Origin of the sequence: Aliarcobacter butzleri, assembly GCF_900187115.1 — a bacterium.
GTDB classification, from domain to species: Bacteria; Campylobacterota; Campylobacteria; order Campylobacterales; family Arcobacteraceae; genus Aliarcobacter; species Aliarcobacter butzleri.
Genome location: NZ_LT906455.1, coordinates 1,153,430 through 1,384,115, shown reverse-complemented (window position 1 = coordinate 1,384,115; position 230,686 = coordinate 1,153,430). Strand labels below are relative to the sequence as shown.

The following is a 230,686-nucleotide window of genomic DNA, read 5'->3' as shown; positions in this document are numbered from 1 at the left end:
GAACTAGCACCTATTTGTAAACTTACAAAAATTTATAGACAAAATGAAAATCAAGCAATAGCAGTTATTGCAAATGATATAAGACGAGGTGAAATTCCTTCTTATAAAGAAGATTATGAAGATTTTAGGTTTATTGATGTTTCAATAGCAAACTATTATGCAATGAAAAACTCTGTTTCATCAAATGACTTTGCAGATTTAAGAGGTGAAAATAGCGAATATATTTTAAATAATATTTTAAATATCTCTTCAACTTATATCCAAGATTATTATGATTTTATAAAAAAGAAAAAAATATCAAAAGCTTTGACACTTTTTCAAGTAATTACTCCAATGAAAGGAGGAGTTTTAGGAGTTGATAATCTAAATATTCAACTTCAAAAACTTTTTAATCACACAAAAGGAAAAGCTTTTGCTTCAAAAATCTATGAATATAAACTTACAGATAAAGTAATTCATATAAAAAATGAGAATATGAAAGCTCAAACTATGAGTATGTATAAAAGTGGCTCAACAGATTTTTTAGAAAGAAGGGTTTATAACGGTCAATTAGGTCTTATAATAAAACTTGATTTTGAAGAAGAAAAATGTATCGTTTTATATCCAAATGATGATATGGTAGTATTTTATGACTTTGAAAATGTTCATCATCTTTTATCTTTGGCTTACTGTTTAACTATTCATAAAACTCAAGGAATGGAGTATGATAATGCACTTATTCCTATGAGTTTTTCTCACTATATTATGCACAATACAAAACTACTTTATACAGCAATTACAAGAGCAAAAAAAATGTGTTTTATTGTAGGAGAAGAAGAGGCTTTTAAAAGTGCTTGTAAAAAATTAGAGATTACAATTAGAGAATCAGTAATAAACGATTTATTAAGTAAAAAAGAGCCAAAAATTGATTTATCAAATGTTGAAATGATTACTATTTAACGAACATAAAAGCAACTTTTTTGTATTATCTCTTCTAAAAATTTTTAAAGAGGTTAGATTTTATGATAACTTGGATGCAAAGACACAAAAAGTGGTTAGTAATTACAATATGGATAAGTACAATTGCATTCGTTGGAGCTGGATTCGTTGGTTGGGGTTCTTACGATTATGGAAAACAAGGTGGAGTAGTAGCTAAAATTGGAGATAGAGAAGTTACTGTTGAAGAGTATCAACAAGAGTATTCAAATCTTTATTCACAATATTCAAGAATGTTTGGTGATATGTTTAACAACCAAATAGCTGAGCAATTAGGACTTAAAGATATAGCTTATAATCAAGTTTTACAAAAAAATCTATTTATGGCTTATGGTGATTCTTTAGGATTAGATGTTACAGATGAAGAAATAGCTCGTGAGTTATTAAAATATGAAGCTTTCTTTAAAGATGGAAAATTTGATAAAGATACGTATTTAAAAGTTTTAAATCAAAATAGATTAACACCAAAACATTTTGAAGAATCTCTAAAAAGAACACTTTTATTACAAAAAGTTCAATCTTTATTTGAAGTAAATCCAACTTCTTGGGAAGTTGAAAATATAAGTAAATTATTATTTTTAGAAGATGATATAACAATAAAAATTTTATCTTCAAACGATGTAAAAGTTACTGTTGATGAAGAAGGTTTAAAAAAATATTGGGAAGACAATAAAAACTCTTATATGTCAGAAGTTACTTATGATTTAGAGATAAAAGAGATTCCATTTATAAACTCAAATTCAACAGAAGCTGAAATAAAAGAACAATACGAAAAATTTAAAATTGATTATAAACATGAAGATGGAAAAATCAAATCTTTAGAAGAAGCGACACCACAAATCAAAACAGATTTAGATGATAAATTTACAAAAACTGAAGCTTTAAAAATTTATTTAAAACTTAAAAAAGATGAAGAAAAATTTGATAAAACTTTAAATATTTTAGAATCAAAACTTCCATATTCACAAGAAAATATTGCAAAAATAAAAGAAGTGAAAAATGGTGAAGTTGTAAAACCATTTATGGAAAATGGAAAATATATTATAGTAAAAGTTGTAAAATTAAATCCTTCAAAAGTTTTAGATTTTGAACAAGCAAAAGCAAAAGCAACACAAGATTATGAGAAAGTTTTAAGAGCACAAAAACTTCAAGAACAAGCAAAAGCTGAACTAAAAGATTTTAAAGGTACTGATATTGCAGGAGTTACTAGAACTTCAAAAATTGCAGGATTATCTCAAGAAGAATCAACAAACTTTTTAAACCAACTATTTTTTGCTACAACTAAAGAAGGAGTGATTGGAATAGGGGATAAAATAGTTTTATATAGAATAAATAGTTCAAAAATAAAAGATTATGATAAAACAAAAGATCAAGCAGTAAAAAATGCAATAATGCAACTTCAAGAAACAGAATTGATGACAAATTTATTACAAAAATTAGAAAATATTTTTAATATCAAATCTTCAATCCAGACAAAGGAGTAATAAATTGAATAATATGAATGATACTTTTTTAACAATAAATATTGGTTCATCTGCAATAACAGCAGTTATTGCAAGACCAAAATATGATGCAGATAATAATATAGATATTTTAGGAGTTGGTATTAGTGAAAGTAAAGGTGTTAATAAAGGTTTGATTATTAACATTGAAGATGCTTCAAAAACTATAAAAGATGCTATTTTAAAAGCAAAAGAGAGCGTAGCAGAAGCAATAGGAACAACAGTTGTATCAATTTCTGGAAATTATACAAAAGGGATAAAAGGAAGTGGTGCAGTTAATGTTCCAAATGGTTTAGTAAGTGAAGCAGATATAAACCAAGCTATGCAAATGGCTTTATCAAATGCAATAATTCTTCCAGAATATGAAGTTGTTCATGTAATTCCACAATATTTTAGAATTGATGAAGAAGAAGTTGATAATCCTTTAAATATGAATGGTAACAGACTTGAAGTAGCAGTTTATATAGTTACAGCAAAAAGAAATGCTTTGATTAATATCAAATCAGCACTAAAAATATCAGGGATTGATGATGTTAAATTTGCTTTAGATTCGTATGTTTCATCATTAGCAGTGCTTGATGAACAACAAAGAAAATTTGGAGCAGTTGTTATAAATGTTGGTTCAACAACAACAGAATTTGTATATTTTAAAGGGAATTCTATTGTTTATAATGGATTTATTCCTGCTGGTTCAAAAAATATTACAAATGATTTATCTGTTATGCTTCATACTCCAAATTTATCTGCAGAAAAGATAAAAATTGAATATGGTTCATTAACAAGAGATTATTCAGCAAATAATGAAGTTGGCGCTACAAAAGTAACACTTCCAAGAACTGATGATGAAGATAGTTATACAGAAGTTGCACTTGATTATATCCAAACAATAATTCATGCTAGAGTTGAAGAGATATTAGTTTTAGTAAAAAATAGATTGAAAAAAAGTGCTTTACTTGATAATATTGGTTCAGGAATAGTTCTAACTGGTGGTATGAGCTGTCTTGGAGGAATAAAAGAATTAACTAAAAAGATTTTTGAAGGGATTCCTGTTAGTGTTTCAACTCCAAAAAATTTACCAAATAATTTTAAAATTAGTTTTGATGAAACAAATATGTCAACAGTAGTTGGTTTATTAATGTATTCTTTAGGAATAAATAGAAGTTATCAGTTAGATTCAGGTAAAAAACTTATTCGTCCTGTTAGAAAAGAGAGAGTTGTTGAGAAAGTAACTATACCAAATATGAATAATACAATGAATACAACAAATAGAGAGTATATTCAAACAAAACAAAATAATGGAACAGTTTTAGAACCTTTAGTGAAAGATAAGAAAAAAGGTGTTTCTGGACTTTGGAATAAATTATCGGAGTGGTTTTAATGGAAAATTTATTTAGAGAAGATGATATTAGAGTAGATATGCCAAGTAAGGTTTTATCTAACAACCTTCCAAAAATTGCCGTAATTGGAGTTGGTGGAGGTGGTTGTAATATGATTAACCACATGATAGATGAAGGTTCACATAAAATCGATTTAATTGTTGCAAATACAGATTTAAAAGTTCTTCATGTATCAAAAGCTCCAAAAAAAATAGAGTTAGGTCATAAACTAAATAATGGTTTTGGTGCAGGAATGGATCCTGAAGTTGGAAGAAATTCAGCACTTGAAAGTTATGAAGAGATAAAAGAGACTTTAAAAGGTTCAGATATAGTATTTGTTGCTGCTGGTCTTGGTGGAGGAACTGGAACAGGTGCTGCTGCTATTATTGCAAAAGCTGCTAGAGAAGTAGGAGCTTTAACTGTTTCAGTTGTTACAAAACCATTTTCATTTGAAGGAAAAATGAGAGCAGGTTTAGCTAATCTTGGATTAGAAGAGTTAAAAAAAGTAAGTGATTCTTTAATTGTTATATCAAATGATAAATTAACAGAGATTGTTGATGCAAGTTTAGGTATAAAAAATGCTTTCAAAATAGTAGATAATATCCTTTATCAAGCTGTAAATGGTATGAGTGAAGTTATTTTAAATCCTGGAAGTGGTGCAGATATTAATGCCGATTTTGCTGATGTTAAAACTATTATGAAACATAAAGGTATAGCATTAATGGGAATTGGAAAAGCAAAAGGTGAAGAGGCAACTCAAAGAGCTTTAGAAAATGCTATAAACTCTCCATTATTAGAGAAAGTTCCTCTTGATGGAGCAAAAGGTATTTTAATTCACTTTACAGTAAATCCAGAAATTTCACTTTTAGCAATTAGTGATATTATGGAAACAGTTCATGAAAAAGTTGACCAAAATGCACAAATTATTTTTGGTACAACAACAGACGCAACTTTTGATAGAGATGAAGTGAAAATAACTATTATTGCAACTGGATTCGAGTCAAAAAATGAAGAAAAATCAGATTCTCAAGATCAAACAGAAGATATTGAATCAATCAAAATAGAAAATGCTGAAACATCTTTAGATACACCACCTTTGATGAGAGGTTATACTATTGAGTATCCATTAAATTAAGAGTTTAAACTTTAAAGTTTAAATCTCTTTTTTATATATCATCTTCGTCATCAGCTCTCATGTCTTCTAAATCTAACAATATATTTGTTGCTTCTTCTTGTGTTAATTTCCCTTTTTCAATTAAAGCTAAAGCTTCATTATAAAACTTTTTTATATCAAGCATATATTCTAATTCATTTTCTAAATCTGTACTTGTTTTTTTTGCAATTAATTTTTCTAAAGCATCTATTTCAGCTTGAACTTCTATTAAAACATCAGTTTTTAATATTTTCTCAAGTTCTTTAATTTTATTCATAAAATTCCTTTTTTATAAGATCTGTTTGACTAATTATATATAAATTTACTTATGATGAAGAAAGATTGAGTTTATAATATTTATATAAATTCTTAATTAAAACTTAATTCTTTAGATTTAAGGCTTTTATAAGCAGAATAATTAAAAAAATGAAAGATATTTAAAAAATATAAAATTTTACAAACACCATAAAATCGTATCTTTCATATAAATTTCGAAATTTATATAAAATTTATATCCATTTTTATATAGTTCAATCGTCTTATTGCTTAGAGAATATAATTCTCAGAATTAATATAAAGGATTGGAAATATGAAAAATAGATTTTTTATCTCTGTGGTAACATCATTAATATTAAGTAACAATGTTGTTAATGCAAAAGAGATAAGTTTACAAGAAGCAGTGGACAGCATAGTAAAAGAGTATAAAGTAACGTATATATCAAAGTCAAATAGTTTAAAAGATAAAAAAATTGATGAAAAGAAAATCAATTATAAAGAAAATGCTCTAAATAGTTTAAACAATATTTTAGAATCAAATGATTTAAAAGCAATAGAAGAAGATGGCGTAATATATATAATAGAAAAACCAAAAAAAACAACAAACTCTAAAACTACTATTTTAGAAGAGATTTCTGTAAATGATAAATATTTAGGAAGTACAACAGAAAATAGTGATTCATATACAACAGGAAGTATGAAAACAGCAACAAAACTTGATTTATCTATTAGAGAAACTCCACAATCTGTTATGGTAATAAGCCAACAAATGTTAGAAGATAGAAAAACAGATGAATTTTATACTTTGATAAAAAAAGTAACTGGTGTATCAGTAACTGAAGCTTTTGATGGAAGAGCAACTTATTATTCAAGAGGTTTTGATCTTGACTATTACTTACTTGATGGTCTTCCTGTAACACAGAATTGGTACACAATAAATAATTATAATATGGATGCTTATGATAGAGTAGAAATTGTAAAAGGTGCAAATGGGCTCATGGTAGGTGCAGGAAATCCAGCAGTTTCTATAAATATGGTAAGAAAACATGCAAATTCAAAAGTATTTAAAGGTGATATAGAAGCAAGTGGTGGTTCTTGGGATATGTATAAACTAAAAACAGATATTCAAACTCCTTTAAATGAAGATGGAAGTGTTAGAGCAAGATTAGTAGCAAGTTACAAAGACAAAAACTCTTTTATTGATAAAAAAAGTCAAGAAAATAGTTTAATTTATGGTATTGTTGATTCTGATATTACGGATAATACTACAATATCAGTAGGTGCTAGTTATGAAGAAAACAATAAAGATGGAGTTATGGGAGGAGGAGCTTCTTTACCTAGTTTTTATAGTGATGGAACGAAAACTAATTTTAGTCGTTCAAAAAGTTATATGTTTGATTGGAGTAAATGGGATACAAGTATAACTTCATATTTTACAGATGTAAAACACTATTTTGATAATGATATTTTATTAAATGCTTCTTATTCACATAATGAAATTCATACAAAAGATAGAATGGATACAAATATTCAAGGTAGTTTAAATAAAGATGGTTCAGGTTTAACAGCTGGTTGGGGTAAAAATCCAGAAAAAATAAAAAAAGATAGTATAGATATTTATGCTTCTATTCCATTTGAATTAGCAAAAAAAGAGCATGAAATAATTGTAGGAACACAATATAATAAAGAAAATGATAAAAAATATAAACCAGAATTTTCAGGAAAATACAATATTACTAATTACTTCACTCAAAATGGTAGTGAATTTACATCTGAACCAAATACTGGAAGTTCTATTTTAAGACAAGATGCAGATACAGAACAAAAATCGATTTATCTTACTGGAAAATTTGAATTAGTGGATGATTTAAAACTAATTATTGGTTCAAGACTTACAACTTGGGAATATGATAGTTATAGTTGGGATACAAATAGTAGAACTAAATATGACCATGATAATATATTTACACCTTTTGTTGGTTTAGTTTATGATTTAGATGAAAATCACTCTATTTATACGAGTTATACAGATATATTTCTACCGCAAGGTAATGTTAAAGATAAAAGTGGAAATATCTTAGACCCAAAAGAAGGAAGTAATTATGAAGCTGGTATCAAAGGTGAATATTTTGATAAAAAATTAAATGCTGGATTAACTTTATTTAGATTAGAACAAGATAATGTTGCTGAATCGATTAATGGCGTTTTTGTCGATGGTTCAAATGGAACTGAACAAGCTTATAAAAGTATGAAAGGTGTAACTTCTAAAGGAATTGAACTTGAAATTGGTGGAGAAATTACTGATAATTGGGATATTAGTGTAGGATTTACTCATTTTGAAGCAAAAGATGCCAATAAAGATAAAGTAAATACTACAACACCAAGAAATAATATAAATATATTTACAAAATATACAATAAATGATTTTAGTTTTGGAGCTGGAGTAAACTGGAAAAGTAAAGGATATGAAAAATCTGATACAAGAGAAATTACTCAAGATGCTTATGCAGTTGTTGATTTGATGGCTTCTTATAAATTTAATAAGAATTTATCAACACAATTAAATATCAATAATTTATTTGATAAAACATATTATATTGGATATGGTACATCTAGCTATAATTATGGTGATCCTGTTAATGGAATTCTTAGTTTAAAATATAAATTTTAATCTACAAAGAGGACTTTTTCCTCTTTGAATCTTCAACTTTACAGCTAAAATCTTTCTTAGGATAGTTTAGATACACTAAATTCTTAAAACTCTTATGGTTGGAATAAATTTTGAAAATAGAGACAAAAGTAGAAAAATTTAATGAACCTTTATATCTTGAAAGTGGAAGACTTTTAGAATCTTTTGAATTAATATATGAAACTTATGGTGAATTAAATAAAGATAAATCAAATGTAATTATTGTTTGTCACGCACTTTCAGGAAGTCATCATGCAGCTGGTCGATATGCTGATGAAGCAAAGCCAGGTTGGTGGGATAAATTTATAGGTGATGGAAAAGCAATAGATACTACAAAGTATTTTGTAATTTGCTCAAATACAATAGGAAGTTCGTATGGTTCGACAAATCCTTTGAGTATTAATCCAAGTACAAAAACAGAGTATAGATTAAAATTTCCAGTTATTACAATATCTGATATTGTAAAAGCTCAAATGAAATTATATGAAAGATTAGGTATAAAAAATGCCGTTGCAGTTGTTGGTGGAAGTATGGGAGGAATGCAAGCTCTTTGTTATTCAATAGAATATCCAAATTTTGCAAAACATATAATCGCATTAGCAACAACTGCATATACAAGACCTTGGGTTATTGGAATAAATAAAATAGCAATAGAGGCTATAAGACACGATAAAATTTTTAATAATGGAAACTATAAAAAAGAAGATTTAAAAGCTTTAGGACTTCCTGGACTTGCAGTTGGACGAATGGCAGGACTTATGATGTATCTAAGTCCAAACTTATTTAAAAATAAATTTGGTAGAGATTATGTAACAACTGATGGATTATATGAGCTTTTTGGAAGATTTGAAGTGGAAAAATATCTTGAATATAACTCTTATAGTTTTCCAAAATTTTTTGATCCACTTTCATATTTATATATTTGTAAAACGATAAATATTTTTGATGCTGGAAGAAATAAAGATAAGCTAGAAGATTCATTTGATAAAATTCAAGCAAAACTGCATCTAATAGCTTTTAGTGATGATATGTTATTTTTCCCTGAAGAGATGGAAGAAATAAGAGATATTATGATGAAACTTGGACGGAAAGATCAAGTTACGTATAAACTTATAAATAGTAACTCTGGACATGACTCTTTTTTAGTTGAAGTTGAAAAATTTCAAGATTATGTAAAAGATATTTTAAAGGATAATGAATGAAAGAAAATTTAGAAAAAGTAAATTTTGAAGATAAAATCTCAAATGCAAAAGAGTTTTTAGAAAAACTTTCAAATCCTGAAATTACACTTAGTGATTCTATAAAACTTTATAAAGATGGTATAAAAGAATTAGAAGTTGCACAAAAACTTCTTGATGAAGCAAAACTTGTTTTTTCAATAGAGAGTAAAGATTAGATAGATTTTTAAGGAGACAATTATGGTAAAAAAATATAAAGTAATAGACAATTTTATTTCCAAAGAAGCTTTAAGTGGTATATTACTTTTATTTGTAACCTTATTTGCCATAATTGTTGCCAATTCTAACTTTGGTGATTTTTACTTTAATTTATGGGATAAACCTTTAGGTGTTGCTATTGGCGATTTTATTATATCAATGCCTCTTCGCCTTTGGATAAATGATGGTTTAATGGCACTATTTTTCCTTATGGTGAGTCTTGAAATAAAAAGAGAGTTACTAATAGGAGAACTTGCAAGTGTTTCAAGAGCGATGTTTCCTTTTGTTGCTTCTTTAGGTGGAATGATAGTTCCAGCTTCAATTTATATTGCTTTAAATCCAGATAATTTTATTGGTTTTGGAATCCCAATGGGAACTGATACTGCTTTTGCGATTGCTATGCTTATATTACTTGGAAAAAGAGTAAATACTGCACTTAAATTATTCCTTGTTGCTCTTGCTGTTATAGATGATTTAGGAGCTATTATTGTCGTTGCAACAGTTTATACAAGTGAATTAAAATTAGAATATTTTTTACATGCTGCTTTTGTTTATGGTTTAATTTGGCTTTTGAACTATTTTGATGTAAAAAAACTCTCTTTTTATTTATTTTTAGGTATTTTTTTATGGATATTTATCCATGAAACAGGAGTTCACGCGACAATTGCGGGAGTTTTATTAGCTTTTGCTATTCCTATTAGTTCAAGAATGAATGAAAAAAAATTTATAGAAAAAACTAAAGCTGATTTAGAAGAGTTTGAAAGATGTATGGATGATAAACCAATATTAAATCATAGACAGATAAATGCTTTAGAAGGAATTGCATATGGATATGATAGAGTTCAAAATCCACTTATCAGATTAGAACACGATTTACACGGTTTTTCAGCATTTTTTATTATGCCAATATTTGCATTTTCAAATGCAGGAGTTTTATTGGATTTTTCTACTGTTTGGACAAATTGGATGATAGTTTTAGGTGTAGCACTAGGATTATTAGTAGGAAAACCTTTGGGAATTTTTGGATTTACATATGCTGCAACAAAGTTAAATATCATAAAAAAACCAAAAAATATCTCTTGGTTTGAAATAATATCTGTTGGATTTATTGCTGGTATTGGATTTACAATGTCTATATTTATTGCGAATTTAGCATTTATTGATGAAGATACTATCTCTGCTATAAAAATAGGAATATTTACAGCTTCATTTATGGCAACAGTTATAGGAATGATATTAATTTCTATAAATTATAAATTTAAAATATCTAAAGCATAACAAAACATATTAGATTACTCTAAAGAGTAATCTGATAACTTAACAAATTTAAAACCTTTATTTTTTAACTCTTTTATTGCACTTATCATACCAGTTCTTGTTCCTGAATTTGGATGATTAAAATGTACAATTATTATTTCTCCACCTTTTGCTTTTAAAAATGTTTCTTCAACTTTTTTTGCACTAAATGTTGCTCCAGCATCTCCTAAAATTGAAAAACCAATAACTTCATGGTCTAAATCATTTGCTATTTTTACAGCTATTTCATCATAATAAGCAGTTCCTGAACGAAAATATTTGGGTCTTTTTTGTGTAATTGATTCAATTTTTCTGGCATTTAATTCAATTTCATCAATTAATTCATCAATATTTTTTGTTCCAGAAATCTTATAAATAGATTTTCCATTTACTGAAGCTGGTTTATGAAGTAATCCATGATTTGCTATTTCAAAAAGAGGATTATTTGCTAAAACTTTAAAATCTTCTAAATTTTTATTTATCCATCTTGCATTTACGAAAAGTGTTGCAGGAATTTGCTCTTTTTCCAAAAATAATATCAAATCTTTATCGTATTGCATTCCATATAAACTTCCACAAGCATCCATTGTTATTGCTAAAACTTTTTCTTTTGTTTTTAATTTTGTTTTAACTCCTGTTACATTTTCTTTCCACTCTTTTGGAATTTGATTTTTATATTTTATATTTATAGATTTTTTTAACTCTTCATATTCATTATAATTTGTAGAATCAGAATATAAATTTGTAAATAAAAAGAATAATACAAAGAAAATAAATCCTCTATTTTTCAAATAAGTTTTATTTTGTTTTATCATTTATATTTTCCTTTTTTAATTAATAACAAATATTATGAAAACATTGCATAACACAATCTTAAGAGCTTTTTCGATACAATATCCAAATTTTATAATATATATGGGGAATTTTTTATGCCAAAAAGAGAAGATATAAAATCTATTTTACTTATTGGTTCTGGACCAATTGTTATTGGTCAAGCGTGTGAGTTTGACTACTCAGGAACTCAAGCTACAAAAACGCTAAAAGAACTTGGATATAGAGTTGTTTTAATTAATTCAAATCCAGCTACAATCATGACTGATCCAGAATTTGCTGATAAAACATATATTGAACCAATTACAGAAGAAGTTGTTGCAAAAATAATTGAAAAAGAGAATATTGATGCTATTTTACCTACTATGGGAGGACAAACAGCATTAAACGTTGCTACTTCTATGTACGAAAAAGGGATGCTTGAAGGTATCAAGTTTTTGGGGGCACATCCTGATTCTATTAAAAAAGGTGAAGATAGACATCTTTTTAATGAAGCTATGAAAAAAATTGGTATGGATTTACCAAAAAGTGCGAATGCTTATACTTTAGAAGAAGCTATAAAAGTGGCAAAAGAGATTGGATTCCCTGTGATTTCAAGAGCTTCATTTACCCTTGCTGGTGGAGGAAGTGGAGTTGCTTATAATATGGAAGAGTTTAAGGTTCTTGCTGCATCTGGAATTGAAGCATCTCCAATAAATGAAATTGAAATTATGGAATCTATGCTTGGATGGAAAGAGTATGAAATGGAAGTTATCAGAGATAGAAATGATAACTGTATTATCGTATGTTCTATTGAAAACTTAGATCCAATGGGAGTTCATACAGGAGATTCTATAACTGTTGCTCCAGCTCTTACTCTTACAGATAAAGAGTATCAAGATATGAGAAATGCATCTTTTGCAATTTTAAGAGAAATTGGAGTTGATACAGGTGGATCAAATGTACAATTTTCTATCTGCCCAAAAACAGGAAGAATGATTGTAATTGAGATGAATCCAAGAGTTTCAAGATCTTCTGCTCTTGCATCTAAAGCAACAGGTTATCCAATTGCAAAAGTAGCAACACTTTTAGCTGTTGGATTTACACTTGATGAAATCACAAATGATATTACAGGAACTGCTGCTTCGTTTGAACCTGTAATTGATTATATAGTTACAAAAGTTCCAAGATTTACTTTTGAAAAATTCCCTAAAGCTGATTCAACTTTAACAACTTCTATGAAATCTGTTGGTGAAGCAATGGCAATTGGAAGAACATTTAATGAATCTATTCAAAAAGCACTTTGCTCAATGGAAACTGGTCTTGTTGGATTTGATAGAATTTTAGATAAAGATTTAGACTTTATTAAAAAAGAGATTAGAAGACCAAATGATAAAAGACTTTTATATCTAATGGAAGGTATGAGACAAGGTTTATCAAATGAAGAAATTTTTGAATTATCAAAAATTGACCCTTGGTTTTTAACTAAATTTAGAGAAATCCATGATTTAGAAAAATCAATAGATTCATCAATTTTAACAAATGCTGATTTTATGAGAAAAGTAAAATCAAACGGTTTTAGTGACAAAATGATTGCTAATTTAATAGGTAAAACTGAAGAAGATATCTATCTTGCAAGAAAAACTTTAGATGTTGATTTTGAATATAATGAAGTTGATACTTGTGCTGCTGAATTTAAAGCTTTAACTCCATATTTATATTCAACTACAAATGTAACAAAACTTCCAAAAATAGATAAAACTGAATCAACTGATAAAAAAGTTATGATTATTGGTGGAGGACCAAATAGAATAGGGCAAGGTATTGAGTTTGACTATTGTTGTGTTCACGCTTCATTTGCTTTAAATGAAATGGGTGTAAAAACTATAATGTATAACTGCAATCCTGAAACTGTTTCAACAGATTATGATACTTCTGATATTTTATATTTTGAACCAATTGATTTTGAACATGTAAGAAGTGTAGTTGAAAAAGAGAATCCAGATGGTGTTATCGTACATTTTGGTGGACAAACTCCATTAAAACTTGCAAATGCTTTAACAAAAGCTGGAGCAAAAATTATTGGAACAACAGCTGAAGTTATTGATTTAGCTGAAGATAGAAAAAAATTCTCTGCATTTGTTGAAAAAATCGGTTTATTACAACCAGAAAATGGAACAGCTGTTGAAGTTACTGAAGCGATAGAAATTGCTGAAAAAATCGGTTATCCAGTATTAGTTAGACCATCATTTGTACTTGGTGGAAGAGGTATGAAAATAGTTTATTCAACTGATGAATTAAAACAATATATGGATGAAGCAGTTTCTGTTTCAAATGATGCACCAGTTTTAATAGATAAATTCCTTGATAGAGCAATTGAACTTGATGTTGATTGTATAAGTGATGGAAAAGAAGTTTATATTGGTGGAATTATGCAACATATTGAAGAAGCTGGAATTCACTCAGGTGACTCTGCTTGTTCATTACCTCCTGTTTCTATTAGTGATGATTTAATAAAAGAGTTAGAGACTAAAACAAAAGAGATGGCTTTAGGTCTTGGTGTAGTTGGACTTATGAATACACAATATGCAATTCATAAAGGTCAAATATATTTAATTGAAGTAAATCCAAGAGCTTCTAGAACAGTTCCATTTGTATCTAAAGCAACTGGAATGCCATTAGCAAAAGTAGCAACTAGAGTTATGTGGGGTGAAAGTTTAAGAAATGCACTTGCTGTTTATGATAAAAATATTGTTTTTGAAGATAATAATGTATTAAAACCAAGACTTAAAAATCATGTTGCTGTAAAAGAAGCTGTTTTCCCATTTAATAAATTAAATGGAGCTGATTTACTTTTAAGTCCAGAGATGAAATCAACTGGTGAAGTTATGGGAATTTCTGATAATTTTGGAATGGCATTTGCAAAATCTCAAAGTGCTGCTAAAAATAAACTTCCTAAAAAAGGAAAAGTATTTATCTCTTTATGTGATTTAGACAAAGAATTTGCTCCAAGTATTGCAAAAGGTTTGACTGAAAATGGTTTTACAGTTGTTGCAACAGGTGGAACACATAAGATTATTGAAGAAGCTGGAATTGATTGCGAAAAAGTATTAAAAGTAAGTGAAGGAAGACCAAATATTACTGATTTACTTACAAATGGTGATATTGCAATGGCAATAAATACAAGTGGAGATCAAGAATCATCAAAAGATGATGGAAAAGAGATAAGAAGAGCAGTTTTAAGAATGAATGTTCCATACTTTACTACTGTTGCAGCTGCATTTGCTGCAGTTGAAGCTATCAAAGTTTTAAAAACAAATGATGTTTCAACTCCAAAATCAATCCAAGAGTTTTTAGAAAACTAATGGACTCAGCTCTAGTTTATCTAGTTCAAACAGATACAACAGTGGGTTTTTCATCATCAAATGATGAAAAACTCTCAGCTATCAAAAAAAGACCAAATTCAAAAAAGATTTTAAATACAGTTGATACTTTTTTTACTTTAAATAAAAATGCAAGAGTTCCAAAAAATTTTAGAAAACTTGTTAGAAATAGTAAAAAAACTACTTTTATATATCCAAATTTAAACTCTTTTAGAGTTGTAAGTAAAGATTGTAAATTTTATGATTTTATCTCAAAATTTTCTGTACTTTATTCTACTTCTGCAAATGAAACAACAAAAAATTTTGAGATAAATTATGCTTCAAAAAATGCCGATGTAATAGTAGAAAATGGCGATGGTTTTTATGAAACAACTGCTTCTTCTATAATAAAACTTTCTAAAAATAGATTTAAGAAATTACGATAATATCATTATTTGATACTTCTCTTTTAAGCAAAAACAAACTCAAACTAAACTATAATCTATTTCTTTTTTTGACCCTGTCGTCTAGTGGCCAAGGACGTTAGGATTTCCTCCTAAACACGCAAGTTCGAATCTTGCTGGGGTCGCCATCTATATGTTAGGAAAATTTAAAATCTACAAAATATGAGTTCTTTAGCTATTAGTTTATTATCATCTTTATTAGTAGGTTTTTATATAAAATCCTTAAAAATTGGCTTCAAAAAAGATCTTTTTATATTTATTTTCTCAAACTATCTTACTGCAATATTTTTATCTTATTTTTTATTTCATATCCAAATACAAAAAATAAATTTTGAACTTTATAATTATAAACTTATAGCTATTACTGGTTTTTTATTACCAACAATTTTATATTTTTTAAATAAATCTTTAGAAACTTCAGGACTTGCAAGAACAGATATTTTTCAAAGATTATCTTTGATAATACCAATAATTCTAAGTTTTGTACTTTTTGGTGAACATTTTTCATATAATAAAGCAATAGTAATTGTTTTAACTTTCATAAGCATTTTTCTTATTTTAGGAAATAAAAGTGCAAATAGTAGTTTTAAAAATATATATTATTTATTTGCTGTATTTTTAGGATATGGAATCGTCGATACTTTATTTAAACAAATAGCTATAAATAAATCAGCAGATTTTATCACAACATTATTTTTAATTTTTATTTGTAGTGCGATAGTTTCTCTATTTTATATATTTATTTTTAAAGGTAAAACCAATTTCAAATATTTCTTTTTAGGAATATTTTTTGGAATTTTAAACTTTTCAAATATCTATTTTTATATAAAAGCACACAAAGCTTTTGCTCAAAGTCCTACTTTAGTTTTTATCACAATGAATTTAGGAGTTATTATTGGTGGGACTTTAATTGGAAGATTTTATTTCAAAGAAAAACTTTATAAAAGTACAATTTATGGTATATTCCTTGCTATTTCTTCTATAATTTTATTAGCTTTAATACAATTAAAAATATGGTAAAAAGATAATATTTGATATTATAGTAAATTGAAATTAGCAATAGGAACAAAATGCTCAAACAAAACAAACTTACAAAAGATATTCTAATTTTAGGTTTTGCTATATTTTCTATGTATTTTGGTGCAGGAAATATTATATTTCCTCCATATTTAGGACTTAGTTCTACAAATGATTGGGAAATTGCATTTGTATCATATTTTATTGCTGATATTGGTTTTGCTACTTTAGCAATGTTTGCACTACTTAAAGTTGGTGGACATATTGAATATTTAACTCACAAGATAGGAACTATTGCTGGAATATTATTAACTTCTTCGATAATTTTATCTATTGGTCCATTAATTGCACTTCCAAGAACAGGTGCTACAACTTATGAAATGTTAGTTGTTCCATTTTTTGGTGATAATCTAACAAATTCTATAATAACATCTGTTATTTATTATGGTTTAATATTGATTTTTACATTAAAACCAACAACAATGATAGAAATTTTAGGGAAATTTTTAACACCAACTCTTTTTATTGGTTTAATTATTGTAATAATCAAAGGAATAATAACTCCTTTTGGAGATGTTTCTTCTGTACAATCGTCTAAAAATGTTATTCTCGAAGGAATGTTAGCAGGTTATCAAACTTTAGATGTTTTAGCTGCATTAGCTTTTGGAATTATTATAATAAAAGCAGTTTCAGATAAAGGAGAATATGAATCTCCTATCTTAAGATATAAATTAATAGGATATGCTTCTATTGTTGCAGCGATATTTATATTTATAATATATTTTGGATTGACATATTTAGGAGCTACAACTTCTACAACTTATACAGTAGATATAGAAAGAGCTTCTTTATTAAATAATATAATTTTTCATCTATTTGGAAGCGCTGGAAATTTACTTTTAGGAATAATTGTTTTTTTAGCTTGTTTTACAACTGGTTCTGCGCTTACAAGTTTAACTGCTGAGTATTTTTCAAAACTTTCTCATAGAAGAATTTCTTATACGACTTTGATTTTTGTTGTTACAATATTTAGCATAATAATTACAAATATTGGGTTAGAGTTTATTATCTCTTTTGCATCTCCTATTTTAGCTGTTGTTTATCCTGGTGCAATAGTTTTAGTTATTCTAATATTTTTTGAAAAAAGTATCAAAAATGATAACATTTATAAATTTGCGAGTTTTGGAGCAATGGGATTCTCTCTTTTAGAGGTTATCTCTGAAAAAACTCTACATATAGAATTTTTATCAAAATTACCTCTATTTGAATATGGTTTTTCTTGGATATTAGTTTCAATTATTTTTGGAATTATTGGAGCTTTTATTCCTCAAAAAGATAATTTGTAACCAAATTGTAACCATAATCTTTTACTAAGCAAAATTAGATAAAATGGCGAAACTTTTGCTAATAAGATATCAATAAAAAGGATTTATTTTGATACAAAAACCAATTATTTCATATTTTTACGGTTTTTTTGCCGTTTGGTTTATCGCTACTATATTACTTTTTCTTTATGGTGGTTTTTTTGCTGTTTATCAAGGAACAATTCTTTCTGTTCTTGAATTATCTTTATCTTTTGATAATGCAGTTGTTAATGCAACTATTTTAGCAACAATGGCTCTTGTTTGGAGAAAAAGATTTTTAATTTGGGGTATGATTATTGCTGTATTTGGAGTAAGATTCGTATTTCCTATATTGATTGTATATTTTTCTACACCTATGGGATTTATAGATTCATTTAATCTTGCTGTTACAAATCCAGATGAATATGAAAGAATTATAGAGAGTTCTCACCACGTTATTATGTCTTTTGGTGGAATGTTTTTGTTGATGTTATTTTTAAAATTTATTTTTGATGAGAATAAAGATTTACACTGGATAAAATCAATTGAAAATTTTGCTACAAAAATATCTAAAATAGGTGATGTAAAGATTTTATTTATTTTATTTTTAATGTTAGGGATTACATATATAGCACCAAATCAAGTTGTGATGGGTGATAATATGGTTAATGTAAATAAAATAGAAATTCTTGCGCCTATGATTATTGGTGTGATTGCTTTTTATATGATAGAGTTTTTAAAAGGTTTTATTGAACATAAAAATGAAGAAGAATCAGATTCTAAAATAACTCAAGTAAGTGGTGGTTTTATATCTTTTATGTATCTTGAACTTATTGATATGAGTTTCTCTTTAGATGGAGTTTTAGGTGCATTTGCAATTACTCAAAATATAGTGATTATTATGTTAGGACTTGGTATTGGAGCTATGGCTGTTAGGTCTTTAACAATTTATATGGTTGAAAGAGATGTTGTATCAAAATATATCTATTTAGAACATGGAGCAATGTGGTCAATTGGACTTTTATCTTTATCAATGTTAGTTCAGATATTTCACCACTTACCACCAATGCTTGTAACAACTTTTGCTATTGTTCCAATAACTTTAGCATTTATTCATTCTATTTATAAAAATAAAGAGTTTATTTTAGATTCAAAAGAAAATGAGCAATAATCAAGCTCTTTTTCTTTTAAAGTAGATTACTGTCCCAAATAAAGATATAACTCCAAATAAAAACATTGGAGTTAAGTATGTTAGTGCAATAGAAAAACTAATATCTTTTAAAAATATCCCTTTTATCAATTCCAAATAATATTTTAAAGGTATAAAATCTGTAAATGGTTGCAACCATTGAGGCATATTTGATACTGGAGTTGCAAAACCTGAAAGTAAAAAAGATGGTAACATAACCACAAAACTTCCTAAAATTGCTTGTTGTTGAGTATTTGAAATTGATGATATAAAAAGTCCAATTCCTGACATAGAAAATAAAAAAACAGTTGCACTTAAATATAATAACCAAATTGAGCCATTTAAAGGTACTCCAAAAAAATAGATTGCTACAAAAAGTATAAATGTTGATTCTAAAACACTTATAAATAAAGCAGGAAGAAGTTTTCCTAGTAAGATTTCAATAGAACTAAGTGGAGATACAAGTATTTGTTCAAAAGTTCCTAATTCTTTCTCTCTTGCTATTGATAATGAAGTTAAAAGCATAGCAACAACCATTGAAATTGAGGCAAATAATGATGGAACAATCCACCAAAAGTTTTCTAAATTTGGATTATAAAAATTTCTTGAAATAATATTTATTTTACTATTGAGTTGCTCTTTTTTATAATGATTTAAAATTATTTGATTTAAATATCCTTCAACAATTTGAGAAGTATTTGAGCGTCTTCCATCAAAAATAACTTGAATTTTTGAGCTTCCTTTTTCTAAATCTTTTGAAAAATCTGACGGAATAACTATAAAAGCAATAACTTTTTGTCTATCTATTTCATATTTCCCATCTTCATAACTTTTTACAATATTTAGGGATTTTATATAACTTGAACTTCCCAAATCTTTTATTAACTCTTTACTTTTATAACTATCATCTTGATTTAAAAGAGCTAAATTTATGTTTTTTACTTCAAGTGTTGCAGCAAAAGAGAATAGTATTACTTGAACAATTGGAGGAAGAACAACTACCATTAGACTTTTTTTATCATTTTTGATTGCTAGAAATTCTTTTTTTATTAAAGCAAATAGTCTTTCAAACATTATAAAGCCTTTTTTGATTTTTTTAAAACAAATGCAAAAAGTAAAGCTGATATTAAAATCATTACAAAAGCATCAAAAATAAAAATTTCATAAATATTTCCTGCTAAAAATATTGTTTGAAGTGATTCAACAAAATATCTAGCAGGAATTATTGAAGTTATATATTGTAGCCATTGTGGCATATTTCCTATTTCAAATAAAAAACCAGAAAGTATAAATGCAGGTAGAAATCCAACAATCAATGACATTTGTGCAGCAACAAATTGATTCTTTGCTAATGTAGAAATGAGTAAACCGATACTTAAAGATGAAAAAAGATAAATAGAACTTAATATTATTAAAATAAAAAAACTTCCCATAAATGGTATCTTATACCAAAAATATGCAACGATGAAACACAAAAGCATAGAAAACATTCCTAAAATAAAGTAAGGAATGAGTTTTCCTATAAGTATTTCACTCATAGTTGCAGGAGTTGCCATAAGTGCTTCCATTGTTCCTCTTTCCCATTCCCTTGCTATTACAAGTGCAGTCAAAAGTGTACCTATTAAAGTCATGATTATAGCAATAGAACCAGGAAGCAAAAAGTATCTACTTGAAAGAGGAGGGTTGAACCAATATCTTGATTCTAAAATGATATTTTCTTTATTATAAATATTATTTGCTTTTGCCCAAAGTTTTATTACTGCACTAATATAATTTTGAGCTAATCCTGCACCATTTGGTTCTGTTCCATCTGTAATTATTTGAATATCGTATTTAGAATTTTTACCAAAATCATTATTTAAAGTTAAAATGGCTTTTATTTTACTTTTTTGCATTTGTTCTAAATAGATATTTTTATCTTTACTTAAATCAACTTCAAAAAAGTTTGAACTAATAAATGAAGAAATTAATTTTTGAGATAATTCACTATTACTTTTAGAAATAATAGCTATTGGAATTTTTCTAGCATCAAGAGATACCGCATAACCCATTAAAAATAGTAAAATCAAAGGTAAAATAAAAGCTATTAAAATAGAGCTAGGATCTCTAAAAACTTGTAAACTCTCTTTATAAGTTAAAGCCTTTAATCTTTTTAAATTCATTTATAAATCTTCTTTATCATATTTTTTAACTAAAGTGATAAAAGCATCTTGCATAGAAGCATTAGGTCCAACAAGACCTTTTAATTCATCAGGCGTTCCACTAGCTATATTTTTACCTTTATAAATAAGCATTATCTTATCACAATACTCAGCTTCATCCATAAAATGAGTTGTTACCATGATTGAAACTCCTTTTTTAACCATTCCATTTATATGTGTCCAAAACTCTTTTCTAGTGATTGGATCAACTCCTGAAGTTGGTTCATCTAAAAATAAAACTTTTGGTTCATGCATAACAGAACATGCAAGTGAGAGTCTTTGTTTTATTCCTAAAGGTAAAGAATTTGCATTTAGATGCAAATAGTTTTTAAAATCAAAGATTTCTATCATCTCTTCTATTTTTTCTTCTCTTTTTTTGTTTTTTAGTCCATATATTCCTGAGAAAAAATCTAAATTATCTTTTATTTTTAAATTTCCATATAAAGAGAATTTTTGTGCCATATAACCAATAGAGTTTTTTATATTTGAATTTGATTTATATAAATCTTCTCCTAATACTTTAGCTGTTCCAAAAGTAGGGGTTAATAAACCACAAAGCATTTTAAATGTTGTAGATTTTCCTGCACCATTTGGACCTAAAAATCCAAATATTTCACCATTTCCTATCTCAAAATCTATATTATCAGTTGCAATAAAATTACCAAATTTTTTAGTTAAACTTTTTGCTTCTATCAATTTTAAACTACTTTTTTCAATATTTTTCATATTTTCTACAAGTTGTGAATGAGCTTTTGTTTTCATATTTAAAATATCAACAAAACAATCTTCAAATATTGGCTCAATTGCTTCTATTTTTACATCTTCTCCAAGTTTATAGATAAATTCTTTTGATAAAGTTGTATTCTTTTTTAGATTAATTCTTATTTTTGAACCAACTAAAACAGCATCTAAAATTTCATCTTGTTCCAAAATTTTTGTAAGAGTTTCTCTTTTTTGTAAGAATATTCCATTTATTAAAAAAACTCTATCTTTCATATTTTTTTTTAAATTTTGAGGAGTTCCTTGATAAAGACAATTTCCTTCATTTAATAAAATTACTTCATCACAATTTTGAGCTTCATCCAAATATGAAGTACTCCAAACAACTGCAATATCATCTTCTAAAAGTTTTTGTACTATTTCCCACAGTTCAATTCTAGAAATTGGATCAACTCCAACTCCTGGTTCATCAAGTAAAAGAAGTTTTGGTTTTTTTATCAAAGCACAAGCAAGACCAAGTTTTTGTTTCATTCCACCAGAAAGTTTTCCTGCTAATCTATCTTGAAATTTTTTTAAAGAAGTAAAAGTTAAAAGCTCATCAATTCTATTATTTGAATTTTCAATATTTTGTAAATCACTATAAAGTTTTAAATTTTCATAAACAGTTAAATCTTCATATAAACCAAATTTTTGAGGCATATATCCAATTTGTTGTAAAAAATCACTAGAAGTATTTGGCATATTATAATTTAAAACTTTTAGTTCACCAAAAGTAGGGGCTAATAAACCTGTAAGCATTCTAATTAGAGTTGTTTTTCCTGCTCCATCAGGTCCTACAATTCCTGTTATTTTTCCACTAAAAATAGAAAAGTTTATTTTTTTTATAGCATTTGTATTATCTGTAAAGGTTTTTTCTAAATTTGAAGCACTAATTATTTGCATTATTTTGCGCTATTTTTAAAGTTACAGGCATACCTTGTCTTATTTTATCATCAGGATTTTTTACTATAACTCTAAAGCTATAAACTAAATCAGCTCTTAATTCTTGAGTTTCAATGTTTTTAGGAGTAAATTCAGCTACTGGAGAAATAAATCCAATAACTCCCTCATAATTTTCACTTCTCGAATCAGTTTGAATAGACATTTTCAAACCAGGTTTTATATTGCCTAGATTTTTTTCATCAATATATGCTCTTACCCAAAATTCATCAGTTTTTGCAATTTCTAAAATACTTTCACCAGCATTTGTAATAGCGCCAATTTCTTTAAATCTTGTAAGAATAACTCCATTAACTGGAGCTTTTATAATTGAATCATTTAAATCAATTTTTAGTTTTTCAGCTTGAATTTCTAATGATTTTAAATTTGATTCTTGAATTTTTATATCTTCGTCTCTATAACCATTTTTTCTTAATTCATAAAGAGCTTTTGCTTTATCTAAAGTTGCTAAGGCTTGTTTATAGTTTAGTTGAGAAATTGTAAAATTTTCTTCAGAAGTTGATTTAGTTTTAAATAAATTTGCTTGTCTATTATAGGTATCTTTTGTTTTATTAAGATTTTCTATAGCTTCTTCCATTGCTGCTTTTGCTTCTAAAATCTCTTCTTGTCTATAACCTGTTTGTAACTTTGATAGTTCAAGTTTTGATGCAAAAACCTTTTCATTCAACTCTTCTAGTGATTTTTCTAAACTAGCTGTATCAAGTTTTACTAAAACTTCGTCTTTTTTGACAATTTGACCTTCATCTTTTGTTATATTTTCAATTTTTCCTAAAAATCTAAATCCAACATTTACAGTTCTTGTATCTATATTTCCATAGAATGTGAGGTTATTTTCATTTTTTAAAAATATATTTGAGTAGATTTTATAAGAAATAAAACTTATCAGTAGAATAATTAGTGCAATAGTTAGTTTTTTCTTCACTTTAAAATCCTTCTATCATAATAGAAGAATTGTAACTCAACTCTTCTTAAAATATCTTGCTAGAAAGATACTTTATTTTTTTACAATAACCATATTTAAAGATGATTTTTGTACAACTAAAGCTTTTGTATCTGGAACTACAGAAAGAGAATTTATACTTTTAATTTTATTTTTATAAATGTACATATCTTTTTCTAACTCTTCAATTCTTTTATTTAATTGTAAGATGATATCAACACCAGCTAAATTTACACCCAAATCTCTTGTTAAAGTTAAAACATATCTAATATGATCGATGTCTTTTTGAGAATATAGTCTTATTTTGCCATTTGTTCTTGAAGGCTTTATTAAACCTTCTCTTTCGTATTGTCTTAAAGTTTGAGGATGAATATTTAAAATCTCTGCAACAGCAGAGATTAAATAAACTGGTTCTATATAGCTATTTGTTTCCATAAAAAAACCTTTTATTTTTCAGGAAGCTTTGCTTCTAACATTTTTACCAATTCAGAATCTAAATCTTCAAGTTTTGGTAAAACAATATTTGCTTTTAAGTATAAATCGCCTCTTGTTCCAGTTTTTCTATTTAAAACACCAAGTTCTTTTACTCTAAATTTTTGGTTTTGTTTTGTATTTTGTGGAACTTTTAATGTAATATCTTTATGAATTGTTTTTATCTCAATTTTTCCACCAAATAGAGCTGTTTTTAAAGGAACATCAAAATATTTAGATAAAGTATCACCTTCTCTTGTATATTCAGGACTTTTTGCAACATTAATTTTTAAAATTAAATCACCTTTTTGTCCTTGATAAGATTTTCCTTTTCCTTTTGCTCTAATTTTTTGTCCATCTTCAATTCCTTCTGGAATTTTTACATCAAATGAATCGCTATTTAAAGAGATATGTTGTTTTCCACCAAGGATTGAAACATCAAAAGGAATAGTTATTTGAGCATTAGTATCTAAGTCAGGTTCACTAAACCCTCCAAATCCACCAAATCCTCCTCTTGAAAATCCTGAACCTCCAAATCCACCAGATTGACCAAACATTTGTCTTAAAATTTCATCTAAATCTACATTTGAACCTTGTGATCTTGCAAAATCTTGGAAGTGTTGACCTCCAAACATTGAATCACCATATTGGTCATATTGTTGTTTTTTCTCTGGATTACTTAAAACTTCATAAGCTGCGTTGATTTCTTTAAATTTGTCTTCTGCTCCTGCTTCTTTATTTACGTCAGGATGATATTTTCTTGCTAGTTTTCTATAAGCTTTTTTTATCTCTTCAGCACTAGCATTTTCATTTACTTCTAATGTTTCATATAAACTTTTTGCCATTTTATTATCCTATAATTATTATATAAATATTTAATTTTTAAAGGATAATTATATCAAAAGGTTGAGTCAATGTCAATCAACTATTGTTTGGTAGAAGAATTCTAAAATGAGCGCCTTCATAATTTTTATCGTTATAAGTGAATTTTTCATTAAAGGCGATTATTTCACCTTTCATGCTAGATTTTATAATCTTTCGAGTCATATAAAGACCAAGTCCTGTACCTTGGAATTTGTGTTTTGTAGTGAAATAAGGTTCGAAAATCTTATCACTGATCTCTTTATCTATTCCGCCTGCATTATCAATAATAGAAATTTCTACATTATTTATAGATTGTCTTGTTGAAACTTTTATTAATCTAAGTTCATCTATATCTTTAGTTGAATTTAGTGCATCTTTTGCATTGTGCAAAATATTTATTAAAGCTTGGCTAAACTCATTTGAGAAATTATAAATATAGATATCATCATCTAAATCTAACTCAATTCTTATTTTATTTTCATTTAATATAGTTTGAATTAATGAAATATTATTTTTTATATTTTGGCTCAAATTAAATAGTGATTTTTCTTTGTCTTCTTTTAAAAAATCTGTAAAAACATCAATTGTATTTGATAAATGCTCTGTTGTATTTGAGATTAGTTTCAATGAATCAAGTAATATTTCATCTGTTAATAGATTCATCTCTTTTTTTAATTTTGCATTTGTTGCTGCAATAGAGATAATATTTAAAGGTTGTCTCCATTGATGAGCAATATTTCCTATCATTTCTCCCATTGCAGCAAGTTTTGATTGTTCAGCTAGTAAAGTTTCTTTTCTTTTTATTTCACTTATATCAATAATAGTTAAAATTTTAAAAGTTTGATTATTTAAAATAGTATCTTTTATATTTATTAAGGCTTTGAATGAACTTTTGTTTTCTCTAAAAATAGTAGTTTCAATAGGCTTTTCATTTATTTCATCTAAAATTTTTTTGTTAAAAATCAATTCTTCAAAGTGTTTTCCGATTAAATCGTTTTTTGAAGAGTGTTTGAAAAGGTCGATAGCAATTTTATTACAATCGACTATTTTATTATCTTTAAATAATATTATAGCTTCCATTGTTGTATCAAATAAAAGTTCTAACTCTTCATTTTTTTCTTCAACTTTATCTTTTACTTCTTTTAATTTAAAATTTATTTCAGATAAGATTGTAATGTCGTAAATATATATAATTACTAACTCGTTTTCTATATCTAATGGCGTAATTGTAATACTTTGTTGCATATTATCAAAAACACTGTCTGCAACTTTTCCTAATTCTATATCAATAAGAAATTTACTAATTTGTGGAGTATAAAATGTAGAAGAGTTTAGCTTTAAAGCAGTTGTTATTTTTCTTTTTAACTTTTTTTCATCAACATTTGGATAGAAATCTACTATATTTTTATTTTTTATATCTAAAGCACTAATTCCTGTTCTAATTTCTAACCATTTGTTCCAAAATAGAACTTCCAAATTTTTATTAATAAGAATGATACCATTATCTACAGTATTACAAATTACATCAAATTTATTAGAATCTAGTTTCAAAATTCATCCAATATTTTTTTTAGTTTTTCTTTTATGTACAAAATCGAATTATCTGTTGTTAGGATAAATAATTCTGCAGAAATATTTAAATCATCAAAATTTAGTTGAGTAGAAATTATTATTATTTTTTCATACTTACTAATAAAAAGATTATTTAATTGGCTTATTGAAGTTAAATTATTTATTGTTGGAGCTGAAAAAGATACATCTGTATCTATATCTTCTGCTAATTTACTAATAGTTGAAGAAGATAATATATTTGTAATTTCTAGAACAATATCACATACTTCTTCTTCATTTATTTCATCTTCTTCTAGCCCAAATTTATAAGCAATATTTTTAGCAGATTTTTTATCTATTACAAACATATTTTCACCAGAAATTGTTCCATTTATTTGTTGTAAAGATACTAAATGTTCTTCTTCTAAATCTAACTCTTTTGACAAATAAGGTTGAAATTCATTTGCGTTTATTATTTGAATTTTTGGTATTGATAGTTTTGCAAAAGCATCTAAAATTTCTGTAATTGCAGCTGTTGCACTACCATAAGCAACATTCATAAGTTCTTGCAAACAATCTTTTTCATCTTCTGTTAAAAATATTTTATTTTCCATTATATTACTTCGTCTATTTTTTCTAAAATTTGTTGCATTTTTAATGCATCAATAGGTTTTTTGATAAAGTTAAAAGCCCCAAGTTCTCTTACTCTATCCATAGAAAGTTTTTGGATATCTGCTGAGATAATTACAACTTTTGCATTTTCATCAATCTCTTTTATTTTTTTAAGAGCTTCAAATCCATCCATTATAGGCATTGTTAAGTCAAGAAAAACAATTTTCGGAGAAATCTCTTTGTATAAGTCGATTGCTTCTTGTCCATTTTGAGCTTCGAAAATTTCTAAATCTTTAATAGTAGATTCTTCTAAACTTCTAACGACCATTTTTCTTGCCATTTTAGAATCATCTGTAACCAAAACTTTCATTATAAATATTTCCTAATTTTTAATATAAGTATATATTTTATCTTAATTTTTATAAAAATTACTTTTTTTTAATAAGGAATATAATACCATAGCCAAAAAAAAGGATAATGGAAGATGTTTTTAAAAGACGAATGGACTCAAGAAGAGTTATTCCGAAATAAGAAAATATTAGAAAAAGAGGGAATAAAAGTTGTGGTTATTGATACAATTTTAAAACCTCTTGAAACTATTGAAACGATAACTTATAACCCTTATGAAATGAACAATTATCCTAAAAATACAGTTTTTGTTTTTTATTGTGATACTGGGAAAACGACAAAAGAGAGAATAGGGTATTATAGAAAAAAGTTTCCAAATTATAAATGTGTAAGTTTAAAAGGTGGACGAGCATATTTTAGACCAAATTTTCAATTAAGTGATGATGAATGAAAGAGTTTGATTATGTAGTTGTTGGTGCTGGAATTGCAGGTTGTTCAGTAGTTCATTTTTTGAAAAAATACTCAAATTCAATTTTACTTATAGATAAAAATGAGGATGTAGCTTATGGAGCAAGTGGAGCTGCTGGTGCATTTTTATCTCCACTTTTAGGAAAACCTAATGATTTCAAAGATTTAGTGACAAAAGCTTTAAATTTTTCCATAGATTATTATAAAAAGAATTTTAGTGAAGAGTTACAAAATTTTGGAACTTGTAGGATTCCAAAAAATGAAGAAGATGAAAAGAAATTTCAAAGTTATATTCCTTATATTGATTTTGAGTTTGAAAAGTTTGAAAGTGGATATTTTTTCGCTATAGGAAGTGTTATAAACTCTTATGGAATTTGTAAAAAATTGACAAATAATATAGAAAAGCTTTTTAATTATGAAGTAAAAAAAATAGAACAAATTGAAAAAGATTGGTTTATAAATGATGAAATAAAAGCAAAAAAACTTTTTTTAGCAACTGGTGCAGATATCTCTTTAGTAAATGAAGATTACTTTGATATAAGAGCAGTTTGGGGACAAAAGATTGATGTTCTAACTTCTACAAAAGTGGAAATAAACTACCATAAAGAGTGTTCTCTATCTAAAAGCAAAGAACTTGGAAATGATAAATATTTGGTTTCAATTGGTGCAACACATAATAGATTTACGCAAGATATGAGTGAAACAAGTTATAATTTAAAATTAGCAAATATAAATAAATTAGAACACAATATAAAAACTAAAGAAATTATAGAATCTGATATAAAAAAACTGTTAAAAAAAGCAAATGATATAAAGATATTGGAAAATGTTGAAGTTGTAGATGTTAAGATTGGTGCAAGAGCTTCAAGTATTGATTATTTTCCAATGGTTGGAAGACTTGTAGATTCTAAAAATAGTATAAAAAAATATCCTCATATAAAAAATGGAACGCATATAAAAGATGAAAATTTAATCATGTTTGAAAATCTCTACACTTTAAATGGAGTAGGAGGAAGAGGGTTTGTTTTATCTTTATATCTTGCAAATTGTTTGGTTGAAAATGTAGTAAATCAAGAAGATTTAGATAAAAATATTACAAATTATAGGCTATTTTCAAGATGGGCTAAGAAACAAAAGGAAAAAGTATGAGAAATACATTAAAAGTTATATTTTTAGGAATAGTTGGTTTTGGATTTTTAGTATATTTAACTATTCCAGAAAAAAAAGTAAGTAAAAATGAAAATTTGACAATAGATTCTATACCACAATATTTTGATATTGTTGGAAATAAATCTTATTCAAAAATTGATACATTATTTAAACTTGGAGAAGAAAAATATATTGTAGTTTTAAATCACGATTCTTTGATTGTATTTAAGGATTTATACAAAAAAGTTGATAAAAATAATATCGTTTTAGTTGCGAATATATCTGAAGCTCCTTGGTTAGTTAAAAAAATTGCAGTTAATGATGAATTAGAAAAGATGTATAAAGACTCTAAAATACCTTTAATAACTGATTCTAATGGAAGCTTTATTAATTCTTTTGGATTAAATGACAATAAACAAAACAGATATTTTGTTTATAAGCTTTTAGTTAATGGAACTATTGAAAAAATATCACAAGGTGATGTTAAAGAAAATGCTATGCAAAATGGTATAAATGAGGATGAAATAGAAAAAGATTTGGATGAAATAATAAAAGTTTTTAAATAAATACAAAGGATATTATCCTTTGTATTACTGTTTATTTTATGATTTTTCTTGCTAAATAAACTTTTTTGAAAGTATCTATAAATAACAGTAGTGATCCTAATATCATCATACTATCAGGTAAGATTCTAAACCACATCCATCCACTCATAGCTTCAAGAAGTTCTCTACTTCTAGCTGCAAAATAGCCAAATGTATGAGCAGTAGAAGTTTGTTCTATACCGATTATCATAGTAGGAAGTACGTAAACTATAACTCCAATTGTTATAAGCCAAAAAGCCCATTTACTCATAGTTTCATTCCATTCTAATCCTTTTGCAAGAGAGTTTGTTCTTGCAGTCATATAAATAAAAGCAATAGAAATATATCCAAAAGCTCCTAGAAGTGCAACGTGAGCATGAGGCATAATTAAATATGTTCCATGTGAGTAATAACTAATTGTTGGAGTATTTATAACCATTCCTAAGAATCCTGCTCCAAACCAGTTTAAAAAGGCACTTCCTGCAAGCCACATAAATGGTATTCCAAAATCAAAATTTTTTCTTTCTGATTTAATATGATTTTGCTCTTTTATTGCTTCAATCATAAGTAAAGCTAAAGGAAGCGGTTCTAATGCAGAAAAAATCCCACCAATTGCTATCCAATATTCATCAAGACCTTGCCACCAGTAGTGATGTCCTACACCTAATGTTCCACTAAACATAATAAGACCAAGTTCTAGTAACATAACTTTTTCTGCTGTTTTTTCTCTTACAAGTCCAAGCGCAACTGAAAGATATGCAATAACCCCAGCAGCAAAAAGTTCAAATGTTAATTCAACCCAAAGATGAACAACCCACCATCTATAATAATCATCTACAGTATAATTAGGTGCAATTTTGTGTAATGGATACATACCTGCTAGATAAAGAGTTGCGATACCAAAAGCTGACCAAATAATTGTTCCTATAAGAAGTTTGTTTCCTTTTGCATTTCGTATAGTGCTATAAACCATACCAAACCAAAGAACTAAACCTATAACTAATCCAATATCCCAAACTCTAGCAAGATTTAAAAGTTCTCTACCTTCATTTCCAAGCCAAAACCAAGTATCTCTCATATATCCTTGTGCACCCATATAAATACCAACAAGTCCACCAACACCAACAACAATTAGTGCTGTCCAAAGTAAATCAACAAGTCTTGGAAATCTTAAATCTTTCCCAGCAACAATTGGAGCGATTAACAATCCTCCAACAAGCCAACCGATTGCTACCCAGATAATTGCTATATTTGTGTGTAAAGCTCTTGTTACATTAAAAGGTAAAATATCTTGAGATATAATGAAATGATCAGTTGGATCTGCATAAATGTGAGCTAAATAACCACCTAAAACCATTTGAATAAGTACAAAAAGTGCTACAATTGGAATATACTTAAGTAACTTTTCTTGTGAAGGAAAAATTTTTGTAATTTTAAGTGGTTCTGATAATTCACCATCTTGGTGTTCTTTATTAAAGATATATTCATATGCCATGAAAACTATAACAATAGTTAAAGCCCAAAGTAATAAAAATTCAATAAGTGAAACTAAATGGCTTGTAAATGTCACATCTTGGTCTATTAAAGGTTCTGGTGGCCAGTTGTTTGACCAACTTCTTCCATCATGTGCTGTTGGTCTAACACTTGAAGAAACAAGCTGCGACCAGTCAAAAAATGCAGCAATAAGAGCAGCTTCATCTGTTCTTATAATATTGCCTCTCCATGCTCTTTTTTCATCACCTTTTGTTAAAAAATTAATTAAATATTCTTTATTTGCTTTATATGCTAAAGCAGAAGCTTTTGTATAAGATACACCTTCTTCTTTTAAAGAAGTTTGTTTTTTTACATCTTGAATTACTCTAGCTTTTATTGAAGCTTTTTTCATATCATCAAGTGATGTGAAATTTGTTCCATAAATTTCATTTGCATAATAATTATTTAAAAATTCTGCTCTTTTATGTAAAAATTCAGTAGTAAAATCTGGACCCAAATATGCTCCCATTCCTAGAAGTGAACCATAATCCATAAGGTCAAATTGTTGAAACATTGCTTTACCATTTACTATATCATCATAAGTGTATAGTACTTCACCCTCTACTGAAACTACTTGTTTAGGAAGAGGTGGTACTTCTTTTGCAAGATTTGCAGTAAAATAAATTAATATCGTTACCATAAAAATAGAAACAATCCAGAAAGAGGCATATAGACTCTTTTTACTCATAACTTTCTCCATTAGAGATAGACTCATTTTTTCTCCTTTAAATTCTACTTTTAAGTAGTATTTGTAAAATAATAAACTTTTATCTTTTAAATACTACTTAAAAGTAGTATTTATCTATGTTTAAATTTGAATCTGATAAAATCAAAGAAATTTCAAGGAAAAATGGATACTTATGATACTTTCTACTACTTCACAGTATGCTATTAAAGTTTTGATATATATGGCAGAAGATAATTCAAAGCTTTATTCTGTAAAAGAACTTTCAAAAATTCTTGAAATACCATATAAATACCTCTCTAAAGTTATGACTAATCTTTCAAAAAAAGAATTGATTTTAGCAATTCAAGGAAGATATGGAGGATTTAAACTTTCAAAACCAAAAGAAGAGATTAAACTAAAAGATATACTTGTTGCTTTAGAAGATGAAAGTTTTAAGCAGTGTGTTTTGGGTGGTGGGGTTTGCAATCAAAAAAATAAATGTGAACTTCATGATACTTGGGATGAATCAAAACAAACAATCCAAAAAAGCCTTTTAGAAGTAACTCTTGGTGAATTAAAAAATAAAGATAAAAAAGTTTAATTGGTAGTTATCTTAATGTAGGTATAGACCTATAATTAGAAGTGGTACCGCTAGTCGGACTCCAAAATATTACATTAAGCCCATAAAATAAGGATTTGAAATATTTAGTACCGTTTCTAGTACCGTTATATTTGTTTAATGTATACTTTTCTTTTTTTCTATCATATTTTCTACTATATTTTCTAAATCTTTCAATGTTATTTTTTCTACTATTTCAAAAGGCTCTGTTTTTGCTTCAAATTCCATTAAATAAATTCTTAATCCTTTAATGTTATCGCTATTTTTTGCTTTTTGATACGCTTCTTTAAACAAAAATAGCGTTGTTTCATCGATATCTACTTCATTTTTTTCTTTTATCGCCTGATTTACTTCTGAAGCAATATTAATAATAGTATTACTATTCAAATCTCCAAATATTTCATTATAGATACCTAGTTCACGGCATCTTTTTTTAATCGCACTCATAGCATTTCGTGTTTTCCATTTTGATATGGTCGGTTGAGAGACATTCATTTTTTCTGCTAAATCTTGAATTGAAGTAACCTTAAAATAATCAAATAATTTATCAATTATGTCATTTATTTCCATTTAATACCTTTTTATGAATATTTTGAATAAAAAGTGATAATTTATGACATAATTAAGTTGAAATAAAGGTATTTATTGTCATAATATGTCATATAAAAGCAATATATAATAAAATATAACATAAATTGTCTTTTACGTTCTTTAAAAAATGATAAAAGAGTCTATGGTTGACTCAGGTTCGTGTTACAGCAAGTCGTAAACATGTGAGGAGAGACATTGCCAAGAGGAAAAAATGTATGAGGTAAAAGAAGGAATACCAAGAAAAGAAAATTTCTTAATTTACTTTGAGTTAGTCCTAATTTAGGACTAACTTCCAAAACGAGGAGAAAAATATGGAAAATAATATGGAAAATAATATGGAAAAGAAGATAGATACAATTATCGCTAACACCGAGGAAATAAAGCAGAAAATGCTTAAAAAAGATGCAGAAATAGTAAGAATTGGGTCTGAAAAACAAGAGCTAGCAGACCAAGAAGAAATAAGAAAAGAGAAATTACGTGAAGCTCAAAAAAGTTTCAAAAAAATAGGTTGCAATGTAAAAGAAGAAGTAGCTGATAGATTTGAAGAATTAGCTCATAAGTTAAATTATCCTAATACAAGTGCGATGTGTAGGACTTATATGATGCTTCTCCTTGAAAATGAAGAATATCAAAAAACATTCGTTGAATTTGCGACAATTCTGAAATCAGAAAGTGGTGAGGCTTAATTTTTAAGCCTCAATAAATTTAAAAAAAGGAAATACAAATGAAAACATTAATTGAAAAATTAAAAAATAGAAAAAAAATAACAGGAAAAGCCCTTGAAGAACTTTTTAAACTGATTCTGGAACTTGAAAAAAATCTTGATAAAGATATAACTACTTCAAATACAAGTTGTAAAGTAAATATTAAAGCAGAAGATTATTTTTTGGGTAGTTGGCTTCAATCAGATGATAATTTCTCATTATGTATACTTAATGGGAAAATAACTATAAAAGATATATTTTCAAGAACAAAGAAAGATGAAAATGGTGAAAAATATGAAGTTAAAGAATCACGATATATTGATTATTTTTCAATAGATGATGAAGATACAAATATTGTAAGAATTAATTTTACAGAATTTATTAAAGCTTTAGAGGAAGTGATGAAACTCGCAATTGAAGAATCTCAAAAAATAGATAATGATGCTCAAGGGTTTATTGACTTTTGTCTAAATTGGAGAGAAATTAAGGAGCAAAAATGAATGAACAATTAATTGATAAATATTTATCAGATATTAATGAGTTAGGGTTTGAAAAAACATTGACCCTTGATAGTCATGATGTTGCAAAAATATTTAGAGTTGAAACTAGGACTATTGTAAATTGGGCAAAAGAAAATATTGGTCCAAAATGTAAAAAAATAGGAAAATCATATCTTTACACTAAAAGAGATGTAGCTCAATTTTTAGCTCAAAATTAAAGGACTGAAAAATGAGTGATACGTTATTAAAAAAACCAGATATTCTTAAAATACTCAAAATAGGGAGAAATAAACTATATGACATAATCAATAGTGGTGATTTTATCAAACCTGTGAGGCTTCCAAATACTCAAATAGACCTATATAGTAATAATGAGTTACAAGATTGGATTCAAAAACAAAAAGAAGTAAGAAATAAAACTCCCTCTTTTATGTCGCCAAACAGTCAAAAGAGAGAGAATTAAAACGGCTTAAGGTTTTAATCGTTTATATTATAACCAACGATTATTTAACTCATTGTAAATATTTAAGGATAATTTAAATGAGTGCAAATGCAAAAAAAGAAACTTGTTACTTTAGTCATGATGCAAATGCAAAAGATGACTTTAAAGTAATGCTTTTAATTGAAGAACTTGGACTAGAAGGCTACGGAATATTTTGGGTATTGATTGAAACTTTACGGGAACAACAAAACTATAAATATCCACTCAAACTATTGTCAGTATTAGCTAGAAAATATAATACAACATTAGCAAAACTTGAAGTTGTTGTAAGAAATTATCATCTATTTGTAATTGAAGATGATTGCTTTTTCTACTCAAGTAGTTTAAATCGTCGTATGCAAAAAATGGAAGAAGTGCGAGAACAAAGAGTTCTATCTGCAAAAATTGGAGCTCAAAAGCGTAAACAAAAACAACTAGAGCAATTGAAACAACTTCAAATAAACTTGAGTATTAATGACTCAAGTGAGCAAATGCTAAGCGAATGTTCAACAAATGCTAAGCAAATAAAAGAAAAGAAAAATAAAGAAAAAGAAATAAAATCTTTTTCTGAAAATGAGGCAGAAAAATTTGAGCAATTAAATCAACAGCTTTTGAATAAACAAATATCAAAAGATTTAAAAATTAAGAAATTGGAAAATCTTGCATCTTCAATAAAAGAAAATGAAATTTTGATTTAAAAAAAATATAGTTAACCGAATAAGTATTAAATTACTCGTACTAGAGACAACTGTAGAGAGCGACGTAGGAACGAACGAAAGGCGTCAGCCACTGGAGCAGAGCAATAACAACGCAAGAACAGTTGAAAGTTTCAGTCAAGACAAAATTTAAATCCCCGAGAGGGTAAAAAAGGATTAAAATGAAAAAAGAAAATAAGCCAAATATACACGTAATTGTACAAACTAAAGGTGGTGCAGGTAAAACAACAATAGCAGGAGTAACTGCTACATTGTTATATTTGCAAAATCAAAATCAAAAAATAAATCTTTTTGAGATTGATGACAACAATAACAGTAAGGTAAATTCAAACTACATAAATCATCAAAGCTTAAAACTTAAAGATAGTGAGGTTGTGATTGATGATATACAATTTTCTAGTTTGTCAGATGGTAGTGTAGTTAATATAATAGATGCAGGTGGTGGTAATGACACAAAAATAGTACTGCATAAACTAAAAGAAATAGACTTATCAGGATTAAACTATTATATCCCCGTAAATGATGATATGGAGCAAGTTGATAATGTAAGAGATACGATTTCTTTAATTTTAGATTTTGATAAATCTGCAACAATAAATCTAGTTATTAATAGATGTTTTTCACTTGATAAAGATGAGATTCAAAAACAATTTATAAATATCTTTGGCTCAGATGATTTGGATATAGCAAATCAACTTGATAATTTAAAAGTAGATAATATCTTTTTTGTTCCTAACTCAAATATATTCTCAATCTTAAAATCTCATTACAAAGTAAGTCTACTTGATAGCTATATATCTTCACTTGATTTAATCCAAAATATTGATACTTATCGTCAAGAGTGGATTAAAGAAGGGCAAGAGGTATTTAAAACAAACAATAAAAGATATCGATTTGCAAAAATGGTAGTGGAGTTAATCACTCAACTAGAACCACTTAAAAAAGCACTGTAAGGTTTTTTTATGAGCAAAATTGTTTTAGATGAAAAAGAAGTAAATGAACTGATGGATTCTTTTGATTTTCAAAAATCAATCTATTTGCAAAAACTCGAAAAAATCACAAATAAAATTGAAAAATTGCAAGAGATACAAGATAAGCAAAAGCAACTAGCCGAAAAAATGGAAGTTTACCTTGAAATAATCCAAAAATTTCAATTTCAAGATGAAAATGAAATGATAAAAAACTACTCTGTTTATTTATCGTTTTTAGCCCAAAAAATAGAAGATTTAAATAAAAATCAAGATTTAAAGAAAATAGAAAGAATTATAAATATAAGCAATAAGCTAGTTAGTTTATCGGTTGTGAAAGTTACAGCAATTGTTGCAGTTATAACAACTGGAATCAATTTTATAATTTTGAAATAAAGGACTAAATAATGAAAAAAAAAGATAAAAAGATAGAAGAGTTTTTTAATGAATTTCTAAAAAATGAAATAGATAAAGATGTAAATTTAAAAAAGGATATTGTAAAAGTTTTTGTTCCAGAAACAAAGGAAGAGGATGTTATTTGTTTTCTCATAGATAAAAATGCAAAAATCATCGTAATTGATGATTTTTTTCAAAGTCTAAAAACCTTTCTTGATACTACGAATAAGGAGAGAATCGCAAGAAAAATAATAGATAAAACAGATATAGATGATGAATTTGAAGATTATAAATTTATTTTTATTTCAAAAAATAATCCTGCATTTTTCGATTTAAACTCTATTGCAATTAGAAAATTCATAAAATCTGGTACTTATCGGGATATGTTCCAATTAGGATTATATCTTAATGTGAGACAACTAAATTTCACATTCAGATATGAATATGAATTTGAAAAAAAATAAGGAAATAGTACTTCACAATTGAAATACTATTATTAATTTAAATTAATTTTTTTAAAAAAATATAAAAAAATGAAAATTCATAGCAAAAAAAACTTATAAAGATAAAATCGAAATATAATAATTTTAGAACAAAGGACTAAACAATGAGTTACAATGATATTGCGAAAAAAATAATAGAAAATGAGGATGAGCTAAACAAACTCCAAAAAAAGATAAATCTCCAAAAATTTAAAATCCTAACTTTAAAAACTGGTGAATTCTTAAAAAATGAAGAATTAAAAAAAATCAATGAAAAAGATTTGAAAATTGAAGAAAAAGAGAAAAAAGAGAATGATGATTTTTTACAAAAAATTTACAACCAAAGCTCAAAATTAAACTCTAGTTTTTCTCAGTCTCAGGATGTTTTTTCTACTCAAGCTCAAAAAGTAGAAAGAATTGAAACTGAAAAATCAAAAGTTAAAGAAGAAACAGAAAAGATTGAAATAAAAATTGATGATTTATCTTCTAATTCTAACTTGAATCAAAGCGACAAAGAAAAACTATTTGATGAACTTGAGAAAGATATTTTAAATCTAAAATCAGCAGTAGAAAACTTAAAAAAAGAGAATCTTGAGCTTAAAAAAGAGTTAGAGTTAATTTTGGAAAAAGAAAAATTAACTGCCGAAAAATCAGGACTTGAAAAAGAGAATAAAACAGTAAAAGACAAGATAGAAGCCTTAAAAAACAAGACTCAAAATACAAAAAAAGAGTTTGAATCAGATACAAAGAATTCAAAAATTCAAGATAAAAATGTAGTAGAAAAGCAAAAAGAAAATAAATCAATAAGAGATGATATTAAGTTTCTTCGAGACTTGAGTATGAAAGATGTTGAAGGAAAAACGCTGGATGATTTTTCAAAAAATATAGGAAACCTAAAAGCATTTAAAGCTACTCAATTCGACTTGAAGACTATTGTTAGTTATGCTCAAGATTTTGATAATTTTTTACAAAAAGAAGTTGAAAAAGCTCAAAAAATGGTAAGTGTTAAAAATAAAATTACATACGATAACAATATGAAGGAGAGATAAATGGAACTTATGACTGATAGAGTAATTTTTTATTACATTTTTTTCGCTTCAATGATTATACTAGTTACTATGCTTTGGGGACTCACAAAATATAAAAAGCTAACTAACTTTCAACGTTCAAATAGAAATAATTTTGTTGTAAAACAAGGGGTTATATTAGTTGTTTTAATTGCTATTTCTATGGGCTTGAATCACATTTTAACTCTTACTTTTGAAGAATTCCGAGATAGTATTGATAGAACAGAGAGTGTTTTTAAATTTCAAGTTTTTGCAATCATTGGATTGGTTTTTTTAATAATTAACTTTTTCTATAACAAAAAATTAGAGTTAGTAGATGAAAGAGTAGTAAAACTTAATCAAGATACTCCTTTTAATCTTTCCCCGATTCAAAGAGTTGTAAAAAAGATAAAAGATTATGCACATTTTTATAGTGGAATAACTTATGATTATAGCCCAAAAGATTTTACTATCCAAAATGTTGTAATAAATATCTCAAAAGCCGATATACAAGAGTTTGAAGAACTTCAAAATAAATCAGTTGAAATAACACAGTTTTACTCAAAATTAATTGATTATATTAATGAAAAAGCTGATATTTTTGATTATCAAAAAATTTCAGATGAAGATTTAGAAGAGATAACAAGTATAAAAACTCTAAAGCTTTTAATTCTTTCAAAGTTTGAAATTTTCAAGGAAAACCAATATTTTTCAGGTATTTCACAACTTTTTCAAATAGCAACGCCAGATGAAACAGAGTTTTTAAATTTCTTGAGAGATTTCTCTCATGATAAGTATTCTAGTCTAAGCCTTAAACACGCACTTTATTATATTAAAGAGGTATAAAATGGAAAATAATATAAACGATAAAATAAGAATCAACACTTACACAAAGCTTGACGATAATGAAGAAAAATTAATTGATGATGTTTTTTGGTCAAGTTATATTTGGTTAATTTTATTTTTTGTTTTTTCAATAAGTTTAAAAATACATTTTTTTGCATTTGCACTTTTTATCTATTTTTTCTCTTTTAAATTTCAAAAAAACTTATTAAGAAATAAAAATAAAAAGATAAAGGAGTTATCCCTCTTAAATAATGATAATTTAAAAAATAAGTATAGTGTACATTTAGGAACACTTGTAAAAAGACATAAAAAAGATGTCGATGTTTTAACTTTTTACAATCAAGTTAGAAAATTTTTCTCACTTGATTATGAAGTTCAAAAAATAATTCCATCACAAAAAAGAACTTCAAGTAAAAGTAATGCAATTACTCCAGTTTTAATTGATGATGTAATTCTAAGAGAACATTGTGCTTTAATGGCAACATCAGGTGGTGGAAAAACTGAATTACTTTTAAATGCATATATAGAATCAAGTATATCAAGAGGTGCAGGAGTATTTGCAATTTTTGGAAAAGCAGATAATGTTATGCTTCAAAGAGTGCAGTCCATTTGTGCAACTTACAATAGATTGTCTGATTTATTAATTTTTGATTTTAATGCGGATAAAAGAGGAAAATTTAATTCAAATACAATAAACCTATTTGAGCTAGGTGCTTCAAAAGATATTATTACCATGCTAACTAGTATTGCTGATTTAGATGGAAATGATGAGGGTGGATGGAATGGAAAAGCAAAGCTTTATTTGTCTTCACTACTAAAGGTTATCTTAACTCTTAGAGATGCAAATTTCTTTTTAGATATCTCAAAAATTGACAAAGTATTTAATTCAACTAATAAGTTTAAAGAGTATCAAAAATATTTAATAAAACTTGATTATTTCTCATTTAATAGACTAATGAGCGAAACAGATTTACTCTTAAAATTTTTACTAGTTTTTGATGAAATTTACGAGACAAATAGAAATGAAATTAATTCAAAATTATATGAAAATTTCATAAAAATAATTGAGGATGAAAGTAAGAATAATAGCTCATTATCTCATTTAGATAATAGTGTAAAAAACCAATTTCATAATGAGTTAAAGAATGTTGTAATTATGCTTTCAAATGTACCAGATTGGGAAAAATTAAAAGAAACATATTTAAATGGAGTAGTAACAGAAAATGGAACTACTATTACAGGTATTGAAGCAGTAGGTCTAAAATATCCACAAAGAAGTGGTACATTTTATGATTTATCAGTAGCTCAAGGTTTAATGGACAAGATAGTTAATTTTTTTGATTCTTTTGCACCCATTTTAAAAAATATAAATAGTGATTTAAATATCTTAGATGCTATAGATAGCAATAAAATAGTTATTGTAAATCTTCCTGGACAAAATAAAATATATAGCCCAATTTTAGCTGAACTTTTAGTTTCAACTTTAAATTTATTAGCTGAAAGAAGAGGAAAAGATTTTATTCCTGATACTACAACACTTGTAATACTTGATGAGATTAATAGTTGGCTAAAAACGAAAAAAAATCAAAGCTATCAAATTGGAGATTTATTATCAGTTATTAGAGGTTTACATATGGGAGCAGTTTTAAGTTTTCAAAGTGATTTAAAAGAAACTATGGGTTCTGTTGATAATAGTCAAATCATTGCTAATGTAAAAACAATAATAAGTTTAAAATTAGAAGATGTAGAACTTATAAAACTTCTTAACTCTAAAGTGCAAAAAGTAGAAAAAATCACACTTGAAGAGAGTATGAAAAGAGAAAAGAATCTCAAAAAATTTCATAACAATGAAGATTCAAAACTAACTAAAAGTGAAGAGGATTTTTTTAAACCTGAAATGCTAAGTAATATTAAAAATGGAGAGGGTTACATAATTAGAAACTCTACGGCAACACCATTTATGGCTAAGTATATGATGCAAAAAAGTTTATATAAAACTGCAAAAGATGATGTTGTGTTAAGTAGATATGTAGATGTTGATGTTATCAGAAAAAAACAAATTGAACTAGGAGTTTAAAATGTCAAAAGAAATGCTTAAACTAAGCCCTTGGGAGCAAATTAAAGAAAAAGTTAAAAGATGGTTTGGAAAGGGTCAATATGGAACAGCAAGGGAATTTTTAGACCTACATAAATTACAACAAAGAGGTGTAGATTTAGATTTTTTAATTCTTACAAAAGAATTCAAAGAAGATGGACTAAAAAAAGCTGTTTATGGTACTCAATATAATTTAAAACAGGAGTATAAAGAATTTGAAGAAAAATATGCTAAAGGTGAATTCTTAGGAGTTAATGAACAAAAAGGTTTAAATTTTCTAGCTTTACATAGGGAAAAACTTGAAGCTTTAGACCGTAAGGTTGATGAACTAGCAAAACTAAAAAGAGAAATAGCAACCATTAAAAGTTTTATTAACGGAAATGATTTAGAAGTTCAAAAAGAAGAGAAATTACAAAGCTATAGAACTTATACAGAAATAGAAGATGAAAAAGAACGAGTCAGACGACAAAGATGGAGAGAGAAAGGATTGTAAAATGATAACAAATGCGAAAAAAATAGATTTTATACAAAAAATCAAAGATATGCAAGAACGAACAAGAGAATCAAAAAAACAACTTTTAAAAGAGATAGATAAAAAAGATGAAGATTATAAAACTTTCTCATCTAAATTAAAAGAGATTCAAAATTCTAACCATGATATTTTTGGGTTGATGGCTTTAGTTGATATCTATTATTTGACAAAAAAACAAATAAGTAAAAAAGAACTAGAAAAATTAGAAAACCAAAATGAAATAACAACTCAAAAGGATAAGTTACTTAATGATTTCTTTGAGCAAATGCAAGAAAGAATTAATATTATCGAACAGGCTGAAAATCTTGATTTAAGAGAGTTTTTAGATAGTAATAATATTTACGATATTTTTGATGATAAGAAATTTGAAAGATATTTAAATTCTCAAGATATATCAGAAAATATAAAAGGAAATGAGCATGAGTACTCAAGAGAAAAAGAGAGATAACTTAGAAGTTTTACATGAAGCTTTAGGCGATGAGATAATTAAACAAGTTGTCTCAAAGCTTGATATTTATGAATCAAAAATCAAAGATATATTTGAGATTATGGAAGAGCTTCAAGAGATAATTCTCTTACAAGCAAGTGAACAAAAAGCAAAATTAAACTCTCAAAGTGAACTTGAAATTAATGCTCGTATCTCAAAATCAATGGAAGAGTTTGAAATAGAGTTTGAAAAAATGTTGAATAATCAAAAAACAAAAAACAATAATAAAGTTGTCTATCTGATGATAGTTATTACCTTTTTACTTTTTGCATTATTCTTTAAGTGATATAAAATAAAGGATGTAAAAAATGGATGATTTATCTTTATTAAGTGCTCCAGAAATTGCTAAAAAAATTGGAGCAAAAAAAACTACTGATTTAACAAACGATGTAAAGAATCTTTCAGCTTCAAGTTTGAATAACTTAAAAATAGCAAATCCAACCAAGTATGAAGTAGTTATGCTAGGTTTAGTTGCTAAAAAGCTCAATATTGGTTTGAATGATTTGATATTTTTTTCAGAAGCTTTGAAATTTAAAAATATCAAAAATAAAAATTTTGCTATAAATGATTTATTGTTTATGAATCTTCTTAGCGACTACCAAAAGAGCTAAAATGAAAAAGTATATATTACATATATTTTTATTTACTATTTTATTTTTAGAAAATGGTATGGGTGCAGAGATAATAAGATATCAAACAGAAAATAGAAGCTCTTTACTAGATGATAAAATGGGAGTTACTATAATTAAAGGAGCAACTTCAGAATCCTTAAATTTTAATACTAGCACTCCAATATGTAAAGATTTATATAAATTTGTTTACGATGAAAATGAAAATATAAAATCAGAAACAAGAGTTGAAGCTCAAAAATATCTAATTGACTTTAACTATAAAGAGGGGACTTTTACTTGTTCTTATATAAATGAAAAAGAATTTGGTGCTGATGCTAGTAAATCAATAACTCTTTCAATACCAAATTGGACTTTGTTGTTAGGTTATATTGATAGCACAAAATCAGGTTCAAGCCTTGTTAATATTCCTTTCCAAATAGATGATATATATAATTTATTTAATGGTGAGTATAAGCCTTCAAATCTTAGTGTACTACCAGATTATAATCACTATGAAACACCTTGGGAATTAACTAAAAGATTGGGTAAAAAGATATTTACATTAGGAAATAATACAGATGATACACATAGTTTAATTACAAACCCTTACAATATACAAAAAAGAGCAAAAGATTTGGGCTTACAATATTTGAATGAAAATAAAGATAAAGAAAATTTTACAGTATCGCAATTTGTAACTGGTTTAGTAGCTTTAGATGGTAATGTTGTATCAGGAATAAGTGAAACTGGAGATATTATCATAAATACTGAAGTTGAAAAAAATATGACAATTCTTGATTCTGTTGAATATAGTAAAGGAGTATGGGAAACCTTTAGGGATAAAGTATCAAAAGTTTATAATAATATGACTGGTGGTCAAGTTGATAATGTAAATTATACTAGAGTATTTAGTTTTGAACAATATTTTGATAAAAAGATTTTTGGATTATATTATGAATTTATGTCTCTTGGTTGGCAAGCTGTTTTTGATTATGCAGGGCTATTAATTCTTGCTATGGTTTTTTTATATAGTGGTGTTGTTGTTGGATATAAATTTTTTATGTTTAGAATGAATAGTAACAATGAAGGTAAAGAATGGGATTTTCCTTTTGCAAATAGATTAACTGCTATTGTAATTATGTTAGTAGTATTTTTTATCCATTTTCCAAATGGGAATTCAGAATCAGTGGTTTCAAATAATAATCAAAGTGATAAAATATTTGAAATAACTACCTCTAATAATAATCAAGCTACACAAGTAGAATCTCAAACAACCATATTTAAAACTGGAATTGGATTTTTTGCTAATATGGGAGCAATGATAGCTGATACTACTGCTACAAATGCAACAGTTATTTACATGAGATATTTATTTAATGCAACGTATACACAAAGCTATCAAGACACATTAAATATTCTTAATCAAACTAGAAGAGAAATTGTAGAACAAGCTGTACTTCAATCATTCTTTAAAGATAATTGTATATCTTCTCATGAAGCAAGTTATAAAAAATATAATGGCTTTCAAATGGCTGATTCTCACATTGATTTCCTTTGGAATGTAGATACTGGAAGCAGTAAAATTTTTGATAACAAAGGTACAATTTCTCCTTTGATGTGTAAAAATTTAGAAATTAGTTTAATGATAGGTAGAGAGTATTTAAAAAGAAGTAAAGTTACATCAGAAAAAACTATTACTAATTTATCTAGGAATTCAAATTTTAATGTTACAACTAATAATAGTTCATATACTTCAATGAGTCAATTATATGTAGATACTCAGCTTTTAGGTGTTAAAAACGTTGGTTGGTTTATGGCTTCAACACTTCCTGTAAGTCATATATTTATGCTAAACTCAAATATTATAAATAATGCTTATGATGGATTATCAAGAACAACAAATGGTGAAGCAGTAACTACAATGTTAGTAAATAAAGCTAATGATTTGTATGTAAAAGAAGATGAAAATTTATCTAAACAAACACTTGATACTGAAGTTTTAAGCTCAGTTACGAGCAACTGGATTACAAATACTTTCTCTACATTGACTTCATATCAAATATATAATATGTTGCCATTCTTTGGTGAAATTAGACAATTTTTTGAAAAAGCAGTTGAAGGTGCAGGAGAATCTTTATTTGAAGTTGCAGGTATATTTATGCCACAAAGTAAACTGTTATCTTTCGCTAAGTCATCGTTGGATAAATTCATAAAAGAAGCAAATGAACAAAAATCTAAAAAAAATCTAAAAGATAACAGTAAAGTTTCTCGAAGCATAGATTTTTTAAGTACTGGTTTCAAGTCATTTATGATTTATGTTACGTCATTTTCATTAGCAGTTATTCTATATAAACTTATGATACAGGCTATCTTTGCAGCTGTTGTGACACTATTAGCTATATTAAAAATAGGTTTATATTTTTGGGATTGTTTTATGTACTTTTTTGTGTCACCATTTATAGTACTTTGGCAAATGACAATCAAAGAAAAAACAGATAGGGTAAATTCTTATTTTCTGGATGGTTTCATACTTTATGTGATTAAGCCTACCCTAATAGTTAGTTCTTTTTTCATGTTTATTATTAGTTTCGAGATTATTACTGGCATTTACTCATTAATATTTGATATAAATTTTTCTACATTAAATTTATCGAATTCATTATATGAAGATTCAAGTATTTCTTTATCTTTTGTAACACAAAGTGTTATAACTGGTTTCTCTGATGTATTCATATATTTTATAGGAATGATTTTAGCTTATTTTATTATCCTAAAAGGTGATGATATGATATTGGCTAAAATCAAATATAAAGATGAGACAGAGAGTGGATTATTACATCAATTAGGTGAAAGAGTTCAATCATTAGGTGGAGCAAGAATTTAATTCTTGCTTCGACATTTTAAAAAGGAGCTAAAATGAGAGAAAAAATAAAAAATAATTTAGATGAAGCAATTCAATATTTAGACATTGAGTTAAAAGATGATTCACAAGATATAAAAAAAACAAGAAGATTTTGGTTAAAGATTTTAACAAAAGTAAATTCTTATTTATAAGTTCTTAACGATATTTAAATATGGAATCTATTAAATAGAGTTTATAAAATTATTATAATTCTAACTACAAAATGTTAAGATTTAAAACCTTAACATTTTAATTTTTTAAGATGAAGTTTTATTTGTCAAAATAAGATTTTTTATTTTTTCAAAGTAATCAATATCACTTTTTGCTCCATCCATAGTTGAAGATGGATTGATTTTGAAAGCTTCTAAATTTAAACTCATCAATTGAACCAGCAATTCTTTAGATTTTATTGTTTCAGTATCATCAAGTTTTTCTATTTCTGTTTTATATCTTTCAAAAGATTTTGCCAATGATTCTTTATGAGAATATTCTTGTTCTAGTCTTGCATATTTATTTAAGTTTAGGTTTGCAACAGTTGCTATCCAAATAAAAGGGGCATTTATCATAAATCTTACAGTAATAGAAACTAAATCAATATCTTTTAAATTATTAAAATCTATTGTTTTAAAGTTAAAATATCCCATTATAATTAGTACAAGAACAAAAACAGCTAAACTCCAATATTTATTATTCTTTGCTTCTTTAGCCTTTTGATTAAAACCTCCTCCTAATCCAGCATCACTTGATAAATTTATTATTTTTTTTGCTTCCTTTTCTGTTTCCTTTAATTGTTCTAATCTTAATTCTAGTTCATCTTTTAATGACTTACTTTTATCTTCTCCCTCTTCTGGCTCTTCATCATCTCCAAATATTTTTTTATGGAATGTATCTAAATTTTGTTGCTTAATTTTTAAATCTTTATGCAAAGTTTCTATTTCATTACTTATTGATTTTTCATCAGAAATTATTGATGCATATTTATCTTCAAATTTATCAATATGTGCATTTAATATTTCAATTTTTACTTTTTCTCCCGTTTTATTAACAAATAAATCATTATATGAATTTTTTATTTGTTCATACATATCATTGAAAATTTGACTTAAATTACCATCTTTTGTTTCAAATATTTTTGAATATGCAGATAAAATCTCATTCTTTCTATTTTCAATCTCATTAATATTTTCATTTGATAAAAGATTTTTTATATTTTGTAATTTATTATTTTCATTTAAAAAATTTTCCAATTGTTTTGCATTACTTAATATATTTAAGGCTTGTTCTGAATTTTCTTTTAGTAATTCTATTTCATTTTCAAAGATATTTCTTAAAGCTTCATTTTCATTAGATTTAAGTAAATCTATTTTTATAGAATAATAATCTTTAATTTGATTATAAAATTTTTCTATTTCTTTTAATTTAGTTTTTATTAGTTCTTCATCAATTTTTGCCATTACTACTCCTTGTGTTATGTAAATTATATTACACACAACATAAATAATAAATTTTTTAATAATTAAAATTTAATTATTTATTTTTCTCATTCTCAAACTCATCTTTAATTTTCTTAATAAACTCTTTACTAGATTCATTAAAATTAACTTTCTTAATATCAGTCCATCCTTTTTGAAGCATTAATTGAGCAATTAATTTAGCATCTTCATCTGTGATATTTTCAGTTGATAATATCTCTTCAATTCTATCTTCAATAGTAATATTTTTATCTTTACTTGTAAATTTAATATTATAATTTTCTTGAGAAATATAATATCTTGATAAATCAACATCACTTTCAAGATTATAAATATCTTTATACATTTTATTTTGAAATGAGTTAAAGAACTTTAGATTTGCAATATTTGATTTTTTACTATAATCTAAACTGTTTTCTATATTAGCTTTTGAATTGTTTTGTAAGTGAAATAATATAGTGCTATCATCTAGTCCAATTTGATTAAAATATACTGTGTAGCTTTTATCTTCATAGTTAAATTTTAAACCAGTCTTTTTTCTTTTCCCCTGTATATTTTGATTTCTAAATCCTAAATCTTTATATCCAAAATTTGAAAGTATATCTTTTAAATCTATCTCATTTTTTGCATATTTTAAAGCTTCTAAAATATCATTTTTAACAGCATTGTTAAAAGATAGATATTTATCATCACTTTTTACATTAGATGATTTACTTCTACCTTTCATATTATCTAATACTAAATCATTTGATAAAATCAAAGGAAAGATATAATCTCTTTGCTTTAGCTCTTCAATTATTGTAGATTGAAAACCATTTGTATATTTGATGTAATCTCTTGCTATAAAATTATCTCTAGTCATAAGTTCTTTTAATTTAGTTTTATCTTTATTTGCTATTGCAATTAAAGTTTCATTAGTTATTTCATCAATTGGAATAGGGTAGATATCTTTTATAGTATTACCTCTAAACTCAAAGTCTAAATCTAATCTTTGAAATCTATTTTTTATATTATTCATAGCTTTAATATAAAATTGTAAATTGCCAGTTGCAGTTGCATAATCATATAAAAGCTCTAAGTTCTTTGTTAAATCATCACCTTTTGAATTAACATAGTTTACTACTTGTTTATCTGTCATCTTTTGAGTGAACCAAGAAAACCTACTACACTTTTCCATTAATCCTTGAAACTTATTTACACTTCTATCTTTTTCTTCATCAAAGTGAAATACTAAGTTATATTTACTTGCAACATTTGATAAATGCTTTTTTAAATGGTAATAGTTTAATCCAGTATGTTTTGTAGAGTTAAATAAAAAGTGAAAGTGTGGCTCAATATTATCAAAATCTATATCACTGTTAAAAGCTCTATTGTGATAAGCACTTAATGTATCACTACTTAAATCAAAGCTCTTATTAGAAAAATACTCTTTTTTATTTCCGTTTTTATCAATATATTCTCTTGTTTTTACTCTAAATGTATATTTGCTATTTATTATCTCTTCTAAAATCAGATTCATTACATTGTTTATTTTATCTTTTGAATTAAATCCATTTGCAATTAATTGGCTTGTATCAATAGAACATTTAAAGTGAGCTTTATGTATTAAAGGGTTATAAATTTTAATACTATTGTAAATAGCTTTTGCATGGTCTAAAATATGTAAATCAACTCTATATGATGATTCATTCTTACTCATAATACTCCTTTAAAAAAAAGCTTGACGATAGTTAAGCATATAGCTTAGACATTAAAATATTGTAGCAATTTATTGCTTAAATATTTTATGTCATTACCTGATTAAATATTTTTTATTAATACTATATTATACTTTATATTGATTGATTTTATTTTAATAATACTATATAATACTAGAGTATATTTTATATAAGATTGATTATATATGATAATAATTTATAAAAGGTGAATTAATGAATATTGATGATTTTATATCAAGTAATAAACCAAGAAGTAAAAAATCTATTTTTGATGAACATATTGAAGATATAAATAAACTTCTTGAACTAAATTATTCTCAAAAACAAGTAATAGAATATTTAAAAGCTAAGTGTAAAAATAAAACTGGATTAAGCGAACAAAACCTTTCTTTTTATTTGAGAAAATCAAAAAATAAAATCACTATTGAACCAAAAAGTATTAATAAAGAAAAATTAAAAAATGCAGTAAAAGAAAATACTGAGAAAAAGCCTATTGATATTTTTGCTAATTTAAAAGGTAAAGATTCTAAAACCTCTTTATAGTAAGATATATTCAATTTTGTGAAAAAATTAAATAATAGTATGTAAATTTCTGAAATATTTCTAAAATATATATATTATTATTTCTATCATTCAAACTATTATTTAAAAGTATTAGTTTTCAACATAATAGGTCATTTTTTTGATTTTTAATATATATAGGTTGTTCAATTTTTGGCATATTAGTGTCTTATTTATTTTAAAATTAAGAAGCAATTTTATATGATTATCAACTGTATTTAGATTCAGAACATATATATTTATTTTAAAATAGTATTATAATTGTTTGTTAAGTATCTAGATAACAAAAGTATATGATGTTTGACATAAAAAACAGTGGAGCAGATAATTACCCTGTGGCAATTCATTTAACGTTAAATTTACAAAGATAATATTTGATACAAGTTTATAAATTAAAGGTATATGATGAAAGTCTTAATACATTACACAATACAGCATACAGTATTTAAATTATTTTCCAGAAGAGGAACCTATAATTTCACTATTGAAGAAAGAATTAAAAATGTATCTGATTTTTATAATAGATATAATAGAACACAAAATCATCTTTTTTTTGTTGTTAGTTACTTCGATGGAGATGCACAGCAAACTGAGTATGCTGTATGTAATATTTCATATAATGAAACTACAAGTAATTATCAGTATTCATCTGTATCTGAATACACAATAAATACTATCTGTGAAGAATTGGGCTTAAAGTCAAATAACACATATGATAAAAAATCATTTTATAGAGTGCTGACGATAGAAGGTTATGAGAAAGATTTTATTAATAATAAAAAAGAGGATGATTTAAATAAAATAAGAATGAAGTTTTTCAGTTGGGAAGAACTATTTGATATGAACGAACTATTATTTAATGAAATCAATAACAAAATTTTCAATACTGAAAATGTACTTAAAGTGGCTAGTACCTATACACCAAAAACAAAATACACTGATAAGCAAAAGAAGCAAAAATATTTCGATGCATTGAAAAGCATTGGATTTATATCTAATACAGGTGTTGATACATCCCATACTACTTTACATGGAGACATTGGAGAATTTCTTATGCATATTATGCTAAGTAAATTTTTATCTGACAAATCAGTTAAAAAGTACATTTATCCAAAACTAGTATTTAAAACATCTCCAAAAATGCCAGTATATGGCAATGATGGTACTATATACATTGAAGATACAAAAGAAATATATTATTTGGAAGCAAAGTTTTTCAGTGATTTGGATAGTGCAGTTAATCGGGCTGTTAAATCACTTAAAGCCCATAATGAAGTTTGTGAGGAAAACATTACACATAAAATTGAATTATTCAGAAATATTAAGACTGATGAACTAAATGAAATAATTGAAATAGATGAAAATGTAACAGAAAATTTGGTTCTATTTTTAATTTGTGATGATTATACAGACTATGAAGACATTTTAGATGTTATTAGAAAGAATAAAAAATTAACAAAGTTAAAAAAGGATTATAATATCCTCTTATTTGTTTTGCCAATAATTAGCAAACAAGATTATCTCAATTCCTTTTCTGTAAAAAGCAATAATATATGGAAGGAATTAAATGCATAATAAATTTGATTCAAATATGAATGTTTTAAGGAATGATATCCTCAAGAATATTTATAGTGGTAATGACATATCAGAGGCTGAGTTGAATCTTACCGATCTATCAATATACTCAAGAAACAACACTTTTTTTTCAAAATTGAGTAATGTGATAAAAAGGTCTGTATTAGATGATAGCATAACTCTAACAAATGAACAAGTTGAATGCTTAAATATATTAGAAGAGAATAATTTATTCTTAAGTGCCCCAACAAGTTTTGGGAAAACATTTATTGCTTTAGAGTTTATAGCACGAAATCGTATTTTATTGGAAAATATTATATTTGTTGTTCCCACAATATCTCTTATGAATGAGTTACGTAGAAAGTGTTTTAATTTATTCAATGATGAATTTATTATAATTACATCCGAAGCTGAACTTGATCAATATAATCATGTCGCTAAAAAAATCATGATTGTAGTACCTGAACGAATTAGTACAAAAAGATTTAAGGAATATATAAATAGCAATAATATCGATTTCCTAGTATATGACGAAATCTATAAACTTAAGTATGAAATATCTTCAAGAGATACGAATGACAGAATAATTAAAATGAATTATATCTATAAATACTTAATAAATAAATCACGCAAGATATTGTTACTTGGACCATTTATTAGGAGTGTAAATTTTGGTAAGAGTAATATAAAAATTGAGCAGTTCATTACAAATTTAAATCTTGTTTATAATAACATTGAAAAACAGCCTGTTAAAACTATTGATAATTTAGAATTTTTAAAAGATAAACAATTCGTATACTTCAATTCTCCTAATAATATAAAAAAATTCCTCGATAAAAACGAATTAAATACTGAAGATGAACAATACAAATATGATGAAGATATAATTCAATGGATATCTGAAAATATTCATCCTGAATGGTACTATTCTATTTATTTAAAAAAGGGGATAGGCATTCATCATGGGAAAACACCCTTATTTCTAAGAAAATATATTGAAAATGAATATTCTAATCCTGATGGTTGTATCCATACAATATTATGTACAAGTACATTAATGGAGGGTATCAATACGCCTACAAATAAACTAATAATTTATGATTCGCCACGTGGAACATTTGAATTGAATAATCTTATTGGCAGAGTTGGTCGTTTAAATCCACAGAATCCCCAAATAGGAAATATCCAAATATTTGATGAGAAAATACTTGACCTTTATAATCCAGAGCAGTGGATAGACCTTAAGATTTTGTATGAAGTAGATACAATAGAAACTAATAGTCCTGAGGACGAGATTTTATATTTAGATAAATCTTCAATAGATGGTGAACCAGAAAAAAGAATTCATGATTTAAAAGAAATTTTGGACTCAAAATTTGGAATTAAAATGACAGAGGTTATCGAATCAGAAATTGAAATTAATTTACTTAACAATTTTATCAATATTTATGATGAAATAACCTGCCATGAAAAAGAATGGAAAGTTATTAATGATATAAAATACAAGCTCCTTCGAAGCGATAATAAATATTTAGGAGGTTTATTAACAAGTAATTACTCATTTGCTTCTGAAGATAAATTTATTTTTGATGCAGTATATTCATTAATGATTAATGGAGGTAAGTTAAAACCTGTTATTAATAAATTCGTAATAAAATATAATCCTAATGTTAGTGATATCAATAATTTTATTGATGCTCTTTTTCAAATAGATGAATTTATAAAGTTTAAAATGATGAAGATGGTTGGTATTTATGAATTATTTAATAGCAAGAATTTATTCAACAAATCAAAAAATAGAGCATTTATTCAAAGTATTTACATGATAGAATCTTACTTTGATTCAGCAGATGGATATGAGCGTATATTAAGTGATTTAGGTATACCTCAGGAAGACATTATTCTTATATCCAACGAGATAAGTAAATATAATGATGTTTTTGGAACTGAAAAAAAGTTAAAGAAATTAATGGAAATAGCACTTTTTGATAATTTGTCACCATTCAGTAAAAAGATTATATCTGGATTATGACTTGATAAGTAAAATATTAATTTACTTAAAAATTGAATTTAACAAAATCTTACAACTGATACTTTCTTGATATAGTTTTTGATTATTCAAAAACTATATCAACCATTAAGAACAAAATTGCAGTTGATAATAGGGGTATATCTATAAAAAAGAAATATACTTGAAATATTACTTATTATACTGATTTCATTTACATCATATAGTAAATTCAAATTATTTTTATGCATTGAAGATCTAGATAAGGCAAAGAACTCTTTTCCTTTTGAATCAAAAAGTAATGGGGTATCAATATTTATGAAGCTATCAACACTGACTAAAAATATGGTAAGTGTTTTATAAAAAATTATCAATAGAAGAATCAGTTTCAACAAAAGAAAAAGCTCAAGCAGTTTTAAGACTATACTTCTACAAAAATTAAATATACTCCAGATAAAAAAGAAGCTTTTTTAGATGATATAAATAGACTAGGAACTCGATTAACCTATATATAGATAATCAACAGAGTAATCTTTTACTTCTTCTTGCAAAGTATCATATATGAAGCTGACATCAAAATATGGTCGTATAATAGTTGATATTAAAACTGTTTCTTCTTGAAATTCAGTACCATAAAATTTATTTGAAATGTCATCTTTATATTTAAAATATTCTTCTTTTGAGATTTCCAAGGTAAGAGTTACTCTTCTTAAATTGTATTTAAAATTTACATAAACACTATCTTCATCTAATTTTTTAGCTCCTAATACTTCTGGATCCTCCATACCTTCAAACATATCAACATGAACATTAATTATTTGAGAAAATTTTATAGTAAAGGCACCTGATCTAAAGTTAAAAACTTCTCCTCTGTAATCATGTGTTCCCAAATACTCCTCCCCTAGAACTTCTAAATAATGTTCAAAGTTTGGATTGCTATGGTCAAAAGAATGGAGTGCTTCATCAATAGTATTTTTGACAAAACTAAAGAGTGTTTCAAAGGGAATTATTTTTGTTGTTATCTCTTTTTTATTTATATCTTCTAATAAGTCAGAATGAAAAGATATTGTTTTTTTCTTTTTTTCAAAAAAATCATTTTTATTTGAAGAGATAAAGATGACGTCTTTTTTAATGTTATTAGTTTTAATAAAATCTAAAAGAGAAAGCCAAATCATAGTGTCTCTATATCCTTTTTCTTCTTCTTGAAATGGTTTTTTAAAATATAAAGCTTTTTCTACAACTTCTTCTTGTTTTACATCAATGTAATCAAGAATTCTAATATTTGAATAATTTATAAATTCTTTTAATAATTTTTCAAAGTCATATTCTTGATTAATTATTGCAGTATCATCAAACTTCACATTATTTAACAACCTTTTATTAAGAAACTCCATACTCTTACTTATATCTTCTAATGTAGATTTTATTTCTCTATTTCTAATATTTTCTATTTCTTGAATTACTAGTTTAGATATTAATAAAGTATGTCCTTCATTATTAATGAAATGAAATAAATATTTGAAATGTGGATTATCAAAATACCAATTTTTATAAAAAATATTAGTGTCTAAATAAATTATCATATTTTACTATTTCCTTTTTATTTGTTTAAAATAGACTTTCTTTTCTTTATATTGAATCATACAATAAATCTTATTTGATAATATAAATGAAAAAAAGAATTAAAAAAGTTAATGTTACAAAATATGAAGAAAGTTTGAAAATGTATTAAAAGAAAATATTCTAAAACTTTTTTTGAATAGGATATTAATTTATGAAAAAGTATAATTATCATGTATATATATTAAAGAGAAAATTCTAAATTTATTTGGGATAAAAAACTTTTAGTTTGATAATACTAAAATAATTAGATAGGAAAATCTACAATGACTTTTGAAAATATAAAGTTAGAAGAATCAAAAAAAAGAGCTAACTATATAAAAGAATTATTTGCACAAAATAAACTTAAATTAAATGAATTATCTCATTTAGGGAAATTACTTAAAACAGTTGAAAATAGTGAAAAAGGAAAATCGCTAGAACTATTTGATATTCTTGACATAAGTAGAGTATATGAAGCTTTGGTAGTATTTGAAACAATAGGAATTGAAGAAACTATTTTAAATAGAATTAGAAAAGGTAAATTAGATTTTAATAATTCTTCAAATGATGATGGTAAAAATATTTTATTTGAATTAGAGATAGCAGCATCTTTCTTAAAAAAAGGGATTTCTGTAAAATTTGATGAACCTGATCTGATTGTAGAATTATTAGGAAAAAAAATTGGTATAGCATGTAAAAAAATAAATTCTATTAAAAGAATTCAACAAGCGCTTAGTAAAGGAACAAAGCAAAATATAGAGCAGAAAGTTGATTATGCTATTGTTGCTTTAAACATAGATAATTATCATCCTATTGGGCATTTACTAGTAAAAAGAACTAGAAAAGATGCTTTAGATTTTATTCATAAAAGAAACAAAAATCTTTATTTTGAACAAAAGAAGGAATTTAATAAATACTTGAATGACGGTCGTCTACAATCAGTTTTTATAGATTCTAGAATAAAAACAGACATTACAGATGAAGCTCCAAGATTTAATAATTTAACAATGACTACTGTTATACAATCTGAAAAAGATGAATTAATTAATCAGAAAATTAAAGAAATATTCTCTGACTCTTAATGTTATAGTAGGTAATTACCTTGATTCACTTAGTGATTTTATTATTTGGTCAGGTATAGCCTTTCAAAATGAGTTAGTAGTAATATGGAGTGAATTAAGCTTTAATTATATATTTAGATATAAAATATACATAAAAGGAATAGAAATGCCAACAATCCATCAACACATAAATTTCAAAACTAAAAATGGTCTTATTGCTAAAGCACAAATTGAAAAAAATAAAGATTCTGAGTATACATGTACTGTCTATTCTGATAATGCAAATAATAATTTTTCAATGGTAGAATCAAGAACATTTTCGTCAGGAAAGGAAAGTTTTAGATGGTTGTATGAGACAATTCAAAAAGTGATATCTAACCAATATCATAACGATATATTAGACACAATAGATAATACTTGTAATTGTCCTCACATTACAAAAGAAGAAGAGCAAACTATATGTTCCTCTAGCATTACTATTTTAGTAAATGGATTGGACGTATAAGAGATATAACAAAACTTTGGGGGAGAAATATTTGACTATGTGACTCAAATATTTCTCAATTCAAACGTTAGATAAGGAAAAAAATTGCTAGAACCATTATTTCAATTTGTAGAAAAATTCGTTACTGACTTTTCATGGAAAAGGTTAGCTATATTTTTTAGTTTTTTAGGATTAGTTGTACTCACATTTATTTTATATGAATGGCAAACTGCTTCAAATGAATTAAACCGTTATGAAAGAGCAACAAGCATACTCCTTCAAATTGAACCTTTATTGGATTCTAAAAATAGTGTTGTAGTTGAAACCTCAAAAGAACTCGTTGCTAATTTAAAATTAGTTATTAAACAAAAAGATATTTTTTCAAGTTTAGAAGTATCTATAAATCCAATAATTTCACAAATATTTTTTGGATTACTTCCATGGATTATAATAGTTATAATTTTAATTCCATCAGAAATTGTTAAAGATAAACGTGAAGCTATGAATATGATTGGAGGTTTTTTTATACTTCTACTGTTTTTAGGTATCTTGATTTCATTTATTCCTATAGAATGGAATAATTGGTTAAGGTATGGTGGTGTTCAATTATTCAATTTAATACTAATAATATTATTATCATGGGTGGGGAACAAATCATAATATCTAAGAAATAGGTGGAAAAGTAATAATTTACCATGAGGGGAAATTATTGCTCACGACAAACGTTAGATGACAAAAGAAATTTTAACTAGATTTCATATAAATGAAAAGTATGGAGATATAGCAATAGATTTATTAGATGACTATACATCTACTTATGAAGCTTATGGTTATTATACTTATGATGATTTTAAAACTTTTGCTAAATATATAGATTTTATGGGCTTTGTTTATAGGAATAATTGGCTTCTACGTGTAGTAAATATTATTGAATTACATTAAATAATTCGATATGCAGCAATGTTTAAATTTAGTAACTTAAAAATTATTATTAATATAAAAAATTTATATTTTATTAACAGTAAGGATTTTATTGTTTTTGGCATGAAATAGGTGTGAATAGATAAAATAGGAGAAACCTTAAAAGGTTTTATGTAGCCCGAATAGGAGTTTTAAAGGATTATAATGTGATGTGATCAGCAAGATTTGAACTCGTTAATTTTAAATTAGTTTAGTCTATTCTCATATTAATCATTTTAAGATAATTTTATAAATTTTTTCGGTTCTTATTTAAACCAATACTTGCATTATTACACCAAAAGAATCCAATACTTTTTTTATTGTTTTAAATTTAGGTTTTGTACCTTTTTCAAATGTTTTATATACTTAGTTCAGTATCTTTTTCTAATTGGCTCATACCTTTTGCTTTAGCAATATTTCCTAAAGTTTCTAATAATTCATATGTATTTCCATCACTTAATATTTGAGACAAATATTCCGCTATTACTTCTTTATCATCAAGGTATTGTACTATATCAAAATTTGTAATTTCAAGTTTACTCATTATCTAGCTCCTTTAAATTTTCATTTGCTTTTTTATATAATCAATTTAAGTTGATTTATCTCCGCTGATTAATAAAATAATTCTTCGTAATATTGAAACCTTACCTTGAATATTTTTTTTGAAAAAATATTTGGTTGTTTTATTATGTACATGTTGAAATTGTATCTTAAAAGATACACTATATGTTAATTAAATTTATTTAACCAATCAGTCCACCATTGCATTAACCCTTTTTTTTCATCATAATATTTCATTTTTGATTCTCTGTTATAAGCAGCTTTAATTTTATTTGTTTCTGCATGAGCTAAACAAGATTCTATAATATCACTATGAAATCCATGTTCTTTTATTTTTTCATGGGCTATTGTTGAAAACATGGCTCTAAATCCATGTGATGTAATTTTATCTTTATAACCAAGTTTCATGAGTGCGTGATTTAATGTTGCATCTGAAAAAGGTTTTAAATTTGAAGTAGGCGAGGGGAATACATATTTACTTCTATCAAAAGAATATGGTTTTATTGTTTTTAATATTTCAAGAGCTTGTTTTGATAGAGGTAAAACAAAATCTTTATTAGTTTTCATTTTATTTGCTGGTATGTCTAAATATTCTTTTTCAAAATTTACTTCATTCCATTCAAGTAATCTAATGTTATAAGGTCTTAATGCAAGATATGGAGCAATATTTAATGCATATATTGTAGATATATCTGCTTTATAAAGTTCTCCATAAGATTTTATATCTTTTAATAGTTCTTTTATCTCATTCTCTTTTGTTAAAGTTGCTCTATGGATAACTATCTTTTTAGCAAAAACAGTTCTTTTATCAATATCTGCAATTATATTATGTTTTGTATATCCATAAGTAACTGCATATTTATAAATTCTTTCTATAACATTTAAAATTCTTTCTGCAATTTCGAAATATTCTTTTTCTTGTAATTTTTGAATAATATTTAATATATCTAATATTTCTATTGATGAAATAGGTTTATCTCCAATTGCAGGGTAAACATGCATTCTTAATCTATTTTCATTTAATTCGTAAGTTACATGTTTCCATTCGCTTGTCATTAATTTGAGCCATTTCTCAGTAATATATTTAAAAGTTGAAATATTTCCAAAATTTGAGCTTTTAGCTTCAATAGGGTTTATATTTTGTTTTAATTGTTCTTTTGCTTTTTCTCTTAATTCTCTAGCTTCTTTTAATGAAATATCTGGATAAATACCAAAACTCATAGATTTTCTTTTCTTTGTGTAACTAAAATCGAATCTAAAGAATTTTGTACCATTAGATTTTACAACTAAGTATAAATTTTCTCCATCACTTAATTTATAATCTTTTTCTTTTGCTTTAGCTTTCTTAATTTCCGTATCAGTAAGAGGTTTAACTATTTTTGCCATTATTATTACGGTACTGCTTTCATAAATTTATATATTTTATTATCCTATACCGTTAATAATACCGTTATTAATTTTATATATAGATAAATACAAACAAACATAAATAAACACAAATAAATTAATATATTCGATTTTTAGGTGATTTAAGGATAAAAATAAACAGAAAAAAACAAAGTAGTGGTACCGCTAGTCGGACTCGAACCGACACACCAAAGGCGAGGGATTTTGAATCCCTTGTGTCTACCAATTTCACCATAGCGGCATATGATTTTAGAGAAAAAAAAGTAAGTTCATCTGTGGCAGATGAACTTACTTTTTTAAAAGAAATTATTTAGCTACTGCTTCTTTTAAAGCTTTTCCAACTTTAAATTTAGCAACAGTTGTAGCAGGAACATCTACAGTTTTAGTTGTACCTGGAACTTTTGCTGTTCTAGCAGCTCTTGCAGCTGTTGCGAATGTACCAAATCCGATAAAGCTTACAGATTCTTTTTTTACTAATGCTTCAGTAATAGTATCTAATACAGCATCAACTGCACCTTTTGCATCTTTTTTAGATAAACCAGCTTTTGTAGCTACTGCATCGATAAACTCTGCTTTGTTCATTGGAGAACTCCTTGTATAAAATTAAATCGAGAAAACTTTATAGTATTTAAGCTTTGAAATAGCTAAAAGTTCGGGCTTTAGCAAATAAATTTTTTATCTTTTCTGTATCTTTTTTATTCAAAAGAACTTTTTATACTTAAAAGTCTACAAGAATTCTCAAGAATAGCTATTTTTTTAACTAGTTCATAAACATCTCTATCATATACATAAGTTCCTACACCTTTTATAACCATCAAATTATGTTCAGATTCTTTTAAATATTTTGTAATTTCAAGGGCATTTCTTTTATACCAAGTTGAAAAATCACCAGGATTATAAATAGATAATTCTCCAAAAAAAGTTTTACCAAAAAAATCTTCAAATACTATTTTGTCATGAAGTAATGTATATGCTGTTGTATAAATTGGCATACCAAAAGCAATATATTTTGCTTCATGGATATTTGTATATATTGTCGAATGAATATGAGATTCGATACTAGCAATATTCCATCTGTAATCTTGTTTATTCATATTTAAAGTACAAAAAGATTTTTCATCCATTTTGTCAAATATAGCATCACTCGTATTTATCATAAAGTTATATTGATCAAGTTTAGAAGAAATTGCACCATGATAGATACCAAAAAAGTTCTTACTAAACATAGAAAATGATAAATCAGAGAGTAATTTTATAGTATCTTTATCTACCATTAAAAGCCTTTGAATATATTTTTGGATATTATATATTAATTTAATTAAGGACAGTTTTAATGGATATTCCTCATATCCCCGTTTTATATAATGAAGTTCTAGAAACTTTTAAAGATATAAATGAAGGTTATATAATAGATTGTACTACTGGATTTGCTGGTCATAGTAGTGGTTTATTAAATCAAAATCAAAATATAAAATTAATTTGCAATGACCAAGATGATGAAGCTTTAGCTTTTAGTAAAAAAAGGCTTGAAAAATTTGAAAATGGGGTAATTTTCAATAAGGGTAATTTTGAGCATGTAATAGAAACTTTTAAAGATTATGAAATTAGAGGAGTTTTAGCTGATATTGGAGTTTCATCTTTACAATTAGATAAGCTTGAACGAGGTTTTGGTTTTGAAAGTTTAACACTTGATATGCGAATGAATCAAAATCAAAGTTTAGATGCTGCAACTGTTGTAAATACTTATTCTCAAACTGAATTGGAAAGAATTTTTAAAGATTATGGAGAAGTAAGAGAGTATAAAAAAGTTGCTTCTTTGATAGTAAATAATAGACCTTTTAATAGTTCAAAAGAACTTGCAGATTTTTTATCTAAAAAAATGTCAAAAGGAAAACTTCATCCAGCAACTTTGCCTTTTCAAGCAATTAGAATAGAAGTAAATGATGAATTAGGAGTTTTAGAGAGACTTTTTGACTCTTTGGAGAAAGCAAAATTAAAAGATTGTATTGTTGCAATTATCTCTTTTCACTCTTTAGAAGATAGAATTGTAAAAAACTATTTTAAAAAATGGAGCAAATCTTGTATTTGTCCAGATAATGTTTTTAGATGTGAATGTGGAAATAATCATGCTTTAGGAAAAATTATTACAAAAAAGCCTATAATTCCAACTGCTTTAGAGATTAAACAAAATCCTAGAAGCAGAAGTTCTAAATTAAGGGTTTTTAAATTTGATTAAATTAAATTCACAAAGTTCAATAGCTATTGTATTTGCGATATTATTTTTTGCTTTATGTTTATATTTTCCAAAAATATATTTAAGAAATAATATTTATTATACGAGTAAAGATATAAATAAATTGTATGCACACTATATCTCTTTACAAGAAGAAAATACTTTTTTATCTCAACAACTTGAAGATATGAAATTTAAAAATCAGATTCTTGATTCTTTATTATTTAATCCTTTACAACAAATAGATCAAAGTAAAGATTTACAAGAAGATTAAGCTTTAGTTCTTACTAAAGCTTATAAAATAACTATTCCTAGAACTTTATTTAAAATATTACTATTATCATCAAATCCTTCTAACTCTTTTCCTGGTTCTAATGTTGTAATAGTTGATTTTCCAATTATATGTCTAAATTCTTTATTGTTTTTGTCTTTCAATCTTACACTCCAAACATTGTGTACAACCATTGGTTCATTATCTTTTATTCCTAAATAAAGCATAATATGACCTTTTAAATAAACTAAAGTTGAAAAAGGAACACCTTCTTTTTTTATAAACTCTTTTTTCTCATCTAAAGTTAGTTTTGAAATATCAATATATTTCCCATTTGTTGTTTGTGCTTTTGAATTTCTATGTAAATATGATCCAAAAGGAGTAAAAAAATCTTGAGTAAAACTTGAACAATCTCTATTATTTAGTAATCCACCCCAACCATAAGGTTCATTTAAAAGTTCAGTTAATATTTTTATTCTATTTTCACTATTATAAAGTACTGGCATAGCTTCAATTTCATTTGGATTTAGTTGTATATGTGAAATTATTGCATTTGCATTATCATCTTTTTTGGCAATTAGATAGTTATCTTTTTCTTTAGGAAAGATTGTTCCAACTTTTACATATTCTCTAAAAATAGGATCATAAATTGGGAATTTTTCTTTTATACTTACAAAGTAGTTTGAATTTTTAAATTGTTTTATAAAATTTTCATTAACAAATGCTATATTATTTATCTCAACCCATCCACCAACACTACTTGATTCTATATATGCCCAAGCTTTATCTTTTGACAAATGAGAAACCATAATTGGAGTATTTATTTTGATTAAAGAATTTTGATTATAGTCAAAAGGAAATCCTTCTCCTGGTAGTAGTGGATTATAAAACATTGGAGAATTTGTTGGAAGAACTCTTACATTTGTATTTTTTAAAGTTATTGCTTTTTTCGGTACTACATTATATTCATCAAAATTTGAGTTTTGTATTTGTTTATCAAACCACTCTTTTGTAGCTAATTGATGGTTTTCTAAATATACTTTTTTAAATCTATATGATTGTCCCCACATAGCTTCTTGTTTTGGATATGAAACTTTTGTTAAGTCCCAAGGTCTAAAGTATTTTATAAAGTAGTCGTTTGTTGCTTGATCTTGATTTATAAAATTATCATTAGCTTTTTTTGAAAATTCTGTTAAGTCATTTTCTTTTACTTCTATGATTACTACTTCTTTTGTAGTACAAGCTGTAAATAAAATTGTACTAAATATTGTTATAAATAGATATTTAAATAAATTATTCATTTTTATCCTTTTTTATTTTGAGAGATTGTATCATATTTTTAATTTAGTAATTTATAGATATAGTACAGAAAAATATAGGAAATAGGGTGTTTAAACTTTCAGTAAATAAAGATTTGTTTTCTAAAATATTATCAAAAAAATTGTATGTTATAGAAAAAGAGAGTTCTAATTATTGGAAAAAAGAGTTACTTGAACCAATTATTATTGAAAATAAATTAACTTATAAAATCAAACAAATCAATAAACTATTAATAACAAATGGTTTAGGAGAAGATAAACCTCAAATTGTTATAGAATGTTTAAAAATAGACTTTTCACAACAAAAAGGTATTTTTGAATTTTATCTTGGGAAAATTTTAGAACAAAAAAATATAGCTGAAATAGAAGTTGAAGATGAAAAAGATATTTTAATAAAACAACTTTTAAATGAAAAGAAAGAGTTGTTAAATATTTTAAATGATATAAAAAAGAGTAAAATTTTAGATAACTAGAGAAAATTCTCTAGTTAAAAACTATTTGATAATTAAATCAGCAAGCTCATTCATTGTCGCTTCAGACATATCTTTTACTTGACCAACCATTAAAGCTTTTTGTGCTCCACCATAAGTTCCATCTTGATAACCTTTTAATGCTGCTACAAAATCTGCTTTTGTCATATCTTTAATAATTTTAGATTTACCTAGAGCTACTTTTTCCCCATTTGCTCCATGACATACAACACATTTTGCATAAGGGTTTGCAAAAGCAAAACAGGCAGTTAAAATAGTAGTTGCAATAACAATTTTTTTCATAATATATCCTTTTGTGAAATAAGATAAGATTATTGTACTCAAATATTATTTAAAGAATATTGACTCTAATCAATAATTCTTATTTTTCTAAGTTGATAACTAATTGAAAAAATTATTTTCTAAAATATTTATTGATTCTTTAACACTATTAATAGAATTTGAAAATTGTTCTTTTTCAAAATCACTTATTTCTAATTCTATGATTTTTTCAACACCATCTTTTCCTAAAATAACAGGCACTCCAGAAACTATATCTTTATAACCATATTCTCCATTTAGTATAGTAGCACATGCAAAACATTTTTTCGTATCATTTAAAATAGCTTCTATCATTGCAATTGTAGAATAAGCAGGAGCATAATATGCAGAACCTGTTTCTAATAGTTTTACAATTTGTCCACCACCATTTTTTGTTTTAATCACAATATCATCTATATCTTCTTTAGATAAAACTTCATTTAATTTTTTTCCATCAACAGTTGAAAAATCAATTAATGGAACCATACTATCTCCATGTCCACCAATAACAGAAGTTTTTATGTTAACATTTGGAAAGCCTAGCTTTTCTGCTATAAAATAACTCATTCTAGCACTATCTAAAGTTCCAGCCATTCCAAGAATTTTATTTTTAGGATAATTTGAAGATTTTAATGCTGTATAAACCATCGAATCAAGAGGATTTGAAATTATTATAATTATTGCGTTTGGATTATTCTTTGATATATCATTCATAACAGAAGCTACAATTTTTGCATTTGTAATGAGTAAATCATCTCTACTCATGTTTGGTTTTCTTGCTATTCCTGCTGTTATAATAATAATATCACAATCTTTGAAATCTTCATTATTTAAACAAGCAGTAATTTTAGTATTACTATTTGTTTCTTGCATAGCTTGTGAAATATCAAGTGCCATAGCTTCTGAAATATTGTTTTTTATATCTTTTAATAGTATATTTGAACAGATATTATTTGTAGCTAAAATGAAAGCTAATGTTGAACCTACATTTCCAACTCCAATAATTCCTATTGTTTTATTATTCAAAATAGAGCCTTTAAAATTTGTTTAAAATAGATTATATCTTTTTGGGTATAAAAAAAGGCAAAGCCGAAACCTTGCCTTTTTATAAATTAAAAAATTTAATTATCCAATAATAGAATTTAAAGTTGCAGACGGTCTCATAGCAGCTGATGTTTTTGCATCATCTGGTAAATAGTATCCACCCATATCAACAGCTTTTCCTTGGCATTCTGTTAATTCTTTTACAATTATTTCTTCATTTTCTGTCATTGCTTTTGCAATTGGAGTAAATTCAGCTTTTAACTCAGCATCTACATTTTGAGCTGCTAATTCTTGTGCCCAATACATTGCTAAGTAGAAGTGAGAACCTCTATTATCAATGCTTCCAATTTTTCTAGCTGGAGATTTATCGTTGATTAAGAAAGTTCCAGTTGCTTTATCTAAAGTATCAGCTAAAACTTGAGCTTTTTTATTTCCTTGTGTATTTGCTAAGTGTTCTAAAGAAGCTGCAAGAGCCATAAATTCACCTAAAGAATCCCATCTTAAATAACCTTCTTCTTGGAATTGTTGAACGTGTTTAGGAGCAGATCCTCCCGCACCAGTTTCAAATAATCCTCCACCTTGCATTAATGGAACGATAGATAACATTTTTGCAGATGTTCCAAGTTCTAAAATTGGGAATAAGTCAGTATTATAATCTCTAAATACATTTCCAGTTACAGAAATTGTATCAAGACCTTTTCTCATTCTATCTAAAGAGTATTGAATAGCATCATCTGGAGCCATAATTGAGATTTCTAATCCTGTTAAATCATAATCTTTTAAGTATTTTTCAACTTTTGCGATCATTTGTGCATCATGACCTCTATTTTTATCTAACCAGAATACTGCTGGAGTTCCAGATAATTTTGCTCTATTAACTGCAAGTTTTACCCAATCTTTAATTGGTTCATCTTTAGTTTGGCACATTCTGAAAATATCACCATTATCAACATCAAAACTAAATACAGTTTCTCCTGCTTTATTTGTAACAACGATTTTTCCATCAGCTTTTGCTTGGAAAGTTTTATCATGAGAACCATACTCTTCAGCTTTTTGTGCCATTAATCCAACATTTGGAACTGAACCCATAGTTTTTGGATCAAGTGCTCCGTGTTTTTTACAATCTTCAATTACAACTTGGTATGTTGTAGCATAACATCTATCTGGAATCATCGCTAAAGTATCTTCTTCTTTATCTTCTTTATTCCACATTTTCCCACCACCTTTGATCATAGCAGGCATAGAAGCATCAATAATAACATCTGATGGTACATGTAAGTTAGTAATTCCTTTAGCAGAATTTACCATAGCAAGTCTTGGTTGTTTTGCATAAACTGCATCAATATCAGCTAAAATTTCAGCTTTTTTTGCAGCATCGATATTGTCTAATTTAGAGTATAAGTCACCTAAACCATTGTTAAAGTTAACACCCATTTCATCAAATAATTTTCCATGTTTAGCAATTAAATCTTTGAAGTAAACTTTCACAGCAAATCCAAACATAATTGGATCAGATACTTTCATCATTGTTGCTTTTAAATGTAAAGATAATAATACATCTCTTTTTTTAGCTTCATCAATTCCTTTTTGATAGAACTCTTGTAAAGCTTTTGAAGACATTTTAGTAGCATCAACAACTTCACCAGCTAATAATGGTAAAGAAGCTTTTAAAACAGTCTCTTCTCCATTTTTATTTATAAAAGAGATTTTGAAATTATCAGCTGAATCTAAAGTAGTAGAAACTTCAGTTCCATAAAAATCATTTGCATTCATATGTGCTACATCAGTTTTTGAGTCTTTTGCCCAAACACCCATTCTATGTGGATTGTTTTTAGCATAGTTTTTAACTGCACCAGGAGCTCTTCTATCAGAATTTCCTTCTCTTAATACAGGGTTAACTGCTGATCCTAAGATTTTTGCATATCTTGCATTTACTTCTTCACTTGAATCATAATCAGGAATTTTGTAACCTTTTGATTGTAATTCAGCAATCGCAGCTTTTAATTGAGGAATTGAAGCTGAAATATTTGGTAATTTAATAATATTTGCATTTGGATCTTGAGTCATTTCACCAAGTTCTGCTAGTGCATCACCAATTTTTTGCTCATCAGTTAAATTTTCTGGGAAAGCGGCAATAATTCTTCCAGCAAGAGAAATGTCTTTTTGAACCATTTCAATCCCTGAACTTTTTGTGAAAGATTGAATAATTGGTAAAAAAGAGTATGTTGCTAACGCTGGTGCTTCATCAACTTTTGTGTAAATGATTTTTGACATATTTTTTCCTAAATTTTGAATTTGTAAAAATATTAGCTAGATTTGTATTTAAGGTTATTTAATTTGAGAATATATATTAGTTTATGAAAATTTGATTGTTTCAAATTTTCACAAAATATTAATTTATATTATTGAATAAATCTTTGATTGAAGTTGGCTTTTGATTAGAAATATCTGTTTTCATAATATTTTGAGCTTCTTCATCAATTTGCGTTTCAACAGCTTTAACTTTTGTATAAGTTTTTGCAACACCAACGTTTGCTTGGATATTTACTTGATGTTCTTCAAAAGTTGAAGCAAATTTATGTAATCCAGTACGGTTATCTCTTACAAAGTATAAATAGTTACTTTTTACTGGAAATATTGCAGCTTTTATAGAATCAAGGCTAACGGCACAAATAGGATCTTTAGGTAGTCCCGCATTCAAATAAGTGTTATAAGAACTTGTATCTTCTCTTATTCTATCTGCTGTTACTACACTATTTGAGTATTTACCATAGTTTAAAGTTCCATCCATTTGAAGACGCATACCTTTTTTTAATCTATTATGAACTACACTTGCAACTATTGGCATTTCGTTTGTAGTTGCTGCTTCTTTTTGTATAACTGAAGCTAAAGTTATATAGTTGTACCACTTCTTTTTATCATAAACTCCAAATATTTTTTTTGAAAACTCTTCATATTTTCTATTTGTTTGAGAAAATAGATAAAAAATAATATAATCTTCTTTCATACCAATAGGAATAGAATAAGTATCAGCTAAAATATTTCCATCTGCTTTATAGGCATGTTCATTATAAATTTTTGTTAAAATTTCCTCTGAAAGGCTAAACTCTTGTGCTATCTTTTTTAAGAAAAAATAAGAAGTTTCACCAGGTATTAATGTAATAGTTTTTAAAGCAGCTTTTGAGCTAATTAGTTTATAAATAAAATCCATTTTTGTAAGTCTAGTTTGATCAATATCTATCCAACCACTTTGAATATAACCTGTCATTTTGATAATTATTTCATCTAAAGCATTCATTTCATAGCCACTTTTATTTAAGTGTGATATAATATTACTTGTACTGCCTTTAGGAATAAACAAAACTTTTGTGGAATTTACTGGCATTGTTAAATAAAATAAAACAACAATTAAACCAATGAGGATAAAATCAATAATGTTAAAAAACATTAAAATTGCAATATTTGTATCATTTCTTTTTATATTTTTAATGTTTTCATCTCTGTATATTGGCATCAAAATCGACTCTTTTTCTTTCTCTAATTTTTTAATCTCGCAATTTTATATAAAAATGGATAAAAAGCTCATTTTGAGTATTGAAAAAGTTGAATATAAGTCAAAAAGTAGTAAAGAAAGTAACTCTTTAGAGAATTTAAAAAATGATATACAGTTACTTCCAAAAATTTTAAAATTTTTCCAAAGCATAAAAATAGAGAGTTTAAAAATAAATGAAAATCAATTTTATATCTGGTTTAACGGGAAAGAGTTATATCTTGATAATAATTTTATAAATATTTCATCTAAAATAAATGATTCTTCAAATACAGTTTTTTTTGAGTTAAATTCATTATATTTAAAAGATTATAAAGTTTTATTTGATGGAAAAGCAAAAATAGATTATTTTTCTAAAGAATTAAATTTTTTTGGAAATTTGTATTTTGAGAATTTCCAAACAGCTTTAAATATTGATATAACATCTGAAAAAATAAAATTTTATTTAGAAAGCAAATATTTTGAAAATTTGAAATTTTTAAAAGAACATTTAGATTTACCACAAGAAGCAAATGAGTGGATGTATAATAATGTAACAGGTGATTTTAAACTTGACTGGCTTTATGGTGAATATGATTTAAAGAAAAATGAACTTGTACAAAACTCAATCGAAGGAAAAGCTCATATAAAAGATGGAAAAATAAGATTTCATAAAGATGTTGATGAGATTTTTACAAAAAGTATTGATGTAACTTATAAAGATGATAATTTACATTTTAATCTAATTGAACCAAAATTTAAAGATAAAAACATAGAAGGAAGTTTTGTAACTATTCATAATTTAACTGATGAGATAAATGGAAATGTTGAAGTAAATATAAAAACTAATAGCAAACTTGATGACAATATTTTAGGTATTTTAAAAGCTTATGAAATAAATCTTCCTGTAAAACAAAAAAGCGGAATAACAAATGCAAATTTAGTTCTAAACTTTCCTTATGCTCTTGATAAACCAATGAGCACAAAAGGCGAATTTTTAGTAGATAATTCTTTAATTTCTATTGATAATTTCTCTTTTTTTAGTAAAAAAGCAAAAGTAACTCTTGATGAAAATATAGTTTATATAAATGATGCGAGTTTTTTATACGAAGATATGATAGACGCAAATGCGAATTTAAGTATAGACACAAATACTTTAAAATCAACAGGAACTGTTGATATAAACTCTTTAATTGTAAAAGATGATGATGGTGCAGCAGTTCTTGAAATAAAAGATAAAAATAGTTTAATTGATATGGATTTTAGTTCACTGACAACAATAAATTTAAAAGATTTAGATACAAAAATAAAAGTTGATAAATCAATATTTATTGATATTGCAAACATATCAAAGATTTATCCTTATTCTAAACTTTTTCAAACTTATGCAATAAAAGATGGAAATATATCTTTAGAAATTAAAAACGAAAATGAAATAAATTTTAATGCTTTTTTAAAAAATATAAATTTGCCTATTCAAAAAGATGAAAAAGAGATAAATAGTATAGATTTAAAAGGAACTATAAAAGATAAAGATATTGAAATTTTTGCCTTGAATGATGATATAAAGTTAGTAATTAACGATAAAACAAATCTTTATTTAAAAGATTTAAAACTTTTTATTGACACAAAAATGAATGCAAATGATTTAAAAGAAAATATAAATTTGTATCTAGACAATTGTGAATTAAATTTAGACAATAAAGATTATAAAATAAAAGATGCAAATGTTGTTATAGAAAATGGAGATATAAATTTTGAAGCAACTATAAAAGATTTAGATATTCCTTTAAAAAAAGATGGAAAAACTCTTGAAGAGATACAATTAATAGGAAATTATAAAGCTGATGATTTAAAAATATATACAAAAAACCAAGATTTAATTTTATTTTTAGATAAAGATAATTTGTCTTTATATTTAGAAGAGTATGATGTTAGCTATTATACAGAAGATGAAGAAAATATTTCAAAATATAAAAAAATAGATATTATTGGTAAAAATTCTAATATTGTTATTAATGATGAGTTTGAAATAGTATCAGATAATTATGAATTAAGAGTTCGACCAGACAATAAATTTGCTTATATAAAATATGGTGATACACAGGTTGTTTTTAGAGACACAAATGGAAAATTAGAACTTTATGCAGTTGATATTAGTGCCGATTTCTTAAATAAAATTTCAAATAGAAACATTTTTTTAGGTGGAAAAGTTCACTTCTTTGCAACTGGAAATATAAATGATTTACATGGAAAAGTTGTTTTAAAAAATAGTAGTATTGCGAATTTATCTATTTTAAATAATATTTTACTATTTATTCAAACTTCACCAGCTATTATAAATCCATTTTTAGCGATTCCATCTGTTGTTGGATTGGCGACAAACCCTGGATTTAATTTATTAACTTATAAAATTTCTGATGGTGATTTAGAGTTTAACTATAGTAAAGATAAAGGATTAATAAATATTGTAAAACTTAATACTGTTGGAAATGGTATTGATTTTGAAGGAAAAGGAGATATTGATTTGACAAATTCTAATATAAATTTCAATATGAACCTTATATTTTTCAAAGATTATGCAAATATAGTTGGAGCAATTCCTGTACTAAACTATATAATATTAGGTGATGAAAATAGAGTAGAAACAAAAATAAATATCAATGGGAGTTTAGATAATCCTACAATAGCTACAAACCTTACAACAGATACATTTAATATCCCATCAAATATTGCAAAAAGAGTTATTAATTCTCCAGTGAGATTTTTTGATAATATAAATAATTTAGAAAAAGAAGATAGTAAAAGTATAATAATGAAATAAGTCTAAATGCTAGACTTATTCATTTCTTAAAACATCAATAACGTCAATTTTAGTAGCTCTTGATGCTGGATAATAAGATGATAAAAGCACAATTATTACTGCACCTATAACAATAGAAATAAAATCACTCATTGCTAAATCAAGAGGTAATTTTGCACTTCCATAAACATCAGCTGGCAATGACACAATATCAAATGTATCTAAAAACCAATAACCAATAAATCCTAGTACAATTCCTGTAATAATTCCACCAAAACCAATAACAGTTCCAACTCTTAGAAATATAGATTTTATCTCTTTTGCAGAAGCTCCCATTGATAAAAGTAGGGCAATTTCTTTTCTTCTACTCATTACAGTCATAAGTAAAGAGGAAATTATATTTAAAGATGCAACTAAAATAATTAGCATTAAAACAATAAATAAAGCTGTTTTCTCCATCTTCATTGCTGCAAAGAAATTACCATTTTGTTGCCACCAACCAATAATTGAAGCATTTGTTCCTTGTAAACTAACTTTTAGTTTTTCTATATCTTCAAGTGCATTATCTGAATGAATATGAATACCATCATAAATATTTGAATCTTTTTGAAGTAGAGTTTGTAACGCTTCTAAAGAAGTGTACATATAAGCTTTATCATAAGCATTTAAACCCGAAGTAAATGAAGTAACATAATCAAATCTTTTCATTTTTGGCATCAATGAAAAACCAGCTGGATTTAGTTCTGTAAAATATAAAGTTACTTTAGAACCACTATTTAAATATAGCTTATCTTTTATTCCAGAACCTGTTATTACATCATATTTTCCAAGAAGTAAATCACCAACAGCTTCTTTATAAATAGGATTGATATTTGCTTCTTTTTGGCTATCTACACCAAAAATTATACCACCACTCATATTATCGCCATTCTGAACTATTGCTTGTGTAGAAACAAATGGTGAAAACTTTAGATTTGGATACTCTTTTTGAAGTTTTTCTAATAAATTTTGATTTACTGAATCTGCAAATTTTGGGTAAATTGTTAAAGGATAATTCATAGTAAAGAGTTTTCTTTCAAACTCTTTTGCTGTTCCATTCATAATAGACATTGCTAAAATTAAAACCATAACACCAATAGAAACACCAACAAATGCTAATATAGCACTAATTGAGATAAAAGGATTTTTTTTATCAAATCTTAGGTATTTCTTTACAATAAAATTTACTAATTTTTTATTCAAATTATTTTCCTGCAGCTAAACCAATTTTTGGTCCACTTTTTCCACAACATTGTTTATATTTTAAGCCACTTCCGCAAGGACAAGGTTCATTTCTAGCTATTTTTTTATCACTATTTTTTACAGCTTCTTGAGCAATATTTGTAGTTATATGTTCTGTACTTTTTTCCATTTGCTCTTTCATTTTAGCTAGTGCTTCTTGCTCTTTTTGTTTATCTTCTTGACTTTGTAATTGAATTGTAAATAAAATTTTTATGATTTCATTTTTTATATTTCCAATTAGTTCAATAAACATATTATAAGACTCTTTTTTATACTCAACCAATGGATCTTTTTGGTTATATCCTCTTAATCCAATACCTGTTTTTAATGTATCCATCGCATATAAGTGCTCTCTCCATGCACTATCAAGTATTTGTAAATATAAAATTCTTTCAATTTCACTTTTTTGCTCAAGGCTTGTTACAGACATTTTTTTATCATAAACATCTTTTAATATAGAAATTAAATGTTCTTCTAATTCCTCATAAGACTCTTTTTTTATATCTTCTACATTAATTTTAAAATGTAAATCTTCTAAAAATCTATTTACAATAAATTCATAGTTAAAATCGTCTTCAGCCATTCCTGAAGTTATATTTGCTTCAGTTAAAAGATTTTGAACATATTCAATTCTATTTTCATCAATTTTTGAAGTTATATCATAATCAGGTTTTAGTAAGTCATTTCTAAAGCTATAGATAACTTTTCTTTGTTGATTTGCTACATCATCATATTCAAGTAGATGTTTTCTACTTTCAAAGTGCATAGATTCTACTTTCTTTTGAGCATTTTCAACTGCACGTGTAACCATTCTTGATTCAATATGCTCACCTTCTTCAATTCCAAGTCTTTCCATAATGCCTTTTATTCTATCACTACCAAAAATTCTTAAAAGATTATCTTCTAATGATAGATAAAATTGAGATTCACCAACATCCCCTTGTCTTCCAGATCTTCCTCTTAATTGGTTATCAATTCTTCTAGACTCATGTCTTTCTGTTCCAATGATTGCTAAACCACCTAAATCTAAGATTTCTTTAGTAAGTTTTATATCAACTCCACGCCCTGCCATATTTGTTGCAATTGTAACTGCACCTTTTTGTCCCGCATCAGCGATGATTTTTCCTTCTTTTTCATGTTGTTTTGCATTTAAAACTGTGTGAGGAATTTTTTTATCAACTAAAATTTTATGTAATTTTTCAGATTTTTCAATAGAAGCAGTTCCTACAAGTACAGGTTGTCCTTTCTCATGTAGTTCTTTGATTTTATTACAAACAGCTTCAAATTTCTCTTTTTCACTTTTATAAATTAAATCATTTTTATCAATTCTTTTTACAGGAATATTTGTAGGAATAGATACAACATCTAAATTATAAATTTGAGCAAATTCAGTAGCTTCTGTTTGAGCAGTTCCTGTCATACCAGCAAGTTTTTTGTACATTCTAAAATAGTTTTGGAAAGTAATATCTGCTAAAGTTTGTGATTCATCTTGAATTGTAACACCTTCTTTTGCTTCTAAAGCTTGGTGAAGTCCTTCACTAAATCTTCTTCCTTCACTTAATCTTCCTGTAAACTCATCAACTATTATGATTTGATTATCTTTTACAACATAATCAACATCTTTTTTGAAAATATAGTTTGCTTTTAAAGCTTGGTCTAAAGAGTGAGAAAGCATAGCATTTTCAATAGAATAAAGATTATCAACTCCAAAAAGTTTTTCTACAGCTTCATGTCCTTGTTCTGTTAATGTTACAGCTCTATTTTTTTCATCAACGATAAAATCACCTGTTGTTATTGGTTTTTCAGCTGCGCTTTTAGGTTCTATTAATTCACCTTTTTCTAATTTTAAAGCAATTTCATTTGCTTTTAAATAATTCGAATTTTTATGATTTGTTGGTCCACTAATTATTAAAGGAGTTCTTGCTTCATCGATTAGAATAGAGTCGACTTCATCAACTATTACGTAGTTATGTCCTCTTTGAACTTTATCTTTGATATCAAAACACATATTATCTCTTAAATAATCAAATCCAAATTCGTTATTTGTACCATAAGTTATATCACAAGCATATTGTTCTCTTCTTTGCTCATCATCTTTTAATCCACCAACAACAGCACCAACACTAAAACCTAGAAATTCATATAAAGGTCTTAATTCATTTGCATCCCTGCTAGCAAGATAATCATTTACTGTAACAACATGAACTCCTTTTCCTTCTAATGCATTTAAAGAAACAGCAAGTGACCCAACTAAAGTTTTTCCTTCACCAGTTTTCATCTCAGCGATTCTTCCTTCGTGTAAAACCATACCACCAATAAGTTGTACATCATAAGGACGCATATTTAAAACTCTACGACTAGCTTCTCTTGTAATTGCAAATGATTGAAATAAAACATTATCTAGTGTTTTTTCACCTTTTTGTACAAGTTCTTTTAGCTTTTGAAACTCATTTTTTAGTTCATCATCACTTAAATCTGTGTATTTACTTTCTAAAGCTGTTATGGCATCAGCTTTTTTTCTATATTTTTTTACTTCTTTGTCATTTCTTGTACCAAAAATTTTTGAAAAAACATTTAACATAAAATTAGTTCCTTTTCGTTATAATCGCAAGATTATATAAAAAAAAAGGTTAAAAAATGTTTTATAAAATCTTTATTGGATTGATATTCTTAGCTATTTCTTCAATTGCTTCGACAGATATTAGAAATTTAGACTCTTTTGAAGCTAAGTTTACTCAAATTATTACTTCAAACTCAAAAAATGTTATTGAGTATAAAGGTGAAGTATTTATAAAAAAGAGTGGCAAAATTTTGTGGAAGTATAAAACTCCAGTTACAAAAAATGTTTATATTGATGGTAATTTTGCAGTAGTTGATGAACCAGAACTTGAACAAGCTATTCTTACTCAGCTTGAGAGTGAAATAGATATTATTAAACTTTTAAATAGTTCTAAAAAAGTTGATAATAATACTTTTTTTACAGATATAGATGATGTAAAATATACAATAAAAACTTCAAAAGATGATAAAATCCAAGAGATAAAATATGTAGATAAACTTGAAAATAGTGTAGTAATTAAGTTTTATGACGTAGTTCAAAATGGACAAATAGGTGATGATATTTTTAAATTTGATATTCCAAGTTATTATGACGTTATAAGAAAATAGATTTTAAGGAATTCAAGCTATAATTCCAACTTAGGTAAACCAGACAATAGCTTGAAATTTCAAGAGGAAAGTCCGGGCTGCAGTGAAGTGTGGTTCCATTTAAATAATGGCTAGAGTAATCTAAGGGATAGTGCAACAGAGAGTAGACAGCCAATTTTTTTGGTGATGGTGAAACGGTAAGGTAAGAGCTTACCAGCAAATTGAGTAATCTTTTTGGCTTTGTAAACCCAACTTGCAGCAAGAAGACTAGGTAATTACTTCACATTTTTGGTCTTCGCAGGAGTACTAAAGTAATTTAGTACCTAGATAAATTATTGTCTTTGACAGAACGCGGCTTACGGTTTACCTAACTTACTTACAAAAAATCATAAAGCTTTTCATTTTAAAAAATTATTTTTAGAAAATATATTTTCACTTTAAATAAAAAATAGATATAATATCCCTAAATTCAACGAAAGGGAGTGAAGCATAATGGGTAATTTATCAATAAGAATAAAGTTATTAGCTATTGTAATAGTTACTATTGTTCTTGTATCTATAATTATTGCAACAAAATCTATTTACGAAGTAAATAATTTGACTAATCAAACTATTGAAGAGTATAAAGAAAGAGCATTTAAAACTAATATTGAAGAGATGAAAAACTATACTACATTTGCAGTAAATATAGCAAAAGATGCTTATGAAGAATCAAAAATTGAAAATGTTAAAGCAAGAAAAGCTACATATTTGAAATCACAAACTGATTTTTTATTTGCGATGATTACAAAAATTTATGAAGATCAAAAAAACAAAGTACCAGAAGCAGAATTAAAAAAAGTACTTTTAGATGCAATTGGTTCAGTTAGATATGGTCAAGATAATGATTACTTTTTTGTTTATGATAAAAATTCTACAATTTTAAAATTACCTTTAACTCCAGAAAAAGAGGGAACTAAAAACACTGGTTCTCATGTTTTACAGTTTATAAAAACTGCTTTTGAAAAAGGAGAAGGAGTTGTTCCTTATACTCAAGTTATTTCAGGAAAACCTCCAAGAGAAAAATTATCAAATGTAAGACTATTTGAACCTTATGAGTGGATTATAGGGACAGGTGTTTATATAGATAATGAAGAAAAAGAATTAAAAGCTAAAGCTTTGGCAGAAATTTCAAAAATTAGATTTGGACAAGATGGATATTTCTTTGTATATGACTATGATGGTACAAATATAATGCATCCAGTTAATCCTGCTTTGGTTGGAAAAAATTTAATGGAGAATAAAAGTAAAAAAGGTGTTTATTATATAAAAGATCTAATTGAAGCTGCTAAAAAGGGTGGAGGAACTGTTCTTTTTGATTTCCCAAAATCTAAAGATGATCCTAAATTATATGACAAAATTGGTTATGCTGATGGTTTACAAGAATGGAAATGGATGATTGGAACAGGAGTATATATCGATAATGTTGAAAAAAATATTGAAATAATGAGACAAAATTCTTATCAAAAAATATCTTCAATTATTTTAGGAATAGTTATTATTGCTGTGATTGTTTCTATTGTCTTGATTGCATTTATCTCATTTTTTATAACAAAAGAGATAATTCTTCCATTAGAAAAATTTAAAGAAGGGCTTTTATCATTTTTTAAATACTTAAATAAAGAAGTTAAAAATGTTGAAAAAATAGAAGTCAAAAATAATGATGAAATTGGAATAATGGGTAAATTTGTTAATGAAAATATTGAAAAAACAAATAAACTTTTAAAACAAGATGAAGCTTTAATTAATAATGTAAAAGAGGTAGTTTTAGAAATAAATAAAGGAAACTTAAATAATAGGATTGAAGCTAAAACAGAAAATGAGAGTTTAGAAGAACTAAAAAATATTTTAAATGAGATGTTGGTTCTAATTTCAAGTAAAGTAAATAATAATTTAGTTGCAATTGATGAAGTATTACAAACATACAAAAAAATGGACTTTAGACCTAGAATAGAAAATCCTCAAGGTGAAGTTGCAAAAGAGATAAACTCTTTAGCAGATACAATAAATCATTTACTTGTAGAAAATAAAAAGAATGGTTTAACATTAGAAGATAGCTCTCATATTTTATTAGAAAATGTAAATAAATTAAATATTTCATCAAATGAAGCTGCTGCAAGTTTGGAAGAAACAGCTGCTGCTATTGAAGAGATTACAAGTAATATTAGAAATACGACTCAAAATATTTCTAAAATGGCTACTTTATCAAATCAAGTTACAAAATCAGTAAATCAAGGTGAAAGTCTAGCAAATAAGACTACGAATGCAATGGATGAAATAAACAATCAAGTTAATTTAATAAATGATGCTATTTCAGTTATTGATAATATTGCATTCCAAACAAATATTCTTTCACTTAATGCAGCTGTTGAAGCAGCAACTGCTGGAGAAGCTGGAAAAGGATTTGCCGTTGTTGCACAAGAGGTGCGAAATCTAGCTTCAAGAAGTGCAGAAGCAGCACGTGAAATAAAATCTATAGTAGAAAATGCAACAATAAAAGCAAATGAAGGTAAAGATATCTCTAAAAATATGATTGAAGGTTATGTTGGATTAACAAAAGATATTCAACAAACTATTACTTTAATTCAAGATATTGAAATGTCTAGTAAAGAACAATTAGTTGGAATAGAGCAGATAAATGATGCTGTAAATCAATTAGACAGACAAACACAACAAAATGCAATGGTTTCTTCTCAAACTCATGATGTTGCTATTGTTACAGATGAGATTGCAAAAATGGTTGTAAGTGATGCAAATGAAAAAGAATTTATAGGAAAAGATGAAGTATCAGCTAGAGATATGAATAAAACTTTATCACAAAAAAAAGATAATAGTGTAAATATCGTTGAGTCAAAAAAAGTATCAAAAAAACAAAAAGAAACAGTTGTTACTTCAAATAAAGCAACTAACAATGATGGTGAATGGGAGAGTTTCTAATATAATATAACTTAGCTAAATTAATAGTATTATTTAGCTAAGTAAAATATAAAGGATATATTTTGATTATAGAGATAAAAGATGAGTTTTTTACTAGACTAGTTAACTTTATGGAAAATGAAAATTTAGCACTTTATAATGAACTTAAAGAGATTAAACCTTTAGATGTAAATAGTTTAGAAAGAGCTAGAAAGATAAGAACACAAAGAGTTAAAGATTTAATAAAAAAAGCTATTCAAGAGCTTGAAATTCAAAATATATCTCCTACAAAATACCAAGTCCACAAAAAAACAAAAATAGCTTATATAACTATAAATAAGTATTTTGATGAAATTTTAGAAGAACTTAAAAAAAGATAACTTAAAAGCTATAAGCTATCTTTTTTACAATTTTATACACATTTCCAATAGAGTTTATCGAAGTTTGTTCTTTTTTTGAATGAGGAAAATTTATAGTTGGACCTATTGAAGCTACTTTTATATTTGGATATTTATCTTTAAAAATTGCACACTCAAGTCCAGCATGAATAGCTTCAAGTGAAGCTTTAGGATTAAACTCTTTATATATTTCTAAAACTTTAGATGTAAATTCATTGATATCTGGTTTCCAAGCTGGATATTTTCCATTTGTTTCAACTGTAAAATTATAATCTTCTAACATTTTTATAGTTTCATTTTTTAGTTTATGTAAATCTTCATTATCCATTGATCTAGCACTTAATTCAATTTTTATATCATCAATATTTGTTTTGATAATTGCAAGATTTATTGAACTTTGAACCACATTTAATTCTTTATTCATGGCTCTTACACCATTTTGGAAATCATAAATAAAATCTACAATTTTGTCATCATAAATATTTAAGTGTTCAGATTTTGTATCTATTTTATTTATTATCATATTTTCGTGACTTGAAATAGGCTCAATTGAACTTGCAATTATTGCTTTTGCATTTGCTGGAATTGAGTTGATTCTTTCACCTGCATTTATATCTAAAAGTTTTCCATTACACTCTTTGATTGTTTGAGCTATTAATTTTATAGCATTTGGAATATTTTTATCTATATCAACACCACTATGTCCACCTTGTAGTTTTGAAATAGTTATTTCATAAAGGTCTAAATTATCATCATTTGGAATAATTTTTTTATTTTCATTTTTACCAAAAATATCAACTCCACCTGCACAACCTATACAAATCTCACCTTCTTCTTCGCTATCAAGATTTAACATATAAGAAGCATTTAGAGCTAAATTTAGATTATTTGCTCCAATAAGTCCTATTTCTTCATCACTTGTAAATAAGAATTCGCCATCAAAATTTTCATACATTAAAGCTATCATATATGAACAACCAATTCCATTATCACTTCCTAGTGTTGAATCAAATGCTGTCAAAATATCACCATTTTGAATAATTTTTGGAATACAATTATCAGTTAAACAAACGATATCATAGTGCGATTGGAAAGCTAATTTCGCTTTACTATTCTCTTTTTTACATAAAATATTGTTGTTTTCATCAACTAAACATAAATAGTTTAATTCTTTTGACAAATTTTGCATATAAGAAATGAATGGATTATGAGTTCCTGAACATCTAGGAATTGCTGTTATTTCTTTAAAAATATCTAAAATAGTTTTCATTTTTTGTCCTAATAAAAAAAGGCTAGAAAATCTAGCCTTTAGTTTGAGATAGAGTCTTTTAAATCTCTATTTTTTATTGCAAGAATAATAGTAATTACAACTAAAGCAAAAGTCATATAAGCCCAAGTTGGAATTGGAACAGGATCTCCTGTAGCATAAGAGTGCATTCCTGATAAATAGAAATTTACTCCTAAATATGTCATTAATATTGAACTAAATGCTAATAGTGAAGCTGTTGCTAAAACAAATGGTGTATTTAAAGATTTTATAAATCTTAAATGTAATACTAAAGCATAAACAACTATTGATACATAAGCCCAAGTCTCTTTTGGATCCCATCCCCAATATCTTCCCCAAGACTCATTTGCCCAAACTCCTCCAAGGAAATTTCCAACTGTGATAGCTGCAAGACCAATAATTAATGAAATTTCATTAATTGCTGAAACATGTTTAATTATATCATTAAGGTGTGGTTTTTTATCTCTAAAAATGAACATTATTAAAGTTAAAAACCCTAAAATTGCACTAAGTCCAAAGAATCCATAAGATGCAGTCAAAATAGAAACGTGAATAGTTAACCAATAAGATTTTAATACTGGAACTAAAGTTGTAATTTGAGGATCAACATCTGTTAAATGGGCAGTAAACATAAATATTCCTGCGATTATAACACCTGCACTTAAAGCTAAAAGAGATTTTCTAAAGAAAATAACGCTTGCAAAAACTGCTGACCAAGATATATAAACTAAAGTTTCATAGATATTTGACCAAGGTGCATGTCCTGAAAGTACCCATCTATAACCCATACCAAAAGTGTGTAAAGCAAAAAGTGTAGCTAGAATAATAAAAAATATTGTAGTTGTCTTTTTAGGTTTAAATTCTGGTTTAAAGATTATAATAAATGCAACAACCAACATAACTAACCCTAAAATCATATAAGCAATAGTTAATTTGAAGAAAATATCAATTTTATTGAACATAATCTCTGCATCAATTTTTGATTTTGATGGTTTTACATCGCTACCAATTTTGTCTTGATATAAAGCTATCATATCTATAAAATTATTTGCATCTTCCCATTTATTCTCAATAATAGAGTTGATTAATCCTCTTGTAATAGAATCTATTGCAAATTGGTTTTCCCCTTCAAAAGTCTCTATTGCTTCAAGAGGAGAGTACCATTTATAGTTATCATCATTAAGGTTATTTAAATCTTTTACTTTAGGGTAAATGTTAAATAATGTTCCATTAAATACAGAATAAATAATATTTAATTTTTCATCTGTTTTGATAACATCTTTTTCATAAGTTCCTCTTTCAATAGGTTTTGTAAGAAGAGCTTTTTCAGCTTCTTGTGCTAATAAATATGTTCCATCGCTTCCAAATGCTTCAGAAAAAGAGATATAGTTTTCATGTGTATCAATATTTAAAAATTTTTTTAATTTTGGAGTTTGTATCTTGATTATTTTTACATCTTTCCAAACATTTGGATTTGATAACATACCAATGATTAGTTGGTTTGCATCCATTCCTAAAAATGAAGCTTTTCCACTTAATTTTTGAATAATTTCTCTATTAAGTGTACCTAGTGGTTTCATTCTTCCACCATTACTTTGAACGGCTAATTCTCCAAATTTATCAGCAGTTACAGCTGAAGAATCTTTTAAATTATTTAAGTAATCAACTGTTTGTTGTAGATTTTCATCTTCGATATTTTGATTTGCTTGTAAAGATGGAGAGAAGAAACAGGCAGCAGTTAAAAGAAAAATAGCTAAATTTTTACCACTTACATATTTTGTAAGTTTTCTAAATCTTGATTTTTCATCAAAGAAATTTAAAAGTAATCCTAAAGTTAATAAAAAATATCCTAAATAAGTTGGCCATTTTCCTGGGTCATTATTTACAGATAGTACAGTTCCTGTCTCATCAGGAAAATATGAACTTTGGAAAAATAAGAAATTTCCTTCATTTAGAGTTCTATTCATAAATATTCTATAATCATACGATTTTCCATCTTGTTCTATAACTGTAACTTCAGAAGCGTAAGATGATGGAGACATACTTCCTGGATATCTTTCAAGTTGAAAATCATTTAATTTAATAGCAAAAGGTAGTTCAACATATTTTGAACCATATACTAAATTTACTGATATATCACCAAAATCTAAATCTCTTTCAACTCCTTGTTGTCCTCTTTGACCAGGTAATCTAACAGCTTGAGTTTGACCGTTGTAAATAGCTTCAACACTTAACAATCCCATAGAAGCTTGTTCTTTTTTTGCAAATACATAATCTTTATAGTTGATTTTTATAGATTTGTCCCCAAAATGAATATCATGAGAGAAATTATTGAAAATTGGAAGTAAAGATGTAAACTCTTTTTGATACTCTTGATAATATGTTTTATCACCATCTTTTATTGTAATTTGTAAATAAGGTTCTAGTGATAGCATTTTATTTTCTGTTTGACCTTCAGGAATTTGCATAATACCTTCATATCCAATATATCTTGTAATTCCTGCACCAATTAAAATCACAACAAATGCAAAGTGAAATATAAATCTAGGTTTATTTCTCCACATTTTATATTTAAAAATTATTCCAATTAAATTTATAGTAGTTAAGACTAAAATAGTTTCGTACCAAATATTGTTATAAACCAAAACTCTAGCAGATGATGTACCAAAATCATTTTCAATAAATGTGGCAACTCCTGCTCCAATAGCTAAAAAGCTAAGTAAAATAAGCGTAGTCTTAAATGAAAATAAGACGTTAGATAGTTTCAAAGAATATCCTTTAAAAAATTTTTTCAAATTGTATTAAAAAGAGGTTAACTCATCGTTAATAAAGGCAGTATTCTATCATATATTTTTTAAAAAATATGAAGTTTTAGAGTTCTAAAATATACAGATTTCTAGGAAAATTATGTCTAGTAAACTCTTTTATAAATTTCATTTTTAAATTTTGTAAAGATTTATTGCTAGAAATGTTTTCTGGATGAGCAGTTGCTAAAATATATTTTATTTTTTTTGTTTTTGCAATTTCTAATAATTTTTTATTTAAGTTAAGCATATAACCTTTTGAACGAGAAGTTGGTAATGTCATACAAGCTCCGATTTCTGCTACATCTTTTGGATTTATGTTAAGTAACTTTAATTCATCTAAAAAATCTTCAATTTCAAAAAATAGTCCTGAAATTGCAACTAACTTTTCATTTTCTATTACTCCATAAAAAATAGCTTTATCTTCAGTCTCTAAAAAGCTATTTATTTCATTTTCTGTAAAAAATCCTATAAAAAAACTTGGATTTGATAAATATTCTTTTGTTGTATTGTTTATATGTATAAAATCATTTTTATATTTTTTATCTAATTTTAGGATTTTCATTTTAATTTTCCTTTTTAAATATGGTAATTTAAGATGGAATTTTAGCTTAAATATCTATAATACTGCCCATGAATTTAGAAATATTACAAAAGAAAAAAGAAGAGTGTCGAACTTGGAAAAATGTTGAACCTTGGTTTTTACAACTAAAAGAAGCTTGTAAAATAGAAAAATCAAATCTAAAAATAGATTATGGAGATTGGTTTAGTATAGGAAATAGGGCTGATTTGGGTGATGAAGAGTATGAAATAATAGTTCAAACAGCTAAAAAACTTATTCCTTGGAGAAAAGGTCCTTTTAAAATTTTTGATTTAGAAATTGATAGTGAATGGCAAAGTAATATCAAATATAATTTAATTCGTCCATATTTTAATCTAAAAGATAAAGTAGTTGCTGATATTGGTTGCAACAATGGTTATTATATGTTTAGAATGTTAGAAGATTGTCCTAAAAGATTGATAGGTTTCGATCCATCACCATTAACTTTACATCAATTTGAGTTTGTAAATCATTTTGTAAAATCAGATATTGTTTATGAAATGCTTGGAGTTGAACATTTAGAATTTTATAATCACAAATTTGATTTTATTTTTATGCTTGGAGTTTTATATCATAGACCTGATCCTGTTGGAACTTTAAAATCATTAGCACGTGGATTAAATAGTAAAGGTGAAATTTTAATTGACACTTTTATGATTGATGGAGAAGAAGAGATTTGTTTAACTCCAAATAAAAGATATTCTAAAATTCCAAATATCTATTTTATTCCAACAATTCCTGCACTTAAAAATTGGTTGGAAAGAGCAGGGTTTGAGAATATAGAAGTATTAGCAACAACTATTACAACTTCACAAGAACAAAGAAAAACTCCTTGGTCTTTTGATGAGAGTTTAGAAGACTTTTTAGACCCAAATGATAGTAGTAAAACAGTAGAAGGTTATCCAGCTCCTAAAAGAGTTTATGTAAAAGCTAGAAAGATAATGTAGGTTTAAAATAACTCTATGTTATCTTCAGATTTTAAATCGCTAAATTTAAAAAATTGACCTCGTCCTTTATTTCTTGCTTCGTAAAGCGCTGTATCTGCATTTTTTATAGAGTCATCTAATGAAATATTATAATTTGGTAGATATCTTTCTAAACCAATACAAATAGTTTTTTTCAAAGTTTGACCACTTCTTTTATCTACTAAAATATCAATTTCAGAAAAATCAGAAATAATCTTTTTTGCAATATTACAAGCTTGTATTTCATTACAATCATTTAATGAAACTAAAAACATATCAGCATTTAATCTTCCTACCATATCAAATTCACTGATATTTGAGTGAATTACTCGTGCTAATTCAATTAAAACTTTATCACCTATTTCATAATTAAATTCATCAATAATAGCTTTAAATCTATCTATTCCTATCATTAATAAATACATTTCATTTTGTTCACTTTCTAAAAGTCTAATTCTTTCAGATAACATTTTTATTAAATAGTCTCTTGTATAAACATTTGTAACAGAGTCTAAAGATAATGAGTCTATAAAGTTTTTCTTTAGAATACTATTTTGAATAATTGGTGAAACTTGAGAAAAAGCAGCTTCAATTGTTTGATATTTTTCTTCTAAAAATTTTGAATGTTCTTGTGAAGTTGCACAAAATGATACTGTTGCATTTAAGTTTGTATGAGTATTTACTATAAAAAAATGAGATAAATCATCATCTAAATAGAACTCTTTTCCTTTAATAAGAATATCTTCTTTTATACTTTTATTTATATCAAAAAGTGAAAAAATGAGATTATTTACATCAAAATCTTTATTTAACCAAATAAAAATATCTTCTGCTACTTGTTTAATATTAGTTGCATATTGTAACTGTTCATAAAAATTGAAAATACTTTCTAATGATTTGAAAGCATTTTCATCTGTAGCTGATTGTTTTATTAATTCTAAAATACTGCTCATTATTTACCTAAAAAAGTTCTACTTTGTTTGTTTCTTCTTCATTAAATACAAATACTGTACTTCTTCCCATATTTTTTGCTTCGTATAAAGCTATATCAGATTTTCTAATTATTGTATCAATATCTACACCATCATCAGGATATATTGTGATACCAACACAAATAGTTTTCATCAAAGTTTGTTTTGTATCTTCGTTTACAACAATTTTTTCTTTACTAAATTTATCTATTAATTTATTTGCGACTAAAACGGCATTGTCTGAGTTTGTAATATTTGGCAAAATTATCAAATGTCCATCATTTGTCATTCTTATAACTGTATCAGAGTCTCTAATACTACTTTTTATTGTTTTAGATAAAACCTTGATGACTTTATCTCCAATTTTATAGTTAAATTCATCAATTACTGCTTTGAAGTGATCAATACTAATTCTTAAAAAAGCAATCTTTTCTTGTTTTCTATTTGATAAACTAAACAAAGGCTCAATATAATGATATAAATAGTGACGGTTATAATTTCCTGTTAGAGAATCAATTATAGATATGTCTTCTATAACTTTTTCTAAATATTTACTAAATAAAGATTGTGAAAAAATCTCTAGTGCTAATTTTATAAAATTTAGTCTATTTTTTATATCTTCAAACTCTTTTTGTGTTGTAGAAAGAAGACTAAAAATAACTTCATATTCATTGTTTTGTTTGAATTTTAATGTATTAAATAAATAGTTTTCATTTTTTTGTGAATTATCAAATAAGTTTTCAATATCATTTTGCTTTTTTATATATATTTTTAGAAAATTAATTTGATAGTTTGTATTTAAATAATTAAAAATATTTAAAGAATAATCCTCTAATCCTAATAACCTTAATTCCTGGCTTTTTGCTAAAACTTCTTCACAAGATTTGTTCATTAAATATGTCTTTCCCACTGTTTAAGTGTTTCAATTTCGTTTTGTAAAGTTGTTTTATCTCCATGTCCTGGATAAACATGAAAGTTGTTTTTCCATGTTAATATTTTATTTATACTTTGTTTCATTAGTTTTGCATCAGAGTTTGGGAAATCAAATCTTCCAATAGTTCCTTTAAAAATAAAATCGCCACTAAATAAACTGTTTTCTATCTCAATTACACTACAGCCTGGTGTATGACCTGGAAAATGATGAAATTTTACTTTTATACCTTCAAGTTCTATCTCTTCATCTGGATTTACTAAAACATCTGCATAAGAAGGTGGCATTCCCATATTATATGGATTTAATGTAAGCATAAAACTATCATCTTTTGGCGTATACAATTTGATATCAAAAGTTTCTTTTACTATTTGATTTGACCAAACATGGTCAAAATGTCCGTGAGTATTTAAAACGGCAATTGGATTTTTCGCATTTGCTTCTATCCAAGACAAAGCGCCTACTCCTGGATCAATAATAATATCTTTATTATCAATAGTTACAATGTAACAGTTTGTTTGATAATCGCCCATAGGATGTAGTTTAATTTCCATTTTAAACCTTAGTTTGATAAAATTCTTTCATTATATCAAAAAAGAGGTTAATTAATGTATTATTTTACTATGCTTGAAGAAGTTTTATTAACAAGCAAACCAAAAGATAAAATTGAAAAATTTTATAAATTTTATAAACTTTTTTTGGATAATAAACTTATTTTTGATGATAACTATAAAGCTTTAAGCCTAAAAGAGCCTTCTTATTCATCTTTTTTAGAAATAATTAAACCAACAGCTTTACCTCCTATAAAAAACTTTAAAACTATTGAAGGTAAAAAATATTTAGTTCATACTATTTTACACATTGAATATTCAGCGATTGACTTAGCTTTAGATGCAGCACTTAGATTTCATAATTTACCTTTAAAATATTATCAAGATTGGTTAGAAGTAGCAGAAGATGAAATACGACACTTTTTGATGCTTGAAGAGTTACTTACTGAACTTGGAGGAACTTATGGGGATTTTCCTGTACATAAAAATTTATTTGAAGCTATGGAGCAAACTCCTGATTTTTTAAGAAGAATGGCAGCAGTTCCTAGATATCTTGAAGCTAATGGACTTGATCAAAATCCAAAAATTATGGAAAAGTTAAATTCAAACAAAGATGAATTTAATGTAAGATTCATTGAAGCTTTAAAGCTTATTTTAGAAGAAGAAGTAAGTCATGTAAAAAAAGGTGATTTTTGGTTTAAATACGAGTGTGAAAGGTTGAACTTAGAGCCTGAATCAACTTATTTAGAAATAATAGAAGAAGTTTTTCCAGGAAGTACGAGTAGAAAGATGGATTTGAACTTTATTGCTAGAAAAGAGGCAGGTTTTTCTTGTAATGAGCTAAAAAAATTATCAAAAAAAGAAGATTGTAACTAAATGATAAATTCAAATTACGAAATAGCAATAGCAAAAGCTTATAATCAACAAAGTTCAAATCAAGAAGTTGATAAATTTTTGCATACTTTAGTTGATGTGAACAATGAAAATAAATCTTCTAAAACAGCTGATTTAAGTTATGAAAATATAAAAGGTATAACTTTAGAAGAGATAGAAAAATTGTTTCAAAATGAAGATGATAAAAATATGGCAAAGAATTTAAGACTTGCTACACTATTTTCAAAAGATGAGAATCTATCAAAAGCTTTATTTAACGTAATTTTAGGTCAACCCTTTACGGTTGGATTTGAATATTTAACTGATAGATATAGTGATAAAAATAGTTATTTTAAGTCAAAATATGGAAATTCATCTTTATTTAATTTGTTACATCAATCAATTACAAATAAAGTGAATCAAAACACTTCTAATACAGAGGTAATATCTCAAGATATGCTAGATAACATACTTTTAGAGATAAACTCTTTTGATTTTATGAGCAGTTTTTCTAAAACTTCAAAAGATGGTTATAATAAATATAAAAACAAAGATGATAGATATTCATTTTTATATGAAGATTATAGTTTAAAATATGAAGAACTGCTAACTAAATATAAAGAGTTAGATAACTACAATACAAATTTAATTAAGCAGTTTTAGTTAGAAAATATTCACAGTAAATTTGATTTTTAAACCTTCAAGTTCATCTACTTTTATAGTTGAAGAGATATTTTGAGATTGAAGTTTACTTTGAATAGATTTTAGAATATGCCAAAATTTTTCGTTAAATGGTAAATCAATTTTTCTTATTTTATTTTTTTTGATGATTTCAACAATAGCTGAGACACAATAATAATAAAAGATTTTATTTTTTGCTCTTTGAATTTTGTAAGTTCTCATTAGTTTTAGATTTTCTAAATATATATTTTTTTCAATATCACTCAAAGTTGTTCTATTTTCTACTTCTTTTTCTTCCTCATCTAAATGTTTTATATAACTTTTAACTTTTTCATCTAATTCAGTATCTATTTTTGAATAAATAGAAGAGATTATTTTTAATATCTTTTCCATATTTAGTTCTTCTATTTTTATTGAATGAGAGTGATTTTTTGTAGAATCATAGTCATTATTTAAAGCATTTAGAATTTCATAAGCAAAAGGAAGATAGATAAATTTATCATCTTTTCCTCTTTTAAAAGATATTCCATGTTGACTTATAATTGGTCTAAAACCAGCATATTCTAATTTCATTTTTTAACCTTTAAAATTTTGAATTGGGAATAGGGTAGTTATTAATAACAAAATCAATATCTTTATCCCCACGACCACTAAGACTTATTAAAATAGTTTTTTCTTTATCTAAAGTTTTTGCTAATTTCATAGCAAATCCAACTGCATGAGCTGACTCTAAAGCAGGAATGATTCCTTCTAGTTGAGATAATTTATAAAATGCATCAACAGCTTCATTATCATTACAAAGTCCAACTTTACTTCTTCCAGTTTCTTTTAAATAAGCGTGTTCTGGTCCAACGCTTGGATAATCAATTCCACTTCCAATAGAGTAAACAGGAGCTGGGTTTCCATCTTTATCTTTTAACATAATAGAGTTGAATCCATGCATAATTCCTTCTTCTCCATAAGTTAAAGATGCTGAGTGTTCACCTATTTTATTACCTTTTCCCATTGGTTCAACACCATAAAGTTCAACTTGTTTATCATCAATAAATCCAGAGAAAATTCCCATAGCATTACTTCCACCACCAACACAAGCGGCAACGGCATCTGGAAGTTTCCCTTCATGTTCTAAAAATTGCTCACGTGCTTCAAATCCAATAACACTTTGGAAATCTCTTACCATCATAGGAAATGGATGTGGACCAACAACAGAACCAATACAATAAATAGAGTTTTTTGTATCAGCCAAATATGCTTCAAATGCTGAATCAACAGCTTCTTTTAAAGTTTTAAGTCCATGAGTTGCTGGAACTACTTTTGCTCCAAGAATTTTCATTCTAACAACATTTGGATGCTCTTTTGCAATATCAACTTCACCCATATGAATTTCACATTCAAGCCCAAAATAAGCCGCAGCAGTTGCAAGTGCAACACCGTGTTGACCAGCTCCTGTTTCAGCTATTACTTTTTTCTTTCCAAGATGTTTTGCTAAGATTACTTCAGCCATACAATGGTTTAATTTATGAGCACCAGTATGATTTAAATCTTCTCTTTTTAGATAAATTTTTGCTCCACCACAAAATTGTGTTAGATTTTTTGCAAATGAGATTGGAGTTGGTCTTCCTTGATAGTGTTTTCTAACATATTTTAACTCTTCTATAAATTTAGGAGAATTTTTTAATTCTTCATAAGCTTTTTTGATCTCTTCAAAAGGTTTTTCTAATTCAGGAGGAATAAAGGAACCTCCAAATTTACCAAAAAAACCATTAGCATCAGGCATACTTTCTAAATATGATTTGTTCATTTATTTTCCCCTAAATATATTTATAAAATTTTTATGAAAACCATTTTTTTACTTTATCAAACATTCCTTCAAAAGTTGTTTCATGAGGTTTACTTTCTATTCCAAAACTATCTTGTAGTTTTTCTAAAAGTTCTTTTTGTTCATTATTTAAAGCTTTTGGATATTCAATTTTTATTTGAATAATTAAATCACCTTTTCCATAACCTTGAACAGATTTAACACCTTCACCTTTAAAAGTAAATTGTTGTTTATCTTTCGCTCCTTTTGGAATTTCAAGTTCAAGTTCTCCTCTTAGGCTTGGAACTTTTATAGTTCCTCCTAAAGCAACTTGAGTAAAGAATATTGGAGCTTCAAAATAAATATCATCATCATGTCTTACAAAGTGAGAATCTTCTTTTACAGAAACTTGTAGGTATAAATCTCCTCTTTGTCCATTTGGTGCAATATTTCCTTTATTTGATACTCTAATTCTCATTCCATCATTTACACCTTCAGGAATATCAACTTTAAAGTTATCTTTTACCTCTTCGTAACCAGTACCTTTACAAGATTTACAAGAGTCAGTTGTTGCTTGACCAGTTCCACCACATCTTGGGCAAGTTTGAGCAAAAGTCATAAATCCTTGTCTTGAGTGAACTTGTCCTTGCCCTTTACACGTAGGACAAGTTGATAGTTTTCCATCTTTTGCACCAGTTCCTTCACAAGGTTTACAAGCAGTTTTGTATTTGTAGTTTATCTCTTTGTTACAACCAAAAACAGCTTCATTGAACTCAAGTTTTACTTCAATAGTAACATCTAAGTTATAATTGTAAGTTTTTCTTTCTCTTCTGCTTCTTGAACTTGTTCCAAATCCAAACATCTCTTCAAAAATAGAACCTAAATCATCAAATCCACCAGAAAAACCACCACCTCTTTGACCATGTCCTTCTAGTCCAGCTTTTCCATATCTATCATAAATAGATTTTTTTTCATCATCACTTAAAACTTGATAAGCTTCATTTATAGCTTTAAATTTTTCTTCTGCTTCGTTATCACCTGGGTTTTTATCAGGATGATATTTCATAGCCATTTGTCTATAAGCTTTTTTAATGGTACTTTTATCTGAATTTCTGCTAATTTCTAATAGTTCATAATAATCAATTTCAGTCAATTTTGTACTCCGTAAAAAAAATATAATAAAAATTTAACAAGCGTGTATTTTATCTAAAGCTTAATTAAAATTATTATAAATCTTAGATATAATCCCAAAATGAATAAAGGACTAGAAAAATTTTATGAACTTGTTGAAGCTTTCGAATCTTTACCAACAATAGGTAAAAAATCGGCATTAAGGCTTGCTTATCATATCGTTATGAATGACAATTATTGTGGTATAAAAATTGCGCACAGTATAGAAAATGCTTTGAAAAATATCACAAAGTGTTCAAGATGTGGTTCTATGAGCGAGCATGAAATTTGCGAATTTTGCTTAGATGAAAATAGAGATAACGAAAAGCTTTGTATTGTTCAAAGTGCAAAAGATATTTTTGTAATAGAAGATTCAAATCAATTTGATGGAAGATATTTTGTAATAGAAGAGTTAGACCAAGATGTTTTAGACTCTTTGCAAAGATTTATTTTAAATAATGGAGTAAAAACTATTCTTTTTGCTATAACTCCGTCTATTGCAAATGATGCTTTTATTTTATTTATTGAAGATAAATTAAAAGATTTTGATATAAAATTTACAAAAATTGCGCAAGGTGTTCCAACTGGAGTTAGTTTAGAAAACGTAGATATTTTATCATTATCGAAAGCAATACAAAGCAAAGTTGAGATTTAAGATATAATGCAAAACAGAATAATTTGCCAAAAATGTATTTATTATTTTGTAACTTGGGAACCTAGTAAACCTCATGGTTGTAAATCTTATGGATTTAAATCAAGGATGATACCATCGATGGTTGTGAAAAATAGTAGTGGTGAAGATTGTAAATTTTTTAGTCCAAAAAATCAAGCTAATAGGAGTTAAATTTGTTGTATAAAGATTTTAAAGAGAGTATAAAAACTTTAGGTTTTTTAACTATTGAAGATTTTATAAATTATTCAGGTGTTTCATCTAATGAAATTTTAAATTGGGAAGAAAAAAATGAGGTTCCTTATGTTATTTCATTACTTTTACATCTTATAAAAGGTGAAAAAGAAGTTTTACCAGCAAATTTAGCTTTAGATAGCCTTGTAGAAGAGTGTTTCCCTTTAGCGACACTTTTAGAAGAAGCTTCATCTTTCCCTCATAAACTTGAAGAGATGTTTTTATTACAAAAAAAATTAAATGATTCAACAAATGGAAATAATTGGGAATTAGGTGTTAATAAGTACGGAAAAGAGATAAATTGGCTTAGATGTATTCATATGGAAGTAGCTGAACTTATTGAATCAACTCCTTGGAAACACTGGAAAAATATCAATGCAAATCCAGATATGAATAATATTCATGTTGAACTTGTTGATATTTGGCACTTTTTAATGTCTTATATTTTACAAGAAACAAATGTTCCTAAAGCAGTATCTTTGGTAAATACTCATTGTATTTATGAAGCATCTTCAAATATCGATGTAAGACTTATGGTAAGAGAAGCTGAAAAACTATCTTATATCTCTTTAGCAATAGATACAGGAAATATGCCTTCATTTAGTGGAATTGAAAGATTTATTGACCAATTCTTTAGATGTTGTAAAATTTCTGGTTTATCATTTACTTGGTTACAAAAACTTTATATTGGAAAAAATTGTTTAAATCAATTTAGACAAGACAATGGTTATAAAGAAGGAACTTATATAAAAGTTTGGAATGGAAATGAAGATAATGTTGTAATGGTAGATTTACTAGAAAAAATGGAAGATGTAAGTTTTGATGACTTATATTCAAAATTAAAAGAAGAGTACTCTAAAAATAGATAAATTTTTCTTTATAAAATTTTTATATTTCTAATAGTTTTTTTGATTCTCTCTTTATAATAAATGAAATATAATTGATATAACAAACCTAAAAGGAGGTTGTTATGTCAGTTCCAAATATTATAATGCTCTCTATCTTAAGTATCTTAACTTTAATTTTATTATTTAAATTACCAAAAGCATAAAATGAAAAAAATATTTATTAAATATAAAGAGTATTCTTATATCTTCAAAGCTTTGGCTATATTGACTTTTATAACTATAATTTGTCATATATTTAGAGAACATTTAGGTATTATAAATATTGCTTTGATTCATATAATTCCTGTTATCGTTGTAGCAATTCATGGAAATATAAAAGCTACTTTTTTTATGACTTTTTTGAGTGTTTTATTTTTAAACTTTTTATATATTCCTCCTTTATATAGTTTTAATGTAAACAATGAGTTATATCTTTGGAGTTTTTTAATTTTTGGAGTTGTTGGATTGATTATTACGATTCAAGCTAAAAATTTAATCACACAAAAAAAACAAAATGAATTAAAAGAGAGTTTATTACATATTATTTCTCATGATTTAAGAACACCACTTTCAACAATTCACGGAACTATAAATCTTATTTTGTCAAATGACAAGTTAGATTCTAAGAGTTTATATCCACTTTTAGAAGATATAAATTACGCTTCAATAAGTATGAAAAGATTGATAACAAATCTTTTGGATAGTACAAGATTATCAAATAAAAATTTTGATTTAAAACAAGAATGGTGTGATTTTGAAGATATTATTGGAGTTGCTTTAAATGAATTTTCTCAAAAACAAAATGATGAAAAATTAAATATAAAAATAGATGAACTAGCACTTTTTTGGGGAGACAATATACTTTTGACTCAATTAATTGTAAATCTACTTGATAATGCTTTTAAATATTCAAAAAGTGATTCAAAAATAGATTTAGAGGTAGAAAATTTAAACAATTTTATAAGAATTAAAGTATTTAATGAAACAGAATATATTGATAAAAAAAAGTTAAAAAATATTTTTGATAAATTTTATAGACTTGAAGATACAAACGATATTTCAGGAAGTGGTATTGGATTGGCTATTTGTAAAAGTATAGTAAAACTTCATAATGGAGAGATAAAAGCTGTTTCAAAAGATAATGGAATTTTAATAGAGATTGAACTACCAATAGTAAAAAGAGTAAATCTATGATAAAAAATTTGATACAAATAATTGAAGATGATAAATCTGTAAAAAAACTTTTAGAAATCGCTTTTAAAGAGTTTGAATTTGAATTTATTTCAAGTGAAAATAAAAAGAATGCTTTATTAATGTTTTTAAGCCATAATCCAAATTTATTAGTTGTAGATTTGGGATTGCCAGATGGCGATGGAAAAGATTTAATAAAACAAATTAGAGAGATTTCAAAAGTTCCAATTATAGTTTTAACTGCACGTCATGATGAAAAAGAGATAATCGCAGCTCTTGATGTTGGTGCTGATGATTATATAACCAAACCATTTTCAGTAAATGAACTACTTGCTAGAATTAGAGCAAATTTAAGAAGAATTGCAAATGTTGAAATTGAATCAGCAAATAGATTTATTTGTGATGAACTTGAACTGGATATTGTCTCAAGAGATATTTTTTTAAAAAAAGAGAAATTGAAACTAACGCCAATAGAGTACGAATTACTAAAATATTTTATGTTACATGCAAATAAAACTTTAACTCATAAACAAATACTTCAAGAAGTTTGGGGAACTGCTTATCAAAACGAGATGCCTTATTTACGAACTTATGTAAATACATTAAGAAAAAAGATTGAAGAAAATAGTACAAGACCAAAATATATCAAAACAGAATCTGGTATTGGTTATAGGTTTTCTTTTTAGGAATATATGATGGATCATAGATACGTAAAATCAATCTTTTTAGGTTATGTACTTATTATATTTTTAGGTGCACTAATTTTAAGTTTACCTATTTGTCATATTGGAGAGTTAAAATTTATTGATGCCATTTTTACTTCAGCAAGTGCCACAAGCGTAACGGGATTGATTGTAAAAAGTACTTCTGAAGATTTTACTTTTTGGGGAGAATTAGTTATTTTGATTCTAATTCAATCAGGTGGAATAGGGTATATGACTTTAGTTATTATTTTCTTTTTGTCTTTAAAACAAAATATAAACTTTGATGCTAAAAGAGCTATAAAACAATCTTTAGATTTACCAAATTTAGATGCAAAAGAGTTTGTAAAAAAGATTATTTTAGTTGTATTTTTGATTGAATTAATTGGTGCAACTATATTATCTTTTCAATTCTTGGAAAAATATGAATTAAAAGATGCTATTTGGTATGGAATATTTCATAGTATCAGTGCTTTTAATAATGCAGGTTTTTCTCTTTTTACAGATTGTTTAATATCTTATCAAGGAGATTTTATCACTCTTTTTACTCTATCAATGTTAATTATTTTTGGAGGTTTGGGTTATTTTGTTTTAATTGAGATTTATGAAAATAGAAAATTTTCAAAAAGATTTTCGATTCATACAAGAATTATGCTTTATGGAACACTTATTTTGATAATTGGTGGAATGTTTTTATTTTTATCAATCGAGTGGAATAATGCAAAAACTTTTGGAGAATTAGACTTTTTTGAAAAGATTTTAAACTCATTTTTTTTATCTGTAAATTTTAGAACAAGTGGATTTAATAGTATAGATTTATCATCTTTAAAAGATTCATCTTTGTTTTTTTCAACTATATTTATGATGATTGGAGCAGGTCAAGGAGGAACAGCAGGTGGTATGAAAATAACAACTGTTGCAATTTTGATAATTTCAGTTATTTATATTTTAAAAGATAGCAATCAACAACCAAGTATTTTCAAAAGAACAATTGAACAAAAACATATAAATAAAGCTTTGGCAATTATTATAAGTTCATCTTTTTTTGTTTTATTTGCAACATTGCTTTTAGTTGAAACTCAAAACTTACCATTTATAAAAATACTTTTTGAAGTAGTTTCAGCTTTTGGAACAGTTGGTGTATCTACTGGAAATGGTGGAATTTTGAGTTTATCTGAACAGTTTGATAGTTTTGGAAAAAGTTTAATCATTGTTTTAATGATAGGTGGAAGATTAGGTGTTTTTGCTTTTGGAATTATTTTATTAGGAAAAGCAAAAACTAAACATTTTAAATATCCAGTAGGAAAGATAGTAATATGAAAACAATAGCAGTTATAGGTTTAGGAAAATTTGGATTTTATGTTGCAAAGAGTTTATCAAGATTAGATGTAAAAGTTATTGCAGTTGATAATGATGAAAAAAAAGTTCAAGAAATAAGTGAATTTATTGATGATGCTTATATTGTTGATAGTATGAGTAAACAAGCTTTACAAGAAGTAGGTATTTACAATCTTGATACAGTAATTGTAAGTATTGGAGAGAATATAGAAGCTAGTATATTAACTGTAATGGCTTTAAAAGATTTGAATAATAAAGTAATTATTGCAAAAGCAATAAATTCGACACATGGAGATATATTATCAAAAATTGGAGCATATAAAGTTATTTATCCTGAAAAAATAGCTGGAAGAATGTTAGTTAAAAAACTTCTTGATACCATAACTGTTGAAGAGATAGATATAAGTAATACGATTAAGATGGTAAAACTTTTTGCAAATGATAATTTTATAGATAAAAAAATTTCTCAAATAGAAGAAGAATATAAAAATATAAAAATGGTCTCTTATAAGAGTCAAGGAAATTGGTTTATAAATATTGATTCATCATATGTGATAAAAAAAGATGATTTATTAGTTTTTATTTGTGAAGTAAAATATGTAAATGATTTTCTATCAAGGGTAAAATAATAGACGGGAGTGTTAAAAATTTGTGTCAATCTGATAGAATTTATTTTAAAGGATGAACAATGAGACAAACACTTGATTATGCTCTTGATAATAGTTACTCTCAAATATCGGAACATGATGTAATACATTATAAAATAAAAGAGAATGTAGATATATTTTCAAAGCTGTATATACTATTTTTAGAGTTTGGGACTTAATGGTAAATTTGTTGATCGTTTAAAAGGATTTTCTGAAGCTATAAAAGCAATTTTTCCAAATACTGAAGTGCAACTTTGTATTATTCATTAAATAAGATATGTGGTCTCTAAAAATTAGAATGAGTTTATCAAAGATTTAAAACTTATTTATTAATCCATCTCTAAGAAGCTGCTAAAATAGAGTTTGATAACCTTGAAGAAAAATGGAAAAAATATCCTATTGTAATTCAATCTTGGAAAAATAAATGGAAAAACCTATCTGCTTATTTTAAATACCCTGAAGATATAAGACAAATTATTTATACTACAAATATTATTGAATCAGTTCATTGCCAGTTTAGAAAATTGGCTAAAACCAAAGGAACTTTTCTAAATGAAAATTCACTTTGGATATTTAAAAACTGATTTAACTTATAGCCATCATCTTGTATTTAATGATGGCTACTGGTAATTATTACTAATATTCTTATCTAAACAATAACAATGGAACTTTAGAATTTAACAACATTTTTGTTGTAAAACTCCCAAATATTGCACTTCTAAATCTATTATGACTATAAGCGCCCATAGCAATAATATCTAAGTTTTTTTCTTTTTGATATTGTAAAATAGATTCAACACTATCTCCATTTAAAGATGAAGTCTCAACATCTATATTTGCATTTTTAAATATCAAACTAGCTTCATTTAAAATTCTATGTGACTCATTTTCATTGCTATTTACATTTACAATATATCTCTTTGTATTTGGAAATATTGGATTTTTTACCGCAATATCAATTGATTTTTTAGCATAAGAGCTTCCATCATAAGCCATTAAAATAGAATTTACCTCTTTAAACTCACTATTTACAAGTAAAATTGGAATATTCAATGTTCTTATTAGCTCTTCAACGTTTGATCCTATATCTTTACTGTTCTCACCATTTAAGCCTATAATTGCAATTCTTAAATTACTTGAGAGTTCATCTAATGTTTCATATAAAGTTCCATGTTTTTGTAAAGTAGCATAGTTTGTTAAATTTTGAGATTTAACATACTCTTCCATCTCTTTTAAAATAGCTTTACCTTTTAAAATTAGCTGTTTACTCTCATTCATCTCTTCATTGGCTAATTCTTCTAATAAATCATCTTTAGAACCAAGTCCAATATTTCCAGAAAGATTAACTTTCTTAGAAATATTAGAATGTTCTATTACATTTAATAAAACCAAAGGTAGATTAAGTTTTTTTGCTATATCTATTCCATAATCACAAACTGCTTTTGAAAGGTTTGAGCCATCAAGGCAAACTAATACTTTATTCATTTTTAGTGTCCTCCCATTACTTTTTCAATCTCTTCTGGTTTATCATGAACTCCAAATCTATCAATTATAGTCGAACTTGCTTCATTTTGTCCAATAACTTCAACTTCTGTTCCTTCTCGTCTTAGTTTTATAACTGCTTTATCAAGTGCATAAACAGCTGATATATCCCAAAAGTGAGCTCTTGTTAAATCAATTACTACTTTATCAACAACTTCTTTAAAATCAAATGTTTTATAAAATTTATCTGCACTATTAAAAAATACTTGACCAACAAATTTATAAGTTTTAATTGTATTATCTTCATTATATGAAGTTTCACAATACATAAAGTGAGATATTTTATTAGCAAAAAATAGTGAAGCTAAAAGAACTCCTGCAAATACTCCATGGGCTAAATTATGTGTATAAACTGTAACTGCAACAGTTGTTAGCATTACAATATTTGTAGATAGTGGTAGTGTTTGAAGTTTTTTAATACTTCCCCAATCAAATGTACCAATAGAAACCATTATCATAACAGCCACAAGTGCAGCCATAGGAATAATAGAGATAATATCACTTAAAAAAACAACCATTATTAGTAGTAAAAAACCAGCTAAAAAAGTTGATAATCTTCCTCTTCCACCTGATTTTACATTAATTACAGATTGTCCAATCATAGCACATCCTGCCATTCCACCGATTAAACCTGAAGCTATATTAGCAACTCCTTGACCTTTACACTCTCTATTTGCATCACTTGTAGTATCTGTTAAATCATCAACAATAGTTGAAGTCATAAGTGATTCAAGTAATCCTACAACAGCAAAAGATACAGAATAGGGCAAAATTATCCATAATGTTTCAAGATTCAAAGGAATCTCAGGAAATAAAAATATTGGTAAAGTATCAGGAAGTTGTCCCATATCTCCAACAGTTCTTACATCTATTCCCATAAAAAATACAACAAGGGTTAGAACTACAATAGTTACAAGAGGTGATGGAAGCATTGTTCCAATTTTTGGAATATATGGGAAAAGATAGATTATACCAAGACCTGCAAGAGTTAAAGCATATACATGCCAAGTTACATTAGTAAGTTCGGGTAATTGAGCCATAAATATTAAAATTGCCAAAGCATTTACAAATCCTACAACAACTGCTCTTGGAACAAAACTCATAAATCTTCCTAGTTGTAAATAACCTGCTATTATTTGCAATACTCCAGTTAAAAGTGTTGCTGCTAAAAGATATTGCAAACCATGGTCTTTTACAAGTGTAACCATTAAAAGAGCCATAGCTCCAGTTGCAGCACTAATCATTCCAGGACGTCCTCCTACAAATGAAATTACAACTGCAATACAAAATGAAGCATATAATCCAACTTTTGGGTCAACTCCTGCAATAATTGAAAAAGCTATTGCTTCAGGTATTAGTGCAAGTGCAACAACGATACCTGCTAAAGTATCATTTTTTATATTTCCAAACCATTCCTCTTTTTTAAAATATGTTTTTACCATTTAGTTCCTTATTAATTTAATTTTTTTGATTAGTTAATATTTTGAAAATAAATAGAGTTAATAGATTAGATATAAAATAATTTGTTATAGAAAAAATAAACTAAGTAATAATTATGATTGTAGTTTATGTATGGCAGAATAACAAATATAAGATTAATACTAAAATAGTTGTTTAAAAATATCTATTTTCAAAAATATTTTTCTTATATTTGTTATAATCACATTTTTTTATTTCGCCTTTTTAGAAGTTATTTGGAATTGTAACCAAATTTTAATAAAATTAAATGTGCAATAAACTTGTATATCATATTAGCACATACTATTATCTTATTGACACAAAATTATGAGCAATCTCTAATAGGCTTTAGACCCTATTATTTTATCTATATTCATTTTTATATTCTACATAACGACCTGCATGAGCTATAAGTTTATCAACATCTTCTTGAGATAATTGTTTTACTACTTTTGCTGGACTTCCCATAATCATACTTCTTGGTGGAAAAACTTTTCCAGCAGTTACAAGTGAATTTGCTCCAACGATACTTCCTTCTCCAATTACAGCATTATCTAAGATAGTTGCACTCATACCAATTAGACAATTATCTTCAATAATACATCCATGAAGCATAACTTTATGTCCAACTGTTACATTATTACCAATTATAGTTTTACTATTTGTATCTGTATGAATACAAGATAAATCTTGAATATTTGTATTCTTTCCAATTTTAACTTCATTTATATCTGATCTTATAACACAACCAAACCAAATAGAAGAATCCTCGCCAATTTCGATGTTTCCTATTAAATCTGCACTTGGTGCAATCCAAGCACTTGGGTCAATTTTTGGGTAAAATTCTTTAAATTTTAATATCATAAAAAAACTCCTTATTGTAAATTGGGATTATAATAAAAGAATATAGCATTAAAATTACAAAAAAATTTTAATTTTTTGCTTAATAATCCGAATTATTTTATATAATGTCAAATATTTTTCAGATGAAAGTTTTATAGGAGGAAATATGGATATTATAGAAAGAATTAAACCATTAGTAGAAGAGATAGCATTTAAGAAAGTTGAAATAGATGAACCTTTATATACTTCAAATTTAATTGATAGTATGGGAACAGTTGATTTAGCTATGATGTTAGAAGAAGAGTTCAATATCAAAATTGATACAAGAGATATTATTGAAAGTAATTTTGATAGTATAGAAAAATTGGTAAATTATATAAAAAGTAGAATTTAGTGAATAAATTTTTTATAAATATTTTTGCTTTATTTATTTCATCTTTTATTGTCTTTTTAGGGGTTTTTATTTTTAAAGATGAAATTCTTGAATATTATACAAAACCTTTACAAGATACACTACAAAAGACTGTAAGTTTACAAACTGATTTAGAAAGTGGAAAGATTGTATTATTTGGTTCTTCAGAGTTAGTAAAATATCCCAACCAAAGATTTTTACCACAAAAATTTTTCAATAATGAATTAAACATACCATTAAGAGTTCAAGGTAATGAAGGGCATCAAACTTTTGTAATAATGTCTCAATTAGCAGCTTTAGATAATGAAACGATAAGAAATAATGCACGAGTAGTAGTTCTTTTATCTCCAAGTTGGTTTACAGGTTCTAATGAAAATGGTTTAACTATGCCAAAGTTTTTGGAATATATGTATTCAGGAATGATGAATAAACTATATTTTGAAAGCGAAACAGATGATAAATATAGATATTTAATAAGTGACTATATAAAAGAGAATGTATCTTTAATAAAAGAGCCAAGTTTTATATATAAATACCCTTTAAACGTTTTAGAAAAAGATTATTTAAACAATGAAATCAAAAAATTTATAATTCAAAATTTTGATTATAAAAATGTAAAAGTAGAAACACTAAATTATGTTAAACCAAAATTGGATTATGATAAATTAAGAGTTGAAGCTAAAAATATAGAAATTCCTTCTTCAAATAATAGTTTTGGCATCAATAATGAATACTATTCAAAATATATTGAACCAGAAATTGTGAAAAATAATTTTCCATTTTCAATAATAATACCCCCTGAATTAGATAAAAACCAAGAGTTCCAAGATTTTTTAGTATTACTTGACTTTTTAGATAATTATAAAATAAAACCACTATTCATAATGCAAGATTTGAACCCTTATGTTTTTGTAGGTAATAGAGAAGAAGCTAATGAATTAATGGCTATAATAAAGTCAAAAGTCTTAGAACATAATTTTGAGTATATGGATATGTGGACATATAAGAAAGAGAATTATGAAATGAATAGCTTAACAGATATTGTTCATTTAGACGAGTTAGGTTGGATAAGAGTCAACCAAAAAATTATTGATTATTTTATGAAGTAAGGTAGTTTGATTGAAATATTTTTTAAAAATCTTTTTTATATATTTATTTTTAATAGTTGGTCTTTTGCATATTTTAATGGATGCAAATATAAGTGATTTAATAGGAAATGATGTTGAATCTGATGTTGAATTTGTCTATGAGGAATTTTAGTGGAAGATTTTTTACCTTTTTCAGGAATAGGCTTTTTTGCCATAAGTTTCATTTTTATTCTTTTTTTACATTTATTTAAAAATATTTTAAAAAGATTTATTTCGTATAAAACAGTTATATTTTTGTCAGTTGTTATTTATATATCTATTTGTATACCAGATTCTTATAAACTTTTTCTTTTACTTTTATATGTTTATATAATTTATCTGATTTTTGTATCAAACAACTATCAAGAAACTATTTTTCCTATGATTGTTATTGCTTTTCCTATGATTTTGCATAAATTAGATATTGATCCAATCTTCAAAATTATTGGTATTTCATATATTACATTTAGAACAATTCAAGCGATTGTTGATAGTCAAAATTATGGAAAACTATCTTTTATGGAGTTTACATCTTTTTTACTTTTTCCAACAACACTTTTAGCAGGTCCAATTGATAGGTCATATAGATTTCAAGAAGATTTGAAAAAAGGTTATGAAAATTTAACTTTACAAAATGTTGGTAAAGGTTGGGATATTTTAATCGTTGGAGTTTTATTTAAGTTTGTAATCGCACAATTAGTAGCTATGTATTGGCTAGCAAAAATTGATGAAAATAGTACAAATTTTCTTGATATGGCAAATAGTGCTTATTCATACACAACATATCTATTTTTTGATTTTGCTGGATATAGTGCGATGGCAGTAGGTTTGAGTTTTATGATAGGTATTTTTATCCCAATGAACTTTAATCATCCATATCTTGCACCAAATCCTCAAGATTTCTGGAGAAGATTTCATATTACTTTAGGAACTTGGTTGACAGATTATTTCTTTAAACCTTTATATAAATATCTTCATAAATATCCATATTTGAAAAATAGAAAATTGCTTCTACAAAATATAGCAATAACTTGTACTTTTTTACTTATGGGAATGTGGAATGGTTTAACTTGGTATTTTATTTTTAGTGGTTTTTTATTTGGGATTTATTCAAGTATTCACAATGCTTATGTTTTATATGTAAAAAAAGGAGGATATGACTATTTTTCATTTTTCCCTGAAATTATAAGTATAAATTTAAAAAGGTTTTTGATGATAAATGGTGCAGTTTTTGCTTTATATTTTTTTAGTGGGAGGGTTCCATTATGAGATTTGATTTTAAACTTTTAGATTTTGTTGAGTGTGAAAAAGATGGTCAAAAATTAGCAGTTTGTGGAAGTAATAAAGATTTAACTTGGAATGAATTTAAAAGTGAAGTAGAACTTTTCAAAGAAAAACTTTTAAAATATAATCTTCCTAAAGGTCATCCAGTTATTATTTATGGGCATAAAGAAGTAGAATTCATAGTAAGTATGGTTGCTTGTATGAGTTTGGGATATCCATATATTCCTATTGATACTATTTATCCAAAAGAGAGAGTTGATAAAATATTTGGAATTGTAAAATCATCTATAATTATTGATATTATAGAAAATAAAATAGATTTTGATGAAAAAAATCTTTCTACAACATACTTTTTAGATGACCCAATTATTTATATAATTTTTACATCAGGAAGTACTGGTGAACCAAAAGGTGTACAAATAACACAAAATGCTATTTTAGATTTCCAAAATTGGTTAAATAATGATTTTGGATTACCTCAAAATAGTGTTTTTATGAATCAAGCTCCTTTTAGTTTTGACTTATCAGTTTATGAGTTAGTTGGATTTTTAAGTTTTGGTGGAACTATTGTTTTAAATAGTAAAGATACAATAGAAAATCATCTTGAATATTTTGAAAGATTAAAAAAATATGCTTGTAATGTTTGGGTTTCAACACCATCATTTATTAGTAAATTATTGCTTTCAAGTGAATTTGTGGAAGATAATATAAAAAGTTTAAAAACATTTTTATTTTGTGGAGAAGTTTTACCATCAACTACTGTAAAAAGAATAAAAAACAATTTTCCAAATTCAAAAGTTTTAAATACTTATGGTCCAACTGAAGCTACTGTTGCTACGACAATAGTAGAAATAACGCCAGAAATTTTAGAAAAATATTCTAAGAGTTTACCTGTTGGTTATGTAAAACCTGGAACAGTTATAAATCTATTAGATATTGATAGTGAAAATATAGGTGAAATGGAAATAGTTGGAGATAATGTATCTATTGGATATTTCAATAATGAAGAGTTAAATAAACAGAAATTTGAAAAGAAATATGAAAAAAGAAGTTTTAGAACTGGAGATTTTGGATATTTTGAAGATAACTTACTCTTTTTTGCAAATAGAAAAGATGAACTTATAAAACTTCATGGGTTCAGAATAGAATTAGGTGAAATTGATAAAGAACTTACAAATAATGAGTTTATAGAAGAAGCTATTACAATTCCTCTAAAAAGAGGAAATGAAGTAGTAAAACTTATCTCATTTATTGTTAGTAAAAATGATTTAGATATTGAAAAGTTAAAAAAAGATATTTCAAAAAATCTTCCATATTATATGGTTCCATCAGATATTATTATTTTAGATGAGTTTTCATATAATGCAAATCATAAAATAGATAAAAATGAGTTAATAAATATTTATAAAAATATGTAGAAAATAAAAAAGCTAAGGTTTTAAACCTTAGCTTGAAGTGTGATTATTTTTTATTGTTTTTTTTACCTGCAATGATAAATCTTAGAGCGTTAAGTCTGATAAATCCTTCTGCATCTTTTTGGTTATAAACTTCATCTTTTTCAAAAGTTGAATAAGCATCATCATAAAGAGATTTACTTGATTCTCTTCCTACAACAGTTACATTTCCTTTATAAAGTTTTAATCTAACAGTTCCTTCTACATTTTTTTGAGTTGCATCAATAGCAGCTTGAAGCATTTCTCTTTCTGGTGAGAACCAATATCCTTGATAAATTAGTTTTGCATATCTTGGCATTAATTCATCTTTTAAATGTGCAGCTTCTCTATCTAGTGTTAAAGACTCTATTGCTCTATGAGCTTTTAACATAATTGTTCCACCTGGAGTTTCATAACAACCACGAGCTTTCATACCAACATATCTGTTTTCAACAATATCAACTCTTCCAATTCCATGTTTATTTCCATAATCATTTAAAGTTTTAAGTAAAGTTGCTGGTGATAACTCTTTTCCATTTATAGAAATAGGGTCTCCATTTTTATATCCAATAGTAATATATTCAGCTTCATCAGGTGCTTGTTCTGGAGAATTTGTCCATAACCACATTGATTCTTCTGGTTCATTTGCTGGATTTTCTAAGTGTAAACCTTCATAAGAGATGTGAAGTAAATTTGCATCCATAGAATATGGGCTGATTTTTGGATTTCCATTTTCATCAACATGTTTTTGTGATATTTCAATTCCATTTTTTTTAGCATATTCAAGTAAACTTTCTCTTGAATTTAAAGTCCACTCTCTCCAAGGTGCAATAACTTTTAAATCTGGATTTAAAGCTAATGCTCCAAGTTCAAATCTTACTTGGTCATTTCCTTTTCCTGTTGCTCCATGACTTACTGCTTCTGCACCTTTTTGATTTGCAATTTCTACAAGTTTTTTAGCAATTAATGGTCTTGCAATAGAAGTTCCTAAAAGATATTCACCTTCATAAATAGCATTTGCTCTAAACATTGGGAAAACATAATCTTTAACAAACTCTTCTTTAATATCTAAAATAAAAACATTTTCAGGTTTTATTCCACAAGCAATAGCTTTTTGTCTTGCAGGTTCAACTTCTTCACCTTGTCCTAAATCAGCTGTAAAAGTGATAACTTCTGCATTATATTCATCTTGAAGCCATTTTAAAATAATAGAAGTATCTAAACCTCCACTATATGCAAGAACAACTTTTTTTATATCTTTTTTACTCATAAACATATCCTATTTTTGGTTATTTTAATTTGCGATTTTATCTAAATATCTATTAAAACAGTTTTAGTTATAATCTATCTTATGAGAATAGATAAATTTTTAAACGCAGTTAATATTACTAAACGAAGAGCAGTTGCTGAAGATATGCTTGAACATAAAGTAGTATTTTTAAATGACCAAGCTGTAAAAAAAGCTAAAGAGGTAAAAGTTGGAGATATTATAGAGATAAAATATCTTGAAAAAAGTGAAAAATTTAAAATTTTACAAATACCATCTACAAAATCAACACCAAAATCAAAAATAGATGAATATGTACAAAAACTAAATTAAGTTTTTGTACTATTGAACCAAAGCTTTCAAACTTTTAACATTAAATAGTTTTAAAGTCTCACTTTTTAGAGTTTTTAATTCTGTTGAATATCCATTTTTAGTAAAAATAACTATGATATCAGCAGATATATCTTCTTTTTTACAATCTTCTAAAAATTTGTTTAATTCACTTTTTTTCATTTTATTATCTGTATATTTACAAAATCCAATTATTGTTTTATCTGAAGTTGTTTTTGCAACTATAGGAATTTGGATTTTTTCATTCCAGTATTGACCATGTTGTTTGATTTTATCTTCAACAAATGTATTTTTTACAAAAGATAAAGCTAATTCTTCGAATATAAAATCGCTAAAATCAGACTCTCTTCCTTCAAATTTTATTTTAAATTCTTCATAATTTCCCTCTTTTATTCCTTTATAAATAGGAGAAATAAATCCAAACCAAAATCTAACAAATGGATTTGTAAAGATTAATTTTTTTGGTGTTTTAGAATCATTTCTTTTACCTAAAAGAAAATTTTGTGAAGAGTCAATTTCTATAATCTCTTTTTCACAAAGTGATTCTACGCATTTCATACCTTCTTCAAAGCTTACATGAGCTCTTTTAAAAGCATTTGTTGTTTTTCTATCTCCTAGTGCTATTCCTGTAAGAATCGCACTATCAACATGATAACCACCTGTTAAACGATTTATTTCGCTTCTAAAATGATTGTAATTGTTTAAAATATGTTTTTCTATTAGTTCTATTATAGATTTTGTTGTATCTATTTGTATATCAAGTCCACCAAATATCGTAAAATATTTTATTGCTATTTGCATATCTGTTATATTATTTGTTTTACAAAAAATGCTGAATTGTTCTCTTATTGATTTATCTAATATAATCATATATGTCCTTATTTAAAAAGTGATTCTACAATAACAAATATCATATTTGAATAAATTTGATAATATTTATTTTTAGTAAAATATTGCAGGAATATCAAAAAAGTAATATAGAAGTTCATATATTGTATAATCTAGTAGATATATTTGTATTATAATTAGTCAAGATAAGTTGGCTAATCAATTTACTATTGTTATAAAGGATAAACTAAGAATGTTTAATGAAACAAAGCTAAAGTTTGATGATATTTTTGAAAACAAACTTTCGCAAGAGGAAATAAGAGAATATTTATTAAATCTTTATGAAGTAGGAGAAACAGCATCTCAGTTAGCAGGAGCAGCTAGCGCTATGAGAGAGCATCTTATTCCACTTCCAATTTCAGAAGAGTTAAGACAAAAATCAATAGATGTTGTTGGAACAGGTGGAGATAAAAGTTATAGTTTTAATATTTCAAGTACAGTTTCTATACTACTTAGTGCTTGTGGTTGTTATGTTGCAAAACATGGAAATAGAAGTGTTACAAGCAAAAGTGGAAGCGCAGATATGCTAGAAGCTTTAGGTATGAATCTGAATTTGAGTTTGGAAAATACAGCAAAAATGTTAGAAGAGACAGGATTTGCTTTTATGTTTGCTGCAAATCATCATCCCGCAATGAAATATATAACTCCCGTTAGAAAAACAATCCCTCATAGAACGATTATGAATATAGTTGGACCTTTATCAAATCCTGCTGGTGTAGAAAAACAAGTAATTGGAGTATTTGATAAAAGTTACATAAATAAAATCGCAGCTGCTTTAGATATTCTTGATAGCAAAAGAGCTATGATATTATCTTCAAATGATGGAATGGATGAGATATCGGTTTCTGATATTACTCATGCAACACTTCTGTTAAACGGGAAAATTACGGATATTGAGATAAATCCTGAAAATTATGGAATACCATTATCAAGTAAAGAAGATATTGTTGGAGAAGGTCCAGAATTTAATGCTAAATTAACAAGAGATATTTTATCTAAAAAAATCGTTGGTGCTAAGCTTGATATTGTATTGTTAAATGCAGCAGCAGCACTTATAGTTGATGAAAAAGCAAGAGATTTTAAAGATGGTATAGATATGGCAAAAGAGGCGATTATTAGTGGTGCTGCACAAAATAAACTTGGGCAGATTATAAAAGTATCAAAGCAGTTAAGTTAAGGTAAAAAAATTGAAAAAAGAATTTGAATTAGACTTAGATAGTGTCGATGTTGTAGTTGATGAATTAAAAAAAGTTATTAATAATAAAAATTGTGTTGTAATTTTAAGAGGTGATTTAGCTAGTGGGAAAACAACTCTTGTTAAACATTATGTAAAATCTTTGGGATTAGATGATTTAGTTACATCTCCTACTTTTTCTATACAAGCAGTTTACTCAAATAATATTTTCCATTATGATGTTTATAATAAGACTTTACAACAATTCATTTGTCTTGGAATGATAGAAGAGTTTGAAGCTGAAGGTGTACATTTTGTAGAGTGGGGCGATGAAAAGTTAGAAGATATTTTAAAAGATTATGGATTTCAAGTTGTATTAGTTGAAATTAGAAAAAATGATGATAAAAGGTTGTATACAATAGATGCATAAATTAGAAATAAAAGATATTACAAAAACTATCAAAAAAACACAAATTTTAAATGGTGTTTCCCTTGAAGTAAAATCAGGTGAGATTGTTGGACTTCTAGGACCAAATGGAGCAGGAAAAACAACAACTTTTTATACAGTTTGTGGCTTAGTAAAACCTACAAGTGGAACTGTATATTTTGATGATAAAGATATAACAGAATATCCATTACATAAAAGAGCATTAAAAGGGATAGGATATTTACCTCAAGAATCTTCTATCTTCAAAGATTTATCAGTAGAAGACAATCTTATGCTTGCTGCTGAAATTATCACTGAAGATAAAGATGAACAACAAAAAAGAGTTGAAGAGTTATTAGAATTATTTAATATTGAACCTATTCGTCAAAGAAAAGGAGTTTCTTTATCTGGAGGTGAGAGAAGAAGAACAGAAATTGCAAGAGCATTAGTTTCTAAACCTAAATTTCTACTTTTAGATGAACCTTTTGCTGGAGTTGATCCAATCGCTGTTAAAGATATACAAGAGATAATTCACCAATTAACAAAAATAAATATTGGGGTTTTAATAACTGACCATAATGTAAGAGAAACTTTAGAGATTTGTGATAGAGCATATGTTATGAAAGCAGGAAGTTTACTTGCAAGTGGAACAAGCACAGAGATAAAAAATAACCCAGAAGTTAGAAAACACTATTTAGGAAAGAGTTTTAATTTTTAAACTACTCTTTTCTAAAATTCATTTATATTTGGTTTTTCAATTGGTGCAGAAAAATAATAACCTTGAGAATAATCAACTCCTAAATCTTTTGCCATATCAAAAATCTCTTTATTTTCTACAAATTCTGCGATAGTTTTTAAATTTAGGCTTTTTGCAAATTCGACTATAGTTTTTGTTATTTTGCGAGAGTTTTCATCTTTTGTAATGTTTTTTATCAAAGAAGCATCAATTTTCAAATAATTAACATTCATTTTTAAAAGATGTTCAAAATTTGAATATCCTGTTCCAAAATCATCAATTGCAACTTTACAACCTAAAGTTTTTATCTCTTCTATAAAGTTGATCAATAAATCATAATTTTTGATACTTTCATCTTCTAAAATTTCAAAAACAACTCTATTTGTAACTTTATGTTTATTTAACATTGTTTTTATAAATTCTAAAAAATCAGGTTCTATTATATCTTTATAAGAGATATTTAATGAAAACTCAAATGGCAAATTTTCAAATGTTTCAAAAGATTTTTTTATAACAGTTCTTGTAAGTTTTGAATACTGCCCTGATTTTTTTGCTACTTCTAAAAAGAAAAATGGTGAGATAACTTTTCCTTCTTCATCAATGAGTCTTACTAAGCACTCATATTTGTCAACTTTTAAAGTTTTATTATCTATAATTGGTTGAAAATATACTGTTATTTTGTCATTTAAAAAAGCAGTCTTTAGTTTTTTTGTCCAAAGCATATTGTTTTCATATTCATGAAGTTTATCAAGTTTTTCAAAAAATACTAAATAATCTTTATGGTCTTTTTTTGCACCTTGTAGTGCAATATCAGCAGTGATTAGTTTATTGTTTTTATCAGAAAAAGATATTCCAGCACACATTCTTATATATATTTCATTATGCTCATAAATTAAAACATTTTTATCTATTGATTCGAGTATTTTTTTAACTAATTCTATAAAATTTTCTTTAGATTCATCAGTTGTTGATATACAATATATATCTCCTGGAAATTTATATAGTTTTAGTTTATTATCATTTTCTATTATTTGAGAGATTAATTTTGAGACATCATTTAAAATAATATCTCCAACTTTGTGTCCAAAAAAATCATTTATTTCTTTAAAAGAGTTGATATTAAATAATGCAATTGCTTTTATATGTAATATATTATTTTGTAAATCTTCTATTAATTTTGTTCTATTTGGAAGTTTTGTTAGATTATCAATATAAAGAAGTTTTTGTAGTTCAATTCTATGTTCTATAACATGAGAAATATCTGTTAAAATGATAATATTTATATCTTTTGTAGATAGAAAAATTTTTTGTATAGAAAAAAACTTTTTATTTTGATAAACATCTTTTATACAAACTTTTGAATTTTCAGTAATTTCATCTAAATTTGTAATACAATCTTTCTCAATTTCAAACAGATTATTTATACTTTTATATTTTTTATTTAATTCTTCTATAGAACAAATATCTAAAAGTTTGTAAAAATGATTATTTGAAAATATTAGATTATTTTTTGATATTACAAAGATTGGACAATTAATATTATTTATAAAAGATTCATAAAAATCTTCTTTTATTATCTCTTCTTTTAAATCTTTTTTGCTTAAAGAATTTTCAATTATTGAAACTAATTTGTCGTTATTATCAATGTAAATATAATTGATATTTATACCATTTCTTAAAACTTTTATTTTATCATTATTTGAAATATATATTATTTCTACGCTATTTTTAAGAAATTTTTTTATTTTTTCAAACTTTTCAAACAGATCAAAATTAACTATTATTATATCAACAGAATCAATTTCATCAAGAATATTATTAAAAGTTGAAAATATGTGAATATTTATGTCTTTAAGTCTATTAGAAAAATCTTTTTTTAATTCATCGAATTTCAAATTTTCATTAATGACAAAAACATCACAATTCATCTGTTATCTTTCATTTGAAAAAAGCTTGATAGCTCGATTTAAATCTTCTTGTGTATCAATACCAAAAGATTTTGAAGTAACTTTTACCATTGCAATTTTTTTTCCATTATCAATGGCTCTTAATTGCTCTAGTTTTTCAATATTTTCTAACTTTGAAGAATTTAATTTACAAAAATCATTTAATGATTTTTTTGTAAAACCATAAATTCCTAAATGTCCAAAATATGATGCATCTTTGTGATGGTCTCTATGGTATGGGATTTTAGCTCTTGAAAAATATATAGCATTTGAAAGTTCATCTAAGATTACTTTTACATGATTTGGATCATCTGCTAATTCTGAAGTTATCTCTTTAAAACAAGAAGTTATCATTATATCTTCATTTGAATCTTTTATTTGTTTTACTCTGTTTATTACGGCTTGTACAACTTCTGGTTCTATAAAAGGTTCATCAGCTTGTACATTTACTATAATTTCATCTTCACTTAAATTTAAAATATTTGCAGATTCATTTATTCTGTCTGTTCCACTATTATGTGCAGTTGAAGTTAAAACAGCGTCAAATCCATATTGTGAAGCTAAATCTATAACTTCTAAACTATCTGTTGCAATTACGACTTTATCTAAGTTACTAACTTGTTTTGCAGTTTTTATTACCATAGGTAAACCTAAAATATCAACCATAATTTTATTAGCAAAGCGACTTGAGTTTAGTCTTGCAGGTATAATTATCATATTCCGTCCCCTTTTATTAACCTTAATTATATGATTTTAAATCTGAAATTAACATTCCATATATAAAACTATCTGTCCATTCATTTTTATTCCAAAAATCTTTTATAAAATGTGCTTCTTTTCTCATTCCAATTTTTTCACAAAGTTTGGCAGATGATAAATTTCTTGCATCCATATTTGCTTGTATTCGATGAATGCCTTTTTGCGTTAAAAGGTATTCAACTATAGCTTTTAAAGCTTCTGTTGCATAGCCATTGTTACTGTACTTTGGATTAAAAGTATATCCGATTTCAACACTGTCTTTCATTTGAGTATGCCAAATATTTATATCACCAATTACTACATTATCCAAAACACAAGCTAAATTGAGAGCATAATCTTTTTCTAAATTAGCTTTTGATAATTTTAATTTGAATTCTTGATTTTTATTATTTTCATTCCAAGCATCGTGAAGTAAGTATTTACAAGTTTCATCGTCTTTATATATATTAAAAACATCGTTTAAATCATCAGTTTTAAAATTGCGTATTAACAATCTTTGAGTTTTTATGTACATTCCAGCTCTTATTTTAGTCTTTATTTAAATGAGTTTATTATATTATAAAATCTCTAAACTCACATTGAAAGAAGATTATGAAAAAAACAATCACTATTATTGATACTTTTGGCTTTTTATTTAGAAGTTATTTTGCTTTACCTCCTTTAAAATCAAGAGACGGTTTTCCAACAGGTTTATTAACAGGTTTTATAAATTTTATATCAAATATTGGAAAAGATTTTGAAACTGATTATATAGTTTTTGCACTTGATGCAAAAGGTGAAACATTTAGAAATAAACTTTATAGTCAATACAAAGCACAAAGACCTGAAGCTCCTGAAGATTTACTAACTCAACTTCCTATTGCTATTTCTTGGATAGAAAAGATGGGATTTAAAACAGCAATTAGAACTGGTTATGAAGCTGATGATATGGTTGCATCTATTGCAAATGACGCTAAACAAAAAGGTTTAGAAGTAAGAATTGTTTCTCATGATAAAGATTTATATCAATTAATTGATGATGCAAATAGTGTTTATTTATTCGATCCAACAAAAAAAGTTATTATAAATGAAGAAAAATGTATAGAAAAATATGGAGTAAAACCTTCTCAATTTACAGATTATCAATCTTTATTAGGTGATACAGCTGATAATATTCCTGGAGTTAAAGGAGTAGGTGCAAAAACTGCTGAATCTTTAATCAAAGAGTTTGGTACTTTAGAAAATATTTATGCAAATATAGACAATATTGAGAAAAAACGAACAAAAGAGTTATTGATTGAAGGAAAAGAAAATGCAATTTTGTCAAAAAAACTTGTAACTTTAATGAATGATTGCCATTATATTGATAATTTAGAAGAGTTTATTTTACCAATAGAAAATCCTATTTTAAGAATTAGTGATATTTTACTTCAATATGATATGGCTAGAGTTCTTGATAGAATAAATAAAGATGGTATGGGATACCAAACTCAAATACCTTTACAACAAGTAAAAAAAGAAGAAAAAATCGAGTATATATTACTTAATAATGAAAATAGTTTATCTATGGCAATAAACACAATTCCAAGAGATGCTATAGTATCTTTTGATACTGAAACTTCTGATTTAGATGTAAAAAATGCAAAACTTGTTGGTTTCTCTTTTGCTTATGAAGAAAATAAGGCTTATTATGTACCAATAGGGCATGTATATTTGGGAGTTGGAAATCAAATTTCTTTAGAAGCTGCAAAAAATGCAATTATTCAATTAAATAGATACAAATTAGTTCTTCAAAATTTTAAATATGATTATGAAATTATTAAAAACAATTTTGATATCGAATTAAGACTTTATGCTGATACAATGATTTTATCTTGGCTTTTAAATACTAATGAAAAAGTAGGGCTTGATTATCAAATTGATAAATATTTTGACCATAAAATGATAAGTTTTACAGATGTTGTAAAAAAAGGTGAGAATTTTTCAAATGTAGATATAGAAAGAGCTTGTGAATATGCAGCTGAAGATGCTTTAATGACTTTAAGATTATTTAAAAAACAGTTAGAAATCTTTAAAGAAAAAGAGGAAGAAGAGATTTTAAATCTTGCTTTCGAAGTAGAGTTTGATTTTATATATGTTTTAGCAAATATGGAAATGAATGGAATAAAAGTTGATGTTAATTTATTAAAAGAGTATAAAGAGTTAAGCAATAAAAATATAAATGAATTGACAGCAAAAATTTATCAAACAAGTGGAGTTGAGTTTAATATAAATTCACCAAAACAATTAGGAGCTCTTTTATTTGAAACTTTAGGTTTACCAACTGCTAAAAAAACAAAAACAGGATATAGTACAGACGAAGCTGTATTAAATGGTTTGATAAATGAGCATGAAGTTATACCTTTACTTTTACAATATAGAGAGGCTTATAAACTACAATCAACATATATTGAACCACTTTTAGAACTTGGTTCAAAAAGTGATGATAATCGAATTCATACATCTTTTTTACATACAGGAACAGCAACAGGAAGATTAAGTTCAAAAAATCCAAACTTACAAAATATTCCTACAAAAAGTGATTCAACTATACAAATTCGAAAAGCTTTTATACCAAAAGATGGTTATAAACTTGTTGCAGTTGATTATTCTCAAATTGAATTAAGGCTTTTAGCACATTTTAGTCAAGATAAAGCTTTAGTAGAAGCTTTTGAAAATGATTTAGATATACACTACCAAACAGCTGTTAAAATATTTGGTGAAGAAAATGCAAAAGAAAAAAGAGGTATTGCTAAATCTATAAATTTTGGATTATTGTATGGAATGGGAAGCAAAAAACTTGGTGAAACTTTAGGAATTCCTTCAAAAGAAGCAAAACAATATATTGATTCATATTTTGAAGCTTTTAAAAGTGTAAAAGATTATTTAAAATCTATTGAAGATTTTGCACATATAAATGGTTATGTAAAAACTTTATTAAATAGAAAAAGATTATTTGATTTCAATTCAGCAAATGCTATGATGAAAGCTGCATATTTAAGAGAAGCTGTAAATACTTTATTTCAAGGAAGTGCTGCTGATTTAATAAAACTTGCTATGATAAATATTTATCAAAAATATAAAGATAATGAAAATATTAAGTTACTTTTACAAATCCACGATGAACTTGTTTTTGAAGTAAAAGATGAATTTGTTGAAGAAATAACATTTAGTATTAAAAATATAATGGAAAATATTTATAAATTAAATGTTCCTCTAAAGGTGTCATTGAGCGTTGGTAGCTCTTGGAAAGATTTAAAATAAATTTTTTTTTGACAATTAAAAGTTTTTTTGTTATTATTTGACAATTAAAATTATTATATAAAGAGTAAAAGATGTCAAAAATAATGAAGAATATAAGAAAATTATATAACACAAAAATAATATTTTTAAGCGATGATTCATCAGCTAAAGATAGTATAAAAGATGATTTTGTAGAACATTTTAAAGAAGTAAAGTTTGCTTCAAGCTATGAGGAAGCTTTAAAACTTTCTCTTACAAACAATTATGATTTAGCTATTGTTGATATTGATTTAGATGATAGTTCTTTTGCTGAATTATCTTCAAAATTAGTAGTATTACCAAAAATAGTTATTTCTAGTTCTGATAGCGATGATAAAGTTACAACAGCTATAAATTTAGAAGCATATACATTTTTAGCTAAACCTTTAAAAGTAATAGATTTGAAACTAGCTATTTTAATGTGTCTTAACCAAATGAAAAGAGTTGATAAAATCGAGTTTGATCAAGGTATTTATTTTGATGAATATAGAGATCAGTTCTTTAAAAAAGGTGGAACAGTAATTGATTTCACAAGACTTGAAAAATCATTTTTAAAACTTTTAATAGCAAGAAGAAATGAAGTTACAGATTATGATATGATTAAAGATATAGTATGGAAAGGTAAAGAGATGTCTATTTATACTATGAGAAATATTGTAAATAAAATAAGACAAAAAACTTATTACGAAATAATTAAAAATCATTCTAGTAAAGGATATACTATTGATATTTATAAAGGTGACTAGCCTTTAAGTATGAATAGTATTTTATAAAAAAATATGGAAGAACTTATCGTTTCAAAAGAGGAACTAATATATTTGTTTGAATCCAAAACCCTTGAAGATACTGGGAAAGGTTGGCTTTTGGAAGGTGAGTTTTTTGTTGATATTATAGCTTTGCACGAAGTTGAACCTAAGTTTTTAAGCGATATATCAAACGCTAAGTTTTATAAAATAGTTCTAAAGAAAGGTAAATAATTAATTTTTAATTATTATCTTTCTTCTAACTACATAAAAACCTACACAAATAATTAATATTATAAGGGACTGTAAAATCCCCATCGTTAACCATTCTCCAACTAAAAAACCTAATTGACTATCTGGTTGTCTAAAGAATTCTGCAATAATTCTAGCTATTGCATATAATATCCCGTACATAAGAGCTAATTGTCCATCAAAAGTTTTTCTTTTTCTATAAAATGCTAAAATTAAGAATACAAATAACCCTTCAAGTATTGCTTCATAAATTTGAGAAGGATGTCGTAAAACGCCTCCTACATAAATTCCCCAAGGAACATCTGTAACTCTTCCTATTAGTTCTTGGTTGAAAAAATTTCCAAGTCTTCCAAATATATATGCAGCACTAACACCAAGTACGGCAATATCAGTTATAAACCAAAAAGAGACTTTGTTTTTTCTACAAAATAAATATGAAGCAATTATAAATCCAAAAAATGCTCCATGGTAACTCATTCCAGATATTCCTGCATAAACTCCATTTATATAAGGGTTGAATATTTGCCAAGGATGAGTTATATAATACATTGTATGACTATCATAAAATAGTACATAACCAAGTCTAGCTCCTAAAATTACTCCAATTTCTGCCCACCAAATATATGAATCAAATAAATCATTAGAAATTGCTAATTTGTCATGTTTTATAAACCACTTTGCAACAAAAATAGCACTAAGAAGTGCTAATGCATACATTATTCCATACCAGTGAACAGCAATAGAACCTAAGTTGAAAGCAACAGGATTAAAATGCGAGTATATATTTTGCCAAAATTCCATATTTTTAATCCTCTAAAGCTTGAGCTATTAACTCAATAGGGTTTTTAAACTCTACATCAACATTTGCTAAATATAAAGAGTTTGTTATTTGCATTCTACATGCGCTACATTCAGCACTTACTATTTGTGCTTTTGTATCTCTAATCATCGCTGCTTTTGGTGCACCTGCTGCTTTAGAAAACTCATATTTTTCAGTTTGCATAGTAACTCCACCAAATCCACAGCATCTATTTGAGTCACTCATTTCTTTTAGTACATAGTTTTGTTTTAAAAGTTCTCTTGGTTCTTTCCATACACCTTGCATTTTTTTAGCATGGCATGGGTCATGGTAGGTTACCATTTGGTCGAATTTTTTACCACTTTTAGCAAGTAACTCTTTTAATTCAGTATTATTTTCAAGCCATTTTGTTGCTAAAAATATTTTTTTCGATAATTTAACAGCTCTTTCTTTCCATTCTGGTTGATCATGTAAATAGTGTTCCCAATCTTTATTTATCATAGCACTACATGTAGCTTCTGGAATAATAACAGCATCAACTTCATCTATCCATGTTTCAAAATATTTAATATTCTCTTTTACTAAATAATCAACTGTATCAAAAGCACCTGTAAAATATGCAGGTGCTCCACAACAGAGTTGTTTTTTTGGAATTGTTATATCTAAATTTAATTTTTTTAGAATTTTTACTAAACTATCACCAGTATTTGTATAAGTATAGTTACTCATACAACCTATAAAAATAGCAACTTTTCCTTTTTTATTTTCTTCAATAGATTTTTTTATTGCAGGAATATTTTCTGGATATTTATTTAAAAAGCTTCTTTTATCCGCATAAGGTAAGGCTCTTCCTTTTTTTACTATTGGTAAAGAAAATCGTGGAAGTGCCGATTGTTTTGCAGAATCTAATTTTAAAGCACAAGTTTGGAAAACCCAACCTAATTTTGATAAAAAGTCCATAGTTTTTCTATGTCTTAAAAGAAAAAAGAACAGCCTTTTATACCAAGCAATACCATATTTTTTAGCAATATCACTTCTTACTTGCTCAATAATCATATCTGTTGGTAAATCATTTGGACAAACTTCAACACAGTTTGTACATAAAAAACATGATTCAAATATATCTTTTGCATTTTTATCTAATTCTAATTCATCTCTTTTGTATGCTCCAAGTAGGTCGATAAATCCTCTCGGGCTTGTTGCTTCATCTTGATTTATATTGAAAATTGTACATACTGGTTTACATTTTCCACATTTTACACAATCATCAGAGATTTTTGTATAGTCAAATTTACTTATAGCCACTAAATTACCTTTTGGTTAAAAATTTTTAATATTTATAATAAAAATTTAATATACAAAAATATTGGTTAAAAGTTGTTAAATAGGGATTTTGTCCCTATTTATGGAAGTTGAGATTTAGCTTTTATTTTCTCTTCTAAGTTTAAATTAGTTCTGCTTATTCCATAATTGATTAAATCTAAATCTTTTACGTTAAATGTAAGAGTTCTTGCTTGGTTGTAAAGATTATTTGCTATTTGAAGATTATTTGTTGCTTCAAAAATCAAAGCTAGATTGTATAAAACTTCAAAACTTTTTCCTTGTAGTTCTTGATTTAAACTTTCTAAATTGTATTTTGCTAAATCTAAATTTCCTTTTTCCATAAGAGCTACACTATCTTCAAATCTTTGTTTTTGAGTTTTTGTGTAAATTGGATTATCATTTAATTCTTCCATAATTTCTACATCAAAATAGATATAATGAGGAGAAATATCATCTAAAATAGCATTTGATATAGAGTCTGCTAATTGTGAATTTACTCTAAATTTATCACTATGTGCGGTTAAATGTGCTGGCATATAAGGATAATCATAAAAATATCTATCATAACAAACATTATCACTTGTATTTGTACTATAAGTTTTTGAAAAAATTATTTGATTGTTTATTGGTTTTATTAAAGTTATAGCTGTTGTTACATTATATTCTTTTGCTTCACAAGGAATATATCTTATATAATACTCCATACACTGTTTTACTCTTGTTCTTTCATCATATCTATAATATCTACATCTTGAAAAATCAACTTCATTTCTATAATATACATTATAAGTTGCTGATGATTGTAAAACTTCTCCTGTTAATATCGCATCTGTTCCAAAAATATCATTTTTTAAAGTAAAAACTCTTTTATTATCAACTACTTTGTTTGCTATTTTATTTGCAAGACTTTCTGTTTGATTTATATCATCATTTCTAAATCTTTCTACTTTTATACTGTTGATTTTTTCTTTTTCTATTTTTGAAGATTGTAAAGCTTTTATAGTGATTTTTGAAGCACAACCACTAAATAAAAAAATCAAAGAAAGAATAGATATATTAAGTAAGAGTTTCATATTATAAATCCTTTAAAAATTAAAGTCTAAATGAGATAATATATTATTTTTATAAAATAAAGGATTAATTTATGTATTTATTTGGTTTTGGTTCATTAATAAATTTAGCTAGTGCTCAAAAATCTTTTAAAAGAGTTTTAACTCAAAAAGATTTAATCCCTGTAAAAATTAAAGGGTTTAAAAGAGTTTGGAATGCACTTGAAAATATAAAATTTGAAGATAATATGGAAGTAAATGGTGTTTTTCTAAATATTCAAGAAAAAAAGGATGCTATTTTATATGGTGTAATGATAAAGATTACACAAGAAGAGTTAGAAATTTTGAAATTAAGAGAAAAAAATTATAGTTGTATAAAAATAGAAAAAGAAGATGTTTTAAGTCAAAATGCACAAGAAGATTTGATAGCTTTTATGACAACAAAAGAAGAAAAAATAGGAAAAGTAGGAGATGTTAATACTTTTATTCCAAAAAAATATATTCAAATTGTAAATGAAGCTTTGAAAAACTACGATGAAGAATTTAAAGAAAATTTTAAAGAAACTTTAAATAATTTTCCATTTCCTTCAAAAGATGGTGATTATAGTTTTACAGATCCAATTCAAAATAAAGCTGCAAGAGAGGCAAAAAATCACAATGAATCAAATTAATAATTGTTTTATTTCTACTTCAAGATTATCAAATAAAAAAAGAGATAAAAAAGAAAATAGTTCACTTTTTAAAGAAAATAACTCTTTACACATAACTTATTGTGAAGGTGATACTTTGGATAAATTTGAAGAAGATATAAATATGTTTATTGGTAAAAATAAAACATTTTTATATTTTTTAAATAAAAGATTTATTCCTTTAATCATATCTATTAGTTCAGTTTTAGTTATTTTAATAGCTCTTTTAACTATCTCTATTTATGAAGATTTTTTGAAAAAAGTTATACTTGAGACTCCAACAAGCTTTGATTTTAAAGATTATATATCTTTTTCTTTTGTTATTTTTTTATTTCTTTCATTACTTTTTATGCCAAAAATTTTAGATGCAGAAGGAAGTGAGTTTAAAAATTTTATTACTTCTTGGTTTAATAAAGAAGTTAGAAAAGCAAAAAGATTAAAACTTGCATATTCAAATTTTGATAAAGATATGGAAATTCATCTATATAATTTTGATTTACAAAATGAAAAAGAGTGGCTTTGGAGTACTTTTACGACAATTCTTTTAAGTAAATTTTCAAATATATATTTTTATGTTAGAAATGACAAAGTTGAAAATATTGAAAAATATTTAAAAAATTTTGGAGTTACAAATATAAAAATTATTAAAAATCCAATAACTACAAATAGTTCTGATTTGGAGATTTTATTATCTCAAAAAGAGTTGAATTTTTACTCTTTACTTCAAATTTGTTCTACTTTTATGGTAAAAAGTAAAGAAAAAAAGGTTTTTATCTCTTTAGAACTTTTTGAATATTGTGGAAAAAACTTTATAAAAGCAAATGAACAAAATCAGCTAAGTTTTGGTTTCCAAAGCTTTATAAATAGAAGTTTTCAAGACTTTAATTTTTTAGCTCAAGAGAAATCTTTACAAGTCTTTTTTACACAAAATGTAAATTTAAAAGAGTTAAATACTCAAAGAAAAGAGTTATCTCAATATTTAAGAAATCATCTTGAAGATTGTGTTTTAAGGTTTGAAAATCCTATTTCTCTTCTTATTTTATATTATTATGTAAAAGATTTAGTTTTAGATGAAAAAAGAGTTATTAAAGTTTTAGAAAAGTTTATAAGTTCTATAAAAGAAAAACAGCAATATGAGTTAATAAATGATTATTGGTTTGATATAGCTGGAAATATGTTTGATTCTCGTGATATAAATAGTTTTGAAAGTTCAAATAAATCTTATTATAGAAAGATTTCAATTTCTAGTTTAAATGATTTGGCATTTTTATTTGAAAGAAGTGGATATTTTGAACAAGCAATCCTTTTAAATCAATATTTATATGAGATAAATCCAAATAAATACATTTTAAATATCTCATCTTTATATGAAAGAATGGGAAAATTTGAACTTGCTTATAATACTTTACCAAAAGAGTTAAATTTAGGAAAAAATGAAAAACCATCAGATATTGAAATAAGATATTATCAAAGAAAAGCAGCTTTTATAATAATCTCTCAAAGAGATGAAAAACTAAAAATTGAAGCATTAGAATCTTTAAAAAAATTGGAAGAATTACTTTTCTCTCATAATGAAGATAATGAACCTTTATGGTTATGGCATTTTTATAACTTAAAAGCAAATCTTTGTGAATGGGAAGAAAACTATGATGAAGCAATAACTTTTTATCAAAAATGTTTAGCAATCCCAGCTCTTGGTGCTTTTGAGTATGGAGCAACATTTGTAAATATGGCAATATCATATAGATTTAAATATATTTTACAAACAAAAAAAGATGATGAAACTATAAATAAAGCTATAAATTTAGGAAAATTAGGTGTAGTTTTAAAAGAATCAGTTGGTGATAGAGATGAAATGCCAGTTGTTTTACATAATTTTGCTTTGAATATTTTATATAAAATACTAAATTCTTATGATGAAAAAGAGTGTTTAGAGGTTTTAAAAGTAACGAATGAAGCTTTGGATATTTTAGAAGAGACAAAATCTATAAAAAGATTAGGAATGGTTTTAATTGAAAATTATATTGCAAGAAGTTTATTAGAAATTGATTCAAAGAGTATAATTGAAAAATTACAAAATTGTATTATAAATTTGCAAGATTCAGAGTTGAAACAACTATTAAATATATACAAAGAGTTTGCAAAAAATAATAAACTTAAAAAATTAGAATTTTTAGATAAATTAGTTTTATTAAGAGCATAAAAGGAAAAAAATGAACTATATAAAAAATAGTGTAAATTTAAGTACTGGTACAATTGAAGAAAAAAGAGCTGAGATTAAAAAACAGTTTTTACAAACTTATCAATTAGATGAAAAACTTTTTGATTTATTAAAAGATAAAGAGTTTTTGTATCAGCAACCAAATAAACTTAGACATCCACTTATATTTTATTATGGACATACTGCAACATTTTTTATAAATAAATTAGTTTTAGCAAATATTTTAGAAAATAGATTAAATAAGGATTTTGAATCAATATTTGCAATTGGTGTTGATGAAATGAGTTGGGATGATTTGAACTCTAGTAATTACAAATGGCCAACTTTTGAAGAGATAAAAGAGTATAGAAGTAAAGTAAAAGAGATAGTTTTAGATTTGATTGAAAATATAGAGTTTTCACTTCCTATAAATTGGGATTGTGCTATGTGGATTATTTTGATGGGAATAGAACATGAAAATATTCATATAGAAACAAGTTCAGTTTTACTTCGAGAACTTGATATTAAATATCTAATAAAAGATGAGATATTTGAGTATTCAAATGAAGCTTCAAACGAATATCCAAAAAATGAACTTCTTGATGTAAAAGGTGCGCAAGTTTTACTTCAAAAAGATAGAAATAATCCAATATTTTATGGTTGGGATAATGAATTTTCAAATCACAAAGCTTTTATAAAAGATTTTCAAGCTTCAAAATATTTGGTTTCAAATGGAGAGTTTTTGGAGTTTGTAAAAGAGGGTGGTTATAATAATCCTGAATTCTTTTCAACAGAAGGGAAAAACTGGTTAATTTATACAAATGCAAAATATCCAACATTTTGGATAAAAAAAGAGGAAGAGTACTTTCTAAGAGAGATAAATAAAGTTGTTCCTCTTCCTCTTAATTATCCAGTTGATGTAAATTTTTATGAAGCTGAAGCTTTTTGTAAATATAAAAGTCAAAAGTTAGGTTTTGAAGTGCGACTTCCAAGTGAAGATGAGTATTATAGACTTTATGATTTTGTAGATGCACAAAATAAAGAAGCAAATATTGGTTTAAAACAGTTTAATCAAAGTAGGGTTGACAAATATAAGTTTGATGATTTTTACGATGTTGCTGGAAATGTTTGGCAGTGGAGTTTAACTCCAATTTATCCTTTTGATGGTTTTGTAACACATCCAATCTATGATGATTTTACAACTCCAACATTTGATGATAGGCATGCACTTATAAAAGGTGGTTCTTTTATTAGTTTAGGAAATGAAACTTTAAGAAGTGCAAGATATGCATTTAGAAAACACTTTTTCCAACATGCTGGATTTAGATATGTTAAATCATCAAATGAGTATAAAACACAATTAAACAACAACTTTTATGAAAGTGATGAATCAATATCTTCATATTGTGATTTATATTATGGAAAAGACAATTTATATACAAATTATGTGGATTTAATAAGACCATATTTAAAAGATTTGAAAAACTCAAAAGCTTTAGATTTGGGTTGTTGTGTTGGACGAACTAGCTTTGAATTAGCAAAAATATATGATGAAGTATTAGGAATAGATTTTAGTGCAAATTATATAAATATTGGGGTGAAACTGAAACTTTATGATTTCGTAAATTATAAAATAAAAAAAGAAGATAAAACTTTTGAAGAAAGAGCTATCTCTTTGAAAGATTTTGATTTAGAAAAAGTAAAAGATAAAGTGTCTTTTATGCAAGGAGATGCTTGTAATTTAAAAGAGATTTATAAAGATTTTGATTTAATATTTTATTCTAGTTTAATTGATAAACTATATTATCCTAAAAAGTTTTTAGAAGATGTTTCAAGACGAATAAACAAAAATGGTTTTTTTGTATTTTTAAGTTCACATAATTGGTTTAATGAGCATATAAATGAAAATAATCTATTTTTGAAATTTGAATTACTTGATAAGATAGAAGTTTCATCTTTTATAAAAATGAAAAATAAAAACTATGATAATAAAACTTTATTGATGAGTATTTGGAGGAAAAAATAGAAAAATTTCTATTTTTTCTGTTTTAAGTCACCGATTAATCTTAACTCTTCATCTGTTGATGTTGTTGCTAAAACTTGACTTGAACTATTTTGAGAATTAACAAAATTACTTAACATATCTTCATTAAAATCCATTCTTTTGCCAGTTACTTTTTCTACAGCATATTGTAAATCAGCTTTTAGATTTTTTATGTATTCTTCTGGAGTTTGTGCTGTTTGACCCGATTCAGCTCTTTGTTTTGCTAATTCTTCTAAGATTTTTTTGATTTCTTCTAACTCTTCTTTAGTAAAGCCAGTTTTTGCAACAAAATTTAACTCATCTAAAAGTTGTTTTCTTAAAGATTCTTCTTCTGTTTTTTTTTGTTCTTTAGTTTTATTTTCTAATAGTACGCCAAATTCATTACTTGAAGAGCTATTTTCATCAATATTTATAGAGTTATTTTGCGAAGTTGTACCTAAAATTGAAGTTGTATTACCAATTTGCATAAAATCTCCTTTTTAAAGTATAATAATTCTCATGTTCATAAAAATTATTAAAAGTAAACAAATTGTAACAATATTTATCTTATTTTTTGCTCTTTTAATCAATATTCTTCTTGAATATAGTAAATATTTAGAATTTATTGATGAAGAAGTTTTTGAAACAAAAGTTGAAGTTTTAAATATTTATGAAAAAGATGATAAAGATATTTTAAAACTAAAAAGTTCAAATTTTGAGTTTTTCACAAATATACCTAAAAATGAAGAAATAAAAAAATTTGATTTATTAAATATTTTAATAGTTTCGAGAAATATTGATTTTATAGATTATTTAAAAGGTTTTTATACAAAAACTATCTACTTTGATGAATTACAAAAAGAACAAACTTTTAAAGATAAAATCATAAAAAATATAGAAAATAATCATAAAGATGAAAAAATAATTGAACTTTTTAATGCTTTATTTCTAGCCGTTCCTGTTTCAAAAGAGTTAAGAGATGTAATTACAGCTTATGGAATAGCTCATGTTGTAGCACTTTCAGGTTTTCACTTAGTTGTTTTATCTTTTGTAATTTATTGGCTTTTATATTTTCCTTATAAATTTTTTCAAGATAGATATTTCCCTTATCGAAATAGAAAGCTTGATATTTTACTTATAACTATTGCTATTTTGTTTTATTATCTTATCTTAACGGATATTGTACCATCGCTTTTAAGAGCTTTTGTGATGTTTTGTTTAGGTATTTATTTACTTAGAAGTAATATAAAAATTCTTTCATATATGACTTTGTTTTATACTTTTTTGATTGTAATTGCTTTTTATCCTAAATACATTTTTTCTATTGGATTTTGGTTTTCAATTTTTGCAGTTTTTTATATTTACTTGTTTATACAATATTTTAAAAATTATAATAAATGGCTTTTATTTATCTTTTTTAATATTTGGATGTTTTTGATATTTAATCCAATAGTTCACTACTATTTTCCTCAAACTTCTTATGAACAGTTTTATTCTATACCAATTACGATATTTTTTAACTTTTTTTATCCAGCAGAGATTTTTGCTCATATTTTTGGATTTTCAGGTTATTTTGATGAATATTTAAAAATATTTATAGAACATAAAATCTATGTTTATGAAGTTTTTACACCACTTTATTTTTATATTTTATATCTTTTTGTTTCATTTTTATCAATTTGGAGTAAAAAAGCTTTTACATTGCTAAATATTTTGATGATAGGATTTAATATTTATATGTATTTATGGATTTAAAAGTTCACCTTTTTCAAGAAGAATAGTTTTATTATCTTTCTGAACTTCTAGCCATTCTCCAATCATATCATTTTCTCCTTCATCAACTATATCAATCTTATATGTATAATTTTTGTTCTTAAAAGTAAAAAATTGATTTTTGCTGCGGGGTCTATAATCATCTACTTCTCCATTTATTAGAACTAAATCTGGTTTTGAAGATTCACTTTTACCTATTTTCCAAGAACTATATCTATATGAATCTTTTACTTTATCTATTCTAATTAAAAAATTTTTTGTTTTCATCTTATATACAGGATAAAAAGGAATTTTTAATGAAGAATGTAGTTGCTCTTTCTCTTTTTTTATTAAATCTTCTCTTAGTTTTTCTTCAAATTTGGTTTCATAATTTATACCTATTATATAACCATAACTATTTAACCACATACCCCCACTGTTTAACATAATACCTCTATAACCCATTACTTCCCAATCTTCTATTTTTGAGTTTTTAATCTTTTCAATTAACTTCTCATCAAAAACTTCATAAAATCTTTTTTTAAACTCTTCTTGGTTTTTTATACTAGGAATAGGGTATTCTCTTTTAAATGGATAAGCTATTGCTCTGTTAGAGATATATTCTATATCATTTTCCTGAAAAGCTTTTATAAGTTTTTCAATATCTGCATCATCTTTAGTAAATTCATTGCTATTTGCAAATAAAAAGCTAAATATTATTAAGAAAAGAATTCTAAATATCATCAACTAATTTCCCAAAACCTTATCCAAAGTAAATTTCATATCTTCATCTAAATCATTCATAGAAGTTCTCATCCAGTTTAGATAGTTTGCATCTATTTTTGCAACTTCTTCTATATTTTGTCCTTTGTATTTTCCAAATTTAAAAGTATTTATAAATACAGGAGTAGTAGTTAATTCTACAAGTTTTTCCATAGGATTTAAACTTGGATAAACTTCTCTACATTTTCCTACAAGTTTTGATAAAAATAGTTTCATCACAAGTACATCACCGATTGCATCATGAGCTTTTATAGTTATACCATATTTAGAAGCTTCATTCTCTTCAAATTTATATAAATCTAGTGCATATCTTAAGTATTGAAGTCGATGATAAGGTAAATCACTAAATAGATGTTTTGCACATCTTAAAGTATCTATTAATTTATAGCTGTTTTCAAAGCCTTCTTTTTTTATCATATCTAAATCAAAATTTATATTATGAGCTATTAAATAGTTTTCATCACTATTTAACTCTTCTAATCTTTTATAGAAGTTTGTTTCAACTGCTTTTGGTTTATTTTCTAATAAATCAGGAGTTATATTATGAACTTCCATTGCTTCAAGTTTTATGGGAATAGGAGCTGAACATAACTCATCAAAAGCTTCAACTTTTCCTTTATTATCAACAATCATAGCGCCAAATTGAATAACTCTATCTTCTTGAGCAGCTCCTGTTGTTTCTGTATCAAATAGTACATAATAAGCCAATTATTATCCTTTATATTATTAACATTCCATCACCATAAGAGTAGAATCTATAATTCTCTTTTATAGCAGTTTCATATATTTCTAAAGTTTTTTCTAATCCAATAAAAGAAGCAACCAACATAATCAAAGTTGATTTTGGCAAATGAAAATTCGTAAGTAAATAATCAACTTTTATAGGTTTATTTGCTGGATTTAAAAATAAATCACATTCACCTTGAATCTTATTTGTTCTTGCATAATACTCGATTGTTCTAGTAACTGTTGTTCCTACTGCTAAAACTTTATTTGCTTTATCTAAGTTTTTTTTAGCATCAATTCCTATTTCAAAATATTCACTATGCATTGGATGAGATAAGATATCTTCTACATCAACAGGTTTAAAAGTTCCTGCTCCTACATGAAGTGTAAGATAGTTTAATCCATATTTTTCTTCTAAATTTTTTAATAATTCAGGTGTAAAATGAAGTGATGCAGTTGGAGCTGCAACTGCTCCATAATTTTTTGCAAACAAAGTTTGATAGTTTTGTTCATCTTGTTTTTCATCTTCTCTATTCATGTAAGGAGGTAAAGGAAGATGCCCAATTTTATTTAGTATTTCAACCAAAGAAAGAAAATCTAGTTTTTTTTCATCTTGAAAAAACTCTACAATTCTACTTCCATCTTCATCTACTTCTTCTACAATAGCACTTAGATTTTCATCAAAAAGAAGTTTAGTTCCAACTCTTACTTTTCCTCTAATCATAACTAAATATCTATCCATAAATAGAGGTTTATTTAGTAATAGTTCTATTTGACCACCACTATCTTTTACACCAAAAATTCTAGCTTTTATAACTTTTGTATCATTTAAGAATATTGATAAATCATTAGGTAAAAACTCTAAAATATCTTTAAAAGTTGAATGAATAATAGTATTAGTACTTCTATTAAAAATTAAAAGCTTCGCACTATCTGCTGGTGTTACAGGATAGGTAGCTATTTGATTTTTAGGAAGATTATAGTCATAACTTGAAGTCTTTAATGGATCTAACAAGATTTATTCTTCCTCATCGTCTTCTTCTTCATCTTTTGAAGCAGGATTAAATACTTTTGCTATATAAATTGATATTCCATAAAGTAGTACTAATGGTGCAGCCATCAATACTTGACTTATAACATCTGGTGGAGTTAAAACTGCTGCAACTATAAAGATAAGTACAATTGCATATCTAAAGAAGTCTTTTAACATTCTATCATCAACTATTCCTATTTTTGCAAGGAAAAACGTGATAACTGGTAATTCAAAAGCTATTCCAAATCCAATCATAATTTTTGTAAAAAATCCAACATAAGTTCCAATACTAGGTAATACTGTAACAACAGTAGAACCAAAAGCGATTAAAAAGCCAAATCCTACAGGAACAACTACATAATAAGCAAAACTTGCACCTAATAAAAACATCAAAGTAGCGAAAAATACAAAAGGAATTACAAGTTTTTTCTCATGGTCATAAAGCCCTGGAGCTAAAAATAACCATAATTGCCAAAATATAACTGGAAGCGAAGCTATAAATCCAGCAAAAAAAGCAACTTTCATCGCTGTAAAAAATGTTTCTTCTATAGAAACAGCAATCATATTTGAACCTGTTGGAAGAGCATTCTTAACAGGAACCATCATCCAATCCAAAATTGGTTCATAAAAAGTAAAACATACAAAAAACATCACAACAATAGCAATGCAAGATACTACAAGTCTTTTTCTTAAATCAGCAATATGCGGTTTTAAATCTTCAAACATTAAGCTTTATCCTCATTTTTTAATGAAATATTTTCTACTTTAATCTCTTTGGCTTCTTTTTTAGGAGTTTCAAAATCATCATTTAATATCTCATTTAACCCTAAATCAACTTTTGTTTCAGCTTTTAAAGATGTTTTTGTATCTTCAATTTGAGCTTTAAATTTATTTGCTTCATTTTTTAATTCTGCAATATTTAATTCATTATCCAAAGTATTTTTTGCTTCTGCAAGACCATTTTTAAATTTGTTAATAAATTTTGCTATTTGTACCATTGCATCAGGCAATTTTTCAGGTCCTAAAGCAATAATAGCAACTATTGCAATAAGTAATATTTCAGTTATACCCATGCCAAACATCTTTGTCTCCAATATATTATTAAGGGAGAGATTCTACCTAATTCCAACCCAAATAAAAATTAAGCCTTTTTGATTGACTTGTAACAAATTTTATCACTAAATATATCTATTAAAGATTTAACTGAAAAGTTAAATATGAAAAATAACACAAAGAAGAAATTATAAAAAAATTAGATTTTCTTAATGAAAATCTAGTTAGATATATTTATCATTTAACATAAAAAAAGTGAAAAAAAGAAATGTAAAATATAACAAATCTTTTTTCACAAAATTAGAGAGCTAATTTATTTTTTACAAAAGAATTAGATGCAGCTAATTGCATATCTTTCCAAGAATTAAATATCGTTACAGATTTTATGTAACTATCCCATTCTTCATTAGAAATAATATTAAGAAAATCTTCTTTAGTTCTAATATTAAATGGACTATTTGAGATTAAATCATCAATGTTGTTGAATGAACTACATTTATTTAGAAAATCCGTTGTAAATAATTCATTAAAAGAAACAGCTTTCTTAGAAAGTTCTTCTATGTTTTTTTGTAATTTTGTAAAAGAATTACTAAATTTAGTTGTTACTTTTATCATTTTTTTTCCACTGAAAATAAAAATCATATTAAGTAATAATTAAAATATTTTATCTTAATATTTTAACCTCAATTGGACTTAATATAATTCAATTTTTTGAGTTAACTTTGCCAGAAGTTGACTCACCTTATTTTTGGAATAAATCAATTTAATCAACCAATTTATTATAACAGTGAAATTTTAGCAATATTTTATTGTGTTGTCAATCCATATTGTTACTTTTAGTAATTATTTACAAATATTATGTATTAAATAATTAATGTTTAATAAATTTTTAATATATATTATGAATTTTATAAATGTTTTGCAAATATAAGAAAATTAATTTTTTAACCAAAAAAATAATGAATATAAAATGTCAAATAGAATTTGAATTAGAAAGTTTTATTATTACGGATAATAAAGAAAAATGATAAGAAGAATAAGTTCAAGTTATTGATTTGTTTATTAATTTAAGATGCTTTCGTATAAATGATGATAAATCTATAAGTTCTAATGATTTTATATTCGTTTATGAAAAACTTATAAAGTTTGCAAGAAAAAATAAAATAGAAAAAGTGTTTGTATTTAAATAAATAGAGTTGATTTTAATATATATTTTTTAGTTTTTATAATGTTTTATTTGAAGTAGTATCAGGGGAGTGACTAATTCCCCCTTTTATTAATATAACTTAATAGCGAATATTAAGCATATTAAAATTAATACTACTAACTTATGAGACAAACGAAACTCCTTATGATTTCGCTCCCACCCTTAAAATTGCTACACTACCCGCAAAAAAAAAGGGAAGAGGTTTTTACACCTTTTCCCTTTCTGCGAAATAATCAGTTAGTCAGACTGATTTAAGTTTCTTTTGTCTTTAAGTTGGGAGAATTATAATAAAATATATTTAGTTTGTCAATATAATAAAATTGATTACCTTTTTTTGGCTTTTACAATGTTTTACCTAACTTTTGATAAAATCAACCAAAATTAAAAGAATAATTTTGAGGTAATATATGGAATTAGTAGTTTTAGCTGTTGTTATAGTGATTTTATTTTTTATAGGGAAAAACTATAAAACAGAAGAATTTAAAAATATAAATTTAAAACAAAAAGAGATTTTTAGTGGAGATTTATTAAATCACGAAGCTGGACTTTTGGTAGCTCTTTTAGCAAAAGTAGCAAAAGCAGATGGTAAAATAGGGGAACTTGAAGCAGAGATTTTAAAACACACTTTTACAGATATATCAAGTCATTTTCAAAATTCACAAGAAGTAAGAGAAAACCTTAAAAATTTATATGAACAAGAAAAAGAAGTATTTGAAAATTTGGTAGTTATTTGTGATAGATTGTATCTTTTAACAAAACATGATTATAATAAAAGATTGAAATATATGGAATATTTGTTAAATCTTGCATTTATTGATGCAGATTTTTCAAAAGCAGAACAAGAGATAACTGAAGATATAGCTCAAGCTTTAAAAATCGAAGAAAATGACTATTTTAGACTTATTTCAAATTTTGAAAATTTCTATAAAAATAAAGAGAATGAAAAAACTCTAACATTAGAAAAATCGTATGAGATTTTAGAATCAAATTCTACTGATGATGATGCGACTTTAAAGAAAAATTATAGAAATTTGGTAAAAAAACACCATCCAGATATCATTTCAGGGCAAGGAGCTTCTCAAAGTATTATAGATGAAGCTACAAAAAAACTTCAAGAAATAAATGAAGCTTATGAAATTATAAAAAAAAGTAGAGGAATATAAGTGTCTAAAAGTTTTCCTCACTCTTATGTAGTTTGTACCTGTAAACAAGTAACTTTAGGTGAAATTATCTATGCAATTAAAGAAAAAGGTGCAAAAAGATTACAAGATTTAGAAGATATTACAGATGCAGGAAGTTGCTGTGGTTCTTGTAAAAATGAAGAGAGTGATATTGGTGTAGAAAAAATGGAACTTTATTTAGAAGATATTTTAAAAAAATTTAGTTAAGGTAAAAATGAAAAAGCAATTAATAGAAGAGATAAAAGAGTTATTAAAGATAAATCAAGATGAAATTGTCGAAATAAATCCAAAATACTTAGACTATTTTGAAGAAGAAGAACTTCTTAATATTAAAGATAAATTAGAGTCTAAAAAAAGAGAAATAAATAAGATAAGTAATGATTATTTGGATGAAATTTATCTAAAAACAAAAAAAAATGAGTTATAATCAAAATTCTTAAGAAAAGGTTTAAAAATGAAAGATTGGAAAAAAATTAAGCAATATTTAATAAGTTTTTTAAAAGATGAAGTTTCAAAAGCAGGTTTTGAAAAAGTAACTGTTGGTTTATCTGGTGGTTTGGATTCTGCTGTTGTGGCTATTTTGTGTAAAGAAGCTTTCGGAAAAAATTTAAATTGTGTTTTGATGCCATCACAATTTTCATCACAAAGTTCAATTGAACACGCCATTGAAGTTTGTGAGAAATTTGACATAAGATATGATATTGTTTCTATAGAACCAATGGTTAGTGCCTTTTTAAAAAATATGGATAATGATAAACTTAGAATTGGTAACTTTAGTGCAAGAATGAGAATGTCTGTTTTATATGATATCTCTTTTAAAGAAAAATCATTAGTTGTAGGAACTTCAAATAAAAGTGAATTGCTTTTAGGATATGGAACTATTTTTGGAGATATTGCATGTGCAATAAATCCAATAGGTGAAATTTATAAGAGTGATGAATTTGAATTTGCTAAACTTTTAGGTGTTCCAGAATCGATTTTGACAAAAGCTCCAAGTGCTGATTTATGGGAAGGTCAAAGCGATGAAGATGAACTAGGACACACTTATAAAGAAATAGATGATTTATTAAAACTTATGGTTGATGATAAAAAATCAAAAGATGAATTATTAAAGCTTGGTTTTGAAGCTAGTTTTATAGATAAAATAAATAATAGAATGAAAGCAAATGCCTTTAAAGGGAAACTTCCAACGATAGCAAAACTAGGGGAATATTTATGAAAAACATAGCGATATATAAAGCAACTTTAGATAACGAAGAGTTAAATCAAATAAGATCAGTTTTAGAGTCAAAAAATGACTTATCAAAAGTTTTAGAATTTGAAGAAAAAATGACAAAATATATAGGTGCAAAATATGCTATTGCAACTTCAACTTCAACTGCTGCTATCCATCTTGCTCTTAGTTCAATTAAACTTAAAAGAGGTGATAAAATACTAATGTCAGTTAACTCTTTTATAAATCTTCCTGAGGTTGTAAGACACTTTGATGCTGAACCTATTTTTATTGATATAAATATGGAAGATATGAATATTGATATTGATAAATTTGAAGAAGCTTTAGCAAACAATGATTCTAAAAAACTAAGAGGTGCAATAATCACTTTTATTGGTGGTCAAGCTCCTGATTTAGATAGAATTTATGATATTGCAAAAAAATATGGAATTATTTTAATAGAAGATTGTAGAGCTGCTTTAGGAAGTACTTACAAAGGACAAAGAGTTGGGAATTTAAGAGCTGATATGACTATATTCTCAACAAATCCTTCTCCATCAAAATATGCAATTAGTCGTTCAGGAGTTATTGTAACAAACAATGAAGATATTGCAAAAAGAGCAAAACTTTTAAGATCTCACGCAATAACTACTACATATGATAGTTATGGAAACTTGGATTATATTTATGATGTTGTTGATATTGGACATAAGTTTGATTTATCTGAACTTGATGCTGCTTATGCAGTTGCACAACTTAATAAAACTGATGGTTTTATAAAAAGAAGAAAAGAGATAGCAAAACTTTATGAACGAAGATTATCAAATGTAAAACATATCACGATTTTACCTCATAAAGATGAGCATATTTTTACGCAATTTATTATAAAAATATCAAGAAATAGAGATGCTTTTGCAAGAGCTTTAAAAGAAAGAGGAGTTGCAACTGGACTTAACTATATTCCTTTGCATCTTTTGTCTTATTATAAAAATAAATACTCTATGAAAATTACAGCATTTCCAAATGCTTTAAATAACTATCAACAAATATTATCTCTTCCTATTTATGCAGGACTTACAGATGATGATATAAACTATGTTTGTGACCAAGTTATAGAAGTTGCAAAAGATTGGATATAAAAATCCTTGAAACAAAAAATACATTTATGGATTGAAGAATATCTCTTCTTTCCCAAATTTTTTCAAAAAATCATCTCTTTTTTACTTCTTCCTTTAACTCTTATTTATCTGATTATAATTTTTACAAAAAGATTTAAAGCTAAAAAAATAGATTTTGATATTCCAATTATTTCTATTGGAAATATAATTGTTGGAGGAAGTGGAAAAACTCCAATAACTATTGAATTAGCTAGTAAATATGAAAATGCTTGTGTGATTTTAAGAGGATATGGAAGAAGTTCAAAAGGTTTACAAATAGTCTCTTTAAATGGTGATATAAAAGTTGATGTAACTGTAAGTGGTGATGAAGCTATGCTTTTAGCAAAAAGTTTAAAAAAAGCTACGATAATAGTAAGTGAAAATCGAATAGAAGCTATCTTAAAAGCAAAAGAATTAGGAAGTAAAATTATATTTTTAGATGATGGATTTTCAAAATATAGTATTTCAAAGTTTGATATTCTTTTAAAACCAAAAAATGAACCTACAAATAACTTTTGTTTACCAAGTGGGGGATATAGAGAGCCTAAAAGTTTTTATAAAAAAGCAAATATTGTTTTACAAGAAGGAAAAGATTTCAAAAGAGTAATTACAATAAAAAAAGATGAAAATATAAAAGAACTTCCTTCTTATACTATTTTATTAACAGCTATTTCAAAACCAAAAAGACTTTTAGAATTTTTACCTAAAAATATAAAAATGATAAGTTTTCCTGACCATCATAATTTTACAAAAGAAGAGATTTTAGATATTCAAAATGAATATAAAGATTATGCTATTTTAACAACAGGAAAAGATATGGTTAAATTAAAAGAGTTTAATTTAGAAAATCTATATTTGATGGACTTATCTATAAAAATAGATGAAAATGTAGATTTTTCTTCTATGAATAGTTATATAAATAGTTTTAAATAGGAGTTTAGATGAGTTTTTTTACTATTTTTCTGTCTTTAAGTCTTATCATATTTGTGATTTTTTGTTTTATTTTATATATTTTTATTATTATTGATATTTTAAAACATGAATTTACGGGATATAACAAAATTATTTGGATTATTGTAATACTTTGTTTTCCTATCTTTGGTGCTATTTTATATCTGTTTATTGGAAGAAAACAGCGAATTAAAGAGTTATAAATGAATGATAAGAATATTAAATTAGAATTAAAGCTAAGTTCGGAAGGATTAGTTGTTGGAATATTAATTTGTATTTTTGCAATATTTTTAGGACTTTATTTGATATTTTTTACTAAACAAATTATGTCATTTTTAATCGGCTTGTTATTTGTTATTGTTTTTATATATAAACTTCTTGATATTTGGTTTTTTAAAAGAGTAATTTTTAGAAATCATTGTGTTATTAAAGAGTGGAAAGTATTTGGAAAAATTTATTTTAATAAAATTAAATATAAAAACCTAAAAGTAGTAATTGCTAAAAGAGGTCTTGTAATTAAGTCTTTTATTTTTAAAAATAAAAAACATAATTTTTTTAAAAGATTATTTTGTTTTGGAGTTGATTTATTTCTTACAAAAGAAGAAAATATAGAGAAAATAAAAGATATTTTAATAGAAAAGAAAGTATTAAAGGGAGACGAATATGGCTGGTAATGGAATGAAAAATTAAAAAGACTTCCAAGCTTTAGCTTGGAAATATTAAATAGTTTTCGAGAATCTTCTTCTCTCTTCAGGGATTTTGTTTAGATATGCATCAAATGGCATACAAATATTTCTTATAAGCATAGAACCTGTTTGAGAAACTTCAATTTTATTATCAGTTATTTTTAAAAGTTGCGCATCTTCAAACTCTTTTAAAGCTTTTATTGCATCATCAAAATACTCTTTAAAGTTTATTTTGAACTCTTCTTCAACTCTTTTTATATTTAAAGAAAAATTACTCATAAGTTCCATTATGACAAACTGTCTAAGCATATCATCATCACTTAATCTATAACCTTTATATACAGGTAAATCTCCATTATCAATAGCATTTTCCCAAGGTTCTAACTCTTTAAAGTTTTGTGCATAATAATCAACACCATTTCCAATAGAAGTTAGCCCAATTCCTATTAAATCAGCTCCACCTTTAGTAGTATATCCTTGGAAATTTCTATGAAGTTCACCTTTTTCTATAGCTTTAAATAGTTCATCTTCAGGTTTAGCAAAGTGGTCCATTCCGACCATTTTATAACCATTTGATGTAAAGAAATCTATTGTATCTTTTAACATCTCTAGTTTAACTTCAGGTTTTGGGAATGTTGTTTCATCAAATTTTCTCATAGTTTTCATAAGCCAAGGAACATGAGCATAATTAAATACTGCAAATCTATCCGTATTTAGTGTAATCATCTGCTCTAACGTTTTTTTAAAACTTTCTCTTGTTTGATATGGTAAACCATAGATTAGGTCAGTATTAATCGAGTGAATACCAGCTTCACGAGCTATTTTGATAACATTTTGAGTTAATTCAAAAGGTTGAATTCTATGAATAGTTTTTTGTACTTCTTCATCTAAATCTTGAACTCCAAAACTTAGACGATTACAGCCACCAGCTTTTAAAACATTCATATGTTCAACTGTAAAATATCTTGGATCTACTTCACAAGAAATCTCTGCATCAGGACTAAAGTTTGGGAAAATCTCTTTTATTGCAGTTATTACAACTTCAAGTTGAGAAGGAGAGAAAAATGTTGGAGTTCCTCCTCCAAAGTGCATTTGAGTTACAACTCTTTTAGTATTTAGATGATTTTTTAGAATATTTAACTCTTTTTTCAAATACTCAATATATCTAGTTTTTTTATCTTCTTTTGAAGTAAAAATAGTATTACAACCACAGAAATAACACGCACTTCTACAAAAAGGCATGTGAATATAAAGTGATAATGGTCTATCATCACTTTGATTTTTATAAAATTCTTTTAAATCATCTTGTGTAAAAGCTTCACTAAACTCAGGAGCAGTTGGATATGAAGTATATCTAGGACCTGGTTTTGAGTATTTTACAAATTTCGCAAAATCTATCATCTATTTTTCATCTCTTTTTCTATCTAACCAAACCATAACACCTTTTTGAGCATGAAGTCTATTTTCAGCCTCTTCAAAAATAAGGCTTTGTGAACTTTCTATAACTTCTTCACTAACTTCATAACCTCTATAAGCAGGTAAACAATGTAAGAAAATAGCTTTATCTTGAGCTAATTTCATCATATCAGCATCCACCATATATCCAGCGAAATCTTTTACTCTTTTCTCTTTTTCATCTTCTTGTCCCATTGAAACCCAAGTATCAGTTGTAACAACAGTTGAATCTTTTATAGCAGTTTTTGGGTCATTTCCTATGATGATTTTTGCACCACTTATTTTTGCCATTTCAAGAGCATTATTTAAGATATTTTTATCTACTTCATAACCTTTTGGAGTTGCAATTCTAAGTTCAAATCCAAGTTTTGCTGCTAGATTTAGCCAAGAGTGAGCCATATTATTTCCATCACCTACATAAGCAACAACTAAATCTTTTTCAAGTCCTGCTTCTTGAATAGTCATATAATCAGCCATAAGTTGTACTGGATGGTATTCATTTGTTAGACCATTTATTACTGGAACTTTTGAGTATTTTGCAAATTCTTCAATTTTACTTTGTTCAAAAGTTCTAATCATCACCATATCAGCCATTCTTGAAATAACTCTTGAAGTGTCACTCATAGGCTCACCTCGACCTAATTGAATGTCATTTGATGAAAGAAATAGCCCAATTCCACCTAACTGATAAATACCAGTTTCGAAAGAGACTCTTGTTCTTGTCGAACTTTTTTCAAAAATCATAGCTAAAACTTTTTTAGGCATATAATCTTTAAATTCTCTTCTTTTTGTCTCTTCTTTAATCTGCTTTGCTAAAGTAAGGATTTCTAAAATCTCATCTTTAGTAAAGTCAGTTAGTGTTAAGAAATGTCTCATTTAATTCCTTTCTAAATTCAATAAAAACAAACATTCTATTTAATTTAGCTTTAGAAATTCTTAAAATTTTTAAAATTTACTGATAAAAAATATTCAATTTAAAATTTATAATTTAAGAAAGCATTATAAAATGACACTTTTGTGACAAAAATGCTCATTAGCACTTAAGAACAACTCACCTAAAATTACAAAACAATTACAAAGGAAAGAGTTATGATAGTTGATATTTTAAAAAGAGATGGCTCAAAACAGAGTTTTGAATCATATAAAATTGAAGATGCAATAAAAAAAGCATTTAAGAGTGTAAATATAAAATATGATATTTCAGTTTTTTTCAATGTTTTGTTTGAACTAAAATGTAAAAGAGTAGTTGCAGTTGAAGATATTCAGGATATTATTGAAAAAGAGCTTTATAAAGCTAGATATTTTGATGTTATGAAATCTTTTATGATTTATAGACATTTGCATAAAATACAAAGAGAACAGATTTTACAAATAAATAAAGACACAACTTACATAAATTCTACTCAAACTATAGAAGAGTATATAAATGGAAGTGATTGGAGAATAAAAGCAAATTCAAATACAGGATATTCTCATGCTGGGCTTATAAATAATAGTGCAGGGAAGATTATCGCAAATTATTGGCTTGATAAAGTTTATACAAAAGAGCAGGGATATGCTCATAGAAATGGTGATTATCACATACACGATTTAGATTGTTTGAGTGGTTATTGTGCTGGTTGGAGTTTAAGGATATTGCTTGATGAAGGATTTAACAAAGTACGTGGAAGAGTTGAAAGTAATGCTCCAAATCATTTTAGAGAAGCTTTAGGACAAATGGCAAACTTTTTGGGAATACTTCAAAGCGAATGGGCAGGAGCACAAGCTTTTAGCTCTTTTGATACATATCTTGCTCCTTATGTTTTTAAAGATAAACTTGAATATAAAGAGATAAAAAAAGCAATTAGAAGTTTTATTTATAACCTTAATGTTCCAGCACGTTGGGGGCAAAGTCCTTTTACAAATATTACTATTGATTGGACAGTTCCAAGTGATTTAAAAGACCAAATTCCTACAAGAAATCAAAAGCATTTATTCAAAGATTTTTATGATGAAGAGCTTTTTTTAGAGATTCAAAAAAAAGGTTTAACTTCATTTGAACAGTTAACTTACAAAGATTTTCAAAAAGAGATGAATTTAATAAATAAAGCCTATTATGAAATAATGACACAAGGGGATAAAACAGGACAACCTTTTACTTTTCCAATTCCAACAGTAAATATAACTGAAGATTTTGATTGGTATGGAGAAAATACAGATTTACTTTTTGAGAATACTGCAAAAATAGGAAGTTCATATTTTCAAAACTTTATAGGAAATCAATATACAAAAGATGAAAAAGGAAATTTAGTAGAAAATGAACAAGCTTATAAACCAGGTCATGTAAGAAGTATGTGTTGTAGATTACAATTAGATTTACGAGAACTTCTAAAACGTGGTGGAGGTCTATTTGGAAGTGCTGAAATGACTGGAAGTATTGGGGTAGTAACTATAAATATGGCACGACTTGGATATTTGTATAAAGGTGACATAGACTCTTTATTAAAAAGATTAGAAGAGTTGATGGATTTAGCAAAAGAGAGTTTAGAAATAAAACGAGAATTTATAAATAGTATGTATGAAAGAGGTCTTTATCCTTATACAAAAAGGTATTTAAAGAGTTTTAATAACCATTTTTCAACTATTGGTGTAAATGGTATGAATGAAATGTTAAAAAACTTTTTTTATGAAAATGTGGATATTTCAACAAAAGTGGGAAATAAATTTTGTATCGAAATATTAGATTTTATGAGAAATAAAATGATTAAATATCAAGAAGAAACAGGAAATTTATACAACCTTGAAGCAACTCCAGCAGAGGGAACTACGTATAGATTTGCTAAAGAGGATAAAAAAAGATATAAAGATATTATTCAAGCTGGATTCGATAAAAATATCTATTATACCAACTCTTCACAACTTCCAGCAGATTTTACGGATGATCCATTTGAAGCTTTGGAATTACAAGATGAATTACAGTGTAAATATACTGGTGGAACCGTGCTTCACCTTTATATGCGAGAAAAAGTTTCATCAACTGAAGCTTGTAGAAAATTTGTAAAAAATGTGATTTCAAATTTTAGATTGCCTTATATAACTGTAACACCTGTTTTTTCTATTTGTGAAATTCATGGATATATAGATGGTGAGCATGAATATTGCCCAAAATGTGATGACGAAATTTTAAAAAAGGAGTTAAAAAATGACAAATCAAGAATTGCTTGAAAAGAATATGCAAAAAAGAAGTAAATGTATAGTATATACTAGAGTTATGGGTTACCATAGACCAGTTGAAAGTTTCAATATAGGAAAAAAAGGTGAACACAAACAAAGAGTTAAATTTATTGAATCAAAAAATAGTTTATGATTTTACAAGATTTACAACAACAGACTATATAGGTGAAATTGCTTGTATAGTTTGGCATATTTCTTGTAATATGAGATGTAGTTATTGTTATAATGACAATCTTGTATTTTCAAGAATAGGAAAATATTCTCATAATGAAGTTTTAGATTTTTTAAAAAAAAGAGTTACTTTACTTAGTGCTGTTGTACTTTCTGGTGGAGAAGCTACAATACACAACCTTGTACCTTTTTGTAAAGAGATAAAAAAGTTAGGTTATAAAATAAAACTTGATACAAATGGAACAAATCTAAAACTCATCAAAAAACTAATATCAAATAATCTTTTGGACTTTATATCTCTTGATTTTAAAGCACCAAAAAGTAAATTTAAATCCATAACTTCAATAAATAGTTACGATAAATTAATTGAGACAATAAAATACTTACTAAAAATAGATTTTTCTTTTGAACTTAGAACTACTGTAAATACAAGCTTGATTGATGAAAATGATATAAATGAGATAATAAATACTGTTCATTGTATAGGTTATAATAATACTTACTATATACAAAATTTCTTAGAAACCTCATCAAATATTGGAAATATTAAAAAATCAAGAAGTTTGGATAAAAATTTGATAGATAACTCAAAATTAGTTGTCGAATACCGAAATTAAATAACCTTGAGAAGATACATTTTCAACTAAATCTTTTGAAGTTTTTAATCTCAATCTTTTAATAAAAGTTCTTAGTCTTTCGTCACTTACATCTTCATTCCATAAAAGTGTTTTGATATCTTCTTTTTTTACTAAAGAGTTTTTATTTTTTATCAAAATATTCAAAAATTCTCTTTCTCTTTTTGTAAGATTTATTAGAATTTCATCTTTATATAAACAAACAGAGTTATTATCAAATACAAAATTATCTTTTAATTTATAAGTTTTAATCTTTTTTATATTTTTAGATAAGTTTTTAAGATATTCTAAAAATTCTTCAATATCAAAAGGTTTAATAAAATATTTGTTAATTCCCAAATCAATAGCTTTTAATAGCTTTTCTTTTTGGCTATAAGCACTCAAAATCACTATTGGAATATTACTTTCTTCTCTTATTCTTTGACACATTTCTAAACCATCAAGATTTGGCATAGTAATATCACTTATTATGATATCTGGTTTAAAGCTTTGAAACTTTTTAAGACCTTCAATTCCATCTTTTGCAATATTTACTTTAAAAAATAACTCTTTTATAGATGCTTTTATCAAATTTGCTAGTTTTATTTCATCTTCTACTATTAGAACTTTTAATGATTTCATTTTTGACTACCAACTGGAAATTTTAAGATAAATTTTGAGCCATTTTCAAGCTTTTCATATAAAATTTCTCCTTCAAAACTATTTTCAATAATGATTTTAGAGATAAAAAGTCCAAGTCCTGTACCACTACTTTGATGTTTTGTTGTAAAATAAGGTTCATAGATTTTATCTATTAAATCTTTGTCTATTCCCAAAGCATTATCAATAAACTCTAAAAATATATTTTTATTATCTTTATATATCTTTATAACTATCTTTTTGTTTTTTATATTATTTTGATTAAAAGCATCTTTTGAATTTTGTATTAGATTTAGAATTACTTGGATTAATTCATTTTTTATTCCAAATATCTCTATTTTTTCATCTATAAAAGTTTCAATAACTATTTTTTCATCTTCAATAATTCTTGATAAAATTTTTAAAGTCTCATTTATAACTGATTTTGCTGAAAAAATTTTCTTATTTTTTTGTGGTTTAAAAAAGTTTGTGAAATCTTCTATTGTTTGTGACATTAGGAATATTGTATTTTTATTGTCATTGTATAACTTTTCAAACTCTTTTTTATTTTGTTTTTCAAAAGCTTTTTTAAGATTAAATAGGCATAAATTTAGCTCAGTTAATGGTTGTCTCCATTGATGAGCAATATTTGCTAACATTTGACCAAGACTAGCCATTCTTGATTGTAAAAAGATGATTTTTTGTTTTTCTTCAAGTTTTTGTTGTAGCATTACTTCATTTGTAATATCATATCTTATTGCAATAAACTCTATAATATTCTCAAACTCATCTAAAATAGGAATAATTGTCGTATTAAGATATACATTTTTTTTATCTTTAGTAAGATTTTTAACCGTAGCTTTATACACTTTTTTATCTAAAATCGTACTCCATAGAGTTTGAAAATTCTCTTTTGGAGTATCTGGATGTCTTACTATATTGTGATTTTTACCAATTAACTCATCTTTAGTAAAGCCAAAAAGATGACAAAACTCATCGTTTACAAATGTGATAATCCCATTTATATCAGTTTTTGAAACAATATTTGAACTCTCTATGGCCTTTTGGTAGTTGTTCATTTATATAGTTATTTTTTTCTTAAAATTTCACAAGCTTCTTTTGCATGATAAGTTATGATGATATTTGCTCCTGCTCTTTTAAAAGCAATCATTGTTTCCATCATAACTCTTTCATAATCAATCAATCCTGCAAGTCCTGCATGTTTTAACATCGCATATTCACCACTTACATTATAAGCACAAAGTGGAAGATTTGTTTCATTTCTAATATCTCTAATTACATCTAAAAAAGCAAGTGCTGGTTTAACCATAAGTATATCTGCCCCTTGTCTTTCATCTTCTAAAGACTCTTCTATTGCTTCAAGTCTATTTGCAGGATTCATTTGATAACTTCTTCTATCTCCAAAAGATGGAGTTGATTCAGCTACATCTCTAAATGGACCATAATATCCACTTGCAAATTTAGTTGAATAAGCCATAATAGGTAAATCTTTAAAACCATTAGCATCAAGTGCAGTTCTTAAAGTTGTAATAATTCCATCCATCATTCCACTTGGTGCTATCATATCAGCACCAGCTTTTGCATGAACTAAAGCTTGAAGTGCAGATATTTCTAAAGTTTTATCATTATCAACAGTTTGCGTTTTTGGATCAAGTATTCCACAATGTCCGTGATCTGTATATTCACAAAAACATAAATCTGTTACAATAAACATATCTGGGAATTTTGCCTTTATAGCTTTTATAGTTCTAGCAATAATACTCTCTTCGCATAAACATTCACTTCCAACAGAATCTTTTACATCAGGAATTCCAAATAAAATAATAGATTTTAAATTTATGCTATGTAAATATTCACACTCTTTTAATATTTCATCAAGACTCATTTGATAAACACCTGGCATTGATGCAACTTCTGTTTTTATACCTTTACCTTCTTTAACAAATAGTGGATATATGAAATCTTCTGGCGTTAAAACAGTCTCTTGCACTAAATTTCTTAGTGTTTCATTTATTCTTAATCTTCTAAATCGTTTAAACATAATATTTACCTCTTTTGGTTATAATCTTCGGATTTTAACAGTTTAAGGTTTAAAAATACAAATGAATATAATACAATCAAATATAGCAAATTTACCGACAAAATATGGAAAATTTAGAATAAAAGCTTATAAAGACGGACATCAAGAACATTTAGCGATAATGAGTCAAGATTTTGAAAATTTAGATGCTCCTTATGTAAGAATTCACTCAGAATGTCTTACTGGAGATACTTTAGGAAGTCTAAAATGTGACTGCCAAAGCCAATTGGATTTATCTTTAAAATTTATTGCGCAAAATGGTGGTTTGGTAATATACCATAGACAAGAAGGAAGAAACATAGGTTTAGTAAATAAAATAAATGCCTATGCTCTTCAAGATAAAGGACGAAACACTATTGAAGCAAATTTGGAATTAGGATTTGCCGAAGATGAAAGGGATTATAGTATTGTTGGATATATTTTTGATGATTTGAAAATCAAAAAATTGAAACTAATTACAAATAATCCTGAAAAAATAAAATATGTAGAGTCTTTAGGCGTTGAAATAGTTGAAAGAATTCCTGCAATTATAAAAGCAAATAAATATAATGAAGGTTATTTATTTACTAAAAAAGAGAAAATGGGACATCTACTTTAATGTTACAAAAGTTGCTTGAAGCAAATAATTTAAAATTTGAAGATAAATTTTATGAAGATTGTGAAGTTTTTGTAAAACTTCTTCAGCAATGGGGAACTATTCACAATCTTAGTGGAAGATTAACAAGAGATGATATTTATGAAAATATTTTGGATTCTTTATATCCTTTAACTTTTATTGAAAAATATGAAAGTTTTGCTGATATTGGAACAGGAGCAGGGTATCCAGGACTTATTTTAGCGATAGCTTTAAGAGATACAAAAGCTTATTTAATTGAACCTAGAATAAAAAGAGTATCATTTTTAAATTTTGTAAAAGCAACTTTAAAACTTGATAATTTAGTGGTTTTATGTAATAGAGTAGAAGAGGTTAAAGATTTGCAAGTTGATTTGATAACATCAAGAGCAGTTACAAATACTTCTTTACTTTTGGACATCACAAAAAATATAAAAAAGCCAAATAGTTCCTATCTTTTTTATAAAGGAAGCATGTTAGAAAGTGAACTTGAAAATGCAAAAGTTAATAATTATAAAATAGTAAATAAAAAAGATAGAAATTATTTATATATAAAAGGGTTAATATGATTTTAAAAGTATTAGGACTAGTAATAGTAGGATTTGTGATCTATTTTCTTTTTTTCAAAAAATCAAGACAAAATGATATAGCAAAAAAAGATAAAATGATTACAGATGATATGATAGAGTGCGAAAGTTGTAAAACTTATGTATCTTTGAATGAAGCAATATTAAGTAATGGAAAATATTATTGCTCAAAAGATTGTTTAAATAAGTAGGTAATTATGTTAGTAATTGGTGATAAACTAATACATTTTGAAAATATCTTTTTTATTAGTTCAATACAAGATATAAAAAATACAAAAGCAAATAGTACTTTGATATTTAATTATGATGAAGTTTTACTAAAATATGTTAGTGAAAATAGTATATCAAGTGCAGTTATTGTAACTTCAATAAAAGAAGCAATTTATGCAAATTGTTTAAATGCAAAATACATAATAAGCAATCAAGATTTAGCAAAAGAGATACAAAAAATTGCAGATAATTATATGTTTGATTCAAAAAATCTGGCAATAATAAAATCAAATGATGAATTTGAGCAAATAGCTAAAAATGAAATAGATGGCGCAATCTATGAATATTTGCTTGAGTTAAGTGATTCTTAGATAAAATAACCCCTTTTAAAGGAAAATAATGAAAGATATATTAGACACAATAATAGTTATTATGTTTGTTATTATGGTGGCTTTATTTATTATAAATTTCAACAAACAACAAATAAAAAAATATACAGATAAACTTGAAGAAAATGAAGAAAATAAAACTTCTAAAAAGGAACAAATAGATGAATAAACCATTATTAATTGAGATTGGTGTAGAAGAATTACCAGCAATTCCATTTTTAAATGAACTTCCAAATATTGAGAAAAAATGGAGTGATATTTTAGAAAGAAATAGATTATTATGTGATTTTGACTTTTTTTATACACCAAGAAGATTAGTACTATGGCATAGAGAATTCCAAGTAAAACAAGAAGATTCTACTATTGAACAATTTGGAGCACCTATTAAAATAGCTTATAAAGATGGAGTTCCAACAGGAGCTGCTATTAGTTTTGCTGCTAAATTGGGAATTGATGTAAGTGTTTTAGAAAAAAAAGATTTAGGAAAAGGTGAAGTTTTATATTTCAAACAAGAAGTTATTGGTAGCGAATCAAAAACTTTATTAAATGAGATGATAAACGAATTTGTAGCTTCTTTAAACTTTGGAAAATCTATGAGATGGGCAAGTAGAACTGATAGTTTTATTAGACCAATTAGAAGTTTATCTGTTCTTTTAGGTGAAGAGATTGTTGATGCTGAACTTTTTGGGGTTGAATCATCTAATTTCTCATTTGCTCATAGAATGGTTTCTTATGAACCATTTACTTACTCTTTTGCTGGAGATTATTTTTGTAAACTTGATAAAAGTGGAGTTATTTTATATCCAGATGAAAGAAGAAAAATCATCTTAGAACAGATGAAAAATATTGAGCAAAGACACAATATTAAAATAGAAATAGATACAGAATTACTCGAAGAAGTTGTAGCTATCACAGAGTATCCAACAGCTTTAATTGGAAAATTTGATGAAGAGTTTTTAGAGTTACCAGAAGAGGTAATTGTAACATCTATGAAAGAAAATCAAAGATATTTTGCAGTTTATAAAGATGGAAATCTAACAAATAATTTTATCGTTGTTTCTAATGCAAAAACTAATGATTTTGGATATATCATTCAAGGAAATGAAAAAGTTTTAAGACCAAGACTTGCTGATGCAATGTTCTTTTACAAAAATGATATTAAAAATGGTTTATCAAATGAAGGGCTTAAAAAACTAGTATTTGTTGAAGGTTTAGGTTCAATGTATGATAAATGCGAAAGAGAAGCAAAAATTGCTTCTTATTTAGCAAATACATTTGAAGTAAAAGAAAAAGAGTTAATTCAAAAAGCGGTTATGCTTTCAAAAGCTGATTTGATGAGCGAAATGGTTTATGAATTTACAGAACTCCAAGGCCTTATGGGATATTACTATGCAAAAATTGCAAAAGAGGATAATTTAGTATCTTTAGCATTAAAAGAGCAATATTTGCCAACTGGTGAAGACTCAGAACTTCCTTCAAATGTATTTTCATCAATAGTTGCATTATCAAATAAATTAGATAATTTAATGGCATTATTTAGTGTAGGAAAAATCCCAACAGGTTCAAAAGATCCATTTGGTCTTAGACGTGCAGCAGCTGGAATTGTAAAAATTGCAATGGAGCATAAACTTCCAATTGATTTATCAAAGATTATTGATGAATTATCAACTAACTATAAAAATTTAGATAAAAAAGTTTTAATAGAGTTTTTCAACGAAAGATTATTTAAAATATTTGAAGTAAATCCAACAGTTTTAAAAGCTGTTCTTGCAAGTGGTGAAACAGATATCTATAAAATTTCTCAAAAGCTTTGTGCACTTAATCCAATAGTTCAAAGTGATAATTTCAAAGATTATGTTGCAACATTTAAAAGAGTTGCAAATATCATAAAAGATGTTGATGTAAACTCTAAACTTTTAATTGATGAAAAACTTTTTGAAGATAAAGAAGAAAAAGAGTTATTTGCTAAATTTAATGAAGTTCAATCAAAAACTTATAAAACTTATGATGAAGAACTTGAAGCTTTATTTGCTTTAAAACCTGAGCTTGATAATTTCTTTGATAATGTTTTTGTAAATCATGAAAATGAAAAAATAAAAATAAACAGAAAAAATCTTGTAGGAGTAATCTATCAAGGGTTTAGAAAAATTGCTGATATTAAAGAGATAACTATCTAAATTAGAAAATAGGTGGAGCTGGTGAAGGGAGTCGAACCCCCGACCTGCTGATTACAAATCAGCTGCTCTAGCCAACTGAGCTACACCAGCGTTATAAATTAAGCTTCGAATTATATAAATCTACTACTTAATAAAAACTTATAAAAATCATTTTAAATTGTATTTTTGGTTGCGGAAATAGGATTTGAACCTATGACCTTCGGGTTATGAGCCCGACGAGCTACCTAGCTGCTCTATTCCGCGATATAAAAATGATTTTCATTTTTGTGGATGGGGTAGAAGGATTCGAACCTTCGAGTGACGGTACCAAAAACCGTTGCCTTACCGCTTGGCGATACCCCAATTTAAGGAGTGTCATTATAATTAAATAGAGTTGTTTTGTCAAGTTGTTTTAGATTAAATTTTGAATTTTTTGATATAATCCTATGAAAAATTTAATAAATATAAAGAAGTGTAAGAATGAATGCAATAAAAAGAGTACAAGAAGCTATAAAAGAGATTCAAAAAGGTAATATGGTAATAATGCTTGATGATGAAGACAGAGAAAATGAAGGTGATTTAGTTTATTCTGCTGCATTAAGTACGCCAGATATGGTAAATTTTATGGTAACACATGCAAAAGGATTAGTTTGTGTTTCTTTACCAAAAGAAACAGCAGATAGATTAGAGTTAAATCCTATGGTTACATCAAATACATCTTCTTATGAAACAGCATTTACAGTTTCAGTTGATGCAGCAAGTGCAGCTACTGGAATTAGTGCAATTGAGAGAGATGATACTATAAAAATATTAGCAAATCCTATTTCAAGAACAAATGAATTAGTAAGACCAGGTCATATTTTTCCTTTGATTGCAAAAGATGGAGGAGTATTAGTTAGAACAGGTCATACAGAAGGAAGTGTTGATTTATGTAAACTTGCAGGTTTAAATGGTGAGGCTGTTATTTGTGAAATTTTAAAAGAAGATGGAACAATGGCAAGACGAGATGATTTAGATATTTTTGCATTAAAACATAATTTAAAACAAGTATATATTTCTGATTTAGTTGAGTATAGATTATCTCATGAAAAACTTGTTGAAGAGATTTCAAGTGCAAATAAAAAATTCTTTTCAAAAGATGTAATACAAAAAGAGTTTAAAGATCATTTAGGAAATATTCATACAGCAATTATTTTTGGTGAAATAAAAGAGATAAGTCATATAAAATTTCATACAATTAGACCAGATATAAAAATGTTTTTAAATGATGATAAATTACATTCAATGCTAAAAACAATAAACTTTATGCAATCAAAGGGTGGAATTTTGATATTTCTAAATAATGGGCGAAAAAATAGTGAGTTAGAAAAAAACTATGGAATAGGGGCTCAAATTTTAAACTCTTTAAATATAAAACAAATTAAACTTATGACAAGTGGAGGAAAACACTCTTTTGTTGGTTTACAAGGCTTTGGGTTAGAAATAGTAGAAGAGATACAAATAGAAGGTTAATTTTAAAAAGGAGAAGTTAAAAAACTTCTCCTTTTTTTATAAGCTTGGTCCAGCAGCAGTAAAATCGTATTCACTTTCTAATGTTAAATACTTTTTAAAGTTTTCAATATACATTGATGCTAATTTGATTTTTGTTTCATCATAAGCAACTTTGTCTTGCCAAGTATTTCTTGGATTTAGAACTTCAGTATCTACACCTTTTAATGTTTTAGGAATAGATAAATTAAATATTGACATAGTTTCAAATTCAGAATTGTTAATAGAACCATCTAAAATAGCATTGATACAAGCTCTAGTATTTTTTATACTCATTCTTTTTCCAACACCATAAGCACCACCAGTCCATCCTGTGTTTACTAAATAAACGTTTACATTATGTTTGTCAATTTTTTTACCTAATAACTCAGCATAAACAGTTGGGTTTAAAGGTAAAAATGCTTCACCAAAGCAAGATGAGAATGTAGCTATTGGCTCATTAATTCCTCTTTCTGTTCCTGCAACTTTTGCTGTATATCCACTTAAAAAGTAGTACATAGCTTGTTGTTTATCTAATTTTGCAACAGGAGGTAAAACACCAAATGCATCAGCACATAAGAAAATGATATTTTTTGGATGATTACCTCTTAAAGTTGGAGTGTGATTTTCTATATGATCTATTGGATATGAAACTCTAGTATTTTCAGTTTTTGTTTTATCTGTAAAATCAACTACACCATTTTCATCAGCAACTACATTTTCTAATATAGCTCCTTTTTTTATAGCATTAAAGATTTCAGGCTCACTATCTTTATCTAAGTTTATTACTTTTGCGTAACAACCACCTTCAAAGTTAAATACTCCTTCATCATCCCAACCGTGTTCATCATCACCAATTAATGCTCTATTTGGATCTGTTGAAAGTGTAGTTTTTCCTGTTCCTGAAAGACCAAAGAATAGGGCAGTATCACCATCTTTTCCTATATTAGCAGAACAGTGCATTGGAAGTTTTCCTTCTAATGGAAGCCAGTAATTCATCATTGAGAATACACCTTTTTTCATCTCACCTGCATACCAAGTTCCACCAATAATTGCAGTATTTTCTTCAACATTAAAAATAACATAAACTTCTGAGTGTAAACCATGACTAACATAAGCCATATCAACTGTTTTACAAGCATTATATATTGTAAATTCTGGTTTAAAATTAGCTAATTCTTCTTGTGTTGGAAGAATAAACATATTTTGAATAAAATGAGCTTGCCAAGCAACTTCAGTTATAAATCTAACTGCTCTTCTTGAATCTAAAGATGAACCACAATAAACATCTGTTACAAATATATCTTTATTACTTAACTGTTTTTTTGATGTTTTTAAAAGATCTCCATAAACTTCTTTTGAAACTTTTCTGTTTATTTCACCCCAAGCTATATATTTATTTGATGGATCTTGATTAACAAAAAATTTATCTTTAGGACTTCTTCCTGTAAAGATACCTGTATCAATCATTAAAGCACCAGTTGAAGATACTTTTGCACCTTCATTTTCAATTGCAAATTTAATTAATGAATCAACATCTAAATTTCTATGAACAATTCCAACGTTTTCTAAACCTAACGAGTCTTTAATATTAGACATAATTTAACTTTCCTATTTTATTTTTATTTTATTATATTATTCAAATATTGATAAAAATATCAATAAACCTATCTTAAGCAATAACAGCTAAAGTTTGACCTTCGTCAACAGAAGAAGAAGGTTCAACTAAGATTTTAGAGATAGTACCAGAAACAGGAGCAGTAATGTCAATTTCCATTTTCATAGCTTCTAAAATCATAATTTGTTGATCTTTTTCAACTCTATCTCCCTCTTTAACAAGTATTTTCCATACATTCCCATTAACTGCTGCTGGAACTTCTGTTCCATTATAAACTGGTTTTGCAGGAGTTTGTGCAACTTGAGCTTGAACTGGTTGTTGAACTACTTGTTGTACAACAGGTTGTGCAACTTGTATATTATCTACAATCCCTTCAGCTACTGTTACATTAAATCTTTGTCCATCTACTACTACTGTATAGTTCCCATTTGCCATTTTATTATCTCCTTTTGTTTTATTATTACTATTATTTATTTCATTCTCTTTTTTTCTTACATTTAAAGGACTCTCTCCTTTTAAAAATGCAATACCTTTCTCATCACAAGCAGCTGCAATAAAAATATTCTCTTCTGTTACAGGAATATTTTCTATTTCTAATCTTTGTTTCCAAACAGATATTTTCTTTTTCTCATCACGATCAGCAATATCTAAAGGATTCTCTTTAGTTGGTTCTAGTTTTAATTTTTCACTTGCTAATTTTATTATTTCAGGATCTGCTTCAACTGGTGTTTTTCCAAAGTATCCTAAAACCATTCTTCCATATCCTGGAGCTATTTGTTTCCATGGTCCAAACATAACATTAGCGTATGCTTGTTGCCAATAAAATTGAGAAACAGGAGTTACAGATGTACCAAATCCTCCTCTAACAACCACTTCTTGCATAGCTTTAATAACTGCTGGAAATTTATCTAAAGTTCCATTATCTCTCATCATTTGAGTATTTGCAGTTAATGCACCACCAGGCATTGGAGAAAAAGGAATAAGTGGTGAAACTTGAGTTGCTTCTGGTGGAAGGAAGTAATCTTTTAAGCAATGAGCCAAAGTCTCTTCATATTTTAGAATTTTATCAATTTCTAAACCACCTAAATCAAAGTTTTTACCTTTTACAGCATGAAGCATAGTTAGGATATCTGGTTGAGATGTTCCTCCACTAACTGGAGATGCAGCTAAGTCTATACCATCAGCACCTGCTTCAAGAGCTGCTAAATAACAAGCTATACTAACTCCTGCTGTTTCATGAGTATGAAGTCTTATATGAGTAGAATCACCTAAAAGGTTTCTTGCCATTTTAATAGTATCAAATACTTTTTGTGGGCTTGATGTTCCACTTGCATCTTTAAAACAAACAGAATCAAAAGGCAATCCGCTATCTAGAATACTTCTTAAAGTTTTTTCATAAAAAGGTACATCATGTGCACCTGTACAGTTTGGAGGTAAATCCATAAGTGTTACAACTACTTCATGTTTTAATCCATGATTTTTTATACATTGTGCAGAGTATTCAAGGTTTTGAACATCATTTAAAGCATCAAAGTTTCTAATTGTTGTTGTTCCATGTTTTGCAAAAAGTTTTGCGTGAAGGTCTATTAATTCTCTTGAACCAGTATCTAACATTACTGTATTTATACCACGAGCTAGAGTTTGTAAGTTTGCTTCTGGTCCTACGATAGATCTAAATTTATCCATCATATCAAAAGCATTTTCTTGTAAGTAGAAGAACAACGATTGGAATCTTGCTCCTCCTCCAAATTCAAAGTGAGTTATCCCAGCCTCTTTTGCAGCTTCTACTGCTGGAAAAAAGTCATTCATTAAAACTCTTCCTCCAAAGACAGATTGGAATCCATCTCTAAAGGTTGTATCCATAATATCTATATACTTCTTAGACATATCCTATTAACCTTTTAACTTTGTATGATGTTGTATTGCTGCCATTATTGCTGCTACTTTTCTTGGGTCTATCCCTGAATTTGATACAACAGGATTTGTTATTGTGTTATAGATTATATTTGGTGTTTGACTAACATTCTCTTGTTTTTTCGGAAAAAACTCTACAAATGTTACTCCTTTTGCTTTTAGCAAAAAACCTAATATTAATAATACTGTTGATACTATCCCCATTACTATTAGAAAGCTTGTTACTAATTCTGCTATCGTATTTAGCCCTTCCATATTTCTCTCCGTGGTTACCATTTGTAAATATGAGTGTAATCATATATAAAAGTTGCTTTAGTAATATTTATATTTTTATTGTTTTTTTGACAAATTCTAAAATTTAATAGTTTTTATTATTTATAAGATTTTTTCACCAAATTCATAAATAAAATCATCAACTTTTTTAAAGAAATTTATAACACTATCTTTAGTTTTTATTATTTTTATTTGCATAAATATATCCTTTTTGTTTTATATTGCAAATTATATATATAAAATAAAATATACTTGAAAAATATTTCAAATTGTAATATAATTTTGAAAAATAAAAAAAGGAGCTAAAATGTTCATTGTTGATGAGATTATAGAAAAGTTAAAAGATATTATAAGTGCAGATGGAAAAAATGGTAAAGTATTTGATAAAGATGTAGCTAAATCTTTAGAATTAAGCCAAGCAAATTTTGCGACTATGAAAAATAGAGGAAAAATTCCATTTACAAATATTCTAAATTTTTGTGCTAAAAAGAAAATATCTATAAATTGGCTTTTATATAATCAAAATCCAGATTCTTTAATTGATGCAACAGATAAATATTGGATTAAATATTATCCTTCTGTTTCCGTTAGTGCTGGAGGTGGAGCTTATGAAAGTGAAGATAACTTTGAGTCATTAGAACTACCACGATATTTTGTTAATATGTTAGGTGGAAATGAAAATTTAAAAAATATTGATGCTATAAATGTAATTGGAGATTCTATGGAACCGACATTAAATAGTGATAATATAATATTTATTGATAAAACAAAAAATGATGTATCAAGAGATGGAATTTATGCTTTTACTACAATTCATGGTTTATTTGTAAAAAGAATACAAAGACGAGTTGATGGGAAACTAGATATTATTTCTGATAACAAAGATTATCCATCACAAGTTTTAAATAAAAATGATTTAGAAATTTTAGGAAAAGTGATAAGCTCTTTTGGATTAGTTTACTAATCTTAAAAGAGTGTTGGGAATTTTTGCGATTTTAAAAAATAGTTTATTACACATTTATAGTTAAATCCCATAATATAAACAGCGTTGAATTTTAAGCTTTTTAAAATAGGTTTTAACTCTTCTAAATCTTTTATGATAATTTGTTCATCTTTGTCTAAAAAGTCCACATAAAAATTTGAAATAAAAATAGCTTTCGCATATTTATATTTTTCTTTTATATATAAAATCTCTTTTTTATATAAATCTTCATTGTTTTGACAAATTATAAATTTATCACTTTTACCAAATTCTATAAGATTGAAATTTTTATCTAAAAAAAGAGCTTTTAAGTTGTGAAAAGCTTTTAATTTTGAGAAATCTATATTTTGATTTAGAAAATTATAAACTTTTATAAAATTTGTAAGATATAAGCTTGAAATTTTTAATCTTGAAAAATATCTTTCTTTATATGAAAAAGATGTTTCAAACAAAGAGTGTTCCGTTAAATTTTCTATATTTTCAACTAAAACTATATCATTGAAATCACTATTGTTTGGGTAAAGTTTATCTAGAATTGTTTTATCCGAAGAGATAATAATATCGTCATTTTCTATGTTTTCTAATTGTTTAAAAAAGTTTTCTAATCTATTTGGAATTAGTTTTATAGCTTTTTCGAAGTTATTTGAATATATTTTTAGTAAATCATAAGTCTCTTTTTCACAAAAATAAGCTTTCAAATTTTTAGTAGATAAGCTGAAACGAATTAATTTTATTATAGCTAAATCAATATTCTCAACTTTTATCCAAGCTATTTCATTATCAAGTATCAGATGATTTTCTTCGATAAGAATTGCAAATGCACCATTTTTTAGAGCTATTTCAATCTCATTTGGATCTTTAACTATAAATAAATCGCCTTCTTTTACTTTTGAAACGTTTGTTTTGATTGAATATATAAAAGAGATTGATGGAGAGTTTAAAAGCTTTCCATCAACAATATCTAAAATAGATGAGATTTGCACTAGCTTATTTTCGTTCCAGATTTTTTAGGTGCTTCTGGTCTTAAAAGTGATAAACCATTTTCATCACGTGCTGCCATTAACATACCTTCACTTAACATTCCCATAAGTTTTGCAGGTTTTAAGTTTGCAACTACACAAGCTTGAGTACCAACTAATTCTTCAGCTGAATAATACTCTTTGATTCCTGCTAAAATTTGTCTATTTCTTCCTTCTCCTAAATCAACTTGTAGTTTTAGAAGTTTTGCAGATTTTGGAACTTCAACTGCTTCTACAATTGTTCCAATTTTTAAAGTTGTTTCAAAAAATTTATCAATAGTAATTAGATTGTCATCTTCAACTTTTGTAGGTTCTTGTTCTTTTTTTATTTCACACTCAGCTTTTGTTTCATCAGCTGTTGCTGGTTGTTCTAATAAAATTTCTTCTATTCTTGGGAAAAGTTGTTCAACTTTTGTTATAACTGTATCAGCTAATAACTCTTTATTAATAATTAAATTATTAAAAGTTTCAGTATTTATATTCATACCTAAAGATTGAGCAATTAGTTTAATCTTTTCAGGCATTACTGAATCTAAAAGTAGGGCAACTTTAGCCATAATATTTGTAATTAAAGCAACTAATGCCATAGCTTCAGCATTTTTTCCATCTTTTATTAAATTCCAAGGTTCATAATCATTGATTGCTTTGTTTGCAATAGTTAAAACTTTCCATATCTCTTCAAGATATCTGTTTATTTGCATATTATAAATATATTTTTGAACACCATCTAAAATTTCATTTACTTCATCTAACTCTTTTTTATGGAATTTTTCAACATCAACTGAACTTACTTTATAATCAAAGTATTTTCCACTCATTCCCGAAATTCTATTTAGTAAATTTCCTAAATCATTTCCTAAATCAGAGTTAATTCTATCTATTAAAGCTTTTTGTGAAAAATCTCCATCTTGACCAAAAGGAACTTCCCTTAACATAAAATATCTAAATGCATCAAGTCCATAAGCATCTGCTACTTCTTTTGGATTTACGATATTTCCTTTTGATTTTGACATTTTTTCACCATCTCTTGTCCACCAACCGTGAGCTGCAATATGTTTTGGAAGAGGTAAATCCAAAGACATTAAAAATGCTGGCCAATAAATAGAGTGGAATCTTAAAATATCTTTTCCTACAAGATGAATATTTGCTGGCCAAAAATTCATATTTTTATCATCAGTTCCATAACCAAGTGCTGTAATATAGTTTAAAAGAGCATCAAGCCAAACATACATAACATGTTTTGGTTCATTCATAGATTCTGGAAGTTTTACTCCCCAACTAAAAGATGTTCTTGAAATTGATAAATCTTTTAAACCACCTTTTACAAAGTTTACAATTTCATTTTTTTTGCTTCTTGGTAAAATACAATCTTCATTTTCTTCATACCATTTAAGAAGTTTTTCTTCATATTTTGATAATTCAAAAAAGTAACTTTCTTCTTTTACTAAAGTAGTAGCTCTTCCACAATCTGGGCAAAATTGTTCATCTACAAGTTGTGATTCAGGAAAAAAAGTTTCACAAGGTACACAATAAAAACCTTCATATTCACCTTTATAAATATCACCTTTTTTATACATTATTTCGAAAGCTTTTTGAACTCCGATTTTATGTTCTTCATCTGTAGTTCTAATAAATTTATCATAAGTTATATCAAAATCATCCCATAAAGTTCTAAATTTTCCTGAAATTTCATCAGCATACTCTTTTGGTGTTTTATTTCTAATCTCAGCACTTTGTGCTATTTTTTGTCCATGTTCGTCAGTTCCTGTTAAAAGGAATGTATTTGAACCTGTCAATCTTGAATATCTTGCCAACATATCTGCAATGATTGTAGTATAAGCATGACCGATATGAGCTACATCATTTACATAATATATTGGAGTTGTGATATAAACATTTTTACAAGATTCTTGCATTTTTACCTCTTTTCTTAAAATTCAAATCCACCAGTAGAACCTTTATTCATAGATTCATAGACAGAAATTACATATTTTTTTCTTAATTCGCATTCAAAAAAAGCACTACAAGGAGTGCAAGATTTTAAACTATTTGATTCTTGACAACTTTTTAATTCTACTAGCATTTTTTCTAGTTTTAATTCCCATTCATCAAGTACAATTTCTTCGTGTTCAGACATTTTTTTTATAAACTTCTAAAACTCTATTTATTTCGCTATTTGAGCCAAAAAAGCAAGGAGTTGTATCGTGAATATGTGTAGTTTGCACTTCTAAAACTCTTTTAAATCCATCAACAGCTTGACCACCAGCTTTTTCATAAGCTAATGCAAAAGGGAAAACTTCAAATAACTGTCTTAATTTTCCTTTTGGTTTATCACTTGTTCCTGGATATGAAAAAAGTCCACCACCTTTTAATAAAATTTGGTGTAAATCTGGAACCATTCCTCCACTATATCTTAATCTATAACCATCATTAAAAATGTCATCAATTAACTGTTTATGAAAAGGTGCCCAACAATTTTGTGTAGAACCAGGAGCATTTAATTTACCTTTTTCATTAAGCTTAATATTTTGAATAAAAGTAAATTTACCATCTAATAATCTATACATTTTTACATCAGTTGTAGTTACTACCATTTCAACTCTTGGACCAAAAACTACATAAACTGAAGCAACTATATTTTGTGCATTAAATTCATTTTCATAAATACCAAAAATTGAACCAACAGATAGGTTTACATCAACTAAAGATGAACCATCAAGTGGATCATAAGCAATTAAATATTTACCATTTTCATGTAAATTTACAATAGCTTCTTGTTCTTCACTCACAATTGCTTTGATACTTGGAATATTTTTAAAAATATCCTCAATAATTTTGTCACTTGCAATATCAAGTTTTAATTGAGTATCTCCAGTTGAATTTTCAAATTCACTTTTGCCTGTATCACCAGTTTCTATTAAATGTTTGATTTTTATTGCTGATTCTTCTATTGCTTTCATTATTTCTTGCATTTTTTACACTCTTTTTGCATTTTTATCTATCCAGTTTATTATTTCATCTGGATTATTTAAATCTAAGATTTCAATATTTTTTGGAATATCATTTTTATTAATAGTTTCATCGCATGCTATTGCATTTGTTACTTCAAAATAACTTTCATCTAATCTATCTCTAAAAATAGAGATTCTAGGAAGTTCTAGAGTTTTTAATCCTTCAACTAATAAATAATCAAAATCTTTAAAAAGTTCTATTAAATCATCAATTGAAGATGTAGATTTTTTGAAATAAGTTGTTTTATTTGGACTTACAACAGCAACATCAGCACCAGTTTGAAAGAATTTGAAAGAATCTTTTCCTTCTCTATCAAACATAGCTTTATCTTTTGGATCATGTTTTACTATACATACTTTAAAACTTTGATCTTGAAGAATACTTGCAACTTTTACAATAGCAGTTGTTTTACCACTATTTGACGGACCTGAAAAGGCTACTACTAATCTTTTTTTATTCATAAGTCGGATTTTATCTAAAGAAACGTTAAAGTAAATTTAGAAATATTTTTTAAAGCCTTTGTAATGTAAAATATAAAATAGATAAAAAAGGGGATCCATGTTTAAAATTTTAATTTTTCTATTTATTTCACTATTTTTAGTTTCATGTGCATCAAAAAATAATGCATTTAGGTATTTTGATAAAGCTGAGTTAGAAGCTAAAGGAATAAAAGCTACAAAAAAAGCTGATATTGTAAAAGACAAAGAGGTTAATGTTATTTTTATGGCAACATATTTAAATCAAGTAGATAATATGAAGGATGATACAAAAACGGAAGATTTTTTGGTGTTTATATATTTTTCTAGTTTAGATTCTCAAAATATAGAAGATAATGGATATCTTTTCTTTTTAAATGAAAATGAGCCAGTATCTATTGAAAAAATTGAAAAAGGCAATGAAAAATACAAAGATTTAATGCTTAAAAATTATTGGGGGAACTATTATTTAGTAAAATTCAATAATATAAAAATAGATGATGATAAAAAAAGTTTTGTTTTAAATTTAGTTTTACAAGACCAAGCGTCTAATAAGGTGACACTAGGTTTTGCAAAATAGTAGATAGTGAAATTTTATTTTCACTATTTAAGTAATTGTTGTAGACATAAAAGTTTGCTAAAACTTTTTTCCCATATTCTCTTGTTTCACCAGAAGATATTAACTCCATACTTAAAAATGGTTCAAATTTACCTTTTTCTTTAAATAATCCTTTTTTTAATTGACCTTTAGTATATCCACCACCGCCATTATAAGCGTAAGCTATAAATAAAGGATTATTATCAAATTGAGTCATTAATGTATCTAAATGAAAACTTGCATATTCAATATTCTTTTTTGGAACAAATTGTTCATAAATATTATAATCTTCATTTAATTTTTGTGAAATATCCAAAGATAAAAAAGGCATTATTTGCATAACACCTAAAGCTGAAGATACAGAAATAGAAGAGGGAATAAATCTACTTTCTTGTCTAGCAAGAGAATAAAGTAAAATTTGTTTATATATATTATATTTTCCAATTATATCTTTATATGGAGTTATAAAATATTGAATTTTAGATTTATTATATCTTTCTAAAACAAAAGCTAAATGTGGCATTGTATTTTCATCTGTAAAAATATTTGAGTACTTTTGTAGTTTTATATCATCAAGGTTTGTTTTAGTATCTTCAACAACATTTAACCAATCAAAAGCATTATAAATATCATAAGAACTTTTTTGATTTTTTGTTTCAAGATTGTAAATAATATTATCTGGTTTTATATTTAACAACTCTTTTGCATATAAAACATATAAACTATTATCCCAACTTTTAGCTAGTTCTTCTAAATAGTAATTTTCTTTTGTTACTAAATATAACCAAAAAGCAGCCTTATCTTTCATGTCTCTTTGGTTTGTTTTATTAAAAGAAGTAAGAAAAAAGCTTTTTGCAATTGTTGGATTATTGTTATTTATTGCATTAATTCCAAGAATAAAATCAATATCAGGTGTAAATGTTTTAATACTATTTAGAGCATACAAAGATTTTTGAATATTTGGAAAATCTTTACTAAAAATAATAGTTCGTAAAAATCTATTAAAATCAGTTTCTTGTGTAAGTTTTGTTAAAAAACCTAAAGGTAATTCTTTATTTAAATATCTTATAGTATAACTATCTTCAAGCTCAAAAAATAGTTGTAAAAACTTTTTTGTACCACTATTTATAAAAGAGTTAAAAGGATCAGTTGATGAAATAAGTTTTAAGTTATTTTTTAAAGTAGGGTAAGAATCTAATTTGTTAATAAAAAATTCTAAATCTTTTTTCGACAATAAAGAAGCCTCTTTTAAAGATAATCCTAAGGCAATACATCTTACATCGCTATTTTTTAACTCTTCAATTGAAGCTCTATAACATTTCAAATCTTCTTCGGGGATATTCTTTTTATATCTTTGATTGAAAAGTTTATCTAAAGAAGCATTTTTACCATATCTCATATCATAGACAGTTTTAGCTTCTTCAAAAGATAAATCTTCCTCTTGATTTAGATATTGAATAATAAAAAAATCTTTTGCAGGTGATTTAGGTTTTTCTTGAAGCCAAGATAGGGTTATTTTAAAGTCTTTTTGCATAAAATCAGTAGTTGCTGTTGCAATATCTGCATTTAAAGATATTGCAAAAAGCAAAAATATCAAAATTTTTTTCATATCAAAGCTTTAGAAGAATAAGTTTTTTAGAAGTGTCTCTATGAAAATTAATCCAAAAATTAAAATTAGTGGAGCTAAATCCATTCCACCAAATACTGTTGGTATATATCTTCTTATAAAAGCATAAACTGGTTCAGTTAATCTATAAAGAATTTGAACTATTGGATTATAAGGATCAGGTTTTACCCAAGTTAAAAGTGCTGAAATAATAACAACCCACTTATATAAAAAAATAATACTAAAAATCAGTGTAAAAATCGAAGTTAATAGTGCATCTATCATTTTATAATATCTCCTAAATAGTTTTTAATTAAAGGGTAAATATCTGATAAATTTGGACCATTTTCAACACCTGTTAAGATATATCTTAATGGTTTAAATAGATTTTTCCCTTTTAAAGAAGTTTCATTTACAATATAATTTTTTAAATCTTCATAATTATCGAAATATGTAGCTTTTTGTAAACACTCTTTGATAGATTTAAATTCATTTTCAAAACCTTCAAGAGTTGTTTTTGTAGCAAAGATTGGCTCAATCTTCTCTTTTATCTCTTTTATAGTACTTGCTTCTTCTAAAAATAGTTTTCCTAATTTTCCTATATCACCATCTGCAAAACCTAAAATTTTTGATAATCTCATATCATCAAGATTTTCAATATGTTTTCTATTTATAAATCTTAATTTATCTATATCAAATTTTGCTGAACTTTTTGAAATATTTTCTATTTTAAACCACTCTATGGCTTCTTCTAAAGTAAAAATTTCAGTTGGAGTTTTATTTCCCATCAACACAAGATAATTTGCAATAGCACTTGGAAGAAATCCTTGCTCAATTAGCCATTTTACACTACTTGCATCATCTCTTTTACTCATTTTTTTACCAGTTTGTGCATTTAAAATAATTGGTAAATGAACATATTTTATCTCTTTTGTATATCCTAATGAATCTCTAATATGTATTTGTTTTGGTGTATTTGAAACATGGTCTTCTCCACGAATAACTATTGAAATATCCATTAACATATCATCAACAGAACAAGCATAATTATAAGTTGGAGTTTTATCTTGTCTTAAAATTATAAAACTATCAATATCAAAAGGTGCATAATCAAAATCACCTTTTAGTAAATCAGTAAATTTTATATTATGATCTGGTTTTTTTAATCTAACAGTAAAAGGCGCATTTACATTTAAAACTGCTTCATCAGATAAATTTTCACAAAATCCATCATATCTAAAAGGAATTCCTTTTTTTATAGATTCTTCTCTTAATTCTTCAAGTTTTTCATCACTACAAAAACAAGCAAAAGCTTTTTTTTGAGTCATTAATTGTAATGCCATTTTTTGGTGATATTTTAAGTTGTCACTTTGATAAAATACTGTTTTATACTCTATTGAAAAAAGATTTAAAATCTCTAAAATCTCTTTATCTTTTCCTTCTATATTTCTTTCTTTATCTGTATCTTCAATTCTTATTATTAAATCTTCTTTTAGTTGTTTAGATACGATATAATTGAAAATAGCAACTCGTAAATTTCCAATATGCATGTCTCCTGTTGGACTTGGGGCAAATCTTAACAAAATTATCTCCTTACTATTGAGAATGTTAAATTATTTATCTCTTTGTGAGATTTTATATAGTTATTTAAATCTTCAAGTTTTAGATTCTGGATTTTTTCTAATTCTTTTTTAGAATAATCTTGGTCTAATCCTCGATAATATAGTGTAAATGATTTATTTAATCTTTGTGCTAAAGTTTCATTTCTAAGAGGTTCACTTCCTAATAAAAAATTCTTAGCAGCTGTTAACTCTTCTTGAGTAACACCATTTTCTACAAACTCATCTACTAATTTTGAAACTAATTCTTGAGCTTCTTTTGCAGTTTCATTTTTTGTTTGTAAATAACCACTAAAATATGTATGAGTTTTGTTTATAGAGATGTTTCCATAAGCACTATAAGCTAAACCTCTTTTTACTCTAATTTCTTCCATCAATCTTGAACCAAAACCAGAACCACCTAAAATAAATGAAGCAACTTTTGCTTTATAATTCTCTTCATCTTTTGAATCTATATTAAATGAACTTCCAAAATAAATATAAGCTTGTTCTGTATCTCTTTGAAGAGTTTTTTCACTTTTTTGTGATTTAAAGTCTATTTTTTTTACTTCAGATTTTTCGCCTATTTTTAGATTTTCCAAAATAGGTTTTATTAGAGTTTCTATCTCTTTTTGTGTAAAATTACCACCTGCAACAATAATCAAGTTATTTAAAGATATAGTTTTTGATAAAAAGTTTTCTATATCTTTTAATTCTATTTTTGAAATAGATTCTATTGTTCCACTTGATGGATTTTCTAAAGCTGTATTTTTAAAAAGTAGAGCTTTTAACTGATTTTGTGCAATAAAGTCAAAATCATTTTCTTTTCTTTTTAAATATCCAGTTTGAATAGTTTTTATTTTATCCAAAGAACTTTGTGTAAAGTTTGGAGATTTTAGTAAATCATTTAATAAACTAACTGCTTTTTTTGATTGTTCTTTTAAACTTGAAACTTCAATAACAAATGTTTCAAATCCATTTGAACTATGGATTGTTATTGCATTTTCATCAAGTATTTGAGCAAAATTTGAGCTACCTAGCTCTTTTGTTCCTTCATTTAAAATACTTGAAGATAAATTTACTAAACCACTTTTATTTTTATCTTGAATATAACCAGAATTTTGAAAAACTAATTGTAAATTTAAAATTGGTAAATCTTTTTGTTCTTCAAAAATTATTGGTACTTCTGTACCTTTTATATTAATATGCTTTATTGTAGCACTCATTAAATTTCCTTGTAAAATTGCTATTATAAATAAAAAACAGTATTTTATTTTCATATCTTAAAATCTTTCTAAAATTTCGTAAGCAGTATTTCTTTTTGCAGGATATTCACCGATATCTTTTATAAGTCTTATCATTTCATCTTGATTCATTCTATTTGCAGCACCTGCTGCTTTTACTACATTTTCTTCCATCATAGTGCTTCCTAAGTCATTTGCACCAAATTTAAGGGCAAGTTGTCCTATATAGCTTCCTTGTGTTACCCAAGAGCTTTGCATATTTTGAAAATTATCTAAATAAATCCTCGCAACTGCAAGTAATCTTAAATATCTATTTGATGATTGAGGTTTGATTTCTGGATGTTCTTCTATTAGTTTTGTATTTTGACCTTGAAATGACCACATAATAAATGCTCTAAAACCACCTGTTTCGTCTTGAAGTTTTCGTAAATGTTCCCAATGTTCGATTATTTCTTCATCAGTTTCAACTGTTCCAAACATCATAGTTGCAGTTGTTTTCATACCAATTGAGTGAGCAAGTCTATGAACTTCTAACCATTGCGCTGTATCCATTTTTTTTGGTGCAATTATATCTCTTACTCTATCACTTAAAATTTCAGCTCCAGCTCCAGGAATTGAACTTAAACCTTTTGCTTGTAATCTTTTTAGAACTTCAAGTTTAGATATTTTTGAAATTCTTGCAATAAAATCAATTTCAATCGCTGAAAATCCATGAATAGTAATTTGTGGATATTTTGTATTAATATGTCCTACTAATTCTTCATAATAATCAATTTTTAGTTTTGGATGAACTCCACCTTGAAAAAGTATTTGAGTTCCACCAATTTCTAGAAGTTCTTCAATTTTTTGATCAATTTCATCAAATTTTAAAACATATGAATCTTCATCTTTACCATGTCTAAAAAACGCACAAAACTTACAATCAACCCAACAAACATTTGTATAGTTAATATTTCTATCAACTATAAATGTTGTTATCTTTTCAGGATGAAGTTCAGCTTTTTTGATACTTGCCATTTCACCTAATTCTAAAAGTGAAGCATTTCTTATTAAATCTAAAGCTTCTTCATTTGTAAGTCGTTTTTCTAAATCGACTTCAACTTTTTTAACCATTAGAAACTAGCTCCAAAAGAGAATTCAAATGAAGATGTATCATCACCTGGCTCATCATCAAGTGCTCTTGCAAAGATTAGTTGTAATGGACCCATTGGAGAAACCCATTCTAATAATAATCCTGCTCCTGATCTTTCTATATCATCGAATGAATCTTGACCTATCATTCCATAATCATAGAAAATTCCCCATCTCATTTTTGCACTAGGAACTAATGGGAAACTCATTTCTGCAGAGTTTGCCCACATGTTTTTATATGGATCAGTATAATATCCAGAATCATTTTTAGGGAAGGCATATGATTTATACCCTCTTAAAGTTTTAGGACCTCCAAGATATAAAGAGTCTCCTTGATTGATTTGTCCATTATCAAATAACATTTTAACTTGAGTTTTAAGTCTTAAAACCCAGTCTAATTCAGCTAAATCTTCTAATGAATAGAAATATTTTAAGCTAGAAGTTGATTTTACATATTTTGAATCTCCACCAACTCCTGCATATTCTAAAGATGTATTTGCTCTAAAACCTTCTCGTGGGAAGTAGTAATCATCTGTGTTATCATAATTAAGATAAGGAGTAATAGAACTATTTACATAATCTTGATTTGTAAATAATTTATTTTTTGCTTTAAATGCAGCATCTTTGGCATTATAAGTACTCATAAAATCACTTGAATAATCATAATTTTCACTAACAAAGTCTAATTTATATCTAGTTCCTACGTAAAGGTCTCTAATTAATTCTTTACCAATAGCAACAGAGAAACCTTTAGTATCAACATCTGAATCATATTTTGATCTTTCAATTTCATATTCAGTTGAGTGAACTTCAACTTCACCATTATAATCACTATCTCTTATTGCTGGATTTTTTAAGCTAAGCTCAAATCTATTACTATGAGCAGATAAATCTGTACTTAATCCTAAAGCTAGACCTGAACCAAAAATATTTGCATCACTTACAGAACCACTAACCATAAATTTGTCATAAGAACCGTATCCTCCTCCAAGCATCAATGAACCAGTAGCGGCTTCGGTTACTTTTACGATGATATCCATTTTATCATCACTAATTCTTTTTTCTTCAATTTTTACATCATCAAAGAATCTTGAACGTTTTAGTTTATTTGTAGAATCTTTAAAATCTGTAAGGTTATATAAATCACCAGGAGCTAAATAAACATTTCTTCTTACAACTCTATCTAATGTTCTTGTGTTTCCAGATATTTTTACATCATTTATATAAACTTTTTTACCTGGAACTACACTAAAAATGACATCAACTAATTTAGTTTCTTCATTTTTCTTTAAATCAAATTTTACTTCAGCATATGCATAACCTTGGTCTGCAACTTGCGTTTTTATGTAATCTTGGTCTTCTCTTAATTTTTTAATATTAAAAGTTCTTCCTACAATAAGTTTTAATTCAGGATAAATTGTTTCAGGATCAACAATAGAAGAATCTAAATAGATTTTTATATTATTTGTTGTGTATTGTTCACCTTCTGTGATAAAAAAGTCTAATTTTGCTTGATTTGAAGCAAAATCAATATCTAAAAATGGTTCTTTTACTTGAGCATCCAAATAACCTTTTTCATAATAAAGATCATTTATTCTTCTTGCATCATATTTTAGTTGGTCAATTTTTACTTCACCATCATTTTGTCCAAACCACCAAGAAGCAAATTCTACTTCTTTATTTGCAGTTACATGATCAAAATCATCTTGTTCGAGTTTATCAGAACCATGATAGTTTGCTTTTTTGATGATGATTTCATCACCTTTATTTACATTAAAAGTAATTTTTAAAGAGTTTTCATTTATTTTTTCAACTTCAGTTTCAACAACAGAATTGATATAACCTTCACTCTCTAACATACTAAGAAGTTTTTCTTTTGCTTCTTTCACTCTTTTTTCACTATACATTGAACCTTTTTTCAATTTTATAGTAGTTTTAAGTGTTTCTATATCTTCGGTTCTTGTTTTATAACCTTTAATATCAACATTTGCAATAGAAGGTTTCTCATTAAAAATTAGTTTTAAATTTCCATTTTCATTTAAAATTTGAATATCTTCAAAATATCCTTGTTTATAAAACTTTACCAAAGCTTCATTCAATCTATTTTCATCGATTGTATCGCCAACTTTCATATCTAAAATTTCGTCTAAAATTTGCGGTGAAATTTTACTTACGTTTTTAAACTCTATTGATTTTATAGTTTCTGCACTTAGTATTGTGGCACAAGCTAAAGATAATAATATGATTTTATTTTTCACAATAATCCTTAAATTTACATTGTAGGGCATTAATATATCTAAATATAGTTTATATAAATATAAAGTAATGTATAATCACGAACGAATTTTATAAAAAGGTTATGACTTTGAATATTGGAATTATAGGTTTAGGACTTATGGGAGGTTCTTTAGCAAAAGCTGTAAAAAGATATGGTATTGCTTCAAAAGTTTATGGTTTTACAAATAGTGAAAAAAATAAAAAAGATATTTTAGATTTAAATTTAGTAGATGAATTAGTAGATTTAGAAACACTTAAAAAAGTTTCTGATGTTATTATCTTAGCGATTCCTGTAGATGCTATTATCTCAATGTTTCCAAACTTTTTGGATATAGATGAAAATACAACTATTATAGATATGGGTTCAACTAAAGAGTATATTGTAAAAAGTATTCCACCTAAAATAAGAAAAAACTTTATTGCGGCACATCCTATGACAGGAACTGAAAAATCAGGGCCAAAAGCTGCTATTGATGATTTATATGAAGGAAAAACTGTTGTTTTTTGTGATTTAGAACAAAATGCAAATCTTCATGTAAATAGAGCCTTTAAAATATTTCAAGAAATAGGTATGAGAATAGTAGTTATGGATAGTGATAAACACGATATTCATGCTTGTTATATCTCTCATTTACCTCATATAATATCTTTTTCTTTGGCAAATACTGTTATGAGTCATGAAGATCCAAAATCTATTATTGCACTTGCTGCTGGTGGATTTAAGGATATGAGTAGAATTGCAAAATCAAGTCCACGAATGTGGAGTGATATTTTCAAACAAAATAGAGAAAACCTTTTAAAAGCTATTGAATCATTTGAAAATCAATTAGATGATGCAAAAGAGATGATAAAAAATGAAAATTATGAAAATTTAGAAGAGTGGATGAAAAAAGCAAATAGCTTGCATGAAATATTATAATGCATCTATTTTTAATATAAACTAACATATTAATATTACAAAAAAACTTTTTATTCATATATAATTTGAGCAAAATTAGTATTTAATAAAGGTTTTAATATGATAAAAAAAGTTTGGATTATTGGTGCTAGTAGTGGAATTGGTTTAGAATTAGTTAAGTTGTGGTTACAAAATAATTATTTAGTAATAGCAAGTTCAAGAAATATAGAAACTTCTAATGAACTATTAAATCTAAAATCAACGCACAAAGATAATCTACAACTTTTAAATATTGATGTTTTAGATAATGAAAATGTTATCAAAAGTGTGGATAAGGCATTTAATATTTTTAATGGTTTAGATATTTGTTTTTACAATGCAGGAGTCTATGAATCTATGACTTACGAGCAATGGAATATTTCAAATTTTGAATCTATGATAGACATTAATTATTTAGGTATTTTAAGAGTTTTAAAACCTCTTATTTCTTATTTAGAAAAACAAAAAAGTAAATCGACTATTGTTTTAAATGCAAGTTTAGCTAGTTATTTTGGTTTACCTTATGGTGGAGCTTATAGTGCTTCAAAAGCTGCTTTAGTTAATTTTGCACAATCTTTACAACCGGAATTACAAAGAAAAAATATTTATGTACAGATTATAAATCATGGTTTTGTAAAAACAAGACTAACAGCTAAAAATGATTTTGAAATGCCACAATTAATGCAAGTTGATTATGCAGCTAAAAAGATATTTGAAGGCTTAAACAAGCCTTATAAATTTGAGATATCGTTTCCTTTTTTACTTTCAAGTTTCTTAAAATTACTTAGCTTTTTACCATATAGTTGGAGTTTTTCAATAACAAAAAGATTTTTAAAATGATTAAAACTAAAATTCTTGTGAAATATATAGATTTGATTTTATGAATAATAATAAGCTAAAAAGCAAAGAAATTCTTTTATATGGAACATTGGGGATTCCTATTGCTTTTTTGGGTTTTCCCTTATATATTTATTTACCAACTTTTTATGTTGAAAATATTGGTTTAGGTGTTGGAATTGTTGGAGCTATTTTATTAGTTGCAAGATTACTTGATATGATTGTTGACCCATTTATTGGAAGATTTTGTGATATTTATGGCAAAAAGTTTAATATTATTTTCATCTCTTCTATCTTTTTAGTTTTTGGACTATTTTTTTTAATAAAACCTATTTTTTATAATTCTTTTTGGTTATTTTTATTTTCTATTCTTACATATATCTCTTATAGTTTTGTTTTAATTCCTTATCTTAGTTTAAACTCAATTTTAAGTAATAATGAACAAGAGAATACAAAACTTGCTTTTTCAAGGGAAATTTTTATAATAGTTGGAGTTCTAATCTCTTTATTAATTCCTTATATATTTTTAGTTTCAAATGATTCAAAAAAGAGTTTAGAACTTTTACTTTATACAATTTTGATTATTTTTCCTATTTTTTTACTTCTATTTTTTACAAAACTAAAACACTTGGAAAAAAAAGAGGAGCTTTTAAGAAATGAAAACTTTTTTATATCCTTAAAAACATTTTTTATAAATTTTCCAGATCACAAAAAACTATTTTTTGCTTTTTTATTAAATAATCTAGCAAATGCACTTCCTGCAACTTTGTTTTTATTTTTTGTAAAATATGTGTTAGTTTTAGAAGAAAAAACTGGTTTTTTTTTAATAATCTATTTTTTAAGTGCAATTATAACTTTTCCTTTTTGGATAAAACTCTCAACTAAAATCTCAAAAAAATCTACTTGGATTTTGTCAATTTTAATTGCAATTAGTGCTTTTAGTTTTGTACCTTTTTTAAATGAAGGAGATTTTTTTTACTTTGTATTTATTTGTGTGATAACTGGAATGTGTTTGGGAGCTGATATGGCATTACCATCTTCTATTCAAGCTGATGTAGCACAAGAAACAAAAAAACAACATCAAGATTTAACAGGAGTATTATTTGGTTTTTGGGCAATGATTACGAAACTCTCTTTATCTTTAGCTGTTGCTATTTCTTTTATAAGTTTAGAGTTTACAAATTTTGAAAGTCAAAATATAAATCAAACTTCAATTTATGCAATCATTTTTTTATATTCAATAATGCCTATAATTTTTAAAATATTTTCTATAATTTTTTTATTAAAATATAAAATGACAAAATAAGTATACAAAATTCTATTTTTTTATAATAAAGTTACAAATATCAACTAAGGGTAATTTGTGAAGTTTTTATTTTTAACAATATTTTTTTCTTCATCAATCTTTGCAAATACTCTTGTTGATATTAAAAAATTTTCTGGACTTTGGTATGAAATAGCAAGAATTGAAAATAGTTTTCAAACCTCTTGTGTAGCTTCAAGTGTGGAGTACAAACTTCAAGAAAACAACACATATGATGTTTATAATAGATGTTTTGAAAATGAATTAGATGGAAAACTAATAGAATATAACGGTTTTGCAAAACTAGAAAATAACCAACTTTTTATGAGATATTTTTTTGTTTTTAGAAGTTCATACAAAATTGAATATCTAAATGATTATAAAACAGCAGTTGTTTCAAATGATGATTATTCAAATCTTTGGATTATGAGTAGAACGCCAAATATAGATAAAAATGAATTAGAAAAAATTTTAGATGATTTAGAAAACAAAATGGATATTTCAAAATTAGTTTTTACAAAACTTGACCCAAAAGGAAGATACAAATGAAAATAGCAGTTTTAGGAGCTGGAATTAGTGGACTTGGAAGTGCCTATATTTTGAGTTCTAAACATGAAGTTGATTTATACGAAAAAGAGGATAGATTAGGAGGTCATGCTAGAACTACAATGGTTCAAGATGAGGATAAAATCTTTGGTGTTGATACTGGTTTTTTAGTTTTTAATCATCCTACTTATCCACTTTTGACAAAACTATTTAAAGAATTAAATGTAAAAATAGAAAACTCAGATATGAGTTTTGCTTTTTGGGACAAAGATATAAACAGAGCTTACAATGGTTCATCACTAAAAGGAATGTTTGCCCAAAAAAGAAATCTTTTTTCTCTAACTCACTATAAAATGATAAAAGATATTTTAGATTTTAATAAAAAAGCAAATCAAGATTTAAAAGAGTGTAATTCAAATTTAGACAAAACTTTAGGGGAATACATAAAAGATTATTCAAATGCCTTTAAACAAAGATATTTACTTCCAATGGGTGCTGCTATTTGGTCAACTCCAAGTGATGAGATGAATAATTTTCCAGCAAGAACATTTCTGACATTTTTTAAAAATCATGGACTTTTAGGAGTTTCAACTCATCATCAATGGCTAACTGTTAGTAATGGAAGTATAAATTATGTAAATAAAATAAAAGAGAAAATCTCTGGAAAAATCTTTTTAAACTCTGATGTTATAAAAGTTCAAAGAGAAGTAAATGGTGTTTATTTGATTCATAAAAATGGAAATAGATCTTTTTATGACAAAGTTGTATTAGCTATGCACGCACCTGAAGCTTTAGAGATTTTAGAAAATCCTACATCAAAAGAAGTTGAGATTTTAAGTGCCTTTAAATATAAAGAAAATAGCGCTGTTTTACATAATGACAATAATATTTTATATCCAAATAGAAAAATGTACGCAGCCTGGAATTACACAAGTTCAAACAAACAAAATAAGCTTGTAACTCTTAGCTATTGGATAAATACTCTACAAAATCTAAAAACCAAAAAAGATTATTTTGTATCATTAAACGAGACACAAAATATAAATAACGTGATTGAAAAAATCTCTTATGAACATCCTCAATTTGACTCAAAGGCAATAAAAATGCAAAGTAAAAAAGATGAGATTTGTGGACATAATAACACATATTTTGCAGGAGCTTATTGGAGATATGGTTTCCATGAAGATGGACTATTAAGTGCTACAAAAGTGGCTTCAAAACTTGGATGTGAGTTCTAAAATGCAAAATTTATCAAATCACAATATTTTTGAAGGAACTATCTATCATAAAAGATTTCTTCCTAAAAAGCATGATTTTAAATATAATTTTTACCTGCTTGATATTGATGTATTTGATTTAAAAAGTTTGGAAAACAGAATCTTTTCTATAAACAAATTAAATTTTATGAGTTTAAAAAGTTTTGACCACTTTGGAGAAAGTACTGAATTTATAAAAAACATAGAAGAGTTATTAAAAAAGTTTGATTTAAAAATGGCTTCTAAAATGAGATTTTTAACACTTCCAAGGGTTTTAAACTTTGTTTTTAATCCAATTAGTGTTCTAGTTTTATTTGATGAAGAAAATTTTCCAACTCATATTTTAGCTGAAGTTCATAACTACAACAACGGTCGTGTTGTTTACCCTGTAAAGCTTGAAAGAAGAAATAATTCTTATTTTGGAGTTGTAAAAAAAGATATGTATGTTTCACCTTTTTTTGAGTGTGAGGGAGTTTATGAATTTGAGCTAAAGTATGAAAAAAACAAATTATTTATAAAAATAGATTTATACGAAAATAAACAACACAAATTAACAGCAATTTTTAACTCAAAAGGAAAGCCATACACTTTTAAAAATATACTAAAAATATTTTTTAGATATATGTTCAGCACTTTTTTAGTGGTTTCTCGAACTTATTATCATGCATTTAGGCTTTATTTAAAAGGGTTAAAAATCTATTTTCCAAGAGAAAATGACAAAATAAGGAGGTATTAAAAATGCAAAAATTATGGAATAAATTTGGAGATAACTTCTTTTCAAAAATAAAAACTGGAACACTTGAAGTAATCTATAAAGATGGAAATATCAAACTTTATGGAGAAAAAACAGTTGAAGAAAGAATCACTTTAGAAATAAAAAACAATAGATTTTTTACAAGGATTATGCTTTATGGAGACATTGGTTTTTGTGAGAGTTTTATAGATAAAGATTTTGAAACTTCAAATCTTACAAAACTAATAGAATTAGCACTTTTAAATGCACAATATCTTGGAACTACAAGTGAAAATGAAAAAAACAGACTAATAAACCTTATGCCAGTTTTTAATAAAATCAAACATAATTTACGAAAAAACTCAAAAACAAACTCAAGAAAAAATATCTCAGCTCACTACGACTTATCTAATGATTTTTACAAACTAATGCTTGATGAAACAATGATGTATTCAAGTGCTGTATTTTCACATAAAAATCAAGATTTATATGAAGCACAAAAAAATAAGTTAGAAAAACTTTCATCAAAACTAAATCTAAAAGAGGGCTCAAAAGTTTTAGAAATTGGTTCAGGTTGGGGAGCGATGGCACTTCATTTGGCAAATTACAAAGGTTGTGAAGTTACAACGGTTACTTTAAGTGTTGAGCAAAAAAAACTTTGCGAAAATAGATTTAAAGAACATAATGTAGAAGATAAAATCGATATTTTACTTAAAGATTACAGAGATTTAAATGGTAAATTTGATGCAATAATTGCTGTTGAGATGTTTGAAGCTGTGGGCAAAGAGTATTTTCATATCTTCTTTAAAAAGTGTCAAGAGTTACTAAAACCAAATGGAGTTTTAGTTCTACAAGTAATCACAATGCCTGACCAAAGATATAAAGCTTACTCAAAAGGGACTGATTTTATACAAAAATATATTTTCCCAGGAGGTCATCTTCCAAGTATCTCTAAAATACTTGAAGTGACATCAAAACATACAAGATTAAATCTAAATCATCTTGAAGAGTTCACAGAAGATTATGCAAAGACTTTAAATATTTGGCATGAAAATTTTGAAAAAAAATTAGAAGAAGTTAAAAAATTAGGGTTTGATGAGTATTTTATACGAATGTGGAAAATGTATCTAAACTATTGTGAAGCGGCATTTTTAACAAGAAATATAAATCTTCATCAATTGGTTTTTACAAGAGATCAAAATATAGATTTAAATAAAGGATTAATCGCATGAAAAATTTAATATTTATTTTTTTAACAACAATTTTATTTACAGGATGTACAAGCATGAAAATAGAAGATTTTAACAACACAAAACCAGAGTTTATTCCTCAAGAATATTTTAATGGCAAACTAAGAGCCTATGGTATCGTAAAAGATAGAAATGGAAAAATAACAAGAACATTCAAAGGAACTATGATTGGTTCTTGGGACAAAAATGGTATTGGAACACTTGATGAGTATTTTGTTTACAACGATGGTGAAGAGATGAAAAGGGTTTGGACTTTAAAACCAACTGAAAATAAGAAATTTATCGCCACTGCAAATGATATTATCGGTGAAAGTCCTATGATAGCAAATGGAAATACTGTTATGCTTGATTATGTTATGAGAACTCCTTATAAGGACTCAACTATTGATTTAAGTGTTCGAGATTGGCTTCATTTACAAGATGATGGTGTTATTATAAATCACTCTAAACTGAAAAAATTTGGTTTTGTTGTTGGAGAACTTGTGATTACTATAATAAAAGATTAGTTTTTAGTATTAAAAATTTCCATGTTAATCTAATAAGATTAACAATGGAACAATAATCTTAATTTATATTTTCTATCGCTTCAAAAACTTTTATTGCTTGAAAGTGTTCTTTTACATCATGGCATCTAATAATTGAAGCACCATTTCTAATAGATTCTAAATGAATAGCCAAAGTTCCTGGAAGTCTATTTATAACTTCAGTTGGTGTTATTTTATCTATCATGGATTTTCTACTTGCACCAATTAGTAACTCATATCCAAAGTGTTTAAAATGTTCTAAATTTTTAAGTAAGAGTAGGTTGTGTTCCAAAGTTTTTCCAAAACCAATACCCACATCTAAAACTATATCTTTTACCCCAAAACTTTTTACTTTTTCTAATCGTTTGGTAAAAAAATCATCAATTTCAACTATAACATCTTCATAAAAAGGAGCTTCTTGCATATTTGTTTGATTATTTTGCATATGCATAATAACTGCTTGAGCGTTATATTTTGATACAAGTTTACAAACTTCATCATTTTGCAAACCTGTTATATCATTTACTATTTTAAAGCCATGATTTAAAACATATTCTATAACTTTTGGAGAAAAAGAATCTATGGAAAAATCAACTTTTTCATAATATTTATTTTGATAAATAGTTTGAACTATATCTTTTAGTCTATCAAGTTCTATATTTTCACTAACTGGTAAACTTCCAGGACGACTTGAAACTGCACCAATATCTATTATATTTGCACCATCTTCTATCATTTTTTCTATTCTTTGACAAGCTTCAGAGTTATCAAATCTACTATTTTTAAAAAATGAATCCTCATTTGCATTTAAAACACCCATTATTTTTGTAGGATAGTTTTGTTCTTTTACATAATCTTTTAAAGATTTTGCTAACTCTTTTAATCCAAAAGGTTGTGCTAACTCTTTTTTTGCTAAATTCTCAAAATGTTTTGTAGTTCCTATAAGTAAGGCATTTACATATTTATCTTTTGCAATTATAACTCCATTTGGTACAGCTAAATCTGCTCCAATAGATAAAGCATCTTGTTTTAAAATATTTGCAGCACCAACATGTAAATCTTTTATATATAAAGTATGAAGTTTTGATTTTTTTGATAAAATCGAAATACCGCCACTATCACAACCAAGATTTTCAAAAAACTTTTTTGAATCATTTAGTGATATTTTATATGTTTTCATATAAAAACCTTTCAGTTTTGATTTTTTTGATTTGATAAATATAAAAGTAGAGTTGTAAGAACATTTATTGGTTTTGAATTTAATTCCAATAATTTTATTGCTTTAGAAAAGAAATCAAGTTTCTTTTGTGAAAATTTGATTTTTTGATTATTAGCTTTTAATAAAAGTGATTCAACTATATCTTTTGCTTCTTGTTTAGAAATCTTTTGATTTTCTTGTAAAAAAGTATAAATATCTTTTAAATCAAGTCTATTTAAATCTAAAGATGACTCAATTTTTTGTTCAGATTTTTTTAGATATTTATATGGTAATCTCGAATAAATAGTCGGTAAAAGAGATGTTTTTGAATTTGTTATAAGTATAAAAACGATATTTCTAGGTGGTTCTTCCAAAATTTTTAAAAGAGCATTTTGTGCCTCTTTTCTAAAAGTTGAACCACATAAAAATAGATATTTTTTTTCACTTGTTGCAATAAAAGCTTCTTTAATAGTCTCATTTGCTTGAGCTATTAAAAACTCTTCTTTTTCCTCATTTTTAATAACTCTTACAGAGTGCAAAGGATATTTTGGAAGCATTAAATTTAAAGTTTCCTCAATATTATTTACTATTAAAATAGAAGAGTTTTCAATAAAATCTAACAAAATCAATTTTCCACATTTATTTCAGCAAATAATGAAGCACTCAATGTTTTATTATACAATCTAAACATTTGTAAAAGTTTCATATCTAATGCTTCATCATTTGATTTTAAGTTAAAAGCATCTTGTTTTTCTTCATCAAAAAGCCATAAAAATGAATTTTTCAAGACTTTTGGAATAGTCGCTCTTATATCTTGTCCTTTTCCAATATACCAAAAACAATAACCATTTGGGAATGAAATAGTTAACATATCTTTTATATATGAAATATCTTCATCCGATTTTACATTGTCGATATATTTATAAAAAGACTTAAAATCATAATATGGCAAAAATGGTCTATTTAATCTTGTAGAGTTAATGTTTGTTAAAGCATACTCTAAAAACCACTCTCTATCCTTATCTGTAATAACAATAATAGAAAAATTCCTTTCTAAAAGATTATTGATATTTTTAGATACTAAAGGCGTCCATTCATATTTTTTTTCTTCTAGCCAAGGAGAAAGATATTTGTCTTTCCTGATTGTATCAACTGTCCAATTTAAAAATTCTTGCACTACTATTTATCCAAATGATAAGCTTCATGTAAAGCTCGAACAGCAAGCTCTGCATATTTTTCATCGATAATCATAGAAATTTTGATTTCACTAGTTGAAATAATTCTTATATTAATATTTTCATTAGCCATTGCTGTAAATGCTTTTGAAGCAACTCCAGTATGAGATTTCATACCAACACCAACAATAGATACTTTACAAATAGATTCATTGTAATCTATATTTTTAGCTTGAGCTTTAAATTGTTCCATAACTTTTTTACAGATTTCAAAATCAGTCGTAGGAATTGTAAAATCTAAATCAGTTGTTCCATCTAATCCTCTTGTTTGAACTATCATATCAACATTGATATTTGCATCAGCAAGTGCAGTAAAAATAGCTGAAGCAATACCAGGTCTATCTGTAACTCCATACATTCCAACTCTAATTTGATTTTTATCTAACGCAATTCCACTTACAACTGGTTTTTCCATAATATTCTCTTCCTTTGTTATTAATGTACCTTCAACTTCTGGCGTAAAGCTACTTCTTGATACTAAATTTACATTTAATTTTTTCGCCATTTCTACTGATCTATTTTGTAATACTTTTGCACCTAAACTAGCAAGTTCAAGCATCTCATCATATGAAATTTTGTCTAACTTTTTAGCTTTTGGTTCAATTCTAGGGTCTGTTGTATAAATACCATCAACATCAGTATATATTTCACAAACATCAGCTTCTATTGCTCCTGCAATTGCAACAGCAGTTAAATCACTTCCTCCTCGACCAAGAGTTGAAACTCTTAAAGTATCTTGAGCAACCCCTTGAAAACCTGCAACAATGATGATATTTCCATCTTTTATTGCTTTTTTCATCTCTGCTGTATCGATATTTTCAATTCTTGCTTTTGTATGAGCATTATCAGTAATGATTCCTGCTTGTCTTCCACTCATAGACATAGCTTTATAACCCATTTCATTTAAAGCAATTGATAAAAGTGCTGAAGTTACTCTTTCCCCTGAACTTAAAAGCATATCAACTTCATCTAGTTTTGGAGTTTTTGAATAATAACCAGCATAATCTAATAGCTTATTAGTCTCTCCACTCATAGCTGAAACAATAGCAATTACATCGTGACCTTCGTCTTTTATTTTTTTTATGATATTTGCAACATTTTGTATTCTATCAAGTGTACCAACACTTGTTCCACCAAACTTAAGTACTTTTAACATCTAATTTTTTATCCTTTTTAAATATAACCTTCATTTTTAAAATATTTTATAACTTGTTTATAAACAGTTCTTTTAAAAAAAGTTATATATTCATAAATATTTTCAGTAGGCACAAATTTATACTCGCTAAATTCAGGAATCTCAGTATCTATGTTAATTGTAGCGCCTTTTTTTAATTTAACTAAATAATACTTTTGTCTTTGCCCGTCATAAGGATACATTTTTTTAGCAATAGCAGGAGGAAATTCGTAAGATACCCAAGTAGGATATTCTGCGATGATTTCAACATCTCTTGTACCAATTTCTTCTTCTAACTCTCTAAATAAAGCCTCTTTTGATGATTCTCCATCATCAATTCCACCTTGAGGAAACTGCCAAGCATTTTCAACATCAGTTCTTGAGGCAATAAAAATTTCACACTTATGAGGATATTTTGCTGATAGTACGATAGCTGCAACATTAGGTCTAAAGTTTTTTTTCTCGTTAATTGTTTTCTTTTCTTTTTTATCAGTCATAAATATATTTTCCCTTATAATTAGCCAGATATTTTAAGATAATTAGGATTAAAAATTGCTTTTATATATACACATTCCCTTTTGCGATAGTAAATGTTTTTATTGTGCATTTAACTCATATACAGACAAGTTTAGTTTAAAAAATGATTATATGAAAGCCTTAAAAATACAGTTAAAAAACAATATAGAAAAATATGTAAAAAATCGAAATAAAAAAATCGAAACAGTATTTATAGGAGGAGGAACACCTTCTACTATAAAAGCTTTTGAATATAAAGAGATTTTTGAAATAATAAATCCATATTTAGAAGAAAAAGTTGAAATAACAACTGAAGCAAATCCAAATTCTGCTTCTTTTGAATGGTTAGAAACTATGAAAAGCCTTGGTGTAAGCCGTGTGAGCTTTGGAGTTCAAAGTTTTCAGAATGAAAAATTAAAATTTTTAGGAAGAAGTCATAATAGTAATAGTGCTATTAAAGCTATACAAAATGCTTCAGAAATTGGTTTTAAAGAGATTAATTGTGATATTATTTATGGTGTTAAGAATGATACATTAAATAGTATAAAAGAAGATTTGGATATTGCTTTTTCACTCCCAATTACGCATATAAGTGCATATTCATTGACAATTGAAGAAGGAACAAAATTTTTTAAACTTGATAAAAATAGTGTAAAAATTGATGACGAGGATTTATCTTATGAAATATTTGATTATTTTTCAAAAAATGGATTTACTCAATATGAAATATCAAATTTTTCAAGAAATAAAAATTCTCAATCAAAACATAACTATGGATATTGGCAACATAAAGAGTATTTAGGCGTTGGAGCTGGTGCAGTTGGATATATAAATAAGAGAAGAGAATATCCTTTAAAAAATCTTGAAGAGTACATAAAAAATCCTTTATTTGTTGAGATTGAAGAAATAGATGAAGATGATATAAAAGTAGAAAAAGTTTTATTAGGATTTCGATGTTTAAATGGTGTTGAATTAGAACTTTTTGATGAAAAAGAACTAAAAAAAATAGATGAACTAATTAGTTATGAAAAAGTTTACATAGAGAATAATAAGGTTTTTAATAAAAACTTTTTATTAGCTGATGAATTAGCTTTATATATTTTAGATTAATTTTATAATATAATCCAAACTTTTAAAAGGTAAAAAACTCAGATGATAATAAAAGATGCAGTAAGAAAATACTCAAATGAACTAAAACTTGTAACTCATATCCCTTCAAAAGAAGTTGAAATATTAATAATGTATTTATTAGATAAAAATGTTATTTGGCTTCACTTAAACTATAATAGTGAATTTTCAAAAATAAAAGAGCTTGAAACTTTAGTAAAAAAAAGAGCTACTAATTATCCTTTAGAATATATTATTGGTAAAGCTTCTTTTTATGGAGAACAGTTTTTAGTAAAAGAGGGTGTTTTAATACCAAGACCTGAAACTGAGATTTTAGTTGAAAATGCAGTTGAAATCTTAAAAGATAAAAAAGAGCCTATAAAAGTTTTAGAAATTGGAACAGGAAGTGGAATAATATCTGTAATGCTTGCTATGTTAATTGAAAATATAAAAATTATTGCAGTTGATATAAATCCAAAAGCAATAGAACTTGCAAAAGAAAATGCTATAAAACATAATGTTTTAGAAAAAATAGATTTTAGACTTAGCAATTTATATGAGAATGTAAATGAAGATGATATAAATCTAACAATTTCAAATCCACCATATATTGCAAATGATTATAAACTACCTTTAAATGTAAAGTTTGAACCATCAAATGCACTTTTTGGTGGAAATTTAGGTGATGAACTTTTAAAAGATATCATAAAACAAACAAATGATAAAAAAATCCCATATTTACTTTGTGAAATGGGATATGACCAGAAAAAAAGTTTAGAAGAGTATTTTAAACAATTTAATGTTGAATCTTATAATTTTTATAAAGATTACGAAAATTTTGATAGAGGATTTACTCTAAAATTTAAAAATAAGGAATAAAAATGTCATTCAAAGATTTTAATTTAGATAATTTAGAAAATAGTAAAGAAATTTTAGAAAAACTTTTAGATGAAAAAAGAGTATTAATAAATGAGTTATTAAATATAGAAAATAAAACTTACAAAAATTTTGTTTTACCATTTCAAGAAATAGGGGAGAGCATAAATGAATTTTTGACTCCAATCTTTCATATTGATTCAGTTAAGAACTCAGAAATAACTACAAAAGTGTATGAAGAATGCCTTCCAATTATCTCAAAATATGAAACTGAGATTTCTCAAAATGAAAATATTTATTTATCTTTAAAAGATATACAGTTTAATGAAAAAAGTATATTAAATGATATACAAAATAAAGTATTGGAAAATGAAATAAGAGACTTTGAATTATCAGGTTGTAATCTAGAAAATAATAAAAAGAAAAGACTTGAAGAAATAAATTTGAAGCTTAGTGAACTTTCTCATAAATTTTCTCAAAACCTTTTAAATGCAACAAATGCTTTTGAGATGATAATTACTGATTTTGAAGATGTAAAAGAGATACCTCAATCAGATTTAGAGTTAGCAAAATTTCAAGAAGATGGAATTACAAAATATAAATTTACACTTCAAATGCCTTCTTATTTAGCTTATATAACTTATGGAACTAATAGAGAAAGAAGAGAGGAAATTTATAAAGCTTATTGCACAAAAGCACCAGAAAATGGAAAAATTATAGAACAAATTTTAGCTTTAAAAGATGAAAAAGTAAAAATACTTGGATTTGAAAATTATGTACAATATTCTCTTGCAACTAAAATGGCAAAAACTGAAGATGATGTAATCTCATTTTTAGAAGAGTTAGGAAATAAAGCTAAGAAAAAAGCAAAAGAAGAGCTTGAAGAGATAAAAGAAATAGCTTTAAAAGATGGAATAACTGACTTTAGATCAAGTGATATGGCATATTATTCAGAAAAATTAAAAAAAGCTCAATATGACTTAGATGAAGAGTATTATAGACCATATTTTGAGCAACAATCAGTTTTAAATGGTTTTTTTGATTTTTTACATCAAATGTTTAATATTAAATTTACAAAAACTCAAACTAAAGCTTGGGATGAAAAAGTAAAAGTTTATGATTTAAGCGAAGATGGAAAGACTATTGCAAGAATTTATATAGATTTAGAAGCTAGAAAAGATAAAAGAGGTGGCGCTTGGATGAATAACTGGCATTCACATTTTAGAAATTCAAATGGAGAGATAAATCTTCCAACAGCTTATATTGTAGGGAATTTTCCTCAATCTACAAAAGAGATACCTTCACTTTTAAGACACTCTGACGTTGTAACACTTTTTCATGAAATGGGACATGCTCTTCATCATTTATTGAGTAAAATAGAAGAACCATTTGTTAGTGGGATTTCTGGTGTTGCATGGGATACAGTTGAATTTCCATCACAATTTTTAGAATATTTTTCATATGACAAAGATGTTTTAAAATTATTTGCAAAACATTATCAAACGGGTGAAGTTTTGGATGATGAGGCGATAGATAGAATAATTAAAGCCAAAAACTTCCAATCTTCACTTGCAACTGTTAGGCAAGTTGAATTTGCATTGTTTGACTTTAAACTATATCAAAAGTTATACAAAATGGAAGATGAAATACAATCTTTACTTGATACAATTAGAGAAGAATTTGCTGCAATTATTCCACCAAGATACAATAAATTTCAAAATGGTTTTTCTCATATATTCTCTGGTGGATATAGTGCTGGATATTACTCATATAAATGGGCAGAAGTACTAAGTGCTGATGCTTTTTACATGTTTATTGACTCTGGAAATATATTCAATAAAGAGTTAGGAATTAAGTATAGAGATACTATTTTAAGTCAAGGTGGTTCATACGATATGGATAAACTATTTTTTGATTTTGCAAAAAGAGAACCAAGTATAGATTCTTTATTGAAAATTGAGGGAATTATTAGCTAAATTTTGCAATAATACGATTTTAATATATATAACTAATAAGGATTTAATAACTATGACAAATGCAGAAACTATATCAAAATTAAATAACGCTTTAACTACTTTAATTAAGGCTTATGAAGAACTTCAAGAAGAGAATAGTGGATTAAAAGGGAAAGTATCTGAATTAGAAGAAAAAGTTTTAGAGTTAGAGTTATCGAATGAGGATTTAGAAAAAGATATAAATCAATTAAAAGGTCATACAGAAGAAGATAAATCAAACTTATCTTCAATATTAGGGAAAATTGAAAATATTTTAAATAGAAAAGTAGAAACAACTTCAACTAATGTATCAACAAGCTCTTTTGATTTTGATTCTAAAGAAGATGAAATAAAAGAAGAAGTAGTAGAAGAGAAGAAAGAAGAAAATATTCTAAATTTAGATAGTAACTCTTTTGCAAATGTTTTACAGCAAAAAGAAGAGAAGAAAGAAGAGTCGAATAAACTTGATTTGAGTAGGATGTCTTCATTATTGAATGGTTTTAATCATTAATCAAAAAAAGAAGATTGTATGATTGTGTCTATTGATAAGAATTATTTATTCAACATTTTTGGGGTTAATAATTTTTCTTCTTTAGAGACAATTATCGATAGTATGGCACCATCGCTTGTTGAATATCATTTATCAAGCTTTTGTGAAGATAATAGTGATACAATTTATTTCAATAAAAGAGATGTTGAAAAATCGTTTTTAGCTGGAGACTATACTTTATATTTAGACTATAGTGAAAATTTGTATTTAGAACTAATAGAATCAGATATTGATGAGATGACTCAATCTTTTTGGTAAAAAGATTAAGAGTTTGAAAGAATTAAATCCTCTACACCATTACATTGTCCAAAATGTGGTAAAACAGTAAATTCTATATCTTTGTGATTAGTTTTAAATTCTTTTATAATATTTGGAATATCTGCTAAAACATGTTTTCCTGCAGCTAAGAAATAAGGAAATATTTTGATTTTCTTATATTTTTTTTCAACAACTTCTTTTAAAACATCGTAAAATGATGGTTCACTTAATTCTAAAAAAGCATAAAATGTATTTTCATTTTTGTTTTTTATTTTGTTTGAAATTTCTATGATTTCATCATTTGAACTTTTTATTTTGCTACCATGTGCTACAATTATTAAAGCTTCCATTTTAAAAAATCTCCGTAGTTTTTTTGAGTCTTTCTTTATCAAAGTGAGTATAAATTCTACTTGTATTAATATCAGCATGTCCTAAAGCTTCTTGAACAAGTATCAAATCATGGTGTTTTTGGTATAAAAGTGTTGCAAATGAGTGCCTTAACATATGAGCTCCATTTTTCTCTTTTCTTATACCTGCACTGATTAAAATATTTTCAACAACTCTACTAATATATGCTTGAGTTAGTCTTTCACCTTTTTGGTTGCAAACTAATAAATCACTATTGCAAACTCTCATATCTAACCAATTTTGTAGCTCTTTTTCAATAATTGAACTTTTTATCATTACAACCCTTGGTTTATTTCCTTTTCCTCTAATCTGAAGCATATAAACATTATCTTCTTTAAAAATATCTTTGATTCTTAAATTTAAAATCTCACTAACCCTAATACCAGTATAAATGATAATTTTAATTATAAGTCTATTTCTAAAACCTGTATTATCTGTAAATTCAAAATCATCAATTGCTTTTAAAAATCTATCAATTTCATCTTTATTCATAAAAGAGGGTAGTTTAGTTCCACTTTTTCCACTCAAACCTCCCCAATTTTTTAGTTCAATTTTAAATAGATATGAACTTCCATCTTCATTTTGATTTTGTTTATCTATATAAGAAAAGAAAGATAGTAGGGCAATTCGATGATTTTTTTTAGAAGCATCAGATAATGAACTAGTTTCACTAGCTAAAAAATCACTTAATAACTCTTCATCTATCTCTTTCATAGAAGCAAGACCTGAGTTAATTAAGAAATTGTATAGTTTAAATAGGGGGTTAAAATATGTATTCACTCCAGCTAAACCTATATTTCTAGCTTCTTTTGCTATAAAAGCTAATTCATCAATATATTTTGTTCCTTTTACTAATTGTTGGATTATTGAAGCTAATTTCTCTTTTTGTAATACTTGTCTATTTGAAAGAGTTGTAAGTTTATTACGAATAAATCTTTCAAGCCAGAAAAGTAATGTATCATTAAAATTGTTTTTAAAATCTAACTCATATCTCATATATTATCCATTTAACTAATTTTGAAGTATTCTAGCAAAACAAATATTAATTAGTATTGAAAACTATAATTTTCAAATAAAATATAATAAATATTGCTACTTTCATAATTAAGGTAAGAAAATAGCAAATAAACCAAGTAATGGTAAAAATGAACAGATTTTATAAATTAAAACTACTCCATATATATCTATAAAATATCCTAAAATTGCTGCACCAATTCCAGCTAATCCAAAAGCTATTCCAAAGAACAATCCTGAAATTGTCCCTACTTTTCCTGGAATAAGTTCTTGCGCATAAACTACAATAGCTGGAAAAGCAGAAGCTAACATAAATCCTATTATTGATAAAAATATTGTAGAAAGATAAATATCTACATAAGGTAAAGCTAATGTAAAAGGCACTATTCCAAAAATTGATGCGAAAATGATAGCCTTTCTACCGAATTTATCACCTAAAGGACCTCCAAATATAGTTCCTAAAGCTACTGACAATAAAAAATAGAACAGATGATATTGCGCCATTTCATCACTAATATTATATTGTTGAATTAAATAAAACATTAAATAGTTGCTAATACCTGACATATATAAAAATTTAGAGAACATTAAAATAAGTAAAATCATTAAAGCAAAACTTATTTTTTGTTTAGAAAGAGTTTGTTTTATTAATATAGTTTTATTTTTAATACTTGCATGATAATTTTTATGCCAAGAACCAACATAAATTAAAATAGGAATAGATAAAAGTGCAATGATTGAGATATAAAAAATACTATATTGACCATTTGGTAATACCAGCCAAACTGCTATTAATGGACCAATAGCACTTCCTAAATTTCCACCTATTTGAAAAACTGATTGTGCTAATCCATATTTTTCACCAAAGGCTGCCATTCTTGCGATTCTTGAAGCTTCTGGATGAAAGATAGATGAACCAATTCCAATTAAGATTGCTGAAACTAATATTAGATAATAATTTGTTGCAAAAGCTAAAGAAGTTAATCCTATAAAAGTACAAAACATAGAAAAAGCAATAGAATATGGTTTATGATATCTATCTGTAAAAAGCCCTACTAATGGCTGTAAAATTGATGCTGAGAGTTGATAAACTAATGTAATTAAACCAATTTGAGCAAAAGTAAGAGAAAAATCATTTTTTAACATAGGATAAACTGCAATCATAAGCGATTGCATAGTATCATTTGTAAAATGACCGAAACTAACCAGCCCTAAAATCTTAGCTTTTGTATTTTTATTTTCCATTTTATCTTTTTACTTTTTTAATGAATTTATCAATAAATCCGCTAATTCTTTTAGTCTTTTTGCATAATCTTTAATTAAATCATTTGTAGGAATGATTACTTGCCAATCTAAAACTTCAGCTCCAATAGAAGCTGAAACATCTTCCATGGAAATTTTAGTTGTATAAAAGCTATGATTCATAAAATATTTAGTCGTATTGTAATTTATTAATATTGATGTTTTTTTTAAAATAGGTTTTCGCAGTATTGAATCTGTTTGACCATAAGGCCAGTAATGATATGCTATTAACCTACTTTCTACTTTTTCGTGAACTTTATTTTTATTAAATAAATCATTTCTATCTTCCAAAATGATATAAGCATCACCCTCTTCTATTTTATCAAGTAAAGGGTTCATATCATCTTTTATAACACATTTTACTGGTTCTTCACCTTTTATTTGTGTGCAACATCTACACTGTGTACAAGTTACTATTCTATAATCTTTAAATTTGATTCTTTCACTTTTTATATTTAAGGCATTAAAATAATTTGTAAAAAAAGTTATAATTCCCTCTATATCTTGATTATAACTCTCTGTACAATCTATTATTTTAATAAGCATTTATTTAAGCTTCCCCTTTGAAAAATCAATAATATAATCAGCAATTTCATCTAAATGAACTATATCTTTAACAGCTCCTGCTTGTATTGCTTTCATAGGCATACCAAATACTACACAACTTGCTTCATTTTGCGCAATTGTATATGCTCCATTATCAAATAATTCTTTCATGGCTATTGTTCCATCATCTCCCATACCTGTCATCATAACAGCCATTGCTCCACCACCAACAGCATTATTAACTGATCTAAAAAGAACATCAACGCTTGGTTTATGCTGGCTTACTTTTTTTGTATCAAGTAATCTCGTTTTAAAATCATTTCCATATTTTTCGATTGTTAAATGCATATTTCCTGGGGCTAAATATGCATGTCCTTTTTCTAAGGTCAATCCATCTTTTGCTTCACAAACTTCAACTTCTGAATGATCATTTAATCTATGAGCTAAAGAGTTCGAAAAACCATAAGGAATATGTTGAGTTATAACAATTGGAGGTAATCCACTAGGAAGTCTTTTAAAAACTCTTAATAAAGATTCAACTCCACCTGTTGATGAACCAATTGCTATTATTTTTGCTCCTGGGAATTTTGCTGCTCTAAGAGGTATAACTTCATCAGGATGTACTTTGTAATCAACATTATGTGTTGATTTATAAGTTGTTGGTTTTTTGATAGCAGGCGATTTTTTTAAAGTATATCGGCTCAAAAGGAATGTTAAATTTAACAAAGTATCTTTTATTCTAGCTTCAAAATTTGACATAGGTTCACCAGAGTTTGGTTTAGGAATAAAACCTACTGCTCCATCATCAAAAATATCATTTCCTCTAACACTTTCTCCAGAGATTACAACTGCTGGCATAGGATGAAGACGCATTAAATTTCTTAAGAATGTAACACCATCCATTTTAGGCATATTTATATCTATTGTTACTAAATCTGGTTCGTACTCTTTGATTTTTTCTCTAGCATCGTAAGCATCAGTTGCTACAGCTATTACTTCAAAATCTTCAATAGAATTTATCATATCTTTAAGTATACTTCTCATTGAAGCAGAATCATCTATAACTAAAACTGTGTACATACACCCTTTCCTATTTATCTTTTAAAAGTTTTTTAGAAAAGCTCGATTTCCATTTCTGGTTCAGCTTTTTTATTTTTATTATTATCAAATAAGTCAACACCACCAATATATTCTTTGATAACTGGCTCTCTTTTGATCTCTTGTTGTAAAGATTTTTCTGTAGATAGAATTTTGCTGTTAGTTTCAGATTTTTGAGTAACTTTAATAAAAGTTTCAAAATCATCAGCCAAAAGAATTAATCTACCATTATCTCCTCTTGTATGTTCGCTAACTATTTTAAAACCTTCTGATTTACAAAAACTTTTAGCAAATTCAACATTTCTTTTTCCAATAGTATCACTAGATGAAGAAGATAAATCTAGTGACATAATATCCGCTCCACCTGATATTTTAGCTACCATATTTGTTTTACTACATCCAAGTTTATACATCTCATTCAGCATTGCTTCAACTGAATAAAGTCCATATTTCATGTCATTTCGATTATCGTTGGTATTAGGTAATAAAAAATGATTCATAGCTTTTATTTTTTTCATTCTATCATAGAACATAATAGCAACACAAGAACCAAGAAGTGTTTTAAAAGCAACATTATCTTCATCACTACCAACAGCAAATTCTCCACCAATTACTGTGTAAGTGTTATATCCTTTTGTTTTGTCAGTAAATCTAACTGAAGAAGATTTTTCAATACTTCCGTCTTTATGCCCTATTATAATCAAAAGATTTCCTTCTCTTTTATAAAAATATTTTGCCCTATTCTTTTTACATATTTTATCAAGTCATGAGGATTTTCAGAATGTCCTAAATATAAAGTTCCACCTATTTTTAGATGAGCAAACAATTTTTTTAATATTGTATTTTGGTCTTCTACTGAAAAATATATCAAAACATTTCTACAAAAAATCACATCAAATTGATTTTTCGAAAAAGGATATGAAGAGTCATTTAAATTCATAACATGAAAGTTAATCATTCTTTTTAATTCGTCATTTACCTTTATTAAAACTTCTTCACCAGAAAGGTTTTGTTGAACTCTTCTTTTAAAATATTTTTGTGGTTTTATCCATTCTGGAAACTCTTTTGAAGCTTTAGAATATCTATAAATACCGTTTGCTGCATACTGTAATACATTCGTATCAATATCAGTTGCAATAATTGAAGCATTTATAGCTTTTCCTAAATCTTCACTTGTTTTTAAAACTGTCATTGCCATAGAATATGGTTCTTCTCCTGTTGAAGAAGCAGAACAGTACATATTTACTTTTTGACCACTTTTTGCAAATTCAGGAAGAACTCTATTTTTTAAATCAACAAAATGAAAATCTTCTCTAAAAAAATGAGTTTTGTTTGTTGTAAAAGAGTTAATAAACTCTGTTACATTATCCCCTTTTTCAATAGAAGTTAATAGGTCCTCAATATCTCCATAAAATTTACAATTTCTTTTTAATTTATCGATTCTATTAGAAATCATAATATCTTTATTATCTGTCAGAGTAATCCCTGTCAAAGAATAAAGAAGTTTTTTTATTCTTTCATGAACTTCATTTTTCTCTGGCATATTATTTAAGAAGCCTTCTTCATAGCATTCATATCTTTTTCTATTTTAATTTGTGCATTAATAATTCCCACAACATCTAAAATAAGACCTATACTTCCATCTCCCTTAACAGTAGCTGCTCCTATTCCTTGAACACTTCTAAAGTTTTTATCAAGTGGTTTAACAACAACTTGGTGTTGATTCAAGAATTCATCTATAGATAAAGCTACTTTTGTATTTCCTGATTTAACAACAATTAACATTCCATCTTCTAGTTTTTCAAAACTTTTTTCTAAACCAAATAGTTGATGTAATTTAACTACTGGTATGAATTCTTCTCTTAACATTAATAGATCTTGTGTTCCATCTCCGATTTTTTTGATCATATCAGCAGTTGGTTGTAGTGATTCAACAATAGAACTTAATGGTAAAATATATTTTTGGTTTGCTACTCTAATATCTAATCCATCTAAAATAGCAAGAGTTAAAGGTAACATAATTGTAATTGTTGTACCTTTTCCTATTTCAGTATCAAGGTTAATAACTCCACCTAATTTATGAATGTTTGTTTTAACAACATCCATTCCCACTCCACGTCCAGAAATATCAGTGATTTTATCAGCAGTTGAAATACCAGCTCCAAAAATTAATAATGCTTTTTCATTATTAGTCATAGCATTATATTGATTTTCATCAATTTGACCTTTTTCTAAAGCTTTTTGTGCAACTTTTTCAGAATCAATACCTTTTCCATCATCTTGTATTGTAATAATCATTTGCCCATTTGCTTGTTCTGCTGAAATACTAATAGAACCTGTCTCTGGTTTTCCAAGAGCAACTCTATCTTCTGGCATTTCAATACCATGGTCTAAAGAGTTTCTAATAATGTGCATTAAAGGATCTGTTAAACCTTCAATCATAGCTTTATCAATTTCAACATTATCTCCATAATGTTTGAATTCTACTTTTTTGTTAAGTTTTTTAGAAATATCCCTTACAACTTTTGGGAATTTTGAATATATTGAATCCATAGGAACCATTCTAATACTCATGATAGAATCTTGCATATCTCTGATATGTCTTTCCAATAATTCTAATCTTTCTAAAACTGAACCTCTAGTTTTTGTCTCTTCTATTGTTGAAGAAAATTGAGTAAGCATAGCATTTGTAATAACCAAATCCCCTACATTATTCATTAATAAATCAATCTTATCTAAATTTACTCTAATACTATTGTTATTATTTGAAGGAACTTTTTTAGCTTCTTCTTCTACATTATTATTTTTCATTCTTCTTGTAGCTACTTCAGATTCTTTTTGAACAACTACAGGAGTTTCTTCTTTTTGTTCTTCTATATCGTTTGTTTTCATAACTGCATCAGGAGTTATGCTTGGCATATCATCAAAGAAACCAAAATCTTCTTTGCTATTATCTAATTTAAAATCTTCATCATTTAAATCATTTGATTTTTTTTCTAAATTATCATCAAAAAAACCGTAATTTTTATGATTTTCATTCATATCATCATCTGCAAAAATTCCATAAGGTTGACTTTTACTATCTCTTTGTTCATTTAAACCATTATCAAAAAATCCAAAATTTTCTTTGTTTTCAGAAGAATTAGAAGATATAACTTCTTCTTTTTTTACTTCGATTTTTGGTGCTTCTTCTTTTTTAACTGTACCACCATTAGAATAAGCTCTAATATCTTCTAACAAAGAGCTTGTCATTTCTGTAAATTTTTCCCTAGTCATTTGATTAGATACTTCAAGATCTAATATCTCTTTCATTACATCAAGCCCATCAATCAATGTTCCAGCCATTTCTGGAACAAATTCAATTTTGTGACTTCTTAATTTATCCATTAAGTTTTCAACATCATGTGTAAATTCAGCAAAAAAAGCTAGTTCTACAGAAGCGCCACTTCCTTTTAATGTATGTACATCTCGGAATAATTGACCCATTTCATCATCTGTTAAAGAACCATTGTTTTCTGCTTCTAAAAGCACATTATCAGCTGATTCAAAAAGTTCAACTGCTTCTTCAAGAAACATCTCTCTATATTTAGAAATATCAAACGACATAAAAGCTCCTTTTTATCTACTTAAAACTATATTAACTGCTTTTAGTAACTGATCGGGAACAAAAGGTTTTACAATCCATCCTGTTGCTCCTGCCATTTTACCTTTTGCTTTCATTTCATCACTTCTTTCTGTAGTAAGAACCAAAATAGGTGTTTTAGAATATTGTGATAATTTTCTTAATTCCCCAATAAGAGTTAAACCATCCATATTTGGCATATTAACATCAGTAATTATTAAATCAAAGTTCGTAGCTTTCGCTTTTGCTAAACCATCAACACCATCAACTGCTTCAGTTACGTTAGTATAACCACCCTCATTTAATGCGTAATTTAGCATATCCCTTAACATTGTAGAGTCATCTACTATTAAAAGCTTAACCATATAAATCCCTTCAAAAGTTCTACCTATAAAAATATTTTATATATACTAGCATAAAAAATATTAATTTTGTATATTTAAAGAAGGATATTGAAAGAAATTTTTTGTAGGAGAAATTAATCCAGAATTGGATTAATTTGCTGAAGATAATTCTATTCTATCTTTTTTTACTTTTAGTACTTTTACTTCTAATTCTTGCCCGATACTTAAAACATCGGCAACATTTTTTACTCTATCTTTTGATATTTTTGAAATATGTAAAAGTCCTTCACCACCTTTTGGTAAAAGAATAAATGCTCCAAAATCTGCTAATCTTTCTACTTTACCGATTACAACTTCATCTTCTGAATAAAGTTTTTCAAAATCTATATTTTTTGAAGCATCTTTTTTTGAAGGAGCATTATTTGAAATAGTTTTAATATGCTCACAAGCATCAATAATATTTTGTTTATTTCCTCCACTTACTTTTACTGTTCCATTTTCTTTATCTAAATCAATAGATACTGTAAATTTCTCTATAATCTCTTTTATTGTAGCTCCTGCTTTTCCTATAACTACCATTATTTTACTTGGATCAATAGCAAATTGTTCGATTAAAGGTAAAGCACCACTTGGAACAATGTCTTTTTCAGCATCTTTCATTAAAGATAAGATATGAGTTCTTCCTTCTTTTGCTTGAAGTAAAGCCTCTTTTAAAACAGATAATTCAATTCCACCTAATTTTATATCCATTTGTAAAGCTGTAATTCCTTTAGAAGTTCCTGCAACTTTAAAATCCATATCACCATCATGATCTTCTAATCCCATAATGTCAGTTAAAATAGCATATTTATCATTTTCAACAACCATTCCCATTGCAACACCAGCAACTAAATCAGAAATTGGAATTCCAGCTGCTTTTAATGCTAAAGAACCACCACAAACAGTTGCCATAGATGAAGAACCATTTGATTCAAGTATTTCAGAAACTAATCTTACAGTTTCATTATAATCTTTATCAATAGTTGCTTCTAAAGCTTTTTTAGCTAAATTTCCATGTCCTAGTTCTCTTCTTCCTACACCAAACATAGGTTTTGCTTCACCAACGCTAAATCCTGGAAAATTATAATGAACCATAAAGTTTTCCATTGAAGTTGATTTATCTGTTAAAACTTCGTACATTTGTCCATCTTTAGGTCCAGCAATTGTTCCAATAACAAGTGCTTGTGTCTCACCTCTTGTAAAAAGACAAGAAGAATGTGTAGAAGGTAAAATGTTTGTTTCTATTGAAATTGGTCTTACATCTTTTAAACCTCTTCCATCTGCTCTTACTCTTTCATTTACAATCATAGCTCTTACAATTTCTCTTTTTACAACACTAACAGCTTCATAAATAGTGTTAAATTCTATTTCATTTGAGATACAATATTCATTTTTTGAAATCATTTTTGCAACATCTTTTAATTGAGTCGCTCTTTCACTTTTTGCAAGTTTTTTAATAGCTTCTTTAATATCGTTAGAAAAATTGTCTCTTACATAATTTATTACAGATTCTTCAATAGTAAATTTAACTAATTCTACTTCAAATTTTTCTTTTGAAACTTCTTCAAAAGCTTTTTCATAAGTTAAATTAGCCTCTTTTAAAGCATTTTGTGCAAATGCAATTGCTTCAACTAAAGCATCTTCATCCATCTCATTTGTATTATGAATTTTAGTAAATGCTTCAATATCAATTTCTACAAGTTCACTTGAAGAGATAGTTTTCATTTCAATCATTAATAATTCTTCTTTAGAACCAGCTACATATAAATCTAAAGTTGAATTTTCTAATTGTTCATTTGTTGGATTAATTACAAGAGTATTTTCGATTTTCCCAACTCTAACTCCACAAACTGATTTTTTAATTGGTAAATTTGAAGTATATAAAGCTGCATTTGCTGCATTTAAAGATAAAGTTTGTAAATCAACATTTTTATCAGCACTTAAAACCATAACTGTAATTGTTGTAGGATAAACATAACCTTTAGGGAAAAGTGGTCTTAAACTTCTATCAATTACTCTTGATGTTAATGTTTCAAAATCACTAGGTTTCCCTTCTCTTTTTATAAATCCTCCTGGTAATTTTGCTGCAGCATAAGTTTTTTCAATATATTGAACTGTTAAAGGTGTGAAATCTTCACTAACAGGATTATCAAATTCACTCACAACAGTTGCTAAAACAACAGCATTCCCTATTTTTGCTAGAACAGCACCATTTGATTGTTTAGCTACTTTTTCAAATTCAAAAATCTCTTGTTTTCCATTTAATTCAAATTCACAAACTTTTGACATAATTTTTTATCCTTCTTTATTTATTTTCTCAATATCTTCAAAACTCAACTCTTCTAAACTATCATAATAAAAATCTATTTCTACAAAATGGTCTAGTTTTTTTATAAAATATAAATCATCTGCAATTGCTTCAATAGATGAAATACTAAGTGTTGGTAAAACTGGTACGGCAACAGAGATAGATTTAGCTTTTAAATTAATAGCTGTCTTTATACAAGCCATTATTGTGAGTCCAGTATTTATTCCTTCATCTACAATTAAAACATTTTTATTTTCTAATGCTTCAATTTGTTTACCTTTTCTAAATTTATTCACTCTCTCTTTTATTGACTCTTCAAAGATTAACTTAGACTTTGAATATACATAATCTAAACTAATATCAAAAGATTTTAATAGTTCATCATGTATTAAAACTTCTTCATGCTCTGTAACTACTGCTATTTCACAATCTTCATTATTTGGAGCATATATTTTACTTGAAAACATAATATCAAATTTTCCATTTAATGATGATGCCACAATTTTTGCAATTTCAAAACCACCATATGAACTTGCAATTACCGTCCAATCTTCAAGTCTCATACTATCTATTGGTAAGACATCAAGAAGTTTATATGCTGCAACTTCTCTATTTTTAAAAAATATTTTATCAGAACTCATTATTTACCATTCTCTGACAATTCATATTTTTGTTTAATTCCACCTATTGGTTTTAAAGTTATAATTGCATAAAGAATTGTTTGTTCTTTTGCATCATAATCTCCTGTACTTCTAGGGAAAATCTCTTTTTCAACTGAAAGATCTAGATTCCAACAATTATCATCAATAGTTAAACCTATTCCTTGTTTATTTCTTGTTTTTTCTTTTATATTATAATTTTCGTAGTATCTTATCGAATAATCTTTTGCTAATTTATAAGCAGTATTAAATCGATAAGATTCTAAATCATCTCTATCATTAAAAATATTTTCAGTTTTTTTAGATTGATAATAACCTGCTCCAAAAGAAAAATAACCAAATCTAAATGTATTATTAATACTATCTTCTACAACTTGTCCATCTTCAATATTATAAATTACTCTTCCAGAAATTGAACCATAATCGTGATTTATTTTTACATAGTTTTCATAATCTTCAAGTCTTGCATCACCTATTTCATCATATAAAATAGCTTGTGTCATTTTGTGATTTATGAATTGTTTTAAATTTTCTTTGTCATATAAAGATTGATTCAATGATAAATTTACATATTTTTGATCTTTTAATGTAGGAAAAATACTCAATTCATTATATCTAGCTTCATCATTTTGCTTTTCAACTGTTATTCCATATAAATCACCATCTTCTTTTAGATTTTTTGGAATAACATACTCAGCACTTAAATTCATTGTATGTAAATAATCATTGTATGGTTTTATTAAATCACTTCCAAGTAGAATTGAACTTCTATTTTGTATTAAAGTTCCATCTTCATATTTGTAACTACTACTACCATTTAGATATTTAAAGCCTTTTTTATAGTTACCATATTCATACTCATTTATAATAGTTTTGTTTTCTAAAGTAAGGTATAAAAAATCATCTGCAAAATATTTTGTATAGCTAATAGGAACATTAAACTCATAAACATTTGCAGTTAAACCACGTGGTCTTGTGTAGTTCATGTATTTAGCATCCATAGAATAAACTAAAGTATCTAATAATTCTTTATTATAAGAGTGTAGATGAACTTGTGGTAATTCTTGAAGAGTTTCATTATTTGAAACCATCTCTTTTGTTGTAGCATCTCTTGATGTATCTATATAATATCTTGCATAAGTCCCAGCATAATAATCTGAAGTATTATAAAAATAGTTAAATTTTGATTCAACTTTTTTATCTGTATTTATAGAATAAGAAGAATCATCAAGATTGTTGTATTGTACATCATTTAAGTATCTTGCTAAAACGTAAATTCCATCTTGATGCTCATTTTTAGTTGCAAAAAGATTTCTTCTTGTATATTCTAAGTCTGCACCATAGTCTTCACTATTTTTTAAACCTTCTTCATCCATATAACTTGATTTCTCATTAAAATATCCAGTCTTAATTTTTAGCATTGAATCAGGAGAATCGGCATATCTATAAATACCATAAGCACCTTCTCCTCTATTTGTTCTAATTTGAGGGATTAATTCAAAATCATAATTATCTGCTGGAGCAAAAAAGATAGGTTGAGAATATCTAAATCCTTCACCTCCAGAATAACCTATAGTTGGAATCAATAACCCTGTTCTTCTTGTTGTATCTGTAGGAAATCCAAAATATGGTGTATAAAATACTGGTACATCTTTTACATATAACCTTGAGTTATATGTATTTATCCACATTTTTTCTGTATCATAATCCATTGAAGAGGCTCTAATACTCCAAACTGGATCTTCACAATCACAAGAAGAAATAATTGAACTTTCAAGATCCACTAATTCTTTATTTTTATTTGATTCTTTTGTATTTACCCAAATGTTACTACTATTTTCATATAAAAAAGTAGGATATTGTTTTGAAACATCATTTTTTAAGTCAACAAAAGCATAATTACTTTGTGTTTGAATATTATTATCTTTTATAATTAAAACATTGTCAAAAAGTTCAAATGTTTCATTATCTTGATCAAAAATAATTTTATCTGCACTTAGATAATAAGTTGGCGAATATATTACAACATCTCCAACTGCAGTTATTACTTTATCTTTTGAGTCAATATCTTTTGCAATTAATTGAAATTTTTCATTGTTTATTTCTTGTGCTTGTAATAAAGCAGAAGTGATTATTAAAGAAGTGATTATTTTACGCATTTACTACCAACGTTTTTCCTGTAAAATCATGGAATGTTTTTCTCCCATCGTTAAAAAAGCCTATTAAAAAACCTATATAAAAGAACATTTCTGAAAAAACTCTTCCAACTGCTCTCAACAAAGCTGCAAACATTGATACTCTACCCCAATGGTTTGCATCAATTACTCTAATTTTTACAATAATTTTACCTATAGTCGCACCATAATACCAAACAAAAAAAGTTTGATAAACAATTTTTAAAATAAATAAAGGTGTTACTAACTCTGTTTGCATTAAGTATATCATTGCTTCTGAATCATGACTAACTGACATAATTCTATCCCAAAAAATTGCCATTACAATTATTGTGATAATTAAATCATCAATAATATATGCAAATGCACGTGAACGCATCGAAGCTAGTTGAAGGTTAGAACTATTTTGTTGCATAAATAATTACTTTAAAGCTTGATAAGCTATATCTGAACGACATTTTTTACCAGAAAAATGAACTTTAGTAGTTAATTTATAAGCATTGTCTCTTGCTTCTTTTATAGTTTTACCAAATCCTATACAAACAAGAACTCTTCCACCTGTTGCCATCAGTTTTCCATCTATTTTTTCAACACCTGCATAAGAAATATGAGAACTGTTCGAAAGTTCATTTTCAATTTCATCAACAGTTATTTCTGCAGGTTTACTAGAACTATAAGGATAGTTTTCACTTGCAATTACTACACCCACACCAAATTCATCTTTGATTTTAATATCTAATTTATCAAGTTGTTTTGTAGCACCTTTATAAAATAGTTCTGAAACAGGAGTAGCTAAAAGTGGCATTAAAATCTCACACTCAGGATCACCAAATCTAACATTATATTCTAAAATAATTGGTTCACCTTTTACAACCATAACACCAATAAATAAAACACCTTCAAAAGGTGCACCTTCATTTTGCATTCCTTTTAAAGTTGGTTTTATCACTCTTTCTTCAATTTTTTTGTAAATATCGTCATTTACAAGTGGAGTTGGAGCATAAGCACCCATTCCTCCAGTATTTGGTCCAGTGTCACCATCCCCTACTCTTTTATGATCTTGAGCTGCTGGTAAAACTTTATAATTTTCTCCATCACAAATTGCAAAAACTGATAATTCATATCCATCTAAGTATTCTTCAACAACGACACTCGTTCCAGCATCTCCAAATGAAGCACCAGAAAGCATATCTGAAACTGCTATTTTTGCTTCATCTTTTGATTGAGCAATAATTACACCTTTTCCTGCACATAAACCATCTGCTTTTACAACTATTGGTAAATTCATAGTCTCGATAAAATCATGAGCTTCTTTCTCATTTGAAGTCTCAATAAATGCTGCTGTTGGTATGTTATATTTTTTTAATATATTTTTCATATAAACTTTAGAACCTTCAAGTCTAGCTGCCGCTGCACTTGGTCCAAAAATTGTTAAGTTATGTTTTTTAAATATATCAACAACACCATCTACTAAAGGAGCTTCTGGTCCTACAATAGTTAAATCAATAGAATTATCTTTTGCCCAAATTGCTAAATCATTATAATCTTTTATATTTATATTTTTCCCTAATTTATCAGTAGCACCATTTCCTGGCATAAAAAATAGATTATGAGCATTTTCTTTGAATATAGATAATCCAATAGAGAACTCTCTACCACCACTTCCTAGTATTAATATATTCACGATAATTCCTTGTAAAACAGATTAAAAAATATTTATCCAAGTAGCCGTTAACCACTAAATGGCCCACATAAGCCACAAATTGCAGACAAGTGCAAATTTTAGGAGCGAGAACGCAATGAATCGCTGCACACCATCTGACTACATATTGTCTACGAAAATTAATTATTCGGACCCACAACAATGGAAATCTCGAACTACTTAGACGCGTATATTTTATTAAAAAAATGATTAAATTAGAGTTAAGAGAGTTGTTTAGCTAACTTTATACACTCTTCAACTGAAGTTTGAGAACTAATTTCATAATTTATATTTGAAGGTAAAAACTCAGCTGTAGTTTTTCCAATAACGATAGCTTTATATGAGTTTTTCCACGAATATTGTTTAAAAAAACATTCAACACTTGAAGGAGAAGTAAATATAAATATAGAATTTTCTTCTAAAATAATATTTAATTTTTTACAAGAAGTTTTATAAGCGATTATTTCATCTAAAGAAATACCATTTTCTTTTAAAATATTTGGCAAATTTGAAACCGTTTTTAAAGCCTTAACATATAAAACTTTTTTATCTTTTAAAACATTTTTTAATTCATAAGCAAAATCATTTCCATGCCCAGAGTTTCCTATGAATTCGACAACTCCACCCAATTTTATTATAGTATTTGCTGTTTTTTGAGCTATCGCATAAGAAGGAATACTTTTCCAATCTTGATTAAAAGAGTTTATAGCCTTTACACCATTTTTTGATGTAAAAACTAAAGCATCATATTTTTTTAAATCAACATATGATTTTATATACTCTATTTGAAAAACTTCTAAATTTTCAACATCTTCATGTTTTTGTTCATTTAATAAATATATTTTTTTCATTTAGAATTTATCTCTTTTAAATAATTTATAGCATCATCAATATTTTTATATATCTTAATATTTTTAAAAATACCAGAATCATCAATCGATAAAATTCTTTTTTTATGTCTATGTCTCATAACTAAAACTATTTCTAACTCTTTTTCTTTAAATTTTTCAATAATATCTTCAAGTTTAAAAATAGCAGAAATGTCTAATAAATGAATATTTTTACAATCAATAATAATACTTTTATCATTTTTTATTTTTTCTAAAGTATTATCTAAAGCTGTTGCTGTTCCAAAAAATAAAGAACCTTTAACTCTGATAATTTCTATATCGAAAATTTTATTATGTTCATTGAATGATATTTTTGATGGTATGATTTTCATTTGAGTTTTCATAGAAATTTGATAAAGTGCAAGTATTGATGCTATTGTAATACCTACTCCAACAGCCATTATTAAATCAACAAATACTGTTAAGAAAAATACAGCTAACATAATGATTAAATCTTCTTTTGAAACTTTTGTAATAATTTTTAAAAATCTATAATCTAATATATCAATACCAACTTTTATTAAAATTCCAGCAAGTAAAGCTAGTGGAATTTTTGAAGCAAGTGGTGCAAAAAAAAGTATGATTAGCAATAATGTAATAGAATGAATTATTCCTGATAATTTTGTTGTTCCACCATTATTTATATTAACAATAGTTCTCATAGTAGCACCAGCACCAGGAACTGCTCCAAAAAATGAACATATAGTATTTCCTATACCTTGACCTATTAACTCTTTTTTTGAATTATGTTTTGTTTTCATCCTTGAATCAACTAACACAGATGTTAGTTGAGTATCAATAGAACCTAAAAGAGCCAAAGTGATTGCATATGTTAATATTATATTTAAATGTAAAATATCAAATGAAAATGGAAAATTAAATTCAGGCAAACTTTTTGGAATTTCTCCAATCGTCATAACATTAAAATTCATATAAATAGAGATTATAGTTACAACAAATAAAGCAATTAAAGCAGAAGGGACGATTTTTGATACTCTTTTTGGAGTTAAAAACATAATTATTAAAGTAATACTACCAATTAGTAAAGCATCATAATTTATATTTTTTAATGTTTCAGTAATATGAGTAAGAACGTATACTATTGAACTATTTGATTCTACTCCTAAAAATGGATTTATTTGTAAAATCATAATAATTACACCTATTCCACACATAAACCCAGAAATAATTGGATATGGAATATATTTTACCCACTTACCTAAATCAACTATTCCAAATAAAATTTGTAAAAGTCCAGCTAAAAAGACAACCATCATTGCAGATGAAAAATCATTTGGAAAAGCTGCTAAAGTTGCTGCAAAAACAACTGTCATAGGTCCAGTTGGTCCTGATACTTGAACAGGAACTCCTCCAAAGAGTGCCGCAAAAAATCCTAATATTATTGCGCCATAAAGTCCTGCTGTTGCTCCTGCTCCACTTACAACACCAAATGCTAAAGCTAAAGGAAGTGCTACAACAGCAACAGTGATCCCTGATAAAATATCATTTTTTATTATATTTAATTTACCCAAGAACTCTTCTCCAGAACTTTTTTTAATTATCTCTCTAAATACTCTTCATCACCCATTTTGTCATTCTTTCCACGTGCTATAACATGAATCGGAGTTCCTTCAAAATTGAATCTTTCTCTTAAAAAATTCACTAAATATCGTTTATATGAATAGTGTAAAAGGTTTGGTTTATTCATAACAAGAGCAATTTTTGGAGGTCTTGTTGAAAATTGAGTTGTATAATATATCCTTAAATATGCACCATTTGGACTAGGAAGAGAGTGTCTAATAACAGCTTCTTCAATAACTTTATTTAATTGTGAAGTTGGTATTCTTTGTGTATAGTTATCAAAGATTTCTATGATTTTGTCTTTTAATCTTTCTATACTTCTTCCTGTTTTTGCTGAAACTGCAATAATAGGAGCATAAGATAAAAATCTAAATCTTCTTCTTATCTCTTCTTCTATTTTTTGGAATGTGTCCATATTTTCATCCCATTTATTTAAAACAATAATTGTTCCTAATCCATATTCATCAACTAATCCAGCAATTTTTTCATCTAAATCAGTTAATTCTCTTGAAGCATCAAGTACAACTAATGCCATATTTGCTTTTTCAAGCATCTCTTTAGTTCTCATTAGAGCATATTTTTCTATTCCTTCTATGCTTCCTCTTCTTCTTAAACCTGCTGTATCAACAAAAGTAATTTGTTTTTCTTTATATTCAAAAGATTCATCAACAGGATCAATTGTAGTTCCTGCAATTGGAGAAACAACTGAACGTTCAGCTCCTACAATAGCATTTAAAACTGAAGATTTTCCTACATTTACTCTTCCAATAATTGCAACATTTATTTTGCTATCATCTATTTCAACAGTTTCTTCTTCAAGTGATTCTATACCTTCACTTGAAAAATCTTCTTCATCATCAAATTCAAAATTTTCTTCTCTTTGTTTTTTTAATGCTTCTGCTTCTTCCCTTGCTACTGTTTCAAGGTTTACTGGAAGATGTTTGTAAATCCATTCAAATAATAGTTTTGTTCCACGATTGTGAGAAACTGAAATTCCAAAAAGATTTTCATCTCCTATTCCAAATTCAAAAAATTCCCAAAGTCTTTCTAACTCTTTATCATTATCTATTTTATTTACAACTAAAGCTAACTCTTTTCCTAATCTTTGAAGTTCATAAAATAGCTCTTTATCTTTATCATCAGGTATATTTTTTCCATCAACCATAAAAAGTATAATATCTGCTTCTTTTGCAGTTTCTATCGCTTTTCTTTTTACATTTGAAAATATTGCATCATTTGTATCGTCAATACCACCTGTATCAACCAAAAGTCCAACTCTGTCTAAAATCTCTATTTCGTGTTTTCTGATATCTCTAGTAGTTCCTGCCATATCTGAAACAATAGCAATTCTTTTATTTGCAATTCTATTAAATAGTGAAGATTTTCCTACATTAGGTTGTCCAATCAATGCTATTTTTTTTAGTGTGTTATCCATCTATTTTTTAATCCTATTTTTTCATTATAAAATAAAAAAGGTATTAGCGTGTTTGCTAATACCTTTTTTTGATAAGAGCTCTTTTTAATACAACCCAAATTTACCTGGGATTGAACTTTTATATAAAACTCTCATATTATCATCTTTATCATAGAAAACTTTGAATACAGCAGTTGAATTTTTTAACTCTTCAAGTGCCTCTTCAATATCTATTGGTTTATATGAAGTAAGTCTAACTGGCATTATTTCATCTTCAAATTTTTCAAGTTCTTTTGCAATTTTATCTTCAATCTCATTTACTTCAACTTCACTAAGTTTTGTTGCTTTGTGAGAAGCTATTTTATCATGATGTCTTCTTAAAACTTTTGATACTCTATCAACAGCAATATCGATTGCTGCATATAAATCTTTATCTTTTTGTTTTACAACAACAGTATCAATATTTGCAATATTTAAAGTAAATTCGAATGAAAATGCTTTTTTACCTTGTTTTTCATCTGCAGAAATAGTAGAAGTAACAGAAATAATATCTAAATTATATTTTTTAAACACTTCAACTGAACTATTAACATAATCTTTTATCGCATCCGTTAAATTTATGTGTCTTCCTACAATGCTTGTATTCATAACATACTCCTTTAAATAATTTATTTATTCTATCATAAAAAAGGTAAAATAGCTATAAGCCCATAATATCGGTATTAAGAAGCAAAGAATTAGAGAAAAAACTTTATATTTTTTTAAATATTTTTAACTTTTTAAAGCATTTTTTTATAGTAAAAATTGACCAAAAAATCAATTTGCTCTAAATTTTTATTAATTTAATCTTTTTTTCTAATTTTTGATTCATAATAAGCCAACATAATTACAACTAAAGCAACAACTATAAAACCTATTACTTCATTTTGAAAATCTTCCATTTAAAATCCTACTTTAATATATAATTTTTTATTAGCATTTATTTTACTAATTTTTATCAAAATGATGTATTATTAAAAACTAGAAATAAGTTATACAAGCTTTTTTAAACATTCTTTTAATTTTTTACTTTCTTGACTGGCATTAGTTGCAAATCTTATTATTGGAATATTATATTTCTCTAATATTTCATCTTTTAATTTATCACGCTTTAGTTGAATTTGACTATTCTCATGATACTTATAACCATCAACTTCAATTGCCAATACAATCTGTTTATTAATTTTGCTATATATTAAAAAGTCTATATGAGTATTTTCATTATTTACAAATTTAGTTTCTTCTTCATTTAGTAAAGTAAAATCTTTAATTATCACACGTAATTGTCTATGTAATACCACATCTAAGTGAAGAAAGTTATCATCTTTCAGTACTTCATCAATTATAAGACTCATCAAATTTTCAGATTTATGTTCAGATACATTTTTATATTTTTGTTGATACTTATTTAGATGAGAAGAATAGCTTTTATAAAGTAAATCAAATATTGAGTAAATTTTACTTTCTACAATATCACAATTATAATACTTAATATATCCTACTAAATCTTTCATGTTTTGATTCTTTTCTCTATCTGAAACTACTACATAAAGCTTATCTACAGCTCTTGAAATAGCAACATTTAACAAGTTCTTATCATCAGCGAATTCATCTTCATCATTTACTACTGTACTTAAAATGATTATATTTTTTTCACGACCTTGATATTTATGTACAGTATCAACTTCTATTTCTTTATTATTTTTATACTCTTCATTTATTTTATTTACTTGTTTTCTAAAAGGAGAGATTATTCCTATGCTACTATCATTTAAATTAGGTAATATCTCGTTAGTAATTACGTCAATTTGACGTTGATTGTATTTTCCTCTTGCATGATTTCCTTCTGCCGTATTAAACAAAACTAAAGGTGATTCATTTTCATTTTTAAATTTTGTTAAAACTATTAGCTCGTTATTATAAAATTTTTTATTACAAAAACCTATAATTTTTGGATTACATCTATAGTGCTCTTTTAAAAGTGTTTTTGGAACATCTTTAAAAATTTTAGTAATAGATAGCAACAAGTTATTATCATAATGATATGCTTCATCAACTTTATATTGATTGTAAACAATTTGAATTAAATCTTTTGTTTCATTTGTAATTACATGAGGTAGTTGTTTTAGGTCACCAACAATAACCACATTTTTTGCACAAGATAAAGCTAAAGAACCTGAAAGCACATCAACTTGAGAAGATTCATCTATTATTAAATAATCATATAAATAACTATTTCCAGTAGAGTTTCTTAAGGAATGAGTTGTACTTAAAACAATAGGATATTCTTCAATAAAACTTCCAAAATCTTTCCATAAGACATCACTATTAAAACTTGTTCTCTTATTGGCAAATTTATATTTATTTGCGATAAACCTTTTTAATAAAAATATTGACTTTTGAGTATATAACTTCATTTTATTTTCAAAATCAAAATTTGATAATTTATTTTCAAAAGTATTTATTTGTTTAGTTATTTCAATCTCTTTATTTTCATAAAATAAACTTTGAAGACATTGAATTATAGAGTTTATTGGATATTTATAAATTGAAAAAGAAAAGAGCCTATATTTTATGAAATTCTTTATTTTAAACAAAAGCGTTATTTTTTTATTTAAAAGTTGAATATTCTCAAACTCTGCCCATAAAGAAAGTATAGAATCAATATTATACTTGTTGAAAGTTTTAAAATATTCTATATTTTTATCTTTTTTTTCATAGTAATCTAAAAAGTGTTTTTTTTCTACTTTAAATTCTTCATATAGTTGCTTTTGTAATGCTAGTTCATTCTGAGTAGATAACATATCTTTAAGAGATTTACTATCTTGGCTTACTTCTTTATATAGTTTATTAAAATCAACCTCAGTTTTTTCACTTACAAAACTTGGATAATTGCTATCTTGATTATTAAAAAACTCTTCTTGATTATCTTTATTACCCAAAAAAGCTGATATAAAAGATAAATCGTAACTACTTAATTTATCATATACATTTTTTGTTGCTGCATTATTATTTGACACAATAGCAACTGTTTTTTCTTGCATTATAATATTTGATAAAATATTTAATATAGTTTGTGTTTTACCAGTACCTGGAGGTCCTTCTATAATACTTATTTGATTTGTTAGTGCATTTTTTACAGCTTTTTCTTGGCTTAGGTTGAATCCAAATGGGAAAATAGTTGTAGAACTATTTTCAAATGTATCAATACTACTAGAACTTAAATATTTAGATAAAACACTATCTTCACTTATGAAAGTCATTTTTTTATATTGTTTATCTAAAAATCCAATTTCTTCTTTATCATCACTATTATTTAATCTTTCTGCTAAACTTTTTAAATACTCTAATACACTATTTACCTTATTATCAGTTAAACAGTTTTTTTCTATTTTAATATGCTTTTTATCATACAATCTATAACTGCCATCTTCAAAAAAAACTTTCAAGTGAGTTTTAAAATCAAGAATTTTAGATATCTTAAATAATTGTTTCCCATTTGAAAAAATAATACAACTATTTATATTTACTTCTACAGGATTTTCAATTATCTTAACTTTATCTAAACTATATGGGTATTTTGTATTGTTACTTTTAAAAACTACATCAACTTTATTTTTATTAACATCAAAACTTTCAATCTCTTCTGTTTTATCAACATCATTTATTAGAATTAAATATTTATTTATATCCATATAACTTTACTTTATCTTTCTTAAGTTCTCTAATAACACTATCTCTTAAAAATGGAACAGCACAAATAATAGATATTAAATCATCATTTTTATTTATACGAATAATTACATTTTCATCTCCATCACCAGTTGTAATAACATGAACATTTAAAACTTCAACATGTTTTTCTTTTAAAATTTCTAAAAGCGAAAAAAGAAAAGCTTCATGCTCATCAACTCTACTTCTCCCCATAAAATTTTGACCAAGATGCCAATCAGACTTATGCAACAGTTTCATATTTAAAATTCTTTATTAATTTATTATTTAATTATTATATAAAAATCTAGTCACATTTTCGTCACGTTTTATTATTTTTTATTTATATTTACATATAAAGGGGTTAAATATACACAATAAATTTTGTAAATTATTCATATATCAATAAACTTAAAATAGCTATAATCCGATAATTACAAAGTATATATAAAGGAAAAAATTGAAAATTAGTGTAAATTCTCTTTGTCCCTGTGGAAGTTTAAAAAAATACAAAAAATGTTGCAAACTTTTTCATGATAATATAAAAAAACCATCAAATGCTTTAGAACTTATGAAATCAAGATTTAGTGCTTATGCTTTTGAACAAAGTGAATATATTATAAAAACTACTCATAAAGACAATCCTGATTTTTCTACGAACATATCTGTATGGAGAGAGGAAATAGAGATGTTTTCTAAAAATACAAATTTTGAGAAATTAGAGATTTTAAACTTTGAAGAAAGTGAATTTGAAGCTTTTGTGACATTTAAAGCAACCCTATTTCAAAATAATAATGATATATCTTTTATAGAAAAAAGTAAATTTAAAAAACTTGATGATATTTGGCTTTATGTAACTGGAGAGTTTTATGATAAAGATGAAAAATTATTGAATTAGAATAATTTTTCATTTCTTCTTTTGCTGGTTATCTTTTATAGAAATACCAGGAGGTATATTTCCTTGAAATCCAAAATTTTTATCAGCCATGATTTAAAATCCTCCTCCAAGTTTTATTTCTAATTATTTTAGTGATACGGTATGAAGCATATAAAGCAAAGGGCATAACAAATAAAATAAAAAAAATCGCCATAGGAAGTGCTTCAGATTCATCCACATGAGTTGGTGTTAGCCAATTCATAATCAATACAAAAAAAATATCAAACACTATAAAACAAAGTATAAAGTCAATTACTATTTTAAGTTCAAATATTAATCTATCTTTTTTACTTATAGTTTGTATTTCAAGAATTGAAGATTCTTTTTTATTACGCCATTGTTGGTATTTGCAGTACAAATATGTGCATATACGATAATAAATATAAACTGAAAGAATTCCACGCCAACGAATATGAGATAGAATACTCCAATCTATTATTTTAAATGTCATAAACATGGTATATGATGGTTTATTCCTTGCTTCGTAATTAAGCATATTTTGAACGCCTTGGGCATCCATATCATAAAACCACTGTAAGAATAAATTCTCAGAACTCAAAATTAAACTTCCAATAGTATGCTTATAAATAAGAAGCAAAGCTAAAAATATTAAAAATAGCAATAATTCTTTTGCTTCATTTTTTAAAAATTTCATCTGTTTGCCTCATTTTTAAATCATATTTTTTTATTTATTTAATACCAATGTTTGATTTTGACTATTTACTAGTTCATTGAACTTTTGTAAAAATTTAGCAAAATTTAGTCTTATTGCACCTGTATATGAAGTTTTTAATCTAATACCACCATCAAGAGCTGTAAGAGCTACTGTGTCATCTTCTGCATAAGCTGTTTTTTCTAAAGTATCATACTTAAGATGAGCATTTGTTTCTTCACCTGTAGTATGTACTCCTGTAAAAAGTTTTATCATAGATGCTCCCATTATTTTTCCAAATGTAACAGTATTTTCTGCTATATAACTAGATTTTATATTTATAGGTTGCATAATTTGATTTGTACCATAAACAATATATGTTGCATTTATTGTTGTTTCCATTCCTTTATCAAATGAACGAGTAAAGTCCATATTTACATCTACTTTATAATTCTCTATATTGAATGAATTTCTATTGTAGAATTTGTTTATATTATTTGTTAGATAAGCTTTTATGTCTTCTTCTTCAACCATATAAAAATATTGCCATTTATTTGGTGCACCATCACCCGATATTTTTACACTATTTACTTCAATATTTATATCTTTCTTCTTAATATTTTGAACTGTATCATTATGTAAAGCGAAATTTTTTGGTGGCATTTTATTTGTACACCCACTAAATATAAAAGTTACAAGTGTAGTAATAAAAGCAATTTGTAGCAATTTAGACATTTTTATATCCCCTATTTGATATTAGTTATTAAATTATAACCAAAGAGGCGTCACATCCTCGTCACAATTTCTACTTTTTTTTAAAATTATTTAAAATTTATTTTATTGGAGAGAAATTTATAGTTTTTTCTAAGTCTTGGATTAATACTTTAAAAAATTTAGTTATATCTTTTTTTGAATCTTTACTAAAACTATATTTTGTAAAAAAATAGCTAAAAACAACCGTATTATAGTATCTATCTAAAATAGAAAGATTTTGATATATCAACTCTTTCTCTTCTAGTAAAGTAACTTTTATGTATAAGAAGTCATTATCACAGTCATATTTTTCAGGAGTTATAAGTAGAGTTTTTTTACTTTTATTTTCTATTATTATATTTTTATTTTTAAATAATTGAGTAAGTTCAGATAGGTTACTTGTAATCTCATCTATGTTTATTTGGCTTATTGTTTTGCAACTTTTATTTGAAATCAAAGGTTGGTTGAAGTTGAAAACTGGTGACATACCAACCCCATTCCCCCAGTTTACATAGTGAACACTATAATTTGCACCATTTATTATAGTTATATCTTTTTTTTCAACATTTAAAGAAGATATACTCTCTAAAGTTTTATAACTCTCTTTTTTTGAAGTATTGTCTATCTTATAAGAACACCCTACAAAAAGAGTTAATAAGTTAAATAAAATTAGTGCTTTTAGTATAGTTTGGTATTGCATAATAGAACTTCCTTTTATTTATTATCTATCATACTTCGATTTTACATCCAATATTTGGAATTGTTTCTATAAACTTTCCATTAAATTTTGCTCGAAGTCTATATATAAGTGTTCGTAAAGTACTTTTAGAAATATCATTAGTTCCCCATATTAATTCTTCTAATTCTTTAAATTCCACAACTTGACCTCTTAACTCTAAAAGTTTTTTAAGTAGTAATTTCTCTTTTAAACCTAAATTTATATTGATAGCCTTAAAATAAAGCCTATCTTCTTTTGTACTAAAATGATATTCATCTCCTATTTTAATAATATTATTTTCTTGAGAAGTTTTATTTAGTGCAATTATTATGTTTGATTTTAATTCTTCTCTTTTAAAAGGTTTTATTAGATAACTAACTGGTTTTGTTTTTATTGCCTTATTTATGATTTTATCTTCACAAAATGCAGTTAAATAAATAATTGGTACATCATAAAAAGTTTGAATCTTTTTTACTACTTCAATTCCATCTTTTCCTTTACCTAAATTTATATCTACTAAAATTAAATCAGGTTTATTTGATAGTGCGCTACTTATAGCGCTTTTATAATCAAAAGCAATATCTGTTACTTCAAAATTAAAATGTTCAAGTGTTCTTTTAATTTCAAGAGCTACGATACTTTCATTTTCAACTATGAGTATTTTTTCTTTTTGCATAATTCAATTCTTTTTCTTTTTCAAAAATTTTAACATTTTTGTGTCACATCTAGTGTCACAAAAAACTATTCTTCTAAAAAAACTTTTTTGAAAAAATTTGAAGCATATTTAGGATTGTAAGATATAATTAAACACGGTACTTCTAAGCTACCATAAGAAGGCATTTCTTTATAAATATCAACTCCCCCTAATTTCTTAAATAATTTTAGATGTTCTTGTTTTATTCCAGAGAGTGCTATATCTATATTATTATTTATAAAAACATTATAAATTCCACACATAAGATACTTAAACTCTAAGTTCAATCCCTGTCCTCTATTTTTTACAATATTTCTAGAAATTTCACCTATGCAATTATATTTTTCCCTCATATCATCAAAAGAACATTTATTTTCAGAAGGAAGTTTATTTTCTGAATCAAAAATCAGTCTTATAGTTGCTGTTACTTCTTTATTATTTTTATAAAAAATTACAGCAGAATTTTTATCATAAATATCAAAATTCAATCCTTCTATTATATCTGGAAATTCGTTTTGATAATTAATTTGTGTAAATACATGACTTCTTAGTTTAAATACTTCTATTAGCTCTTCTGCATTTTTAACTAATGATAAATTTTTATATTTATCTTCCCAAGATAATTTTTTATTAAAAGAGATGGTATCTTCTAAAATACTCTCTAAAAAGACTCTTTTTTGAAAAATTTCTAAAGCTTGTTTCTCTAAAGATAAAAAAGACTTTGGAAGATAATTTTGTCTTTGATAGATATTAACCTTGATGATTTCTTGAAGTATATTTAATGAGATATTTTTGTTTATGTAAGCCATTTGTTTGTCCTTTTTTTAGGACAAACTTTAATAGAGAAGCGTCACAATTTGCGTCACAAAATTTATTAAATTTATGTTGAATTTAGAATTTTACACCCAATACTTGGAATAGTTTTTATTATTTTATAATTTAACTTTGTTCTTAAACGATAAATTAAGGTTCTAAGCGTACTATCACAAACAGGGAAATCTTGCCAAAGTAAATATTCTATTTCTCTAAAAGACACTAGTCGTCCTTTAGCTTCAACTAAAATTTTAAGTAATTGATTCTCTTTTTGACTCAATTTTATTGGTTTTGATTTATAAAAAAGTATCTCATTTTTTAAATCATAAAAGTAATCTTCATCAAGTTTTATATCTGAAATATTTTTTTCAAACTTTTCATCTTTCATCTTATACAAAGCTAATAGTAAAGTTGATTTTATATCCTCTTTTTTAAAAGGTTTTAATATATAGCCTAAAGGATTTGTTTTGATAGCTCTTTGTATAGTATCTTCGTCACTATAAGCTGTAAGATAAATGACTGAAATATAACTATTTTTTTGTATTTCATTTATTATATCTATACCATCTTTTTTATCTTTTCCTAAGTTTATATCAGAAAAAACAAGAGTTGGTTTTTCATATTTTATACTTGATATTGCATCTTCATAATTTGAAACTATATTTGTAACTTTGTATTCTAAATTATTTAGAATTCTTTTTATATCAAGTGCAACAATAGAATCATCTTCTATTATCAATATCTTTTCTTTATTCATTTTCATTCCAAGAAATAGTTATTGATGTACCATTTTTTGATTCTATATCCATTTCTCCTTTTAGTTGATTAATTGCTAAAGTATTTACTAAAGTTAAACCCAAAGAAAAAGTTGTATTATCTTTATCAAACCCAACTCCGTCGTCTTTTACACTTAATTTTAGGATATTATTACTTTTTTCTAATGTTATATAAATATTTCCTTTTTTATTTAAAAAAGCGTATTTAAAAGAGTTTGTAATAAGTTCATTTATCATCAAACCACAATATATTGCTTGTTCCATTTTTAGTTTTGTTTTTATATCAAGATGAATATTTATTGACTCATCATAACTAGATTTTACTTCATCAACTAGTGTTTCAAAATACTCATAAACATTTATAAAATTTATATTTTCTTGATTATATAAAAGTTCATGAAGATGTCCCATTGCACCAATTCTATTTTGAGTAGTAAGTAAAATATCTTTTAATTTTTCATCTTCAATTTCATCACTTTGAAGTCTAATCAAAGATACAATCGTTTGCATATTATTTTTAACTCTATGATTTAACTCTTTTAATAAAACTTCTTTTTCTCCAAGTGCAACTTTTAAATCTTTTGTTCTTAAATCTACTTCTTTTGATAATCTCTTTGTTTCATTTTCTTGTTGAACTATCAATTTTTGATTTGCTTCATTTTTTTCTTTTTGTAAATTTGTGATTCTATTTGCTAAAGCGATAGAAAATATTACAACTTCTAATACAAATGAAACTTCTATTAAATATGGAAAATAAGATGTAATATTCAATATTCCAGCACTTGATAAATACATCAATAAACCAGATGATAAAAAAATAACCCATCCAAAAAGTATAAAATATGCTTGTTTATTTTTCTTTAATGAAGCATAGATTGTAAGTACTAGTAAAAATATTAAGAATAGCATTGTTAAGCTATTTCTATGTTTGTCATACTCCTCTGTTAAAAGAAAAAATATGACTGTTAAAGGAATAATTATCAAAAATACATTTAAAACTTTATTTAATTTTGTATATTGAATAGTTTGTAAAAAACTTTTTGTAAAAAGCCCTAGGAAATAAACTGGAAGAGCAACTAAAAGTGCTGCTAATTTTATTATAATTTTGAGAGTATCTAAATTGAAAATATAAAGCTTTGCAAAACCTATATATAGTAAATGATGAAGGATTAATCCAAAAATATATAAAACATAATATAAATAACTTTTATCTTTTGTAAATACATATATAAAAAGGTTATAAATTCCTAAAATAAACATTGCTCCAAAAAAAAGTGATAATATTAGTTGATGTTTTATCTCTTTTTTATAAAAAACATTTTCATCCCAAAGTTTCAAATCAACTATTAAAGTTGTTATATTCGAAGTTGCTTTTATAAAATATATATTCTCTTCATTTGGATTTAGTTCTATTTTAAAAATTGGATTTATTGTAGATTTGTCTAAATTATCGATTAAAAAACCATCTTTAAGATGAATATTTTTATTTGAATCAAAAAAATCTATATTTGTCGTAAGAGGATTATTGTACTCAATAATTTTAAGAATTGGTTTATTTGAATTGTTTTTAATAGTTATTTTTATCCAAACATCTAAATCTGGAGAGTAACCATAAGCTAAAATATTTTTATCATTTTTTTCAAATTTGATATTTGGGTTTTTAATATCTTCAATAGTTAAACTTCTAGTTTTATCTATATAAATCTCGCTATATTGGAGCAAGTTAATATTTTTTGTATTCTCATCTATATTTAGAATATTTGCATATATATTTGATGAAAAAATTATAAAAAGAGCTACTTTATAAATTGAATCTATCACTTCAAACCTATTATTTTATTAAAAATAAGGATAATTTATAGATTTGATTAATTTTATGCCTAGAAGATTCTAGGCATAATTGAAAACAGAAGATGACTTTGTTGTTAGATTATTTACATAACTATTTAAGTTTGTATTATTTGTTTGATTATTCATCATTTGCATAAGATTTTTAAAGCTACTTAACTTTAAATCCTCTGAATTACTTGTACTACTATTTGTTTTGATTGTATCAAATAACATTTTTAGAGTATCTTGCATAGATGATGTACTACTTGTTGTAGTTTCACTTGATGTTCCTAAAGCTGCATCTTTTTCAGCTTGAGAAACAACACCATCTTTATTTGTATCAAGCTCATCATACTCTTCATCTTCATCACTACTTGAAGCTACTGCTCCTCCACCACCACCTGCTGGACGACTTGAAGATGATGATTGTATATTACTTGCTACTTCATCATAAGCACTTGATAATTCATCAGTTGAAATAGAACCATCACTATTTGTATCTAAAGATGAAAACTCTTCTTCACTTAATAATGATACTTCACTTGAACTAAGAAGAGAATCTCCATCACTATCATAATTTGACATTATCATAGAACTAAAATCATCTGCTTGTGGGCTTGATGGTGGTTTTGGCATATCAAGACCAAGACTAGAAAGTAAACTTTCAAAATCTTCTTTAGAAGGCATTTCTCCACTGCTACTATAAGATGATAATTGATTATCTATTGCAGTTGCAATTTCATTTTGAGATAATAAACCATCAGAATCCGCATCAATTGCAGAAAATTGTTCTTCTTCCATATCTAATTCATCAAAACTTAATAATGAATCAGAATCTTTGTCATTTTGAGAAACAATGTCTTTTGAAATATTACTAGTAGGAGACATCAAACTACTATATACTGAATTATACGAAGATACTGTCATAATAAACTCCTTTCTAAAATTTTAAAATCTTATTCTTTTAGAGTAAATATTTGGTAACAATTTATATTATTTTGATGAAAAAATTATGATAACCATCTTCATAGATATAATTTAGTTCAAATTTATGAATTTTAATAATATTATTTGAGATATAAAGCCCCAATCCTAAGCCACTTGTTGCAGTTTCATAATCATGATTAAAGGGTTTAAAATACTCTTTAATATCTTTTGAAAGTTCTTTCCCTTTATTTATTATTTGAATAGAATCTTCGTTTATGATTATTTTTGGTTTTTGTTCTGTTTTATATTTTATAGCATTATCAATCAAATTTTTTAAAGCAATAGAAAACAATTCAAAATCAGCTTCTATTTTTAGCTCATGAGAATACTCAACTTCTATAACATCTTCTTCTAACAATAAAATATCAAAAGCCTGTTCTATTAAATCTACAACATAATATTTGCGTTTATCTAAAGTGATTTTTCCAGATGTTAACTCTTCTATTTTTGCAAATTCACTAAGTAAATATTCTAATCTTTGAAAAACTCTTATTAAAATAAACTTTCTTTCACTATCTTCATAAATATCAGTAATTAATCTTCCTTTTGTTATAGGAGTTTTAAATTCATGCATAATATTTCGTAAAAATAAATTTCTTGAATCTCTAAGCTCTTTTAACTGTTTTAAAGCAATATCAAACTCTTTAGCAACTTGTGATATTTCATCTTTTCCATCTGTTTTAGTAGATATTTGTAAATTTCCATTTGATAAATTTTTCATATCTTTTTTTAAAGATATTAAAGGTTTTAGTTTTTTTTCTATAAACATAAAAAACCAAAGTAATAAAATATCTATTGAAAAAAGTACAACTAGCCAGAAATATTTAAAATCTTTTTCATTTAATTCATCAATTAAAAGTATTTCAAAAGGTTTTGGTCTTAATTTAAAAAAAATTGATTCACCAAATTCATCAAGTCGTTGATTTTGCAAAGGTAGAATAGGAGGTGGTGGTATTTTTCTAAAATCTTCATTTGGATTAAAATGCACATATTTAACATCATTTAAAATATAAATATCTATTGGAGCATCTTTGTCTATTTTAATTTTTTTATAATCAGATTTTAAAAGTTCCTCAAAAGAAATATCAGCTAATTTTATATCAAAAACAGCTATTCTTTCGTTTATTTCATCATTTGAAATATCTGGTTTTCTATGTAACTCTTCTAAAGTTTTTATTGTTGAAATATATCTTTTCATTTCTAATATTTTATAGGCATTATTATCAACTAAGAATTGTAAAATTATCAAAGTATTTATTAAAAGAAATATAGAAATAAAAAAAAGCCTAATTTGAAAAAAAATTGAATCTTTTTTATTGATTAACCAGTTTATAACCTACTCCTCGAATTGATAAAATATATTTTGGATTTTTTGTATTTTCTTCTGTTTTTGCTCTAACTCGTCCTATTAATACATCAATGCTTTTGTATGAACTTTCATATTTTATAGAATCAACATTTGATAATAATTCTTGTCTTGAAACCACAAATCCAGCTCTTGAGATTAGATATTGAAGTATGAAAAACTCTGCATTTGTTAAATCTAATAATTTATCATTTTGATAAATTTCCATTTTTGATTCATTACAAGTAAAAATTGGTTTTCTATTTAAAAATACCTCTTTTTCCAAAGCTTGATGGTTATATCTTTTTAAAATAGATTGTATTCGTAAAATAAGCTCTTGCGTGTCATAAGGTTTAGGCATAAAATCATCTGCTCCAGATGAAAAACAAGCTATTTTATCATCTAAATCAGACCTTGCAGAAGATATTATAATAGGAATATCATATCTTTGACGAATTAATCTACAAACTTCTATTCCATCAATATTTGGTAGAGATAAATCAAGGATTATTAAATCATATTTTTTTAATGAGAGTGCTGAAACTCCAAGTTCAGGAGTTTCATAGTTTGTAACTTCTATATCATACTGTTTTAAATAATCTACTAAAATATTTGCTAATTCAGTATCATCTTCTATCATCAAAATATTAATCAATTTTTATTACTCCTTAAAAACTTTGATGATTATAGTATATCAATGTAAATAAATTGTAACAATTTTATTGAACTAATATTTCTCTATTTCCTTTAGTATCTGCTTCAGATAAAACACCTGTTTGTTCAAGTTGTTCTACTATTGTCGCAGCTCTATTGTACCCAATTCTAAGTCTTCTTTGAATATATGAGATTGATGTTTTTCTATCTGCTAAAACAACCTCTTTTGCATCTTCATAAAGGTCATCAAGTTCAGTTAAATCGGTATTTGTTGCTCCATTTGAAGAGTTAGATAAAGATGAAGTTGCTCTATCTTTTATAAAATTCATATCATATTGAACTTCTCTTTGAGCTTTTAAAAATTCTACAACTTGCTCTATTTCAGTTTCTGTACTCCAAGGAGCGTGGATTCTTACAAGTCCAGGAGTTCCTGGAGGTGTAAATAACATATCTCCTCTTCCTAAAAGAGATTCAGCACCCATTGAATCTAAAATAATCTTAGAATCTATTTTTTGCCCTACTTTATAAGATAATCTACTTGGTAAATTTGCTTTAATTAATCCTGTTACAACATCAACTGAAGGTCTTTGAGTTGCAACTATTAAGTGAATACCACTTGCTCTTGCCATTTGTGCAAGCCTTGCAATAGAATACTCAACATCTTTTCCACTTGTCATCATCAAATCAGCTAACTCATCAATAACAACAACTATATAAGGCATAGTTTCATAGCCCTCTTTTTGTGCTTTTTCATTATAGTTTTCGATATTTTTTGTTTTTGTTTTTGACATTAAAGTATATCGTCTTTCCATTTCACCAACCATATTTGCTAAAGCATTGATTGCATCACTAGCTTTTGTAATAACTGGTGTTAAAAGGTGAGGAATATCATTGTACATTGAAAACTCAAGCATCTTTGGGTCAATCATAACTAAACGAAGATTATCTGGTGAATTTTTATATAAAAGTGATAAAATCATAGAGTTAATTCCCACTGATTTTCCACTTCCTGTCGTTCCTGCTATTAATAAATGTGGTAGTTTTTTTAAATCTGTTATAAATGGTTTTCCAACAATATCTTTTCCTAAAATCATAGTAAGAGGAGAAATAGAACTTTGGAATATTTCACTTTCTAACATCTCTCTTAGATATATTGTTTGTGTGTCTTCATTTGGAACTTCTATTCCTACTACATCTTTTCCTGGAATTGGTGCTTGTATTCTAATAGTTTGAGCTTTTAATGCCATTGCTAAATCATCTTGAAGGCTCAAAATTTTTGAAACTTTTACATTTGGTGCTGGTTTAAACTCAAAAGTTGTTACAACTGGTCCTGTATAAGTTCTAACAACATCACCTTCAATTTTAAACATAGCAAGTTTATCAAGTAAATCAGCAATTTTTTTATCAATAAAAGCTTCATTTACTTTTGTTTTATTCTCTTTTGGAGGATTTTGAAAAAATATTGTTGGAGGAAGTTCAAAATCTTTTGGTTTTATTGTTTCCCCTATTTCTATTTGATCTAAAAGTTTTTTATTTTCTTCAAGTTCTTCAACTATTATATTTTGATACTCTGTAACTTGAATATCGTTTATATCATTATTAATAGATACTGACGTTTCAATCTCTTCTCTTTTTTCAATATTTTGTGGTTGAAGTTGTAGTTGTGACTCAATTTGAGCAAGATTACTTTTAAGTAGTGCTTTTTGATCTTTTATTTTATTTAATTGCTCAATTTTATAAGTAATTTCTTTTTTATTGTTTGTATTTATTTTCTCATTTTTCTTAAAAATAGCTATATTATTTTTTAGTTTTATTTTGTTTTTTAATCTTTTTAAATCTTCGATGTCATAATCTGAAGTTTCAAATAAAACTAAAAATGAAATAATAAAGCCAACAATTACAAAAATGTAAAGTCCTGCTTGTCCAATTATAGGAGTTAATGAATCAATTAAAATATTTCCAATTTCTCCTCTTGAATAAGGATTTTCTACAACTAAAGCTTGAAACATTAAACAAACAAAAAGAAGTAAAAATATAATCAATATATTTAAAAGTAAGTCTCTTTGATCTAGATTTTTTCTAAAATTTATTATGTATAATGGATAAAGTAGTAATAATAAATACATATAAGATAAATATCCAAAATATTTATAAGAAAATTGGGCAAAACTAAACCCAACATTTCCTACTACATCTTTTCCACTAGCAAATGCAGAAAATTGAAAATATATAATGATAAATAAAAAGATTAGTGAAATAATTTTTTTAGCTATGATAAAACCTTTATTTTAATAAATTAGATATTTTACCTTGTAATTTAAGCCATTGTCTGTGCTCAAATAAAGGGAAACCTGCCCATTGTTTCTTAGGTTCAGTTATTGTTTTTGTAACTCCACCACGAGCTGCAATAGTTGTGAATGCTGCAATTTCTATATGTCCTACTGTTGCACTTTGACCACCCATTACAACATAAGGATGAAGTGTAGTAGAACCAGATAATCCAACTTGTGAAACTAGAATAGATCCTTTACCAATTTTGCAATTATGCCCAATATGAACTAAATTATCTATTCTAACACCATCTTCAATTTTTGTAGATTTGAAAACAGCTCTATCTATTGTACAATTTGCACCTATTTCTACATCATTACCAATCTCAACATTACCATTTTGATAAATTTTTATGTATTTACCATCTTTTGTATTTGCAAAACCAAAACCATCACTTCCAATAACAGTTCCAGCATGAATGATACAGTCATTTCCAACTTTACAGTCTCTATAAACTGTAACATTTGGATAGATAATTGTGTTATTTCCAATAGTTACATTATCACCAATAAAAGCACCTGCCATAATAGTACAATTTGCTCCAATAGATGAATTAAAACCTACATAAACATTTGACATTATAGTAGTATTTTCTCCAATAATAGGCTTTTTACCATCCATTTCAACTATTTTTGGCGCAAAAAGTTTACTTATTTTTGCTAGCATTAAATATGGCTCTTCACAAATTATTGCAACAGTAGAACTTGGAACTTCTTTAGCATTTTCAGCAGTTACTAGAACTGCTGCTGCTTTTGTGTTTTTTAAATCAGATAAATATTTTTTATTTTCTAAAAAAGTTAATTCATCTTCATTTGAATTTGTTAATGTATTTAAACCAACTATTTCTTTATTACTTTTACAATCAATTCCTATATAGTTTGCAATTTCGTTAAGAGTCATTTTTTATCCTTGAGAATATTATCTTTCCATAGCTACAATACCGCTTCTTACAACTTCTAGCGGATTGAACTTTTGCATAACTTTTATAAAATTCATTATTCTAGCACTTGAATCAGTGGCACTTACAATAATAGCTTCATCTGTTACATTTTGAATAGCACCATGATAAGCTCTTGCTATTACATCAATATCTGATAGATTATTATCTACTGAAAACTTCATTAAAACTGTATCTTTTTCTATAACATTTTTATGTTCATTTACTTTTAATACAGGAATTAATTTATTTAATTGTTTTACAATTTGATCTATCACTCTTTTATCACCAGTTGTTACTATTGTCATTCTTGAATATGGGCTATCAGCCATAGGAGCGACAGTTAATGAATCTATATTATAACCACGAGCTGAAAATAATCCAACTATTCTTGATAAAACATTGTGTTCATTTAATACAACTATTGAGATAACTTGTCTAGTTGTTTCTGAGTCGTAATAGTGGTTAAAATTATTCATTATCTTTCTCCTTTTATTAAAGTCATTTCATTTAAGGCATGACCATTTGGAACCATAGGTAAAACCTCTTCGTGTCTTGCAACAATAACTTCAATCATTGCAGGTTTTTTCTTTTCAATTGCATCTTTTAGTGCTTTATCAAACTCATCTTTTGTTGTTACAGTATAACCGATTCCACCAAAAGCCTCAACAAGCATTTTAAAGTTTGGTTGAGCTGTTAAATCAGTTTGTGATAATCTATTTTCATAAAACATAGTTTGCCATTGTCTTACCATTCCTAAATAGTTATTGTTTAAAACTATATTAATTACTGGTAAATCATATTCAACACAAGTCATAAGCTCTTGAATATTCATCAAAATAGAACCATCTCCTGTGAAATTGATAACTACTTTATCATGTTCTTTCATAGCTCTTGCAGCTCCAAGTGCTGCTGGAAGACCAAATCCCATAGTTCCTAAACCACCACTTGTTGCCCATTGTCTTGGATATGAGAATGGGAAAAATTGTGCTGTCCACATTTGATGTTGACCAACATCTGTTGATATTATTGCTCTATCACCTAAAAGTTTTCCAACTCTTTGAATTGGCCATTGTGGTTTTATAACTTCATTACTATCAATATATCTTAAAGGCTCTTTTTCTCTATAATCTCTTAATAATTCAACCCAATTTGAATAATCATTAAATTCATACTCTTCAACTGCTTCAATCATAGCTTTAACAGTAACTTTTAAATCTCCAACTATTGGATAATCAGGAACTACAAGCTTTGCAATAGATGTTGGGTCAATATCAACATGAATAACTTTTGCTTTAGATGCAAATTCATCAAGTCTTCCTGTAACTCTATCATCAAATCTAGCACCTAAAGAGATTAATAAATCTGTTTCATGTGCAGCCATATTTGCTGAATACTCTCCATGCATTCCTAACATTCCAAAGAATAATGGATTTTCATCACCCATAACTCCTCTTGCCATTAATGTTTCAACTGCAGGGATATTTAGTTTTTTTGCTAACTCTCTAATCTCATAAGCACAATTTGATAAAATTGCTCCTCCACCAACATATAATAAAGGTTTTTTAGCTGTTGAAATTGCTTCCATAGCTTTTTTTAATTGTCTTTTATTAAAGTTAATTGTTGGTTTATAAGTTGGTAAATTTATCTCTTCTGGATAGATAAAATCTGCAACTTCAGCCGTAATGTCTTTTGGGATATCAATATGAACAGGTCCTGGTCTTCCAGTACTTGCTATATGAAATGCCTCTTTTATAATTCTTGGTAAATCTTCAATTTTATTAACTAAATAGTTATGTTTTGTACATGGTCTTGAAATACCAACTGCATCAATTTCTTGAAACCCATCAGTTCCAATAATTGCTGTTGGAACTTGTCCAGAAATAACAACCAAAGGAATAGAATCCATATAAGCATCCGCTATTCCTGTAACTGCATTTGTAAATCCAGGTCCACTTGTTACTATAGCAACGCCAACTTTTCCTGTTACTCTTGCATAACCTTCAGCTGCAATAATTGAAGCTTGTTCGTGTCTATTTAAAATGTGTTGAAAATAGTTTTGTTTATATATTTCATCATAGACGTTCATTATAGCGCCTCCAGGGTATCCAAATACTACTTCAACCCCTTCTTGATGTAATGATTCTACAACCATTTTTGCGCCAGTCATTTTCATAATAATTCTCCGTTGTCTAAAAATAAGTTTTTATTTTACTGAAAATAGAATTAAATTACCTTTGTATGAACGATTGATATTATAAAATTTAGAAAAAATAGATATTAATTAATTTTTTTTAGATACAATAATTGTTATGTTTATTTAAAGGGACAAAAAGTGGATATAAATGCTATAAACAATAGTGCAATTTCAGGTTTAAACAGTAATTCATCTTTACAATTAAATAAAACTCAAACAAATAAAATAGACAACTTTCAAAATGAAAGTTTAAACTTATCTATAAGCAATTATAATATTCAAAGAAGTGAATTTTCACAAAACATTCAGTCTTTAAATGACGGTATTGCTATCTCAAATATTAGTATGAACTCTATTGAAAAACAGCAAAATTATTTAAATACTATTCAAGATAAACTTCAAAACAGTGAAAATTTAGAAAATAAAAACGATATAAGAAAAAGTATAAATGAAGATTTAGTAGCTTTCAATCAATTAGCATATGATACAAAATACAAAAATGAAAATCTACTTGTAACTCAAAAAGAGGATAACAACTCTATTACTATTGATACTAATTCACAAACATTTTCTATGGAAAAAACAAATACAGCAGAGTTTGCAAATACAATTTTTGATGTTGTAAATAATAAAGATTTAAATATTGAGACAAATTTAGAAAATGCTAAAAATACAGTTTCTTCTTCTATGGAAAAGCTAGAAAATACTTTTAATCAATTTGATAATTTTTCTAATCAACTAAAAAATAGTGCAAAAGAAGATATTTCAAAACAGTTTGAACTTTATAATGAAAAATCAACTGAAAATATAAATTTTGGGAAAGAAGCTAATGATTTTTCAAAAACAAATATTAATGCAAATGTTGGCTATTTAGCTGCTGCTCAAGCAAATATTGTACAAGAACAAAGTGTAAGATTATTATCTTAATTTACTTTGTTTAAAGCATAGTTTATAGCAACACCTTCTCTTAAGCCATCATCTAAAACTATTGATTCATGTTTTTGTAAAACTTCAAAAACCATTTTATAAATATATGTTCCAACTTCCATAAATTCAACTCTTCCTTGTCCTACAAGTTTAGTTAATTCATCTTTTGAGTGACTTTTGAAAATTTTTAAAGAGTCTTCTAAATCATTTAAATTCACTTTTGTTCCATTTACAATATTTCTATCATAACTAAAATAATCTTGTCCTAATTTTATCGCTGCTATGGTTGTTGGTGTTCCTGCTGTTGCTACAAAACTATAATCTTTTAAATCAATTTTTAAAGAATTTAGAAACTCTTTTATTTGAATTTTTCTATCATTCAAATCTTTTTCTAAATCCTCTTTTTTTATTGATTTTTGAGTCATTGTAACAATTCCAAAATCAAAACTTTTTGCTTCATAATTTTGGGCTGTATTTACAACAATTTCAGTAGAACCACCACCAATATCAAGCAAAACAAAATTTTCTGAATTAATTTTTTCTCTTTTTAAAGCATATTTAACTGCAAGTAAAGTAAGCCTTGCTTCTTCATTTGCATCGATTATACTAAACTTTGCACCAGTTTTTTCTTCAAAAAAAGACAAAACTTCTTTATTGTTTAATGCTTTTCTCATGGCTGCAGTTGTTACACAAACTGCATCTTTAGGATCAAAATTTAAATCTTGTGAAGCTTTATTTATAGCATTTATCACTCTTATCATTGCATCTTTTGAAATATTAAGAGTTTCAACCAAACCATCTGCCATTCCAACAACTTCATTAAATTCTGAGATAATTTTATGATTTTTATAGTCATATTTTAGAACTCTAAAAGAGTTAGAGCCTAAATCAATAGTTACAATTTCGTTAAATTTCATATAAGTCTTATAAATGTGGGATTTTTACTTTTGAGTTTAATAAATAAGCGATGATTATCATCATAAAAAGTACAAAAGTTTCAGAAATAGTATCTGTTAAATATACTAAATAAACAAGCCAAAGAAGTATCGCTCCAAGAGGTGTTGGAACTCCTGTAAAGAATTTTTCAACTTTTCCTTCATCAGCATTAATATTAAATTGAATTAATCTTCTAAGTCCAGAAATAATATAGTAAATAAAAGCAAAAATAACTAAAGGCATAAATAAAAACTCTTCTTTTGTATCAACAACTGCAAAATAGATAAACATTGCAGGAACAATAACAAAAGATAAAAAATCAGCATAAGAATCAAGCTGAATACCAAATTGTGTAGAAAGATTATACTTTCTTGCTATTTTTCCATCAAATATATCAAAACCACCTGCTAACCAAGCAAAAAGAGCTGCTGCTAAAAATTGATGATGAGTTAGAAAATAAATAGCAAAAATACCTGAAGCTATATTAAAAAATGTTACGATATTTGCCAAATTAAAGTGACTATATTTATTAAATAAAAAACCCATGGTTTTCCTTTTTTCAGTTTTAATTAAAAATAGCGGTAATTATACTACAAATATCCTCAAAGTATAGTTTTATAATTGGGATTAAAAGGAAGTATAAAAAGATTAAAAAATTTTGTAAGTAAAAAAAAGAAAAGCTCAAGATTTAATCTTGAGCTTTAAATATTATAATGCATCCTCATTTGTTTCACCAGTTCTAATTCTAACAACTTTAGAAATATCATGAACAAAGATTTTTCCATCACCAATTTTTCCTGTTTTTGCAGCTTCAGAGATAACTTTGATAACTTTATCAACCATATCATCTTTTACTGTAACTTCAATCTTAATTTTTGGTAAGAAATCAACAACATATTCAGCACCTCTGTAAAGTTCACTATGACCTTGTTGTCTTCCATATCCTTTAACATCGCTAATTGTCATACCTGACACATCAATACTTACTAACGCCTCTTTAACATCTTCTAGTTTAAAAGGTTTTATTATTACTTCTATCTTTTTCATATCTTAAGCCTTTATAATATTATAGGTTAAATCCACGTTCACCGTGTAACGACTCATCAAGACCTTGTCTTTCTTCTTCTTCAGTAACTCTTGCACCTTTTGTTAACATTGAAGCTATATAGTAAACAACTATTGTTCCGATTAATGTATAGATACCTACAACTGCTATTGATTCAAATTGAACAAAAATTTGAGCTAATCTATCATCAGCATCTTTTAATGGACCAGACCATAAAAGATCTTTATCATTTAGAGCAAAGATTCCTGTTGCAACTGCTCCCCACATACCAGCAAGGAAGTGAATACCAAATGCATCTAAACTATCATCATATCCAAGTTTTTTCTTCAACATAGCAACTCCAAAGAATGCTACAATAGAACCAACTATACCTATTATTAAAGAACCACTAACATCAACAAATCCTGCTGCTGGAGTAATAGCTACTAAACCTGCTATTGCACCTGAAGCTGCACCTAAAAGAGTAGCTTTTTTAAATATAATTGTTTCAATAATCAACCAAGTAATAGCTGCAATTGACGTTGCTATAGTTGTTGTAAGGTAAGCAAGACCAGCTATTTCATTTGCACCAAATGCTGAACCACCATTAAATCCATACCATCCAAACCATAATAAACCTGCACCAACAGCCGTTAAGATGATACTTGCAGGTTTCATCGCAGTTTTTGGATAATCATTTCTTTTACCAAGTAAAATTGCAAGAACTAAACCAGCTAAACCACCATTCATATGAACAACTGTTCCACCAGCAAAGTCTAAAGCACCTTCATTAAATAGGTATCCTCCACCCCAAACCATGTGTACAATTGGAGCATAAACAACTATCGTCCAAATAAATGCAAAAATCATCCAAGTAGAAAACTTCATTCTTTCAATAACTGAACCAGCTGCAATTGCTATTGTAATAGCTGCAAAAGTACCTTGAAATACAATGAACACAAACTTTGGATATGTTTGTCCTGTTTCAGCTGAAAGGTCAGACCAACTAATACCACTTAACATTATGTGAGAAAATCCACCAATGAATTCATTTAATGATCCCTCTACTGTTCCAAATCCGATTGAAAAACCTGCTATAATCCATGCTATAAACGAAATAGTAAATGCACCAAATACCATTAAATATGTATTTAAAACATTTTTTACTCTTGTCATACCAGAGTAGAATAATGCTAAACCAATTGGTGTCATTAAAAATACCAATGCAGTTGACATCATCATCCAAGCAGTATTTCCTGTATTTAATACAGCTGGCTCCGTTACCTCTTCAGCAAAAGCTAAAGAACTCATTAGTGAAGTTAATAAAACCCACTTTTTCATCTTGTCTCCTTTTCTTCATTAAGATAAAAAAATTGTATCAGTTTTTATTCAACAATCAAGAACCTAAACTATATAAAAAATATACAGAAAATATAATTTCTTATATATTTAGAAGTTTTTAATCAAATTTTCAAAAACCTCAGTCAATCCTTCAACTTCTTTGACTGTTGTTTTTTCATTTATACTATGTATTGTATCATTAATTACACCAAATTCTATTGCTTCAATACCAAAAGCACCAAAATATCTAGCATCACTTGTACCACCAGCTGTTGAGTGTTTTGTTTTGATTTTCAAAATGTCATAAATAGAATTTTCCATAGCAATTACTACTTTTGAAGTTTTATTTGTAACAAAAGGAAAAGAACCTTGTGTTATTCTAAAATCATAATCTAAACCTTTTAAATTTTGATTTATAAAATTCTCGACATCTTCTTTTGTTGTATTTGTCGAGTTTCTTACATTAAACATAATTTTTAATTCATTTGGTGTTACGTTTGTAACTTCCATTCCTGCTCTAATATCAGTTATTACAAGTTTTGAAGGTGCAAAATATTCATCACCATTGTCAAGATTTATACCTGCAATTTTGGGTAAAATATGTGCAAAATTATGTACAGGATTTATACACTTTTCTGGATACGCAGCGTGACCTTGTTTTCCTTTTATTGTAATATATCCATTTATACTTCCTCTTCGACCAACTTTTATGGCATCTCCAAAAACTTCTTCACAAGTTGGTTCTGCTACAACTGCATAATTTGGAATCATATTTATCTGTTTTAAATGTTCAAGCATTTTAATAGTTCCGTAAGTTCCCTCACCTTCTTCATCAGAAGTCATCAAAATACTCAATGTTCCATCAAAGTTTTTTGCATTTTTACAAGCGTATAAAAAAGCAGCATCTCCACTTTTCATATCTTGAGCACCTCGTGCAGTTATTACTCCATCTATAACTTCAGCGGCAAAAGGATCAACTTCCCAACCATTGCCAACAGGAACAACATCTATATGACCCGCAAAACATAGATGTTGTTTTGTATCGTTAAATTTTTTATAATAAAATCTATTTTTTACACCTTCCATATCAACTTTTATACAATTCCATTCATTTCCTAAATATTCTTGTATAAAATCAAACGCACCATCATCATTTGGAGTTATTGATTTAAATTTTAATAATTTTTGAAATAGTTCTATAACGCTCATTTTATATCCTTTTTATTAAATTAAATTTTATCCAACTAATCTTTATTTTGTTATAATATTTTCACTTACTAATAGAAGGGGTAACTAATGAAAGCTTTAAAAATTCTATTTTATACGCTAATTTCGCTACTTGTGATCTATATAATTTCTGGATTTACACTAGTTCCTTATCTATTAAAAAAAGAGTTAATTAAAAATCTTGATGAAAATCTAACTCTAAAATCCTCTATTGAAGATGTAAAATTCAATCCTATAACTTTAAATGCAAAAGTTCATGATTTCAAATTAGTTGATGAAAATAACAATATTATTGTTTTTTTTAAAGAGTTAAATATAAGTTTGAGTATTTTTAAATCTATTGAACAAAAACATTTTCGTATAGAAAATATTACTTTCGATGAAATTTTCTTAAATATCATCCAAGAAAAAGATGGAAGTATAAATTTAGCAAATATATTAAAACCCACAGAAAATGAAGAAAAACAAATTGAAGACAACACAGATGAACAAACTTCAAATAATATAAAATTTTTAGTTTCAAAAATAGATTTAAAAAATGCTGACATAAATTTTGTAAGCAATATAGATAAACAACCTTTTTCTATCTATTTAAAAGATATTAACTACACAATATATGATTTAGGAACTTTTAAAAACTCTTTATCATCAAATAATTTAACTTTTAGAATAAACGAACATACAGATGTACAAATAAGTAGTGCATTTAAAATAAATCCATTTAAAGCATATGGAAAAATATCAATAAATGATTTGAGAATAAAAGAGTTTATTGATTTTGATAAAAACTTTTTTAATTTTGAACTAAATAATGATGCAAATATTAATTTAGGATTAAACTACAATATCGATACTACAAATGAACTGGCTTTATATTTAGCTACTGATTTACTAGAAATCAACAACATAAATTTGAAACAAAATAAAAAAACTATGGCAAGTTTAAAAAAGCTTGATATAAAAAGATTTGACTTTGATTTAGTTAGCCAAAATATTAATTTTAATGGTGTATTTATTGATGGTTTAAAAGCAAATATGATTTTAGATAAAAATGGAGTTAATTTTGCTTCATTAGTAACAACTTCAACAAACTCAAATGAAAAAAAAGAGGAAAATAGTAATTCAAAACCATGGATTTTAAACTTTTCAGATATAAAAGCTAATATAGATTACGATTTAGAAGATAAAATAAACAACAACTCAATTGAAGCAAAATCAATTCTTTTAGATGCACAAAATCTAAAAATAGTTAATTCTTTAGTTGAATTAGAAAAAGCTAATGTTGCAAATAAAACTTTTCAATTTTTAGATAAATCAAACAATTTAGAAATAAAATCAAATAATATAAATATTGATTTAAACAATCTAAAAATTGATGATAATGTCGCTTTTTCAAATGCAACTATTAAATCAAAAGAGTTAAATTTTGATGAAAAAAATTTAAAAATAAATGTTGATGCACAAAATCTAAATTTAGGTTTAAATAGCTTTTTATTTACAAAAGATAACGCTATTAGTTTAGAATCTGCAAAAATTTCAAAACCAATAATCACTTTTGAAGACTTTACAAATAAATTAAGGCTAAATGCAAAAGATTTCGATTTAACTGTAAATAAATTTACAAATAAAGGTGAAATATTTGGCATAAATTCTATCAATCTTAGCAAACCAAATCTAGTTTTTGAAAATACTGCTAATAATTTAAAAATTAACACAAAAAATATAGATTTAAAAATAAAAAATATCTCAAATAAAAACAATATTTTAAAAGTTGAAAAAACAGATTTAAATAATCCACA

The 230,686-nt window shown here is 26.3% G+C and carries 226 protein-coding genes, 5 tRNA genes, 1 other RNA gene and 2 pseudogenes (2 of these 234 cut by a window edge); 113 read left to right on the top strand and 121 right to left on the bottom strand.

What is annotated here, in order from left to right; all coding sequences use genetic code 11:
• The 4 genes from CKV87_RS06905 to ftsZ form a co-directional block, all read left to right on the top strand.
• Positions 1 to 939, top strand: partial view of an AAA family ATPase gene (locus CKV87_RS06905; RefSeq protein WP_012013043.1) — the end only. Its footprint begins 1,389 nt before the window's first position; the window shows 939 of its 2,328 coding nt (coding positions 1,390-2,328); its start codon lies beyond the left edge, outside the window; its stop codon occupies positions 937 to 939.
• Between the two features lie 62 nt (positions 940 to 1,001).
• Positions 1,002 to 2,459 (top strand): peptidylprolyl isomerase, encoded by a 1,458-nt coding sequence (locus CKV87_RS06900; protein ID WP_012013042.1) that lies wholly within the window; start codon positions 1,002 to 1,004, stop codon positions 2,457 to 2,459.
• A 13-nt stretch (positions 2,460 to 2,472) separates the two neighbouring features.
• Positions 2,473 to 3,855 (top strand): cell division protein FtsA, encoded by a 1,383-nt coding sequence (gene ftsA, locus CKV87_RS06895; RefSeq protein ID WP_041645073.1) that lies wholly within the window; start codon positions 2,473 to 2,475, stop codon positions 3,853 to 3,855.
• The gene (gene ftsZ / locus CKV87_RS06890) at positions 3,855 to 4,988 is read left to right on the top strand and encodes a cell division protein FtsZ (protein WP_012013040.1); all 1,134 of its coding nucleotides are present in this window, start codon (positions 3,855 to 3,857) and stop codon (positions 4,986 to 4,988) included. Before ftsA ends, ftsZ begins: the two co-directional genes overlap by 1 nt.
• Before the next feature lie 31 nt (positions 4,989 to 5,019).
• On the opposite strand, the gene CKV87_RS06885 is transcribed toward ftsZ, so the two are convergent.
• Positions 5,020 to 5,283, bottom strand: coding sequence for a hypothetical protein (locus CKV87_RS06885; RefSeq protein WP_012013039.1), 264 nt, complete (start codon positions 5,281 to 5,283; stop codon positions 5,020 to 5,022).
• A gap of 312 nt (positions 5,284 to 5,595) precedes the next feature.
• Between CKV87_RS06885 and CKV87_RS06880 the strand changes: the two genes are divergently transcribed.
• The 4 genes from CKV87_RS06880 to nhaA all read left to right on the top strand — a co-directional run bounded on the left by CKV87_RS06880 (position 5,596) and on the right by nhaA (position 10,685).
• Positions 5,596 to 7,953 carry a TonB-dependent siderophore receptor gene (locus tag CKV87_RS06880; protein ID WP_012013038.1) on the top strand — a complete coding sequence of 786 codons (2,358 nt, stop codon included), beginning with the start codon at positions 5,596 to 5,598 and terminating at the stop codon, positions 7,951 to 7,953.
• Between the two features lie 110 nt (positions 7,954 to 8,063).
• Entirely contained in the window at positions 8,064 to 9,173 is a 1,110-nt protein-coding gene (gene metX / locus CKV87_RS06875) for a homoserine O-acetyltransferase MetX (RefSeq protein WP_012013037.1), read from the top strand.
• Positions 9,170 to 9,367 (top strand): exodeoxyribonuclease VII small subunit, encoded by a 198-nt coding sequence (gene xseB, locus CKV87_RS06870; RefSeq protein ID WP_012013036.1) that lies wholly within the window; start codon positions 9,170 to 9,172, stop codon positions 9,365 to 9,367. The genes metX and xseB overlap by 4 nt, the downstream gene beginning before the upstream one ends.
• A gap of 22 nt (positions 9,368 to 9,389) precedes the next feature.
• Positions 9,390 to 10,685 carry a Na+/H+ antiporter NhaA gene (nhaA, locus tag CKV87_RS06865; protein WP_004509606.1) on the top strand — a complete coding sequence of 432 codons (1,296 nt, stop codon included), beginning with the start codon at positions 9,390 to 9,392 and terminating at the stop codon, positions 10,683 to 10,685.
• A 14-nt stretch (positions 10,686 to 10,699) separates the two neighbouring features.
• Here nhaA and CKV87_RS06860 read toward each other — a convergent pair whose 3' ends face one another.
• Complete coding sequence (locus CKV87_RS06860; RefSeq protein WP_012013035.1) at positions 10,700 to 11,518, bottom strand: polysaccharide deacetylase family protein; 819 nt, start codon at positions 11,516 to 11,518, stop codon at positions 10,700 to 10,702.
• Positions 11,519 to 11,632: 114 nt separating this feature from the next.
• Between CKV87_RS06860 and carB the strand changes: the two genes are divergently transcribed.
• From carB to CKV87_RS06830, 6 genes are all read left to right on the top strand, one after another.
• Positions 11,633 to 14,878, top strand: a complete 3,246-nt coding sequence (gene carB, locus CKV87_RS06855; RefSeq protein WP_012013034.1) for a carbamoyl-phosphate synthase large subunit — start codon at positions 11,633 to 11,635, stop codon at positions 14,876 to 14,878.
• The gene (locus CKV87_RS06850; RefSeq protein WP_012013033.1) at positions 14,878 to 15,321 is read left to right on the top strand and encodes a hypothetical protein; all 444 of its coding nucleotides are present in this window, start codon (positions 14,878 to 14,880) and stop codon (positions 15,319 to 15,321) included. The genes carB and CKV87_RS06850 overlap by 1 nt, the downstream gene beginning before the upstream one ends.
• A 70-nt stretch (positions 15,322 to 15,391) precedes the next feature.
• Positions 15,392 to 15,467 (top strand) — tRNA-Glu (locus CKV87_RS06845).
• Between the two features lie 34 nt (positions 15,468 to 15,501).
• The gene (locus CKV87_RS06840; protein ID WP_012013032.1) at positions 15,502 to 16,359 is read left to right on the top strand and encodes an EamA family transporter; all 858 of its coding nucleotides are present in this window, start codon (positions 15,502 to 15,504) and stop codon (positions 16,357 to 16,359) included.
• Positions 16,360 to 16,409: 50 nt separating this feature from the next.
• Complete coding sequence (gene brnQ / locus CKV87_RS06835) at positions 16,410 to 17,702, top strand: branched-chain amino acid transport system II carrier protein (RefSeq protein WP_012013031.1); 1,293 nt, start codon at positions 16,410 to 16,412, stop codon at positions 17,700 to 17,702.
• Between the two features lie 88 nt (positions 17,703 to 17,790).
• A complete protein-coding gene (locus tag CKV87_RS06830) occupies positions 17,791 to 18,870 on the top strand; it encodes a DUF475 domain-containing protein (RefSeq protein ID WP_012013030.1) in 1,080 nt (359 codons plus the stop codon).
• Here the strand turns inward: CKV87_RS06830 and CKV87_RS06825 are convergent, their stop codons facing one another.
• From CKV87_RS06825 to CKV87_RS06785, 9 genes are all read right to left on the bottom strand, one after another.
• Positions 18,871 to 19,962 (bottom strand): ABC-2 transporter permease, encoded by a 1,092-nt coding sequence (locus tag CKV87_RS06825; protein ID WP_012013029.1) that lies wholly within the window; start codon positions 19,960 to 19,962, stop codon positions 18,871 to 18,873.
• On the bottom strand, positions 19,962 to 21,050 hold the full coding sequence (locus CKV87_RS06820) for an ABC transporter permease (RefSeq protein WP_012013028.1): 1,089 nt from the start codon (positions 21,048 to 21,050) through the stop codon (positions 19,962 to 19,964). Before CKV87_RS06820 ends, CKV87_RS06825 begins: the two co-directional genes overlap by 1 nt.
• Positions 21,051 to 22,751, bottom strand: coding sequence for an ATP-binding cassette domain-containing protein (locus tag CKV87_RS06815; protein ID WP_012013027.1), 1,701 nt, complete (start codon positions 22,749 to 22,751; stop codon positions 21,051 to 21,053). It abuts the gene before it with no gap.
• Positions 22,738 to 23,730: an efflux RND transporter periplasmic adaptor subunit gene (locus CKV87_RS06810; protein WP_012013026.1), complete on the bottom strand. Its 993-nt coding sequence runs from the start codon at positions 23,728 to 23,730 to the stop codon at positions 22,738 to 22,740. The genes CKV87_RS06815 and CKV87_RS06810 overlap by 14 nt, the downstream gene beginning before the upstream one ends.
• Before the next feature lie 72 nt (positions 23,731 to 23,802).
• Complete coding sequence (locus CKV87_RS06805; protein WP_004509580.1) at positions 23,803 to 24,183, bottom strand: heat shock protein transcriptional repressor HspR; 381 nt, start codon at positions 24,181 to 24,183, stop codon at positions 23,803 to 23,805.
• Positions 24,184 to 24,194: 11 nt separating this feature from the next.
• Positions 24,195 to 25,064, bottom strand: coding sequence for a DnaJ family protein (locus CKV87_RS06800; RefSeq protein ID WP_012013025.1), 870 nt, complete (start codon positions 25,062 to 25,064; stop codon positions 24,195 to 24,197).
• Between the two features lie 76 nt (positions 25,065 to 25,140).
• Positions 25,141 to 26,634, bottom strand: a complete 1,494-nt coding sequence (locus CKV87_RS06795; RefSeq protein WP_012013024.1) for a sensor histidine kinase — start codon at positions 26,632 to 26,634, stop codon at positions 25,141 to 25,143.
• Positions 26,631 to 27,248 (bottom strand): chemotaxis protein CheX, encoded by a 618-nt coding sequence (locus tag CKV87_RS06790; protein ID WP_012013023.1) that lies wholly within the window; start codon positions 27,246 to 27,248, stop codon positions 26,631 to 26,633. Before CKV87_RS06790 ends, CKV87_RS06795 begins: the two co-directional genes overlap by 4 nt.
• The gene (locus tag CKV87_RS06785; RefSeq protein WP_012013022.1) at positions 27,248 to 27,616 is read right to left on the bottom strand and encodes a response regulator; all 369 of its coding nucleotides are present in this window, start codon (positions 27,614 to 27,616) and stop codon (positions 27,248 to 27,250) included. Before CKV87_RS06785 ends, CKV87_RS06790 begins: the two co-directional genes overlap by 1 nt.
• Positions 27,617 to 27,730: 114 nt before the next feature.
• On the opposite strand from CKV87_RS06785, the gene CKV87_RS06780 reads away from it, so the two are divergent.
• From CKV87_RS06780 to CKV87_RS06770, 3 genes are read left to right on the top strand one after another with little or no spacing between them, the layout of a single operon-like run.
• The gene (locus CKV87_RS06780; RefSeq protein ID WP_012013021.1) at positions 27,731 to 28,045 is read left to right on the top strand and encodes a hypothetical protein; all 315 of its coding nucleotides are present in this window, start codon (positions 27,731 to 27,733) and stop codon (positions 28,043 to 28,045) included.
• Complete coding sequence (locus CKV87_RS06775) at positions 28,042 to 29,211, top strand: FAD-dependent oxidoreductase (RefSeq protein WP_012013020.1); 1,170 nt, start codon at positions 28,042 to 28,044, stop codon at positions 29,209 to 29,211. Before CKV87_RS06780 ends, CKV87_RS06775 begins: the two co-directional genes overlap by 4 nt.
• The gene (locus CKV87_RS06770) at positions 29,208 to 29,777 is read left to right on the top strand and encodes a hypothetical protein (protein WP_012013019.1); all 570 of its coding nucleotides are present in this window, start codon (positions 29,208 to 29,210) and stop codon (positions 29,775 to 29,777) included. The genes CKV87_RS06775 and CKV87_RS06770 overlap by 4 nt, the downstream gene beginning before the upstream one ends.
• A gap of 31 nt (positions 29,778 to 29,808) precedes the next feature.
• Here the strand turns inward: CKV87_RS06770 and CKV87_RS06765 are convergent, their stop codons facing one another.
• Positions 29,809 to 32,043 carry a cbb3-type cytochrome c oxidase subunit I gene (locus CKV87_RS06765; protein ID WP_012013018.1) on the bottom strand — a complete coding sequence of 745 codons (2,235 nt, stop codon included), beginning with the start codon at positions 32,041 to 32,043 and terminating at the stop codon, positions 29,809 to 29,811.
• Between the two features lie 145 nt (positions 32,044 to 32,188).
• On the opposite strand from CKV87_RS06765, the gene CKV87_RS06760 reads away from it, so the two are divergent.
• On the top strand, positions 32,189 to 32,596 hold the full coding sequence (locus CKV87_RS06760; RefSeq protein WP_012013017.1) for an RrF2 family transcriptional regulator: 408 nt from the start codon (positions 32,189 to 32,191) through the stop codon (positions 32,594 to 32,596).
• Between the two features lie 135 nt (positions 32,597 to 32,731).
• Here CKV87_RS06760 and CKV87_RS06755 read toward each other — a convergent pair whose 3' ends face one another.
• Complete coding sequence (locus CKV87_RS06755; protein ID WP_012013016.1) at positions 32,732 to 33,184, bottom strand: helix-turn-helix domain-containing protein; 453 nt, start codon at positions 33,182 to 33,184, stop codon at positions 32,732 to 32,734.
• Positions 33,185 to 33,516: 332 nt separating this feature from the next.
• Between CKV87_RS06755 and CKV87_RS06750 the strand changes: the two genes are divergently transcribed.
• The 17 genes from CKV87_RS06750 to CKV87_RS11715 all read left to right on the top strand — a co-directional run bounded on the left by CKV87_RS06750 (position 33,517) and on the right by CKV87_RS11715 (position 46,123).
• Positions 33,517 to 33,891: a hypothetical protein gene (locus CKV87_RS06750; protein WP_012013015.1), complete on the top strand. Its 375-nt coding sequence runs from the start codon at positions 33,517 to 33,519 to the stop codon at positions 33,889 to 33,891.
• A 38-nt stretch (positions 33,892 to 33,929) separates the two neighbouring features.
• A complete protein-coding gene (locus CKV87_RS06745) occupies positions 33,930 to 34,409 on the top strand; it encodes a hypothetical protein (protein WP_012013014.1) in 480 nt (159 codons plus the stop codon).
• Positions 34,406 to 34,627: a helix-turn-helix domain-containing protein gene (locus tag CKV87_RS06740; protein ID WP_012013013.1), complete on the top strand. Its 222-nt coding sequence runs from the start codon at positions 34,406 to 34,408 to the stop codon at positions 34,625 to 34,627. The genes CKV87_RS06745 and CKV87_RS06740 overlap by 4 nt, the downstream gene beginning before the upstream one ends.
• An 11-nt stretch (positions 34,628 to 34,638) precedes the next feature.
• Positions 34,639 to 34,872: a helix-turn-helix transcriptional regulator gene (locus tag CKV87_RS06735; RefSeq protein ID WP_012013012.1), complete on the top strand. Its 234-nt coding sequence runs from the start codon at positions 34,639 to 34,641 to the stop codon at positions 34,870 to 34,872.
• A 77-nt stretch (positions 34,873 to 34,949) separates the two neighbouring features.
• Positions 34,950 to 35,588, top strand: coding sequence for a DUF4373 domain-containing protein (locus CKV87_RS06730; protein WP_012013011.1), 639 nt, complete (start codon positions 34,950 to 34,952; stop codon positions 35,586 to 35,588).
• A 179-nt stretch (positions 35,589 to 35,767) separates the two neighbouring features.
• Complete coding sequence (locus CKV87_RS06725) at positions 35,768 to 36,559, top strand: P-loop NTPase family protein (protein WP_012013010.1); 792 nt, start codon at positions 35,768 to 35,770, stop codon at positions 36,557 to 36,559.
• 9 nt (positions 36,560 to 36,568) lie between these two features.
• A complete protein-coding gene (locus CKV87_RS11720; protein ID WP_012013009.1) occupies positions 36,569 to 36,970 on the top strand; it encodes a hypothetical protein in 402 nt (133 codons plus the stop codon).
• Between the two features lie 11 nt (positions 36,971 to 36,981).
• Complete coding sequence (locus CKV87_RS06715) at positions 36,982 to 37,434, top strand: hypothetical protein (protein ID WP_012013008.1); 453 nt, start codon at positions 36,982 to 36,984, stop codon at positions 37,432 to 37,434.
• Positions 37,435 to 37,577: 143 nt separating this feature from the next.
• Positions 37,578 to 38,501, top strand: a complete 924-nt coding sequence (locus tag CKV87_RS06710; protein ID WP_012013007.1) for a hypothetical protein — start codon at positions 37,578 to 37,580, stop codon at positions 38,499 to 38,501.
• Entirely contained in the window at positions 38,502 to 39,344 is an 843-nt protein-coding gene (locus CKV87_RS06705; protein WP_012013006.1) for a hypothetical protein, read from the top strand. It begins immediately after the preceding gene.
• A 1-nt stretch (position 39,345) separates the two neighbouring features.
• Entirely contained in the window at positions 39,346 to 41,421 is a 2,076-nt protein-coding gene (locus CKV87_RS06700; RefSeq protein WP_012013005.1) for a type IV secretory system conjugative DNA transfer family protein, read from the top strand.
• 1 nt (position 41,422) lies between these two features.
• Entirely contained in the window at positions 41,423 to 41,932 is a 510-nt protein-coding gene (locus tag CKV87_RS06695) for a hypothetical protein (RefSeq protein WP_012013004.1), read from the top strand.
• Between the two features lies 1 nt (position 41,933).
• Positions 41,934 to 42,419, top strand: a complete 486-nt coding sequence (locus CKV87_RS06690) for a hypothetical protein (RefSeq protein WP_012013003.1) — start codon at positions 41,934 to 41,936, stop codon at positions 42,417 to 42,419.
• Positions 42,391 to 42,744, top strand: coding sequence for a hypothetical protein (locus CKV87_RS06685; RefSeq protein ID WP_012013002.1), 354 nt, complete (start codon positions 42,391 to 42,393; stop codon positions 42,742 to 42,744). The genes CKV87_RS06690 and CKV87_RS06685 overlap by 29 nt, the downstream gene beginning before the upstream one ends.
• A 22-nt stretch (positions 42,745 to 42,766) precedes the next feature.
• A complete protein-coding gene (locus tag CKV87_RS06680) occupies positions 42,767 to 43,069 on the top strand; it encodes a hypothetical protein (RefSeq protein WP_012013001.1) in 303 nt (100 codons plus the stop codon).
• Position 43,070: 1 nt separating this feature from the next.
• Entirely contained in the window at positions 43,071 to 45,953 is a 2,883-nt protein-coding gene (locus CKV87_RS06675) for an OPT family oligopeptide transporter (protein WP_012013000.1), read from the top strand.
• A gap of 32 nt (positions 45,954 to 45,985) precedes the next feature.
• Entirely contained in the window at positions 45,986 to 46,123 is a 138-nt protein-coding gene (locus tag CKV87_RS11715) for a hypothetical protein (protein ID WP_169712282.1), read from the top strand.
• A gap of 105 nt (positions 46,124 to 46,228) precedes the next feature.
• On the opposite strand, the gene CKV87_RS06670 is transcribed toward CKV87_RS11715, so the two are convergent.
• Positions 46,229 to 47,425, bottom strand: coding sequence for a hypothetical protein (locus tag CKV87_RS06670; protein WP_012012999.1), 1,197 nt, complete (start codon positions 47,423 to 47,425; stop codon positions 46,229 to 46,231).
• 73 nt (positions 47,426 to 47,498) lie between these two features.
• Positions 47,499 to 49,142, bottom strand: a complete 1,644-nt coding sequence (locus CKV87_RS06665; protein ID WP_012012998.1) for a hypothetical protein — start codon at positions 49,140 to 49,142, stop codon at positions 47,499 to 47,501.
• A gap of 232 nt (positions 49,143 to 49,374) precedes the next feature.
• On the opposite strand from CKV87_RS06665, the gene CKV87_RS06660 reads away from it, so the two are divergent.
• From CKV87_RS06660 to CKV87_RS06650, 3 genes are all read left to right on the top strand, one after another.
• Positions 49,375 to 49,704: a hypothetical protein gene (locus tag CKV87_RS06660; protein WP_012012997.1), complete on the top strand. Its 330-nt coding sequence runs from the start codon at positions 49,375 to 49,377 to the stop codon at positions 49,702 to 49,704.
• Between the two features lie 423 nt (positions 49,705 to 50,127).
• Positions 50,128 to 51,297 (top strand): HamA C-terminal domain-containing protein, encoded by a 1,170-nt coding sequence (locus tag CKV87_RS06655; RefSeq protein WP_012012996.1) that lies wholly within the window; start codon positions 50,128 to 50,130, stop codon positions 51,295 to 51,297.
• The gene (locus CKV87_RS06650; protein ID WP_012012995.1) at positions 51,290 to 53,329 is read left to right on the top strand and encodes a DEAD/DEAH box helicase; all 2,040 of its coding nucleotides are present in this window, start codon (positions 51,290 to 51,292) and stop codon (positions 53,327 to 53,329) included. Before CKV87_RS06655 ends, CKV87_RS06650 begins: the two co-directional genes overlap by 8 nt.
• Positions 53,330 to 53,805: 476 nt before the next feature.
• On the opposite strand, the gene CKV87_RS06645 is transcribed toward CKV87_RS06650, so the two are convergent.
• The gene (locus CKV87_RS06645) at positions 53,806 to 54,888 is read right to left on the bottom strand and encodes a PIN domain-containing protein (protein WP_012012993.1); all 1,083 of its coding nucleotides are present in this window, start codon (positions 54,886 to 54,888) and stop codon (positions 53,806 to 53,808) included.
• A gap of 303 nt (positions 54,889 to 55,191) precedes the next feature.
• Between CKV87_RS06645 and CKV87_RS06640 the strand changes: the two genes are divergently transcribed.
• The 4 genes from CKV87_RS06640 to CKV87_RS06625 all read left to right on the top strand — a co-directional run bounded on the left by CKV87_RS06640 (position 55,192) and on the right by CKV87_RS06625 (position 57,394).
• Complete coding sequence (locus CKV87_RS06640) at positions 55,192 to 55,989, top strand: hypothetical protein (protein WP_012012992.1); 798 nt, start codon at positions 55,192 to 55,194, stop codon at positions 55,987 to 55,989.
• A 145-nt stretch (positions 55,990 to 56,134) separates the two neighbouring features.
• The gene (locus CKV87_RS06635; RefSeq protein WP_012012991.1) at positions 56,135 to 56,473 is read left to right on the top strand and encodes a hypothetical protein; all 339 of its coding nucleotides are present in this window, start codon (positions 56,135 to 56,137) and stop codon (positions 56,471 to 56,473) included.
• 84 nt (positions 56,474 to 56,557) lie between these two features.
• The gene (locus CKV87_RS06630) at positions 56,558 to 57,112 is read left to right on the top strand and encodes a hypothetical protein (protein WP_012012990.1); all 555 of its coding nucleotides are present in this window, start codon (positions 56,558 to 56,560) and stop codon (positions 57,110 to 57,112) included.
• A gap of 69 nt (positions 57,113 to 57,181) precedes the next feature.
• Positions 57,182 to 57,394 (top strand): hypothetical protein, encoded by a 213-nt coding sequence (locus tag CKV87_RS06625; RefSeq protein ID WP_012012989.1) that lies wholly within the window; start codon positions 57,182 to 57,184, stop codon positions 57,392 to 57,394.
• Between the two features lie 288 nt (positions 57,395 to 57,682).
• Here CKV87_RS06625 and CKV87_RS06620 read toward each other — a convergent pair.
• The 5 genes and pseudogenes from CKV87_RS06620 to CKV87_RS06600 form a co-directional block, all read right to left on the bottom strand.
• A pseudogene (locus CKV87_RS06620) lies at positions 57,683 to 57,956 on the bottom strand (addiction module antidote protein).
• A 185-nt stretch (positions 57,957 to 58,141) separates the two neighbouring features.
• Entirely contained in the window at positions 58,142 to 59,359 is a 1,218-nt protein-coding gene (locus CKV87_RS06615) for a tyrosine-type recombinase/integrase (protein ID WP_012012988.1), read from the bottom strand.
• A gap of 178 nt (positions 59,360 to 59,537) precedes the next feature.
• Positions 59,538 to 59,621 (bottom strand) — tRNA-Leu (locus CKV87_RS06610).
• Positions 59,622 to 59,686: 65 nt separating this feature from the next.
• Positions 59,687 to 59,962: an HU family DNA-binding protein gene (locus tag CKV87_RS06605; RefSeq protein WP_012012987.1), complete on the bottom strand. Its 276-nt coding sequence runs from the start codon at positions 59,960 to 59,962 to the stop codon at positions 59,687 to 59,689.
• A 113-nt stretch (positions 59,963 to 60,075) separates the two neighbouring features.
• Entirely contained in the window at positions 60,076 to 60,654 is a 579-nt protein-coding gene (locus CKV87_RS06600) for a class II aldolase and adducin N-terminal domain-containing protein (RefSeq protein WP_004509567.1), read from the bottom strand.
• A gap of 59 nt (positions 60,655 to 60,713) precedes the next feature.
• Here CKV87_RS06600 and rsmH point away from each other — a divergent pair, with 59 nt between their 5' ends.
• The gene (gene rsmH, locus CKV87_RS06595; protein ID WP_012012986.1) at positions 60,714 to 61,616 is read left to right on the top strand and encodes a 16S rRNA (cytosine(1402)-N(4))-methyltransferase RsmH; all 903 of its coding nucleotides are present in this window, start codon (positions 60,714 to 60,716) and stop codon (positions 61,614 to 61,616) included.
• On the top strand, positions 61,609 to 61,887 hold the full coding sequence (locus CKV87_RS06590) for a hypothetical protein (RefSeq protein WP_012012985.1): 279 nt from the start codon (positions 61,609 to 61,611) through the stop codon (positions 61,885 to 61,887). Before rsmH ends, CKV87_RS06590 begins: the two co-directional genes overlap by 8 nt.
• 20 nt (positions 61,888 to 61,907) lie before the next feature.
• Here CKV87_RS06590 and CKV87_RS06585 read toward each other — a convergent pair whose 3' ends face one another.
• Positions 61,908 to 63,185: a C40 family peptidase gene (locus CKV87_RS06585; RefSeq protein WP_012012984.1), complete on the bottom strand. Its 1,278-nt coding sequence runs from the start codon at positions 63,183 to 63,185 to the stop codon at positions 61,908 to 61,910.
• An 86-nt stretch (positions 63,186 to 63,271) separates the two neighbouring features.
• Here CKV87_RS06585 and CKV87_RS06580 point away from each other — a divergent pair, with 86 nt between their 5' ends.
• Complete coding sequence (locus CKV87_RS06580) at positions 63,272 to 63,676, top strand: hypothetical protein (RefSeq protein WP_012012983.1); 405 nt, start codon at positions 63,272 to 63,274, stop codon at positions 63,674 to 63,676.
• Between the two features lie 21 nt (positions 63,677 to 63,697).
• Here the strand turns inward: CKV87_RS06580 and CKV87_RS06575 are convergent, their stop codons facing one another.
• The 4 genes from CKV87_RS06575 to mltG form a co-directional block, all read right to left on the bottom strand.
• Positions 63,698 to 63,976 carry a c-type cytochrome gene (locus CKV87_RS06575; protein ID WP_004509562.1) on the bottom strand — a complete coding sequence of 93 codons (279 nt, stop codon included), beginning with the start codon at positions 63,974 to 63,976 and terminating at the stop codon, positions 63,698 to 63,700.
• 99 nt (positions 63,977 to 64,075) lie between these two features.
• Positions 64,076 to 65,020, bottom strand: a complete 945-nt coding sequence (locus CKV87_RS06570) for a malate dehydrogenase (RefSeq protein WP_012012982.1) — start codon at positions 65,018 to 65,020, stop codon at positions 64,076 to 64,078.
• Between the two features lie 99 nt (positions 65,021 to 65,119).
• Positions 65,120 to 67,312 (bottom strand): NADP-dependent isocitrate dehydrogenase, encoded by a 2,193-nt coding sequence (locus CKV87_RS06565; RefSeq protein WP_012012981.1) that lies wholly within the window; start codon positions 67,310 to 67,312, stop codon positions 65,120 to 65,122.
• 118 nt (positions 67,313 to 67,430) lie between these two features.
• Complete coding sequence (gene mltG / locus CKV87_RS06560; RefSeq protein WP_004509559.1) at positions 67,431 to 68,552, bottom strand: endolytic transglycosylase MltG; 1,122 nt, start codon at positions 68,550 to 68,552, stop codon at positions 67,431 to 67,433.
• On the opposite strand from mltG, the gene CKV87_RS06555 reads away from it, so the two are divergent.
• Positions 68,455 to 71,391: a YhdP family protein gene (locus CKV87_RS06555; RefSeq protein WP_444546272.1), complete on the top strand. Its 2,937-nt coding sequence runs from the start codon at positions 68,455 to 68,457 to the stop codon at positions 71,389 to 71,391. The genes mltG and CKV87_RS06555 overlap by 98 nt on opposite strands.
• A gap of 15 nt (positions 71,392 to 71,406) precedes the next feature.
• Here the strand turns inward: CKV87_RS06555 and CKV87_RS06550 are convergent, their stop codons facing one another.
• On the bottom strand, positions 71,407 to 72,612 hold the full coding sequence (locus tag CKV87_RS06550) for an ABC transporter permease (RefSeq protein ID WP_012012979.1): 1,206 nt from the start codon (positions 72,610 to 72,612) through the stop codon (positions 71,407 to 71,409).
• Position 72,613: 1 nt separating this feature from the next.
• Positions 72,614 to 75,232: a preprotein translocase subunit SecA gene (gene secA, locus CKV87_RS06545; RefSeq protein ID WP_012012978.1), complete on the bottom strand. Its 2,619-nt coding sequence runs from the start codon at positions 75,230 to 75,232 to the stop codon at positions 72,614 to 72,616.
• A 56-nt stretch (positions 75,233 to 75,288) separates the two neighbouring features.
• Here secA and lolA point away from each other — a divergent pair, with 56 nt between their 5' ends.
• The 4 genes from lolA to CKV87_RS06525 all read left to right on the top strand — a co-directional run bounded on the left by lolA (position 75,289) and on the right by CKV87_RS06525 (position 79,133).
• Positions 75,289 to 75,819 carry a LolA-like outer membrane lipoprotein chaperone gene (gene lolA / locus CKV87_RS06540; RefSeq protein WP_004509555.1) on the top strand — a complete coding sequence of 177 codons (531 nt, stop codon included), beginning with the start codon at positions 75,289 to 75,291 and terminating at the stop codon, positions 75,817 to 75,819.
• A gap of 31 nt (positions 75,820 to 75,850) precedes the next feature.
• An RNA gene (gene rnpB / locus CKV87_RS06535) (RNase P RNA component class A) lies at positions 75,851 to 76,172 on the top strand.
• 118 nt (positions 76,173 to 76,290) lie between these two features.
• The gene (locus CKV87_RS06530) at positions 76,291 to 78,774 is read left to right on the top strand and encodes a methyl-accepting chemotaxis protein (protein ID WP_012012976.1); all 2,484 of its coding nucleotides are present in this window, start codon (positions 76,291 to 76,293) and stop codon (positions 78,772 to 78,774) included.
• Between the two features lie 62 nt (positions 78,775 to 78,836).
• The gene (locus CKV87_RS06525) at positions 78,837 to 79,133 is read left to right on the top strand and encodes a hypothetical protein (RefSeq protein WP_004509553.1); all 297 of its coding nucleotides are present in this window, start codon (positions 78,837 to 78,839) and stop codon (positions 79,131 to 79,133) included.
• 1 nt (position 79,134) lies between these two features.
• On the opposite strand, the gene CKV87_RS06520 is transcribed toward CKV87_RS06525, so the two are convergent.
• The 3 genes from CKV87_RS06520 to CKV87_RS06510 form a co-directional block, all read right to left on the bottom strand.
• Complete coding sequence (locus tag CKV87_RS06520) at positions 79,135 to 80,421, bottom strand: zinc-binding metallopeptidase family protein (RefSeq protein WP_012012975.1); 1,287 nt, start codon at positions 80,419 to 80,421, stop codon at positions 79,135 to 79,137.
• A gap of 38 nt (positions 80,422 to 80,459) precedes the next feature.
• Positions 80,460 to 83,207 (bottom strand): cytochrome c biogenesis protein CcsA, encoded by a 2,748-nt coding sequence (gene ccsA / locus CKV87_RS06515; RefSeq protein WP_012012974.1) that lies wholly within the window; start codon positions 83,205 to 83,207, stop codon positions 80,460 to 80,462.
• A 103-nt stretch (positions 83,208 to 83,310) separates the two neighbouring features.
• Positions 83,311 to 83,808, bottom strand: coding sequence for a GNAT family N-acetyltransferase (locus CKV87_RS06510; RefSeq protein ID WP_012012973.1), 498 nt, complete (start codon positions 83,806 to 83,808; stop codon positions 83,311 to 83,313).
• A gap of 68 nt (positions 83,809 to 83,876) precedes the next feature.
• Here CKV87_RS06510 and cmoB point away from each other — a divergent pair, with 68 nt between their 5' ends.
• Positions 83,877 to 84,791 carry a tRNA 5-methoxyuridine(34)/uridine 5-oxyacetic acid(34) synthase CmoB gene (cmoB, locus tag CKV87_RS06505; protein WP_012012972.1) on the top strand — a complete coding sequence of 305 codons (915 nt, stop codon included), beginning with the start codon at positions 83,877 to 83,879 and terminating at the stop codon, positions 84,789 to 84,791.
• Positions 84,792 to 84,793: 2 nt separating this feature from the next.
• On the opposite strand, the gene CKV87_RS06500 is transcribed toward cmoB, so the two are convergent.
• Genes CKV87_RS06500 through CKV87_RS06490 form a run of 3 tightly spaced genes read right to left on the bottom strand, consistent with a single transcriptional unit; the run spans position 84,794 to position 87,265 of the window.
• The gene (locus CKV87_RS06500) at positions 84,794 to 85,762 is read right to left on the bottom strand and encodes a GGDEF domain-containing protein (protein ID WP_012012971.1); all 969 of its coding nucleotides are present in this window, start codon (positions 85,760 to 85,762) and stop codon (positions 84,794 to 84,796) included.
• A gap of 7 nt (positions 85,763 to 85,769) precedes the next feature.
• Positions 85,770 to 86,672 carry a GGDEF domain-containing protein gene (locus CKV87_RS06495; RefSeq protein WP_012012970.1) on the bottom strand — a complete coding sequence of 301 codons (903 nt, stop codon included), beginning with the start codon at positions 86,670 to 86,672 and terminating at the stop codon, positions 85,770 to 85,772.
• Entirely contained in the window at positions 86,672 to 87,265 is a 594-nt protein-coding gene (locus CKV87_RS06490) for an MBL fold metallo-hydrolase (protein WP_004509546.1), read from the bottom strand. Before CKV87_RS06490 ends, CKV87_RS06495 begins: the two co-directional genes overlap by 1 nt.
• 54 nt (positions 87,266 to 87,319) lie before the next feature.
• On the opposite strand from CKV87_RS06490, the gene CKV87_RS06485 reads away from it, so the two are divergent.
• Both CKV87_RS06485 and CKV87_RS06480 read left to right on the top strand, forming a co-directional pair.
• Positions 87,320 to 88,138 (top strand): ferritin-like domain-containing protein, encoded by an 819-nt coding sequence (locus tag CKV87_RS06485; protein ID WP_012012969.1) that lies wholly within the window; start codon positions 87,320 to 87,322, stop codon positions 88,136 to 88,138.
• Positions 88,139 to 88,798 carry a hypothetical protein gene (locus CKV87_RS06480; RefSeq protein ID WP_012012968.1) on the top strand — a complete coding sequence of 220 codons (660 nt, stop codon included), beginning with the start codon at positions 88,139 to 88,141 and terminating at the stop codon, positions 88,796 to 88,798. It abuts the gene before it with no gap.
• Here the strand turns inward: CKV87_RS06480 and CKV87_RS06475 are convergent, their stop codons facing one another.
• From CKV87_RS06475 to dnaJ, 3 genes are read right to left on the bottom strand one after another with little or no spacing between them, the layout of a single operon-like run.
• Positions 88,799 to 89,389 (bottom strand): hypothetical protein, encoded by a 591-nt coding sequence (locus CKV87_RS06475; RefSeq protein ID WP_012012967.1) that lies wholly within the window; start codon positions 89,387 to 89,389, stop codon positions 88,799 to 88,801.
• Between the two features lie 10 nt (positions 89,390 to 89,399).
• Entirely contained in the window at positions 89,400 to 90,617 is a 1,218-nt protein-coding gene (trpB, locus tag CKV87_RS06470; protein WP_012012966.1) for a tryptophan synthase subunit beta, read from the bottom strand.
• Between the two features lie 31 nt (positions 90,618 to 90,648).
• The gene (dnaJ, locus tag CKV87_RS06465; protein WP_012012965.1) at positions 90,649 to 91,767 is read right to left on the bottom strand and encodes a molecular chaperone DnaJ; all 1,119 of its coding nucleotides are present in this window, start codon (positions 91,765 to 91,767) and stop codon (positions 90,649 to 90,651) included.
• Between the two features lie 99 nt (positions 91,768 to 91,866).
• On the opposite strand from dnaJ, the gene recR reads away from it, so the two are divergent.
• The 8 genes and pseudogenes from recR to CKV87_RS11780 form a co-directional block, all read left to right on the top strand.
• Positions 91,867 to 92,439 (top strand): recombination mediator RecR, encoded by a 573-nt coding sequence (gene recR / locus CKV87_RS06460; RefSeq protein WP_004509540.1) that lies wholly within the window; start codon positions 91,867 to 91,869, stop codon positions 92,437 to 92,439.
• A 6-nt stretch (positions 92,440 to 92,445) separates the two neighbouring features.
• The gene (locus CKV87_RS06455; RefSeq protein ID WP_020848019.1) at positions 92,446 to 92,628 is read left to right on the top strand and encodes a hypothetical protein; all 183 of its coding nucleotides are present in this window, start codon (positions 92,446 to 92,448) and stop codon (positions 92,626 to 92,628) included.
• A gap of 2 nt (positions 92,629 to 92,630) precedes the next feature.
• Positions 92,631 to 93,557 (top strand): dUTP diphosphatase, encoded by a 927-nt coding sequence (locus CKV87_RS06450; protein ID WP_012012964.1) that lies wholly within the window; start codon positions 92,631 to 92,633, stop codon positions 93,555 to 93,557.
• Positions 93,558 to 93,740: 183 nt separating this feature from the next.
• Entirely contained in the window at positions 93,741 to 94,769 is a 1,029-nt protein-coding gene (locus CKV87_RS06445) for a sensor histidine kinase (RefSeq protein WP_012012963.1), read from the top strand.
• A complete protein-coding gene (locus CKV87_RS06440; protein WP_012012962.1) occupies positions 94,766 to 95,452 on the top strand; it encodes a response regulator in 687 nt (228 codons plus the stop codon). Before CKV87_RS06445 ends, CKV87_RS06440 begins: the two co-directional genes overlap by 4 nt.
• 6 nt (positions 95,453 to 95,458) lie before the next feature.
• The gene (locus CKV87_RS06435; RefSeq protein WP_012012961.1) at positions 95,459 to 96,787 is read left to right on the top strand and encodes a TrkH family potassium uptake protein; all 1,329 of its coding nucleotides are present in this window, start codon (positions 95,459 to 95,461) and stop codon (positions 96,785 to 96,787) included.
• Complete coding sequence (locus tag CKV87_RS06430; RefSeq protein WP_004509533.1) at positions 96,784 to 97,434, top strand: potassium channel family protein; 651 nt, start codon at positions 96,784 to 96,786, stop codon at positions 97,432 to 97,434. Before CKV87_RS06435 ends, CKV87_RS06430 begins: the two co-directional genes overlap by 4 nt.
• 116 nt (positions 97,435 to 97,550) lie before the next feature.
• Positions 97,551 to 98,018, top strand: a pseudogene (locus tag CKV87_RS11780) (transposase); the annotation flags it as partial.
• A 79-nt stretch (positions 98,019 to 98,097) separates the two neighbouring features.
• On the opposite strand, the gene CKV87_RS06420 reads toward CKV87_RS11780, so the two are convergent.
• The 3 genes from CKV87_RS06420 to CKV87_RS06410 all read right to left on the bottom strand — a co-directional run bounded on the left by CKV87_RS06420 (position 98,098) and on the right by CKV87_RS06410 (position 101,316).
• Entirely contained in the window at positions 98,098 to 98,937 is an 840-nt protein-coding gene (locus CKV87_RS06420; RefSeq protein WP_012012960.1) for a universal stress protein, read from the bottom strand.
• A gap of 2 nt (positions 98,938 to 98,939) precedes the next feature.
• A complete protein-coding gene (locus CKV87_RS06415; protein ID WP_012012959.1) occupies positions 98,940 to 100,436 on the bottom strand; it encodes a SulP family inorganic anion transporter in 1,497 nt (498 codons plus the stop codon).
• A 379-nt stretch (positions 100,437 to 100,815) separates the two neighbouring features.
• Positions 100,816 to 101,316 carry a gamma carbonic anhydrase family protein gene (locus CKV87_RS06410; protein WP_012012958.1) on the bottom strand — a complete coding sequence of 167 codons (501 nt, stop codon included), beginning with the start codon at positions 101,314 to 101,316 and terminating at the stop codon, positions 100,816 to 100,818.
• Positions 101,317 to 101,461: 145 nt separating this feature from the next.
• Here CKV87_RS06410 and CKV87_RS06405 point away from each other — a divergent pair, with 145 nt between their 5' ends.
• From CKV87_RS06405 to CKV87_RS06390, 5 genes are read left to right on the top strand one after another with little or no spacing between them, the layout of a single operon-like run.
• Positions 101,462 to 101,689: an acyl carrier protein gene (locus CKV87_RS06405; protein ID WP_012012957.1), complete on the top strand. Its 228-nt coding sequence runs from the start codon at positions 101,462 to 101,464 to the stop codon at positions 101,687 to 101,689.
• Positions 101,689 to 102,816, top strand: a complete 1,128-nt coding sequence (locus CKV87_RS06400) for a D-alanyl-lipoteichoic acid biosynthesis protein DltD (protein WP_012012956.1) — start codon at positions 101,689 to 101,691, stop codon at positions 102,814 to 102,816. The genes CKV87_RS06405 and CKV87_RS06400 overlap by 1 nt, the downstream gene beginning before the upstream one ends.
• A gap of 10 nt (positions 102,817 to 102,826) precedes the next feature.
• Entirely contained in the window at positions 102,827 to 102,967 is a 141-nt protein-coding gene (locus tag CKV87_RS11705; RefSeq protein WP_012012955.1) for a hypothetical protein, read from the top strand.
• Positions 102,967 to 104,103, top strand: a complete 1,137-nt coding sequence (locus tag CKV87_RS06395; RefSeq protein WP_012012954.1) for an MBOAT family O-acyltransferase — start codon at positions 102,967 to 102,969, stop codon at positions 104,101 to 104,103. Before CKV87_RS11705 ends, CKV87_RS06395 begins: the two co-directional genes overlap by 1 nt.
• Entirely contained in the window at positions 104,100 to 105,536 is a 1,437-nt protein-coding gene (locus CKV87_RS06390) for an AMP-binding protein (RefSeq protein WP_012012953.1), read from the top strand. Before CKV87_RS06395 ends, CKV87_RS06390 begins: the two co-directional genes overlap by 4 nt.
• A 43-nt stretch (positions 105,537 to 105,579) precedes the next feature.
• Here CKV87_RS06390 and CKV87_RS06385 read toward each other — a convergent pair whose 3' ends face one another.
• Complete coding sequence (locus tag CKV87_RS06385; RefSeq protein WP_012012952.1) at positions 105,580 to 106,821, bottom strand: argininosuccinate synthase; 1,242 nt, start codon at positions 106,819 to 106,821, stop codon at positions 105,580 to 105,582.
• Between the two features lie 81 nt (positions 106,822 to 106,902).
• Between CKV87_RS06385 and CKV87_RS06380 the strand changes: the two genes are divergently transcribed.
• Positions 106,903 to 107,151 carry a S4 domain-containing protein gene (locus tag CKV87_RS06380; protein ID WP_004509525.1) on the top strand — a complete coding sequence of 83 codons (249 nt, stop codon included), beginning with the start codon at positions 106,903 to 106,905 and terminating at the stop codon, positions 107,149 to 107,151.
• 9 nt (positions 107,152 to 107,160) lie between these two features.
• Here CKV87_RS06380 and CKV87_RS06375 read toward each other — a convergent pair whose 3' ends face one another.
• Positions 107,161 to 108,039 (bottom strand): DUF234 domain-containing protein, encoded by an 879-nt coding sequence (locus CKV87_RS06375; RefSeq protein WP_012012951.1) that lies wholly within the window; start codon positions 108,037 to 108,039, stop codon positions 107,161 to 107,163.
• A 211-nt stretch (positions 108,040 to 108,250) separates the two neighbouring features.
• Between CKV87_RS06375 and trpD the strand changes: the two genes are divergently transcribed.
• From trpD to lptB, 3 genes are read left to right on the top strand one after another with little or no spacing between them, the layout of a single operon-like run.
• The gene (gene trpD / locus CKV87_RS06370) at positions 108,251 to 109,234 is read left to right on the top strand and encodes an anthranilate phosphoribosyltransferase (RefSeq protein WP_012012950.1); all 984 of its coding nucleotides are present in this window, start codon (positions 108,251 to 108,253) and stop codon (positions 109,232 to 109,234) included.
• 10 nt (positions 109,235 to 109,244) lie between these two features.
• Positions 109,245 to 109,661, top strand: coding sequence for a tRNA (adenosine(37)-N6)-threonylcarbamoyltransferase complex ATPase subunit type 1 TsaE (gene tsaE / locus CKV87_RS06365; protein ID WP_012012949.1), 417 nt, complete (start codon positions 109,245 to 109,247; stop codon positions 109,659 to 109,661).
• On the top strand, positions 109,654 to 110,376 hold the full coding sequence (gene lptB / locus CKV87_RS06360) for an LPS export ABC transporter ATP-binding protein (protein WP_004509521.1): 723 nt from the start codon (positions 109,654 to 109,656) through the stop codon (positions 110,374 to 110,376). Before tsaE ends, lptB begins: the two co-directional genes overlap by 8 nt.
• Positions 110,377 to 110,387: 11 nt before the next feature.
• Here lptB and CKV87_RS06355 read toward each other — a convergent pair whose 3' ends face one another.
• From CKV87_RS06355 to CKV87_RS06345, 3 genes are read right to left on the bottom strand one after another with little or no spacing between them, the layout of a single operon-like run.
• Positions 110,388 to 112,322, bottom strand: coding sequence for an EAL domain-containing protein (locus CKV87_RS06355; RefSeq protein ID WP_012012948.1), 1,935 nt, complete (start codon positions 112,320 to 112,322; stop codon positions 110,388 to 110,390).
• A gap of 3 nt (positions 112,323 to 112,325) precedes the next feature.
• A complete protein-coding gene (kdsB, locus tag CKV87_RS06350) occupies positions 112,326 to 113,057 on the bottom strand; it encodes a 3-deoxy-manno-octulosonate cytidylyltransferase (RefSeq protein WP_012012947.1) in 732 nt (243 codons plus the stop codon).
• 22 nt (positions 113,058 to 113,079) lie between these two features.
• Positions 113,080 to 113,613: a GNAT family N-acetyltransferase gene (locus CKV87_RS06345; protein WP_012012946.1), complete on the bottom strand. Its 534-nt coding sequence runs from the start codon at positions 113,611 to 113,613 to the stop codon at positions 113,080 to 113,082.
• Positions 113,614 to 113,690: 77 nt separating this feature from the next.
• On the opposite strand from CKV87_RS06345, the gene polA reads away from it, so the two are divergent.
• The 3 genes from polA to CKV87_RS06330 all read left to right on the top strand — a co-directional run bounded on the left by polA (position 113,691) and on the right by CKV87_RS06330 (position 117,376).
• Positions 113,691 to 116,381: a DNA polymerase I gene (gene polA, locus CKV87_RS06340; protein ID WP_012012945.1), complete on the top strand. Its 2,691-nt coding sequence runs from the start codon at positions 113,691 to 113,693 to the stop codon at positions 116,379 to 116,381.
• Between the two features lie 71 nt (positions 116,382 to 116,452).
• Positions 116,453 to 117,145 carry a response regulator transcription factor gene (locus tag CKV87_RS06335; protein WP_012012944.1) on the top strand — a complete coding sequence of 231 codons (693 nt, stop codon included), beginning with the start codon at positions 116,453 to 116,455 and terminating at the stop codon, positions 117,143 to 117,145.
• 33 nt (positions 117,146 to 117,178) lie between these two features.
• On the top strand, positions 117,179 to 117,376 hold the full coding sequence (locus tag CKV87_RS06330; protein WP_004509513.1) for a hypothetical protein: 198 nt from the start codon (positions 117,179 to 117,181) through the stop codon (positions 117,374 to 117,376).
• Here CKV87_RS06330 and lgt read toward each other — a convergent pair whose 3' ends face one another.
• The 3 genes from lgt to CKV87_RS06315 all read right to left on the bottom strand — a co-directional run bounded on the left by lgt (position 117,377) and on the right by CKV87_RS06315 (position 120,589).
• The gene (gene lgt / locus CKV87_RS06325; RefSeq protein ID WP_012012943.1) at positions 117,377 to 118,195 is read right to left on the bottom strand and encodes a prolipoprotein diacylglyceryl transferase; all 819 of its coding nucleotides are present in this window, start codon (positions 118,193 to 118,195) and stop codon (positions 117,377 to 117,379) included.
• A 4-nt stretch (positions 118,196 to 118,199) separates the two neighbouring features.
• Positions 118,200 to 119,498 (bottom strand): (Fe-S)-binding protein, encoded by a 1,299-nt coding sequence (locus CKV87_RS06320; RefSeq protein WP_012012942.1) that lies wholly within the window; start codon positions 119,496 to 119,498, stop codon positions 118,200 to 118,202.
• A 98-nt stretch (positions 119,499 to 119,596) separates the two neighbouring features.
• Positions 119,597 to 120,589 (bottom strand): hypothetical protein, encoded by a 993-nt coding sequence (locus CKV87_RS06315; protein ID WP_012012941.1) that lies wholly within the window; start codon positions 120,587 to 120,589, stop codon positions 119,597 to 119,599.
• 71 nt (positions 120,590 to 120,660) lie between these two features.
• On the opposite strand from CKV87_RS06315, the gene CKV87_RS06310 reads away from it, so the two are divergent.
• The 3 genes from CKV87_RS06310 to ovoA are packed head-to-tail and all read left to right on the top strand — an operon-like array spanning position 120,661 to position 125,480.
• Entirely contained in the window at positions 120,661 to 121,236 is a 576-nt protein-coding gene (locus CKV87_RS06310; RefSeq protein WP_012012940.1) for a gamma-glutamylcyclotransferase, read from the top strand.
• Positions 121,223 to 123,457 carry a hypothetical protein gene (locus CKV87_RS06305; RefSeq protein ID WP_012012939.1) on the top strand — a complete coding sequence of 745 codons (2,235 nt, stop codon included), beginning with the start codon at positions 121,223 to 121,225 and terminating at the stop codon, positions 123,455 to 123,457. The genes CKV87_RS06310 and CKV87_RS06305 overlap by 14 nt, the downstream gene beginning before the upstream one ends.
• A 10-nt stretch (positions 123,458 to 123,467) precedes the next feature.
• A complete protein-coding gene (gene ovoA, locus CKV87_RS06300; RefSeq protein ID WP_012012938.1) occupies positions 123,468 to 125,480 on the top strand; it encodes a 5-histidylcysteine sulfoxide synthase in 2,013 nt (670 codons plus the stop codon).
• Between the two features lie 8 nt (positions 125,481 to 125,488).
• Here ovoA and CKV87_RS06295 read toward each other — a convergent pair whose 3' ends face one another.
• Entirely contained in the window at positions 125,489 to 125,965 is a 477-nt protein-coding gene (locus CKV87_RS06295; protein WP_012012937.1) for a hypothetical protein, read from the bottom strand.
• Between the two features lie 31 nt (positions 125,966 to 125,996).
• Here CKV87_RS06295 and CKV87_RS06290 point away from each other — a divergent pair, with 31 nt between their 5' ends.
• A complete protein-coding gene (locus CKV87_RS06290) occupies positions 125,997 to 127,232 on the top strand; it encodes a ComEC/Rec2 family competence protein (protein ID WP_012012936.1) in 1,236 nt (411 codons plus the stop codon).
• Here CKV87_RS06290 and CKV87_RS06285 read toward each other — a convergent pair.
• The 6 genes from CKV87_RS06285 to CKV87_RS06260 form a co-directional block, all read right to left on the bottom strand.
• Positions 127,221 to 127,973, bottom strand: coding sequence for a hypothetical protein (locus CKV87_RS06285; RefSeq protein WP_041645063.1), 753 nt, complete (start codon positions 127,971 to 127,973; stop codon positions 127,221 to 127,223). The two genes, CKV87_RS06290 and CKV87_RS06285, sit on opposite strands and share 12 nt — an antisense overlap.
• 3 nt (positions 127,974 to 127,976) lie before the next feature.
• On the bottom strand, positions 127,977 to 128,720 hold the full coding sequence (locus CKV87_RS06280) for a 3'-5' exonuclease (RefSeq protein WP_012012934.1): 744 nt from the start codon (positions 128,718 to 128,720) through the stop codon (positions 127,977 to 127,979).
• Between the two features lie 10 nt (positions 128,721 to 128,730).
• A complete protein-coding gene (gene queA, locus CKV87_RS06275; protein ID WP_012012933.1) occupies positions 128,731 to 129,753 on the bottom strand; it encodes a tRNA preQ1(34) S-adenosylmethionine ribosyltransferase-isomerase QueA in 1,023 nt (340 codons plus the stop codon).
• Between the two features lie 3 nt (positions 129,754 to 129,756).
• Positions 129,757 to 130,497: a twin-arginine translocase subunit TatC gene (gene tatC / locus CKV87_RS06270; RefSeq protein WP_012012932.1), complete on the bottom strand. Its 741-nt coding sequence runs from the start codon at positions 130,495 to 130,497 to the stop codon at positions 129,757 to 129,759.
• Positions 130,497 to 130,853, bottom strand: coding sequence for a Sec-independent protein translocase protein TatB (gene tatB / locus CKV87_RS06265; RefSeq protein ID WP_004509445.1), 357 nt, complete (start codon positions 130,851 to 130,853; stop codon positions 130,497 to 130,499). Before tatB ends, tatC begins: the two co-directional genes overlap by 1 nt.
• Before the next feature lie 271 nt (positions 130,854 to 131,124).
• On the bottom strand, positions 131,125 to 131,439 hold the full coding sequence (locus CKV87_RS06260) for a hypothetical protein (protein ID WP_012012931.1): 315 nt from the start codon (positions 131,437 to 131,439) through the stop codon (positions 131,125 to 131,127).
• Between the two features lie 999 nt (positions 131,440 to 132,438).
• Here CKV87_RS06260 and CKV87_RS06255 point away from each other — a divergent pair.
• From CKV87_RS06255 to CKV87_RS06220, 8 genes are read left to right on the top strand one after another with little or no spacing between them, the layout of a single operon-like run.
• The gene (locus CKV87_RS06255; protein WP_012012930.1) at positions 132,439 to 133,194 is read left to right on the top strand and encodes a molecular chaperone DjiA; all 756 of its coding nucleotides are present in this window, start codon (positions 132,439 to 132,441) and stop codon (positions 133,192 to 133,194) included.
• On the top strand, positions 133,195 to 133,419 hold the full coding sequence (locus tag CKV87_RS06250) for a (2Fe-2S)-binding protein (protein ID WP_012012929.1): 225 nt from the start codon (positions 133,195 to 133,197) through the stop codon (positions 133,417 to 133,419).
• 7 nt (positions 133,420 to 133,426) lie between these two features.
• Positions 133,427 to 133,639, top strand: coding sequence for a hypothetical protein (locus CKV87_RS06245; RefSeq protein ID WP_012012928.1), 213 nt, complete (start codon positions 133,427 to 133,429; stop codon positions 133,637 to 133,639).
• A gap of 27 nt (positions 133,640 to 133,666) precedes the next feature.
• The gene (locus CKV87_RS06240; RefSeq protein WP_004509441.1) at positions 133,667 to 134,431 is read left to right on the top strand and encodes an NAD+ synthase; all 765 of its coding nucleotides are present in this window, start codon (positions 133,667 to 133,669) and stop codon (positions 134,429 to 134,431) included.
• Positions 134,428 to 135,564, top strand: coding sequence for a DegT/DnrJ/EryC1/StrS family aminotransferase (locus CKV87_RS06235; protein ID WP_012012927.1), 1,137 nt, complete (start codon positions 134,428 to 134,430; stop codon positions 135,562 to 135,564). Before CKV87_RS06240 ends, CKV87_RS06235 begins: the two co-directional genes overlap by 4 nt.
• Before the next feature lie 6 nt (positions 135,565 to 135,570).
• Positions 135,571 to 136,515 carry a tetraacyldisaccharide 4'-kinase gene (locus tag CKV87_RS06230; protein WP_012012926.1) on the top strand — a complete coding sequence of 315 codons (945 nt, stop codon included), beginning with the start codon at positions 135,571 to 135,573 and terminating at the stop codon, positions 136,513 to 136,515.
• 8 nt (positions 136,516 to 136,523) lie between these two features.
• On the top strand, positions 136,524 to 136,736 hold the full coding sequence (locus CKV87_RS06225; protein WP_012012925.1) for a PLDc N-terminal domain-containing protein: 213 nt from the start codon (positions 136,524 to 136,526) through the stop codon (positions 136,734 to 136,736).
• Positions 136,737 to 137,207: a hypothetical protein gene (locus tag CKV87_RS06220; RefSeq protein WP_012012924.1), complete on the top strand. Its 471-nt coding sequence runs from the start codon at positions 136,737 to 136,739 to the stop codon at positions 137,205 to 137,207.
• A gap of 45 nt (positions 137,208 to 137,252) precedes the next feature.
• Here the strand turns inward: CKV87_RS06220 and hemN are convergent, their stop codons facing one another.
• On the bottom strand, positions 137,253 to 138,620 hold the full coding sequence (gene hemN, locus CKV87_RS06215; protein ID WP_012012923.1) for an oxygen-independent coproporphyrinogen III oxidase: 1,368 nt from the start codon (positions 138,618 to 138,620) through the stop codon (positions 137,253 to 137,255).
• Positions 138,621 to 139,550, bottom strand: a complete 930-nt coding sequence (gene argF / locus CKV87_RS06210; RefSeq protein ID WP_004509435.1) for an ornithine carbamoyltransferase — start codon at positions 139,548 to 139,550, stop codon at positions 138,621 to 138,623. It lies immediately after the preceding gene.
• A gap of 213 nt (positions 139,551 to 139,763) precedes the next feature.
• Between argF and CKV87_RS06205 the strand changes: the two genes are divergently transcribed.
• Genes CKV87_RS06205 through CKV87_RS06200 form a run of 3 tightly spaced genes read left to right on the top strand, consistent with a single transcriptional unit; the run spans position 139,764 to position 142,675 of the window.
• Positions 139,764 to 141,878 carry a ribonucleoside triphosphate reductase gene (locus CKV87_RS06205; RefSeq protein ID WP_012012922.1) on the top strand — a complete coding sequence of 705 codons (2,115 nt, stop codon included), beginning with the start codon at positions 139,764 to 139,766 and terminating at the stop codon, positions 141,876 to 141,878.
• On the top strand, positions 141,856 to 142,020 hold the full coding sequence (nrdD, locus tag CKV87_RS11805; protein WP_012012921.1) for an anaerobic ribonucleoside-triphosphate reductase: 165 nt from the start codon (positions 141,856 to 141,858) through the stop codon (positions 142,018 to 142,020). The genes CKV87_RS06205 and nrdD overlap by 23 nt, the downstream gene beginning before the upstream one ends.
• Positions 141,971 to 142,675, top strand: coding sequence for an anaerobic ribonucleoside-triphosphate reductase activating protein (locus tag CKV87_RS06200; RefSeq protein ID WP_012012920.1), 705 nt, complete (start codon positions 141,971 to 141,973; stop codon positions 142,673 to 142,675). Before nrdD ends, CKV87_RS06200 begins: the two co-directional genes overlap by 50 nt.
• Here CKV87_RS06200 and CKV87_RS06195 read toward each other — a convergent pair.
• The 3 genes from CKV87_RS06195 to hemB are packed head-to-tail and all read right to left on the bottom strand — an operon-like array spanning position 142,652 to position 145,373.
• Positions 142,652 to 143,314 carry a response regulator transcription factor gene (locus tag CKV87_RS06195; RefSeq protein WP_012012919.1) on the bottom strand — a complete coding sequence of 221 codons (663 nt, stop codon included), beginning with the start codon at positions 143,312 to 143,314 and terminating at the stop codon, positions 142,652 to 142,654. The genes CKV87_RS06200 and CKV87_RS06195 overlap by 24 nt on opposite strands.
• Positions 143,311 to 144,390, bottom strand: coding sequence for a PAS domain-containing sensor histidine kinase (locus CKV87_RS06190; RefSeq protein ID WP_012012918.1), 1,080 nt, complete (start codon positions 144,388 to 144,390; stop codon positions 143,311 to 143,313). Before CKV87_RS06190 ends, CKV87_RS06195 begins: the two co-directional genes overlap by 4 nt.
• Before the next feature lie 8 nt (positions 144,391 to 144,398).
• Complete coding sequence (hemB, locus tag CKV87_RS06185; protein WP_012012917.1) at positions 144,399 to 145,373, bottom strand: porphobilinogen synthase; 975 nt, start codon at positions 145,371 to 145,373, stop codon at positions 144,399 to 144,401.
• 61 nt (positions 145,374 to 145,434) lie between these two features.
• Here hemB and ribA point away from each other — a divergent pair, with 61 nt between their 5' ends.
• The 6 genes from ribA to glyS are packed head-to-tail and all read left to right on the top strand — an operon-like array spanning position 145,435 to position 149,388.
• Positions 145,435 to 146,010 (top strand): GTP cyclohydrolase II, encoded by a 576-nt coding sequence (ribA, locus tag CKV87_RS06180; RefSeq protein ID WP_012012916.1) that lies wholly within the window; start codon positions 145,435 to 145,437, stop codon positions 146,008 to 146,010.
• The gene (gene rsmG, locus CKV87_RS06175; protein ID WP_012012915.1) at positions 146,010 to 146,594 is read left to right on the top strand and encodes a 16S rRNA (guanine(527)-N(7))-methyltransferase RsmG; all 585 of its coding nucleotides are present in this window, start codon (positions 146,010 to 146,012) and stop codon (positions 146,592 to 146,594) included. The genes ribA and rsmG overlap by 1 nt, the downstream gene beginning before the upstream one ends.
• On the top strand, positions 146,591 to 146,803 hold the full coding sequence (locus tag CKV87_RS06170; protein ID WP_004509424.1) for a PP0621 family protein: 213 nt from the start codon (positions 146,591 to 146,593) through the stop codon (positions 146,801 to 146,803). Before rsmG ends, CKV87_RS06170 begins: the two co-directional genes overlap by 4 nt.
• Before the next feature lie 6 nt (positions 146,804 to 146,809).
• Positions 146,810 to 147,193 (top strand): hypothetical protein, encoded by a 384-nt coding sequence (locus CKV87_RS06165; protein WP_012012914.1) that lies wholly within the window; start codon positions 146,810 to 146,812, stop codon positions 147,191 to 147,193.
• Between the two features lie 28 nt (positions 147,194 to 147,221).
• A complete protein-coding gene (locus CKV87_RS11700; RefSeq protein ID WP_012012913.1) occupies positions 147,222 to 147,380 on the top strand; it encodes a hypothetical protein in 159 nt (52 codons plus the stop codon).
• Complete coding sequence (gene glyS, locus CKV87_RS06160) at positions 147,373 to 149,388, top strand: glycine--tRNA ligase subunit beta (protein WP_012012912.1); 2,016 nt, start codon at positions 147,373 to 147,375, stop codon at positions 149,386 to 149,388. Before CKV87_RS11700 ends, glyS begins: the two co-directional genes overlap by 8 nt.
• 13 nt (positions 149,389 to 149,401) lie before the next feature.
• On the opposite strand, the gene CKV87_RS06155 is transcribed toward glyS, so the two are convergent.
• From CKV87_RS06155 to CKV87_RS06145, 3 genes are all read right to left on the bottom strand, one after another.
• Positions 149,402 to 149,478 (bottom strand) — tRNA-Thr (locus CKV87_RS06155).
• Between the two features lie 76 nt (positions 149,479 to 149,554).
• Positions 149,555 to 149,631 (bottom strand) — tRNA-Met (locus tag CKV87_RS06150).
• A 24-nt stretch (positions 149,632 to 149,655) separates the two neighbouring features.
• Positions 149,656 to 149,730 (bottom strand) — tRNA-Gln (locus tag CKV87_RS06145).
• A gap of 117 nt (positions 149,731 to 149,847) precedes the next feature.
• On the opposite strand from CKV87_RS06145, the gene CKV87_RS06140 reads away from it, so the two are divergent.
• On the top strand, positions 149,848 to 150,879 hold the full coding sequence (locus CKV87_RS06140) for a bifunctional 3,4-dihydroxy-2-butanone 4-phosphate synthase/GTP cyclohydrolase II (RefSeq protein WP_012012911.1): 1,032 nt from the start codon (positions 149,848 to 149,850) through the stop codon (positions 150,877 to 150,879).
• Positions 150,880 to 150,915: 36 nt separating this feature from the next.
• On the opposite strand, the gene pckA is transcribed toward CKV87_RS06140, so the two are convergent.
• From pckA to CKV87_RS06125, 3 genes are all read right to left on the bottom strand, one after another.
• Positions 150,916 to 152,493, bottom strand: a complete 1,578-nt coding sequence (gene pckA, locus CKV87_RS06135) for a phosphoenolpyruvate carboxykinase (ATP) (RefSeq protein ID WP_012012910.1) — start codon at positions 152,491 to 152,493, stop codon at positions 150,916 to 150,918.
• A gap of 73 nt (positions 152,494 to 152,566) precedes the next feature.
• Complete coding sequence (locus tag CKV87_RS06130; protein WP_004511361.1) at positions 152,567 to 154,399, bottom strand: biotin/lipoyl-containing protein; 1,833 nt, start codon at positions 154,397 to 154,399, stop codon at positions 152,567 to 152,569.
• A gap of 6 nt (positions 154,400 to 154,405) precedes the next feature.
• Entirely contained in the window at positions 154,406 to 154,681 is a 276-nt protein-coding gene (locus tag CKV87_RS06125) for an OadG family protein (protein WP_012012909.1), read from the bottom strand.
• Positions 154,682 to 155,006: 325 nt separating this feature from the next.
• Here CKV87_RS06125 and CKV87_RS06120 point away from each other — a divergent pair, with 325 nt between their 5' ends.
• Complete coding sequence (locus CKV87_RS06120; protein WP_012012907.1) at positions 155,007 to 155,663, top strand: S24 family peptidase; 657 nt, start codon at positions 155,007 to 155,009, stop codon at positions 155,661 to 155,663.
• 2 nt (positions 155,664 to 155,665) lie between these two features.
• Here CKV87_RS06120 and CKV87_RS06115 read toward each other — a convergent pair whose 3' ends face one another.
• Genes CKV87_RS06115 through mobB form a run of 5 tightly spaced genes read right to left on the bottom strand, consistent with a single transcriptional unit; the run spans position 155,666 to position 160,173 of the window.
• Positions 155,666 to 156,664, bottom strand: a complete 999-nt coding sequence (locus CKV87_RS06115) for a hypothetical protein (RefSeq protein WP_012012906.1) — start codon at positions 156,662 to 156,664, stop codon at positions 155,666 to 155,668.
• Positions 156,664 to 158,616, bottom strand: a complete 1,953-nt coding sequence (gene metG, locus CKV87_RS06110) for a methionine--tRNA ligase (RefSeq protein ID WP_012012905.1) — start codon at positions 158,614 to 158,616, stop codon at positions 156,664 to 156,666. The genes CKV87_RS06115 and metG overlap by 1 nt, the downstream gene beginning before the upstream one ends.
• Positions 158,617 to 158,630: 14 nt before the next feature.
• Positions 158,631 to 158,837 (bottom strand): hypothetical protein, encoded by a 207-nt coding sequence (locus CKV87_RS06105; RefSeq protein WP_004509414.1) that lies wholly within the window; start codon positions 158,835 to 158,837, stop codon positions 158,631 to 158,633.
• Entirely contained in the window at positions 158,830 to 159,672 is an 843-nt protein-coding gene (locus CKV87_RS06100; RefSeq protein ID WP_012012904.1) for a class 1 fructose-bisphosphatase, read from the bottom strand. The genes CKV87_RS06105 and CKV87_RS06100 overlap by 8 nt, the downstream gene beginning before the upstream one ends.
• A gap of 3 nt (positions 159,673 to 159,675) precedes the next feature.
• Positions 159,676 to 160,173, bottom strand: coding sequence for a molybdopterin-guanine dinucleotide biosynthesis protein B (gene mobB, locus CKV87_RS06095; protein ID WP_012012903.1), 498 nt, complete (start codon positions 160,171 to 160,173; stop codon positions 159,676 to 159,678).
• 97 nt (positions 160,174 to 160,270) lie between these two features.
• On the opposite strand from mobB, the gene CKV87_RS06090 reads away from it, so the two are divergent.
• A complete protein-coding gene (locus CKV87_RS06090) occupies positions 160,271 to 160,768 on the top strand; it encodes a hypothetical protein (RefSeq protein WP_012012902.1) in 498 nt (165 codons plus the stop codon).
• On the opposite strand, the gene CKV87_RS06085 is transcribed toward CKV87_RS06090, so the two are convergent.
• Genes CKV87_RS06085 through bamA form a run of 6 tightly spaced genes read right to left on the bottom strand, consistent with a single transcriptional unit; the run spans position 160,737 to position 168,623 of the window.
• Complete coding sequence (locus CKV87_RS06085) at positions 160,737 to 162,395, bottom strand: lytic transglycosylase domain-containing protein (RefSeq protein WP_012012901.1); 1,659 nt, start codon at positions 162,393 to 162,395, stop codon at positions 160,737 to 160,739. The genes CKV87_RS06090 and CKV87_RS06085 overlap by 32 nt on opposite strands.
• A 9-nt stretch (positions 162,396 to 162,404) precedes the next feature.
• Positions 162,405 to 162,677: a YggT family protein gene (locus tag CKV87_RS06080; RefSeq protein WP_004509409.1), complete on the bottom strand. Its 273-nt coding sequence runs from the start codon at positions 162,675 to 162,677 to the stop codon at positions 162,405 to 162,407.
• On the bottom strand, positions 162,674 to 163,975 hold the full coding sequence (gltX, locus tag CKV87_RS06075) for a glutamate--tRNA ligase (RefSeq protein WP_012012900.1): 1,302 nt from the start codon (positions 163,973 to 163,975) through the stop codon (positions 162,674 to 162,676). The genes CKV87_RS06080 and gltX overlap by 4 nt, the downstream gene beginning before the upstream one ends.
• 2 nt (positions 163,976 to 163,977) lie before the next feature.
• Complete coding sequence (locus CKV87_RS06070; RefSeq protein WP_228126911.1) at positions 163,978 to 165,216, bottom strand: M16 family metallopeptidase; 1,239 nt, start codon at positions 165,214 to 165,216, stop codon at positions 163,978 to 163,980.
• Between the two features lie 57 nt (positions 165,217 to 165,273).
• Entirely contained in the window at positions 165,274 to 166,347 is a 1,074-nt protein-coding gene (locus CKV87_RS06065; protein WP_012012898.1) for a dehypoxanthine futalosine cyclase, read from the bottom strand.
• On the bottom strand, positions 166,347 to 168,623 hold the full coding sequence (bamA, locus tag CKV87_RS06060) for an outer membrane protein assembly factor BamA (protein WP_228126910.1): 2,277 nt from the start codon (positions 168,621 to 168,623) through the stop codon (positions 166,347 to 166,349). The genes CKV87_RS06065 and bamA overlap by 1 nt, the downstream gene beginning before the upstream one ends.
• Before the next feature lie 101 nt (positions 168,624 to 168,724).
• Between bamA and CKV87_RS06055 the strand changes: the two genes are divergently transcribed.
• From CKV87_RS06055 to CKV87_RS06020, 8 genes are all read left to right on the top strand, one after another.
• Positions 168,725 to 169,561, top strand: a complete 837-nt coding sequence (locus CKV87_RS06055) for a prephenate dehydrogenase (RefSeq protein WP_004509404.1) — start codon at positions 168,725 to 168,727, stop codon at positions 169,559 to 169,561.
• A gap of 99 nt (positions 169,562 to 169,660) precedes the next feature.
• A complete protein-coding gene (locus CKV87_RS06050; RefSeq protein ID WP_012012896.1) occupies positions 169,661 to 170,419 on the top strand; it encodes an SDR family NAD(P)-dependent oxidoreductase in 759 nt (252 codons plus the stop codon).
• Positions 170,420 to 170,459: 40 nt separating this feature from the next.
• A complete protein-coding gene (locus CKV87_RS06045; protein ID WP_012012895.1) occupies positions 170,460 to 171,722 on the top strand; it encodes an MFS transporter in 1,263 nt (420 codons plus the stop codon).
• 57 nt (positions 171,723 to 171,779) lie between these two features.
• Complete coding sequence (locus CKV87_RS06040) at positions 171,780 to 172,268, top strand: lipocalin family protein (protein WP_012012894.1); 489 nt, start codon at positions 171,780 to 171,782, stop codon at positions 172,266 to 172,268.
• Positions 172,265 to 173,503: an NAD(P)/FAD-dependent oxidoreductase gene (locus tag CKV87_RS06035; protein WP_012012893.1), complete on the top strand. Its 1,239-nt coding sequence runs from the start codon at positions 172,265 to 172,267 to the stop codon at positions 173,501 to 173,503. Before CKV87_RS06040 ends, CKV87_RS06035 begins: the two co-directional genes overlap by 4 nt.
• Position 173,504: 1 nt before the next feature.
• A complete protein-coding gene (locus CKV87_RS06030; RefSeq protein WP_012012892.1) occupies positions 173,505 to 174,257 on the top strand; it encodes a DUF1365 domain-containing protein in 753 nt (250 codons plus the stop codon).
• A gap of 2 nt (positions 174,258 to 174,259) precedes the next feature.
• Entirely contained in the window at positions 174,260 to 175,486 is a 1,227-nt protein-coding gene (locus tag CKV87_RS06025) for an SAM-dependent methyltransferase (RefSeq protein ID WP_012012891.1), read from the top strand.
• Positions 175,483 to 176,010, top strand: coding sequence for a DUF3833 domain-containing protein (locus tag CKV87_RS06020; protein ID WP_012012890.1), 528 nt, complete (start codon positions 175,483 to 175,485; stop codon positions 176,008 to 176,010). Before CKV87_RS06025 ends, CKV87_RS06020 begins: the two co-directional genes overlap by 4 nt.
• A gap of 58 nt (positions 176,011 to 176,068) precedes the next feature.
• Here CKV87_RS06020 and folP read toward each other — a convergent pair whose 3' ends face one another.
• Genes folP through CKV87_RS05995 form a run of 5 tightly spaced genes read right to left on the bottom strand, consistent with a single transcriptional unit; the run spans position 176,069 to position 180,132 of the window.
• Positions 176,069 to 177,208: a dihydropteroate synthase gene (gene folP, locus CKV87_RS06015; protein WP_012012889.1), complete on the bottom strand. Its 1,140-nt coding sequence runs from the start codon at positions 177,206 to 177,208 to the stop codon at positions 176,069 to 176,071.
• An 11-nt stretch (positions 177,209 to 177,219) separates the two neighbouring features.
• Positions 177,220 to 177,849: a DNA polymerase III subunit delta' gene (locus tag CKV87_RS06010; RefSeq protein WP_228126909.1), complete on the bottom strand. Its 630-nt coding sequence runs from the start codon at positions 177,847 to 177,849 to the stop codon at positions 177,220 to 177,222.
• Between the two features lie 2 nt (positions 177,850 to 177,851).
• Positions 177,852 to 178,403, bottom strand: coding sequence for a HobA family DNA replication regulator (locus CKV87_RS06005; RefSeq protein WP_004509401.1), 552 nt, complete (start codon positions 178,401 to 178,403; stop codon positions 177,852 to 177,854).
• A 2-nt stretch (positions 178,404 to 178,405) separates the two neighbouring features.
• Entirely contained in the window at positions 178,406 to 179,617 is a 1,212-nt protein-coding gene (locus CKV87_RS06000; protein WP_004509400.1) for an aspartate kinase, read from the bottom strand.
• A gap of 17 nt (positions 179,618 to 179,634) precedes the next feature.
• Positions 179,635 to 180,132 (bottom strand): RNA pyrophosphohydrolase, encoded by a 498-nt coding sequence (locus tag CKV87_RS05995; RefSeq protein ID WP_004509399.1) that lies wholly within the window; start codon positions 180,130 to 180,132, stop codon positions 179,635 to 179,637.
• Between the two features lie 55 nt (positions 180,133 to 180,187).
• Here CKV87_RS05995 and hemW point away from each other — a divergent pair, with 55 nt between their 5' ends.
• From hemW to CKV87_RS05970, 5 genes are read left to right on the top strand one after another with little or no spacing between them, the layout of a single operon-like run.
• The gene (hemW, locus tag CKV87_RS05990; RefSeq protein ID WP_012012887.1) at positions 180,188 to 181,261 is read left to right on the top strand and encodes a radical SAM family heme chaperone HemW; all 1,074 of its coding nucleotides are present in this window, start codon (positions 180,188 to 180,190) and stop codon (positions 181,259 to 181,261) included.
• Positions 181,262 to 181,303: 42 nt separating this feature from the next.
• The gene (prmC, locus tag CKV87_RS05985; protein ID WP_012012886.1) at positions 181,304 to 182,137 is read left to right on the top strand and encodes a peptide chain release factor N(5)-glutamine methyltransferase; all 834 of its coding nucleotides are present in this window, start codon (positions 181,304 to 181,306) and stop codon (positions 182,135 to 182,137) included.
• 2 nt (positions 182,138 to 182,139) lie between these two features.
• Positions 182,140 to 184,110 (top strand): M3 family metallopeptidase, encoded by a 1,971-nt coding sequence (locus CKV87_RS05980; protein ID WP_012012885.1) that lies wholly within the window; start codon positions 182,140 to 182,142, stop codon positions 184,108 to 184,110.
• A 52-nt stretch (positions 184,111 to 184,162) separates the two neighbouring features.
• Positions 184,163 to 184,639, top strand: a complete 477-nt coding sequence (locus CKV87_RS05975; RefSeq protein WP_012012884.1) for a hypothetical protein — start codon at positions 184,163 to 184,165, stop codon at positions 184,637 to 184,639.
• Positions 184,640 to 184,657: 18 nt separating this feature from the next.
• Positions 184,658 to 184,936 (top strand): hypothetical protein, encoded by a 279-nt coding sequence (locus CKV87_RS05970; protein WP_004509394.1) that lies wholly within the window; start codon positions 184,658 to 184,660, stop codon positions 184,934 to 184,936.
• 5 nt (positions 184,937 to 184,941) lie between these two features.
• Here the strand turns inward: CKV87_RS05970 and CKV87_RS05965 are convergent, their stop codons facing one another.
• The 20 genes from CKV87_RS05965 to CKV87_RS05870 all read right to left on the bottom strand — a co-directional run bounded on the left by CKV87_RS05965 (position 184,942) and on the right by CKV87_RS05870 (position 208,048).
• Entirely contained in the window at positions 184,942 to 185,286 is a 345-nt protein-coding gene (locus CKV87_RS05965) for a sirohydrochlorin chelatase (protein ID WP_004509393.1), read from the bottom strand.
• 1 nt (position 185,287) lies between these two features.
• On the bottom strand, positions 185,288 to 186,340 hold the full coding sequence (locus CKV87_RS05960) for a tyrosine-type recombinase/integrase (protein WP_012012883.1): 1,053 nt from the start codon (positions 186,338 to 186,340) through the stop codon (positions 185,288 to 185,290).
• A 108-nt stretch (positions 186,341 to 186,448) separates the two neighbouring features.
• Positions 186,449 to 187,603: an MFS transporter gene (locus CKV87_RS05955; RefSeq protein ID WP_012012882.1), complete on the bottom strand. Its 1,155-nt coding sequence runs from the start codon at positions 187,601 to 187,603 to the stop codon at positions 186,449 to 186,451.
• A gap of 9 nt (positions 187,604 to 187,612) precedes the next feature.
• A complete protein-coding gene (locus CKV87_RS05950; protein ID WP_012012881.1) occupies positions 187,613 to 188,206 on the bottom strand; it encodes a flavodoxin family protein in 594 nt (197 codons plus the stop codon).
• The gene (locus CKV87_RS05945; RefSeq protein ID WP_012012880.1) at positions 188,207 to 189,286 is read right to left on the bottom strand and encodes a protein-glutamate methylesterase/protein-glutamine glutaminase; all 1,080 of its coding nucleotides are present in this window, start codon (positions 189,284 to 189,286) and stop codon (positions 188,207 to 188,209) included.
• A 32-nt stretch (positions 189,287 to 189,318) separates the two neighbouring features.
• On the bottom strand, positions 189,319 to 190,008 hold the full coding sequence (locus tag CKV87_RS05940) for a chemotaxis protein CheD (protein ID WP_004509381.1): 690 nt from the start codon (positions 190,006 to 190,008) through the stop codon (positions 189,319 to 189,321).
• Complete coding sequence (locus tag CKV87_RS05935) at positions 190,005 to 190,847, bottom strand: CheR family methyltransferase (protein ID WP_012012879.1); 843 nt, start codon at positions 190,845 to 190,847, stop codon at positions 190,005 to 190,007. Before CKV87_RS05935 ends, CKV87_RS05940 begins: the two co-directional genes overlap by 4 nt.
• A gap of 5 nt (positions 190,848 to 190,852) precedes the next feature.
• Positions 190,853 to 192,910, bottom strand: a complete 2,058-nt coding sequence (locus CKV87_RS05930) for a chemotaxis protein CheA (protein ID WP_012012878.1) — start codon at positions 192,908 to 192,910, stop codon at positions 190,853 to 190,855.
• Positions 192,911 to 192,922: 12 nt separating this feature from the next.
• On the bottom strand, positions 192,923 to 193,291 hold the full coding sequence (locus tag CKV87_RS05925; RefSeq protein ID WP_004509378.1) for a response regulator: 369 nt from the start codon (positions 193,289 to 193,291) through the stop codon (positions 192,923 to 192,925).
• Positions 193,292 to 193,420: 129 nt separating this feature from the next.
• A complete protein-coding gene (locus CKV87_RS05920; protein ID WP_012012877.1) occupies positions 193,421 to 195,598 on the bottom strand; it encodes a polyribonucleotide nucleotidyltransferase in 2,178 nt (725 codons plus the stop codon).
• A gap of 6 nt (positions 195,599 to 195,604) precedes the next feature.
• Positions 195,605 to 196,258 carry a phosphoribosyltransferase gene (locus CKV87_RS05915; RefSeq protein WP_004509376.1) on the bottom strand — a complete coding sequence of 218 codons (654 nt, stop codon included), beginning with the start codon at positions 196,256 to 196,258 and terminating at the stop codon, positions 195,605 to 195,607.
• Positions 196,258 to 198,435: an LPS-assembly protein LptD gene (locus tag CKV87_RS05910; protein ID WP_012012876.1), complete on the bottom strand. Its 2,178-nt coding sequence runs from the start codon at positions 198,433 to 198,435 to the stop codon at positions 196,258 to 196,260. Before CKV87_RS05910 ends, CKV87_RS05915 begins: the two co-directional genes overlap by 1 nt.
• Positions 198,428 to 198,865, bottom strand: a complete 438-nt coding sequence (locus tag CKV87_RS05905) for an RDD family protein (RefSeq protein ID WP_012012875.1) — start codon at positions 198,863 to 198,865, stop codon at positions 198,428 to 198,430. The genes CKV87_RS05910 and CKV87_RS05905 overlap by 8 nt, the downstream gene beginning before the upstream one ends.
• Before the next feature lie 6 nt (positions 198,866 to 198,871).
• A complete protein-coding gene (gene purD / locus CKV87_RS05900; RefSeq protein WP_012012874.1) occupies positions 198,872 to 200,134 on the bottom strand; it encodes a phosphoribosylamine--glycine ligase in 1,263 nt (420 codons plus the stop codon).
• A 239-nt stretch (positions 200,135 to 200,373) separates the two neighbouring features.
• A complete protein-coding gene (locus CKV87_RS05895; RefSeq protein WP_012012872.1) occupies positions 200,374 to 201,003 on the bottom strand; it encodes a uroporphyrinogen-III synthase in 630 nt (209 codons plus the stop codon).
• Positions 201,000 to 202,574, bottom strand: a complete 1,575-nt coding sequence (locus CKV87_RS05890; protein WP_012012871.1) for a SulP family inorganic anion transporter — start codon at positions 202,572 to 202,574, stop codon at positions 201,000 to 201,002. Before CKV87_RS05890 ends, CKV87_RS05895 begins: the two co-directional genes overlap by 4 nt.
• A 26-nt stretch (positions 202,575 to 202,600) precedes the next feature.
• On the bottom strand, positions 202,601 to 204,058 hold the full coding sequence (gene der, locus CKV87_RS05885) for a ribosome biogenesis GTPase Der (protein WP_012012870.1): 1,458 nt from the start codon (positions 204,056 to 204,058) through the stop codon (positions 202,601 to 202,603).
• Positions 204,059 to 204,142: 84 nt separating this feature from the next.
• A complete protein-coding gene (hpf, locus tag CKV87_RS05880; RefSeq protein WP_004509369.1) occupies positions 204,143 to 204,685 on the bottom strand; it encodes a ribosome hibernation-promoting factor, HPF/YfiA family in 543 nt (180 codons plus the stop codon).
• Between the two features lie 383 nt (positions 204,686 to 205,068).
• Entirely contained in the window at positions 205,069 to 207,771 is a 2,703-nt protein-coding gene (locus CKV87_RS05875) for an AAA domain-containing protein (RefSeq protein ID WP_012012868.1), read from the bottom strand.
• Entirely contained in the window at positions 207,758 to 208,048 is a 291-nt protein-coding gene (locus CKV87_RS05870) for a hypothetical protein (protein ID WP_012012867.1), read from the bottom strand. The genes CKV87_RS05875 and CKV87_RS05870 overlap by 14 nt, the downstream gene beginning before the upstream one ends.
• Positions 208,049 to 208,247: 199 nt before the next feature.
• Here CKV87_RS05870 and CKV87_RS05865 point away from each other — a divergent pair, with 199 nt between their 5' ends.
• Positions 208,248 to 208,685, top strand: coding sequence for a YchJ family protein (locus CKV87_RS05865; protein WP_012012866.1), 438 nt, complete (start codon positions 208,248 to 208,250; stop codon positions 208,683 to 208,685).
• Positions 208,686 to 208,767: 82 nt separating this feature from the next.
• On the opposite strand, the gene CKV87_RS05860 is transcribed toward CKV87_RS05865, so the two are convergent.
• The 14 genes from CKV87_RS05860 to CKV87_RS05795 form a co-directional block, all read right to left on the bottom strand.
• The gene (locus tag CKV87_RS05860; RefSeq protein WP_012012865.1) at positions 208,768 to 209,379 is read right to left on the bottom strand and encodes a hypothetical protein; all 612 of its coding nucleotides are present in this window, start codon (positions 209,377 to 209,379) and stop codon (positions 208,768 to 208,770) included.
• A gap of 30 nt (positions 209,380 to 209,409) precedes the next feature.
• Complete coding sequence (locus CKV87_RS05855; RefSeq protein WP_012012864.1) at positions 209,410 to 210,111, bottom strand: hypothetical protein; 702 nt, start codon at positions 210,109 to 210,111, stop codon at positions 209,410 to 209,412.
• 97 nt (positions 210,112 to 210,208) lie between these two features.
• Positions 210,209 to 210,829, bottom strand: coding sequence for a hypothetical protein (locus CKV87_RS05850; RefSeq protein ID WP_012012863.1), 621 nt, complete (start codon positions 210,827 to 210,829; stop codon positions 210,209 to 210,211).
• Positions 210,830 to 210,857: 28 nt separating this feature from the next.
• Entirely contained in the window at positions 210,858 to 211,523 is a 666-nt protein-coding gene (locus CKV87_RS05845) for a response regulator (RefSeq protein WP_012012862.1), read from the bottom strand.
• Positions 211,524 to 211,588: 65 nt separating this feature from the next.
• Positions 211,589 to 212,350, bottom strand: a complete 762-nt coding sequence (locus CKV87_RS05840; protein WP_012012861.1) for an N-acyl amino acid synthase FeeM domain-containing protein — start codon at positions 212,348 to 212,350, stop codon at positions 211,589 to 211,591.
• Positions 212,351 to 212,421: 71 nt separating this feature from the next.
• Positions 212,422 to 213,111, bottom strand: a complete 690-nt coding sequence (locus CKV87_RS05835; protein WP_012012860.1) for a response regulator — start codon at positions 213,109 to 213,111, stop codon at positions 212,422 to 212,424.
• The gene (locus CKV87_RS05830) at positions 213,104 to 214,951 is read right to left on the bottom strand and encodes a 7TM diverse intracellular signaling domain-containing protein (protein ID WP_012012859.1); all 1,848 of its coding nucleotides are present in this window, start codon (positions 214,949 to 214,951) and stop codon (positions 213,104 to 213,106) included. Before CKV87_RS05830 ends, CKV87_RS05835 begins: the two co-directional genes overlap by 8 nt.
• A 69-nt stretch (positions 214,952 to 215,020) precedes the next feature.
• The gene (locus CKV87_RS05825) at positions 215,021 to 215,887 is read right to left on the bottom strand and encodes an EF-hand domain-containing protein (protein ID WP_012012858.1); all 867 of its coding nucleotides are present in this window, start codon (positions 215,885 to 215,887) and stop codon (positions 215,021 to 215,023) included.
• A 61-nt stretch (positions 215,888 to 215,948) separates the two neighbouring features.
• Entirely contained in the window at positions 215,949 to 217,250 is a 1,302-nt protein-coding gene (locus CKV87_RS05820; RefSeq protein WP_257122232.1) for an ArsS family sensor histidine kinase, read from the bottom strand.
• A gap of 10 nt (positions 217,251 to 217,260) precedes the next feature.
• Complete coding sequence (locus tag CKV87_RS05815) at positions 217,261 to 217,947, bottom strand: response regulator transcription factor (RefSeq protein ID WP_004509346.1); 687 nt, start codon at positions 217,945 to 217,947, stop codon at positions 217,261 to 217,263.
• A 64-nt stretch (positions 217,948 to 218,011) separates the two neighbouring features.
• The gene (locus CKV87_RS05810; RefSeq protein ID WP_095065855.1) at positions 218,012 to 220,219 is read right to left on the bottom strand and encodes a DNA translocase FtsK; all 2,208 of its coding nucleotides are present in this window, start codon (positions 220,217 to 220,219) and stop codon (positions 218,012 to 218,014) included.
• A gap of 10 nt (positions 220,220 to 220,229) precedes the next feature.
• Entirely contained in the window at positions 220,230 to 221,177 is a 948-nt protein-coding gene (lpxD, locus tag CKV87_RS05805; RefSeq protein ID WP_012012855.1) for a UDP-3-O-(3-hydroxymyristoyl)glucosamine N-acyltransferase, read from the bottom strand.
• Between the two features lie 18 nt (positions 221,178 to 221,195).
• The gene (gene ilvN, locus CKV87_RS05800; RefSeq protein ID WP_004509342.1) at positions 221,196 to 221,693 is read right to left on the bottom strand and encodes an acetolactate synthase small subunit; all 498 of its coding nucleotides are present in this window, start codon (positions 221,691 to 221,693) and stop codon (positions 221,196 to 221,198) included.
• Positions 221,693 to 223,390: an acetolactate synthase large subunit gene (locus tag CKV87_RS05795; protein ID WP_004509341.1), complete on the bottom strand. Its 1,698-nt coding sequence runs from the start codon at positions 223,388 to 223,390 to the stop codon at positions 221,693 to 221,695. Before CKV87_RS05795 ends, ilvN begins: the two co-directional genes overlap by 1 nt.
• A 159-nt stretch (positions 223,391 to 223,549) precedes the next feature.
• On the opposite strand from CKV87_RS05795, the gene CKV87_RS05790 reads away from it, so the two are divergent.
• On the top strand, positions 223,550 to 224,338 hold the full coding sequence (locus CKV87_RS05790; RefSeq protein WP_012012854.1) for a hypothetical protein: 789 nt from the start codon (positions 223,550 to 223,552) through the stop codon (positions 224,336 to 224,338).
• On the opposite strand, the gene CKV87_RS05785 is transcribed toward CKV87_RS05790, so the two are convergent.
• The 5 genes from CKV87_RS05785 to dapE all read right to left on the bottom strand — a co-directional run bounded on the left by CKV87_RS05785 (position 224,335) and on the right by dapE (position 228,869).
• A complete protein-coding gene (locus tag CKV87_RS05785; protein ID WP_012012853.1) occupies positions 224,335 to 225,255 on the bottom strand; it encodes a Ppx/GppA phosphatase family protein in 921 nt (306 codons plus the stop codon). The two genes, CKV87_RS05790 and CKV87_RS05785, sit on opposite strands and share 4 nt — an antisense overlap.
• A 7-nt stretch (positions 225,256 to 225,262) precedes the next feature.
• Positions 225,263 to 225,820 carry a CDP-alcohol phosphatidyltransferase family protein gene (locus tag CKV87_RS05780; protein WP_004509338.1) on the bottom strand — a complete coding sequence of 186 codons (558 nt, stop codon included), beginning with the start codon at positions 225,818 to 225,820 and terminating at the stop codon, positions 225,263 to 225,265.
• A gap of 162 nt (positions 225,821 to 225,982) precedes the next feature.
• Positions 225,983 to 226,321, bottom strand: a complete 339-nt coding sequence (locus CKV87_RS05775; RefSeq protein ID WP_012012852.1) for a P-II family nitrogen regulator — start codon at positions 226,319 to 226,321, stop codon at positions 225,983 to 225,985.
• Positions 226,322 to 226,340: 19 nt separating this feature from the next.
• Positions 226,341 to 227,660, bottom strand: a complete 1,320-nt coding sequence (locus CKV87_RS05770; protein ID WP_012012851.1) for an ammonium transporter — start codon at positions 227,658 to 227,660, stop codon at positions 226,341 to 226,343.
• A gap of 108 nt (positions 227,661 to 227,768) precedes the next feature.
• On the bottom strand, positions 227,769 to 228,869 hold the full coding sequence (dapE, locus tag CKV87_RS05765) for a succinyl-diaminopimelate desuccinylase (RefSeq protein ID WP_012012850.1): 1,101 nt from the start codon (positions 228,867 to 228,869) through the stop codon (positions 227,769 to 227,771).
• Between the two features lie 87 nt (positions 228,870 to 228,956).
• Between dapE and CKV87_RS05760 the strand changes: the two genes are divergently transcribed.
• Positions 228,957 to 230,686, top strand: the 5' portion of a protein-coding gene (locus CKV87_RS05760; protein WP_012012849.1) for a DUF748 domain-containing protein. The gene runs 1,030 nt beyond the window's last position; the window shows 1,730 of its 2,760 coding nt (coding positions 1-1,730); its start codon is at positions 228,957 to 228,959; its stop codon lies beyond the right edge, outside the window.

Excerpts from the sequence above, each read along its gene's own strand:
- CKV87_RS05955 (WP_012012882.1), bottom strand. The coding sequence starts at position 187,603 with ATGGAAAATAAAAATACAAAAGCTAAGATTTTAGGGCTGGTTAGTTTC.
- CKV87_RS06815 (WP_012013027.1), bottom strand. The coding sequence starts at position 22,751 with ATGCAAATAATTAGTGCTTCAAATTTAGAAAAAACCTTTACAGATAAT.
- CKV87_RS06245 (WP_012012928.1), top strand. The coding sequence starts at position 133,427 with ATGAAAAAGCAATTAATAGAAGAGATAAAAGAGTTATTAAAGATAAAT.
- CKV87_RS06745 (WP_012013014.1), top strand. The coding sequence starts at position 33,930 with ATGAAAACATTAATTGAAAAATTAAAAAATAGAAAAAAAATAACAGGA.
- CKV87_RS05945 (WP_012012880.1), bottom strand. The coding sequence starts at position 189,286 with ATGTACACAGTTTTAGTTATAGATGATTCTGCTTCAATGAGAAGTATA.
- CKV87_RS06690 (WP_012013003.1), top strand. The coding sequence starts at position 41,934 with ATGATAACAAATGCGAAAAAAATAGATTTTATACAAAAAATCAAAGAT.
- hpf (WP_004509369.1), bottom strand. The coding sequence starts at position 204,685 with ATGAATACAAGCATTGTAGGAAGACACATAAATTTAACGGATGCGATA.
- CKV87_RS05905 (WP_012012875.1), bottom strand. The coding sequence starts at position 198,865 with ATGCAACAAAATAGTTCTAACCTTCAACTAGCTTCGATGCGTTCACGT.
- CKV87_RS05895 (WP_012012872.1), bottom strand. The coding sequence starts at position 201,003 with ATGAAAAAAATATATTTATTAAATGAACAAAAACATGAAGATGTTGAA.
- lgt (WP_012012943.1), bottom strand. The coding sequence starts at position 118,195 with ATGGAATTTTGGCAAAATATATACTCGCATTTTAATCCTGTTGCTTTC.
- CKV87_RS06530 (WP_012012976.1), top strand. The coding sequence starts at position 76,291 with ATGGGTAATTTATCAATAAGAATAAAGTTATTAGCTATTGTAATAGTT.
- tatB (WP_004509445.1), bottom strand. The coding sequence starts at position 130,853 with ATGTTTGGCATGGGTATAACTGAAATATTACTTATTGCAATAGTTGCT.
- CKV87_RS06335 (WP_012012944.1), top strand. The coding sequence starts at position 116,453 with ATGTCAAAAATAATGAAGAATATAAGAAAATTATATAACACAAAAATA.
- CKV87_RS06240 (WP_004509441.1), top strand. The coding sequence starts at position 133,667 with ATGAAAGATTGGAAAAAAATTAAGCAATATTTAATAAGTTTTTTAAAA.
- CKV87_RS05855 (WP_012012864.1), bottom strand. The coding sequence starts at position 210,111 with ATGTCTAAATTGCTACAAATTGCTTTTATTACTACACTTGTAACTTTT.
- CKV87_RS06755 (WP_012013016.1), bottom strand. The coding sequence starts at position 33,184 with ATGGAAATAAATGACATAATTGATAAATTATTTGATTATTTTAAGGTT.
- CKV87_RS05960 (WP_012012883.1), bottom strand. The coding sequence starts at position 186,340 with ATGAGATATGAGTTAGATTTTAAAAACAATTTTAATGATACATTACTT.
- CKV87_RS06440 (WP_012012962.1), top strand. The coding sequence starts at position 94,766 with ATGATAAAAAATTTGATACAAATAATTGAAGATGATAAATCTGTAAAA.
- CKV87_RS06405 (WP_012012957.1), top strand. The coding sequence starts at position 101,462 with ATGGATATTATAGAAAGAATTAAACCATTAGTAGAAGAGATAGCATTT.
- ovoA (WP_012012938.1), top strand. The coding sequence starts at position 123,468 with ATGAACTATATAAAAAATAGTGTAAATTTAAGTACTGGTACAATTGAA.
- dapE (WP_012012850.1), bottom strand. The coding sequence starts at position 228,869 with ATGAGCGTTATAGAACTATTTCAAAAATTATTAAAATTTAAATCAATA.
- CKV87_RS11700 (WP_012012913.1), top strand. The coding sequence starts at position 147,222 with ATGAAAGATATATTAGACACAATAATAGTTATTATGTTTGTTATTATG.
- CKV87_RS05770 (WP_012012851.1), bottom strand. The coding sequence starts at position 227,660 with ATGAAAAAGTGGGTTTTATTAACTTCACTAATGAGTTCTTTAGCTTTT.
- ftsZ (WP_012013040.1), top strand. The coding sequence starts at position 3,855 with ATGGAAAATTTATTTAGAGAAGATGATATTAGAGTAGATATGCCAAGT.
- CKV87_RS06665 (WP_012012998.1), bottom strand. The coding sequence starts at position 49,142 with ATGAGTAAGAATGAATCATCATATAGAGTTGATTTACATATTTTAGAC.
- CKV87_RS06355 (WP_012012948.1), bottom strand. The coding sequence starts at position 112,322 with ATGAATTGTGATGTTTTTGTCATTAATGAAAATTTGAAATTCGATGAA.
- CKV87_RS06735 (WP_012013012.1), top strand. The coding sequence starts at position 34,639 with ATGAGTGATACGTTATTAAAAAAACCAGATATTCTTAAAATACTCAAA.
- trpD (WP_012012950.1), top strand. The coding sequence starts at position 108,251 with ATGTTTAATGAAACAAAGCTAAAGTTTGATGATATTTTTGAAAACAAA.
- CKV87_RS05920 (WP_012012877.1), bottom strand. The coding sequence starts at position 195,598 with ATGTCAAAAGTTTGTGAATTTGAATTAAATGGAAAACAAGAGATTTTT.
- mobB (WP_012012903.1), bottom strand. The coding sequence starts at position 160,173 with ATGAATAAAAAAAGATTAGTAGTAGCCTTTTCAGGTCCGTCAAATAGT.
- CKV87_RS06205 (WP_012012922.1), top strand. The coding sequence starts at position 139,764 with ATGATAGTTGATATTTTAAAAAGAGATGGCTCAAAACAGAGTTTTGAA.
- CKV87_RS06435 (WP_012012961.1), top strand. The coding sequence starts at position 95,459 with ATGATGGATCATAGATACGTAAAATCAATCTTTTTAGGTTATGTACTT.
- CKV87_RS06120 (WP_012012907.1), top strand. The coding sequence starts at position 155,007 with ATGTTCATTGTTGATGAGATTATAGAAAAGTTAAAAGATATTATAAGT.
- CKV87_RS06390 (WP_012012953.1), top strand. The coding sequence starts at position 104,100 with ATGAGATTTGATTTTAAACTTTTAGATTTTGTTGAGTGTGAAAAAGAT.
- CKV87_RS05850 (WP_012012863.1), bottom strand. The coding sequence starts at position 210,829 with ATGCAATACCAAACTATACTAAAAGCACTAATTTTATTTAACTTATTA.
- CKV87_RS06685 (WP_012013002.1), top strand. The coding sequence starts at position 42,391 with ATGAGTACTCAAGAGAAAAAGAGAGATAACTTAGAAGTTTTACATGAA.
- brnQ (WP_012013031.1), top strand. The coding sequence starts at position 16,410 with ATGCTCAAACAAAACAAACTTACAAAAGATATTCTAATTTTAGGTTTT.
- CKV87_RS06635 (WP_012012991.1), top strand. The coding sequence starts at position 56,135 with ATGCCAACAATCCATCAACACATAAATTTCAAAACTAAAAATGGTCTT.
- ilvN (WP_004509342.1), bottom strand. The coding sequence starts at position 221,693 with ATGAATAATTTTAACCACTATTACGACTCAGAAACAACTAGACAAGTT.
- hemN (WP_012012923.1), bottom strand. The coding sequence starts at position 138,620 with ATGATAGATTTTGCGAAATTTGTAAAATACTCAAAACCAGGTCCTAGA.
- hemB (WP_012012917.1), bottom strand. The coding sequence starts at position 145,373 with ATGTTTAAACGATTTAGAAGATTAAGAATAAATGAAACACTAAGAAAT.
- CKV87_RS06705 (WP_012013006.1), top strand. The coding sequence starts at position 38,502 with ATGGAACTTATGACTGATAGAGTAATTTTTTATTACATTTTTTTCGCT.
- CKV87_RS06785 (WP_012013022.1), bottom strand. The coding sequence starts at position 27,616 with ATGAAAGTTTTGGTTACAGATGATTCTAAAATGGCAAGAAAAATGGTC.
- CKV87_RS06790 (WP_012013023.1), bottom strand. The coding sequence starts at position 27,248 with ATGGAAAATAAAATATTTTTAACAGAAGATGAAAAAGATTGTTTGCAA.
- CKV87_RS06105 (WP_004509414.1), bottom strand. The coding sequence starts at position 158,837 with ATGTCTGAACACGAAGAAATTGTACTTGATGAATGGGAATTAAAACTA.
- CKV87_RS06860 (WP_012013035.1), bottom strand. The coding sequence starts at position 11,518 with ATGATAAAACAAAATAAAACTTATTTGAAAAATAGAGGATTTATTTTC.
- CKV87_RS06770 (WP_012013019.1), top strand. The coding sequence starts at position 29,208 with ATGAGAAATACATTAAAAGTTATATTTTTAGGAATAGTTGGTTTTGGA.
- CKV87_RS06740 (WP_012013013.1), top strand. The coding sequence starts at position 34,406 with ATGAATGAACAATTAATTGATAAATATTTATCAGATATTAATGAGTTA.
- CKV87_RS06055 (WP_004509404.1), top strand. The coding sequence starts at position 168,725 with ATGACTTTGAATATTGGAATTATAGGTTTAGGACTTATGGGAGGTTCT.
- ribA (WP_012012916.1), top strand. The coding sequence starts at position 145,435 with ATGAATATAATACAATCAAATATAGCAAATTTACCGACAAAATATGGA.
- CKV87_RS06030 (WP_012012892.1), top strand. The coding sequence starts at position 173,505 with ATGCAAAATTTATCAAATCACAATATTTTTGAAGGAACTATCTATCAT.
- CKV87_RS06615 (WP_012012988.1), bottom strand. The coding sequence starts at position 59,359 with ATGGCAAAAATAGTTAAACCTCTTACTGATACGGAAATTAAGAAAGCT.
- CKV87_RS06255 (WP_012012930.1), top strand. The coding sequence starts at position 132,439 with ATGGAATTAGTAGTTTTAGCTGTTGTTATAGTGATTTTATTTTTTATA.
- CKV87_RS06125 (WP_012012909.1), bottom strand. The coding sequence starts at position 154,681 with ATGGAAGGGCTAAATACGATAGCAGAATTAGTAACAAGCTTTCTAATA.
- CKV87_RS06495 (WP_012012970.1), bottom strand. The coding sequence starts at position 86,672 with ATGAACAAATCTTGTGAAGAAGTTTTAGCAAAAAGCCAGGAATTAAGG.
- kdsB (WP_012012947.1), bottom strand. The coding sequence starts at position 113,057 with ATGATAATTATACCTGCAAGACTAAACTCAAGTCGCTTTGCTAATAAA.
- CKV87_RS06480 (WP_012012968.1), top strand. The coding sequence starts at position 88,139 with ATGATAAATTCAAATTACGAAATAGCAATAGCAAAAGCTTATAATCAA.
- CKV87_RS06520 (WP_012012975.1), bottom strand. The coding sequence starts at position 80,421 with ATGAAAACTATTTTAGATATTTTTAAAGAAATAACAGCAATTCCTAGA.
- CKV87_RS06290 (WP_012012936.1), top strand. The coding sequence starts at position 125,997 with ATGTTCATAAAAATTATTAAAAGTAAACAAATTGTAACAATATTTATC.
- argF (WP_004509435.1), bottom strand. The coding sequence starts at position 139,550 with ATGAGACATTTCTTAACACTAACTGACTTTACTAAAGATGAGATTTTA.
- CKV87_RS05950 (WP_012012881.1), bottom strand. The coding sequence starts at position 188,206 with ATGCTTATTAAAATAATAGATTGTACAGAGAGTTATAATCAAGATATA.
- CKV87_RS06000 (WP_004509400.1), bottom strand. The coding sequence starts at position 179,617 with ATGTTAAAAGTACTTAAGTTTGGTGGAACAAGTGTTGGTACACTTGAT.
- CKV87_RS05845 (WP_012012862.1), bottom strand. The coding sequence starts at position 211,523 with ATGCAAAAAGAAAAAATACTCATAGTTGAAAATGAAAGTATCGTAGCT.
- CKV87_RS06775 (WP_012013020.1), top strand. The coding sequence starts at position 28,042 with ATGAAAGAGTTTGATTATGTAGTTGTTGGTGCTGGAATTGCAGGTTGT.
- CKV87_RS05975 (WP_012012884.1), top strand. The coding sequence starts at position 184,163 with ATGACAAATGCAGAAACTATATCAAAATTAAATAACGCTTTAACTACT.
- rsmG (WP_012012915.1), top strand. The coding sequence starts at position 146,010 with ATGTTACAAAAGTTGCTTGAAGCAAATAATTTAAAATTTGAAGATAAA.
- CKV87_RS06345 (WP_012012946.1), bottom strand. The coding sequence starts at position 113,613 with ATGTACATAAAAACTCAAAGATTGTTAATACGCAATTTTAAAACTGAT.
- secA (WP_012012978.1), bottom strand. The coding sequence starts at position 75,232 with ATGTTAAATGTTTTTTCAAAAATTTTTGGTACAAGAAATGACAAAGAA.
- mltG (WP_004509559.1), bottom strand. The coding sequence starts at position 68,552 with ATGCCAATATACAGAGATGAAAACATTAAAAATATAAAAAGAAATGAT.
- CKV87_RS06650 (WP_012012995.1), top strand. The coding sequence starts at position 51,290 with ATGCATAATAAATTTGATTCAAATATGAATGTTTTAAGGAATGATATC.
- CKV87_RS06800 (WP_012013025.1), bottom strand. The coding sequence starts at position 25,064 with ATGGCAAAAAGTTTATATGAAACATTAGAAGTAAATGAAAATGCTAGT.
- CKV87_RS06315 (WP_012012941.1), bottom strand. The coding sequence starts at position 120,589 with ATGAAACTCTTACTTAATATATCTATTCTTTCTTTGATTTTTTTATTT.
- ftsA (WP_041645073.1), top strand. The coding sequence starts at position 2,473 with ATGAATGATACTTTTTTAACAATAAATATTGGTTCATCTGCAATAACA.
- nhaA (WP_004509606.1), top strand. The coding sequence starts at position 9,390 with ATGGTAAAAAAATATAAAGTAATAGACAATTTTATTTCCAAAGAAGCT.
- CKV87_RS06510 (WP_012012973.1), bottom strand. The coding sequence starts at position 83,808 with ATGAAAATCCTAAAATTAGATAAAAAATATAAAAATGATTTTATACAT.
- polA (WP_012012945.1), top strand. The coding sequence starts at position 113,691 with ATGAAAAAAACAATCACTATTATTGATACTTTTGGCTTTTTATTTAGA.
- CKV87_RS05860 (WP_012012865.1), bottom strand. The coding sequence starts at position 209,379 with ATGAAATTTTTAAAAAATGAAGCAAAAGAATTATTGCTATTTTTAATA.
- CKV87_RS06660 (WP_012012997.1), top strand. The coding sequence starts at position 49,375 with ATGAATATTGATGATTTTATATCAAGTAATAAACCAAGAAGTAAAAAA.
- CKV87_RS06380 (WP_004509525.1), top strand. The coding sequence starts at position 106,903 with ATGAGAATAGATAAATTTTTAAACGCAGTTAATATTACTAAACGAAGA.
- lolA (WP_004509555.1), top strand. The coding sequence starts at position 75,289 with ATGTTTTATAAAATCTTTATTGGATTGATATTCTTAGCTATTTCTTCA.
- CKV87_RS06285 (WP_041645063.1), bottom strand. The coding sequence starts at position 127,973 with ATGATATTTAGAATTCTTTTCTTAATAATATTTAGCTTTTTATTTGCA.
- folP (WP_012012889.1), bottom strand. The coding sequence starts at position 177,208 with ATGAAAACATATAAAATATCACTAAATGATTCAAAAAAGTTTTTTGAA.
- recR (WP_004509540.1), top strand. The coding sequence starts at position 91,867 with ATGAATAAAGGACTAGAAAAATTTTATGAACTTGTTGAAGCTTTCGAA.
- CKV87_RS06220 (WP_012012924.1), top strand. The coding sequence starts at position 136,737 with ATGAATGATAAGAATATTAAATTAGAATTAAAGCTAAGTTCGGAAGGA.
- CKV87_RS06310 (WP_012012940.1), top strand. The coding sequence starts at position 120,661 with ATGTATTTATTTGGTTTTGGTTCATTAATAAATTTAGCTAGTGCTCAA.
- CKV87_RS06225 (WP_012012925.1), top strand. The coding sequence starts at position 136,524 with ATGAGTTTTTTTACTATTTTTCTGTCTTTAAGTCTTATCATATTTGTG.
- CKV87_RS06260 (WP_012012931.1), bottom strand. The coding sequence starts at position 131,439 with ATGATAAAAGTAACAACTAAATTTAGTAATTCTTTTACAAAATTACAA.
- CKV87_RS06190 (WP_012012918.1), bottom strand. The coding sequence starts at position 144,390 with ATGAACAACTACCAAAAGGCCATAGAGAGTTCAAATATTGTTTCAAAA.
- CKV87_RS06555 (WP_444546272.1), top strand. The coding sequence starts at position 68,455 with ATGAGGATAAAATCAATAATGTTAAAAAACATTAAAATTGCAATATTT.
- CKV87_RS06330 (WP_004509513.1), top strand. The coding sequence starts at position 117,179 with ATGGAAGAACTTATCGTTTCAAAAGAGGAACTAATATATTTGTTTGAA.
- CKV87_RS06885 (WP_012013039.1), bottom strand. The coding sequence starts at position 5,283 with ATGAATAAAATTAAAGAACTTGAGAAAATATTAAAAACTGATGTTTTA.
- CKV87_RS06080 (WP_004509409.1), bottom strand. The coding sequence starts at position 162,677 with ATGATAGATGCACTATTAACTTCGATTTTTACACTGATTTTTAGTATT.
- CKV87_RS06085 (WP_012012901.1), bottom strand. The coding sequence starts at position 162,395 with ATGAAAAAAATTTTGATATTTTTGCTTTTTGCAATATCTTTAAATGCA.
- CKV87_RS06695 (WP_012013004.1), top strand. The coding sequence starts at position 41,423 with ATGTCAAAAGAAATGCTTAAACTAAGCCCTTGGGAGCAAATTAAAGAA.
- CKV87_RS06725 (WP_012013010.1), top strand. The coding sequence starts at position 35,768 with ATGAAAAAAGAAAATAAGCCAAATATACACGTAATTGTACAAACTAAA.
- CKV87_RS05775 (WP_012012852.1), bottom strand. The coding sequence starts at position 226,321 with ATGAAAAAGATAGAAGTAATAATAAAACCTTTTAAACTAGAAGATGTT.
- CKV87_RS05835 (WP_012012860.1), bottom strand. The coding sequence starts at position 213,111 with ATGAATAAAGAAAAGATATTGATAATAGAAGATGATTCTATTGTTGCA.
- CKV87_RS06195 (WP_012012919.1), bottom strand. The coding sequence starts at position 143,314 with ATGAAATCATTAAAAGTTCTAATAGTAGAAGATGAAATAAAACTAGCA.
- CKV87_RS06305 (WP_012012939.1), top strand. The coding sequence starts at position 121,223 with ATGAATCAAATTAATAATTGTTTTATTTCTACTTCAAGATTATCAAAT.
- CKV87_RS06655 (WP_012012996.1), top strand. The coding sequence starts at position 50,128 with ATGAAAGTCTTAATACATTACACAATACAGCATACAGTATTTAAATTA.
- CKV87_RS06825 (WP_012013029.1), bottom strand. The coding sequence starts at position 19,962 with ATGTTTGAAAGACTATTTGCTTTAATAAAAAAAGAATTTCTAGCAATC.
- CKV87_RS06880 (WP_012013038.1), top strand. The coding sequence starts at position 5,596 with ATGAAAAATAGATTTTTTATCTCTGTGGTAACATCATTAATATTAAGT.
- CKV87_RS06235 (WP_012012927.1), top strand. The coding sequence starts at position 134,428 with ATGAAAAACATAGCGATATATAAAGCAACTTTAGATAACGAAGAGTTA.
- CKV87_RS06295 (WP_012012937.1), bottom strand. The coding sequence starts at position 125,965 with ATGCAAATTGGTAATACAACTTCAATTTTAGGTACAACTTCGCAAAAT.
- CKV87_RS11715 (WP_169712282.1), top strand. The coding sequence starts at position 45,986 with ATGAGAGAAAAAATAAAAAATAATTTAGATGAAGCAATTCAATATTTA.
- CKV87_RS05925 (WP_004509378.1), bottom strand. The coding sequence starts at position 193,291 with ATGGTTAAGCTTTTAATAGTAGATGACTCTACAATGTTAAGGGATATG.
- CKV87_RS06600 (WP_004509567.1), bottom strand. The coding sequence starts at position 60,654 with ATGGTAGATAAAGATACTATAAAATTACTCTCTGATTTATCATTTTCT.
- CKV87_RS05965 (WP_004509393.1), bottom strand. The coding sequence starts at position 185,286 with ATGGAAGCTTTAATAATTGTAGCACATGGTAGCAAAATAAAAAGTTCA.
- CKV87_RS06050 (WP_012012896.1), top strand. The coding sequence starts at position 169,661 with ATGATAAAAAAAGTTTGGATTATTGGTGCTAGTAGTGGAATTGGTTTA.
- CKV87_RS05870 (WP_012012867.1), bottom strand. The coding sequence starts at position 208,048 with ATGAAACTGTTGCATAAGTCTGATTGGCATCTTGGTCAAAATTTTATG.
- CKV87_RS05840 (WP_012012861.1), bottom strand. The coding sequence starts at position 212,350 with ATGGCTTACATAAACAAAAATATCTCATTAAATATACTTCAAGAAATC.
- CKV87_RS06750 (WP_012013015.1), top strand. The coding sequence starts at position 33,517 with ATGGAAAATAATATGGAAAATAATATGGAAAAGAAGATAGATACAATT.
- CKV87_RS06640 (WP_012012992.1), top strand. The coding sequence starts at position 55,192 with ATGACTTTTGAAAATATAAAGTTAGAAGAATCAAAAAAAAGAGCTAAC.
- CKV87_RS06730 (WP_012013011.1), top strand. The coding sequence starts at position 34,950 with ATGAGTGCAAATGCAAAAAAAGAAACTTGTTACTTTAGTCATGATGCA.
- CKV87_RS05875 (WP_012012868.1), bottom strand. The coding sequence starts at position 207,771 with ATGGATATAAATAAATATTTAATTCTAATAAATGATGTTGATAAAACA.
- CKV87_RS06385 (WP_012012952.1), bottom strand. The coding sequence starts at position 106,821 with ATGAGTAAAAAAGATATAAAAAAAGTTGTTCTTGCATATAGTGGAGGT.
- CKV87_RS05995 (WP_004509399.1), bottom strand. The coding sequence starts at position 180,132 with ATGACTGATAAAAAAGAAAAGAAAACAATTAACGAGAAAAAAAACTTT.
- CKV87_RS05780 (WP_004509338.1), bottom strand. The coding sequence starts at position 225,820 with ATGGGTTTTTTATTTAATAAATATAGTCACTTTAATTTGGCAAATATC.
- CKV87_RS06645 (WP_012012993.1), bottom strand. The coding sequence starts at position 54,888 with ATGATAATTTATTTAGACACTAATATTTTTTATAAAAATTGGTATTTT.
- CKV87_RS06625 (WP_012012989.1), top strand. The coding sequence starts at position 57,182 with ATGACAAAAGAAATTTTAACTAGATTTCATATAAATGAAAAGTATGGA.
- CKV87_RS06900 (WP_012013042.1), top strand. The coding sequence starts at position 1,002 with ATGATAACTTGGATGCAAAGACACAAAAAGTGGTTAGTAATTACAATA.
- CKV87_RS06715 (WP_012013008.1), top strand. The coding sequence starts at position 36,982 with ATGAAAAAAAAAGATAAAAAGATAGAAGAGTTTTTTAATGAATTTCTA.
- CKV87_RS06700 (WP_012013005.1), top strand. The coding sequence starts at position 39,346 with ATGGAAAATAATATAAACGATAAAATAAGAATCAACACTTACACAAAG.
- CKV87_RS06020 (WP_012012890.1), top strand. The coding sequence starts at position 175,483 with ATGAAAAATTTAATATTTATTTTTTTAACAACAATTTTATTTACAGGA.
- CKV87_RS06130 (WP_004511361.1), bottom strand. The coding sequence starts at position 154,399 with ATGTCTAAGAAGTATATAGATATTATGGATACAACCTTTAGAGATGGA.
- metG (WP_012012905.1), bottom strand. The coding sequence starts at position 158,616 with ATGCAAGAATCTTGTAAAAATGTTTATATCACAACTCCAATATATTAT.
- CKV87_RS06025 (WP_012012891.1), top strand. The coding sequence starts at position 174,260 with ATGCAAAAATTATGGAATAAATTTGGAGATAACTTCTTTTCAAAAATA.
- CKV87_RS06850 (WP_012013033.1), top strand. The coding sequence starts at position 14,878 with ATGGACTCAGCTCTAGTTTATCTAGTTCAAACAGATACAACAGTGGGT.
- CKV87_RS06805 (WP_004509580.1), bottom strand. The coding sequence starts at position 24,183 with ATGGAAACAAATAGCTATATAGAACCAGTTTATTTAATCTCTGCTGTT.
- CKV87_RS06445 (WP_012012963.1), top strand. The coding sequence starts at position 93,741 with ATGAAAAAAATATTTATTAAATATAAAGAGTATTCTTATATCTTCAAA.
- CKV87_RS06065 (WP_012012898.1), bottom strand. The coding sequence starts at position 166,347 with ATGGTTAAAAAAGTTGAAGTCGATTTAGAAAAACGACTTACAAATGAA.
- CKV87_RS06820 (WP_012013028.1), bottom strand. The coding sequence starts at position 21,050 with ATGAATTTAAAAAGATTAAAGGCTTTAACTTATAAAGAGAGTTTACAA.
- CKV87_RS06565 (WP_012012981.1), bottom strand. The coding sequence starts at position 67,312 with ATGTCAAAAATCATTTACACAAAAGTTGATGAAGCACCAGCGTTAGCA.
- CKV87_RS05825 (WP_012012858.1), bottom strand. The coding sequence starts at position 215,887 with ATGACAGTATCTTCGTATAATTCAGTATATAGTAGTTTGATGTCTCCT.
- CKV87_RS05930 (WP_012012878.1), bottom strand. The coding sequence starts at position 192,910 with ATGTCGTTTGATATTTCTAAATATAGAGAGATGTTTCTTGAAGAAGCA.
- CKV87_RS06680 (WP_012013001.1), top strand. The coding sequence starts at position 42,767 with ATGGATGATTTATCTTTATTAAGTGCTCCAGAAATTGCTAAAAAAATT.
- CKV87_RS06375 (WP_012012951.1), bottom strand. The coding sequence starts at position 108,039 with ATGATTATATTAGATAAATCAATAAGAGAACAATTCAGCATTTTTTGT.
- CKV87_RS06455 (WP_020848019.1), top strand. The coding sequence starts at position 92,446 with ATGCAAAACAGAATAATTTGCCAAAAATGTATTTATTATTTTGTAACT.
- CKV87_RS06490 (WP_004509546.1), bottom strand. The coding sequence starts at position 87,265 with ATGGAAATTAAACTACATCCTATGGGCGATTATCAAACAAACTGTTAC.
- CKV87_RS06045 (WP_012012895.1), top strand. The coding sequence starts at position 170,460 with ATGAATAATAATAAGCTAAAAAGCAAAGAAATTCTTTTATATGGAACA.
- CKV87_RS06840 (WP_012013032.1), top strand. The coding sequence starts at position 15,502 with ATGAGTTCTTTAGCTATTAGTTTATTATCATCTTTATTAGTAGGTTTT.
- CKV87_RS06500 (WP_012012971.1), bottom strand. The coding sequence starts at position 85,762 with ATGAGCAGTATTTTAGAATTAATAAAACAATCAGCTACAGATGAAAAT.
- CKV87_RS06070 (WP_228126911.1), bottom strand. The coding sequence starts at position 165,216 with ATGAGTGCTACAATAAAGCATATTAATATAAAAGGTACAGAAGTACCA.
- CKV87_RS06575 (WP_004509562.1), bottom strand. The coding sequence starts at position 63,976 with ATGAAAAAAATTGTTATTGCAACTACTATTTTAACTGCCTGTTTTGCT.
- CKV87_RS06100 (WP_012012904.1), bottom strand. The coding sequence starts at position 159,672 with ATGCAAGAAATAATGAAAGCAATAGAAGAATCAGCAATAAAAATCAAA.
- CKV87_RS05785 (WP_012012853.1), bottom strand. The coding sequence starts at position 225,255 with ATGAAATTTAACGAAATTGTAACTATTGATTTAGGCTCTAACTCTTTT.
- CKV87_RS05910 (WP_012012876.1), bottom strand. The coding sequence starts at position 198,435 with ATGCGTAAAATAATCACTTCTTTAATAATCACTTCTGCTTTATTACAA.
- CKV87_RS06415 (WP_012012959.1), bottom strand. The coding sequence starts at position 100,436 with ATGGTAAAAACATATTTTAAAAAAGAGGAATGGTTTGGAAATATAAAA.
- prmC (WP_012012886.1), top strand. The coding sequence starts at position 181,304 with ATGATAATAAAAGATGCAGTAAGAAAATACTCAAATGAACTAAAACTT.
- xseB (WP_012013036.1), top strand. The coding sequence starts at position 9,170 with ATGAAAGAAAATTTAGAAAAAGTAAATTTTGAAGATAAAATCTCAAAT.
- lpxD (WP_012012855.1), bottom strand. The coding sequence starts at position 221,177 with ATGACTCTTAACGAAATTGCAAACTATATAGGAATTGATTGTAAAAGT.
- lptB (WP_004509521.1), top strand. The coding sequence starts at position 109,654 with ATGCATAAATTAGAAATAAAAGATATTACAAAAACTATCAAAAAAACA.
- rsmH (WP_012012986.1), top strand. The coding sequence starts at position 60,714 with ATGGATATTCCTCATATCCCCGTTTTATATAATGAAGTTCTAGAAACT.
- CKV87_RS06165 (WP_012012914.1), top strand. The coding sequence starts at position 146,810 with ATGTTAGTAATTGGTGATAAACTAATACATTTTGAAAATATCTTTTTT.
- CKV87_RS05970 (WP_004509394.1), top strand. The coding sequence starts at position 184,658 with ATGATTGTGTCTATTGATAAGAATTATTTATTCAACATTTTTGGGGTT.
- CKV87_RS06420 (WP_012012960.1), bottom strand. The coding sequence starts at position 98,937 with ATGAATAAAGTATTAGTTTGCCTTGATGGCTCAAACCTTTCAAAAGCA.
- der (WP_012012870.1), bottom strand. The coding sequence starts at position 204,058 with ATGGATAACACACTAAAAAAAATAGCATTGATTGGACAACCTAATGTA.
- CKV87_RS06035 (WP_012012893.1), top strand. The coding sequence starts at position 172,265 with ATGAAAATAGCAGTTTTAGGAGCTGGAATTAGTGGACTTGGAAGTGCC.
- CKV87_RS11720 (WP_012013009.1), top strand. The coding sequence starts at position 36,569 with ATGAGCAAAATTGTTTTAGATGAAAAAGAAGTAAATGAACTGATGGAT.
- nrdD (WP_012012921.1), top strand. The coding sequence starts at position 141,856 with ATGACAAATCAAGAATTGCTTGAAAAGAATATGCAAAAAAGAAGTAAA.
- cmoB (WP_012012972.1), top strand. The coding sequence starts at position 83,877 with ATGAATTTAGAAATATTACAAAAGAAAAAAGAAGAGTGTCGAACTTGG.
- CKV87_RS06605 (WP_012012987.1), bottom strand. The coding sequence starts at position 59,962 with ATGAACAAAGCAGAGTTTATCGATGCAGTAGCTACAAAAGCTGGTTTA.
- CKV87_RS06410 (WP_012012958.1), bottom strand. The coding sequence starts at position 101,316 with ATGATATTAAAATTTAAAGAATTTTACCCAAAAATTGACCCAAGTGCT.
- CKV87_RS05980 (WP_012012885.1), top strand. The coding sequence starts at position 182,140 with ATGTCATTCAAAGATTTTAATTTAGATAATTTAGAAAATAGTAAAGAA.
- CKV87_RS06090 (WP_012012902.1), top strand. The coding sequence starts at position 160,271 with ATGTTTAAAATTTTAATTTTTCTATTTATTTCACTATTTTTAGTTTCA.
- CKV87_RS05915 (WP_004509376.1), bottom strand. The coding sequence starts at position 196,258 with ATGAGTTCTGATAAAATATTTTTTAAAAATAGAGAAGTTGCAGCATAT.
- CKV87_RS05795 (WP_004509341.1), bottom strand. The coding sequence starts at position 223,390 with ATGAAAATGACTGGCGCAAAAATGGTTGTAGAATCATTACATCAAGAA.
- CKV87_RS06710 (WP_012013007.1), top strand. The coding sequence starts at position 37,578 with ATGAGTTACAATGATATTGCGAAAAAAATAATAGAAAATGAGGATGAG.
- CKV87_RS06485 (WP_012012969.1), top strand. The coding sequence starts at position 87,320 with ATGTATTATTTTACTATGCTTGAAGAAGTTTTATTAACAAGCAAACCA.
- tatC (WP_012012932.1), bottom strand. The coding sequence starts at position 130,497 with ATGTTTGAAGATTTAAAACCGCATATTGCTGATTTAAGAAAAAGACTT.
- pckA (WP_012012910.1), bottom strand. The coding sequence starts at position 152,493 with ATGTCTAATATTAAAGACTCGTTAGGTTTAGAAAACGTTGGAATTGTT.
- glyS (WP_012012912.1), top strand. The coding sequence starts at position 147,373 with ATGAATAAACCATTATTAATTGAGATTGGTGTAGAAGAATTACCAGCA.
- CKV87_RS06765 (WP_012013018.1), bottom strand. The coding sequence starts at position 32,043 with ATGAGTCTATCTCTAATGGAGAAAGTTATGAGTAAAAAGAGTCTATAT.
- trpB (WP_012012966.1), bottom strand. The coding sequence starts at position 90,617 with ATGAACAAATCATATTTAGAAAGTATGCCTGATGCTAATGGTTTTTTT.
- CKV87_RS06760 (WP_012013017.1), top strand. The coding sequence starts at position 32,189 with ATGATACTTTCTACTACTTCACAGTATGCTATTAAAGTTTTGATATAT.
- CKV87_RS06670 (WP_012012999.1), bottom strand. The coding sequence starts at position 47,425 with ATGGCAAAAATTGATGAAGAACTAATAAAAACTAAATTAAAAGAAATA.
- CKV87_RS05935 (WP_012012879.1), bottom strand. The coding sequence starts at position 190,847 with ATGCCAGAGAAAAATGAAGTTCATGAAAGAATAAAAAAACTTCTTTAT.
- carB (WP_012013034.1), top strand. The coding sequence starts at position 11,633 with ATGCCAAAAAGAGAAGATATAAAATCTATTTTACTTATTGGTTCTGGA.
- CKV87_RS06475 (WP_012012967.1), bottom strand. The coding sequence starts at position 89,389 with ATGAAATTAGAATATGCTGGTTTTAGACCAATTATAAGTCAACATGGA.
- CKV87_RS06430 (WP_004509533.1), top strand. The coding sequence starts at position 96,784 with ATGAAAACAATAGCAGTTATAGGTTTAGGAAAATTTGGATTTTATGTT.
- CKV87_RS06585 (WP_012012984.1), bottom strand. The coding sequence starts at position 63,185 with ATGAATAATTTATTTAAATATCTATTTATAACAATATTTAGTACAATT.
- CKV87_RS06170 (WP_004509424.1), top strand. The coding sequence starts at position 146,591 with ATGATTTTAAAAGTATTAGGACTAGTAATAGTAGGATTTGTGATCTAT.
- CKV87_RS06675 (WP_012013000.1), top strand. The coding sequence starts at position 43,071 with ATGAAAAAGTATATATTACATATATTTTTATTTACTATTTTATTTTTA.
- CKV87_RS06780 (WP_012013021.1), top strand. The coding sequence starts at position 27,731 with ATGTTTTTAAAAGACGAATGGACTCAAGAAGAGTTATTCCGAAATAAG.
- CKV87_RS06140 (WP_012012911.1), top strand. The coding sequence starts at position 149,848 with ATGAATGCAATAAAAAGAGTACAAGAAGCTATAAAAGAGATTCAAAAA.